217 protein-coding genes, 2 pseudogenes, 2 riboswitches and 1 other annotated feature (2 of these 222 only partly in view) are annotated in these 230686 nt (G+C 50.1%); of the genes and pseudogenes, 174 read left to right on the forward strand and 45 right to left on the reverse strand.

Features of this window, described 5'->3' with window-relative positions:
- Positions 1 to 1664: the 3' portion of an AAA family ATPase gene (locus I8J30_RS14180; protein WP_210658674.1), read on the forward strand. The gene continues 118 nt to the left of window position 1, outside the view; 1664 of the gene's 1782 nt are visible here — the last part of the coding sequence; its start codon lies off the left edge, out of view; the stop codon is at positions 1662 to 1664.
- Positions 1665 to 1905: 241 nt separating this feature from the next.
- Positions 1906 to 2721: a GNAT family N-acetyltransferase gene (locus I8J30_RS14185; protein ID WP_210658676.1), complete on the forward strand. Its 816-nt coding sequence runs from the start codon at positions 1906 to 1908 to the stop codon at positions 2719 to 2721.
- Here the strand turns inward: I8J30_RS14185 and I8J30_RS14190 are convergent.
- The 4 genes from I8J30_RS14190 to I8J30_RS14205 form a co-directional block, all read right to left on the reverse strand.
- A complete protein-coding gene (locus I8J30_RS14190) occupies positions 2708 to 4060 on the reverse strand; it encodes a glycosyltransferase family 2 protein (protein ID WP_210658678.1) in 1353 nt (450 codons plus the stop codon). The two genes, I8J30_RS14185 and I8J30_RS14190, sit on opposite strands and share 14 nt — an antisense overlap.
- Positions 4061 to 4074: 14 nt before the next feature.
- A complete protein-coding gene (locus I8J30_RS14195; RefSeq protein ID WP_338044862.1) occupies positions 4075 to 4782 on the reverse strand; it encodes a glycosyltransferase family 2 protein in 708 nt (235 codons plus the stop codon).
- A gap of 18 nt (positions 4783 to 4800) precedes the next feature.
- Positions 4801 to 5883 carry a tetratricopeptide repeat-containing glycosyltransferase family 2 protein gene (locus I8J30_RS14200; protein ID WP_210658681.1) on the reverse strand — a complete coding sequence of 361 codons (1083 nt, stop codon included), beginning with the start codon at positions 5881 to 5883 and terminating at the stop codon, positions 4801 to 4803.
- A gap of 116 nt (positions 5884 to 5999) precedes the next feature.
- Positions 6000 to 6671, reverse strand: coding sequence for a class I SAM-dependent methyltransferase (locus tag I8J30_RS14205; protein ID WP_240548074.1), 672 nt, complete (start codon positions 6669 to 6671; stop codon positions 6000 to 6002).
- Between the two features lie 180 nt (positions 6672 to 6851).
- Between I8J30_RS14205 and I8J30_RS14210 the strand changes: the two genes are divergently transcribed.
- The 6 genes and pseudogenes from I8J30_RS14210 to I8J30_RS14235 all read left to right on the forward strand — a co-directional run bounded on the left by I8J30_RS14210 (position 6852) and on the right by I8J30_RS14235 (position 11733).
- Positions 6852 to 7631, forward strand: a complete 780-nt coding sequence (locus I8J30_RS14210; RefSeq protein ID WP_210658683.1) for an ABC transporter ATP-binding protein — start codon at positions 6852 to 6854, stop codon at positions 7629 to 7631.
- Complete coding sequence (locus tag I8J30_RS14215; protein ID WP_210658686.1) at positions 7600 to 8379, forward strand: ABC transporter permease; 780 nt, start codon at positions 7600 to 7602, stop codon at positions 8377 to 8379. The genes I8J30_RS14210 and I8J30_RS14215 overlap by 32 nt, the downstream gene beginning before the upstream one ends.
- Before the next feature lie 75 nt (positions 8380 to 8454).
- A complete protein-coding gene (locus tag I8J30_RS14220; protein ID WP_210658688.1) occupies positions 8455 to 9168 on the forward strand; it encodes a response regulator transcription factor in 714 nt (237 codons plus the stop codon).
- Positions 9158 to 10108, forward strand: coding sequence for a sensor histidine kinase (locus I8J30_RS14225; RefSeq protein WP_240548075.1), 951 nt, complete (start codon positions 9158 to 9160; stop codon positions 10106 to 10108). The genes I8J30_RS14220 and I8J30_RS14225 overlap by 11 nt, the downstream gene beginning before the upstream one ends.
- Before the next feature lie 22 nt (positions 10109 to 10130).
- A pseudogene (locus I8J30_RS14230) lies at positions 10131 to 11081 on the forward strand (ATP-binding cassette domain-containing protein).
- Positions 11050 to 11733 carry an ABC transporter permease gene (locus I8J30_RS14235; RefSeq protein ID WP_210658690.1) on the forward strand — a complete coding sequence of 228 codons (684 nt, stop codon included), beginning with the start codon at positions 11050 to 11052 and terminating at the stop codon, positions 11731 to 11733. The pseudogene I8J30_RS14230 and the gene I8J30_RS14235 overlap by 32 nt, the downstream one beginning before the upstream one ends.
- Positions 11734 to 11838: 105 nt before the next feature.
- On the opposite strand, the gene I8J30_RS14240 is transcribed toward I8J30_RS14235, so the two are convergent.
- Positions 11839 to 12480 carry a ThuA domain-containing protein gene (locus I8J30_RS14240; RefSeq protein WP_210658692.1) on the reverse strand — a complete coding sequence of 214 codons (642 nt, stop codon included), beginning with the start codon at positions 12478 to 12480 and terminating at the stop codon, positions 11839 to 11841.
- A 36-nt stretch (positions 12481 to 12516) separates the two neighbouring features.
- The gene (locus I8J30_RS14245) at positions 12517 to 13239 is read right to left on the reverse strand and encodes an SDR family oxidoreductase (RefSeq protein ID WP_210658694.1); all 723 of its coding nucleotides are present in this window, start codon (positions 13237 to 13239) and stop codon (positions 12517 to 12519) included.
- A 138-nt stretch (positions 13240 to 13377) separates the two neighbouring features.
- Here I8J30_RS14245 and I8J30_RS14250 point away from each other — a divergent pair, with 138 nt between their 5' ends.
- Entirely contained in the window at positions 13378 to 14115 is a 738-nt protein-coding gene (locus I8J30_RS14250; RefSeq protein WP_240548076.1) for a WecB/TagA/CpsF family glycosyltransferase, read from the forward strand.
- 11 nt (positions 14116 to 14126) lie between these two features.
- On the opposite strand, the gene dapA is transcribed toward I8J30_RS14250, so the two are convergent.
- Complete coding sequence (gene dapA, locus I8J30_RS14255) at positions 14127 to 15008, reverse strand: 4-hydroxy-tetrahydrodipicolinate synthase (RefSeq protein WP_210658696.1); 882 nt, start codon at positions 15006 to 15008, stop codon at positions 14127 to 14129.
- Between the two features lie 109 nt (positions 15009 to 15117).
- Here dapA and I8J30_RS14260 point away from each other — a divergent pair, with 109 nt between their 5' ends.
- Together I8J30_RS14260 and I8J30_RS14265 are read left to right on the forward strand one after the other, a co-directional pair.
- Complete coding sequence (locus I8J30_RS14260; protein WP_210658698.1) at positions 15118 to 15984, forward strand: LysR family transcriptional regulator; 867 nt, start codon at positions 15118 to 15120, stop codon at positions 15982 to 15984.
- Entirely contained in the window at positions 15939 to 16481 is a 543-nt protein-coding gene (locus I8J30_RS14265; RefSeq protein ID WP_210658700.1) for a ChbG/HpnK family deacetylase, read from the forward strand. The genes I8J30_RS14260 and I8J30_RS14265 overlap by 46 nt, the downstream gene beginning before the upstream one ends.
- Before the next feature lie 4 nt (positions 16482 to 16485).
- Here the strand turns inward: I8J30_RS14265 and I8J30_RS14270 are convergent, their stop codons facing one another.
- The 3 genes from I8J30_RS14270 to I8J30_RS14280 form a co-directional block, all read right to left on the reverse strand.
- A complete protein-coding gene (locus I8J30_RS14270) occupies positions 16486 to 17283 on the reverse strand; it encodes an HAD family hydrolase (RefSeq protein ID WP_210658702.1) in 798 nt (265 codons plus the stop codon).
- A gap of 66 nt (positions 17284 to 17349) precedes the next feature.
- Complete coding sequence (gene murA, locus I8J30_RS14275; protein ID WP_210658704.1) at positions 17350 to 18645, reverse strand: UDP-N-acetylglucosamine 1-carboxyvinyltransferase; 1296 nt, start codon at positions 18643 to 18645, stop codon at positions 17350 to 17352.
- Positions 18632 to 19450: a DeoR/GlpR family DNA-binding transcription regulator gene (locus I8J30_RS14280; RefSeq protein WP_210658706.1), complete on the reverse strand. Its 819-nt coding sequence runs from the start codon at positions 19448 to 19450 to the stop codon at positions 18632 to 18634. Before I8J30_RS14280 ends, murA begins: the two co-directional genes overlap by 14 nt.
- Positions 19451 to 19582: 132 nt before the next feature.
- Here I8J30_RS14280 and I8J30_RS14285 point away from each other — a divergent pair, with 132 nt between their 5' ends.
- The 15 genes from I8J30_RS14285 (at position 19583) to I8J30_RS14355 (ending at position 31432) form a co-directional block, all read left to right on the forward strand.
- The gene (locus I8J30_RS14285; protein WP_210658708.1) at positions 19583 to 20599 is read left to right on the forward strand and encodes an aminoglycoside phosphotransferase family protein; all 1017 of its coding nucleotides are present in this window, start codon (positions 19583 to 19585) and stop codon (positions 20597 to 20599) included.
- Positions 20600 to 20605: 6 nt separating this feature from the next.
- Positions 20606 to 21217 (forward strand): nucleotidyltransferase family protein, encoded by a 612-nt coding sequence (locus I8J30_RS14290; protein ID WP_210658710.1) that lies wholly within the window; start codon positions 20606 to 20608, stop codon positions 21215 to 21217.
- A 123-nt stretch (positions 21218 to 21340) separates the two neighbouring features.
- Positions 21341 to 22621 (forward strand): erythromycin esterase family protein, encoded by a 1281-nt coding sequence (locus I8J30_RS14295; protein WP_210658712.1) that lies wholly within the window; start codon positions 21341 to 21343, stop codon positions 22619 to 22621.
- 92 nt (positions 22622 to 22713) lie between these two features.
- Complete coding sequence (locus I8J30_RS14300; RefSeq protein ID WP_210658714.1) at positions 22714 to 23064, forward strand: VOC family protein; 351 nt, start codon at positions 22714 to 22716, stop codon at positions 23062 to 23064.
- 188 nt (positions 23065 to 23252) lie between these two features.
- The gene (locus I8J30_RS14305) at positions 23253 to 24632 is read left to right on the forward strand and encodes a DUF6298 domain-containing protein (RefSeq protein ID WP_210658716.1); all 1380 of its coding nucleotides are present in this window, start codon (positions 23253 to 23255) and stop codon (positions 24630 to 24632) included.
- Between the two features lies 1 nt (position 24633).
- The gene (locus I8J30_RS14310) at positions 24634 to 25512 is read left to right on the forward strand and encodes a GNAT family N-acetyltransferase (protein ID WP_210658718.1); all 879 of its coding nucleotides are present in this window, start codon (positions 24634 to 24636) and stop codon (positions 25510 to 25512) included.
- Positions 25513 to 25601: 89 nt separating this feature from the next.
- Positions 25602 to 26162 (forward strand): FAD-dependent oxidoreductase, encoded by a 561-nt coding sequence (locus I8J30_RS14315; protein ID WP_210658720.1) that lies wholly within the window; start codon positions 25602 to 25604, stop codon positions 26160 to 26162.
- A gap of 105 nt (positions 26163 to 26267) precedes the next feature.
- Positions 26268 to 27155: a LysM peptidoglycan-binding domain-containing protein gene (locus I8J30_RS14320; RefSeq protein WP_210658722.1), complete on the forward strand. Its 888-nt coding sequence runs from the start codon at positions 26268 to 26270 to the stop codon at positions 27153 to 27155.
- A gap of 119 nt (positions 27156 to 27274) precedes the next feature.
- Positions 27275 to 28000, forward strand: coding sequence for a phytanoyl-CoA dioxygenase family protein (locus I8J30_RS14325; protein ID WP_210658724.1), 726 nt, complete (start codon positions 27275 to 27277; stop codon positions 27998 to 28000).
- Complete coding sequence (locus I8J30_RS14330) at positions 27997 to 28221, forward strand: DUF1450 domain-containing protein (protein WP_210658726.1); 225 nt, start codon at positions 27997 to 27999, stop codon at positions 28219 to 28221. The genes I8J30_RS14325 and I8J30_RS14330 overlap by 4 nt, the downstream gene beginning before the upstream one ends.
- 70 nt (positions 28222 to 28291) lie before the next feature.
- Positions 28292 to 29149, forward strand: a complete 858-nt coding sequence (locus tag I8J30_RS34000; RefSeq protein ID WP_210658728.1) for an AraC family transcriptional regulator — start codon at positions 28292 to 28294, stop codon at positions 29147 to 29149.
- A 105-nt stretch (positions 29150 to 29254) separates the two neighbouring features.
- Entirely contained in the window at positions 29255 to 29917 is a 663-nt protein-coding gene (locus tag I8J30_RS14340) for an MBL fold metallo-hydrolase (RefSeq protein ID WP_210658730.1), read from the forward strand.
- Positions 29914 to 30390, forward strand: coding sequence for a cytochrome c biogenesis protein CcdC (locus I8J30_RS14345; RefSeq protein WP_210658732.1), 477 nt, complete (start codon positions 29914 to 29916; stop codon positions 30388 to 30390). The genes I8J30_RS14340 and I8J30_RS14345 overlap by 4 nt, the downstream gene beginning before the upstream one ends.
- A gap of 20 nt (positions 30391 to 30410) precedes the next feature.
- Positions 30411 to 30752 carry a DUF1801 domain-containing protein gene (locus I8J30_RS14350; RefSeq protein WP_210658734.1) on the forward strand — a complete coding sequence of 114 codons (342 nt, stop codon included), beginning with the start codon at positions 30411 to 30413 and terminating at the stop codon, positions 30750 to 30752.
- 23 nt (positions 30753 to 30775) lie between these two features.
- Positions 30776 to 31432: an HAD family hydrolase gene (locus tag I8J30_RS14355; RefSeq protein ID WP_210658736.1), complete on the forward strand. Its 657-nt coding sequence runs from the start codon at positions 30776 to 30778 to the stop codon at positions 31430 to 31432.
- A gap of 23 nt (positions 31433 to 31455) precedes the next feature.
- Here I8J30_RS14355 and I8J30_RS14360 read toward each other — a convergent pair whose 3' ends face one another.
- Positions 31456 to 32166 carry a MerR family DNA-binding transcriptional regulator gene (locus I8J30_RS14360; RefSeq protein ID WP_210658738.1) on the reverse strand — a complete coding sequence of 237 codons (711 nt, stop codon included), beginning with the start codon at positions 32164 to 32166 and terminating at the stop codon, positions 31456 to 31458.
- 274 nt (positions 32167 to 32440) lie between these two features.
- Between I8J30_RS14360 and I8J30_RS14365 the strand changes: the two genes are divergently transcribed.
- The 7 genes from I8J30_RS14365 (at position 32441) to I8J30_RS14395 (ending at position 37631) form a co-directional block, all read left to right on the forward strand.
- Entirely contained in the window at positions 32441 to 32884 is a 444-nt protein-coding gene (locus I8J30_RS14365) for a MarR family winged helix-turn-helix transcriptional regulator (protein ID WP_210658740.1), read from the forward strand.
- A gap of 14 nt (positions 32885 to 32898) precedes the next feature.
- A complete protein-coding gene (locus tag I8J30_RS14370; RefSeq protein ID WP_240548077.1) occupies positions 32899 to 34476 on the forward strand; it encodes an MDR family MFS transporter in 1578 nt (525 codons plus the stop codon).
- Positions 34477 to 34610: 134 nt separating this feature from the next.
- A complete protein-coding gene (locus I8J30_RS14375) occupies positions 34611 to 35339 on the forward strand; it encodes a hypothetical protein (RefSeq protein WP_210658742.1) in 729 nt (242 codons plus the stop codon).
- A gap of 88 nt (positions 35340 to 35427) precedes the next feature.
- On the forward strand, positions 35428 to 35952 hold the full coding sequence (locus I8J30_RS14380) for a DinB family protein (RefSeq protein ID WP_210658744.1): 525 nt from the start codon (positions 35428 to 35430) through the stop codon (positions 35950 to 35952).
- 150 nt (positions 35953 to 36102) lie between these two features.
- On the forward strand, positions 36103 to 36579 hold the full coding sequence (locus I8J30_RS14385; protein WP_210658746.1) for a DinB family protein: 477 nt from the start codon (positions 36103 to 36105) through the stop codon (positions 36577 to 36579).
- A 20-nt stretch (positions 36580 to 36599) separates the two neighbouring features.
- A complete protein-coding gene (locus tag I8J30_RS14390; protein ID WP_210658748.1) occupies positions 36600 to 37010 on the forward strand; it encodes a VOC family protein in 411 nt (136 codons plus the stop codon).
- A gap of 27 nt (positions 37011 to 37037) precedes the next feature.
- Positions 37038 to 37631, forward strand: coding sequence for a YdeI/OmpD-associated family protein (locus I8J30_RS14395; RefSeq protein WP_210658750.1), 594 nt, complete (start codon positions 37038 to 37040; stop codon positions 37629 to 37631).
- Here the strand turns inward: I8J30_RS14395 and I8J30_RS14400 are convergent.
- Positions 37628 to 37996: an MmcQ/YjbR family DNA-binding protein gene (locus I8J30_RS14400; RefSeq protein WP_240548078.1), complete on the reverse strand. Its 369-nt coding sequence runs from the start codon at positions 37994 to 37996 to the stop codon at positions 37628 to 37630. The genes I8J30_RS14395 and I8J30_RS14400 overlap by 4 nt on opposite strands.
- A gap of 352 nt (positions 37997 to 38348) precedes the next feature.
- Between I8J30_RS14400 and I8J30_RS14405 the strand changes: the two genes are divergently transcribed.
- The 5 genes from I8J30_RS14405 (at position 38349) to rpoN (ending at position 43937) form a co-directional block, all read left to right on the forward strand.
- Positions 38349 to 39149, forward strand: a complete 801-nt coding sequence (locus I8J30_RS14405) for a phosphodiester glycosidase family protein (protein ID WP_210658752.1) — start codon at positions 38349 to 38351, stop codon at positions 39147 to 39149.
- A 140-nt stretch (positions 39150 to 39289) separates the two neighbouring features.
- A complete protein-coding gene (locus tag I8J30_RS14410; RefSeq protein WP_210658754.1) occupies positions 39290 to 39580 on the forward strand; it encodes a chorismate mutase in 291 nt (96 codons plus the stop codon).
- Between the two features lie 168 nt (positions 39581 to 39748).
- Entirely contained in the window at positions 39749 to 41110 is a 1362-nt protein-coding gene (gabT, locus tag I8J30_RS14415; RefSeq protein ID WP_210658756.1) for a 4-aminobutyrate--2-oxoglutarate transaminase, read from the forward strand.
- A gap of 14 nt (positions 41111 to 41124) precedes the next feature.
- The gene (locus I8J30_RS14420; protein WP_210658758.1) at positions 41125 to 42552 is read left to right on the forward strand and encodes an aldehyde dehydrogenase family protein; all 1428 of its coding nucleotides are present in this window, start codon (positions 41125 to 41127) and stop codon (positions 42550 to 42552) included.
- 50 nt (positions 42553 to 42602) lie between these two features.
- Positions 42603 to 43937: an RNA polymerase factor sigma-54 gene (gene rpoN / locus I8J30_RS14425; RefSeq protein ID WP_210658760.1), complete on the forward strand. Its 1335-nt coding sequence runs from the start codon at positions 42603 to 42605 to the stop codon at positions 43935 to 43937.
- On the opposite strand, the gene ablB is transcribed toward rpoN, so the two are convergent.
- Positions 43938 to 44816 (reverse strand): putative beta-lysine N-acetyltransferase, encoded by an 879-nt coding sequence (ablB, locus tag I8J30_RS14430; protein ID WP_210658762.1) that lies wholly within the window; start codon positions 44814 to 44816, stop codon positions 43938 to 43940.
- A 153-nt stretch (positions 44817 to 44969) separates the two neighbouring features.
- Here ablB and I8J30_RS14435 point away from each other — a divergent pair, with 153 nt between their 5' ends.
- From I8J30_RS14435 to I8J30_RS14450, 4 genes and pseudogenes are all read left to right on the forward strand, one after another.
- Positions 44970 to 46304, forward strand: a complete 1335-nt coding sequence (locus tag I8J30_RS14435; RefSeq protein WP_210658764.1) for an aspartate aminotransferase family protein — start codon at positions 44970 to 44972, stop codon at positions 46302 to 46304.
- Positions 46304 to 47029, forward strand: a complete 726-nt coding sequence (locus tag I8J30_RS14440) for a CoA transferase subunit A (RefSeq protein ID WP_210658766.1) — start codon at positions 46304 to 46306, stop codon at positions 47027 to 47029. The genes I8J30_RS14435 and I8J30_RS14440 overlap by 1 nt, the downstream gene beginning before the upstream one ends.
- Positions 46972 to 47634 carry a 3-oxoacid CoA-transferase subunit B gene (locus I8J30_RS14445; protein ID WP_210658768.1) on the forward strand — a complete coding sequence of 221 codons (663 nt, stop codon included), beginning with the start codon at positions 46972 to 46974 and terminating at the stop codon, positions 47632 to 47634. Before I8J30_RS14440 ends, I8J30_RS14445 begins: the two co-directional genes overlap by 58 nt.
- Positions 47635 to 47655: 21 nt before the next feature.
- Positions 47656 to 48912: pseudogene (locus I8J30_RS14450) on the forward strand (peptidase); the annotation flags it as partial.
- A 674-nt stretch (positions 48913 to 49586) separates the two neighbouring features.
- Here I8J30_RS14450 and kamA read toward each other — a convergent pair.
- On the reverse strand, positions 49587 to 51086 hold the full coding sequence (gene kamA / locus I8J30_RS14455) for a lysine 2,3-aminomutase (RefSeq protein ID WP_210659263.1): 1500 nt from the start codon (positions 51084 to 51086) through the stop codon (positions 49587 to 49589).
- Between the two features lie 158 nt (positions 51087 to 51244).
- A complete protein-coding gene (locus tag I8J30_RS14460; RefSeq protein WP_210658772.1) occupies positions 51245 to 52657 on the reverse strand; it encodes a sigma-54 interaction domain-containing protein in 1413 nt (470 codons plus the stop codon).
- A gap of 135 nt (positions 52658 to 52792) precedes the next feature.
- Here I8J30_RS14460 and I8J30_RS14465 point away from each other — a divergent pair, with 135 nt between their 5' ends.
- From I8J30_RS14465 to I8J30_RS14485, 5 genes are all read left to right on the forward strand, one after another.
- On the forward strand, positions 52793 to 53086 hold the full coding sequence (locus I8J30_RS14465) for a hypothetical protein (protein ID WP_210658774.1): 294 nt from the start codon (positions 52793 to 52795) through the stop codon (positions 53084 to 53086).
- A 153-nt stretch (positions 53087 to 53239) separates the two neighbouring features.
- On the forward strand, positions 53240 to 54934 hold the full coding sequence (locus I8J30_RS14470; protein ID WP_210658776.1) for a M3 family oligoendopeptidase: 1695 nt from the start codon (positions 53240 to 53242) through the stop codon (positions 54932 to 54934).
- A gap of 189 nt (positions 54935 to 55123) precedes the next feature.
- Positions 55124 to 55900 carry an RNA polymerase sigma factor gene (locus I8J30_RS14475; protein ID WP_210658778.1) on the forward strand — a complete coding sequence of 259 codons (777 nt, stop codon included), beginning with the start codon at positions 55124 to 55126 and terminating at the stop codon, positions 55898 to 55900.
- A 5-nt stretch (positions 55901 to 55905) separates the two neighbouring features.
- Positions 55906 to 56889, forward strand: coding sequence for a hypothetical protein (locus I8J30_RS14480; RefSeq protein WP_210658780.1), 984 nt, complete (start codon positions 55906 to 55908; stop codon positions 56887 to 56889).
- 840 nt (positions 56890 to 57729) lie between these two features.
- Positions 57730 to 57957, forward strand: coding sequence for a hypothetical protein (locus I8J30_RS14485; RefSeq protein WP_210658781.1), 228 nt, complete (start codon positions 57730 to 57732; stop codon positions 57955 to 57957).
- A gap of 5 nt (positions 57958 to 57962) precedes the next feature.
- Here the strand turns inward: I8J30_RS14485 and I8J30_RS14490 are convergent, their stop codons facing one another.
- Positions 57963 to 58715 carry an SDR family NAD(P)-dependent oxidoreductase gene (locus tag I8J30_RS14490; RefSeq protein WP_210658784.1) on the reverse strand — a complete coding sequence of 251 codons (753 nt, stop codon included), beginning with the start codon at positions 58713 to 58715 and terminating at the stop codon, positions 57963 to 57965.
- 187 nt (positions 58716 to 58902) lie between these two features.
- Positions 58903 to 59073, reverse strand: coding sequence for a hypothetical protein (locus I8J30_RS14495; protein WP_210658786.1), 171 nt, complete (start codon positions 59071 to 59073; stop codon positions 58903 to 58905).
- A 160-nt stretch (positions 59074 to 59233) separates the two neighbouring features.
- Between I8J30_RS14495 and I8J30_RS14500 the strand changes: the two genes are divergently transcribed.
- From I8J30_RS14500 to I8J30_RS14570, 15 genes are all read left to right on the forward strand, one after another.
- Complete coding sequence (locus tag I8J30_RS14500; protein WP_420831230.1) at positions 59234 to 60001, forward strand: gluconate 2-dehydrogenase subunit 3 family protein; 768 nt, start codon at positions 59234 to 59236, stop codon at positions 59999 to 60001.
- A gap of 12 nt (positions 60002 to 60013) precedes the next feature.
- On the forward strand, positions 60014 to 61735 hold the full coding sequence (locus tag I8J30_RS14505; protein WP_210658790.1) for a GMC family oxidoreductase: 1722 nt from the start codon (positions 60014 to 60016) through the stop codon (positions 61733 to 61735).
- Positions 61732 to 62496 (forward strand): twin-arginine translocase subunit TatC, encoded by a 765-nt coding sequence (gene tatC, locus I8J30_RS14510; protein WP_338044863.1) that lies wholly within the window; start codon positions 61732 to 61734, stop codon positions 62494 to 62496. Before I8J30_RS14505 ends, tatC (I8J30_RS14510) begins: the two co-directional genes overlap by 4 nt.
- Positions 62497 to 62523: 27 nt before the next feature.
- Entirely contained in the window at positions 62524 to 62721 is a 198-nt protein-coding gene (tatA, locus tag I8J30_RS14515; RefSeq protein ID WP_210658792.1) for a twin-arginine translocase TatA/TatE family subunit, read from the forward strand.
- 20 nt (positions 62722 to 62741) lie between these two features.
- Positions 62742 to 63167 (forward strand): cupredoxin domain-containing protein, encoded by a 426-nt coding sequence (locus I8J30_RS14520; RefSeq protein ID WP_210658793.1) that lies wholly within the window; start codon positions 62742 to 62744, stop codon positions 63165 to 63167.
- Positions 63168 to 63312: 145 nt separating this feature from the next.
- A complete protein-coding gene (locus I8J30_RS14525; RefSeq protein WP_210658795.1) occupies positions 63313 to 63762 on the forward strand; it encodes a MerR family transcriptional regulator in 450 nt (149 codons plus the stop codon).
- Between the two features lie 36 nt (positions 63763 to 63798).
- Positions 63799 to 64101 carry an MFS transporter gene (locus tag I8J30_RS14530; protein ID WP_210658797.1) on the forward strand — a complete coding sequence of 101 codons (303 nt, stop codon included), beginning with the start codon at positions 63799 to 63801 and terminating at the stop codon, positions 64099 to 64101.
- Complete coding sequence (locus tag I8J30_RS14535) at positions 64082 to 64678, forward strand: MFS transporter (protein WP_210658799.1); 597 nt, start codon at positions 64082 to 64084, stop codon at positions 64676 to 64678. Before I8J30_RS14530 ends, I8J30_RS14535 begins: the two co-directional genes overlap by 20 nt.
- Before the next feature lie 98 nt (positions 64679 to 64776).
- Positions 64777 to 65688, forward strand: a complete 912-nt coding sequence (locus tag I8J30_RS14540; protein ID WP_210658801.1) for a DMT family transporter — start codon at positions 64777 to 64779, stop codon at positions 65686 to 65688.
- Positions 65689 to 65856: 168 nt separating this feature from the next.
- Entirely contained in the window at positions 65857 to 66294 is a 438-nt protein-coding gene (locus I8J30_RS14545; protein ID WP_210658802.1) for a DUF1761 domain-containing protein, read from the forward strand.
- Positions 66295 to 66503: 209 nt separating this feature from the next.
- Positions 66504 to 69002: a WG repeat-containing protein gene (locus tag I8J30_RS14550; RefSeq protein WP_210658804.1), complete on the forward strand. Its 2499-nt coding sequence runs from the start codon at positions 66504 to 66506 to the stop codon at positions 69000 to 69002.
- Between the two features lie 167 nt (positions 69003 to 69169).
- Complete coding sequence (locus I8J30_RS14555; protein ID WP_210659266.1) at positions 69170 to 69361, forward strand: cysteine-rich CWC family protein; 192 nt, start codon at positions 69170 to 69172, stop codon at positions 69359 to 69361.
- Between the two features lie 25 nt (positions 69362 to 69386).
- Positions 69387 to 70175, forward strand: a complete 789-nt coding sequence (locus I8J30_RS14560) for a class I SAM-dependent methyltransferase (RefSeq protein WP_210658806.1) — start codon at positions 69387 to 69389, stop codon at positions 70173 to 70175.
- 709 nt (positions 70176 to 70884) lie between these two features.
- Positions 70885 to 71721 carry a phytanoyl-CoA dioxygenase family protein gene (locus tag I8J30_RS14565; RefSeq protein ID WP_210658808.1) on the forward strand — a complete coding sequence of 279 codons (837 nt, stop codon included), beginning with the start codon at positions 70885 to 70887 and terminating at the stop codon, positions 71719 to 71721.
- Between the two features lie 78 nt (positions 71722 to 71799).
- Positions 71800 to 72423 carry a polysaccharide deacetylase family protein gene (locus tag I8J30_RS14570; protein ID WP_210658809.1) on the forward strand — a complete coding sequence of 208 codons (624 nt, stop codon included), beginning with the start codon at positions 71800 to 71802 and terminating at the stop codon, positions 72421 to 72423.
- Here I8J30_RS14570 and I8J30_RS14575 read toward each other — a convergent pair.
- Positions 72420 to 73298, reverse strand: a complete 879-nt coding sequence (locus I8J30_RS14575) for a LysR family transcriptional regulator (RefSeq protein WP_210658812.1) — start codon at positions 73296 to 73298, stop codon at positions 72420 to 72422. The genes I8J30_RS14570 and I8J30_RS14575 overlap by 4 nt on opposite strands.
- 110 nt (positions 73299 to 73408) lie before the next feature.
- On the opposite strand from I8J30_RS14575, the gene aroA reads away from it, so the two are divergent.
- The 20 genes from aroA (at position 73409) to I8J30_RS14670 (ending at position 91847) form a co-directional block, all read left to right on the forward strand.
- Positions 73409 to 74755 carry a 3-phosphoshikimate 1-carboxyvinyltransferase gene (gene aroA / locus I8J30_RS14580; RefSeq protein WP_210658814.1) on the forward strand — a complete coding sequence of 449 codons (1347 nt, stop codon included), beginning with the start codon at positions 73409 to 73411 and terminating at the stop codon, positions 74753 to 74755.
- A gap of 18 nt (positions 74756 to 74773) precedes the next feature.
- The gene (gene aroC / locus I8J30_RS14585; RefSeq protein WP_210658816.1) at positions 74774 to 75829 is read left to right on the forward strand and encodes a chorismate synthase; all 1056 of its coding nucleotides are present in this window, start codon (positions 74774 to 74776) and stop codon (positions 75827 to 75829) included.
- A gap of 45 nt (positions 75830 to 75874) precedes the next feature.
- Entirely contained in the window at positions 75875 to 76444 is a 570-nt protein-coding gene (locus I8J30_RS14590; protein ID WP_210658818.1) for a GNAT family N-acetyltransferase, read from the forward strand.
- A gap of 125 nt (positions 76445 to 76569) precedes the next feature.
- Complete coding sequence (locus I8J30_RS34005) at positions 76570 to 77181, forward strand: ABC transporter ATP-binding protein (protein ID WP_338044864.1); 612 nt, start codon at positions 76570 to 76572, stop codon at positions 77179 to 77181.
- A 69-nt stretch (positions 77182 to 77250) separates the two neighbouring features.
- Positions 77251 to 77598: a hypothetical protein gene (locus I8J30_RS34010; protein ID WP_338044865.1), complete on the forward strand. Its 348-nt coding sequence runs from the start codon at positions 77251 to 77253 to the stop codon at positions 77596 to 77598.
- Entirely contained in the window at positions 77595 to 78404 is an 810-nt protein-coding gene (locus tag I8J30_RS14600; protein WP_210658820.1) for an ABC transporter permease, read from the forward strand. The genes I8J30_RS34010 and I8J30_RS14600 overlap by 4 nt, the downstream gene beginning before the upstream one ends.
- Positions 78405 to 78406: 2 nt before the next feature.
- Positions 78407 to 79210, forward strand: coding sequence for an ABC transporter permease (locus I8J30_RS14605; protein ID WP_210658822.1), 804 nt, complete (start codon positions 78407 to 78409; stop codon positions 79208 to 79210).
- 136 nt (positions 79211 to 79346) lie between these two features.
- Positions 79347 to 80372, forward strand: a complete 1026-nt coding sequence (locus I8J30_RS14610) for a DUF2332 domain-containing protein (RefSeq protein WP_210658824.1) — start codon at positions 79347 to 79349, stop codon at positions 80370 to 80372.
- A 36-nt stretch (positions 80373 to 80408) separates the two neighbouring features.
- Positions 80409 to 81002, forward strand: a complete 594-nt coding sequence (locus I8J30_RS14615; protein ID WP_210658826.1) for a pentapeptide repeat-containing protein — start codon at positions 80409 to 80411, stop codon at positions 81000 to 81002.
- Positions 81003 to 81170: 168 nt separating this feature from the next.
- Entirely contained in the window at positions 81171 to 82082 is a 912-nt protein-coding gene (locus I8J30_RS14620; protein ID WP_210658828.1) for a phytanoyl-CoA dioxygenase family protein, read from the forward strand.
- A gap of 336 nt (positions 82083 to 82418) precedes the next feature.
- Positions 82419 to 83411, forward strand: a complete 993-nt coding sequence (locus I8J30_RS14625; protein WP_210658829.1) for a phosphotransferase enzyme family protein — start codon at positions 82419 to 82421, stop codon at positions 83409 to 83411.
- A gap of 194 nt (positions 83412 to 83605) precedes the next feature.
- Positions 83606 to 84595: an aldose 1-epimerase gene (locus tag I8J30_RS14630; protein ID WP_210658832.1), complete on the forward strand. Its 990-nt coding sequence runs from the start codon at positions 83606 to 83608 to the stop codon at positions 84593 to 84595.
- 25 nt (positions 84596 to 84620) lie between these two features.
- The gene (locus tag I8J30_RS14635) at positions 84621 to 85715 is read left to right on the forward strand and encodes a Gfo/Idh/MocA family protein (RefSeq protein WP_210658834.1); all 1095 of its coding nucleotides are present in this window, start codon (positions 84621 to 84623) and stop codon (positions 85713 to 85715) included.
- A 30-nt stretch (positions 85716 to 85745) separates the two neighbouring features.
- Entirely contained in the window at positions 85746 to 86648 is a 903-nt protein-coding gene (locus tag I8J30_RS14640; protein ID WP_091217457.1) for a sugar phosphate isomerase/epimerase family protein, read from the forward strand.
- Between the two features lie 74 nt (positions 86649 to 86722).
- Complete coding sequence (locus I8J30_RS14645) at positions 86723 to 87748, forward strand: LacI family DNA-binding transcriptional regulator (protein ID WP_210658837.1); 1026 nt, start codon at positions 86723 to 86725, stop codon at positions 87746 to 87748.
- Between the two features lie 65 nt (positions 87749 to 87813).
- Positions 87814 to 88905: a fatty acid desaturase family protein gene (locus I8J30_RS14650; protein WP_210658839.1), complete on the forward strand. Its 1092-nt coding sequence runs from the start codon at positions 87814 to 87816 to the stop codon at positions 88903 to 88905.
- A complete protein-coding gene (locus tag I8J30_RS14655; RefSeq protein ID WP_210658841.1) occupies positions 88905 to 89222 on the forward strand; it encodes a Rieske 2Fe-2S domain-containing protein in 318 nt (105 codons plus the stop codon). Before I8J30_RS14650 ends, I8J30_RS14655 begins: the two co-directional genes overlap by 1 nt.
- A 113-nt stretch (positions 89223 to 89335) precedes the next feature.
- Positions 89336 to 89734, forward strand: coding sequence for a VOC family protein (locus tag I8J30_RS14660; RefSeq protein ID WP_210658844.1), 399 nt, complete (start codon positions 89336 to 89338; stop codon positions 89732 to 89734).
- Positions 89735 to 89963: 229 nt separating this feature from the next.
- A complete protein-coding gene (locus I8J30_RS34015; protein ID WP_338044866.1) occupies positions 89964 to 90620 on the forward strand; it encodes a GntR family transcriptional regulator in 657 nt (218 codons plus the stop codon).
- A gap of 54 nt (positions 90621 to 90674) precedes the next feature.
- Positions 90675 to 91847 (forward strand): helix-turn-helix domain-containing protein, encoded by a 1173-nt coding sequence (locus I8J30_RS14670; RefSeq protein WP_210658846.1) that lies wholly within the window; start codon positions 90675 to 90677, stop codon positions 91845 to 91847.
- A gap of 66 nt (positions 91848 to 91913) precedes the next feature.
- On the opposite strand, the gene I8J30_RS14675 is transcribed toward I8J30_RS14670, so the two are convergent.
- A complete protein-coding gene (locus tag I8J30_RS14675) occupies positions 91914 to 92819 on the reverse strand; it encodes an RraA family protein (protein ID WP_210658847.1) in 906 nt (301 codons plus the stop codon).
- A gap of 265 nt (positions 92820 to 93084) precedes the next feature.
- Between I8J30_RS14675 and I8J30_RS14680 the strand changes: the two genes are divergently transcribed.
- From I8J30_RS14680 to I8J30_RS14695, 4 genes are read left to right on the forward strand one after another with little or no spacing between them, the layout of a single operon-like run.
- Positions 93085 to 94044, forward strand: coding sequence for a carbohydrate ABC transporter permease (locus I8J30_RS14680; protein ID WP_210658849.1), 960 nt, complete (start codon positions 93085 to 93087; stop codon positions 94042 to 94044).
- Positions 94041 to 94871: a carbohydrate ABC transporter permease gene (locus I8J30_RS14685; protein WP_210658851.1), complete on the forward strand. Its 831-nt coding sequence runs from the start codon at positions 94041 to 94043 to the stop codon at positions 94869 to 94871. The genes I8J30_RS14680 and I8J30_RS14685 overlap by 4 nt, the downstream gene beginning before the upstream one ends.
- A gap of 36 nt (positions 94872 to 94907) precedes the next feature.
- Positions 94908 to 96254: an ABC transporter substrate-binding protein gene (locus I8J30_RS14690; protein ID WP_210658853.1), complete on the forward strand. Its 1347-nt coding sequence runs from the start codon at positions 94908 to 94910 to the stop codon at positions 96252 to 96254.
- 38 nt (positions 96255 to 96292) lie between these two features.
- Entirely contained in the window at positions 96293 to 97255 is a 963-nt protein-coding gene (locus tag I8J30_RS14695; RefSeq protein ID WP_210658855.1) for a mannonate dehydratase, read from the forward strand.
- A gap of 58 nt (positions 97256 to 97313) precedes the next feature.
- On the opposite strand, the gene I8J30_RS14700 is transcribed toward I8J30_RS14695, so the two are convergent.
- A complete protein-coding gene (locus I8J30_RS14700; protein ID WP_210658856.1) occupies positions 97314 to 98705 on the reverse strand; it encodes a mandelate racemase/muconate lactonizing enzyme family protein in 1392 nt (463 codons plus the stop codon).
- Between the two features lie 314 nt (positions 98706 to 99019).
- Here I8J30_RS14700 and I8J30_RS14705 point away from each other — a divergent pair, with 314 nt between their 5' ends.
- The 6 genes from I8J30_RS14705 to I8J30_RS14730 all read left to right on the forward strand — a co-directional run bounded on the left by I8J30_RS14705 (position 99020) and on the right by I8J30_RS14730 (position 103098).
- Positions 99020 to 99766, forward strand: coding sequence for a phytanoyl-CoA dioxygenase family protein (locus I8J30_RS14705; protein WP_210658858.1), 747 nt, complete (start codon positions 99020 to 99022; stop codon positions 99764 to 99766).
- A gap of 207 nt (positions 99767 to 99973) precedes the next feature.
- A complete protein-coding gene (locus I8J30_RS34225; protein ID WP_177245767.1) occupies positions 99974 to 100144 on the forward strand; it encodes an aspartyl-phosphate phosphatase Spo0E family protein in 171 nt (56 codons plus the stop codon).
- 206 nt (positions 100145 to 100350) lie between these two features.
- Entirely contained in the window at positions 100351 to 101022 is a 672-nt protein-coding gene (locus I8J30_RS14715) for a 3'-5' exonuclease (protein WP_210658860.1), read from the forward strand.
- Positions 101023 to 101062: 40 nt separating this feature from the next.
- On the forward strand, positions 101063 to 101941 hold the full coding sequence (locus I8J30_RS14720; RefSeq protein WP_210658862.1) for an HAD family hydrolase: 879 nt from the start codon (positions 101063 to 101065) through the stop codon (positions 101939 to 101941).
- Positions 101942 to 101952: 11 nt separating this feature from the next.
- Positions 101953 to 102141 carry a hypothetical protein gene (locus tag I8J30_RS14725; RefSeq protein WP_210658864.1) on the forward strand — a complete coding sequence of 63 codons (189 nt, stop codon included), beginning with the start codon at positions 101953 to 101955 and terminating at the stop codon, positions 102139 to 102141.
- 9 nt (positions 102142 to 102150) lie between these two features.
- Positions 102151 to 103098, forward strand: a complete 948-nt coding sequence (locus I8J30_RS14730; RefSeq protein WP_210658866.1) for a hypothetical protein — start codon at positions 102151 to 102153, stop codon at positions 103096 to 103098.
- 839 nt (positions 103099 to 103937) lie between these two features.
- Here the strand turns inward: I8J30_RS14730 and I8J30_RS14735 are convergent.
- Positions 103938 to 104981, reverse strand: coding sequence for an SIS domain-containing protein (locus I8J30_RS14735; protein WP_210658869.1), 1044 nt, complete (start codon positions 104979 to 104981; stop codon positions 103938 to 103940).
- A gap of 214 nt (positions 104982 to 105195) precedes the next feature.
- On the opposite strand from I8J30_RS14735, the gene I8J30_RS14740 reads away from it, so the two are divergent.
- From I8J30_RS14740 to I8J30_RS14755, 4 genes are all read left to right on the forward strand, one after another.
- Positions 105196 to 106062: a class II fructose-bisphosphate aldolase gene (locus tag I8J30_RS14740; protein ID WP_210658871.1), complete on the forward strand. Its 867-nt coding sequence runs from the start codon at positions 105196 to 105198 to the stop codon at positions 106060 to 106062.
- Positions 106063 to 106078: 16 nt separating this feature from the next.
- Positions 106079 to 106819, forward strand: coding sequence for a DeoR/GlpR family DNA-binding transcription regulator (locus tag I8J30_RS14745; RefSeq protein ID WP_210658873.1), 741 nt, complete (start codon positions 106079 to 106081; stop codon positions 106817 to 106819).
- A 166-nt stretch (positions 106820 to 106985) separates the two neighbouring features.
- Positions 106986 to 108443: a hypothetical protein gene (locus I8J30_RS14750; protein ID WP_210658875.1), complete on the forward strand. Its 1458-nt coding sequence runs from the start codon at positions 106986 to 106988 to the stop codon at positions 108441 to 108443.
- On the forward strand, positions 108431 to 109417 hold the full coding sequence (locus I8J30_RS14755) for a Gfo/Idh/MocA family protein (RefSeq protein WP_210658877.1): 987 nt from the start codon (positions 108431 to 108433) through the stop codon (positions 109415 to 109417). Before I8J30_RS14750 ends, I8J30_RS14755 begins: the two co-directional genes overlap by 13 nt.
- A 59-nt stretch (positions 109418 to 109476) precedes the next feature.
- On the opposite strand, the gene I8J30_RS14760 is transcribed toward I8J30_RS14755, so the two are convergent.
- Entirely contained in the window at positions 109477 to 111729 is a 2253-nt protein-coding gene (locus I8J30_RS14760) for a helix-turn-helix domain-containing protein (RefSeq protein ID WP_210658879.1), read from the reverse strand.
- A 224-nt stretch (positions 111730 to 111953) separates the two neighbouring features.
- Between I8J30_RS14760 and I8J30_RS14765 the strand changes: the two genes are divergently transcribed.
- From I8J30_RS14765 to I8J30_RS14850, 18 genes are all read left to right on the forward strand, one after another.
- Complete coding sequence (locus I8J30_RS14765; protein WP_210658881.1) at positions 111954 to 113579, forward strand: extracellular solute-binding protein; 1626 nt, start codon at positions 111954 to 111956, stop codon at positions 113577 to 113579.
- A gap of 321 nt (positions 113580 to 113900) precedes the next feature.
- Positions 113901 to 115553, forward strand: a complete 1653-nt coding sequence (locus tag I8J30_RS14770) for an extracellular solute-binding protein (RefSeq protein ID WP_210658883.1) — start codon at positions 113901 to 113903, stop codon at positions 115551 to 115553.
- Between the two features lie 84 nt (positions 115554 to 115637).
- A complete protein-coding gene (locus tag I8J30_RS14775; protein ID WP_210658885.1) occupies positions 115638 to 116537 on the forward strand; it encodes a sugar phosphate isomerase family in 900 nt (299 codons plus the stop codon).
- Positions 116534 to 117670, forward strand: coding sequence for a carbohydrate kinase family protein (locus tag I8J30_RS14780; protein WP_210658887.1), 1137 nt, complete (start codon positions 116534 to 116536; stop codon positions 117668 to 117670). Before I8J30_RS14775 ends, I8J30_RS14780 begins: the two co-directional genes overlap by 4 nt.
- An 18-nt stretch (positions 117671 to 117688) precedes the next feature.
- On the forward strand, positions 117689 to 118000 hold the full coding sequence (locus I8J30_RS14785; RefSeq protein ID WP_210658888.1) for a hypothetical protein: 312 nt from the start codon (positions 117689 to 117691) through the stop codon (positions 117998 to 118000).
- Positions 118001 to 118002: 2 nt separating this feature from the next.
- Positions 118003 to 118845 carry a hypothetical protein gene (locus I8J30_RS14790; RefSeq protein WP_210658890.1) on the forward strand — a complete coding sequence of 281 codons (843 nt, stop codon included), beginning with the start codon at positions 118003 to 118005 and terminating at the stop codon, positions 118843 to 118845.
- A gap of 85 nt (positions 118846 to 118930) precedes the next feature.
- Positions 118931 to 122692 carry a beta-galactosidase trimerization domain-containing protein gene (locus I8J30_RS34020; RefSeq protein WP_210658892.1) on the forward strand — a complete coding sequence of 1254 codons (3762 nt, stop codon included), beginning with the start codon at positions 118931 to 118933 and terminating at the stop codon, positions 122690 to 122692.
- A gap of 31 nt (positions 122693 to 122723) precedes the next feature.
- Positions 122724 to 124739 (forward strand): family 20 glycosylhydrolase, encoded by a 2016-nt coding sequence (locus tag I8J30_RS14800; RefSeq protein WP_210658894.1) that lies wholly within the window; start codon positions 122724 to 122726, stop codon positions 124737 to 124739.
- Between the two features lie 212 nt (positions 124740 to 124951).
- Positions 124952 to 126394 carry a hypothetical protein gene (locus tag I8J30_RS14805; RefSeq protein ID WP_210658896.1) on the forward strand — a complete coding sequence of 481 codons (1443 nt, stop codon included), beginning with the start codon at positions 124952 to 124954 and terminating at the stop codon, positions 126392 to 126394.
- Positions 126395 to 126583: 189 nt separating this feature from the next.
- Complete coding sequence (locus tag I8J30_RS14810; RefSeq protein WP_210658898.1) at positions 126584 to 128704, forward strand: right-handed parallel beta-helix repeat-containing protein; 2121 nt, start codon at positions 126584 to 126586, stop codon at positions 128702 to 128704.
- Positions 128701 to 129855, forward strand: a complete 1155-nt coding sequence (locus I8J30_RS14815) for a Gfo/Idh/MocA family protein (RefSeq protein WP_210658900.1) — start codon at positions 128701 to 128703, stop codon at positions 129853 to 129855. The genes I8J30_RS14810 and I8J30_RS14815 overlap by 4 nt, the downstream gene beginning before the upstream one ends.
- Positions 129856 to 129879: 24 nt before the next feature.
- On the forward strand, positions 129880 to 131043 hold the full coding sequence (locus I8J30_RS14820) for a dihydrodipicolinate synthase family protein (RefSeq protein ID WP_210659270.1): 1164 nt from the start codon (positions 129880 to 129882) through the stop codon (positions 131041 to 131043).
- Positions 131044 to 131880, forward strand: a complete 837-nt coding sequence (locus I8J30_RS14825) for a sugar phosphate isomerase/epimerase family protein (RefSeq protein ID WP_240548080.1) — start codon at positions 131044 to 131046, stop codon at positions 131878 to 131880.
- Positions 131881 to 131898: 18 nt separating this feature from the next.
- Positions 131899 to 132696, forward strand: a complete 798-nt coding sequence (locus I8J30_RS14830; RefSeq protein WP_210658901.1) for a creatininase family protein — start codon at positions 131899 to 131901, stop codon at positions 132694 to 132696.
- Between the two features lie 45 nt (positions 132697 to 132741).
- On the forward strand, positions 132742 to 133917 hold the full coding sequence (nagA, locus tag I8J30_RS14835; RefSeq protein WP_210658903.1) for an N-acetylglucosamine-6-phosphate deacetylase: 1176 nt from the start codon (positions 132742 to 132744) through the stop codon (positions 133915 to 133917).
- Positions 133910 to 134953 carry an ROK family protein gene (locus tag I8J30_RS14840; protein ID WP_210658904.1) on the forward strand — a complete coding sequence of 348 codons (1044 nt, stop codon included), beginning with the start codon at positions 133910 to 133912 and terminating at the stop codon, positions 134951 to 134953. Before nagA ends, I8J30_RS14840 begins: the two co-directional genes overlap by 8 nt.
- Complete coding sequence (locus tag I8J30_RS14845; protein ID WP_210658906.1) at positions 134950 to 135960, forward strand: zinc-dependent alcohol dehydrogenase; 1011 nt, start codon at positions 134950 to 134952, stop codon at positions 135958 to 135960. The genes I8J30_RS14840 and I8J30_RS14845 overlap by 4 nt, the downstream gene beginning before the upstream one ends.
- Before the next feature lie 117 nt (positions 135961 to 136077).
- Positions 136078 to 136374: a hypothetical protein gene (locus I8J30_RS14850; protein ID WP_210658908.1), complete on the forward strand. Its 297-nt coding sequence runs from the start codon at positions 136078 to 136080 to the stop codon at positions 136372 to 136374.
- Positions 136375 to 136821: 447 nt separating this feature from the next.
- Here I8J30_RS14850 and I8J30_RS14855 read toward each other — a convergent pair whose 3' ends face one another.
- The 3 genes from I8J30_RS14855 to I8J30_RS14865 are packed head-to-tail and all read right to left on the reverse strand — an operon-like array spanning position 136822 to position 140549.
- On the reverse strand, positions 136822 to 137802 hold the full coding sequence (locus I8J30_RS14855; protein ID WP_210658910.1) for a 1-phosphofructokinase family hexose kinase: 981 nt from the start codon (positions 137800 to 137802) through the stop codon (positions 136822 to 136824).
- Complete coding sequence (locus I8J30_RS14860; RefSeq protein ID WP_240548081.1) at positions 137775 to 138722, reverse strand: carbohydrate kinase family protein; 948 nt, start codon at positions 138720 to 138722, stop codon at positions 137775 to 137777. Before I8J30_RS14860 ends, I8J30_RS14855 begins: the two co-directional genes overlap by 28 nt.
- Positions 138723 to 138782: 60 nt before the next feature.
- Positions 138783 to 140549 carry a DUF4091 domain-containing protein gene (locus I8J30_RS14865; RefSeq protein ID WP_210658914.1) on the reverse strand — a complete coding sequence of 589 codons (1767 nt, stop codon included), beginning with the start codon at positions 140547 to 140549 and terminating at the stop codon, positions 138783 to 138785.
- 258 nt (positions 140550 to 140807) lie between these two features.
- On the opposite strand from I8J30_RS14865, the gene I8J30_RS14870 reads away from it, so the two are divergent.
- From I8J30_RS14870 to I8J30_RS14895, 6 genes are all read left to right on the forward strand, one after another.
- Entirely contained in the window at positions 140808 to 141611 is an 804-nt protein-coding gene (locus tag I8J30_RS14870; protein WP_210658916.1) for a sugar phosphate isomerase/epimerase family protein, read from the forward strand.
- A 35-nt stretch (positions 141612 to 141646) separates the two neighbouring features.
- Positions 141647 to 142609: an ABC transporter permease gene (locus I8J30_RS14875; RefSeq protein WP_210658918.1), complete on the forward strand. Its 963-nt coding sequence runs from the start codon at positions 141647 to 141649 to the stop codon at positions 142607 to 142609.
- A gap of 23 nt (positions 142610 to 142632) precedes the next feature.
- Positions 142633 to 143520, forward strand: coding sequence for a carbohydrate ABC transporter permease (locus tag I8J30_RS14880; protein WP_210658921.1), 888 nt, complete (start codon positions 142633 to 142635; stop codon positions 143518 to 143520).
- Between the two features lie 67 nt (positions 143521 to 143587).
- A complete protein-coding gene (locus I8J30_RS14885) occupies positions 143588 to 145231 on the forward strand; it encodes an extracellular solute-binding protein (protein ID WP_210658923.1) in 1644 nt (547 codons plus the stop codon).
- An 83-nt stretch (positions 145232 to 145314) separates the two neighbouring features.
- Positions 145315 to 147306: an alpha/beta hydrolase family protein gene (locus tag I8J30_RS14890; RefSeq protein ID WP_210658925.1), complete on the forward strand. Its 1992-nt coding sequence runs from the start codon at positions 145315 to 145317 to the stop codon at positions 147304 to 147306.
- On the forward strand, positions 147303 to 148259 hold the full coding sequence (locus I8J30_RS14895) for a PLP-dependent cysteine synthase family protein (RefSeq protein ID WP_210658927.1): 957 nt from the start codon (positions 147303 to 147305) through the stop codon (positions 148257 to 148259). The genes I8J30_RS14890 and I8J30_RS14895 overlap by 4 nt, the downstream gene beginning before the upstream one ends.
- Before the next feature lie 18 nt (positions 148260 to 148277).
- On the opposite strand, the gene I8J30_RS14900 is transcribed toward I8J30_RS14895, so the two are convergent.
- Positions 148278 to 150539 (reverse strand): helix-turn-helix domain-containing protein, encoded by a 2262-nt coding sequence (locus tag I8J30_RS14900; protein ID WP_210658928.1) that lies wholly within the window; start codon positions 150537 to 150539, stop codon positions 148278 to 148280.
- Positions 150540 to 150747: 208 nt separating this feature from the next.
- Here I8J30_RS14900 and I8J30_RS14905 point away from each other — a divergent pair, with 208 nt between their 5' ends.
- The 8 genes from I8J30_RS14905 to I8J30_RS14940 are packed head-to-tail and all read left to right on the forward strand — an operon-like array spanning position 150748 to position 159318.
- Positions 150748 to 151914: a GNAT family N-acetyltransferase gene (locus tag I8J30_RS14905; protein WP_210658930.1), complete on the forward strand. Its 1167-nt coding sequence runs from the start codon at positions 150748 to 150750 to the stop codon at positions 151912 to 151914.
- A 45-nt stretch (positions 151915 to 151959) separates the two neighbouring features.
- Positions 151960 to 153204: a Gfo/Idh/MocA family protein gene (locus I8J30_RS14910; RefSeq protein WP_210658933.1), complete on the forward strand. Its 1245-nt coding sequence runs from the start codon at positions 151960 to 151962 to the stop codon at positions 153202 to 153204.
- Entirely contained in the window at positions 153194 to 153946 is a 753-nt protein-coding gene (locus I8J30_RS14915; protein ID WP_210658934.1) for a glucosamine-6-phosphate deaminase, read from the forward strand. Before I8J30_RS14910 ends, I8J30_RS14915 begins: the two co-directional genes overlap by 11 nt.
- Before the next feature lie 37 nt (positions 153947 to 153983).
- A complete protein-coding gene (locus tag I8J30_RS14920) occupies positions 153984 to 155183 on the forward strand; it encodes an N-acetylglucosamine-6-phosphate deacetylase (protein WP_210658936.1) in 1200 nt (399 codons plus the stop codon).
- Between the two features lie 2 nt (positions 155184 to 155185).
- Positions 155186 to 156061, forward strand: a complete 876-nt coding sequence (locus I8J30_RS14925; RefSeq protein WP_210658938.1) for a sugar phosphate isomerase/epimerase family protein — start codon at positions 155186 to 155188, stop codon at positions 156059 to 156061.
- Between the two features lie 53 nt (positions 156062 to 156114).
- Positions 156115 to 157215 carry a Gfo/Idh/MocA family protein gene (locus tag I8J30_RS14930; protein WP_210658939.1) on the forward strand — a complete coding sequence of 367 codons (1101 nt, stop codon included), beginning with the start codon at positions 156115 to 156117 and terminating at the stop codon, positions 157213 to 157215.
- A gap of 4 nt (positions 157216 to 157219) precedes the next feature.
- Entirely contained in the window at positions 157220 to 158251 is a 1032-nt protein-coding gene (locus tag I8J30_RS14935) for an NAD-dependent epimerase/dehydratase family protein (RefSeq protein WP_240548082.1), read from the forward strand.
- Complete coding sequence (locus I8J30_RS14940) at positions 158251 to 159318, forward strand: dihydrodipicolinate synthase family protein (protein ID WP_210658941.1); 1068 nt, start codon at positions 158251 to 158253, stop codon at positions 159316 to 159318. Before I8J30_RS14935 ends, I8J30_RS14940 begins: the two co-directional genes overlap by 1 nt.
- Positions 159319 to 159387: 69 nt before the next feature.
- Here I8J30_RS14940 and I8J30_RS14945 read toward each other — a convergent pair whose 3' ends face one another.
- Positions 159388 to 160458 (reverse strand): LacI family DNA-binding transcriptional regulator, encoded by a 1071-nt coding sequence (locus tag I8J30_RS14945; protein ID WP_210658943.1) that lies wholly within the window; start codon positions 160456 to 160458, stop codon positions 159388 to 159390.
- A 334-nt stretch (positions 160459 to 160792) separates the two neighbouring features.
- On the opposite strand from I8J30_RS14945, the gene rpiB reads away from it, so the two are divergent.
- Together rpiB and I8J30_RS14955 are read left to right on the forward strand one after the other, a co-directional pair.
- A complete protein-coding gene (gene rpiB, locus I8J30_RS14950; RefSeq protein ID WP_091217316.1) occupies positions 160793 to 161257 on the forward strand; it encodes a ribose 5-phosphate isomerase B in 465 nt (154 codons plus the stop codon).
- Between the two features lie 18 nt (positions 161258 to 161275).
- Complete coding sequence (locus I8J30_RS14955) at positions 161276 to 161839, forward strand: helix-turn-helix domain-containing protein (RefSeq protein WP_210658944.1); 564 nt, start codon at positions 161276 to 161278, stop codon at positions 161837 to 161839.
- Here I8J30_RS14955 and I8J30_RS14960 read toward each other — a convergent pair.
- Entirely contained in the window at positions 161831 to 162775 is a 945-nt protein-coding gene (locus tag I8J30_RS14960; RefSeq protein ID WP_210658946.1) for a nucleoside hydrolase, read from the reverse strand. The genes I8J30_RS14955 and I8J30_RS14960 overlap by 9 nt on opposite strands.
- 163 nt (positions 162776 to 162938) lie before the next feature.
- On the opposite strand from I8J30_RS14960, the gene I8J30_RS14965 reads away from it, so the two are divergent.
- From I8J30_RS14965 to I8J30_RS14975, 3 genes are all read left to right on the forward strand, one after another.
- On the forward strand, positions 162939 to 164006 hold the full coding sequence (locus tag I8J30_RS14965; RefSeq protein ID WP_210658948.1) for an ADP-ribosylglycohydrolase family protein: 1068 nt from the start codon (positions 162939 to 162941) through the stop codon (positions 164004 to 164006).
- A 64-nt stretch (positions 164007 to 164070) separates the two neighbouring features.
- Entirely contained in the window at positions 164071 to 165174 is a 1104-nt protein-coding gene (locus tag I8J30_RS14970) for an ADP-ribosylglycohydrolase family protein (protein ID WP_210658950.1), read from the forward strand.
- A gap of 284 nt (positions 165175 to 165458) precedes the next feature.
- A riboswitch (Lysine riboswitch) is annotated at positions 165459 to 165648 on the forward strand.
- Between the two features lie 169 nt (positions 165649 to 165817).
- Positions 165818 to 167209: an amino acid permease gene (locus tag I8J30_RS14975; RefSeq protein ID WP_210659275.1), complete on the forward strand. Its 1392-nt coding sequence runs from the start codon at positions 165818 to 165820 to the stop codon at positions 167207 to 167209.
- A 77-nt stretch (positions 167210 to 167286) separates the two neighbouring features.
- Here the strand turns inward: I8J30_RS14975 and I8J30_RS14980 are convergent, their stop codons facing one another.
- Together I8J30_RS14980 and I8J30_RS14985 are read right to left on the reverse strand one after the other, a co-directional pair.
- Complete coding sequence (locus I8J30_RS14980) at positions 167287 to 169146, reverse strand: metallophosphoesterase (protein WP_210658952.1); 1860 nt, start codon at positions 169144 to 169146, stop codon at positions 167287 to 167289.
- A 480-nt stretch (positions 169147 to 169626) separates the two neighbouring features.
- A complete protein-coding gene (locus I8J30_RS14985; protein ID WP_210658954.1) occupies positions 169627 to 171258 on the reverse strand; it encodes an S-layer homology domain-containing protein in 1632 nt (543 codons plus the stop codon).
- A gap of 185 nt (positions 171259 to 171443) precedes the next feature.
- Here I8J30_RS14985 and I8J30_RS14990 point away from each other — a divergent pair, with 185 nt between their 5' ends.
- From I8J30_RS14990 to I8J30_RS15005, 4 genes are all read left to right on the forward strand, one after another.
- Positions 171444 to 172178, forward strand: coding sequence for a YheC/YheD family protein (locus I8J30_RS14990; protein ID WP_240548083.1), 735 nt, complete (start codon positions 171444 to 171446; stop codon positions 172176 to 172178).
- 310 nt (positions 172179 to 172488) lie between these two features.
- Positions 172489 to 173088 carry a hypothetical protein gene (locus I8J30_RS14995; RefSeq protein WP_338044867.1) on the forward strand — a complete coding sequence of 200 codons (600 nt, stop codon included), beginning with the start codon at positions 172489 to 172491 and terminating at the stop codon, positions 173086 to 173088.
- 30 nt (positions 173089 to 173118) lie between these two features.
- Complete coding sequence (locus I8J30_RS34025; RefSeq protein WP_210658958.1) at positions 173119 to 174819, forward strand: diguanylate cyclase; 1701 nt, start codon at positions 173119 to 173121, stop codon at positions 174817 to 174819.
- A 21-nt stretch (positions 174820 to 174840) separates the two neighbouring features.
- Positions 174841 to 175269: a GNAT family N-acetyltransferase gene (locus I8J30_RS15005; RefSeq protein ID WP_210658960.1), complete on the forward strand. Its 429-nt coding sequence runs from the start codon at positions 174841 to 174843 to the stop codon at positions 175267 to 175269.
- On the opposite strand, the gene I8J30_RS15010 is transcribed toward I8J30_RS15005, so the two are convergent.
- The 3 genes from I8J30_RS15010 to I8J30_RS15020 all read right to left on the reverse strand — a co-directional run bounded on the left by I8J30_RS15010 (position 175266) and on the right by I8J30_RS15020 (position 178396).
- Complete coding sequence (locus I8J30_RS15010; RefSeq protein WP_210658962.1) at positions 175266 to 176450, reverse strand: MFS transporter; 1185 nt, start codon at positions 176448 to 176450, stop codon at positions 175266 to 175268. The genes I8J30_RS15005 and I8J30_RS15010 overlap by 4 nt on opposite strands.
- 141 nt (positions 176451 to 176591) lie before the next feature.
- A complete protein-coding gene (locus tag I8J30_RS15015) occupies positions 176592 to 177512 on the reverse strand; it encodes an ABC transporter permease (RefSeq protein ID WP_210658963.1) in 921 nt (306 codons plus the stop codon).
- The gene (locus I8J30_RS15020) at positions 177509 to 178396 is read right to left on the reverse strand and encodes an ABC transporter permease subunit (protein ID WP_210658965.1); all 888 of its coding nucleotides are present in this window, start codon (positions 178394 to 178396) and stop codon (positions 177509 to 177511) included. The genes I8J30_RS15015 and I8J30_RS15020 overlap by 4 nt, the downstream gene beginning before the upstream one ends.
- A 183-nt stretch (positions 178397 to 178579) precedes the next feature.
- On the opposite strand from I8J30_RS15020, the gene I8J30_RS15025 reads away from it, so the two are divergent.
- The 10 genes from I8J30_RS15025 to I8J30_RS15070 all read left to right on the forward strand — a co-directional run bounded on the left by I8J30_RS15025 (position 178580) and on the right by I8J30_RS15070 (position 190429).
- Positions 178580 to 179767, forward strand: coding sequence for a MalY/PatB family protein (locus I8J30_RS15025; RefSeq protein WP_210658967.1), 1188 nt, complete (start codon positions 178580 to 178582; stop codon positions 179765 to 179767).
- Positions 179768 to 179821: 54 nt separating this feature from the next.
- A complete protein-coding gene (locus tag I8J30_RS15030; RefSeq protein ID WP_210658969.1) occupies positions 179822 to 181303 on the forward strand; it encodes a protein adenylyltransferase SelO in 1482 nt (493 codons plus the stop codon).
- A 190-nt stretch (positions 181304 to 181493) separates the two neighbouring features.
- A complete protein-coding gene (locus I8J30_RS15035) occupies positions 181494 to 182192 on the forward strand; it encodes a GntR family transcriptional regulator (RefSeq protein ID WP_210658970.1) in 699 nt (232 codons plus the stop codon).
- Between the two features lie 34 nt (positions 182193 to 182226).
- Positions 182227 to 183357 carry an enolase C-terminal domain-like protein gene (locus I8J30_RS15040; protein ID WP_210658972.1) on the forward strand — a complete coding sequence of 377 codons (1131 nt, stop codon included), beginning with the start codon at positions 182227 to 182229 and terminating at the stop codon, positions 183355 to 183357.
- 27 nt (positions 183358 to 183384) lie between these two features.
- Entirely contained in the window at positions 183385 to 184179 is a 795-nt protein-coding gene (locus I8J30_RS15045; protein ID WP_210658974.1) for an MBL fold metallo-hydrolase, read from the forward strand.
- 81 nt (positions 184180 to 184260) lie between these two features.
- The gene (locus I8J30_RS15050; RefSeq protein ID WP_210658976.1) at positions 184261 to 184971 is read left to right on the forward strand and encodes a phytanoyl-CoA dioxygenase family protein; all 711 of its coding nucleotides are present in this window, start codon (positions 184261 to 184263) and stop codon (positions 184969 to 184971) included.
- 307 nt (positions 184972 to 185278) lie between these two features.
- A complete protein-coding gene (locus I8J30_RS15055) occupies positions 185279 to 187117 on the forward strand; it encodes a glycoside hydrolase family 127 protein (protein ID WP_338044869.1) in 1839 nt (612 codons plus the stop codon).
- Positions 187118 to 187141: 24 nt separating this feature from the next.
- Positions 187142 to 188083 carry a glycoside hydrolase family 43 protein gene (locus I8J30_RS15060; RefSeq protein WP_210658980.1) on the forward strand — a complete coding sequence of 314 codons (942 nt, stop codon included), beginning with the start codon at positions 187142 to 187144 and terminating at the stop codon, positions 188081 to 188083.
- Positions 188084 to 188218: 135 nt separating this feature from the next.
- Positions 188219 to 189538: an MFS transporter gene (locus I8J30_RS15065; RefSeq protein WP_210658982.1), complete on the forward strand. Its 1320-nt coding sequence runs from the start codon at positions 188219 to 188221 to the stop codon at positions 189536 to 189538.
- Between the two features lie 273 nt (positions 189539 to 189811).
- Positions 189812 to 190429, forward strand: coding sequence for a histidine phosphatase family protein (locus I8J30_RS15070; protein WP_210658984.1), 618 nt, complete (start codon positions 189812 to 189814; stop codon positions 190427 to 190429).
- Here I8J30_RS15070 and I8J30_RS15075 read toward each other — a convergent pair.
- The 4 genes from I8J30_RS15075 to I8J30_RS15090 all read right to left on the reverse strand — a co-directional run bounded on the left by I8J30_RS15075 (position 190426) and on the right by I8J30_RS15090 (position 193968).
- Positions 190426 to 191226 (reverse strand): DUF2935 domain-containing protein, encoded by an 801-nt coding sequence (locus I8J30_RS15075; RefSeq protein ID WP_210658986.1) that lies wholly within the window; start codon positions 191224 to 191226, stop codon positions 190426 to 190428. The genes I8J30_RS15070 and I8J30_RS15075 overlap by 4 nt on opposite strands.
- Positions 191227 to 191564: 338 nt before the next feature.
- Positions 191565 to 191747 carry a twin-arginine translocase TatA/TatE family subunit gene (locus I8J30_RS15080; protein ID WP_091217248.1) on the reverse strand — a complete coding sequence of 61 codons (183 nt, stop codon included), beginning with the start codon at positions 191745 to 191747 and terminating at the stop codon, positions 191565 to 191567.
- A 33-nt stretch (positions 191748 to 191780) separates the two neighbouring features.
- Positions 191781 to 192338 carry a Rid family hydrolase gene (locus I8J30_RS15085; RefSeq protein ID WP_210658988.1) on the reverse strand — a complete coding sequence of 186 codons (558 nt, stop codon included), beginning with the start codon at positions 192336 to 192338 and terminating at the stop codon, positions 191781 to 191783.
- Between the two features lie 25 nt (positions 192339 to 192363).
- A complete protein-coding gene (locus I8J30_RS15090) occupies positions 192364 to 193968 on the reverse strand; it encodes a flavin monoamine oxidase family protein (protein WP_210658989.1) in 1605 nt (534 codons plus the stop codon).
- Positions 193969 to 194344: 376 nt separating this feature from the next.
- Here I8J30_RS15090 and I8J30_RS15095 point away from each other — a divergent pair, with 376 nt between their 5' ends.
- Complete coding sequence (locus I8J30_RS15095; RefSeq protein ID WP_091217240.1) at positions 194345 to 194575, forward strand: MerR family transcriptional regulator; 231 nt, start codon at positions 194345 to 194347, stop codon at positions 194573 to 194575.
- Positions 194572 to 195327, forward strand: coding sequence for a twin-arginine translocase subunit TatC (gene tatC / locus I8J30_RS15100; RefSeq protein WP_210658991.1), 756 nt, complete (start codon positions 194572 to 194574; stop codon positions 195325 to 195327). The genes I8J30_RS15095 and tatC (I8J30_RS15100) overlap by 4 nt, the downstream gene beginning before the upstream one ends.
- Positions 195328 to 195366: 39 nt before the next feature.
- Here the strand turns inward: tatC (I8J30_RS15100) and I8J30_RS15105 are convergent, their stop codons facing one another.
- The gene (locus tag I8J30_RS15105) at positions 195367 to 195978 is read right to left on the reverse strand and encodes a helix-turn-helix domain-containing protein (RefSeq protein WP_210658993.1); all 612 of its coding nucleotides are present in this window, start codon (positions 195976 to 195978) and stop codon (positions 195367 to 195369) included.
- Between I8J30_RS15105 and I8J30_RS33715 the strand changes: the two genes are divergently transcribed.
- Both I8J30_RS33715 and I8J30_RS15110 read left to right on the forward strand, forming a co-directional pair.
- Positions 195972 to 196094 carry a hypothetical protein gene (locus I8J30_RS33715; RefSeq protein ID WP_276316132.1) on the forward strand — a complete coding sequence of 41 codons (123 nt, stop codon included), beginning with the start codon at positions 195972 to 195974 and terminating at the stop codon, positions 196092 to 196094. The two genes, I8J30_RS15105 and I8J30_RS33715, sit on opposite strands and share 7 nt — an antisense overlap.
- A 97-nt stretch (positions 196095 to 196191) precedes the next feature.
- Positions 196192 to 196608: a DUF1801 domain-containing protein gene (locus I8J30_RS15110; protein WP_210658995.1), complete on the forward strand. Its 417-nt coding sequence runs from the start codon at positions 196192 to 196194 to the stop codon at positions 196606 to 196608.
- On the opposite strand, the gene I8J30_RS34230 is transcribed toward I8J30_RS15110, so the two are convergent.
- Positions 196565 to 197017, reverse strand: coding sequence for a TetR-like C-terminal domain-containing protein (locus tag I8J30_RS34230; RefSeq protein ID WP_420831228.1), 453 nt, complete (start codon positions 197015 to 197017; stop codon positions 196565 to 196567). The genes I8J30_RS15110 and I8J30_RS34230 overlap by 44 nt on opposite strands.
- Between I8J30_RS34230 and I8J30_RS15120 the strand changes: the two genes are divergently transcribed.
- From I8J30_RS15120 to asd, 4 genes are all read left to right on the forward strand, one after another.
- Positions 197011 to 197463 (forward strand): DsbA family oxidoreductase, encoded by a 453-nt coding sequence (locus I8J30_RS15120; protein ID WP_338044873.1) that lies wholly within the window; start codon positions 197011 to 197013, stop codon positions 197461 to 197463. The two genes, I8J30_RS34230 and I8J30_RS15120, sit on opposite strands and share 7 nt — an antisense overlap.
- A gap of 104 nt (positions 197464 to 197567) precedes the next feature.
- Positions 197568 to 198170 carry a histidine phosphatase family protein gene (locus I8J30_RS15125; protein WP_210659001.1) on the forward strand — a complete coding sequence of 201 codons (603 nt, stop codon included), beginning with the start codon at positions 197568 to 197570 and terminating at the stop codon, positions 198168 to 198170.
- Complete coding sequence (locus I8J30_RS15130) at positions 198167 to 199408, forward strand: winged helix-turn-helix domain-containing protein (RefSeq protein ID WP_210659003.1); 1242 nt, start codon at positions 198167 to 198169, stop codon at positions 199406 to 199408. Before I8J30_RS15125 ends, I8J30_RS15130 begins: the two co-directional genes overlap by 4 nt.
- Positions 199409 to 199481: 73 nt before the next feature.
- Positions 199482 to 199744, forward strand: a binding site (T-box leader).
- 133 nt (positions 199745 to 199877) lie between these two features.
- Positions 199878 to 200963, forward strand: coding sequence for an aspartate-semialdehyde dehydrogenase (gene asd, locus I8J30_RS15135; RefSeq protein WP_210659005.1), 1086 nt, complete (start codon positions 199878 to 199880; stop codon positions 200961 to 200963).
- 72 nt (positions 200964 to 201035) lie between these two features.
- Here the strand turns inward: asd and I8J30_RS15140 are convergent, their stop codons facing one another.
- Both I8J30_RS15140 and I8J30_RS15145 read right to left on the reverse strand, forming a co-directional pair.
- Positions 201036 to 203522, reverse strand: a complete 2487-nt coding sequence (locus I8J30_RS15140) for a hypothetical protein (protein WP_210659007.1) — start codon at positions 203520 to 203522, stop codon at positions 201036 to 201038.
- A 154-nt stretch (positions 203523 to 203676) separates the two neighbouring features.
- Positions 203677 to 204267 (reverse strand): YajG family lipoprotein, encoded by a 591-nt coding sequence (locus tag I8J30_RS15145; protein ID WP_210659009.1) that lies wholly within the window; start codon positions 204265 to 204267, stop codon positions 203677 to 203679.
- Positions 204268 to 204376: 109 nt separating this feature from the next.
- On the opposite strand from I8J30_RS15145, the gene I8J30_RS15150 reads away from it, so the two are divergent.
- From I8J30_RS15150 to I8J30_RS15170, 5 genes are all read left to right on the forward strand, one after another.
- Positions 204377 to 204673: a hypothetical protein gene (locus tag I8J30_RS15150; RefSeq protein WP_210659011.1), complete on the forward strand. Its 297-nt coding sequence runs from the start codon at positions 204377 to 204379 to the stop codon at positions 204671 to 204673.
- 145 nt (positions 204674 to 204818) lie between these two features.
- Positions 204819 to 205343, forward strand: coding sequence for a GNAT family N-acetyltransferase (locus I8J30_RS15155; protein WP_240548084.1), 525 nt, complete (start codon positions 204819 to 204821; stop codon positions 205341 to 205343).
- Between the two features lie 23 nt (positions 205344 to 205366).
- Entirely contained in the window at positions 205367 to 206347 is a 981-nt protein-coding gene (locus I8J30_RS15160) for an NAD(P)-dependent alcohol dehydrogenase (RefSeq protein ID WP_338044870.1), read from the forward strand.
- A 79-nt stretch (positions 206348 to 206426) separates the two neighbouring features.
- On the forward strand, positions 206427 to 206882 hold the full coding sequence (locus I8J30_RS15165; protein ID WP_210659012.1) for a GNAT family N-acetyltransferase: 456 nt from the start codon (positions 206427 to 206429) through the stop codon (positions 206880 to 206882).
- A gap of 33 nt (positions 206883 to 206915) precedes the next feature.
- Complete coding sequence (locus I8J30_RS15170; RefSeq protein ID WP_210659014.1) at positions 206916 to 207842, forward strand: LysR family transcriptional regulator; 927 nt, start codon at positions 206916 to 206918, stop codon at positions 207840 to 207842.
- Between the two features lie 32 nt (positions 207843 to 207874).
- On the opposite strand, the gene metE is transcribed toward I8J30_RS15170, so the two are convergent.
- A complete protein-coding gene (gene metE / locus I8J30_RS15175) occupies positions 207875 to 210145 on the reverse strand; it encodes a 5-methyltetrahydropteroyltriglutamate--homocysteine S-methyltransferase (RefSeq protein WP_210659016.1) in 2271 nt (756 codons plus the stop codon).
- Between the two features lie 167 nt (positions 210146 to 210312).
- A riboswitch (cobalamin riboswitch) is annotated at positions 210313 to 210505 on the forward strand.
- A 140-nt stretch (positions 210506 to 210645) separates the two neighbouring features.
- On the opposite strand from metE, the gene I8J30_RS34030 reads away from it, so the two are divergent.
- The 12 genes from I8J30_RS34030 (at position 210646) to I8J30_RS15230 (ending at position 225988) form a co-directional block, all read left to right on the forward strand.
- On the forward strand, positions 210646 to 212298 hold the full coding sequence (locus I8J30_RS34030; RefSeq protein ID WP_210659018.1) for an S-layer homology domain-containing protein: 1653 nt from the start codon (positions 210646 to 210648) through the stop codon (positions 212296 to 212298).
- Positions 212299 to 212419: 121 nt separating this feature from the next.
- A complete protein-coding gene (locus tag I8J30_RS34035) occupies positions 212420 to 216151 on the forward strand; it encodes an S-layer homology domain-containing protein (protein WP_210659020.1) in 3732 nt (1243 codons plus the stop codon).
- A gap of 141 nt (positions 216152 to 216292) precedes the next feature.
- A complete protein-coding gene (gene selD / locus I8J30_RS15190; RefSeq protein ID WP_210659022.1) occupies positions 216293 to 217342 on the forward strand; it encodes a selenide, water dikinase SelD in 1050 nt (349 codons plus the stop codon).
- A 14-nt stretch (positions 217343 to 217356) separates the two neighbouring features.
- Positions 217357 to 218385 (forward strand): tRNA 2-selenouridine(34) synthase MnmH, encoded by a 1029-nt coding sequence (mnmH, locus tag I8J30_RS15195; protein WP_210659024.1) that lies wholly within the window; start codon positions 217357 to 217359, stop codon positions 218383 to 218385.
- A 226-nt stretch (positions 218386 to 218611) separates the two neighbouring features.
- Complete coding sequence (locus tag I8J30_RS15200; protein ID WP_210659025.1) at positions 218612 to 219487, forward strand: cation diffusion facilitator family transporter; 876 nt, start codon at positions 218612 to 218614, stop codon at positions 219485 to 219487.
- A 157-nt stretch (positions 219488 to 219644) separates the two neighbouring features.
- A complete protein-coding gene (locus I8J30_RS15205) occupies positions 219645 to 220634 on the forward strand; it encodes a serine hydrolase domain-containing protein (protein ID WP_210659026.1) in 990 nt (329 codons plus the stop codon).
- Positions 220631 to 221092 (forward strand): ecdysteroid 22-kinase family protein, encoded by a 462-nt coding sequence (locus I8J30_RS33120; RefSeq protein WP_240548085.1) that lies wholly within the window; start codon positions 220631 to 220633, stop codon positions 221090 to 221092. Before I8J30_RS15205 ends, I8J30_RS33120 begins: the two co-directional genes overlap by 4 nt.
- Positions 221093 to 221149: 57 nt before the next feature.
- Positions 221150 to 221767 (forward strand): phosphotransferase, encoded by a 618-nt coding sequence (locus tag I8J30_RS33125; RefSeq protein WP_276316133.1) that lies wholly within the window; start codon positions 221150 to 221152, stop codon positions 221765 to 221767.
- Positions 221764 to 222255 carry a P-loop NTPase family protein gene (locus tag I8J30_RS15215; protein WP_210659029.1) on the forward strand — a complete coding sequence of 164 codons (492 nt, stop codon included), beginning with the start codon at positions 221764 to 221766 and terminating at the stop codon, positions 222253 to 222255. Before I8J30_RS33125 ends, I8J30_RS15215 begins: the two co-directional genes overlap by 4 nt.
- Positions 222256 to 222345: 90 nt before the next feature.
- Positions 222346 to 223740, forward strand: a complete 1395-nt coding sequence (locus tag I8J30_RS15220; protein ID WP_210659031.1) for a spore germination protein — start codon at positions 222346 to 222348, stop codon at positions 223738 to 223740.
- Between the two features lie 17 nt (positions 223741 to 223757).
- Positions 223758 to 224894, forward strand: coding sequence for a Ger(x)C family spore germination protein (locus tag I8J30_RS15225; RefSeq protein ID WP_210659034.1), 1137 nt, complete (start codon positions 223758 to 223760; stop codon positions 224892 to 224894).
- Positions 224891 to 225988, forward strand: a complete 1098-nt coding sequence (locus I8J30_RS15230; RefSeq protein WP_210659036.1) for a GerAB/ArcD/ProY family transporter — start codon at positions 224891 to 224893, stop codon at positions 225986 to 225988. Before I8J30_RS15225 ends, I8J30_RS15230 begins: the two co-directional genes overlap by 4 nt.
- 37 nt (positions 225989 to 226025) lie before the next feature.
- Here I8J30_RS15230 and I8J30_RS15235 read toward each other — a convergent pair whose 3' ends face one another.
- Entirely contained in the window at positions 226026 to 227987 is a 1962-nt protein-coding gene (locus tag I8J30_RS15235; protein ID WP_210659038.1) for a glycoside hydrolase family 127 protein, read from the reverse strand.
- A 141-nt stretch (positions 227988 to 228128) separates the two neighbouring features.
- Between I8J30_RS15235 and I8J30_RS15240 the strand changes: the two genes are divergently transcribed.
- Both I8J30_RS15240 and I8J30_RS15245 read left to right on the forward strand, forming a co-directional pair.
- A complete protein-coding gene (locus I8J30_RS15240; RefSeq protein WP_210659040.1) occupies positions 228129 to 228941 on the forward strand; it encodes a helix-turn-helix domain-containing protein in 813 nt (270 codons plus the stop codon).
- An 11-nt stretch (positions 228942 to 228952) separates the two neighbouring features.
- Entirely contained in the window at positions 228953 to 229447 is a 495-nt protein-coding gene (locus I8J30_RS15245; protein ID WP_210659042.1) for a GNAT family N-acetyltransferase, read from the forward strand.
- A gap of 5 nt (positions 229448 to 229452) precedes the next feature.
- Here the strand turns inward: I8J30_RS15245 and I8J30_RS15250 are convergent, their stop codons facing one another.
- Positions 229453 to 230538, reverse strand: coding sequence for a GerAB/ArcD/ProY family transporter (locus tag I8J30_RS15250; RefSeq protein ID WP_210659044.1), 1086 nt, complete (start codon positions 230536 to 230538; stop codon positions 229453 to 229455).
- A gap of 18 nt (positions 230539 to 230556) precedes the next feature.
- On the reverse strand, positions 230557 to 230686 hold the 3' portion of the coding sequence (locus tag I8J30_RS15255; RefSeq protein WP_210659046.1) for a Ger(x)C family spore germination protein. It continues 1022 nt past the right edge of the window; 130 of the gene's 1152 nt are visible here — the last part of the coding sequence; its start codon lies off the right edge, out of view; its stop codon occupies positions 230557 to 230559.

Below are 230686 nucleotides of genomic sequence, written 5' to 3' on the forward strand. Positions count from 1 at the left end.
TTGTCAGTCTCTTATTCCAGCTTGTATTTGCCATGATGTTCATGATTGTGCAATTCGCGGCCCTGTTCTGGTTTCTCGCAAGGGGGCGAACGTATTGGATTCTGCCCGGTGAGACCGGCGCCACCTGGGATGATTACAGGGGGAATCCTGAAATCGTCGAGAACGCGAAGCGGATTGTGATCCTGCTCAAAGGGGTCAAAGAGTTCAAGGAGATGGGAGGCGAAGCGATCCGGGGGTTTCTGCTGTGCGGTCCTCCGGGTACAGGTAAATCCTACTTGGCCCAGGTTATTGCGAATGAAGCCCAGGTTCCTTTCGCTTACGCGTCGGCGCCTAGCTTCCAGAACATGTTCTTTGGGGTCGGGAATCTGAAGGTCATGCGGATTTATAAGAAAGCCCGGAAGCTTGCCAAAATGTATGGCGCTTGTATCATCTTCATCGACGAAATCGATGCCATCGGCATGAAACGCCAATCCGGCGCAGGCGCCATGGGCGGGATGATGGGGATGGGCGGCGGTTCAGGGCTGCTGAACGAGCTGCTCCTGCAAATGGATCCACCGAACATCGATAACGGCAGAATCGCCAAAACACTCCGCATGCTCGGACTGCGCCGTAAGAAAGCAGAACGTCCGGCCGTGCTAACGGTAGCCGCTACGAACTTGCCGGATGTGCTCGACTCCGCATTGCTGAGGCCGGGTCGGTTCGACAGACAACTATGGATCGATACGCCGGATTATGACGGCCGTGTGGACGTCTTCCAATACTATCTCAAGAAAGTAAAGCATGATTCTTCCCTGACGCCGGAGAAGGCTGCACTGGATACGATCGGCTATAGCCCGGCTCAAATTAAACATATCGTCAATGAATCGGTCGTTATCGCCCACCAACGGGGCGTATTTGTCGCCGAATATCCGGACTTCCGCGTTGCCATGGAGACCTATGAGTGGGGGCTGAAGCAGCCGCTGCGTTCGATGCGTCCCGACGAGAAGCGAAACGTGGCTTACCATGAGGCAGGTCATGCGGTTGCCCAGTATTTGCTAAAGCCTCATGATCGGGTATGGAAAGTAACGATCGTTCGGCGCGGGAATGCGCTCGGGCTTGCCGCCACCAAGCCGACGCATGAGCGGTATAACCGCAGCGACAGCGAGATTTTGGCCAGTATTCAGGTTTGTTTGGCAGCTAGGGCGGTTGAAGAGCTGTTCTTAGGCAAGAAGTTAAACGGCGTAACCTCCGATTTGCAGCAGGCAACCAATATGGCCGGCGCGTATTTGGGTGCGGTTGGTATGGGCGATGAGCTGTTCAGCTTCCTGGCTGTCGGTTCGCAAGCGGATGCGCTCCGATCATTGCGGCCGAAGATTAACGAGCTGCTCAAGGATATGATGAATCAGGTGAAGAAGCTCGTATCGGATCATACCGAATTTGTGCATGCGATCGCGGAAGATCTGCTGAACCAAGATGACTTGACCGGCGAGGAGATTGAGCAAATTTACATCAGGCTGTATGGTCAGAACAGACCGGATCCTTCACTCATCCGGACGACCATATTCGATCAACCGTCGAAGAATAAGGAAGCGGAGGCACCCGAGGAGACCGAAGAAGAGGTTGTCGAGGAAGAGAAAGAAGTGACGGATGAGGACGACGATACGGAGAAACCGGAAGAGTCCTAAGAGCGCAGCAAATACGCGATGCGATCAAGCGTGTAAACCCAAACAAGCAACGGCTGCGCAGAAGCAGCCGTTGCTTGTTTGGTGTCGGATAGTAAGGAAAGAGAAGAGGAAACGACAAAGGAAAAGTAAGATCCAAGCACGAATGTAAGTAGTAGGTAACGCAGGAAAAAAAGTGAAGTGTCCCGACAAGTAGGAAGCAGCGAGCAGTGCCGCAACATTAATGTCGTCAAGGAGGTCAAACATGTTTGTGCGATGGGGTCAACATGACAACGATTTGGAGGCACTTCCGTTTATCCTCGATGAAGTCCGGTACAATTTGCTTCATCGTATTACAGAGATAGAAGATTCCTTATGCATGCGATCCGAGAACGGTCAGCTGTTGTTTGCGCAATCGCCCGGACACAACGGTTGGTTATGGATGTCAAGGTCGCTGGCCGGGGATGAGGAGAAACGGCTGCTTCAAGAGCTGGTCAATCATCTGGAAGGCCGCTCGCTGCCGGGCATTTCCGGTGCTCCGCAGACTGCATATCCGTTTGCCGTGGAATATTCAAGGGCGAACAACTTGCGTCACTCGACTCAGATGACGATGGAGGCTTATCATTGTCCCGAGGTGTACAAGCTGTCGAAAGTGAAAGGGGAAGCGAGTGTCGCGACGATGCAAGATGTCGATGTGGTTGCGCATTATCTGGCCGGATTCTCGGAGGATGCCTATGGAAGGACTGTTGAGCCGGAGAGTCAGCTGGAACCGGCTCGGGGCTTGATCGAGTCAGGCAAGCTGTATTTGTGGCGCGTGGATGGCAAAGCGGTTTCGATGGCGAATATTGCTCATCGTTCGCCGAGACATGGACGTATTAACGCTGTTTTCACGCCGCTGCGGCTGCGGAAGAAAGGGTACGCGAGTGCGGTAGTCGCGGCTGTTTCCGAGCAGCTGTTGGCAGAGAATATAACACCGATGCTGTATGCCGATCTGCGTAATCCCGGAGCTAACAAAGTATATCGCAACATCGGCTTTGTACCTAACGGTCAAATTGCGGATATTGGATTTAGTCCGAATTAAGGTCATTATCCTTCAACGCCTGGGCGAAATAAGCTTTGTTGTACAGTATAGAAGGATGATCGGGCTTATAAGAGTAGGCGATTTCGTTGTGACGGTTGCCATCCTCCAGCAGTCCCAAGCGGTCATAGCACAGACTAAGCTGCAAATGAGGAAGCCACGTACAATACTGGTTCCAATCCTCAACCGTTATTTCTTGATCGGTTATGTTCGCGGCAGCGGTGTAAGCAGCAATGGCCTGCTGCCATTCTTGGCGTTCCACATGTACGGCTCCGAGCCGGCAATAGCAATCGGGGAGCGGCAGTCCGAAATCGAGCGCACGGCGCAGCGACTTTAGCTGGCTGTCTGTATCCCCTAATTTCCCCCAGCATTCTGCCTGGCTCATAGCTGCGTCGACCTGCTGCTCAGGCAGACCGAGCCCTTCTTCCCAATAAGCTTCATATTGCGCGATAGCCAGATCATAGCATACTTGCTGCTGCAGCCATTTCGCATTCCCCAATCGATCCCGCACCGCTTGATAACCATTCGCCTTAAAGGATTCTAATCCGGCTAAGTTAGCTGCTCGATAGATGTGATATGCAGGATAATGAGTATCTACATATAATGCAAAACCGATCGCTGCCGCCCGAATACAGAAATGCCGATCCTCGCCCCAGAAATTGAGATTCGGAATTTTGGCGAATCGAAGTCCGGCTTCAAGAGCGCGTAGACTGATCAACGTGCAAGCGCCTAATCCACCCACCTCATATACCCCGGGTTTCCAAAGCTGCTCCAAAAACCGCTGCGTGCGGGCCGTTATTTCAGTTGGAGACAAATATTCCTCTCGCTTCTTATCGTATAGAATATATTCATCCGACAACCACACCTGAGGAAGCTCCATACCTTCGCGTTCCCACCTCGTCCAGAAAACATTCGAGATCACATCTCGCTCCGCTTGAACAAGCTGTTCCAATGTCCGGGGATGAAGAACCAGATCAGAATCGATGAGGAAAATATAGTCGTATTGTTTCTCGATAGCCTCTCGGATCATATAGTCCTTCATGTCAGCTACCTTCCAAATCAGATCCTCTTTCCAATAATGCGTATTCTCGTCTTTGTGATAAATATGAACGCGGGCATCCGGGAAAGTGACATTCGAGTAACGCAGAAGTTCGGTGTTCCCCTCAGTCTGTTGAAATTGCTGCAAGAGCTGGCTGGAAGCCGGTTCCTGATTATCGTCAATAAACAAATAGCGAACAAGGAAATCGCTCTTCTCCAGCATCGTCAGGGATTGCAGGAAAGGCTCCAATATGGCGTTGACCTGATTGATCGGACTTGCGATCAGCACCTGTTTTTTACTCAACAAAGTCACTCTCCTTAATCCGACCATGACTTCAGCAGAGGTGCCGGGTCGAGAATGGAATCATACTGCTCTTTCCACCCGTATCTTGCATCCGGATCAAGACGCATATATCTGTCGTATTTGTTCTGTCGGTCTTCGGGAGTCGCCCATCCGAAATGCATCAATCTGGCTTCGTGCGCGGCAAAAGGAAATTCGAGGACGGTAAGCGGGAAACGTCCGCAGTGCTGCGGCGTTTCCTTCCATCGATAGATCGCTTCCGGCCGGTATCTAACGAGGAAGGGGCGATAGAAGAGATGGGCCTGCCAATAGCTGTCCTCTCTGTAATGGGTCTCACTCCACATATCGTATAAGCGGAAGGCAAACGTATCGATGGCATGCTGATTAACCAGTGTCGGCACGAAATCGCGCATAGTGGCTTCGAAGATTTCATCGGCGTCCAGATTCAGTATCCATTCCGGATTCGTAGCCGCCGTTTCTTCCCATTGACGCTTGCGAAGCTCAATCTCGTTACTGAATTCCGATCGTTCGTTGATGACGATCTTGACCGGTATGCCCGCCAGCATTTCCTGACAAATCGCCACGGTGTCATCGTCGCTGCAATCATCAATGATCACGGCGGCATCAATAAATTCACGATGATGCAAGAGGGCTCTTCGAAGGTAACGTCCTGCTTCGTTTCGCACTACCATGGAGAGCGTAATCCGCCCATGCCTCTCTGTCACATGTCACTCCACCTTCGCTTAGGACGTATGTCCGAGTTTGTGAACCTCTGCAAAATAATTGCGGTTATACAATAAACTCGGATGTGCCGGGTTATAAGTCAATGCAATTTCATTATGGGTATGCGCGGCTTCGAATTGACCCGTTCTGTCATAACACAAACAAAGCTGCAGATGCGGGTACCACGTTGAGGTTGCGTTGTTCACCATGCCCATTGTAGCCGGCTGGGGCACCTCTGTTGCTTGGCGATACCAGAAAATCGCGGTTTCATAGTGTTTCTCTTCGAAGAAATAAGCCCCAATCGCACAGGACACGTCCGGTCGCGGGCGCTCGTACAGAAGCGCGCGAGTGAGCGAAGAGAACTGCATGTCTTTGTTTGCCAGCCGCCCATAACACTCAGACATCTTGAGACAAGCTTGAATATTGTCTTCGATCCATCCTTGGCCGGAATTGAGCATTTTGTCATAATAAACGACGGCTTGTTCATCCAAACGATGGTCGCGAAGCTCATTGGCGTAGTAATACAAGTCCCGAATGGAGAATTCTTCGCCTGCTTCTTGACGCTTCTGATAGATTTTCAGATTCCGGTCGGTGTATGTTTTCTCCTTCTTATGCGTGACACAAACATCGCTATCCAGTGCCGGCCCCCAAGCATTCAAATACTCGTGAACCGGCCCGATCCACTGAAAGCCGCATGCTCTTCGCACAAGCCGATTGCGTCGCAAGCTGGACGTCACTTTGCCGGCATTATCGAAGCCCAGGTTGTAGGGCATCGTCACGCGATCAATAGCAGCCGTCAGTACCTGCTTCAGCAGCTTGAAGCGCAGCCGATCTTCTTCCTCGATGGTATCATCGGCATCCAGCCATAGGATATAATCCTTCGTTGCATGCTGAAAAGCAAAGTTGCGCGCAGCAGCGAAGTCATCGATCCATTCGAAATCATAGATGTTTTCCGTGAACTTGCGGGCAATTTCCTTCGTGCGGTCAACGGATCCCGTATCGATGATATTGATCTCATCCACCAAATCATGGATAGATAAGAGGCATCGTTCCAGAGCATACTCTTCGTCACGCACAATCATGCATAGGCTTATCGTAACCATTTGTCCCTGCTGCAGCCTCCTTCATTCAGCCCAAAGACAGCTTACATCTCTCTCCGTTATAACTATGCTTTTCTCATGGCAGTTGTTAAGGCGCGAGGGATTATTTGGAAGCTTACTCAACGGGTAATTGCCTTCTTCAGCAACGCGCGGAAACAGCTCAGACCGCCCCATTGCTCGGTGTGCAGGACATTCTCCGGTATGGTCGTATCTACGGCGCCGACAAATTCAAATCCGGATAGCGACATGATCAACTGGAAGTAAGCAAGATTAACGGTAGGGTAATCCAGCGTGATTACGACAGCGCCATCATCTTTCAAGGTGCGATGAAATTCATGCATGGCAAGTAGAGCGTCGGAGGGACTTAAATGCTCCATAACGGAGATGCAAAATATTTTATCGAATAGGCGGTCTCTGTAGGGAAGTTCAGCGAGACTGGCTTGTTGGAGCTGAAGGTTGGAGCGGAATTGCGTGTCGACTTGCTCGGCGGCCGCATCTCCGAAATCGGCACGCACTGCTTCTACGATATTAGTGAAGGAGAGAATTTGCGGATCCCAATCACAGGCATGGGCTTGCTTGCAATGCTGTGCCAAGTAGAACTTAAACGGATGCGAAATGCCGCAGGCGGCATCCAGTACGATGTCTTCCGCTTCGGCAAAAGCAGAACACCACTGATATTCATAAGGTCGGCTCCACCAATAGCTTGGAAGCGGAAAAACGATTTCGCTGGCATACGGATCACTTTCCAGGATGAATCTGGATGTGAGATCAGACGGAGGCAGATGGTTCAAGCGTTCACACTCCTTCTAATACGTTCATTCCTATATTGATGATAGTGTATGAGTAATAGGATTGTTTGTGTTCGGCCGTTTGCGGAGCATTTCGAAAGACTTTCGTAACATTTGGGAAAGGGTCAGGCATGGTTTCTCCGTTACGATTAGAGCAATGAATGAGTGGTGGAGGGAAATCCAATGAACGAACTTATTGTTGAAATCAATAATCTAACGAAGCAAATTCGCGGAAAAACAATTGTGCATCAACTTAGCTTTCATCTCAACCGTGGCGAAGTTTTCGGTTTGCTCGGTCCTAACGGAGCAGGCAAAACGACAACGATTCGTATGATGGTGGGCTTAATTGCGATGAGTGACGGCGATGTCCGAATCGGCGGAAGCAGCATTCGAAGTCAGTTTAAGGATGCGATTCGGCATATCGGTGCGATCGTGGAGAACCCTGAGCTCTATAAGCATCTCACGGGCATGCAAAATTTGAAGCAATACGCCCGCATGGGCGATGGGATTACGCAAAGCCGGATAGAGGAGGTTGTTTCCCTGGTGGGACTCGCTTCCCGCATTCATGACAGAGTGAAAACCAATTCGCTGGGCATGCGCCAACGACTTGGAATTGCGCAAGCATTGCTGCACAAGCCGGCCGTACTCATTCTTGATGAACCGACGAACGGTCTTGATCCAGCCGGTATCCGCGAGATGAGGGGGCTTGTTCGTAAGCTTGCTCATGAAGAGGGCATCGCGGTTATGGTGTCCTCGCATCTGCTGGCGGAGATGGGGCTGTTATGCGATCGATTCGGCGTCATGATGGATGGCCGACTGCGCACGACCTTTGCGCTGGCGGACTTGGCGGGCAACGCGGCGGGAGATAAGGCGACTAAGCTGCCGCAAACATTAGAAGAGAAATACATGCAGCTAACGGAGGGCGACAATCATGCAGCAAGTAGTACGCAAACTGCTCGTTAACGAGCTTCATAAGCTTTACACGCGGATGGGCACAAGGATTATGGTGCTGCTTGTGCCTGTGATGGTAATCGCCGCAGGGCTGCTTTGTTTCTATTCGGGCGAGCAGGAAATTCAAGTGCAGGACGGCTGGGAATTTCTTGATCTGGTCCTAACAGCCGTACCGAACCTTATGAACATAGTGACCTTGTTTACGATTATCGTCGCTGCTGGGATCGTCGCATCTGAATTCTCCGGCGGCACAATCAAGCTGCTGCTGATTCGACCCTATAGTCGATCCCAATTTTTGCTGGCTAAATACACGGCGGTGCTCTTGTTCGGACTTTCGCTTGCGCTGATTATGGTGATCACGGCTTTCATTACCGGCGGCTTCTTGTTCGGTTTCGGTGCCGGTGATGCTGAGAATGTCGTGGCCAACGTGGTGAAAGCGACAGCCTTCGGTGTCATTGGGCTTGTCGTGATGGTGACCTTCGCGTTCATGATCTCATCCGTTCTTCGCTCAGGTGCAGTCGCAATCGGCGTATCGATCTTCTTCCTGCTGAGCGGGCCGCAGCTTGCTTATATGCTGAAATCATTCGCCTGGACCAAATATCTGCTGTTTGCCAATTTGGATTTGTATTCGTATACCGCCGGCAGACCGTTCCTCAGCGATATGACCCTAACCTTCTCGCTTCTTGTTCTGGCAGGCTATATGGCCGTGTTCGGTGTCCTCGCATGGGTTATATTTGCAAAGCGGGATGTAGCGAACTGACGATTCAGCCAAACTGTTCATGGCTTGGCAGAAAACGGTATACTGGTAGCAACTAATAACCAAGGTGGTAGCAGCATGCAAAGTCAACTTTTACTCATTGAGGACGATTACGCGATTGCAGATATGGTTCAGCGCCATTTGGCCAAAGAAGGCTTTGCCATCCGCCATGCGGCAGATGGGGAAGAGGCGCTTCGGCTGCTGGCGAATGAAACGTATCAGCTCATCCTGCTTGATCTGATGCTGCCCGGCGTCGATGGCATGGAGGTGCTGCGCCACGTTCGGGGAAGCAGTACGGTTCCGGTCTTGATCCTCTCTGCCAAAGACAGCGATGTCGATAAGGCGCTTGGCCTGGGGTTTGGAGCGGATGATTATTTGTCCAAGCCGTTCTCGCTCATTGAACTTACAGCCAGAGTTAAAGCCGCTCTGAGACGGGCATCGCAATATGCAGGTGCAGCAGCCGTTGCCGCACCGCAGCAGGTGCTTCGCGTTCATGAGCTAACGCTGCATACCGAGGAGCATTTGGTGACGAAACGCGGCCTGCCGGTTAACCTAACCGCCAAAGAGCTGTTGATTCTGAAACTGTTGATGACCTATCCGAAGCGCGCTTTTTCCAAGGAACAGATTTACCGGGCAGTGTGGAATGATGATTATTTTAACGATGTGAATGCGATTCAGGTTCATATTTCACGCCTTCGGGAGAAGATCGAGGATGAGCCTGCTAGCCCGAAATACATTAAGACCGTATGGGGGATCGGTTACAAAATGGGGGAGTTCCGGCATGATGCTTGATCTCGTTCTGCTTCTTACCGGACTGGTCGTGATTCTGCTTGTGCTTGTTCTCCTATTGATCAAACGCCGAACAGATCTCTCCCGTGATCTTCGTTATGTGCAGCACAAACTAAATGCCATTATGGATCAGGATTCGACGGAGAAGGTGCTTCGGCATACGGAGGGAAAGCGAGTTCAAGAGCTGCTTATTGCCGTGAACCGACTTCTTGATGCCAATCGGAAAACGAAGTCAGACTACATCCGGATGGAAAATGCGCTGAAGAAAATGATCGCCAACATGTCGCATGATCTGAAAACGCCGCTGACGGTAGTTCTCGGACTGACGGAAACGATGACGCAGGGGTCAACAGCGGATGATCCCGCCGAGCAGCGCAGACTCTCTCTTAAGGTACATGAGAAAACGCTCGATATTATCCATTTAACGAATCAATTCTTCGATCTGGCGAGGCTGGAATCCGGTGATCGACCTGTTCCTCTGTCCAAAATCAACCTCAGCGAGTCCTGCCGCAGCAGCATCCTGTTCTATTATGAGGAAATCGAGGCGCAGGGACTGCAAGTGGAGGCTGACATTCCGGAGGAGCCGATCTATGCTTATGGCAATGAAGATGCGATTGGCCGTGTCTTAAATAATTTGTTATCCAATGCCATCCGGTACGGACGTGATGGCGGTGTAGTCGGGATTTCGCTGATAGAGCAAGGGGATCAAGCGTTAATTGAGGTATGGGATCGAGGGAAAGGTATTCGGCGGCAGGATCAAGCCCGTGTATTCGAGCGGCTGTATACGCTGTCGGATTCCAGAAATCAAGCTCACCAGGGCAGCGGGCTTGGGTTAACGATTACGAAACGGCTTGTGGAGCTGATGGAAGCGGAAATTTCGCTCAAGAGCATTCCGGATGAGAAGACGGTATTTACAATTCGGTTCGCGAAAGTCCGTTTCTAACGAGAGAGGGGGGGCGTCTAACATGAGCATTATTTTACAAACGAAACGGCTATCGAAGACCTATAAGAAGAAAGAGGTCATCTCAGGCGTAAACATGAGCGTGCGACAAGGTGAAATCTACGGTTTTCTGGGACCGAACGGGGCAGGCAAAACGTCCGTCATGCGCATGTTGACCGGATTGGTGCAGCCGACAAGCGGCGAAATTGTGCTGTTTGGCGAGAAGCAGAAAGATGGGTCTTACGAGTGGATGAAACGGATGGGAAGCATTATTGAATACCCCATCTTCTATGATCATCTGTCCGCACATGCCAATCTGGAGCTGCATTGCGAGTATATGGGCTATTATGACAAAGCTGCAATCGCAAACGCCTTGTAGCTGACCGGTTTATCTGAGGTGGAGCAGAGAAAGCCGGTCAAACATTTCTCGCTTGGCATGAAGCAGCGGCTTGGCATCGCGCGGGCGATATGTACGAAACCGGAACTGCTCATTCTCGATGAGCCGGTAAACGGCATGGATCCGTCAGGAATCAGAGAACTGCGCGATCTGTTCAGGATGTTAAGCAAAGAGTACGGGATGACGCTGCTGATCTCCAGTCATATTTTGCAGGAAATCGAGCAGCTGGCAGATACGATTGGCGTGATCAATCATGGGCGGCTGATTGAAGAAGTATCCATGGAGCGGGTAAGAGAAAGACAGAGTGAGTACGTGGAAGTAACGGTCACGGACAGCAAACAGGCGGTACTTGTTCTGGAAGACAAGCTTTCCATCGCCAACTATAAAGTGATGGGTCAAGGGGCGATTCGCATCTATGACGCCGGCGTAACGCCTGTGGAGCTGAATCGGCTGCTGGTACAGCATGACATTGGCGTTGAGTCGCTGAACAAGAAGTCGCGTTCGCTGGAAGAGTACTTCCTCGGATTGATCGAAGGAGGCGGCGGGCATGTTATGGAAGCTGATCAAGCTCGAGCTTAAGAAGACGCGATGGCGGGGACTGCTGCTGTCCGCCGTGGTTACCATTCTCATGCTGGTGCTTTGGGTGGTAGGCAGCGATGTGCCTAATAATGATGTCGAGACGTATGATCGCGCATTTCAGAGCATCATGAATTACGTGGGCATTACGTATGTTATCTTCGCATCCGTGTTGATGTCAAGAATGGTCATCGATGAATATCGCAACAAAACGGTGACGATTCTGTTCGTGTATCCGGTGCCTCGCCACATGATCTTCGCGGCAAAATTGATTATTATCGGCGTCTGGACGTTTCTGACGGTCATCATGGGGCATCTCGTCGTTTCCGCTGCGCTGCTGGTTGCCAATTCGCATTATCACTATATTACGGAGCCTTTAACCGGAGATCGGCTCTGGGAAGAAGCGGTGCGGACCATAATCATTGCAGTAACCGCAGCAGGATTGTCTCTCGTTCCGCTGTTCTTCGGGATGCTTCGCAAGACGATGCCTGCGCTGATCATCAGCTCATTCATCATTTCCAATTCGGGGATGGTCGTCATGAACAACGATATCCTGTATCAAAGCCTGCAGAGCATGTCGATACTGGCTTTGGTTAGCGTCGGAGTCGGCTCATTGATGGCTTATCTCGGGGTAAGGCGGAGCGGTGAGCTATAAGGGAGTAAAGAAATGAGATGAGCCGGAGCGAATCGCTCGCATTGGGATCGTTCGTTAAGATGATCCATTAGCGAGCGAGTATCACTCCGGCCCCTGTTGAAGTTATTAGACCGATTTGGTCAGCCAATCCGCGCTGTTGCGGATCAATTGGCGGCTGGCCGGATGCAGGAAGGACGGCTTATGATGTCCGGGCATTAGATAAACCAGCCGGCCTTTGCCGCGGTTATCGGTCCAAGCGGCCGGATAACGTTGACCCTCCAGCACATATTCCATCAACATGTCGACGCTGCCTGACGGATGGAATTCGAACATATACGGTTCTTCTTCAAGGGAGAAAGGCTCTACACCATCTGTAATCGGATGCTCCGCATGGGTGAAGTGGAAATCAAGGGTTTGATAATCCGGATGTCCGGTGAAGCGGGCGCCGATGAGCTCGACACATTCCTCTCGGGATTGAAGCGAAATTCCATTATGAATGACAAGCAAGCTGCCGCCTTGATGTACGTATTGCATCAAAGCCGCGGCTTGTTCCGATTCGATCGGCGAGCTCCAGCAGTCTGTGTAAGAGATAAACAAATCGCACGCATGCAGAATATCCGCATCGAGCGAATTGTAATTATCGGTGTAGCTGATCTCATACTGCTCCTCTCCAAGAATGGCAGAGAGCTCATCTTGAATGTTGCTCAGCGGGTGGTAGGGCGCCCGCGCATTATCGCCAAGCACGAGTACATGCTTCTGTGTCGTCATCGCAATATCCCTCGCTTTCTAGTTCTCACCAAGTTCTCACCAAGGCATTTCATTTCCTAAGTAATCTCTGTACAGCGGCTTATCGGACGGTTCATTCGGCTTTAGCTCACGGATGCGTTCGATGATATGAGCTGCAGATTGATCGGCGGTTAAGGCAGCTTCGGTATTTAACGTCCCGCTCATATAGGATTGAACCCAGCCGGGATGGAGGAGCAGAACTTGCCCGCCGGCTTTCTTCACTTCGTTATGGATTAGTGCTCCTTGCATATTCAGCGCTGTCTTCGACATGCAGTAGCCAAACCAGCTTGTACGCTCGCAATCGGCAATGCTGCCGGCTTCCGACGATATGGTGACGAACAGCTTAGCGCTGCTGCGAAGCACAAGCGGAGCAAGCGCATTGGTGACGCGCAGCGGTCCAAGCGTGTTTACATTGAACACCTGCTGCATGTCGGCAAATGGAAGCGGATCCATAATTGTCGCCTGAATATCGCCTAATATCCCGGCATTATTGAGCACCACATCCAAGGTGTCCGTGATGGCGGCTATTTGCGCTGCTGCCTCGGCCACGCTTTGGTCGCTCGCAACGTCAAGCTTCACCAAGCTGAGCGAGTTCTGAACCTCGGAGGCCAGCTGTTCAAGCTGCGAACTTTGATCCAAATAATGACCTGCTATTACGTCATACCGTTCATGCAGCAGTCCCTTCACAAGCGCGAAGCCAAGTCCGCGATCGGCGCCTGTTACGAAAGCATATCGTTTCATCTAAGCAGTCCTCCTTGAGCGAGCGATTCGTGGAAAATATCGTACCTTTTTCCATTTTACTCTTTTTCAGGCTGCTGCTAAAGGGTAATATGGGTTATGTAAGCGAATTCCAACATTCGACAAAAGGTGGCTGCTGAATTGACATCCTATTCGCACATTATGGGTATTCCGGTGCCTAAGCTAACGATGAAAGAAACGATTGCCTTAATTGATCAAGTTATAGATGAACGTCGACCTGAATTATTTCATGTCGTAACGCTCAATCCCGAAATCACCATGTCCTGCCAGCACGACGCGCAGCTGCGCAATATTGTAGAGGAAGCAGGTCTGCTTACAGCAGATGGCATCGGCATTGTAATGGTTTCCCAGCTGAAGAGAAATCCGCTTCCCGAGCGGGTAACCGGCTGCGATCTGCTGCTGCAGCTGCTTCAATTAGAAGGGACAAATGCCAGAACGTATTATTTGCTTGGCGCAAGCAAAGAAACCAATCAATTGGCGGCGGAAGAGATCGAACGGAGTTATCCCGGTGTGAAGGTAATAGGCAGACATCATGGTTTCTATAGCGAAGCTGAAGAGGAACGCATTATTGGGGAGATTGAAGGGCTCAGCCCGGATATCTTGGTCGTTGCGCTAGGCGCGCCCAGATCGGAGCGGCTGATACACCGCTATAAGCATAAACTTAACGCGCGCGTGGCCATTGGTGTCGGAGGCAGCTTGGATATTATCGCCGGAACCGTCAAGCGGGCGCCGGCAATCTGGCAGAAGTGGAATGTGGAATGGCTGTATCGGCTGCTGAATCAGCCGTCCCGATGGCGCAGACAGCTGATTTTGCCGCGTTTTGCATTTCGGGCATTGATGTATAAGGACAAGAGCTAAGGCTGTACGCCTTAGCTCCGAAGCAGACTGTGTAATTGTTCAGTTAACTCGGCGCTGATGGGACTCATCGGGAGACGTAAGGAAGCCGAGTCTAATAGGCCTTGCTCTGCCAGGACCCATTTCAACGGTGCGGGATTAGACTCTTGAAACAAGGCATGAATCAGTGGAGAGAGCGAGTTGAACAGGTGCTGGGCTTCCGTCATCTCTCCTTGTGTTACATGCTGGAATAGTTGCACAAACAGCTCGGTGCGAACATTCGCGGATGCTAATATGCCGCCGGATGCTCCGTGGGCTAACATATCCAAGTACGATTGATCATTGCCGCAGAGGATCGGTTTCGTATCGGATTGTACAAGCCGGGTCAGGAGCTGCGTGTTGCTTGTGCTGTCCTTCAATCCGATCACGCCTTGTAAATCGAGAATGCTGCGCACCGTTTCCGGTGTTAACTGCAGCCCCGTGCGAGCCGGGACTTCATAGACAATAACGGGAATTCCGACATCAGCGGCTCTGCGAAAATGCTCAAGCACGCCATCTTGCGAAGGACGGCTGTAATAGGGCGTGACGACGAGGACAGCATCCGCCCCTAGTTCAGCGGCAAGTACGGTTCGCTGTATAGTGGAGCGGGTGCTGTTCGTTCCGGTACCGACTATGATCGGCAGCTCTCGGTTACACGATGTCATCGTCTGTTTGGTCGCGGCAACGAGCATAATCACTTCTTCCCATGTCACCGTCGGCGCTTCGCCGGTTGTACCGTTAATGACGAGGCCTTGTATGTTATACTGCAGCAAATTGGCCAGATAACGCTGGTAGGATTCCAAATCCAGGTCTTCTGTAGGTAAGAATGGTGTAATTATAGGCACGAAAGTTCCGGTTAAATCACGTTCATTCAGCATGACAGCATCCTCCTAAGATCGCGTTGCTATCACTTTAACATGTTCTTTCGCATCACAGTTATCTATAATAAGTGATATGGGTTATCAATAATTTTGAAGTGGTGACAATATGGATCTTACTTATTTTCAGACCTTTCGCGAGGTTGCGTTCCATCAGAGCTACACCAAAGCAGCGGGAGAGCTGGGTTATGCGCAGTCCAGCGTTACGATGCAAATCCAGAAGCTCGAGCAGTTGTACGGGGTAAAACTGTTCGAACGGTTTGGTCGAACACTAAGGCTTACGCTGGCAGGAGAGGAACTGCTCAAGATTTCCGTTCAAATGCTGCATCTGTTTGAACAGTCGAAGGGGATGCTGGCCGTTCAAGGCGGGGGAACGTTGACGATCGGGACGATTGATTCGCTTGCTTCGTATTATCTCCCGCCATTTATTCAGCATATGAGGCAGCGGTATCCGGCTCTTACGATCCGAATTCAGCCGGATCGCGAAGCTGCCATCGTGGAGAAGGTGCGGGAAGGGGAGTATGATCTCGGACTGTTATTGGAAAATAAGCCGGCTCATACCCCGCTGGCTTGGACAGCTATACGCGAAGAGCCATTGGTTCTGGTAACAGGAGCCGGACATCCTTATGCAGCGGTTGAAGTCATAAACCTGGCGCATCTTCAAGACGCGGAGTGGCTGATGTCCGAGCCGAGCTGCAATTATCGGATGATGCTGGAACGGGTTTTGCAGGAACAAGCCATCCCGTACCGCGTTGGTTTGGAGCTCGGCAACCCGGAAGCCATTAAACGCTGTTTAAAGTCCGGATCCGGTATTGCTCTGCTGCCTAGAATGGCTGTGCAAGAAGAGATTAATCGCGGGGAGTTGGCTGTACTGCCTTTCTCTCATGCGGATATCAGATTGGACTTGCAGCTTATCCTTCACCCGAAGAAATGGATCTCTCGTGCCTTACAAGACTTTATCGAATTGCTGCATTAAGGGGCTTACATGAGAAGGATCGGCCTATTGGCATTCATTTCTCGTTATCCAGCGGAGAGTCGCAGAGATATCGACCTGTCTATCAAGCGTTGAAATTGTCCGATTTAGTGGATGAGGATGGTTACTTTCATCGTGACGTTTCTCTCATCGAGCAGCATGCGGATCCGGAGGAAGTTCGCAGGGAACTGGAAGCGCAGATTCAGCTTGCCCTATCGTTTGGCATCGACCTGACCCATATGGACAGTCAAGGCGACACGCTGATGGGATTGGCTGGAGGACGAGAATTTCTTGAAACCGTGTTCGATTTATGCGAGAAGTACAGACTTCCATTCAATTTGCCGACTCGCATCGTAGAGCAGTCCTTTCTGACTACCGCGATGAAGAGGATGTTTCAGGCAAGAATAGTTGCCGAGGATGTCAGAGGTCATCTGATGAGAGAACGTATTCAGCTTGTTTCATGGAAAGAAATCAGAGATTTGCAGAGAAACCAACTCTAAATGACTAGCTGACTTCTGCTTCTAACAGAAGTTGTTCCAGTACGAGAGCCACGCCGTCATTATCATTCGTATCCGTAACCTTATACGCAATTTCTTGCAGCTCACGAATGGCATTCCCCATGGCAATCGGATACCCGCAGATTCGGAACAAGCCGAGATCATTGTAATCATCGCCGAAAACGATAATCTGTTCCGCAGTGATGTTTAAACGGGAGCAAACCATCATCAGCGCTTGTTCTTTGGTCGCTTGGATGGACATGATCTGAACGAGTTGACCGGCATCGGTGTGGAGAATATTCGCGCGCTTGCCATACTGGTTTACCAGCTCATCAACGGCACTGAAGTTCGTAACCAATAACTTTGAAGCTGCCAGCGAAGCAAGCTCCTCTAACGAGAGTAACGCAGGTCGTTCATGTACTTTAATCAAAGCGCTGTAATCTAATTCCTTATTGCTATACCATTTATCGCTGGCTTCCACAGAAATCTGAGGCATGCATTCACACGACTCCAAATAGGCGATGAGCTCACCGAGAAGCAATGGATCCAGCGGAAAATGTTCATGCATCTCCAAACGTTCACTTACGACCAGCGCTCCATTGTAATAAATCATAATGCCCAGATCTAATAATTCGGCAGGCAGGAGCTGCATAATCGCGCGAGGCGGTCGCGCGGTAGCGATAATGACGGGGATATTGCGTTCGCGGCATTGCCTCACAGCGCGTAAGTTGCGAGGGCTTACTTCTTTATTGGAATTTAAGAGCGTACCGTCGAGGTCGAGAACAATAGCAGCAGCTTGCATCATGGATCCCATCTCCTTGTAGCAAAGAGCAGTCTGCCGGCGCGGCAGACTGCTCTTATACCCGATTTATTATTTCGTACCCGTGATCAAACTGTGAGCGGGCATTTCATTGCTGTCAAACATACTGATGTTCGCGCCAAGGGAACGGAAGGAGCCGACTACATCCTCATAACCGCGATCGATATGCTGGACGCCTGCGATTGTGGTTGTACCTTCCGCGCGCAATCCGGCAAGGATTAAGCAAATGCCCGCTCTTACATCCGAAGCGTGCACCAAAGTACCGTGCAATACGTTGCCGCCGTTAATAGAGGCAACGCCGGAGCGGATCTTAATATCCGCACCCATGCGGATGAGCTGGTGAGCATGATTGAATCGAGCCGGATAGATCCGCTCGCCGATGATGCTTTTGCCGCGGGCTTGGGTAAGCAATGCGGTTAAAGGCTGCTGCAGATCGGTTGCAAAACCCGGATACATGGCCGTGCGCACTCTTGTCGCACGAAGGATTCCGGTTGAATGAGCGGTAATGGCGTTATCATGCACATCCAGCTCCATCCCAATTTCGCGCAGCTTCGCCAAGCAGGAAGAGAGATGCTCGGGAATCACATTGTCCACGGTAACCGAACCGCCGGTAACTCCGGCAGCCATCAAGAACGCACCGGCAATCAGCCGATCCGGTATAACGGTATAGGAACCGCCGTGCAGGGAAGCAACTCCTTCAATGCGAATGGTATCCGTTCCGGCTCCGGTTATTTTGGCGCCTAATACATTAAGCAAATTCGCGGTATCCGTGACTTCCGGATCACGAGCCGCATTAAGCAATACCGTCGTGCCTTTTGCCCTTGCAGCTGCCATCATGACGTTAATCGTTGCGCCGCAAGTAATCATATCAAAGTAAATCGTCGCACCATGAAGCTCCTTGGCTTCGACGGTGTATGAGGTTGGATTAAACGTGAATGAGGCGCCCATCATCTGCAGCGCTTTAATATGTTGATCCATTGGACGGCTGACGAAGTCATCGCCCCCCGGATATCCGACGGAAACCTTACCGAACTTAGCCAGAAGCGAACCGACGAAATAATACGCGGCGCGGAAAGAAGACGATTTGACAGGATCGAGCACAGTGCTCGTAATATTACGAGGGTCCATCGTAATGGCACCTGATTCATGATGCTCGACTTGAAGACCGATTTCACGGCTCATTTCATAGATTACCCGTAAATCCGCAATGTCCGGAATACCGTGAAGCGTGACCGGCTCATCGGCCAAACAAACTGCTGCAAGCAGTGCCAGTGAGCTATTCTTGGAACCGGGGATATGAACGCTGCCATGAAGAGAGTCGGACCATTCCACTTTAATTGCTTTCATCGTTTACGCCTCCGCTTGAATAGTGTTCATCGGCAATGATGACATTGACGTTACGGTTCTCACATTCCTGAATAAATGGATCGGGAGCCTTCTGGTCGGTAATAAGCAAGTTAATTTGCTGCAAGGGGACAGAGGTGGCAAAGCTTCGGACGCCGATTTTCTCATGAGGAGCGAGACAAATTCTTCGCTGAGAGGCATCGGCGACGGCGCGAATCAATGCGGCATTCTCGGGTGTTGCGACACTGATGCCGTTCTGTGCAATGCCGCCGCCGGTAATAAATCCGATATCGAAATTAAAGCGGCCGATCATTTCGACGGCAATGACATCGATTAAGCTTTCACCGGCAGCCCGAAGCTTGCCGCCAACAAGGTATGCTTCAATATGAGTCATGGATCGAATAGATTCTGCAATCATGAGTGAATTCGTGACAACGGTATAAGGGAGGTCAGTGGGCAGATATTTCAGCATGCCGTACTGAATGCCGGCTCCGCCAATAAAGATCGTGTCGTTCCGTTGAATGTAAGAGGCCGCCAATTTGGAAATGGCATTCTGATGTGGCGCGCCTTCCCCGTAGCGAATGTTCTTCGGCTGCGGTTTGGCACGAACTTTATGCGATTCGTTCGGAGCTAGCGGAATCGCACCTCCGTATGTTTTCTGAAGGAGGCCTTGCTCCTTCATGATGGTTAAATCACGGCGGATAGAATCGATAGAAAGCTGGAATTGTTGGGCCAGCTCTTGCGCGACGACTCTTCCGTCCTTGGCAAGCATCTCCAGGATGCGCTGCCTTCGTTCCTCAGCGAGCATTGTGACCTCCGCGGCGTTACGTTTAGTAGAACTCTTTTGCCTATATCCTATTCCGTATTGTTCATTATTGTCAACCGAATTATTCGGTTTTCTTCATGGTTGTTCATGATTAGTGACGAAAAGGAGAAGAACATGAATATTACACGCAATGAATTATGTATTCGGCAGTGGGCGGAATCGAATGCAAGCTCTTTGGGACTGCAGCAGGGAATTGAAATCAAGGTTACTTATATTTACAATCCAGGTGGATTTGTGAATCAGTCCTATCGGATATCGGATGGGAAGACGATGAGGCATCTCAAGCTCGCGCCTGACGCGAGAATGCATCGACTGCAGCAATGGGCGGCTGTCAGCGAGCAGCTGTCGAACCGGTATCATGCTCCCCGGCTAATCCGCGAAATAAGAGAAGAGATCATACCCGGTTATCGATATGGGCTGGTGTTCGAATATATTCATGGCGAATCTTTGACATCGACCTCGAATCCGGCGGAAGCGATTCCGAAAGTGCTGATCAAGCTGCATCAGCTGCATGGCGATCAAGAGCTTGCATCTGCGCTGGTTCGCAGTGACGAACCGTTTACATATGCAGATGCTTTCGCTGACGCTTATATCGCACGCTTCCTGGAAGATATGGTTACGATTAGAGATGGGAAGCATTTGCTTCATTTTGTAACCGAGGAGACGCTGGATTGGTTTGATGCCGAGATTGAGGCATTGCGAGCGACCGTATACGCTCATCCGGCTTTCAACAAAGCAGCAAACGATGTTGTGCATAATGATCCGGGCTGGAACAATGTCCTCGTGGATGAGCTTCATGAGATCTGGGTGATCGATTGGGATGACTTGTCTGCCGATGGCGATGCGGCGATGGACTATTCCGTTCTGTTATGGCCGCTCTATCACTCGGCTGATTGGCCTTATTTGCAGGCGCAGGTAATTGAGCAAGCTGGTGATGAGCTGTATGCGCGGCTGTCGATCTATTTTCGAGCGAGCCTGCTGGATGACGTGATCGACATTCTGGCTGATTACGTGGATTCGGAGTCGATACCGGAGCTGAGAGAGAAGACGCAAGCAAGGGCACAAGCGATACATCTGCGCGCTTATCCGGAGTATTTGAGGTTATATGCCAGAGCCAATCAAGGGGAGTAGGATGAAATGGCCTTGAAGTCATATTTTGCTCAAAATCAAGATCTTGCAACTCAGATGAATAACCTAATTCGGATTGTTCAATTGAACCCCGTTCTTCAGCAGGTACTAGTGAAGTCAAAGTCGCTTCAATTGGAGCACTATTACGTTGGGGCAGGCTGTGTGACGCAAACGGTCTGGAATTATTTGTGCGGGCGGCCGCTGAATGAGGGCATTAAAGATCTGGACTTTGTCTATTATGACGAGGATTTGTCCTACGACAAAGAGGGAGAGGTCATCGACAGAGTCGGAGTCTTGTTCGGAGATCTGCCTTATGAGCTGGACGTTAAGAATCAAGCCCGCGTTCATCTTTGGTATGAGCATGCATTTGGCTATCCGATTCCGCCGTATGGATCACTGGAAGCAGCCGTTAATCATTGGCCCTCAACGGCGACTGCGCTTGGGCTAAGAAAAGATGCGGATGGCACCTGGAAAGTGTATGCGCCATTTGGATTAAATGATCTGTTTGGGTTGATCGTACGAGCCAATAAGGCACAGATCACGGAGCCATTCTATGTGCAGAAAGCTGCGAAATGGAAGGCGAAATGGCCGGAATTAAAGATTATTCCATGGAATGAATAATAAAGTGGAGGAGAGTCGCTTGTCGTGTTTGTGAAGCAGGATCAGCTGCCACTTAATAACTCTTGCACAAATTGGAAAATATAAACTCCATATTTTCTAGCTTGTGGAAGGGGCCAATGTACGATGAGCGTTTCCGGAAAATCGAACAATCGAGAGGAAATCGTCGATGCGATCAAGCAACGGGCAAACCGATTGGAGCAGCCTGCGGATCTTCAGCATCTCGCGAACGCAGCAGGCGGATCGAAATTTGTGTTACTGGGCGAAGCAAGCCATGGAACGAGTGAGTTTTACACGAATCGGACGGCACTCTCTCAAATGCTGATCGAGCAGCATCAATTCAGTTTCATCGCAGTGGAAGGGGATTGGCCCTCCTGTTATGAAGTGAACAAATACGTCAAGCATCACCCCGAGGCCAAAGGATCCGTCGACGAAGTGCTGCAAGCCTTCGATCGATGGCCTTCCTGGATGTGGGCGAACCGGGAAACGGTGGAGCTCATTACCTGGCTGCGCGAATACAACCGGGAGCTGCCTGAGCAATATCGAATCGGATTCTATGGCCTTGATGTGTACAGTCTGTGGGAGTCCATGGATGAAATTATCAAGCATTTGAAGAAGACGAATTCGCCGGAGCTTGCTGCAGCGCTGAATGCCTTCTCCTGTTTCGAGCCGCATAGCCGGGATGGTCAGAACTACGGCATGTCTGCTGCCTTTTTCTCGGAGCTGTGCCAGGATGAGGTTCTTCAATTATTGAGAGAGTTGGAAGCGAAGCGGAATCGAGCCGCCGGCACGCATGAAGCGTTGTTGAATGATGAAATCAACGCGCTGGTTGCCGTTAACGCGGAGCGATATTATCAGGCAATGGTGAAAGGCGGCCCTGATTCGTGGAACATTCGGGATCGGCATATGGTGGAGGCGCTCAATCGCGTGATGCAGTTCTATGGTCCTTCCGCAAAAGCCATTGTATGGGAGCATAACACCCATATCGGAGATGCGCGTGCTACAGACATGGAAGCGGACCATATGGTGAATGTGGGTCAGCTTCTCCGAGAGCAAAGCGAAGAAATCGAAGTGTACGCCATTGGTTTCGGAACGTTCAGCGGCACTGTCATTGCAGCCGATGCTTGGGAATCTCCGGCCGAAGTGCTGCGTGTACCTGAAGCCCGGCGCGGCAGCTGGGAGGAGCTGATGCACGAAGCGGGTCCGTATGACCAGTGGCTCATTTTCCGAGGCACGGATACGGAAGTCTTTCACCATACGTACGGCCATCGCGCGATCGGCGTGGTCTATCATCCTCATTATGAGCGAGGGAATTACGTTCCAAGCGTGATGGCGGAGCGCTATGATGCTTTCGTGTATATCGACCGGTCCAACGCGCTTCAGCCGTTAGTGCCGGCTACGGTGTAAGGTTGAAGAATCGTAAATACAAATATTTACAACTAAGAACGTATGTTCTATACTGAAGGAGGATGAATTTAGAAGAGATAAGGAGCGATTATATGAACCGCGTCGTTTTGTTTGAATTGGGCTCACAAGATCCGGAAGGGGCAACAACCTTTTATTCGAATGTGTTTGATTGGACTATGGAAGAACCCAACTGGGACTATTGGCCGGTGAAGACGGGATCAAGTGAATCGGGCGGAATCGATGGTGGAATTGCACGAGCCCCTAAGGATATTTCACAGCGCGTTCAAGTTACGATTCAAGTAGAGTCCATTGAAGACACCATTGCTAAAGCCGTAGAGAACGGCGCAAAGCTGGATCTGGATAAAATGGATTTCGGCGGTTTCTATCTTGCATATTTGTTTGATCCACAGGGCATTCGGTTTGGACTGATTCAGCACAAATAGCTCCATATGAATAGCCGGCAACGCGATCTTATCGATCCTCCTTAAACCCATCGTCATGACAGTGACGCTGGGTTTATTTGCATTCAGCTTGGAACGAGCTTCACCTCACAGGAGAGCTTGTATGCTATGATGGAGATATTTGGGACGGTTCTTTCTGAATAATCAATCATCGGCAGGAGTGGGATCCAATGACGATTACGATTATGGCAAATGGGGTATTAAGAAAGAGCGAGCGGAATCCGAGGTATTTTGAAAATGGTTCGGGAAACATCATCCTGTTAACCGGTTCGCATACATGGGCGAACCTTCAGGAACTCCGATTAGAGGGTGAACCGGCGTTTGATTACGAGGAATACCTCACCATGATGACAGAGAATAACCATAATTTCATGCGGTTATGGCAGTGGGGTCACCCGCTCTATGCACCGTGGACGCTTGATAAGGTATATATCGATCCGATGCCGTACATGCGGACGGGAGACCAGGCAGCTCATGACGGGCTGCCCCAATTTGATTTGACGAAATGGAATGAGATGTATTTTGCGAGAATGCGGGAACGTGTTGTGCAAGCCGGGGAACGCGGCATCTACGTGTCGGTGATGTTCTTCGACGGCTGGTGCCCGAAGAATGCGAGGGCGGGCAGCGATCCTTGGCTCTCTCATCCCTACAATCGAGCTAATAATGTGAATGGCATTCATGGGGATTCCGGCGGCGATGGCCGGACGGATATGTATAGCATGGAAATTCCGTCAGTTGTGGAGCTGCAGCAAGCATTTATTCGCAAATGCATCGATACGCTGAATGATTTGGACCATGTGCTCTTCGAAATTATTAATGAGGTCGAAAACTCGGAGCGTGCACTGAAGTGGCATTCCCACATGATTCAGTACGTTCATGACTACGAGTCGAAGCTGCCCAAGCAGCATCCGGTCGGGATGACGGCAATAGGCGGCGAGCAAGATAACTCCATCTTATTTGCCTCCGGTGCCGATTGGATATCGCCGGGAAAAGGACCGAATCGGGAATATCAAATGAATCCTCCTGCCGGCGATGGCAGCAAGGTAATCATTACCGATACCGATCACTTATGGGGGCATGGAGGAAACTATCATTGGGTGTGGAAATCATTCCTTAGAGGCTTGAATCCCATATTCATGGACTCGTGGTGCCCGGTTCCGGGTTCTCCGCTGCCGGATTATCCGGGGAATGTGAAGCTGAACTCGCGCGATTATCCCGATTGGGAGCCTCTCCGCCGAAATATGGGCCATATCCGGCAATACGCCGATCGAATCGGCCTCGAACACACAGTACCGAATGAAGAGATCGCCAGTTCCCGTTATTGTCTTGTTTCTCCGATGAACGGTATGCTTGTTTACGCCGAGCACGCTCAAGAGACGTTGACCATCGATCTTAGTGAGGCTCCGGGCAGTTGGCAAGCCGAATGGTTCGATCCCGTGAGCGGTGCTGCCCATACGGCTGCATCGGTGCTGGGCGGATCAAAGGTTGATTTTGCGATTCCATTCGCGGGCGGAACTGTACTTTACCTATTTCAAGAGAGGGGTACTTAGCATGATTACGTTTAATCGATTCAGTCAACTTCCGGCTAATGAGATCGTCGCCCTTTGGAACAAGGGCTTCGAAGGGTATTTCACCAATGCTGCCATGAATCTCGATCGTTTTATGGCGCGCACGGTCAGCGAAGGGTTGTCGCTTGAGCATTCGCTCGCAATGATCGTGGACGGAGAACCGGCCGGGTTTGTGATGAACGGCTTTCGGACCACGAATGAGGGGAAGACAGCCTGGAACGGCGGTACGGGAATTGCCCCCGCTCATCGAGGCAAAGGCTACGGAAAACAGCTCATGGCGCAAAATGTACAGCTGTATCGCGAACAAAATGTCAATCTTGCACTCCTCGAAGCCATTATTCAAAATGAACCGGCGATTAAGCTCTATCAAGGCGCCGGCTATCAAATAACGGGACAGCTGGTTTGTTCGATACTAGAGGATGCCATAGATCCGAGCTTACTGCTGCCCAGTTTCCCGCATCGGTTTGTGATCAGGCATGCGAAACCGCGCGACGCCGGAATGCTCTCCTTCTATAACCATGATGCGGCTTGGCAGACCGGCTGGCAAAGTTTGAACGATGGAGAATGCTGCATCATCGCCGATGGCGAAGAGCTCGTGGGTTATGCGTTGTATAAGCGTAATTATAGCGAGGACGGCTCATTGGCTTCTATTGTGCTCTTGCAATGTGAAGCGGCGCCGAGAAGAACGGATTCAGGCAAGATTCTCAAAGCGCTGCTCAAAGAAGTGTTCAGTCCGCTGGAAATGCCCTATAAACGAATGACGCTAAACATCAGGGATACCCACGATGAACTGCTTGAGCTGCTGGATCGACTTGGTTTTATGCCCTATATCGAACAGGTGCATATGTCACTCCGCCTATGATGGACAACTTGCAAGCGCTCTATTGAATGGCTTATGATTGGAATGGAAATGCTGCAATGATCTGTAAACATATGAAGGAGTGATTATTCATGTTCGACATTATCATTATCGGAGCAGGCCCTGCAGGCGCAAGCGCAGGATTATTCGCAGCCAAGGCTGGCAAGAAGACACTTCTGATCGACAGCGACAAGAGTATGACGAAGAAGGCATGGATCGAGAATCATTACGGTCTGCCGGAAACGACAGGTCCTGAGCTCGTGGAGACAGGCAAGAAGCAAGCAGTAAAATTCGGTGCAGAGCTGATTCAAGATACAGTAGTGAATGTTACGAAGAGCGAGAACGGATTCAACGTCGCGACGGAATCGCAGCAATACGAAGGCAGCCATGTTATCGTGGCTACGGGTATCTCGACAGATCTGGCCGAGAAGATCGGATTGTCGGTCAAAGAAGGCACGGAGCCGCGTATTAAACAAGTATTCGATGTGGATGCCAGCGGAAAATCGAACGTTGACGGAGTCTGGGTAGCAGGGACGGCGGCCGGCGTTAGCGTGCATACGATCATCACTGCAGGCGATGGCGCTAAAGTTGCCATTAACGTTATCAGTGAATTGAACGGAACGCGTTACGTGGATCATGATTTGCTGAAATAAAGCGAAGCTAAATGGAATAGATCGTCAACAAAAGGAACTGCTCTTAGGAGGAGTTCCTTTTGTTTGTGCGCCTGAATACGTATAGGCATGAGAGGAGAGATATGCATGATCTATGTCGTACAGGGCGGAGATACCTTAGAGCGTATCGCTGACCGTTTCGGGTCAAGCGTCGCGCGGTTGCTGGAAGTGAATGTGATCTGTGATCCGCAGTTGATTCTGGTAGGTCAACCTCTGTTGATCCCGGATGCTGGAATTGACTACCAAAGGGCAGGCGGCTATCCCTATTATGTCGTTCAATATGGGGATAGTTTAACCTGCTTAGCGCCTCAATTTCATCAATCGCCGGCTGCCTTAGCTGCGAGTAATCGACTATCGATAGCCGCTCCGTTAACGGTCGGAAGTGAGCTTCTTGCAGGCTTTACCGCGCCGGATCCGATGCGCTTAGCTTCCGAATGGGCAACAACCGCCACATCACCGGATTGTGATCTCAATTCCATGCAGCAGCATGGCATCTACTATATCGGTTCGTTTCAATGGGAGACACTCGGAGAAGCGGCGGTTCCGTTCCTGGTGCCTCTTCTGAAACACCGTTGCGATACCGTTCGCTATTACACCGTCATGAGTCTGGGGCGAATCGCAACAGGCGATGCAACCCGGGCTGCTTTAGAATCGGCGATTCAAGATCAAACGCCATATGTGGCGGAGCTTGCGAAGCTGGGTCTGCGCCGTGCGAAACTCGTGCCGGAGGTGACCAAACGAGTGCATCTCTTGACTGCGGATCAACGTTTGTACGCAGAGCCGAACGGAAGCTCCGCTTCCATTCCGCTACCCGCCGGCACCGAGATCTTCTCGATGAGATGGAACATTCCAAGCGGTACGAATGAAGAAGGTCCAAGAGGCGGACTGGAATATTACGATCAGGTGCAGGTTCGGAGTACCGGTCAAGTCGGCTATTTGGGCCGGGTCGGCTTCAATGATGCAGAGCTTATTTAACGGGATTAACTAGTGGAAAAAGTACAATAACTACTGGAACCAGTTCATTGTCCGATTCGCGAAACTCCTTGATAATAAAGGTATACCACCGTCATCCACTATCGAGGAGTGAAATGTAAATGCTGAATGCGGAACAGTTGAAGCAGTATCATGAGCGGGGCTATGTCATCCTGGATCATCTATTCACAGCTGAAGAGATGGATAGAATTCGTGCCATTATCGACGTGTTTGATTGGGAAGGCGAAGAGGCTCTTAAGCAAGGTGCCAAAGGGTTTAACAACATTCCCAATCAAATCAATTTCACCTGTAATTTGGCCAGGCGGCATGAGGAGCTTGAGCAATTTATCGGCGATCAGCGGTTTGTCGATTTGACCACGAGCGTGCTGGGCGGAGACATTAGGCTGTATTGGGATCAATCCGTCTACAAACGTCCGGAGGCGAAGAAGGATTTCCCTTGGCATCAGGATAACGGCTATGTGCCGACGGATCCCGTTCATTATATGACCTGCTGGCTGGCGCTTGATGATGCGACGATTGAGAACGGTTGCATATGGATTCAACCGGGCTCCCATTTGCAAGGCTATGTGGAGCATGTGCTGACCGATACAGGCTGGCAGTGTTATTTTGGCGAAGATCCCGGTCAACCCGTTCCGCTCCCTAAGGGCAGCATGGTCATCTTTCATTCGCTCCTCTTTCACCGCAGCACACCGAATCAAAGCGACAATACGCGCAAAGCCTATGTCATTCAATATTCGGTTGAAGGCGCCAAGAACCCCGTGACCGGCAAAGTGTTCGACAACGGGCCGCTAATCGCTCAAGACGGCAGAGCGCTGATTACGAAATGAGTGCCGTAATCGTCGTTTGTTTGCGCAATTTGCAGGAAAATCGCCATGGTACGATGCTTGATCAGCTCGTCCAACAAGGCCATGATGTCTCGTTGACCCACTGCTTGAATCAATGCGTCGGCTGCAGAAGAGGGCCAGCTCTTTCGATCGATGGGGCATGGATCGGTGCCGCCGATGAAGCGGCGCTTCAGAACGAGGTTGACGCGAGGCTGCTGAAATAACGTTTCCAAACCATGCATGAGCTGGTGTAAACTAGAAGTATACTAGCTGTCAGGATTGGCGGGGAAACCGGTGGAAACCAGATCGCTTACTAGCACAAGCTTCGATCAGTGGCAGGTCAATGTCTACATGGTGGATGAAGGTAAATACGAGACGCTTAACCATCAGCGCATTATATATCCGAATTGGGTCATCAGCCATGTCCGGCAAGGCCGGGTGATCACAACGACGAATGGCGAACAGCACGAGGTACGTGAAGGAGGGGTCATGCTGCACCCTCCTTTTTTGCCGTTCTCGGAACGGGCGGAGCGGCCGGGTTTGCATGAATGGGTTTCGGTTCAGATTCAAACGAGCTATAACGTTGATTTGTTCCAGCTTTATCAAGTACAGCCCGTGGTGCAGCTGCTCGATGCAGACGCGTACAGTCAGGTGTTTCAATCGCTGCTTCGTTGTTGGAAGAGCAGTTCTTCCTTCCGCGATGTGTCCCTCGCAGCGGATATGCTTCGTTTGTCTGCGATGCTGCTCGAGAGCTGGGAAGCGCATGGCAGAATCGGACGCAGCGCAGCCTATTCCGCGAAGTATGACAGGTTCTTTCCAATCATTCGTTATATGGCGGATCATATGGCGATGAAGCTCTCGCGCGATATGCTGGCAGAGAAGGTTCATTTGAACACGAATTATTTGGACCGAGCCTTCCAAGAGGCCTACGGCATTAACCCGATGCAGATGCTCAGGCAGATGAGGCTGAACAAAGCGAAGCGTCTGCTGGAGACGACAGAGGAGCCGCTCAGCCAGCTGGCGCAATTATGCGGCTTAGGTGACGCTGCCTACTTGAACCGCCAATTCGTGAAAACTTTCGGCATGACACCGGGCAAATACAAGCAAATGATTCGTTCCGCGCAAACGAATTTTATGGCGGATAAGGAATAAGACGCGAAGAGCAAATGCTCCTGACTTTTGTTCATGCGGCACAAGTGGTACGATTACTAGGAAGAGTTTACAAGTTTGCAAAGTGGAAAGGGAGTGGCGAGTTCAATGGAGAAATCAGGAATCAAGGCGCTTCAGCTAAACATGCCGGTGAATGGAAATGACTTCGTAGTCCATGCTGCTATTGTGTGGGACGAGCAGGAGCTTATCCTCGTGGATACCGGAATTCCCGGACAAGTAGACGTGATTCGCGAAGCGATGGCTAAGGAAGGCTTCAATTTGGCTGATCTGACCAAAATCATCATCACGCACCAAGATCGTGATCATATCGGCTCGCTTCCGGAGCTGGTGGAATTGTTTGAAGGCCGCGTAGAAGTACTTGCACACGAAGTAGGGGTTCCATATATTGCCGGCGAAATTCCGCTGCTGAAGAGCAAAACATTGGTTCCTCCCGTTAAGGTCGATACCTTTCTGAACGATGGGGACCTGCTGCCCGTTGCCGGTGGTTTGCAAGTCATCTATACACCGGGACATTCGCCCGATCATATCGCGCTCTATCATAGTCCAAGCAAGACGCTGGTTACAGGCGATTCTTTGACTTCAAACGAAGGCGTATTGATGCCGCCTGCCGCAAATTTCACCCCGGATTGGGCGACGGCGATAGAGTCCGTTAAGAAATTCGGGAGACTTGATATAGCCTCAGTAATTACTTATCATGGCGGCGTTTGTACGGAGAATCTGCAAGAACGATTGGCAGATATCGTGAAATGAATCCACAAACGATCACGATCCTGATCGTCGTTGCCGGGTTAGTCATTTGGCGCAGAAGAAACAGCATGTATCGGCCTATTAAGGGAAACGGCAGAAGAATTTTGATTCCGCTCATCTTCTTATTACCTGCCTTCTCGTTATTGTTCAATCCGGAATTTCAGTTGCCGGCAAGTGAATGGGCTGCAGCGGTTGTTGCCGGTCTATTGCTCTCTATACCGCTGATTCTAACGACGAATTATGAAGTGCGCGGAGACGGCCAGATCTATGCGAAGAAAAGCATTGGGTTCATGATCTCATTTGTGGGCTTGCTGCTGCTTCGGCTTTTCATGCGTGACTACTTGTCCGATCTGGATCCGAATGAACTAAGTGCTATATTCATCCTGGTAGCAGTCGGTTATGTCATTCCTTGGCGCGTTGCAAGTTACATTAAATTTCGTACCGTGTATACGGGGAACATGCAAGTTGCCGAATAAGATGGAGGAGGCGTATCGGAATGAATCAAGAAGTTAGCAGCTTTATCGAGGAATTAAAACAACCATGGCAGGTGGAGGCTTGTAATCAACTGCGTGAGATGGTTCATCAGACAGTACCTTCGATCGATGAGCGTATCCAGTATAAAAAGCCGCATTTTCTAAAGGACGGCAAATACGCGGCAGTTATCAGCACGGCGAAAGATACCGTGACGTTCATGATTTTCAATACGACCAACCTTGATTTGTCGGAAGGGAAATTTGAAGGACCTGCGGAACGGAGATGGATGAAGTTTCGTGAAGGGGATCCGATTGATTTGCCCTTGCTTGCTAAGGTGCTTACCGAGGCTTCGAGCACATTATAATCGGGAGAGAGCGTGTACTCATCATGTATAAGGCCATATTGTTCGATCTGGACGGAACGCTTACCGATCCGAAGCAAGGGATAACCAGAGCGGTGCAGTATGCGCTGGCGAAATATGAGATCATCGTGGATGATTTAGATCAATTGGAGCCGTTTATCGGGCCGCCGCTTGCGAGCTCTTTCCAAGAACATTATGGATTCTCCGCTTCCGAAGCGCGAACGGCCGTGGATTACTATCGCGAATATTTCGCAGATAGAGGGATCTATGAGAATGAGGTGTATGGCGGAATTCGAGATTTGCTTGAACGGCTTGCAGAGCAGAAGCGAACTTTAATTCTCGCCACGTCCAAGCCGACCGTATTTGCCAAGAGAATACTATCCTATTTCCAAATGGACTCGTATTTCGATGTTATATGCGGAAGTAATCTCGATGGCACGATGTCGGATAAAGCGGACATTATCGCTCATATTCTACGTTCGCAGCAGCTTACGGCGGAATCCGCGGTTATGATTGGCGATCGCAAGCATGACTTGATCGGCGCTCAGCGTAACGGTGTTGACTCTATTGGAGTAGGGTACGGCTATGGAAGTGAAGAAGAATTGCGTGCGCAATCGCCTAAGTATTATGTGCGGAGCGTCCGGGAGCTGCAAGCGCTGTTCGAACCTGCAACAGCCGTCTAAGGCTCACGGCACGGCTGTCTCCATCATTCCATTAGCTTCACTGCTCTACATAACTCAACCAACTGGTGAACGCCTTGAAATTGATTCCGGATTCGAGCATGGATGCCTTGAATCGCCGTCTCTGTAAGCTTCACGGCTTGTTCAACGCTCTGGTGCTCTACGGCATGAACGATATCCTTCAAATTACGGAGTAGATAAACGGTGCTTCTCAGCGTCCTAATAATGAGGATTTGCCGGATATGAAGCGGGGTGTACAGCCGGTAGCCATTGTCGGAGCCGCGTAACGGTGTAAGGAGCTCTTCCTTCTCCCAGTGACGAAGAGCGGATGTTGTGACCCCGGCTATAGCAGCGGCTTCTCCTATCGATATCGGTTGTTTCTTCTTCGTATCCGCGACAGCCGGAAGCTCCAACCGGCGAAGCAGTTCCATGGTTTGATCTGCTGCTTGCTTATCCTGCTGCAAGAGTGCTTGCTCCTTGTTCACCAGCCAGAAGGCAGCATTCATCTCGCCCGCCTGAATGTGACGGAGCACCTCGCAGGTGACGGCAACGCCGAATCCGGCAAACATCGTACGCAAGCATCGAAAATAAGCTAAATGGATATCGGTATAGAGGCGGTAGCCATTAGCGCCGCGTTCCGGTGCCGGAACAACACCCCAAGACTCATAGTGCCGCAACGCGCTTGTACTTAGGTTGAGAGCTCTGGCAATTTCGATTGGCTTGTATGTTCGTTGCATCCCTACACCTCGATTCGAAACGGATCGTTAATGATTCATATTATCAGATGCTTAGCATGCTGGCAATTGCCTGCACGGTCGCCTGAACTCGCGATCGTGCAGGTTTTTTTTATTACCCGCCAATCACATATGTAAAAATTTTTATATGAAATCTATTGACGCCAGCCTGCATTGTGTAGTATTTTCTTAAAGTCCTAATATCTTATTGAGTAAGATAATGAATAGGTAAGCAACTGATTGAGGGAAGTAACGCATGGTTCAGAGCGAAAGGAGGATGATGACCATTTCAAGCGGAGATAAACTTGCTGAGCTTCAGCTTCTCATGGAACGTTTTGCGCAGCGAGCAAGGAATCAGATCAAGATGCTTGAAAATCCGTTTAACCTCGCGAACGGGCATGTTTTCGTTTTGATGTACCTAAGACGTACGGAAATGTGCCGGGTGAATGATGTCGTGAAGCTCCTAGGCATAACATCAGGCGCTGCTACGGGATTGACGGATAAGCTTGTTGCACTTGGCCTCATTGAACGGACAAAACCGGAGGATGACCGCAGAGTCGTGCAATTAAGCTTAACGGAGAAAGGCAAGGAAACCGTTGAACTCATCCGTAAACAGCGAATGGAATGGTTTACCAGCTTGGTCGGACAGTTGGATGAGGATCAGGTAGATCTGATCACGGAGGCATTTAAACTACTCTTGCAAACACTTGAGGAAAAATGACAGAAGGAAGTGGAATGATGACAAATTTAAGTCCAAGACAGCTTCGCTGGATCGTGACGGGACTGATGCTCGGCTTGCTGCTCGGGTCGCTCGATCAAACGATCGTCTCGACGGCGATGCCGCATGTAATTGCAGAGCTCGACGGTTTCAGTCTGTATAGCTGGGTATTTACGATTTATATGTTAACTTCGACAACGGCTGTTCCGATATTCGGGAAGCTTGCCGATTTGTTCGGCAGAAGACTTGTTTATTTGATCGGGATGGGGTTATTCCTAGTAGGATCGGCGCTTTGCGGTCTGTCCCACAATATGACGGAGCTCATCATCTTCCGCGCGATTCAAGGTATCGGTGCAGGTGCGCTTATGCCGATCGCGATGACGATTATCGGTGATATCTTCCCGCCGGATCGTCGCGGTAAGATGCAAGGTATTTTCGGCGCGGTATTCGGCTTGTCCAGCGTTCTCGGTCCCGCAGTCGGCGGATTTATCGTTGACCATATCGCTTGGCAGTGGATCTTCTATATCAATCTGCCATTTGGCATATTCGCAGCTATCATTCTATCTATGGCATTGAAGGAATCGAAGAGCTCGGAGAAAAAATCGATCGACTGGGGCGGCGCATCGACGCTTACAGGTGCGGTTGTAGCCTTCTTGCTCGCCATTGAGATGGGCGGAAGCGGTCAATCCGAAGGCGGCATTAAACATTACGCATGGGATTCGCCACAAATTCTTGGTTTGTTCGGAGCGAGCCTGCTGCTCATCCTGATCTTCATATGGATCGAGTCCAAAGTGAAGGAGCCGATCATTCCGCTTAAGTTGTTTAAGCTCCAAGCGATATCGGTTTCCAGTATTGTCGGCTTCATGATGGGGATGGGGATGTTCGGTGCGATTACGTACATTCCGCTCTATTCTCAAGCGGTTATCGGTACGTCCGCATCGAATTCCGGCTATATTCTTACGCCGCTCATGTTATCCCTTATTCTATCCAGCATTATCGGCGGGATACTGATTAAGAAGCTGAGCTACCGTACAATCGTTATGACTGCGATGGCGATTATGACGGTCGGTTACCTATTCATGTCCCAAATGGACGTGAATACGACCAGTCTCGAACTGATCCTGTACATGATTATTATCGGTTTCGGTATGGGAGCTCTTATGCCTGTACTCACCATCGCGGCTCAAAGCGCGGTTGGCCATGAATTACGTGGCGTTGCCACTTCTACTACGCAATTCACTCGCTCCATTGGCGGTACGGTTGGTGTTGCGATCATGGGCGTTATTATGACGAACAACATGACGAGCGGGATCAAAGATATTCAAGGTAATTTCACGGATATCCCGGCAGATAAGCTAGGCCAGTTTGCCAATCCGCAATCCTTGCTCCAGCCTGAAGTGAAAGCGCAAATTCCGGATAAGCTGCTTGCGGCTTTGCAAGGGATTCTGAGCGATGCGATTACATCGGTGTTCGTAATCGGTATCGTGGTGGTCTTGATCGGTTTGGTTGCGGCAATCTTCTTCGGCAAGCTTCGTATGCCCAGAAGCGAAGAAGGCAAAGAAGCATTTAAAGCTGCTGCGGCAGATATGCATTAAAGACTTGGAGTGGACAGCGATAGGGCTGTCCGCTTTTTTATTGAAATCGAATTCAGACGCAGTTCAAAGGTCAATCTAGAAGCAATGAGTAAATAAGCGTATTCAACTGAAAAGAATATAGGAGTGATGAAACTTTGGGGAGTAATAAATCCAGAGTAATCTTTTATGGGTGGTTAGCGCTTAGCATTGCGCTTGCTTGTACGGTCTTCTTCCAGTTTACAGCGTTGACCGATCAGCATAACAAGCAGCAAGAGATCCAGGCACTCTATGAAGAGAAAACGAATGATTATTTTCTGGAAATGCTTGCAAACTTGAATTCTTTTCGGCCGTTAGTGAAATCCTTGACCGAAATTTCAGCAATCCATGATATGAAAGATCGCATTCATAACCAGAAGGTACTCGATCTCGCCAAAGAACAGGCCAGCCAAGTGACCAATCAACTGATACTGTTGATTCAGGCTGCGGATCTCAAAGAGCAGGACCAGGAACTTCGACATCGAGTCAATAACCTGATTATGACTTCTCAGCAGCAGGAGGATGTAGCATTTCTGGCTTTTCAAGCCGATCTCTGGAGAACCGTTTATAACACGAGCTCGAGGTACTGGTTAGCCAAGCCTCAGGTAATTGATCGCGTTTCACTCGAAGCAAATCGTGATGCCGCTGTTGAGATGGCTAATCTTGATAAGACCATGCAGCAATTCAAAGAACGGGCGAACGAGATGAGGAAGAGCGATCGGTACTTGGGCATGCAATTGGATTTCATTACGTTATTAAAGAAAGACCTGTTGAAAGCTCTTGTCCCTCATTTGAAGAAGTTGACTGCTATTAATGAGTCCTTCAACAAACGCGAGACAGTGGGTTGAAATCTTACAGTGGAAAAAAAATCCATACAAACCCTGCCGAAGCTGATATAATACGGCTTATTACCATTTTCCCAATGAGGTGAGCAAATTGTACATACCGAAACCGAAAGCAGGAGAATATAATTCCGTATGGGACACTTATTTTGCAACGGTCGATGAAGGCGACATCCATCAGCTTCTCATAAGTCAAGGCAAACAAATATGCGATCTGTACAGTTCGCTGACAGAAGAACAAAGTCTGTATCGGTACGCGGAAGGCAAGTGGAGTCTCAAAGACGTGCTGGGTCATATTATCGATACCGAGCGGCTTATGACATATCGGATTCTGGTTGCAGGCAGAGGCGATTTGACGCCGTTGCCAAGGCACGCTGATGTGTATGTGAGCTTGACTAATTTTGATCGTCGTCCGCTGCAAGATTTAATCGAGGAGTACCGGATTGTGCGGGCCTCATCCGCATCGCTAATCCATGGTTTGACTGAAGCGGAAATCAACCAATTCTGTATCCTAAATGAAGTGAAGACGTCGGCTGCTGCCGGTGCGTACTTCGTCCTTGGACATGCACAGCATCATATGAACGTTGTCCACGAGCGATATTTGCCTCGGTTAACTTAATGTACGAAGCCGCGAGCGATATTCGCGGCTTTTTATTTTCAGGTATGCCGGCCCGATGATGTTCGCTTTTGAAGACAGGATTTACGAACACTTTGGCGAATTAGTAAGAGGTGTATATAGTAAATTACTGTCATAAAGGAGCGTCGTCAAATGCAGAAACTGTTTGAATACAATTGGCAGGTCCGTCAGGACTGGTTAGCTTGGTGCGAGAACGTATCTGAAGAGGAATTGCTTAAGAAACGTGTTGGAGGAATGGGCAGTATTCTTTATACCTTGTTTCATATTATCGATGTTGAATTTAGTTGGATTAACTGCTTGCAAGGAAATGGTGAACCGCCGATACCGCCTTTCGAAGAATTTGCGTCTATTCATAAAATAAGAGAATTTTCGGAGCAATGCCATTCTGCTATCGCCCCCTTCGTATATGACTGGAACGACAGCTTGGAAGAAAAATTTCTGACCGATATCAATAATGAAGGCGAAACAGAGCGCTTTAAATACGGTGAAATCATGCGGCATGTCATTGCTCATGAAATTCATCATATCGGACAATTGTCGATTTGGTCGCGTGAGCTGGGATTAAAGCCGATTACCGCCAATCTCATCCGAAGAGGATTGTTCGATTAATTATCGGGGAGCGAATCAAGATGCCGAAGGATATTTGGATCAACTTGCCGGTTAAGGATGTTCGCAAGTCGAGCGCGTTTTTCCGGGAAATTGGCTTTACATTAAATAAACAGTTCGAAGGTCAAGAGGATAAAGCAGGGCTGATCATCGGCGAGAAGAATGTTGCCGTGATGCTGTTCCCCGAAGACACGTTCCGCAATTTTACAAGCAGTCCAATCGCAAATGCAGGTGAAGCATCGGAAGTATTGCTCTCGATCGGCGCAGACAGCAAGGAAGAAGTAGACGAGCTGCTCGTCAAGGTCGCTGCCGCCGGCGGTACGATCTATAGCAAACCCCATGATGCCGGTTGGATGTATGGCGCCGGTTTCGCGGATTTGGACGGACATAAATGGAATGTGCTCTATATGGATTTCAGCAAATTGAACGGCTAGCCGCATGCCCGAGGAGAGTTGCTTAAGATGGCCAATAGCAGATTGAATCATAAAGCGGATGTGTTCATAAGCAGTTCCAAGCAGTGGCGTGAAGAATATGAGGAATTAAGAAATATCGTGCTGGATTGCGAGCTGACCGAAGACTTCAAATGGATGCATCCTTGTTATACCTTTCAGGGCAAAAACGTCGTATTAATCCATGGGTTCAAAGAATACTGCGCGCTGCTTTTTCACAAAGGCGCTCTGTTAAAGGATCCGCAAGGCATTCTCGTTCAGCAAACGGAGAATGTGCAGGCGGCACGCCAGATTCGGTTCACGAGCGTGCAGCAAATCGTGGCGATGGAAGCTACGTTGAAGGCCTATATTCGCGAAGCCATTGAGGTTGAAAAGTCCGGCTTGGAAGTGACCTTTAAGAAAAATACCGAATACACGGTTCCTGAAGAGTTTCGATCCAAGCTCGATGAAGTCCCGGCATTGAAAACAGCATTCGAAGCCTTGACTCCGGGACGACAACGCGCTTATCTACTCCATTTCTCTGAACCTAAACAATCCAAAACACGAGTGGCACGGGTTGAAAAATACACGCAGCACATTCTTAGCGGCAAAGGATTAAATGATTAGTTCACTTCTTCCAAGAGCTGCTTAATCAGTCGTTTCGGTGCAGCGTGCAAATACGCTTCCTTCAGCAGAATGCCCATTTGCTCCCAATCTGAAGGAGCATTCACGCCGACCCAGCCGCGGTGCCCGATATACTTCGGTTTGAAGAATTGCTCTTGCTGCAAAATTATTTCTTGATTCTCCAGATCAGACTTAAAGGTCATGCCATAATCGCTCATGATAATAAACGATTTGTCTTTGACTTTAAATGTCGTATGACCGTGTCCGTCGATGATCTCGGTTGTTTCGGGAAGGCTGCTGCAAATTTTTCTAACCTGCTCGAGCATGTGAATGCCTTCCGGTGTTTGCATCCCAATTGGATGGTTCATGCTGTTGTCCTCCTTATGTAATGACCGGCTGTCTGCACCTTCCAGACAAGCACTTCATTCTCCTTATATAAACATGACAGGAAAGAGTTCGCATTTCAAGCAGATCATGCTGGGTGCAACCTTTTGATAAGCAATCCAGTCCATATAAGTGAAGTGCAGCTTGACTAATAAGGAGGTTAGAGAATGAAAACATCCGTTCTCTTTATGTGTCTGCTTAGTGGAGTCGTCATGGCAGCCGGCGTATGGAGCTATATAGTCGTTCAAACGATCTAAGTGGATTTCAATTTCATTACTTTTATAGATATAGCAAGTGATAGATATAGCAAGTGAAGAGAAGGTGGCTAGTCTGCAATTGTCGACCAGATGGCGAGTGATTCGTGCTTCAACCATTCTGCTGGGAATCGTCGTGATTCTTGGCGGAATGGTACTCTTGCTGGTGCATGCATTGGATGCGCATCACACCCCGAGAGTGGTTCGATATCCTGCGCATGAGTATCTCTATATGGAGCGGGAAGCATCGAACGGTTTCAAGCTTCATGTGCTGCAAACGCAGCCATCGAATATTACCTTCGAAACGATACGCAATAATCTTTCGTTATCCGATTATTACGGCATTAACGGTGGATTTTTCTACGAATCCGCACTGCTCAGCATGGCGGTTGTGAACGGGAATCCCGTGGCGGGGGCACCCAATCATTACGGCTCCGGCTCGGAAAATGCCAAGTACCCGCGCGGCACGCTTGTGTGGGATGAAATCGCCAATAAATTAAGCGTACAGGTTGTTTCTACCGTTTCTGAGCTGCAAGTAAGGGATCGCGCACATTTCTGGGCGCAGGGCGGAATCAGCATGAGCCTTGGACTAGATGAGGAGTGGCTGATGAGAGCGCAGCTTGAGAACGCGCCTAATATGGACGAGGATAGGCTTCGAACCGCAGCCGTTTACGACAACTCCGGGAGGCTGTACTTAGTCGTAAGCAGTACGAAGGGGACACTTGAAGCGTTTCGAACGGCGATAATCGAGCAAGTCGGAGCAGGTCAGCTGGCTGACGGGATATTTCTCGACGGGGACGGTTCCTCCCAGATGCAGGTTGCCGAAACGGTGCTGCCGGGCGACAATAGGCCGGTCGTACAGATGATTCGGCTGATTCATTGAGTAATTTCCGAACATTTTACACTTACATAACGCTTCAAATTGTGTTAATCTAGTAGCTATTATTGCTTTATTGCAAAAAAGCGTCAAAGCGCGAAACCGCCGGATTGCGACGCTGCTAAGCGACTAAGGAGAGACAATAAATGACTACCGGATTAGATGAACTTAGACAAAACATTGATAGCATCGATAATGAGCTGGTTGCGCTGCTTGCTAAGCGATTCCAACTAACGGAAGAAGTAGGGCACTACAAAGCGATCCACAATCTACAAGCTCAAGATGCGAGCCGTGAAGCGAAGCAGTTTCTCAAAATCGTACAATTGTCGGAAGCGCACGGACTAAACGCTGCCTATGCAACAGCTATATTCAGATGTGTGATGGATCAAGTGATCGCGAGGCACGAAGAGTTGAGAAACGTGAGTGTGCCTCGGTAACGGAATCGCAGTAACGGAGATTCAAATGCAGCTTGAAGGAAAGACGCCGCAGAAATGGAGGCGTCTTTTTCTTGTTTTCGGAGAGGTTGGCATGGAAATTGCTCATTCAGCTGGCAGAGGGAAATGCAGGAGACCAGTTCGCGCGGAGGCGCGGAAGGAGCGCGTAGAATGAAGAAGCATAGAGCTTACGTATCCGTTACGGCACCATTTCCAGGACCTAAGGCGAGAGCGCTGCTGGAGAAGCGAAAGCAATATGTACCGCTGGGCATCGGCAATACGACGCCGATCTTTGTGCAGCAGGCCGGCGGCGCACAGGTGACAGACGTGGACGGCAACGTATTCCTTGATTTTGCCGGTGCGATCGGTACACTTAATGTCGGGCATTGTCCGCCCGAGGTTGTCGATGCTGTACAGAAACAAGCCTCACAGTATATCCATACCAGCTTTCATGTGGCCATGTATGAACCCTATGTCCGGCTGGCGGAGAAATTAGCGGAGATTACTCCGGGTGATTATCCGAAGAAAACCATTCTGCTGAACAGCGGTGCCGAGGCGGTAGAGAACGCCGTTAAGATTGCACGGAAGTTCACGGGAAAGCCCGGCATCGTGTCATTCACGCGCGGCTTTCATGGACGTACTTTGCTCGGCATGTCGCTTACCAGTAAAGTAAGACCGTACAAATATCGGATGGGGCCGTTTGCGCCTGCAACTTATAAAGCTATGTATCCCTATCCGCTGCATAGGCCCGAGGGAATGACGGAAGACCAGTATGCTGCTTTCTGCGTGGCACAATTCGAGGACTTTCTATTGACGGAAGCCGCTCCCGAAGAGCTGGCAGCCGTTATTATGGAACCGGTGCAGGGCGAGGGAGGCTTCATCGTTCCGCCTGTTTCGTTCGTGAAAGGCATCTATGAGGTATGCCGAAGAAATCAGATTCTGTTTATCTGTGATGAAATTCAAACCGGCTTCGGTCGAACGGGAACGATGTTTGCTTCGAGCTATTTTGGCATCGAGCCCGATCTGATTACGATGTCCAAATCTCTCGCTGCGGGCATACCGCTCAGCGCCGTTACCGGGCGTTCAGCGATTATGGATGCCCCGGCTCCGGGCGAAATCGGCGGCACGTACGGTGGCAGTCCGATCGGATGCGCAGCGGCGCTTGCCGTGATCGAGAAGATAGAGAGAGAGCAGCTCTGTGATCGCGCGCTGGCAATCGGAAGCCGAATCATCGATTGCTTCACAGCACTTCAAGAACGAGTTCCTGTTATAGCGGAAGTGCGCGGCCTGGGCGCGATGTGCGGTGTTGAATTTATCGATCCTTCGTCCAAGAAGCCGATGAAGGAATTTACGGCGAAGGTCATTCAGGCTTCCTATGAAGCAGGCGTCATCTTACTGAGTGCGGGCATTTACGGCAATGTGGTTCGTTTCTTGGCGCCGCTGGTTATAACGGATGAACAGCTGCAAGAGGGGCTGGACATCCTAAGCGAAATTGTGCTTCAACTCTATTCGAAGGAACATCTAAGCAAATAAAGGAGGATTAGCGGATGGTAAAGAAGCAGCTCTATATTGGTGGACAGTGGTTGGAGGCCAAGTCCTACACGAAGTTGTCAGAGCCGTACTCCGGTCAGGAATTAGCTGAAATTCCGTTCGCTGACCGAGAGGAGACGGAGCGCGCAATCGAAGCCGCGTACTTGGCAAGGGGCGTAATGGCGAAGCTGCCCGCTCATAAACGGGCTGCGATATTGGAGACATTAAGCCGCCTTCTTAGTGAGCGTGCAGAGGAGGCTGCCCGCATCATCGCATTGGAAGCGGCCAAACCGCTCAAGGCGGCAAAGGCTGAAGTGGATCGCACCATTCAGACGTATAAGTTTGCTGCGGAAGAAGCGAAACGCTTAAGCGGCGAAATGATTCCGCTGGATGCAGCTCCCGGCGGCGAAGGGCGAATCGCTTATACGATGAAAGAGCCGATTGGTGTGATCGGCGCGATTACGCCGTTTAATTTTCCGATGAATCTGGTCGCTCATAAAGTAGGACCGGCGATTGCGTCCGGGAACACAATCGTGCTTAAACCGGCATCCCAAACGCCGCTATCCGCATTTTTCTTGGCCGAATTGCTGGAGGAAGCGGGGCTGCCTGCCGGTGCGCTGAATGTGGTCACGGGCTCCGGTTCCGTTATAGGCGATGTCATCGTGAAGGATGATCGAGTGAAGGCGATCTCGTTCACGGGCAGCCCGAAGGTCGGGATCGGCATCCGCAATCGTGCCGGATTGAAGCGTGTGGCGCTTGAGCTGGGTTCGAACTCCGCGTTAATAATCGATAAAGGAGTTCAGTTATCCAAAGTGATATCTCGCTGCGTGGCCGGCGCGTTCTCTTACCAAGGCCAGGTGTGTATTTCGTTGCAGCGCATTTATGTGCACGCGGATAGCTATGATGAGTTCGTTGCTCGATTCTGTGAAGCTGCGTCTAAGCTCAAGGCAGGCGATCCGCTTGATCCGGATACGGATCTCTCCGCCATGATCACGCTAGGAGACGTTAGCCGCGCATTGTCATGGATAGACGAAGCGGTCGAGCAAGGAGCAATCGTTGCATGCGGCGGACGGACTTCTTCCGCTCAAATTTTACAGCCTACCGTGCTTCTGGAAGTGGATCGATCGGCAAAAATATGCTGCGAGGAAGCATTCGCTCCAATCGTACTCATTAATCGCATTCGGGACGTGGAGGAAGGGATCGCGCACATTAACGATTCCAGATACGGTCTTCATGCCGGGATCTATACCGACAATATTCATACGGCGCTCGATGCCGCGGAGAAGCTGCATGTAGGCGGCGTCCTGATTAACGATATCCCTACGTTCAGGGTGGATCATATGCCTTATGGCGGCGTGAAAGAAAGCGGGCTCGGACGTGAGGGCGTTAAATACGCAATCGGTGAAATGACGGAAATCAAAACCGTTATTATTAATCGGACCTAGCCCATCGCGAATATACTATAAGAAATCCACCCGCAAAGCAGGTGATTCTTATGACTTCCCGGTATGGGTTCGGGATGTATCAGCAGCAGAAGCCCCATATGCATATGTCACCTCAGCTGCAGCAGGCGATCAAAATTTTGCAGCTGCCGACTTCGGATTTGCTTGAATTTCTTCAAAGTGAGCTTGAAGATAATCCGTTTCTGGAAGCAATGGATGGGCACGGAGGAGCCGGACTGGGCGTGGATTGGTCACGAGGTCCGCGAAGTGCGGCTCCGCTTGATTACCTTGCGGCAGATCAGGGCCTTACGCTGGAGAAACACTTGAACGAACAGCTTCGTTTCGATTCGGAGATCTCCGGTGCATTGAGAAAAGTAGTTGACTTCGTCATCGGAAATTTAGATGCGAATGGTTATTTGGACTGCCCGCCGGAGCAGATTGCGGGCGAACTGAGGATAGCGCTTAGTGAGGTTGAGCAAGCGTTAAGTTATGTGCAAGGCCTGGAGCCTGCAGGAGTGGGTGCCAGAAATTTGGCAGAGTGTTTGCTGCTGCAAGTGAGGCGAACGGAGGGCTTCAGCCCGCTGGTCGTCACTTTGATCACTTCCCATCTGGAAGCGGTTGCGGATTATCACATTCCGAAATTAATGCGCTTGCTGCATGTCTCGCAGGAAGAGATCGTATCGGCAATCAGGTTCATTAAATCGCTGAATCCCAGGCCCGGAGCAGCCTATCAGTCGAGGCACGCGGATTACATCATCCCGGATGTGCTCATTCGCATGGTAGGTGATCAGTTTGTCGTTTCCGTCCAAGAGTCGGCAGCGCCAAGGCTGAGGGTGAACTCGAATTATGAAGGGATCGCGAAAGAGCTGGGGAGGTCGGATGAATCGGGCCGGTATTTACTGGCGAAACGAAGTGCCGCCGCATTCCTGCTCAAATGCTTGGAACAGCGCAGGCTTACGCTATTGAGGGTGACAAGAGCAATCGTGGAAGAACAGGAGGCTTTTTTTCGAGGTGGTGCGGATCATCTTAAACCGATGGTGCTTAAGCATATTGCGGAGAAAGTCGACTTGCATGAATCGACGGTCAGCCGAGCGGTTGCAGGCAAATATGCGCAGACGCCATGGGGTACCTACGAGCTTGGTTATTTCTTTCCGTCCGGCTTCAACAGCGGGCAGGAAGATGCGGCCACAGCGGAGCGCGTAAAGGCGAAGCTCCGGGAGATGGTGGAGCAGGAAGCGGGCGGTGCGCCCTATTCCGATCAGCAGCTGGCTCTACTGCTCGAAGGGGAAGGCATTCCAATATCCCGGCGAACCGTCGCCAAGTATCGGGAGGAGCTTGGCATTGCCTCCTCCTTCAAACGTAAACGAACTAAGGAGCAAGGGCGGTAACTAGTGCTCCGAGAGTATTTTGCACCACAAATTCATATCCTCGAACTTATCGTAAATATCGCAATTCTTCGTCAGACGGCCATGATAGTCGTAGCCCAGTTGAAATAATGCGGCATTCATGCCGAAGGACAATGCGCGAGAGAGCGAATAAGCGGAGCGGATATTCCGCCGGAGTAAATCCTCTTCCAGCACTAGGAGCAGCTGCCGCATCAAACCGTGTCCGCGATAGGCGGGCAAAGTCAGACAATCTGTGAGTTCCGCGTTGCGGTATTTGGTGTTGATTTCAGCTGAGGCCGCGCTGATGATTCGTCCGTCATGCACCACGACATAAAACACCGTACCTTCTTCCATAACATGAGCCACATATGCGGAGTCATTCATCGGAATGGGGTAGGTTTGAAAAATTTGTCCATATAGAGAGGCCAGCTCCTGCGAATCCTGAGCTGCGGCACAGCGAATGGTGAACGTATCCGCCAGCGGTTCTCTGTCAGGCTTCGGATGTAGCGCAAGTACTTGCTCCAGTATGTGATCCTCTTCGATCCAGTGGTCGCTCGAGCGCCTCGTGAGGTCGGTATATCTGGCCATGCAATAGGCATCTTGACCATCATAATACCCCTTGTAAATCCCTTCCAGCATATAGCCCCTAGCCATAAAGGATCGCATATCCTGTTCGCGCGCCTTTACGAACAGCTTCGTAAACGATGCATTGCCCATTAAATCCGCGAGACGGTCGCACAGAGCATCCAAATTTCCCACGTAGTCGTAATCATCGACCCGCAGCCGCATGTTGAATTCATCTCTGCATAATTGAAGGGTGAAGTTCGTACCCTGTTCGGTTTCCATCGCATAATATTGCTTATCGTTCGGCTTCGATTCCATGATGGCTGATCCCCCAATCCCGTTTCCGTTATTCTACATGGATTGGATGCAAAATCAATGCCAGATTCGTGAATTCGTTGGTTACCCGCACAAGTTGGCACCGAAATTGCAGCAATAATGGGCATGATGATAGGCCGATTGGAGGGAAAACGATTGACGCGGGAACATTTGATCAAACCGCTGTTAAGTGCCCACTATCCGAAGATTGATTATGGCAAAGGTGTATTTCTGTACGATGAGCATGGAAAAGCATACTTGGATGCTTCGTCGGGCGCCGTCACAGCCGGAATCGGGCATGGGGTGCAAGAGGTCATCGATGCCATGCTGGCGCAAGCACAGAAGGTCTCTTTCGTCTATCGGTCCCAATTTACGAGCGAACCGGCGGAACGGCTTGCGAAGCGGCTCAGCGATCTGGCGCCTGGCCATGATTACTGGTCCTTCTTCGTAAACAGCGGGTCGGAGGCAACGGAAACCGCGATGAAGATTGCCATTCAATATTGGCAGGAGCAAGGTCGACTCGGCAAAAATAAAGTCATTTCCAGACGGATGAGCTACCACGGCATCACGCTTGGAGCTTTGTCGATGTCCGGCCATGTCACCAGGAGACGGCGGTTTATTCCGCTGCTTGAGGAGCTGCCTATAGTAGCAGCGCCTTATTGTTATCGATGTCCGTACCAGTTGTCGGCTGCGAGCTGCGGGCAATCTTGCGCGGATGATCTGGAAACGAATATTAAGCGAATCGGCGCTGACCATATTGCGGCTTTCATCGCGGAGCCGATTATTGGAGCGGCCGGAGGAGCTGTCGTCCCGCCGGCGGGCTACTACGAGCGGATAAAAGCGATCTGCGAGCAATACGACATTCTGTTTATCGCCGATGAGGTCATGACCGGCATTGCCCGCACCGGAACGATGTTCGGGATGGAGCACTGGGGCGTTGAGCCGGATTTGATCGCCTTAGGTAAAGGACTTAGCGCGGGCTATACGCCGATCGCCGCCACGCTGGTGAAGGACCGGGTCATGGAGCCCATTCTGGCCGGCTCGCAGATTGTCATGTCCGGCCATACCTTTAGCGCGAATCCGCAATCTGCGGCTACAGCATTGGCCGTTCTCGATTACATCGCGGCTCGGCAGCTTGTGGATGCCGCCGAGGAGAAAGGCCGTTATCTGCGTCAAAAGCTGGAGAGAATCGCAGCTAACCGCGCAATCATTGGCGATGTTCGCGGCAAAGGGCTGCTGCTCGGGCTGGAGTTTGTCGCCGACCGGGCCAGCAAGCGGATTTTCCCGGTTTCGCTTGGTGTAACGACGCGGCTTGTGGAGCGCGCGCAGAGCAAAGGGCTGCTCGTCTACCCTGCGGCCGGAGGCGTGGACGGTGAAGGCGATGCCGTCATCGTCGCACCACCGTTGGTGATTACAACGGAAGAGATTGACCTGCTGGCTTCGCTGCTGGAAGAGTCGATCGCGGAAGTGATGGGGGAGGTCATGGGCTGATGACGAAACAGAAGACGATCGCCATCGATGCTGCGCTTGGGTGGATCGTAGATGGCTGCACGCTGATGTACGGCGGATTCGGCGGAATCGGGACGCCGCCGACACTTGTTGAAGCGATTTTGGATAAAGGGGTACGGGACATCACCTTAATCGGCAACGATACCGGGTTTCCGTGGATTGGCATCGGTCGCTTGGTCACCGAAGGCCGCGTTCGGAAAGTGATCACTTCACATATCGGGTCCAATCCAAACGCAGGTCGCATGATGGAGGATGGCCGAATGGAAGTGATTTTCTATCCGCAAGGTACATTGGCAGAGAAGATCCGGGCAGGCGGCGTGGGGCTGGGCGGCATTCTCGTGGATGTGGGGATTGGCACTACTTTGGAAATAGGCAAGGAGAAGGTCATCGTGGACGGCAAAACCTACCTGGTCGAGCCGGCGCTCACAGCAGACGTGGCTATCGTTCATGCCTTAAAGGCCGACGAATATGGGAATTTGACCTATGACAAAAGCGGCCGCAACTTCAACCCGCTGGTAGCCATGGCAGGAACGCGGACGATCGCGGAGGCGGATGAAATCGTTCCGATCGGCGCGCTTGATCCGGAGAGCATCGTGACACCCGGCATCTTCGTTGATGCCGTCGTTGCAGGGAAAGGAGTGAACTGGCAATGGGTGTGGGAGAAACAAGCCGCGACCGGATTGCAAGGCGAGCCGCCCGTGAAATAAAAGATGGCATGGTCGTCAATTTGGGAATCGGCATTCCGACGAGAGTGGCCGATTTCATTCCGGAAGGTATCCATGTGACCTTCCATGCGGAGAACGGAATCTTAGGAACGGGACCGACGCCGTCGGCCGGCGAGGAAGATGGATTTCTGTGCAATGCCGGAGGTTATCCGGTAACGCTCGCGATCGGCGCGTCTTATTGCGATAGTGCGATCGCTTTTGCCATGATTCGCCGAGGTTGTATTGATATGACGGTGTTAGGCGCGCTTGAGGTCAGCGAACAAGGGGATTTGGCGAATTGGATCGTACCGGGTAAACGGACGGCGGGAATCGGTGGCGCGATGGAGCTGGCGCAGAAAGCGAAACGCGTTGTAGCTGTCATGAATCATGTTAATCGCGACGGCCAGTCGAAGATTAAGAAGCAATGCGAGCTGCCGCTCACAGCGCAGCGCTGCGTTGATTTTATCATTACGGAAATGGCGGTCATGGAAGTGACGGATGAGGGTCTAGTGCTGAAGGAAGTGATGTCTCCTTTCACGATCGAGGACGTAATCAGCTGCACCGAGGCCACGCTCCTCATACCGGACAAAGTGGATTACATCACGTAGCCGATGAAGGAGGCGGACAGCATGAACCTGAAGGCGCAAATTCATGATTGGATGCGGCAGCACCGCGAGGAAGGCGTCGGATTGCTGCAAAGCTTGGTCCGAATCGCCAGCACGCAAGGGAATGAACAGGAAGCGCAGCTGCTCGTTGCGGGCAAATTATTCGAGATGAAGCTGGATGTGGATCTGTGGGAGCCCGATGGTGCCCTGCTGGAAAAGCATCCTTATTTCTATTCGCCCAGAACGAGCTTCGCCGGCAGTCCGAATGTGGTAGGCGTCCTGCGGGGGAGTGGGGGCGGCCGTTCGATCATCTTAAACGGTCATATGGACGTGGTGCCGGAAGGAGATCGATCGCAGTGGCGAAGTCAGCCTTACAGCGGTGAAGTGGTGGACGGGAAACTGTATGGGCGCGGCGCGTCGGATATGAAAGGCGGCAATGTCTCATTGTTGCTTGCGATACAAGCAATTCGGAGTCTGGGGATCACGCTGAAAGGTGATGTGATCTTTCAAAGCGTCATCGAGGAAGAAAGCGGTGGAGCCGGGACGCTTGCGATGATCGTGAAAGGGTATAAGGCCGATGCGGCGTTGATACCGGAGCCGACCAATATGCGGATTTTTCCGAAACAGCAGGGGTCCATGTGGTTCCGAATCGTGGTGAAGGGCCGTGCGGCGCATGGAGGAACTCGGTACGAGGGCGTAAGCGCGATTGAGAAAAGCATGCTCGTGGTCGCTCATGTGCTGGAGCTTGAGCAGGTGCGCAATGCGGGGATCCAGGATCCGCTCTTTGCGGATAATCCGATCCCAATCCCGATCAACATCGGCACGATCCAAGGGGGCAATTGGCCATCCTCCGTTCCTGACACCGTGACATTGGAAGGCCGTATGGGTGTTGCGCCGGAGGAATCGCTCGAGCAAGCCAAAGAGCAAATGGCCAATTGGCTCGAGCTGCTCGAGGAGAAGGATGAGTGGTTCCGCACTGCACCGCCCGAGCTTGAATGGTTCGGCGCAAGGTGGGTGCCGGGAAGCGTAGATCCGGCCCATGAATTGGTGCAGATCGTAGCGGAGCAGTACACGGCGGTGACGCATCGACCGGCTGTTCTGGAAGCTTCGCCGTGGGGCACAGATGGCGGTCTGCTGACGGTGCTGGCCGATACGCCGTGTATTGTTTTCGGCCCCGGCCTCACGCAGATGGCCCATTACCCGAACGAGCATATCGAGCTGGATGCCATGTTCGAAGCAGCCGAGATTATCGCGCTCACGATGGCACAGTGGTGCGGAGTTGAAGTTGATGATATTGGCATGGGTGAGGGAGTGGGTGTCGGTGATGGCGCGAGTGCTGGAGCGGAAGCAGGTGCAAGTGCAGAAGTAGGATCAGGAGCAACAGTAGAAGCAGAATCAGGAGAAGGAGGAGAAGGAGTAGAAGCAGATGCAGAAGCGACAGCGGGAGCAGTAGCAGAAGTAGAAGCAGACGCAGGGGCAACCGCGGGAGTAGTAGCAGGAGAAGGAGTAGAAGCACAATTAAACGAAGAAACAGTAACTAAAACTAACCGGCACTAAATGGCCAAGCGGGCATTTTCGGCTAATTTCGCTGAACTGATTCGATAAAAATGCGCTAACGAATCGTAGAGGTCTTATTCGTGCGAAAACAGCTGCTATTTAATTCTAACGAATCGTAGAGGTCTTATTTGAGGTAATTGGAGCGCAAAAGGGTATTTTTACGCCAAATAACGTCTGTAGGATTCGTTAGAATTTCAAAAGGTGTTATTTGGCCGAAATAAGACCTCTGTGATTCGTTAGAGTTTTACACAGGGTGAACGCCGCCATGTCAGCATAACAAAAGCCGCCTCAAAAGCGCATCGCGCAATATTGAGGCGGCTTTTTGGTGTTGTTCGACGATTATCGGCGGCCGCTCGCTCACCTTCGCCTGCTGCCGGCGGCTAACGCCGCCGCCGCAGTTACTCGCTCGCGCCCTCAGGCTCGCCCTTCGGCTGCGTTTGCTCCGGCGCGCCATCCCCGCCGGCAGGCGAAGCCTGCTGCTTCGCGCCATCGCTGCTCGATTGATCCTGCTGCCGCGCGCGCATGAGCTTTTGCTTCATCTCGTCGCGTTTCTCGCGTTTGTCCTTGAGCGAGTGGTGGTCGGCCGCCTGCTCATACAGCTTGCGTCTGCCGATGCGGCGCAAATTTTCTGGCACCAGGTTGAAATTTTCATCTTTGATGAGCGAGATAATGCCGGTGCTTGGGGGCTGCTTCTCAATGCCATAGATTTCGTTGAAATACTCATCCGCACGACCCGGCACGTAGTTGCTCGGCTCCGGATAACCGACGATGACGCCTTCATAGTTGCGCAAGATCACTTTATCCTGACTTTGCGAGATGAGATAGTTCGGTTGAAGGGCGATTTTACCGCCTCCGCCCGGGGCATCAACGACGAAAGTCGGAACAGCATAGCCGCTGGTATGTCCGCGAAGCGCTTCAATGATTTCCAGCCCTTTGGAGACGGGCGCACGGAAGTGGCCGATCCCTTCGGACAAATCGCATTGATAGATATAGTAAGGCCGCACGCGGATTTTGACCAGCTCATGCATGAGTTTTTTCATAATATGCGTACTATCGTTAATTCCTGCGAGGATGACCGATTGATTGCCGAGCGGCACGCCCGCATCAGCCAGCATCGCGCATGCCTTCTTCGCTTCATCCGTAATTTCCAGCGGATGATTGAAGTGCGTGTTCAGCCAGATCGGATGATACTTGCGAAGCATCGTGCACAGGTTCTCCGTTATCCGCTGCGGGAAGACGACCGGCGCCCGCGTGCCGATTCGAATAATCTCCACATGGGGAATCTCACGCAAATTTTTCAATATATATTCCAAAATCGTATCGTTAATCAACAAACCATCGCCACCGGATAACAGCACATCCCGAACCTCCGGCGTATTGCGGATGTAGGCTATGGCATCGTCCATTTGCTTCTTCGGCACGCCCATCCCTACTTGGCCCGAGAACCGGCGGCGGGTACAATATCGGCAGTACATGGAGCATTGGTTCGTCACGAGAAAGAGGACGCGATCCGGATACCGATGGGTTAAGCCCGGCATCGGTGAATCTTCATCTTCGTAGAGTGGATCCTCGAGATCATATTTCGTCTTCAACAGCTCCGCGGAAATCGGAACCGACTGCAGCCGAATCGGACAGCGAGGGTCATCCGGATGCATGAGGGAGGCATAGTAAGGCGTAATGTTGAGTGGAATCGTTTGCGTCGAAATGAGCACACCTGCCTCTTCATCAGGCGTCAAATTGACCACTTGCTTCAGCTCATCCAGCGTCTTAATCGTATGAGTGAGCTGCCACAGCCAGTCATTCCACTGTTCGTCCGTCACATCTTTCCACAACGCTACTTGCTTCCAGTGCCTCTTGCTGCTTAGGGGCACCTTGTCCGTCCCGCTATCGTTTGACATGCTCATGATTGGCGCACCTCCACGGAAATTTGCTACTCATCTTTATTGGTGCAAGAAGCATGCCAATATTGCCAATCGGCGCGATTTCCACGCGAAAAAGGCCTCTGCCTACAAGCAGAAGCCAGCACATCCTGTCAAAATCATGTCTTCCTATCGAGTCAAGGTTTCTTCGTAATCCCATACCTGTTCAGCTTATATTGCAAGGCTTGCCGCTTCATGCCCAGCTCCTGCGCAGTCTGACTGACATTAAAGCCATTCTTCCGAAAAGCGATCGCAATCGCCTCGCGTTCCATCTGCTTCATCCGCTCCGGCAGTCGATCATGACCGCCGCTATCCGCCTCAGCGATTACTCGATTAACAAGCAATCCACTGGGCAAATGCCGCTCCTCAATCGTTTCCTCATCGATTTCCACCATATTGAAAGCAGATTCAATCGCGTGACCCAGCTCGCGGACATTACCGGGCCAATTATATGCGGTCAATCGACGCAGCGCATCGGGCGAAATGCTTCGGATTTGAAGCCCGAACACCGGATTCAGCTTCTCGATAAAATGGTTCACCAGCAGCGGAATATCTTCTTCCCGGTGCTGCAACGGAGGGAGCTCGATCTTCACCACACTCAGCCGGTAAAATAAATCATACCGCAGCAGCCCTTCTTCAAGCGCTTGCGCCGGATCCATATTCATGGCGGTAATGATACGAACATCTGCCTGCTGCTCATTAGTCCCGCCAATACGCCTGACCATGCCATCTTGCAGCACCCTCAGCAGTTTGGCTTGCAGATAAACATCGAGGCTGCTCAGCTCATCCAAGAATAGCGTGCCGCCGCTCGCTTGTTCGAACAGGCCGGCCCGATCGACCGCCCCGGTAAACGCGCCTCTTGCCGTACCGAACATGATGCCTTCCAACAGATCGGCTGGGACAGCTGCGCAGTTCTGTGCAATAAAAGGTCGATTCCGCCGAGCTCCGGCGTTGTGAATGCTCTGGGCAAACAATTCCTTGCCGGTACCGGTTGGACCGCTAATCATGACGGGAGATACCGTGCGGGACGTCTTCTTCGCAAGGGTCAGGGCGTCTTGGAACGGTTTGCTCCGGCCGATGAGATCGCTGAACTCATATCTTGCCGTGCCTTTATTCTTGTTTTCCTTCTGCTTCGCCTGATAGAGCTGATGCCGTAGATCGAGAATTTGATCATGCAGCTGCACAATGCTCGTAATATCCTTCGCCACTTCCAATGCACCGATCAGTTTACCGTTGTCATAGAGCGGATACGTGCTGTTAACGGTCATAATGCGCTTGCCCGTCACGTTGAAATAGGTTTGGATATGGGCGGGCAGCTGTTGTCCGGTCTGCAGCACTTTTTCGAGCGTGCTCGTTTCCTGCGTCAGGGAAGGGTAGAGGTGCAAAATATTTTTCCCGAGCACTTGCTCCCGGTCCAACCCGTCAATTTCAGCCATTTTATCGTTGTAGAAGACGGTATTGCCTTCCTGGTCAATGAAATGAACACCTACGTCTATCGTGTTTAGAATCTTCTCGAAATAGTCGGACACGATGCTTTTTCGATCGGACATCGTTCGCTCGCCTCCATGCCGTGCCGCAATAATCTGCATAAATTCACACGCTATACACAAAAGTTATGCACCAAGCCGAATAATCATCACCGAGAAAGCTGCCTAGCATACTGTGTAGGAAGGTGGTGATGAAAAATGACATTTACACTTGCTGCATGGGTGACCTACACGATGTGGGCAGTTTTTGCCCTGATGATCATTGATTTTGTAATTGCCTTTTCCAAATCGTTCTGGAAAGGGTCTTTCGATACAACATTTCTCGGCTATTTGAAAGACATTCTCTACTATGTGCTTCCGCTTAATTTCTTGTTATCGATGGTTTCGATCGATCCGACCGGATACACGCTGATCGTGCTTTTCTTCATAGGCGGCGCTTCGGTCATCTATAAGTACGTGATGGATATTATCGGTCGATTCCGAGCGCAATAAAATCAATAATAGAATTGCTGTAGGGGCTGCGAGGGGGCGAGCCCCGAACGGCCTCTTTTGGTCTTGGTGCGTTTAGGATATAATTGGGAGGTCATGCTGGCAGCACCATAGCTGCAATCATTTATCCCGTAACGAAAGGTTAGGTGCGTATTCATGAAATTTAGCGAGTACCGGTACGAACGCCCGGATGTTAAAGAGTTTGAACAGAAGTTTAAGTCGCAATTGGAAACGTTCCTTTCCGCGCAAACCTATGACGAGCAAGACATTGCCATGACAGCGTTAAACCAACTTCGCAGTGAGTTCGATTCGCAAGCCCAAATCGCGAGCATCCGCCACTCCATTGATACGAATGACGAGTTTTATAAAGCCGAGCAAGATTTCTTCGACGAAAGCGGCCCGATTGTGCAAGAATACATAACCGATTACTATCGCGCACTTGTGGGTTCCAAGTTCAGAACCGAGCTGGAGCAAAAGTGGGGCCGCCAGCTGTTCCAATTGGCCGAGCTGTCGCTTAAGACATTCAGCCCTGAGGTCATTGAGGATCTGCAGCAAGAGAATAAGCTGACGACCGAATATTCGAAGCTGATTGCGTCGGCCAAAATCATGTTCGAGGGTGAAGAACGGACTCTGTCCCAGCTCGGGCCGTTCCAGCAATCGAAGGATCGCGATATGCGCAGACGCGCGATGGAAGCATCATCAGGCTTTATGGCGGAGAACGAAGCAACCTTTGATCGCATTTACGATGATCTCGTGAAGGTTCGTACGAAGATTGCGAAGAAGCTTGGTTTTAACAATTATGTGGAACTGGGTTATGCACGTATGAGCCGTACGGATTACAACGCAGAAATGGTCGCGAACTTCCGCAAACAGGTGCTTCAATATATCGTGCCGGTTGCCTCGAAGCTGAAGGAAGCGCAGAAGAATCGGATTGAAGTCGATGCGTTGCTGTACTACGACGAGAATTTCTCGTTCAAGACGGGAAATGCAACGCCAAAGGGCAATCCGGAGTGGATCGTGAAAAACGGCGAGAAGATGTATGCGGAGCTGTCTCCGGAAACCGACGTGTTCTTCCGCTTCATGCAGGATAACGATCTGATGGATCTGGTGGCCAAGAAAGGCAAGCAAGGCGGCGGCTATTGCACGTACATCAGCAAGTACAGTGCACCTTATATTTTCTCCAACTTTAATGGAACTTCAGGCGATATAGATGTGCTTACGCACGAAGCCGGGCATGCTTTCCAAGTCTATGAGAGCAGAAGCTTTGCGGTACCCGAGTACAGTTTCCCGACCTATGAGGCTTGCGAAATCCATTCCATGAGCATGGAGTTCTTCACTTGGCCGTGGATGGATTTGTTCTTCGAGGATGAGGCGGACAAATATCGGTTCGACCATCTGGCAAGCGGATTGATCTTTATCCCTTATGGCGTGACGGTGGATGAATTCCAACATTTCATCTATGAGAACCCGGATGCAACACCTGCGGAGCGTAAACAAGCCTGGCGCGAAATCGAGCGTAAATATTTGCCGCATCGCAACTACGCGGACAACGCGTATCTGGAGCAAGGTGGATTCTGGCATAAGCAGGGCCATATTTTCAACAGTCCGTTCTACTATATCGACTACACGCTTGCACAGATTTGTGCGTTCCAATTCTGGAAGAAGATGCACGAGGATCGTCCGGAAGCATGGGCAGACTACTTGAACCTATGCCGTCAAGGCGGAAGCTTGTCGTTCACGGAGCTGGTGAAGGTTGCCGGCTTGAACTCCCCATTTGAAGATGGCTGCGTAGCTTCTGTCATTGGCAGCATAGAGAGCTGGCTGGATGAAGCAGCACCTAATGTCGAATAAGCAAGCATTGAAGGAAAGAAAACCGCCATTGTTGGCGGTTTTTTTGTGCGTCAAACAGGGTTCTGCAGGGAAGTGAGGAATTAGAGTACAGAGTGTAGTGGCAGGTGTTGAAAAAGATTTTTATCGTTTAGATAGATTTCAGCTTCGGCTGGCATCTTTAGATATAGGTTGATGGGAGGAGGCAGTGAATTGTTGGTTTCTAATCCTGCTGAACAGGAGCATCACGATGAGAAAGCGCCTGCACAAGAAGCGGATCTGGTCGCGCTGGCGAGAACGGGCGATCCGGATGCATTCGGGGAACTCGTCCGCAGAAGCAGGGCCAAAGCGTTTAATCTGGCTTACTCCCTGACGCAGGATCACCATCTTGCTGAAGATGTGGTGCAGGAAGCGCTCGTGCGGGCCTTTCTTCATCTGGGATCGCTCGTGGACAGCAGCCGTTTCGCCCCTTGGCTCAAAACGATTGTGCGAAATGAAGCCAACATGAAGCTGCGCCGAGGGGGACCGCATCGCAGGGAGCGGCCGTTTACCAGCTGGAGCAGCAAGGAGTTCGCTTCGGTGGAAGGTGCTAGGGTTGGGTGCGACGAACCGTATAACATTGACCAGGTGCTGTTCCGCCTTGGCAAACTTGCGCTGGATGAAGCGAAGCAGGCGCATGATCCCTCTGCTGCTTTGATGCGTAAAGATTTAGTCGATGGGATTCGCGGCATGATGTCCTGCTTAACCAGTCGCGAGAAACGAATTTTCGAAGCGTATTTCTTCGATCAGCTGTCGCCGCAGCACATCGCTTCCTTGATGGACACGGCAGTCGCCAACGTGTACAACAGCATTTCAAGATCACGGCAGAAGCTGCAGCAGGAGCGTATTCGTTCCCAAATCAGCCTGTACATCGAGGGACGTAAGAAGTTAGGGAAACCGGCAGCGAAGCTGCTCGCTCCACCGCAGTACAAAATCACATGGAGGGATTGATGACAATGGAAATGATAGCGAAAACCGATTGCAGCTGGAGCCATAATACGGATACAGCAGCGCTGCACAGCATCGTACAGTATACGGAGCTGGCAGGGATGACGTTGGTTGAGGTAATGGGGTACACGGCGCATGCGTTTCGAATCATTATCGATCCGGAGGCTGTGGAGGTGGGAAGCTATTCTCACTTCGATTGGAAGCTGAATCATGAAGAAGCGTTGAACAATCTCGGATTCTCGGTGCAATATGCCGGAAAACAGACGAACATTCCTCCGACGCCTGAAGAGCTTGAGGAAGGGATTCAGCTCGTACAGCAGGCGATCGATCGCGGTATCCCTGCGCTAAGCTGGGATCTCTTCATTCCTGAATGGGGAGTTATCTATGGCTATGACGATAATCGTCGTGTGTTCCAGTGCAGAGACGTGCGTCAAGATGCCGAGCTGCCTTATGAGAAGCTCGGGCGAGGTGAAGTGACTGAGCTGTATGTGCTGGGAATTAGCGGATATCAGCCTGTTAGTCGGAGAGCGATGTTGAGGGGGGCACTTGAGCTTGCTTTGCGACATGCTGAAGAGATCCTGCCGGGACTGGAAAAATCGAAGCATCGCAACGGAATCGCTGCTTATGATGCGTGGATCAAAGCGTTTACGAATCGCACAGTTGAAGCCTTCGGGAACAGCGTGAATACCGTCAAAGTGTGGGATGCCCGCGAATTTGCAGTCAAGTTTCTGGAAGATGTCGTGGCAAACTGGCCGAACGAGAAGGATCGGGATTCGTCGCAGCTGCGCCAGCTCGCCTCTGAAGCTGCCGCCCATTATCGGATCGTGGCAGACCGTCTTGGCGCATTAGTGAGTCTATTTCCTTTCCCGCAAGGTGGCGAACCGAATCAAGAGGCTGTGGCCTCTCGTTCGATCGAATTGCTGCAAGATGCAAAAGCCGCGGAAGTTCAAGGGGTTCGTGTTCTGGAGCAAATGTTGGAGTCATTGGATTAAGTCGCACTCACTCTTTAAGATGCTGAGAGTCGGAATAAACCTTCTCTCAACGGCAAAACCACGAACCAACTAACCCAAATGCTCCAGTGCCGGATGCTGAGAGACGGAAAAACCTTCTGTCAACGGCAAAACCACAGAAAAAAGAGCCGAAAGTCGGCATAACCGACTTTCAGCAAACCAAGTAACCCCATATGCTCCCGTGCCGGATGATGAGAGACGGAAAAACCGTCTCTCAGCGGCAAAACCACGAAAAATAGATGCCGAGAGTCGGGAAATTCGACTCTCAGCAAAGTAACTAACCGAAAAGATCCTGTGTCGAATGGTGAGAGACGGAAAACCCGACTCTCAGAGGCAAAACCATGGAAAATAGATGCCGAGAGTCGGAATACCCGACTCTCAGCTAACCAACTAACACCATAGCCCCGAGCAGGCAGCCGAGAGTTCCAAAAGTGAACGCTCAATGCCGAAACTATAGAAAAAAGAAGCTGAGTGTCACGAAATGGAACGCTCAGCGAACCAACTAACCCGAAAGCCACGTACAAGCTGTTGAGAGTTCCAAAATTGAACGCTCAACGCCGAAACTACAGAAAAAAGAAGCCGAGAGTCACGAAATGGAACGCTCAGCGAACCAACTAACCTCGTTCCCGCACCAGGTTAGCTGATCGTAAGCAGCCTCGCGTAATACGGTATCCAGCAGCCTCGCACCAGGGTTTCGCCGTGAGTCCGGCAAATCCGCAGCACAGCGGGACAAAAATTGGATTATTTTCCCATACAATCAATAATCGAATCCTTCCAAAGCCTCATATAGTAGCTATATAAGCCACTTGGGGAGGGTGCGGGATGGAGGAAATATGGGATGGGATTCTGGAAGTGCTGGCGGGAATCGGCGTGTTGTTTTTCATCGTGAGTTCGTGGTTCTGGTTTGCGGTTGGGAGCGTAAGCTGGATTCTGTACGCGGTGTTTGTTCATACCGATACCATGCATTATATATGTCTGGGGGTCACCGCTTATTGGCTCATTACGCTATGTATCTCAAGTGAAACCAAAGATGGACTATGGGGCGGATAACGATACTATTCGAGATAGATCATTTTGCGCGTCATCCCGCCGTCGATCACGATATTCGCGCCGGTTACGAAATCGTTCCGAGGATCTGTGAGGTACAGACAGGCTCTTGCAATGTCATCGGGTTTGCCGACCCGTTGCGCTGGATGCTGGAGGTGGTCATCCGGCCGAAGCTTATCGTAATCGCCTGTCTCTATCCAACCGGGACTGATCGCATTCACACATATTCGGTCCGGTCCAAGCGAGACCGCAAGGGCATGCGTCAGCGACAGAATCCCGCCCTTGGACGCAGCGTAAGCTTCCGAATTCGGCTCGGACATGATCGCGCGCGTAGAAGAGATATTCACGATTGCGCCGCCGTTGCCGCTTTGTTTCATCATTCTCGCTGCTTCACGCGCGCATACGAAGGTGCCGCGCAAGTTCGTATGGATAACACGATCCCATTCCTCGATCGTAAGCTCATAGACCGATTTCCATATCCCGAAACCGGCATTGTTGATGAGCACATCGAGCCTACCGACACTCCTCGCCAACTCTTCGAAACACGCTTCGATGGACGCAGGCTCGCTTAAATCCAGCACGCGGCTGATCGGTTGAAGAAGTCCTTCTGCTACTATCATCTCCGCCGTTCCTTCGAGCTCCTCCGCATTCTTATCCACGAGTATGACAGTTGCCCCATCCCGTGCATAAGCGACAGCCACGCTTCGGCCAATTCCATTCCCTGCACCGGTGACAAGCACAATTTGGTTCTGAGCACTCACTTCGATCCACTCCAATTCTGATTTAGTACCTGCCTGCAAATTCTGTTCTTCTTACATACCTGTCAGTGTTACTGTATACGATTAGTAGGTAGTGTTGTCAAACGCGCAATGCTCGTAAACCTAACTGAAGGCTGTCCCAAAAGCGCGGTACGCGACTTTGGAGACAGCCTTCTTTATTTGATGAACCTCACTTCATATACTTCTGCAAAAAAGTCAACGGCGAGTACGAATTATCGACTTCAGACAAACCATACAGCTCGCTCCAATTGTAAATGACAAGGAAAGGCAACAGTCCAATCGCAAGTACGGCAATCAAGAAACCGAACATCAGCACCCGTAAAGCTTTTGCGGCATTCATTGCTTTTCATCTCCAATCGTGAAGTCGTGTTAACCTGTTCCTTATTACCATATGCCGCCCGATCGCGTAATCGGCACTTTTCTAAATAATTGGATGTTAATTCATGTTGTGGAAAATACTAAGCCTACTTAGCTCCAGTAAACAAGAAGGAGAGATCATGATGGCAACGGATTCGAAACAGCCACAAGATGAATCCAGACGAAGGTTTCTAAAATATTCCGGCACCGCACTGGGAGGAGTTGTCCTAGGCGGCGTAATCGGCGGTTTAATCGGCTCCAACGTGAAGCAAACAACCAAGGACGAAGAGCCCGCTGCACCGGCGCCTACGCCGACCGATACAAAGGACTACAATCGAGCGCTGATGTTCTTCTCGCAGGATCAGTTTCTGACTGCGGAAGCTGCGGCTGAACGGATTTTCCCGAAGGACGATCTTGGACCCGGAGCCAAAGAATTAGGCGCCGCTTTCTTCATTGACCACCAAATGGCCAGTGCTTTCGGCACCAATGCACGCGATTACATGTCGCCGCCGTTCTATAAAGCGGAAGCGTCGCAAGGCTACCAGCTTACCTTTAAGCGCAAGGAGCTCATGGCCCTGGGCCTTGACTCGCTCAATCTGTATAGTAACTCCAAGTATCAGAAACAGTTCGTGGAGATTACGCCTGAGGAGCAAGATGCGGTGCTGACGGCTTTTGAGAAAGATGATGTACATCTGAAGGGAGTTCCGGCTTCTACCTTCTTCTCGATGTTTCAGAATCTGACGATTGAAGGCGTCTATTCCGATCCGCTATACGGAGGCAACAAGAACATGCAAGGGTGGAAAATGAGAAATTATCCGGGCAATCAAATGAGCTATTCCAATGAGATCGAGAAGGAAGAGTTCATTAAAATGAAACCGCTTAGTCTGGCTGATCATCTCGATATAGGGTAGGAGTGATGGAATATGGCGACTAAACTTCCGAAAGTGCCTGTCGTTATCGTGGGAATGGGCTGGGTAGGCGGCATTATTGCTGCTGAACTGTCCAAAGCCGGCATACAAGTGGTTGGACTGGAGAGAGGGAAGGGGCGAGGGACACAGGATTATTTTCATGTCCACGATGAGCTTCGCTACGCTGCTCGCTACGAGCTGATGCAGGACTTGTCCAAAGAAACGGTGACCTTCCGAAACACCTACAAAATGCGAGCACTGCCAATGCGCACCTACGGATCTTTCCTCCTTGGAGACGGTTTGGGTGGGGCAGGCGTGCACTGGAATGGCCAGTATTATCGTTTTCTGCCGTATGATTTCGAAATCTACAGCAAGACGGTGGAGCGATATGGGAAGAAGAAGATTCCCGAAGGCATGACGATCCGCGACTGGGGCATTACATACGACCAGCTTGAGCCGTATTACGTGATGTATGAGCAAATGTCCGGGATATCGGGGGAGAAAACTACGCCACCGAATGTGGGTGCGATGTCCAAGCCGTTTGCGACAGTACCTATGAAGAAAACACCGGGCATGAAGCTGTTTGAGGAAGCGGCCACCAAACTTGGCTACCATCCTTACGTTATTCCTTCGGCAAACTTGACCGAAGTTTACAAAAATCCGGACGGTATCGAACGCGCAGCCTGCCAGTATTGCGGCTACTGCGAACGGTTTGGCTGTGAATACGGAGCGAAAGCGGATCCTGTCGTGACCGTGCTTCCAGTCGCGCAGGCTTCCGGAAAGTTCGAGCTTCGCACGCATTCGAATGTGACTTCGATCTTGCACAACGGTTCGAAGGCAACGGGTGTCACCTACATCAACACGCCAACCGGGGAAGAGTACATTCAGCCTGCAGATGTTGTGATTTTGGCCGGTTATGTATTCACGAACGTGCGTTTGCTGCTTATGTCCAAGCTTGGAAAGCCCTACAATCCGGACACGGAAACCGGAGCAGTCGGCCGCAACTACGCTTATCAAGTAAATGGCGCCAGTACAAGCGCGTTCTATGAAGACCGCGAATTCAATCTGGCGATGGGCGCAGGAGCTCTGGGCAGCAGCTTAGATGATTTTAACGGCGACAACTTCGATCACAGCGATTTGAAGTTTCTGCACGGGGCTAACATTCGCTTCACGCAGACGGGGCTGCGGCCGATTCAATACCAGCCGGTGCCGGCCGGCGCTCCGAAGTGGGGGGCGGAGTTTAAGAAAGCCACCATTCACAACGCAAACCGAATCCTATCCGTCACAGGTCAAGGGGCGAGTATGCCGAACCGCTATCACTTTCTTGATCTGGATCCGGAGTATAAGGATGCGCTCGGACAGCCGCTGCTGCGCATGACATTTGATTTCGAAGAACAGGACCGAGAGCTTGTTAAATTCATCGCGCAGAAGACAAAGGAAATCGCCGACGGCATGAGCGCTACCAAAGTTGAGATGCATGACGCGCTCAAGCAATATAACATCGTACCGTACCAATCCACGCATAACACGGGCGGAACGATTATGGGCAGTGATCCGAAGACATCGGTCGTGAACAATTATTTGCAAATGTGGGATGCCGAAAATGTGTTTATTTGCGGGGCGTCCAACTTCGCGCATAACAGCGGCTATAATCCGACGGCAACGGTCGGGGCATTTGCTTATCGGGCTGCCGAAGGGGTCAAAACCTATCTTAAGAAAGGAGGACCTCTTGTGTGAGCAGCGGTAAAGGCCAGGCGAATGAGCTGCTGGATCGCGATTTGATCGTTCACTTGTCGGAGCTTCGCAAACGTCTGATCTATGTTGCAGGCTGGTTTCTGGTCGCGTTTGCTGCCGGTTTGTTCGAATCGCCGCGAATCATCCGGTTTATCAAATCGCATCTGGGCGGCATCCAGGTGGAATGGAGTGTGTTCGCTTTATCGGATGGGCTCGTGGTGTACATGAAATGTGCGCTGCTGATTGGGATTACGATCACGCTGCCGTTCCTGATGTATCATTTCTGGGCATTTGCGAAACCCGGCATGACGGAATCCGAAGCCAGGGGCACGCTGATCTATGTACCGATGTCCGTGCTGCTCTTCCTATCGGGCGGAACGTTCGGGTATTTGGTCGCGCTCCCGATGATGATTCGGTTCATGATCAAGCTGAATCAATCGATGGGCGCCGCCGAGGTGTATGGCATCCAGCATTACATGTCGTTCCTGATCAGCTTCCTGCTTCCGATGGGAATCGCCTTCGAAATGCCGCTCGTCATGACCTTTCTGACCCGAATCGGGCTGCTTACACCGGAGAAAATGAAGACGATCCGCAAATATGCGTATGTCAGCTTAGCCGTACTCGGTTCACTGATTTCGCCGCCGGATTTCGTGTCCCACCTGTCCGTCACAGTGCCGCTCATTCTCTTGTTTGAGATCAGCGCGCTCGGTTGCTCCATCTATTACAGAAGAAGGCTGAAATACGCCATGCAGCCTGCACAGTAAAAGAACTAAACAAATGGAGGTGCTCCTATGTTTAACAATATCGGGATTTCGGGGCTGATTATTATTTTCGCCATCGCGTTAATCGTGTTTGGACCTGCTAAGCTTCCGCAGCTTGGACGCGCATTCGGGGATACGCTGCGCGAATTCCGCAATTCCACCAAAGGGATTGTCGACGATACCCCGGATGAGAAAACGAACATTATCGAGATCGAGCCCAAACGGTAACCTACAAGGAGGAACATACAATGAAACTTCGTTTACTAATCATCACAGCAGCGGTGGCAATGGCGGCCGTAGGTCTGGCAGGCTGCGGCGGCAACGATAACAACAACACCGGAAATAACACAAATACCGGTGCTAATACAGGAAACAACACGGGCACAAATACGGGAGCGGGCAACAGTGGGGGCAATACAATCACGGTGAAAGCTTCCAATTTCAAATTCGACCAAGAGGAAATCCATGTGAAGCAAGGCGATAAAGTGAAAGTCACTTTGCAAAACGAAGAAGGACTTCATGGTTTTGCGATCGATGATTTCGACGTCGATATTAAGGATAATGGCGGAACCGCGGAATTTACGGCTGATAAAGCCGGCGAGCATGTGTTTCATTGCTCCATTATGTGTGGTTCCGGTCATGCAAAGATGGTCGGGAAACTTATTGTAGATTAAGATGAAATTTGGGTTAGAAGCTGCCGGCAACGGCAGCTTTTTTCTTTTCCGATGCCGATAGCAGATTGACGATTTCAAGATCATTGGGATAACATTACGTTAACGTAAGTTATTTGGAAAGAGAAGGGAGAAGACTGGCGTCCACATGGAAGTAAACCTTAAATATACGATGGAAGACATCACGGAGCGGCTCGGCATTACGGCAAGAACGCTTCATTACTATGAGGAAATCGGTTTGCTTCCTGCGGTAAGTCGAACGGAAGGCAGGCACCGGGTTTACGACGAGGAGATGGTTCTTCGCATTCAGCACATTCTGAGATTGAAGGAAGTGCTTGGCGCATCGCTGCAAGAGATACGTGATATTTTGCAAGCGGAAGCGGATCTTGATCGTCTTAGAGCTACGTTCTATGGGGATTCGCTTACAGAGGATGAACGGGAGAACGTGCTTGATGAAGCGACGGACCGGCTCCAAGATATCATCAGTCACATTGATGAAAGGATGGGGAAGCTGCAGCTGTTAAAGCAAGGGTTTACGGAGCGTCTCGATCGTGCGAATCGGTTAAAGCTTCGCTCTTCGGCTGAATCACCGGATTGAGTAAGAGGGGAGAATGAACGTGAATACTTCGCGAAAATGGTGGATATTATCGGTAACGAGCCTGGGTTCCTTGCTGTCTGCACTTACTTTAGCACACTCATCATTGCGCTGCCGGATCTGTTGACGGGTTTACAAGCTTCGCTGCCGCAGGCGATGTGGGTAATGCTCTCGTATATGGTGGCGCAGACCGTCATGGTGCTTATGGCCGGCTCGCTTGCGGATCGCTTCGGACGTAAACGGATCTATATCGCGGGGACGTTTATTTCAGGCTTCGCTCAGCAAGCGCCTCGAGCGGATACATCCCAATGCGCTGCTGCATATGCCATTATTCGCGAATAAAATATTCTCATTCGGGATTATTTCCGCTACGCTCAACGCCATTGCACGGATGGCCGTCATGTTCATGCTCATCTTCTACTTTCAAGGGGCACTGGAGAAAGATGCGCTTGTCGCCGGGATTATGACGATCCCGCTAGCGGCAGGCATGCTCGTCGTATCGCCGCTTGCCGGCAGCCTTGGCGACAAATATGGCGAAACAACGCCGGCAACCGTAGGCTTGTTCCTTAGTATATTCGGCTTGGCCGGGCTTGCGCTGGATACGAATCTTGCTACACCTTTCTGGAACTTAGCGCTATATATGACAGTCATTAGCATCGGCTCGGGGTTGTTTAATTCTCCGAATTCCAGCAGTATTATGAATGCAGCCGGTGCCAAATATCGCGGTGAAGCTTCCGGAATTCGCTCGCTCACGACGAATATGGGGATGATGCTCAGTATTGCGTTCTCGATGCCAATTGTGACACATAGCATTCCGCCTGAAGCGATGCTGGCGATTTTTTCAGGTACACAGGTGGGCATGAATGGCGCTGAATCGTCGTTGAACGGGTTTATCAGCGGTTTGCATGCCGTGTTCTGACTTATGGCGGCGCTAATGGCGCTCGCTGCCGTCATGTCTCATCTGCGCGCGAACAAACGAATTACTAATCATGGATAAGTAGGGAGACTTTCATTGAAATGCCGGATCGAACGATATTACTAAAGCTATGGGGTGTTTCGCTGTTATGGGGCGGCAATTATGTTGCCAGTGCCTATATGCTGCGAGAGTTTTCGCCGATATTTCTGTCCTTTGCCAGACTCGTCGTGATGTCGCTGTTCTTAATCAGCGTGGCTATGATTCGCCATTCCATGCGGAAGCCAAGCCGAAGTGAGATCGGCTTGCTGCTGCTGGCCGGCATATCCGGCACGCTGATTAATCAGCTGTTTTATTTTACGGGGCTGCAGCATTCCACGGCAGGCAACGCTGCCCTTATTATTGCATTGTCGCCAATTGCCACGACATTGCTTTCGCGTATTTTTATGAAAGAAGAGATTACGCTGGTGAAGATAACAGGAGCAATCGTCGCTCTCGTGGGTGTAGTTTGCATCGTCCTCTATGGAGGTAAAGAGCTTGGTATCTCCAAAGGTGATGTATACTTGCTGATGGCCATGCTCGGCATGTCGGTCAGCTTACTGTTTATTCGCAAGCTAACCGTCTCGATGTCGTCCTATGAAGTGACGATTTATTCCACTGTCATAGGTACGATTCTGATGTCTCCGGCCGTAGGCGTTGAGGCATGGAATGGCCAATTACATGGGAGCCATAACTGGCTGGTGTGGCTGCTTCTGATTACAGTCGCTGTAATCGGCCAAGGACTGGCCGGGTTCTGGTGGAACCAAGGCATTGCGGTTGTTGGACCTTCGACCAGCGCCATGTTCATGAATATTCCGCCGTTCGTCGCGATTATCGTTAGCTTCTTTGTCCTTGGCGATCCCATTAAAGCCGCCCAGATCGGCGGCGGCATTCTGATCTTGGCCGGAGTTGCCATCACCAATATGAAACGCCGTCAACCGCAGGTGAGAACGGCAGGCGTCGATGTGAACGGGTAGCGGGAATAAACTAGGCGGGAAGGACTGTTTCAAAAGTGTGCAGTTGACTTTTGAGGCAGTTCTTTTGCTATTGACAGGAAACCAAATGGTTGTATATAATCGAATTCGAAAAGCGAAACCAAATGGTTTCGTATTAATCCGACAATCAAACAAAGCGAGGGAACCGGGATGTTATTTAGTGACATTAATTATTGGGCGGTATTGGTTACGGGAATACTATCTTTAGCATTAGGATTTCTGTGGATGGCGGTCATTTGGAAGAAGCCGTATCAGCGGGATATGTACGGAAGTCCTACATCGCAGCCAAGCAACGCCGTTAAGATGCAGTCTTTTATCATCTATATTCTCGTTTCGTTCCTGACTTCGATCGCGTTTGCCGTTTGCTTACAGCTGTGGAAAGCCGGCGGACAAGCTTTTGATTACGACGGTGATTCCTTGGCCGGCGCGTTCTGGTTCACGATGCTGCTGGCAGCGGGTTATACACTGCCGTTCACGGTTGGCAAGAAAGTGTGGCAATTCAAGAGCTGGCTCGTTGTAGCCGTCGATACGTCCTATGAAGCGGTGCGTTTCACGATGCTGCTGCTCATCTTCTGGTTTTGGAATTAATCATAATCATACCTAATACCCGGTGAAGGAGCGGACATGCTCACGCCGGGTATTTCTTTTCTCGATACATAAGTTCGTCCCATACATCGCAGCTGGAACGGCTGATAGCGAATGTTGTGCGAAATGGAATAGTTGCACCGTGAAAGGCATATCTGCCAATGCTCAGCATACGATTATGCGAAGAATGCGAGGAGAGGGATGATGCTGACATGGCCGCGAACGAACAGCAGCTAACGCAAATCGCAATGGCAAATTTGCCGAGTGGCGCGGAGCTGATGTTACTCAACCAGTCTGCCGCGAATGCGGCGGTGTGTGCAGCTGATCTGAATGGAGACCGATTGTCTGAGATTGCTGCAGTATACCGATTGGGCAACCAGCTTCATTTGGTGGTGCTGCGAGAGAAGAAGGGGAAATGGGAGAAGGCAGCCGATGTCAAAGGGCATGGCCATGGTGTAGCGCAGTTGATGGCTATGCCAGTGATGCGAGCCGGTCAGAACAATTTAATCGTAGGCTGGCAAATCAACGCCCAGTGGTCGAAGCTGTCTGTTTATGAATGGAACAAGGAAGGGTTAAGAGATGTCGCGCCGTCCGGCATGAGCTACAGCTACATGGATGCGATGGATATGCCGAGCAACCAAGGTCAAGACGGCAAAACAGAGCTGGCGATTTGGATGCAAAATAGCGGCGAATCCTACCACATCGAAGTCCTTCGCTGGCAAGAAGGCAGCTTTGTTCCTGCGCAAGACGTGTATAGCTATTATTTTCCGCATGTCGTCAAGTACTATGAGCGGCTAGTCTGGCGGTACCCGCAATATCCGCTGTATTGGTACCATCTTGCTGATGCACAATACCGCTCCGGTCGTGTTGAACCGGCTCTGGTGTCCGTTCATCAGGCACTCGCTTTCGCTCAACCAACGCGGGATACGCTGCTTGAGCTGGAGCAGTCGATCCGGGATGCACTGGAACCCGTGGTTCCAACGCGAGCGGTGGGTCTGTTTCCCGCGTCGCTGAAAACCGTAAAGGGCATGAGATGGGGCTACATCGACAACCGGGGCAGGATGGCGATAGACCCGAGGTATGACGACGCCGGTGACTTTCAGGAAAACGGATTGGCGGTGGTCTCCGAGAAAGGGAAATATGGCATCATTAACGCATCCGCTCAGTACATCGTTCCACCTATTTACGATTCAATTGGCAAATTCTCAGAGCAGCGCGCCTCTGTAATCGACAGTCAAGGCTTTAAGATGATTAACGAGAGCGGCACGGTGCTGACGAAGAAGGCGTATCCGTTTATCTCCGACATGCATAACGGCAGAGCGGTATTTTATGACACCCTTCCCGGTTCCGCAGGGGAGAGTACGATTCAATATGGCTATCTGGATGCGCAAGGCCATGCAGTGATTCCGGCGCAATTTCAGGAAGCGAATGATTTTCAAGGCAATAAGGCACTCGTCAAGGTGAAAGACAATGAATATGCGTTAATTGGTTTGGATGGCCGCCGGCTCCATACTTACCATTATGCGAGCGTCGGGCCGCTAGGGGATGGATTGCTATCCTTCCAGCGTGAGCTTGCGGGTAAAACCGGTTATATGGATGAAAGCGGGTCTATCGTGATTCAGCCTGCTTTTTACTCCGCTTTCCCCTTCGAAGACGGCCGCGCGATCGTCAACACTTCGGATGATTTCAGGTCGAATTACGGCGTCATCAATAAGCAAGGTGCTTTTATTATAAAAGCAGAGTACAACGACATCAGGAGTTTAGGCAGCGGCAGGTTTGCGGTAGGCAAAGCCATCGATCCTCAGCAGCCTTATATCGGTTCCATTTATGCCATCGCAGATTGGGATGGAAAGCTGCTGACGGACTTTGTGTACCGGGATGTCGCTGATTATAGCAAGGGGCTGGCTTCCGCATCGGATGCGAAGCAGACATTCTTCATTGATCGCAACGGTCAACCGGCTCCAGGTTATCCGCGCGTAAACGGCAGCGGCACGCTTACATTGGAAGAAGGCGGGTTGATCAAGGCTTACGTGGATCAGCGGCTCTCCTATCTGGATCGCTCCGGCCGGGTCATTTGGCAGCAAAATACGACGATTCCCCTGAAGCAGCCTTACTTCGTCAAGGAAGAGAAATTCAAACCGAATCGGGATTATCTGGTCTATTATCCGCAGGTGGAAGGGATGGCTGAACAAGCCGCACAGGGGAAGGTTAATGCAAAGCTGCGCGAGCTGTCACAGGTGAAGCCAATTCCGGAGGATCAAAAGCTGGATTATTCGTACTCCGGTGATTTCGATGTCTCGTTCTACAAGCAGCAGCTGCTTCAGCTTGAGCTAACCGGCTATAATTTCCCGTTCGGTGCCGCGCATGGGATGCCAACGAAGAAATACGCCATCATTGATCTAGCAACTGGCCAAATGTTCGCGCTCAAGGACTTGTTTAAGCCCGGCAGCAACTACGTCAAGGAGCTAAGCGATATCATTGGCAAACAAATCAAAGAGGATCCGCAATATTCCTACGTGTTTCCGAATACCTACAACGGCATTCGTCCGGATCAGCCGTTCTTCGTTTCCGAGAACGCACTCCATATCTATTTTGAACCGTACGAAATTGCGCCGTATGCGGCCGGATTCCCGACATTCAAGATTCCTTTTGCCCAAATCAAATCGATTCTGGATACGAACGGAGCGTTCTGGAAGTCGTTTCATTCCTAAGCTTAGTGCTGAAAAGTCGCGATTTCGCGGCTTTTTTGCTTTGTGCGGGAGGAGGTTAGCTTTGTAAAATGGAATGTATTTAGTTCGTGTAGAAGGCGATACGGCGTGAGATCGGAGTGCAGTGCCAGAGCGAATAGGATGGGTGATCAAAGATGAAAGATGATGAAATGCAAGCGAAAGCTTGCCCCCTTTGTCATAAGCGGAATAATTGCGAAGGAAACCATAGCTGCTGGTGCAGCAACGAGGTGTTTCCGGAGGGGATATTCGAGCTGGTTCCGGCGGAACAGCTGAATCAATCATGCATTTGTATGGATTGCTTGAACAAGTTTAAGAGGGGCAATGCGAATTCGGTTCAATAGTCGTTGGAAGATGGGGGCAGAACTTATGTTTCACGAGATTACGAAACATCCGGATTACTTAAGTCCGCAATCGTTCGCTTGGTGTAAAGAACTGGCAGCACGGACAGGTAAATATGAGTTTACTTGGAATGGCGTTGTTGAAGGCGACTCAGGTGAAGATGTGCTGACGAAGAAGCTTGCCTCTGTTATCGGCGGTAAAGTGCTCGATGTTGGATGCGGGCACGGCGAGTATACCAATCGTTGGGCAGCTTATGCGGAAGAGATTGTTGGTTTGGATGTAACGGAAGGATTTCTGGAGACGGCGAATCTCCATCGAAAACCGAATGTCCGTTATGTTCGGGGTGATACGCACCATTCGCTGCCTTTTGCAGATGATGCGTTTGATATGGCTTACACGAAAAAAGGACCGGGCAGCTGGTATACCGAGGGGAATAGAGTCGTTCGTCCGGGCGGTAAAGTAATCCTTTATCATCCCGGTGACGGGAATGGGGAGGGCGGGGAGCTTGGATTGTGTTTTCCGGGTTTATTTCAACCCCCGGCGGTTGGAACGCCGATCTTGGATAAAGTGCAGGAGCGGTTGGAATCGAGCGGGCTGGTTGACATTCATATGGCGCGGATCAGAGAAACAGTCTGGATTCCATCGGCTGAAGATGTGCTGAACATGCTGTGTTTCGGCCAGCGGGACAGCTATTCCGACTATGTGCGGGAAAACTGCTATGCGGGTATCGTATCGCAATTTGACAAACATGCCACTGCGCAAGGAATCCGCACGACCGGATTTTATTATTTGATCGAAGCTGCAGCATCGGGATAGTTGGCGATATGGGCGACTCTCAGTTGCAGGAGCGCGGCGTTCCGGCGGCTGGCCGTCAGCTGAGAGTTCCGAAATCGAACGCTTAGGAGCGAAAGCGGCGGAAAAAAGCGCCGAGAGTTCGAAAATGAGACTCTCAGCATGCTTGAAGTCTCGAGCTTGTGGTGTGTAATTTCCGCCTCGCAGCAAGCTCAACTCGGCGGCTATACTGCAGTTACTCGGGCAATCCGACACTCAACACGCGAGCATCAACAGGGCTGTCCAAGATGGTGATTTCTCGGCGCAGCGGTACTTTTAACATTTAGATGAGATCAAGCGCTTACATCGATTTCCCTTGCAAAATCCTGTACTCAAATCCGAAGATAGGTTGATGAGAGGCAATGATGATTACTCTACACTTCGATGTTCACGTCGAGCAGCCTCCCAATTTCTTAACCAATTCATGCGGTTCAGAATGAGATGCGGCTTTACAGCCATACTAAATCAGGTCTCTCCGAGTGCTCTTTACATGAAGCATCGGGAGCAACATATCCCATTTTGCACGCAGATTTTTTCTGCTTCCGTAGGGAATGGTTAGCATTCCATCCGACAATTTCTTGCAATAGGATGCATCAATCGGAGAATAAGTTTAGTATTTGCTCCTCAAAAGTGATATTTTTAGAAAAGACACTAGCAGTCTACTATCGACATCCATTACGTGAGGTGAATCATTGTGAAAGTTAGTCAACATGAAATTGATACACTAACCCTAAATGAAGAAAACATTCAGCTTGCCGTTAACCTGATCCGTGTAAACGGATATGTTATCCTTGAAGGCGTTCTGCCGACGGAGAAAGTCGCCGAACTAAAGAAAGCGTTCACAGAAGCGATGGACTGGTTCATCGATAAGCATGGTAAAGAAATTTATTTGAATAAAACAGGCTTCAACGAAGGCACGAACCACTTGGGTATCTTCCTTCCGTTTGCAGCGCCTTTCAACGATTCGCTTGTTATCGAGCACCCGTTTGCTCTGGCCATCATGGATCGTATCCTTGGCAAGGACTACTCGGTTACATTGTTCTCCTCGAACACATCGCTGCCCGGCGGTCAGAAAGCACAGCCGGTTCACCCGGATTACGGCGCTCGTTTCGGCGATCTGTGCACAACGCATCTGCCGATCACGGATCTTGTGTTCAACATTCCGCTCGTCGATGTGCACGAAGGCAATGGCCCGATGGAAATTTGGCCGGGCGGCACGCACTTGCTGCCGGATAATTACTACGGTCCTAACGGTCCTAACCCTGAAGATCTGGCACCGCATATGCATTCCATGAAGGTTCATATGCCTGCAGGTTCGATTTTGCTTCGCGATGTTCGCATGTGGCACCGTGGAACACCGAACCGCAGCAATGAGATCCGTCCAAACCTTGCCCTGATCTACAGCGCAATGGACCGCGATAATCGCGTTCAGATCCCAATCGAAACCTACGAGCAGCTGTCCGACCGCGCGAAGCACCTATTCCGCTGGCAGAAAATCGGCTATCCGGCTATCGAACCAACGCACGAATAAATCAATTGAAGAAGGACTACAAAATCGTTATGATTTTTGTAGTCCTTTTTTTACTTCCAAAACTAGGGGGAAACGACCATGAAAGCTGCTTCTATTTTCAATGAAGTGAAAACAGCAGACAAGCTGCTCGCCATCACCTTCGACGATGGGCCGAATCCGGAATGGACGCCTCAATTTCTACGAGTGTTCCAGCAATATGGGGCAAAAGCGACCTTCTACGTGCACGGGACGAATATGGAGAAATACCCCGATGTCGCGCAACGAATGGACGAGGAGGGGCATGAGTTCGGCAATCACAGTTACTCTCATCCGCATATGGCGAGCCTAAGCAAAGAGGAGCAAACAGAGGAGCTTCGCCGCGCGGAGCAAATCATTGTCGCTGTCATCGGAAAACGTCCGTCCACGTTTCGTCCGCCGTATCTGGAGTACAACGATGACCTGCTCGCCGTTTGCGAGCAATTCGGGTATCCCGTCATTCACGCGACGAATCTGGATACTCGCGACTGGGACATGCCGGGAACCGAGCACATTGTGAATGTTACGCGCGCAGAGGTCCGGGCGGGAAGTATCCTGTTGTTCCATGATGGATTCGGAGATCGTTCGCAGTCACTTGCGGCGATTCAAATCCTAGTCCCCGAGCTCATCGAACAAGGGTTCAAGCTGGTCACGATCAGCGAGCTGCTAGCCACAGAGACTACCTAATCACGAATGCGCCGTACGAAGCTTTCCGCCGCAACGGATAGCTTCTTATCGCGCCTCACTGCAAACCCGATTCCCCGGGATGGAAAGGGGATGTCCGCCTTTAGCTCCAATAGCTTCCCGCAGCGAAGCTCCTCCTCTACAAAAGACCGGCTGATGAAAGCCGCCCCATAGTTCAATCGCGCGAATTCCGCCAACAAATCAACGCTGCCCAGCTCAATATCCGGTTTCACGGTAACTCCTTTTGCTGCAAACCATTGATCCACGAAGGTACGAGTACTGCTTCCCGGTGAAAGCAAGATCAACGGCAGCTCAGCAAGCTCATGAATGGAAAGTGTCCGCTCCGCCAGCTCCTTGTACGCCTCCCCTACGACAAAACAATCCTCGATCATGGCCATGGTATGAATAATCAGCTGAGGATGCTGTATGGGCAAATGAAGCATCGCGCAATCGATCTCGCCATCCAGCAAGCGCCTGGTGATGTCCGGTGTTTTCCCATGCGAGAGGCGAATTCGGATACCCGGATAATCCCTGTGAAAAGCATTAAGCTGCGGAAGCAGCAGATGCTTAATAAGTGAATCGCTTGCGCCGATTCGGATTTCGCCGGCATGAAGCTGTTTCAGATTGTGCAGATGCTTTTGCGCGGAATCCAGCATCGAGAAGGATTGCTCGACATAGTCGAGCAGCGCCAGGCCTTCATCCGTGAGCTCCACGCCTTTGGATAATCGATGAAACAGCTGCACGCCCATCGCTTCCTCCATCTGTTTGATGGCATAGCTGACAGAAGGTTGCGTAACATGCAGCTCTTGCGCGGCTTTCGTTAAATTACGGTGTCGAGCGGTATAGAGAAAGATTCGATACCATTCTAAATTCATCATTTTGACATAAACCACCTTTATGGCAACGATTCAATATTCCGATTTCATTTATCTCAAGTATCTCATTATAATCGGGATAGATCAATTACTCCCTAATGAGGTGGACGGAAATGATAACGGTACATCCGGATTTTGAAGCGCGTTCTCCATGGTCGGCAAACAACGATAGGCTTGAGGTAAGAGTCAGTCCTCCCAAGTCGGCCGTTCAAGGCACGATTCGCGTGCCCGGCAGCAAGAGTCTCACGAACAGGGCGTTAATTATTGCAGCACTCGCCATAGGTAAATCGGAGCTGCACGGCATTCTCAAAAGCGATGACTCCTATTGGTGCATCGATTCACTAACGAAGCTTGGCGTAGCTGCGGCTGTGCAGCAAGAGACGGCTTCCATTGAAGGCTGTGGCGGTGTATGGCCGAATGCTTCAGCGAACTTGTATGTTGGCGCTGCAGGCACGGTAGCCAGATTTTTGCCAGGCGCACTTGCGATCGGGCACGGGAAGTGGTCAGTCAGCGGAAGCAAGCGAATGAGTGAGAGACCGCAAGCTCCGTTGCTTGCATCCTTAACGAAGCTTGGCGCTACATTCGAATATTCGATCTCCGAATACAGTCTACCCTACAAGCTGCACGCATCCGGGTTGAATGGCGGCGAAGTGACGATCCCCGGCAACACATCGAGTCAATTTCTTAGCGGGCTGTTAATCGCAGCACCCTATGCGAAGGAACAGCTGACAATACGCATTGATGGAGAAGTTGTTCAAAGGGATTACGTTCAAATGACACTTGATATGATGGCAGATTTCGGAATCAAAGCAGAGGTGTCGCAGGATGGTCAATCCATCACGGTCCCGCAAGGAAACTATGAAGCAAGGACGTATCAGCTGGAGCCGGATGTCTCCACTTGTTGTTATTTCTGGGCGATTGCAGCTTTGACCGGAGGCCATATCCGGACTGAAGGAATTCAAGCAAGTCGCACAAGCCAGCCCGATATCGAGATGCTGCACGTACTGGAACAGATGGGATGCACGGTTACGAAAGGCGAGAATGTTGTTGAGGTGCAAGGAACGGATCAGCTTAAAGGCGGGTTCACGCTAAGCATGAAGAAATGGTCCGATCAGACGCTTACGATTGCTGCAATGGCTGTTTTCGCAGACGGACCTATTACATTAAAGGACGCTGCACATATCAGGCATCATGAATGCGATCGTATTGCAGCGATTTGCGCAGAGTTAACCAAGCTGGGCATTCAAGTGGAAGAACATCAGGACGGGCTAACTGTGCATCCCGGCGCGCCGGTGGCGACTTTGGTGGATTCCCATGACGATCATCGCATGGCGATGGCACTTTCGCTTATTGGCCTGCGCGTTCACGACATTCGAATTTCGGATCCCGGCTGCGTATCCAAAACTTGTCCGGGGTATTTCGAGCAATTGGCCGGACTTGGTATACGAGTGAATTATTAATGGGAGGAGGACAAAGTAATGGCAGGTAATACATTCGGAGAACGTTTCAAAATTACAACCTACGGAGAGTCGCACGGCGCATCAGTCGGCGTCATCGTAGATGGCGTTACGCCAGGCGTGGAAATCGACGAGGCTTATATCCAAAAACAGATGGATCGGCGTAAACCGGGTCAATCTTCCGTGACTTCGCCTCGCAAGGAATACGATATCGTTCATATCGAGTCCGGCGTGTTTGAAGGCAAAACAACGGGAACACCGCTCTTTATCATTTTGCATAATCACGATATGAGGCCGGAGGCGTACGGTTCGATTCAGCATGCTTTTCGCCCCGGCCATGCGGACTTTACCTATCTGCAGAAATATGGCATTCGCGATCATCGGGGCAGCGGGCGTGCTTCGGGAAGAGAAACCGCAGCCCGTGTTGCCGGCGGTGCAATTGCGCGCAAGCTGCTGGAGAGACGCGGTGTTGACGTCATTGCATACTCGCAGGAGATCGGCGGGATTCGCTGCGATACCTTCGATGAAACCGCGATCGAGCAAAATGCGGTTCGTGCCTGCGACCCTGTGGCAGCCAAGGACATGATTCGCAAAATCGAGCATTTGGCTTCCATCGGGGATAGCTGCGGCGGAATTGTGGAATGCCGGGTTCGCGGAGTGATGCCGGGTCTTGGCGAACCTGTCTTCGATAAATTAGATGCCGAGCTGGCAAAGGCGATGCTATCCATTGGCGCGATTAAAGGGATTGAGTTTGGCGCAGGCTTCGAAGCGGCTGCGATGCTGGGCAGTGAGCATAATGACGGCATGAACAGCAGCGGGTTTCTGAGCAATCATGCGGGCGGAATCGTTGGCGGGATCAGCAATGGCCAAGACATCGTGTTCCGAGTCAGCGTCAAACCGACATCATCCATATCGGTACCGCAGCAGACGATCAACGTGGACGGCGAAGAACAAGAGATCCAAACGATCGGCCGTCATGATCCTTGTATTTGTCCGAGAATTGTACCGGTTGTGGAAGCGATGGCCTGTCTTGTCGTGGAGGATATGTATAAGCGACAAGCAGCTATGCTTGGCTGAGGAAAAATGGTACGATACGCCTGAGAACGAAGGAGGCGAGCAACCATGAAATCCTATATGTGGGAAGGCAGTAAGGTCAGACTGCGGCCATTGGAATTCGGCGATTGGGAGGACTATCATCAGAATGATCACGATTCTGAAGGTGCTCGGCTATGCGATATGATTCATTTTCCAAGAACCGAGGAAGGTACAAAGTCTTGGGCGGAGGAGAAGGTCGACCATCCGGCGGAAGGTGATAACATATGGCTGTCCATTGAGACACTTGAAGGCGTATTGGTAGGCAGTATTTGTACAAGCCATTGTGATTCGCGAAACGGCACCTTCAAGTATGGCATCGCGATCTTCCGCGAGCATTGGCGCCAAGGTTATGCTTCGGAGGCGATAAAGCTGATTCTTGGTTATTATTTCGAGGAATTGCGCTATGCCAAAGCCAATGCCCATGTATATGCCTTCAACAGCGGCTCGATTGCGCTGCAGGAGCATCTCGGCTTCAAGCAGGAAGGTCGCCTGCGTGATATGATCTTCACGAAAGGCAAACATCATGATGAATTTATCTACGGGCTGACGAAGAGCGAGTATGAGGAATCGCTGCAAGAGAAATCAACGATGGATTAAGACGTCGTTGATTTTTTTATTTTGTTGACTTGGAAGCAATACCCATATGATAATCGAATCATTGCTGGCAATTATTAGAATTCATAGAAGTCATTAGTCTTTTCAGGAGAGAAATGAGGGATTGTATGGCTGTCATCCAAGTGGAGAAATTGCGCAAAGAGTTCAAGCGTAACAAGAGCAGAGAAGGATTATGGAACAATGTCAAAGGACTTGTTTACCGAGAGTATGAGACCAAGACGGCCGTAGATGACATTTCGTTCACGATCGACAAAGGGGAAATTGTAGGGTATATCGGTCCGAACGGAGCGGGCAAATCGACCTCGATCAAAATGCTCGTCGGAATTCTGGTCCCAACGAGCGGCAGAGTTATCGTAAACGGCATAGAGCCTTACAAGAATCGGGAGCTGAACGCGATGCGCATTGGCGCCGTCTTCGGTCAGAAAACCCAGCTATGGTGGGATACACCCGTCATCGATTCCCTTAGGTTAATGCGGTACTTGTACGACATTCCGACGGCTAGATTCAATGAGAATATGGAGCGGTTCACGGACATTCTCGGTTTGGATGAGTTCAAGCATGTTGCCGTCCGTCAGCTTAGCCTGGGCCAGCGAATGCGGGCTGACCTATGCGCCGCGCTGCTGCATGATCCGGATATTATCTACCTGGATGAGCCGACAATTGGGCTGGATGTGGTGGTAAAAGAGAAGATTCGCAACTTTATCCTCGAAATCAATTGAGATCGCGGGACGACCGTCATACTCACGACCCATGATATGTCCGATATAGAGAAGCTTTGCAGTCGCGTCATGGTTATTGACCAAGGCAAGCTGATGTATGATGGGAATCTCGAGCAATTGAAGAGCGACTTCGGCTCCGGTGAGCGGATGGTTGTGGAAACCGATCGTATCTTCGAATCCTCCCAGGAGCTGAACGAACTCGGCGTGGCAAGCTGCAGCGTCGACGGCAAGAAGACGCAGCTGGTTTACGACAAGAAGCGGATCAACTCGTCAATGCTGATCAAATGGATCATGGACAGGTACGATGTGAAGGACTTTGTCGTCAAGGAAACCGACATTGAGGAGATCATTCGCACCATGTATGGAGAGCGGCTGCCGCTTGAGGCCGCTGCGGATCGGGAGCGTGTTTTCGTATGAGACTCGCCCTCTATCGGGAAATGACACTCAATTCACTTCGGCAAAATATGGCGTACCGGATGGAAGTATTCATGTTTCTGTTCGGTCAGCTGATCAAGGTGTTCGTGCAGGTTTACATCTGGTATGCCGTATTTGCGGGACAAGCGAAGGTCGATTCGGGCGCCGGCAGCATTTCGGTGAAGGAGATGGTCACGTATGTCGTCATCAGCTCGTTCATCTCCGTATTCGCAACGAATAATGTCATCTTCTGGGTCGGAAGAAAAGTAAGGAACGGCGAGATTGCGATGGAGCTGCTCAAACCGGTAAATTTTCGCTTCGCCGCTTTCTTTCATTCGCTGGGGCAGAACGTATACCGCGTATTCTTCGAACTTCTTCCGCTTCTCGTCATCAGCCTGTGCTTCTTTCGTATTGAACTGCCGACCGGTTGGCAAGCAGTGGCATTCGTGATTATGCTCTTCAACGCGTTCCTGCTCAATTTCCTCATTAATTACATCATCGGATTAATAGCCTTCTGGTACGTGCTCGTCTGGCAAATTAATGTGCTGCTAAGCGGGTTGATTCGATTGTTCTCCGGCGCTTTTATCCCAATCTGGTTCTTCTCCGGAATGCTGACGACAATTTCCTATTGTCTGCCGTTTCGATTGATTTATTACGATCCGATCTCCGTCTATTTAGGCAAAACGAGTGGGTTAAACGACGTTGGCTTCGTTATATTGCAGCAGGTGGGCTGGATCGTCGCACTACTGCTTCTGGAACGGCGGATGTGGGCAAGCGCGGTGAAAAAACTGGTCGTGCAGGGGGGCTGAACATGCGGTTTCTCAAATTATATGCCCGATTTATTCCGATCTATTTCAAAAGCAAATCGGAGCACGGCATCATGTTTTACTTGGATTTCCTCGGATTCGCGATGGGGCACATCGTCAATTTCTTGATTATTTGGGTCATGCTCGACCGTTTCAACACGATAAATGGCTGGGGTATGTACGAGGTCATGCTGATTTACACGATGAACATGTTTACGTTCGGTTTAGCTTCGATCTTCTTCTCGTTTCAGATGTGGGAGGTGGAGGATATGGTTGCCCAGGGCACGTTCGATGTCATGCTCGTCAAACCGGTCAACCCGTTCATTCATATGATCATTCGGACTTTCGGCCACTTCTACTTAGGTGATGTCATCATCGGAATTATCATGTTTATCGTGTGCTTCAACCATCTGAATGTTCATATGGGCTTCACCGAATTGCTTATCCTGACGGTCGTGCTGATCGGCGCAACGCTTGTGCAAGCTGCTTTCATCGTCATTACCGGCTCGATGTGCTTCTGGTTCACTCGATCCGGCGCATTAATGGATATGGTCGTTCATGGGATTCGTTCGTTTATGGATTATCCCATTTCGATTTACAGCAAGTTTATTCGCATCCTCGTTACCTTCGTCGTGCCGTATGCGTTCGTCAACTTCTATCCGTCACAGCTGATCTTGAACAAGAAAGGGGAGACGCTGTTTTCACCGGTTCTGCCTTATATTGCGCCGGTCGTCGGACTGGCGATGTTCATATTAGCCTATATGGTTTGGAATAGGGGACTCAATAAATATCAGGGGACGGGAAGTTAATTCTCGATCTTTGCTGCCATTGGGCAGTCTTTTTATTGATAAACAGTAGTTATCGGGTGAATAAAATAATGAAAATTCTGTTTATCGGAATGAAGTGTTACACTCTAACTAAGCAATCCATGTTGGAGGTGGACGTATGGAAATTTCAAGTATTTCCGAGAGCTTCAGAAAATTTGCTGAGAACGAATGCAGAGGATCAAGCAGCTTATACGAACAGCTCTCCGGTCGAATTGCCGGGGACGATGATTTACTGCGTATTGCTGCTGCAAGCAGGGAAGGGCAGCCCATTCCGAACCTCTTACTGGGTGCGGTACATTTGTTGCTGCTTAGCGGCTTTGAACATGAGCTGATAGATTATTATGGGAGCATTGTGCCGAATCCGAAGGACGCCGCAGCTGCGTTTGTACCTTTCAAGCATTTCTGCCTGCTTTATCGCGACGAGCTTGCGCAGTTGCTGGCAACAAAGCTTGTTCAGACGAACGAGGTTCGGCGATGCGCGTATCTGTATCCGGCATTTTGCCTCATTCATCGTCTATCGAACAAACCGCTTGCCTTGATTGAGGTCGGGACGAGCGCCGGACTGCAATTATTCTGGGATCAATATCGATACTCGTATGATTCAGTCGATGGATACTTCGGTAATCAGCAATCCTCGTTCACACTGGCCACTTCACTACGTGGATCGAACATGCCATTTCTCTATTCCGACAGTCCTCCTGTAGCGTCCAGAATGGGCATTGATCTCCATGTGAATCAGCTCCAAGATCCGGAAGACCGACTTTGGATGAAAGCGTTGATATGGCCGGAGCATCGGGAGCGGATGGAACATTTTGAAGTAGCTGCAAGCGCATTCGATCATCAAGCTGTGCAACTGATAGAAGGCAATGCCTTGGCATGCTTGGATTCGGCAGCGGCAACGATTACCGAGGATCATGCCTTATGTGTTTTCCATACGCATGTGGCAAACCAACTAAGTCTCGCCGATAAACAGCAATTGTGCGAACAAATTCGAATAATAGGGGAGACAAGAGAGGTCTATCACCTCTACAATAATATGTGGGATCCTGAATTGCATCTGGATTCCTATAGGAACGGCCGGTTTGGTAGCGTGACTCTTGCCGAAACAGATGGGCATGCCAGATGGTTGAATTGGAAACTCTAGTTCAGAGCCACGGTTATGATACAAGGAGGTGACCCGGTGTTCACGGAAAGCGAATATTTCGACGAGCAATTTAAAGATATTCAATTTAGCAAAGAAGAAGTCGTCGCGGTTCATTTCTACGATTGCACGTTCACGAATTGTGAGTTTAGCGAGACAGTGTTCGATGAATGCAAATTTACCGGCTGTACGTTTATCCACTGTGATTTAAACCTTATGAAAGTCGCTAACAGCAAGTTCTCGCAGGTTTATTTCATGCAGTCGAAGCTGGTTGGCGTCAATTGGACGGAGGCGGAGTGGCCTCGAATCACGGTGCCGAGCTTGCTGAAATTCGAGGAGTGCACCTTAAATCACTCAACCTTTATCGGAGTTGCGCTGCCGCAATCTACAATCATGAATTGCTCCGTCAAGGATGTCGACTTCAGAGAAGCGGATCTCACGAAAGCCAACTTGCGAGGCTCGGATTTCACGGAAAGCGTGTTTGGTGAAACGAACTTATCAGGTGCCGACCTCTCCCACGCGTCCAACTATCAGATTGACCCTAGCCAGAATCGGATACGCCAGGCGAAATTCATGCTGCCCGAGGCGCTAAACCTGTTGTATTGCATGGATATTGTGATCGATGAAGATTGATTGAAAGATGGGCTGCCTCGAGAGCTACTTACGGCTTTTGGGGCAGTTTTTTTGCTTCTTAGTGTTCCAATCGGTTCAAATACTGATATGAAAATAGGCGCTCGCCTGTTATATTGGAGAAAGCGCTTCAATATTGGAAAAATCAGTAATGGGAGGCTTTGAACAGAGATGAACAAGGTGCTGACTGATTCGCAGATTGAGCAGTTTATGGAGCTGGGCTGGGTAAAGGTTGAGGAGGCGTTCCCGAGGACGCTTGCGCTGGAATGCCAAGACTTCCTATGGGAGCAGCTAAGACGCTATGAAGTCGATCGGAATGATAAAGTAACATGGAAACCACCTTTAATGTTTATGAAAGAGAACTTTCGTAGCTTGTCATTTGATCAATGCCATACGGAACGGCTTGGCGATGCCATCGAGGACTTGATTGGACCGGACCGCTGGCGTCAGAAGGTTGCCTGGAACGGAGAAACGGATCGGAATTATCCGGGATGGGGCTGGTGGCCGGTCAATTTCAATCTAGGCGCAGACGAATCATGGAGTGTCCCGGCAACCGGTTGGCACTGGGATGGATCGCATTTTCGCCATTACGTTGATGCGCCGGATCAGGGCCTGCTTTGTTTGTGCATCTTCTCGGAAATCGGGCCTCATGGCGGGGGAACATTGATCGCGGAGGGCTCACATCAAGTAGTTGCCCGGTACTTAGCCGCAAAACCGGAGGGGATGGATCCGCATGAAGCGATTGCAGAGTGTAATGTGCGGCATCCTTGGCTGGCTGCGTTGACCGGACGCGCAGATGATTCTTTCTTGGCCGGAGCGAATCGTGTTGAGAAATTTATGACGAATACGTTCACCGATGTGCATGGAACAAAACTTCGCGTCTTGGAGGCAACTTCATCACCAGGGGACGTCTTTTTATGCCATCCTTTTCTCTATCATACCTCTTCGCAAAATCACAGCGGGGTAACGCGTTTCTTGTGCAATCGAACGACTCCATTGAAAGAGCGGATGAACTTCGATCGAATAGACGGAAGTACGTATTCGCCGCTTGAGCTCAGCATCAAACGTGCTCTCAAGTTATAGGTCGGGAGGTAGATCGGCTGAGAATTTAGCAATTGCTTCCAAACGGAATCTCATATACGATGAAGATATTGGTTACCGAAGGGAGTGAGCGGCATGAAACGCCGGGCTGCGATGACTACAACAACTACAATTAAGGTGAACATGAACTGAATAGATGGGCAGACGCAATAAGCCTGCCATGTTGAAGGATGTTTCTGTACTTTATTTCTGTATCGGGATAGCGTTGTTTGCGTATGCAAGCTATTCTTAGCGATCAGAATGATGAGGCCGCAGGCAATATGCCTTGCGGTCTTTTTGCGCGCAAAAATCGATATAAGACGCGGAGGTCAACCGAATATGTTGAAGCTTAACTATTTATTCCATAATGAAAATTTAGCTGAAATGATAGTAAAGAACTGGAGCTATGATCCGGAGTCGACGGAGATGTTTCGGTATTATCGCATTTCTTCGAATGCGATATATCCGTTTCGAAAGGATGGCAGGACGCAGCTATTAAGATTTGCTCCTGTTCAGGAGAAGAACAAATCGAATATTGAAGCCGAGTTGGCATTCATCAAATATTTGCGCGAGAATGAGTATGGCGTGCTGGTAGCCGTGAAATCGAACAGAGGCGAGGAACTCGCAGAAATTCGAACGCCTTGGGGCGTCTATTATGCCTCCGCATTTGTACGTGTGCCGGGATCAGCGATTAACCAGACTGACCTTGCGGACGAGATTATCTTCAGCCACGGCCATGCATTGGGTGAATTGCATCGATTATCGAGTAAGTATGAACCCGAGCCCGGAGCACCAAGAAGATGGTCATACATCGACGTGCTGGATTGGATTGACGATCAGATCAAGGAGTACGCGAATGCGGCAATAGCAAGGTCGGAGGTCCAATTGCTGCGTGAGCATTTCGCTGATTTACCTGTCCATACGCGAAACTACGGCCTGATCCATTATGATTTCGAATACGACAACGTGTTCTACGATCACGAAGCGAAACGCTGCTATGCGATTGATTTTGACGATGCCATGTATCATTGGTATGCCATGGACATCGAGCAAGCGCTGGACAGTTTGCAGGACTGCATTTCGGAAGAGCTGTATAACCATAAGAAACATTGTTTTCTTGAGGGATATCGCACTGCATTCGATTTACCTGAGGATCCGGATGCGGTATTTCCGGCGCTAAGACGATTTGCGAACTTGTATAGTTATGCGCGTCTATTACGGTCCGTTGCGGAGAAATGGGATCATGAGCCGGAGTGGATGCAGCACCTGCGAACGAAATTTGAACAAAGCATGCGCAGCAAATCGACGTTATTCGGCACGAAGCTTTCATAAACGACACAATAGGGGGAGGCTCATTCGTTGAGCCTCTCTTTCGCTTAAATACAGAAGGAGAAGGGTAATAAATTGTTGTTGTACATATCGAAAACTCGTTATATAATCAAATGTGCCCGAGCACATTGAGGATGAAACCGTTCCCAACGTGCCGGACACAAACACGCGATCCCGCGGACCATCGGAGGGAGAACATGAGCAGATACGCAGTTGAAACGCTCAAGCAAGATGGCTTAACCGTTATTAAGTTGTCTGATTCATTTAGCGGAAGTATCGCAGAGCTGCTGCCGGAAGTGGGCAACAATCTGTATAGCTTTACGACTGATGGACGCGAAGTCATCAAGACTTCCATAAGTTTAGCGACATTGAAGAACGAGAAGTTCGCGAGCTCGAAGTATGGAACACCTGTCTTGTCTCCGCCGAACCGGATTAACAAGGGTACCTTTTCCTTTCTGGAGCGTACGTACCATTTTCCAATTAATGAACCGCCTGATTATCATTTGCATGGGGAACTAAGCGTCAGAGCATGGGAAGTGCTTGATTGCGGTGCCTCCGACGAACAGGGAGCTTGGGTTATAAGCCAACTGCGGTACGGGGACCTCCCGGATATCCTGGATTATTTTCCTCATTCCTTAACGTTCACCATTACATACCGGCTGCTTGACGGCAAGCTGAGTATGGATAGCTGCATTAAGAATGAAGGCTCTGGTGAAGCCCCATTCGCTTATGGATTGCATCCTTACTTCTCGCTGCCTTATGAAAGCGACCCCAACCTTACTCTGCAGGTTCCTGCCAAAGCAGAATGGCCGATAACGAATTTATCTTTCGTTACGGGACGTCCGGCGATAACCGAACTGAGCGAAGCCATTCAACAAGGCATCGCGCTGGCTGACTATCCGGAGCTTGGATGCACGCTGCTTACGATTGATCCGGAGTCGGACTTCATTAATCGCCTTGTTCTCCCGAACGCGGGTTATACGATTGCCTACCAACTGGATGCGCAATTCCCATTCGTGCTGTTGTTCCGTCCGAGCTGGGATCAAGCGTTCTCGATTGAGCCTTACACCTATGTAACAGATGCATTCAATCTTCCGTACGAGCATGAATTAACCGGAGCACAAGGTATAAAAGCAGGAGAAGAGCGCAGGATAACTACTTCACTTTGGATCGAATCGAATACCTAAACAAGTTCAAACAGGAGGCACTGGGATGAAACAGCTTGATTTTCAAACCATCATTCGGCCTGAAATGCCGAAACGGATGGATTATCGGATAGGATGTATCGGATCCGGCTTTATTATGCGGGATTGCCACCTGGTCGCTTACCGTGATGCCGGATTTAATCCGGTTGCGATTGCGTCCCGTACGTACGAGAATGCGAAAGCTGTGGCAGAGCTGCGCAACATCCCTAAGGTTCACCGTACGTGGGAAGAGCTCGTGCGCGATCCGGAAATCGAAATTCTCGATATCGCATTGCCGCCGGATCGCCAGCTTGATGTCGTTCGCGAAGCGGTCAAGCAGCCGCATATCAAGGGCATTCTGTGCCAGAAGCCGCTTGCGATGAATTCGCAGGAGGCGCATCAAATCGTTGAGCTGTGCGAGGCAGCAGGGATTAAAATCGCCGTAAACTCCAACATGCGCTATGACCAATCTATCCGTGCGCTTAAAGCGATCCTTGAAGGCGGATACTTGGGACAGCCTGTGCTTGCAACGATTGAGATGCGTGCGATTCCGCATTGGCAGGGCTTCTTGGAGCAATATGAGCAAATCGAAATTCTCAACATGGGAATCCATCATATTGATGCGTTCCGTTATCTGTTCGGCGACCCTGAGAAGATTACAGCCGTAACGCGCAGAGATCCGCGTACGAAGTTCTCTCATATCGATGGTATTTCGCAATATACCTTCCAATATGCAGATGAGCTGATGGCGACTAGCTTGGATGATGTATGGGCTTGGCCGGGCGAAGGCACGGAGAAAGATATTTACATCAAATGGCGCGTCGAAGGCTTGGATGGCATGGCTGCAGGAACGATCGGTTGGCCGCGTTATCCGGAACATTCGCCAAGTACGCTGGCATTCACGACTCGTCAGCAACCAAACGAATGGATTCGCCCGGAATGGGACTCCGTATGGTTCCCGGATGCTTTTCAAGGAACGATGGCGCAGCTGCTGCGTGCCGTTGAAACCAACAGCGAGCCGGAAATCGGCGGACGCGATAATTTGAAGACAATGGCCGCAGTTGACGCTTGCTACAAGTCCATTGCCGAAGGCAGAACAGTGAAGCTGTCAGAGCTTATATAACCCAAACTCTAAAACGCGGAGGTCATCACTATGTTACAAGTCGGTATTTTCAACGCTTATTACCCCTATTCGCTTCAGGAATCGATCGCAAGAATGAAGAAAGACGGTTTCTCTTGCGTGCAGCTGGACTTGGCTTTCAAAGATATGGATCTGTCCTTTGATTCCTTGACGAAGGAGAAATGCCGCACGATTCGCGACGCATTCCGCGATGCGAATCTGCCCATCGTCTGTATCTCCGGGTATACGAACCTGATTCATCCGGATCCGGTTAAACGCAAACAGAACATCCACGGCGTGAAGAAAATTCTTGAATTTGCTCGTGACCTTGGCAGCCCGTATGTAGTTAGTGAAACTGGTACTTTCAATACGGAAAGCGACTGGGTTTGGGATCCGAAGAACGCTACTGAAGAAGCATACGAGGAAGTAGCGACAACGATCGAGGATCTTGCTAAGTTTGCCTACGATAACGGTTCTGTTTTCTTGATTGAGAACTATGTCAATAACGTTATCGGCTCTGTTGATCAAGTATCGCGTTTGCTTTCGGATGTTAATCACCCGGGTCTTGGCCTACTGATGGATCCGACTAACTACTTCACGGACAACAATATCGATCATATCGATGAAACGTTGAACAAGATCTTCAATGCACTTGGCGACAAAGTCAAAATCGCGCACGCCAAAGATTGCATGCGTGCCGTGGATACGTTGGAGAAGCATGCAAATATTGACGCATCCGAGTCCCACTCGTTCCGTGGTGCAGGCGCAGTTGAGCTTCCGGCTCCGGGTCTTGGCAATTTGAACTATGATTTGTATCTGGAGCGTTTGGCGAAGCTTCACCCGAACATTCCGATCATCATCGAGCATTTGGAAGAAGAGGACATTCCGCGTGCGAAAACGTTCCTTGATAATAAACTCAAAGCAGTTGGCGTATAAAGGCTCTTGTGAGAATAAATCATTCGCTCTATAATAATAGGTGCCCGAGCACACCTGGGCAATAGGAGCGAATTATGACCGTAACCATTAGAGAAATTGCCAAGCAGGCAGGGGTATCGCGAGGAACCGTTGACCGGGTGCTTAACGACAGGCCCGGCGTGAAACCGGAAGTGCGCGATCGGATTCTTAGTATTGTTGCCGAATTAAATTATGTGCCTAATATTGCAGCTAAAGCGTTAGCGTATCAGAAGAAACCACTTGTATTCGGCATTGTGATGCCGCCGCAAGAAATTCAGTTCTTTGAAGCGATTCGTAACGGTATCGGCGTTGCGGCGGAGGAGCTCAAGGATCTTGGCGTCCGTTTGGAATATCGCTTCGTGGACAACAAGAGTCCGGAGGAAGGCGCAGCTGCCATCCGTGAGCTTGTCGAAGCAGGCGTAAGCGGTATTATGTTCTCCGTCATGGACGATGAATTGATTCGTGCAAGCATTGATTATGCTGCGGAACGGGCAGTACCGATCGTCACCTTCAACTCGGATGTGGAGCTCAGCAAACGGATTTGTTTTGTGGGGCAGGATTTGCACAAGAGCGGGATGGTTGCAGCCGGTTTGATGAACCGTGTACTGCAGGCGAATGCCAAAGTCTTAGTCGTCACGGGCAACCTGAAATTCCATGCGCATCGGTCGAGGGTCGAAGGCTTCAAGCAAGGACTTGCCGAGCATGGAAATAAGCTGGAAGTGCTTCAAGTCATTGAAGGCTTCGACCGCTATGCGGATACGTATTTGCAGCTGGATTGCGCTCTGAATGCGAATCCCGATCTTGGCGGAATCTATATGGCTACGGGCGATATCGGCGCGTGCGTGGACGTTATCAAGCATCATAAGCAAGAAGGCAAACTTCGAGTTGTCTGTAACGATCTGATCTCGCCGGCTATTCTGGGCCTTCGTGAGCGGATTATTGATTTCACGATTGTACAGAATCCGGAAAGGCAAGGGTACTTGTCGCTGCGTATCCTGTTCGACCATGTGTTTGCCGGTAAGCAGCCGGAGTCCGAGCATCATTATACAGAGACACATATTTATATTCCCGAAAGCCTTTAAAGGCTTTCTTTTTTGGAGAATTTCGTGCCCGCGCACGAATATATTAATTAAAGGAGGCGGTCATAATGGCAATTGTCGTGCAACGCAGAGACTACAGTCTGAAAGGCGTCGAAAGTAAACGTGCGGATGAGAAAGGTCTTGCTTCCGCAGAATGGCATCAAACCCCGATACCGCGTGCCAAGATGAAAGAACTGATGAAGAGGAAGGATGGTCCGGCGATTCGCGATACGCTGATCTGGTTTGGCGGACTTATTATCCTTGGTTTCCTTGCCTATCAATCTTGGGGCACATGGTGGGCAGTCCCGGCATTCTTCCTGTACGGACTGCTGTACGCAACGCCGGGGGATTCGCGGTGGCATGAATGCGGACACGGTACAGCATTTAAGACACCATGGATGAACGATGTCGTCTATCACATCGCTTCGTTCTTTGTACTGCGCTCGGCAACACCTTGGCGCTGGAGTCATGCCCGTCACCACACGGATACGATCATCGTTGGCCGCGATCCGGAGATCATTACGGCAAGACCGCCGGTATGGAAAATTCTCTACATGCAAATTTTCCACTTGTACGGCGGCCCGCTGGCAATCAAAAGCTTCATTCTGCATACATTCGGCAAGCTGGATGAGCAAGAGAAGGAATATATTCCGGCTTCCGAGCACCATAAAGTGTACCGTGAAGCACGCGTATACATGCTCATTATCCTAGCCGTTATTGCCGCATGTATCTACATGGGCAGTATTTTACCGGCAATGTTCATCATTCTTCCTTCATTCTACGGTGGTTTGCTCGTTCTAACGTTCGGGATTACACAGCATTTGGGTCTGTATGAAGATGTGTTGGATCATCGCCTGAATACGCGGACAATCTATATGAATCGGGTCTTCCGTTTCCTTTATTGGAACATGAACTACCACACGGAGCATCATATGTTCCCAATGGTTCCGTTCCACGCCTTGCCGAAGCTTCATGAAGTTATGAAGTCCGATTGTCCGGAAGCCCGTCCAAGCCTATGGGCAGCTCTGAAGGAAGTTATCGGCGCGCTTCGCAAGCAGAAAGACGATCCTTCTTATGTCGTCGTTAAGCCGTTGCCGGATACGGCCCTTCCTTATCGCTACGGTCCGAATATGGACTTTCAAACAAGGAGTGAAGCATAGTGTCAAACCAGGTATGGGTAGAAGTTTGCGATGCAGAGGAAATTGAAGTAGAGGATGTTATCCGCTTCGATCAGGATGATCGTTCCTTCGCTGTGTACCGTTCAGACAAAGGGGATTACCATGCGACTGACGGTTTCTGCACGCATGGGAAATACCATCTGTCTGAGGGACTTGTCATGGGGAAACAAGTGGAATGCCCGAAGCATAACGGTCGCTTCGATATTACGACCGGCGCAGCTGTACGTGTTCCTGCTTGTGTGGATCTGCAGTCGTACCAGGTTAAAGTAGAAGACGACAAAGTGTTTATCCTCATTTAATAATGTTTCCATGAGGGCACCGAATGGATAGGGAGAAATTCCTGTTCGTTTGGTGCCTTTTATTGTATCCTTAAACCTGTATTTACTTAATATTCCAATAATGAGGTGTGTCTATGAGTGAGCAAGCGGTAGTCGCGAATATCTCCGGTTCATCCATTGTTCTATTAGTTAGAGATATTCAAGTTTCATCAGATTTCTATAAGAAACTGGGATTCTCGTATGAAGAAATAGGCGGACATGTGCACGTCGCCAGAGGAAATATTACGTTCATTTTGCATGCTGCCATTAATCCGGAGGATGTTAGGCCGTTCTCATCGGTGGCAGGCGGATTATATTTTGATGCTTTTGCTTACACAGATGCAGTCGATTTATGGGTTGAGGAGTGTCGGTCGCAAGGGGTTGAAATCGTGAACGGCCCGAATTACTCGGAGCATTGGAGCGAGTTTACGATAAAAGATGCCGATGGATATCGAATCTCCTTTGGCGGCGCTGTTAGTAAGAAAGCGGACTAGGTTAAGAGCATGTAGTTCATTGTACCGCCTTACATCCAATTGGATGCAGGCGGTTTTTCTTGTTATGGGACAGCAATTGAAGAAAGTTATGGGCCATTGGAGATAAGACTCTAAGCACTATTACGTATTACAAAATATGACAAAAATAGCGATTGTCGTCTGCCGATAGGCGCCTCTATAATAGAGCTATATCCAACATTATCGATAATCGATAATGTGAAAAGGAGCAGTGAATATCATACGCAGCCCTCATGCGGATTACCCCATCAACTCGATAAGCGAACATATCTATGCCGATTTGAAGAAGACGATTCTCGAAGGCGTTCTCCAGCCCGGTGCTCGTTTAATCGTGACGGAGATCGCGGGTAAATTCCAAGTCAGCCAAGCGCCTGTAAGGGAAGCATTGGAAAGATTGAAGCAAGAAGGCCTCATCTCCGGCATTCCGAACAAAGGCTCTGTCGTATCGTCGATCACGGCGAAGGAAATAAGAGATATATTCGTGCTGCGCGAAATCATCGAAGGTTTTGCCGTCCGCCAGTCCATGCCTATGCTAACGGAAGAAGACTATGACTATCTGCATCGCATTATCGGCGAGATGGAAGTTGCGAATCGGCAGCAGGAAATGATTCGCATTCTGGAGCTCGATATGGATTTCCATGCCTTCTTCTATAAACGCTGCGATAATCAAGCTGTTCTGGAGCTGTGGAATCATATGCGCACCAAGGTGATGCGGTTCATGGCGATATCCAATCGTCACCATACAACCGAGGTACTCGCCGAATGGCATCTTGTGCTAATCGATGCGTTACGCTCAGGCGATCCGGATGCGGCAGCGGCGGCCTTTGTAGAACATATGCAAGCTTATAAGATGATTAATCTTGAGTAGCAGCATGAATGGAGCAAATACCTGGTTAACATCCGTTCGTAAAGGGGAGAGATCATGCTAAGCGAAGGGCTGCTGTATAAGGATGATGTCATTTTGACTTGGATGAGAGACCGATTTATTCAAGATCTTGTCTTAGGTTTCAAGCCGAAGAGTACGAATTTGAAAGAAAGCTTATCTCGGTTGAATTTGAATCCCTATTTCACGTATCCTGCTTTAGCACTGCTTGAGCCATGCTCGACTAAATTGGAGGAGCAGGAGAAAGTGCTGCTCGAGGAAATGCGGGATTATTTGCAGCAACAAATACCCAGTCAAACCGGTACTATCGTGTTTATGGATGATCAGAATCGAATTGGCTTATTATTCTCGTGGGTATCCAAGGCGGAGCTGGAAACCATCCAAACCAAGCTAAGCAGGAAGTTCAACCTGCAGATTAATATCGCCGTAGGAAACCCTTGCTGCCAGTTAAATGATATTAAGCAATCCTATAAACAAGCATCGTTCGCCCTGCAAGAAAAGTTTTATCGTGGGGTGGGCCATATCTTCTATTACAGTGAGCTTCCTGAGTATTTGGAGTGCCGTGATTATCCCGCGGACAAGGAGATAGAACTACATGAAGCATTGAAAACTGCTGATTCCGATGCCGATATCGAGGAGGCGGTTGAAGCGTTCTATCACTCCATGCTTGAGCATGGACCGGTAGATATAAAGGCTATGTATGAATGGACGGCTCGCTTACTAATTGGAACGGAGAAGAAGCTGCTTGCAGCAGCCAATTATGACAGCGCTTACAATAAATTGGAAATTATGCCCATCGCTAAGATGCAAACCTTGCAGGAAATTAAACAATATGTCTCGCATTTTTTATCCGGTGTAAGAGAAGTGCTATCCTATGATCAGAAGGAGAGCCACCGCAGCATTATCAAGAAAACCATTCATCACATGGAGCAGGAATACCAGGCGTTATCGCTGCAAAGCGTCGCGCAGAAGGTATATATGACACCGACCTATTTAAGTTTGCTATTTAAGCTAAACACCGGCAAAACCTTTATCGAGCATTTGACGGACATCCGGATCGAGAAGGCTAAGAAGCTGCTGGTCAGCACGCATTATAAGAATTATGAAGTAGCTGAGCAGGTTGGTTACCAAGATCCCCGTTATTTTAGTCAAATTTTCAAGAAGAAGGTAGGCTTATCGCCGACAGAGTATCGAGAGACTGTCGCCAATTAGACAATAAAGAAGGACTCCGGAGAGCGTTTCTAACGCTTACCCGGAGTCCTTTTTTATCGTAGAAGGCTACAATCGCACCTCATGATTATTATCGCCGTTGTCTGATTTTGCAGCGTTCTCCAGCTCTGCTTCCCAAGTCAGATGGCGGTATTCGGCTGCTGCCGGATCATTATCAAACCAGCCGACAAAGTCACTCCAGAGCGATGTATTCCAAGCCGCGTCGATTTGAGCGGTGGAGTAGACGCCTTCCTTGAGACGGACGAAGCCGAAGATATCGCGAACCTGAGATTTCTCCGCCTGTACAACCGTAAGCTCGGCAAGGTGCGGAGGAATGAAGATTACACCTGCAGGCGTGCCCAGGACGATATCGCCGGGGAGACATATCGCCTTTCCGATGCGGGTAGGCACATTCATCCCAACCATCGTGACATCGGCGATGGCGGTCGGGTCACTCCCCCGATAATAAACATTGATATTGTCGATTTCGACTATTTGCTGATTATCGCGAATGCCGCCCCAGATTACCGCACCTCCACGTTTCGTGCGGGTAGATATGGCTGTACTCAGATTACCGCCAACGTACGTACCGAGATGAACTTTGTCGAACATGTCGACAACGACTACATCGTCCTCCACAAGGGAATCGATGACCCACTGGTTGAAGAAGCCCTTGCGGCCTTCCTGTTCATGACCGTATTTTAAGAGCGTTTCATGCAGATCGGGGCGCTTAGGAACCATGACGGCGGTCACTGCACGGCCAACCATGATTTTGTCAGGATGAACGATTTTGAAGTCACCTTCAAATTGAAAGGTATATCCATGATTCCACAGAGGACCCCAAGCTTCCTCCAACGTAATTTTACGCATGCGCCGCAATACATCCTCAGAAACTTTAGGACGACCGTTCGGGAATCGTTCCCCCTCCCATTGCGGGGTGAGCTGTACAATATCTTCCGGATTATCGAATCTCACTGTGAGCACCTCTTTCATTAGGTTAAGTGCATGAATAACGATCTTAAGTCTATTGTTAGGGACAACTCGGCGATTGTCGATGCGAGTTTTTTAAGGCTTTTCCTCCGGAACCCATAATAATTTCACCTATCCCGCAATCGTTTTAAATAAATCCAACCATTTCGTAAAATTGTCACCTTCTCTCATGTAACCGTTTTCTATTAGAGTAAAGACGAGCTCTAGCTTACAAAAAGATTACAGCCTTTCATGAGGAGGAGATCCAGGGGTGACAACTGAAACGTTAGCCCAAGCACCACGCACGGAGTCGACAGCAGCTTCCTTACGCAAGCGCAAAGCCAAGGAAGAAACCAATGTTGCCGGGTATTTGTTTATTGCCCCGTGGTTGATTGGATTTTTGTTGCTTACGTTATGGCCGATCGCGCAATCCTTCTACTTATCGTTCACGGAGTATTCCTTATTGGAAGCCCCGGTTTGGACCGGAACAGACAATTACGCCAACATTTTCAACCATGACGATACCTTCACCAAATCGTTAAGCGTAACGTTTATGTTCGTTCTGATCTCGGTCCCGCTAAAGCTGTTTTTCTCGCTGCTGGTTGCGATGGCGCTGAGTAAGAACGTTCGAGGAATGAATCTCTACCGAACGGCGATTTATTTTCCTTCCTTGATTGGCGGAAGCATTGCGGTAGCTGCGCTTTGGCGCAATATGTTCGGCTTGGAGGGCTACGTCAATCAAGTGCTGTCCTGGTTCGGTATTCAAGGCTTAGGCTGGATTACGAATCCCGACACCTCGCTTGGAACATTGATTCTGCTTAACACGTGGCAATTCGGTTCAACGATGGTCATTTTTTTGGCAGGACTCAAGCAAATTCCCCAGGAGCTCTACGAGTCCGCATCGGTAGACGGCGCAGGTCGATTCCGCAAATTTGTCAGCATTACCTTGCCGATGCTCTCACCGGTCATGTTCTTTAACCTCGTGCTTGGAGTCATCGGATCCTTTCAAACCTTTACCTCGGCGTTCATCATCACCAAAGGCGGTCCGATCAATTCGACTTATATGTACGCGCTATTCCTGTACGAGAAGGCTTTTAAACATTACCAAATGGGCTATGCTTCCGCACTGGCATGGATTCTGCTGGTCATCGTCGCGGTATTGACCGCACTCAATTTCTTTGCTTCACGTTATTGGGTATTTTACGAGTCGGACGGAGGGAAGGCCAAATGACTACGATTCGGTTCAAGCTCTCCAATCATCTGTTTCTCTCCGTATTCTCGCTGTTGATGCTTTATCCGGTTATCTGGTGGATCGGCGCTTCCTTGAAGAAAGCGGAAGAGCTGCGATTGCCCACGATTTGGCCTCCCATTCCCATGTGGGAAAATTACAGCAAGGGCTGGCATTTCTCTGCCGACTACAGCTTCGCCCACTTCTTCGGCAACACGCTGCTCATGGAGCTTGGCAACGTAACGGGTGGCGTGCTTACCGCAGCACTGGTAGCCTATGGCTTCGGAAGACTCCAATTCAAGCTTCGCGGCTTCTGGTTCTCGATTCTGCTGCTTACCATGATGCTGCCCGGCCAGGTTACCGTGGTGCCGCAATATATTCTCTTCAATAAACTGGGCTGGGTGGACAGCTATATTCCGCTTGTACTGCCGCACTTCTTCGGAGGCGGAGCCTTCTTCATCTTCCTGCTTGTTCAATTTATTCGCGGCATCCCGCGCGATTTGGACGAAGCGGCCAAGATAGACGGCAGCTCGGTGTACGGCATCTTCTTCCGCATTATTCTGCCGCTAATCAAGCCCGCACTCGTGACAGTCGCGATCTTCACCTTCATCTGGAGCTGGGATGATTTCTTTGCGCAGGTACTGTATATCAGCTCCATCGACAAGTTTACAGTCGGTCTGGCGCTTCGGATGTTTATCGACCAATTTGACATCCAGTGGGGACAATTGCTGGCCATGTCCTTCCTGTCTATCATGCCATCTGTGATCATCTTTCTGTTTGCCCAGAAGTACTTTGTGGAAGGCATTTCCACGACCGGTTTGAAGGGGTAGTCCATCACTAGGAAACCATGAGAGGAGATTGGAATTATGGGAAAAAGATCAGCTAGTTTACTGTTATTGAGTTTGGCTCTGACACTTACGGTAGCAGCATGCAGCAGCGGGGGCGGCAACGGCAACTCGAACGGCGACAACGCGGCTGGGACCGAGACAGGAACAAATAATGAATCTACGAAGGATAACAACGAGGCGACCCAGTTGAGCATTATGTGGTGGGGGCCGGATGCGCGTCATGAAGCAACGAAGAACGCGCTGGCGATTTATACCAAGCAGCATGCCGGCGTGACGTTTAAGCCGGAATTCATGGCGTGGGATGCCTACTGGCAGAAGCTTCCTACGCTTGCAGCTTCCAAATCGATTACGGATGTTCTGCAAATGGATGCCGCGTTCCTGCAAGAGTATGTAGCAAGAGGACAGCTGGAGGATTTGTCCGATATCGATTTAAGCGGCATCGTGGATCCGAAGGTCGTTGATAATTTGAAAATCGATGGGAAATTGTACGGAATCCCTCTTAGTCAGAATGCAGCGGGAATTGCATTCAACAAAGAGGAGCTCACGAAATACGGGATCGCTCTGCCGAAGCAGAACTGGACGTACGATGAGTTTTTCCAATGGGCCAGGGATGCCCGGGCGAAGCTGCCGGAGGGCAAATATCCGATCGGGGATTCGGGAACGTGGGATTCATTTAATTTCTATCAAACCTCCATGGGCAAAGATCCGGTCATGGCCGATGAGGGGAAGAAGTTTACGCTCGATAAAGACTTGTTTATGACTTACTACAAGACGTACGAAGAATTCCGTAAAACCAAAATCGTACCGCCGGCGGAACAAGCAGCCGCTTTCCTGGAAAATGATCCGCAGGCTGATCCGATGGCATCCGGCGTGCTCATGACGCGCGGCGCGACGACCGGTTCTGTAAGCGCGCTGGAGCAGCTGATGCCGGGTAAAGTAGGCGTCGTCAACATGCCGATCGGTCCTTCGGGAGGCGGCTGGGCACAATCTACGATCTTCCTGAGCGTCAGTGCGAATTCCAAGCATAAGGATGAAGCCAAGAAATTCGTACAATGGTTCATTTCGGACAAAGAGGCCGGCAATGCACTGGGACTGACACGCGGGATTCCAATTAACCCGGAGATTTACAAGGTCCTTGAGCCGACACTGGAGCAGAAGGACAAGCTGGGCAAAGAAATCTATGACCTTTCGGTTGAGAAAGCATTGCCGTTCTATTCGGCTGCCGCAGGCTTCTCGGAGTGGGTAGATACGTATAAGAAGGAAATGGAGGCCGTCTCGTACGGTCAGCAATCCATTGAAGATGCTTATGACAAGATCAACAAAATGGGTATGGATCTAGCGGCCAAAGCCGCTTCGAAATCATAATCTCGGACCTGGATTCCGAAATAGAGGAGAATACGCCTATGAAACTAGCTGAATTTTTCTCATCGCAGCCCTCGCAGCTGTGGGAGCTCGCGAAGCAAATGAACGTGAACTATGCGGTTGGAGGCCTTCCTTGGGAAGAGAAAACCGATAAGGCTTGGGACCTCATGCCGCTTATTCGGATGAAGCAGCGGTATGCCGATCACGGTCTATCTCTGCAAGTCATTGAATCCATGCCTCCGAGCAATCATATCAAGCTCGGTACGCAGGGACGCGACGAAGAAATCGAGACTTTCCAGAAATTCATTCTCAACATGGGTGCAGCCGGCATTCCGGTACTTTGCTACAATTTCATGGCGCAGTTTAACTGGTTCCGCACCTCTACTACGACCAAGGCACGAGGAGGGGCGCTCGTTTCGAGCTATGACCATAGCCTGATGAAGGACGCTCCGCTTACGGATGCGGGAATAGTGACGGAAGAGCAGCTTTGGGAGAATCTCCACTACTTCATGGAACGCATTGTTCCTGTTGCGGAGGAGGCCAAAGTAAAACTGGCGCTTCATCCGGATGATCCGCCGATAACTCCGATTCGCGGCGTCTCTCGCATTCTTCGCAGTGCGGCAGCGCTGCAGCGTGCGATCGATCTGGTTCCGAGCGCATACAATGGCATCACGCTGTGCCAAGGGACGTTGGCCACGGCAGGGGAGGATATTCCGAGCGTGATCCGCCAATTTGCCGAGCAAAATAAGCTATTCTTCGTCCATTTCCGCGATGTGAACGGTACACCGGAGAAATTTGAAGAAACGTTTCATGATAATGGCAAGACCAACATGCTCGAAGCCATGAAGACCTATTACGAGGTTGGTTTTACCGGACCTGCAAGACCTGACCATGTACCGACCATGGCCGGTGAAACGAATGAGAATCCGGGCTATGAGCTGCTCGGCAGACTTTATGGGATCGGTTATATTAATGGGTTAATGGAAGCGGCTTCGGCAGGGTAACACAAAAATACAGTCCGCCGGTCATGTACATGATCGGCGGACTGTATTTTCATTCGGATTAGCTCCACAGCCGGTCATTGGAATAGTATTTATTCCACTGATCCGTCGATTCCCACAGTCCTGGAATCTCAGGATGCAGATGCTGTTTAAGCACCTCATCATTCAAATCATCTATTCCTAGCCCCGGTGCATCGGTGAGCGTTATAAACCCATTTTGCACCAGCTTCTTCGGAAGCTTGCTGCCGATTACGATATCATCCCACCAATCCACTTCGCAGGAGTGATATTCAAGTGCGAGGAAGTTCTCGGTTGCTGCGGCAACATGAGCGGCTGCCAAGCAGGCAATTGGACTTTCCGCCATATGAATCGCCATAGCAACGCCGTAATCCTGCGCCATATCGCCAATCTTCTTGGTTTCCAGAATGCCGCCTGTTGTGAGGACGTCAGGATGGATGACCGAGACGCCGCCTGCTTCGAGAAGAGGCTTGAAATTTTCCTTCAAATAAATATCTTCGCCGGTACAGATTGGCGTTGTCACCGCGCGTGCCAATCTCGCATACTGCTCCGTATACTGCCAAGGAATCATATCTTCCATCCAGGCCAGATTGAATTTCTCCACACGGTTGCCTAGTTTAATGCAATCCTCGAGACCGATATGACCGAAATGATCAATCGCGAGCGGGACTTCGCAGCCGATTACCGCTCGTACGTCAGCCACGTACTGCTCCAGCACATCCAGGCCTTTGTCCGTTACATGAATGCCGGTGAAAGGATGCGCGATATTATGTATATCATAGTGACGATTTCGAATGTCGCAAACTTCTTCCGCTGTCAGACCGGCAGCTTGGAGCTTGTAACGTCTTCTGGACTTGTCTATCATTTCATCAATAAAACCGAGAGGAGCACTCAGCGTACCGGGTTGATCCATGAGCTGCCCGATGCCCAGGTCCATCTTAAGGAAGGTAAAGCCCTCATCCATCCGTTTCTTTAGTGCATGTCCCATCGCGGTTCCCGTATTTTTGCCACTGACGTCCGTATCGCAATACATCCGAATCTTATCTCGAAACTTACCGCCAAGCATTTGATAGATCGGCACGCCATACGCTTTGCCTGCCAGATCCCAAAGCGCGATTTCAAGTCCGCTAACGCCGCCGCCTTGACGGGAATGACCACCGAACTGCTTGATCCGGCGGAACAGCTTGTCGATATTGCATGGATTTTCGCCCAGCAGTCTGCCCTTGGCCATCTGAGCGTAGACCTTGTCAGCTCCGTCGCGCACTTCTCCGAAACCAACCAGACCTTGATTGGTATACACTTTTATCAAGCTGCTATGGAACGGCCCGCCAACAATGTCGGTAAAACGGATATCCGTGATGCGAAGCTCAGTCGGATTTGAATATGCAGATACATGAGCAAGCGTTTCATCATAGGTGTTTGGCTTATTCGTCAACTCATTCACCCCAATTAAATAGGAATAGTAATGCAACTTAATCTTAGTGAATGACAGGGGTCGGTCGCGATACTGTAAAATTATGATTTCGTTTGATTTCTTTGGAGAAAACCAAGCTATTTCTACGTTGCAGGTTACACATTACATATGGCGTTTCCCATATCCTCATTCAGCGGGGAGCATAGTTTAGTATGAAGGCATTAATTGTTAGCCTATATGAATATAAATAAATGATAATAGGAAAAGAGTTTAATGGTGCACACTTTAATAGCTTCGAAAATCGAGAAAGCAACCAGCAATTAGGAGGCTTAGGCATGATTATGACGCAAGAAGAGTTGGCTCAATATCATAGAGACGGCTATGTACTGGTGAACAATTTGTTTGATCGCGAGGAAATTGATCTCATGATTCGAGAAATTGAAGGCGGAGAACGAGTAGCGGGGTCTACGTATAGCAACGATGACCGTTCGGGGTTGAAAGCCAAACTTGCGATATGGTTTGAGCTAGGTCCGGACATGTGGTCAGCCGTTTCTACCTGTCCGAGGTTGGTGAATAATGTAAGTTCTTTGCTGGGCGAGGACGCGGCTTTCTTTCATGGCAAAGTTATGCTGAAGGAGGCTCGTTCAGGCGGGGCTTGGGAGTGGCATCAAGATTACGGCTATTGGTACGATCAAGGATTTATTTATCCGAATATGATCAGCGTATTTATTGCGCTTGATGCGGCGACCAAAGAGAATGGCTGCTTGCAGGTACTCCGCGGCTCACATTTGCTCGGCCGACTGGAACACGGAAAAGTAGGCGGGCAAACCGGTGCCGATGTGAACCGAATCCGGCATTTACAGTCCATGTTTGAGCTGGTTCATTGTGAGATGGCCCCGGGTTCAGCGCTGTTCTTTCACAGTAATCTTCTTCATTCTTCCGCTCCGAACCTGTCGGATTACCATCGCCGTACGTTCGTCTCTTGTTATAATGCAACCGGCAATCCGCAGCTTCAAAGTCAAGGACTTAAACATTATGATAGATGTCCGGTAGGTTCGGACGATTGGTTGACGAAATTTTAATTCTTGCGGATAGAATAATTTAGTTTATAAATAAAGCCGCCCTTCTTAAGGGCGGCTTTATTTTGGTTGTAAATCGATGAAATAGCTAAAATAAATGTTCAAATCTAATATACTTCTAATATATTCCTAAAAATTCCTTGTTAGGATAGAGATATAACCGATGCCATTGCAATGCCCATACTAAATCATAGAACGGAGAATGGTACAATGGAATCTTTTTTGCAAGAGAAAATTGAATCATTACGTTTTGAAATGAATGACCGGGCATGTAAGCACGGGAGTCTCACGGATGAGAGAGTCGTCTATGTTAGTCAGCAGCTGGACAGGTACATCTTTGTTTATCAGAAGCTGCAGCGAAAACGAGATAAACGCAAATAATAATCATCCGTTCGGATGAATACAACCCGATCTATACCGAGCAATTGACGGTTGTGGATTGGGTTTTTTGTTCGTTGGCAGGCGAGTTCTAGCCAGGGTTGAATTAATAATGGTAAACTAATGCTGTTATTATTTTACAGGATAGGATGGAAGTATTCGTTGACGATTTTGAATACTAACGCTGGATCGTCGCAGGGGAGCGGCCTATGAACATTACCTTTCTTTCGAATGATGTGTATTTGGCTGATGGCATTCGAGTGGACAACCTAGTTGATCGGCTCTATTGTATTTTTGATTTAGAAGGCACAGGTATTCTCGCAGAGCATGAATCGATTACGCAGTTCGGCGCTATTTTATATCAAAATGGTCGGGTACTGGATACATTCACATCCTTGGTGAATTCTACTACGCCCATTCCGGAAGCCGTTCAACAGCTAACCGGCATTTCGAATGAGAGCTTGGTGGACGCGCCATCTTATTCGGAGGTTTACCGACGCTTTATTGAATTCTGCGGGGATGCTGTGCTCGTTACCCAGGCCGGATATGAGTATGATCTCCCCATGCTGAAGAAGCATTGCCACTTGCATGATGTTCCTTATGTGGAGAGACCCGTTATCGATACGAAAGCATTGTTTGCTGCCATTCATCCGGAACTGGATGAGGTGTTCTCAACGGATTATTTGATCGACTATTATGGGATTGAGGATACCGATATTAAACGTCATGATGCTGCAGGTGATTGTGTGTTGATTAGCCGCATTCTGATGCGTATTTTAGCTGAGTATCGTACGAAACAACTAGCTGATTTTGACCTGACGGAAGGTTTGAAAGTGCGGCGGTTCATCATTCCACAGATGTATTTGAGCAAGCAGGGTTGAAACTTCCGGCGATGATTGAACGTATGGGAAATCAATGGCGATGCTGCCGATTGGAAGATTGGAGTTGAAGGTACTGAACTTATTCATGTCCGACTTAGATGGAACGTTGCTCAACTCGAATCAGACCTTAAGCGACTACACGATCTCCGTCGTGAATCGTCTGATTGCGGCAGGACATCATTTCTCAATTGCAACTGCCAGGTCGATCGACTCTGCTGAGAAAATCATTGCTCCATTGCAACTAACGCTTCCGATTGTTCTCTTTAATGGCGTGTTTATCTACGATCCTGTAAGGCGAGTAAATATCGTATCGAATTACCTTGCCAATGACATTGCTGCGCACATTGTTGCCAAGTATGAGAAGAATCATCTATCTCCAATTGTCTACGCGGTTAATACGCAGGGCGAGAACAAAGTTTATTACAAAGGCATCACGAACAGAGGCGAGGAAGATTATATCGGCGGTCGAGTAGCGAGTGGTGATCAACGTTTCACGCGAGTGAGTGATTTCGCGATGGTGGCGCATGAAGATATCATCTCGATTAATGTTATTGCCGCCAAAGAAGAGTTGGATGCCATGCATGACTATTTTGGAAGAGAAATGCAGGGGCTTGAATGCCATTATTCAGAGGATATTTATTCGAACTATTATTGGCTGGAATTGACGAATGCGAAGGCGACGAAGAGAACAGGGATCGAAATCGTTAAGCAAGCAGTCGGTGCAGATAGACTCGTTTGTTTCGGTGATCAATTGAACGATGTTTCGATGTTTGAATTGGCGGAAGAGAAATACGCCGTGGCCAATGGGCACCCAATATTAAGAGAAATGGCTACTAGGGTAATTGAAAGTAACGATAACAACGGAGTGGCTACGTTCCTGGAGAAGTTTCTTGAGGAGAAGGACAATGACCAGGGCTAGGAGGAGAAAATATGGCTTGGATGACGTTAATGGATCATGATTTAGTATGTGCAAGATTAGATACAGAGGATGATAGTTTGCTGCTGGAGGTCAATGATGGAGGCCTGTCGGCAGAATATGTAACGATTCGATTAGGGAAAGAAGACGTCGAGCTCCTTGAGGAAGCCATTCGTCAATTCAAAGAAAAAACGATGAAGTGAGGAGATCCCATGTCAGAAGACTTGAATCGCCAATTGCTTGAGGCGAAGGAACGGATGTACCATCTTCATAAGTCGCAGCGCAAGAGAGAAGAGCTGACGAAGAGACTCCATTCGCAGGAACGTCTCATTATCCAATATGAAGTGCAGCTTGAATCGGAGCAAGCGGACGTTGATCGTTTGACGGGTTTGACATTGACTAATATTTTTCATACGATCCTTCGCAGCAAGGATGAGCAGCTTGAAATGGAACGGCAGCAAGCGCTGCAAGCCGCACTTAAGCTGCAAGAAGAGAAGCAGCGTTTAGCCGATACGCAGGAAGAACTGAAGCGAATCGGTGATGCACTTGCGGCATTCGGTAATGCAGAATATGAGTATCAGGAACTGATGAAAGCGAAAGAAGCGGCGCTGCGAAGCGGAAGCTTCGGCTCTGATGAGCTGAGAAAGATGGAAGAGCAAATTGCAGAACAGACCCTCTTCGTGAAAGAAATTAAAGAAGCCGTTACGGCTGGTAAACGGGTAATGGCTTCGCTGGAGGATGCCTCTGAAAGTTTGGATAAAGCGGAAAATTGGGGCAGCTGGGATTTATGGGGCGGCGGCGGAGTAATCAGCACCCATATCAAGCACGGCCATGTTGATGACGCCAAAGGATTTATCCATCAAGCCAATCATCAATTACTCAATTTCCGTGATGAGTTGGATGATCTGAACCGCACGATCAACATCGTCATAGATATTAGCGGAACGCTGAAGATGGCCGACTATTGGTTTGACGGCCTGATTGCGGATTGGATTGTCCAAGGTCGTATCAAAGATTCGCAGGAACAAACCTTGAGTGCCCTTCATAACGTTCGCCAAGTAGTCAAACAGCTCGAGTCGGAGTATTCCAAAGCCGAAGCCGTACGCGCCGGGCTGGTTACGAAGCGTGAAAGCTGGATTGAAGAAACGGCGAGCGAATGATGGCTTGTTAGAGAAGATGGCTCCTTTTAAGATGAGGGGGCCATCTTTTCTTTATGTTGAAATGAGCGAACGAGCCGGCTGCAGGATTGGCAAATGTGGCATCTGAAAATTCTAACGAATCGTACAAGCCTTATTTCGAAGAAAAGGGCCACTCGGAAATTCTAACGAATCGTAGAGACGCTATTTAGCCAAAAAAGGCAGTTGGGCATGGAAAATTGGCTGAATAAGACCTGTAGGATTCGTTAGAATTTGAAATGCCCCCATTTGGGCCAAATAAGGCTTCCTGGATTCGTTAGAATTTCGAGAGGCGCATGGGAAGGCGGCGGGAACGTGAATAGGTGAGAAATCAGCTGTACAAACGAGTAACGTCGCATTATGAACGGTCAGACGGAAAGGTGATCAACTAGAAAGAGCAAGCAATTAAAGAGTGAGCAACTAGATTGAGCAATTAGAGGGAATGAGAGAGCAGCAAAATTGAGCGGACATCAAGAAAGAGTGTGCAGCGAGAAATAGCAACTATCGAAAAAGAGAGCTCAGTTAGAAAAGAGATGGCAGCGTGATAAAGCAGACAGCTAGAAATGAGAGAGCAACATGATGGAGTGAACAGCATGATAGAGCAAACAGCAAGAAGAGAGCAGCATGATAGTGTGTGCAGGGAGATGGAGCAACCAGCAAGAAGAGAGCAGCATGATAGTGTGTGCAGGGAGATGGAGCAACCAGCGAGAAGAGAGCAGCATGATAGTGTGTGCAGGGAGATGGAGCAACCAGCAAGTTAGTGGGAGCGCGTAGCTACGCGAGTAGCTTCCCGGAGAGTCCAATGGGAATCTGCGCTTCCATCCCTATAGCTTTACCCAAGCCGTTAAGCCATCCGGTTTATCGGGGTCGATGCCTTGCCGCTCTGCGCTGCATAGAGCTACGATCTGAGGGATGAATAAAAACGGGATACCTTGAACCGGCCTATTGAGCTGCGATTCCGTCATAATGGCGAGGTCGACATGATGCTCTGATATCTTAGCCGCAGCATCGCCGAATGCGATGATCTTAGCGCCGCGTGCACGAATGTCTTGCATCAGCTTCCGTTGATGCTCGCTGCCGGCACCAGTGAGATGTGCAATCACGAGCGTTTCCGGTCCAACGGTCACCATGGGGCCATGACGGACATCCAGCACATGAAACGCATGGGCCTGCACCTTCGCGATTTCCGTCAGCGCGATAGCGCCTTCGGCTGCAAGGCCGTTCAGCTCTCCATCGGCGAGAAGGACAGCGTTCGTCCAGCCATAATCGCTTGCTTCACGAATCGCCGATTCGAAGCGCTCCATATAAGCTTCTCCTTGGGCAATCGCAACAGCGATGTCGGCGAGAACGGATTCGTCATGGCCAAGAAATGCGGCGATCATGAGGTTAGCCGTATACAAATTGGTTACGGTTCTCGTCTGGCACACGCTGTGATCAAACGCCCAAGGCAGCGATAGTGCGAAATCTGCGAATTCGGATAGGGCGGAGTCGACCACGCATGAGATGGCCATTACCGGTGCTTCCCCACTTAACTTCAGCAGCCGAACCGACTCGACGATTTCGCTCGTTGAGCCTGAGCGAGAAGGAGCAATTAGAAGTGTGTCGCTAAGCAGTGATGAATAGGCTTCAGCATTCAGCAATAAATCCCCGCCTGCAAGCGCAGAAGCGGGAATCCCGGTACGTAAGCGAACGGAAAATGCTGCGGATTCACTAAGGGTATAGCTCGAACCACAACCGATAAAGGTGACTGAGCGTTTGCCTTGCGAATGAAAGAAATCGGTAATAGCGGTGCGATTCTTAAGCATATAGTCATAGGTTTGCTGCAAGGCCGAATATTGCGATTTGATCTCCCCATAGGTCAAGCTCATCGGAATCCTCCTCATATTAGGTGTTGTCGATGTGTATGCCTCTATAATAGATCGTTTCGTTGATGCCATCAATCAATTTTTGATTTTATCGATCAAAAAATGATTGTAATGATCAAATTAACCCGATATGATTACCTTATAGAGTCATAAACTTCCAATGCCGGTTTTTGCAATGTACGGCAGTCATTCAGAAACGACAGGAGGCTCCTTCCTTATGCCACTTCTTTCATCCACTCGCATGCTTCAGCAGGCCAGATCAGGTAAATACGCCGTCGCCGCATTCAATGTACACACACTCGAGATGCTCCAAGGGGTTACGGAAGCAGCGATTGAGACGCAATCGCCGCTCATCCTTCAATCCACGGTAGGCACCGTAAACCATTTAGGACCGGAATACATCGTTGCCGCGGCTACGGTTGCCGCCAATCAAACAGGGTTGCCGATCGCGCTGCATCTCGACCATTGCACGGATTTTAATCTCATAGTCAGATGTATACGGGCAGGTTATACCTCAGTTATGATTGATGCTTCCATGCATCCCTTTGAGGAAAATGTGCGGCAAACCGCGAAAGTGATGGAAGTCGCTGAAGCGGCCGGCGTCAATGTGGAAGCGGAGCTGGGCAAGGTTGGAGGCGTAGAGGACGATATCATCGTGGATGAGCTTGATGCTTTGCTCGCCGATCCGGATGAATGCGTGAAATTCATGGATCTAACAGGTGTCCATACGCTTGCTCCCGCGATCGGTACAGCTCATGGCATATATAAGGGTACGCCTAATATTGATTTTGCACGCATTGCATCCATCGCTGAACGTGTTGCTGCACCGCTTGTGCTGCACGGCGGTTCAGGCATTCCGGCAGAACAAGTGAAGCTGGCAGTTTCCCTTGGGATGGCGAAGATGAATATCGCGACCGAGCTTCGCATCGCATTCTCGGATGAGATAAAAGCCGTATTTGCAAACAAACCAAGCGAAAATGATCCACGCACCTACATGGTGCCGGCCAAACAAGCCGTAAAGCAGCTTGCCATGGACAAAATGCAATTATGCGGCTGTGTAGGTAAGGCTATAGATATGCGCTAATGATGGAGGAAAGAGCATGATGCAATCGAAAGGCGAGCTTCGCAGAACGAAACTGCTTGAGCGAATAAAGGAAACAGGCAAAGCTTCGATTGGGGATTTGATGGAAGCAACGGACAGCTCGATCGCAACCGTTCGTCGGGATCTGGAAATGCTCGAGAAATCGAATAAAATCATTCGTACCATCGGCGGAGCGATCTATGATGAAGGCAGAGGCAGAAATGCCGAGCTGGCTTTTGCCGAGAAACGCGATGTCAGCAGAGAAGGGAAAGAACGAATTGCCGCCGCGGCTGCTTCGTTAGTGGAAGAAGGCGACATCATTTGCCTGACGGGGGGGACAACGACGTTCTTGATTGCCAGAGCGCTCAAAAACCACCAAAACATAACCGTGGTCACCAATGCGGTCAACATCGCGAATGAATTGTTTGATGCCGAAGGCGTGCAGGTCGTAGTCTCCGGCGGAGTCATGCGGCATAAGAGCTATGAGCTGATCGGTCCGCTGGCAGAGAGTGTCATCGAGAAGCTGAACATTACGAAGATGTTCCTCGGCGTTGACGGCGTTTCGCAGGAACATGGATTTACAACGCACAATGAACTGGAAGCCCGAATCGCACAGCTCTTTATCGGGCGTTCAAGCAAAGTGTACGCCGTATATGATCAAGCTAAGCTGCAGAAGACAGCGTTATTTACGATTATTCCGTACGATAAAGTGACCGGCGTTATCACGGATCTGGATGATGAATCAGGGGATTCCTATTGAAAAGGCGCAAGCGATGCTTGTCGCTTTTTTTGTTTTGCTGCAGGAATTGCGAAAATCTATAAAATGATGAAGGTGCGAAAATATCGTACATATCTTTTCCGCGCGTCTTCTTATATTTTGGGAATAAGAAGTAAGTTTTACATCCAATCGCGGGAGTTGAGCTGTCGTGGAAAAAGGGGCAAAAAAAGCGGTGAACTTGGGCCGTTTGTACCAAGGGCCATTTCAAATTGAACAAGATGACGGGTGGTACACGATCTATACAACGACCCCATCAAGCAAGCCTGTCCGTAATCCGGGCCAAGGATTGATCGCTTACGCCTGGGAGGAGAATGGGCCATCCCTCAAGGCGAGGCTAGGACAGGAGACAATCGAAGAACATGTGGAGAAGCTGGCAAAGCTTCCATATGTCGATGTGCTTTATATACGCTGCGATTGGAGAGATGTGCAATCTCGTCCGGGTCAACTTGACCTTCATCCGATCTGGGAAGCGACGTTTGATGCGGCTGAACGCCATGGCCTGCGTGTTGCCTTCCGCATTCAGCTGTCGAGCCCCAATATACAGCCAGCAAGGCTTGCCATGCCGGATTTCTTGCGCGATCAGGTTCCACTGGTTAATATCGGTCGATTCAATGACCAAGATTTCGATTATTTCGAGCCTCGTTATGATCATCCTGCGTTCCAAGCGGCATTCTCGGAGTTAAACGAGCTGCTTGCAGAACGTTTTGACGGCAATCCAATCATTGAATTTGTGGACTTGATGATGTATGGCTTCTGGGGAGAAGGACATACGAATGATCTGAAGAACCCATTCCCTGACTATACAATGGCAGAGCATACGTTCATGTCGATGTCGAGGCAGCAAATTGAACGATGGAAGCATACGCCGCTGGCTGTAAATACGCAGCCGGATATAAGCCATACCGGCAATCGCACGGTGAGAGAGTATGCGATGAATGAAGACTGTTGGGTACGGACCGACAGCATCATCATCGAAGAGCCGGAGCAAATCGAAGTGATCGCGGGTCGGGCAGCTTGGACCGCAGCTGTTATTGAGGATGGTTATTACCGTCATTTCAAGCAAGAGAAGCTCAAATTCGATAGCGGCAATGTCGATGTGATCGCAAGCTCCATGCTGCATGCGCTCGATATTGGCGGGAATTACTGGGGGTTGTGGACAGAAGCAGAAGCAATAGCGAGCTATCATGAACGATATCCGGACGGAATCGAAACGCTTCAGCGCCGATTGGGCTATCGCATTCGCCCATCATGGGTGTGGCAGCGCAAACGACAAGGGACGGATGAGCTGGTCATTGCACTGGCCAACGACGGAGTATCCGGCGTCCCGGGCACGTTATGGCTGGAAGCCGCGAGTTCAGAAGGCAAAGAGAAGGTACGCGGCAAACTGGATAAGGGATGCCCGCTGCCTGGCAAAGTAAGTCTGGCCTCGATCATTCTGCCTCCTTCCTGGCGCGATCAAGAGATCAGGCTCTCAATCGAACTGGAAGTAAAGCCGGGTCAATCGAAACAAGTGAGCTGGGCTTGTGCCCAGAAGGTGAACGAAGACGGTTCGTTATCCATACAACTGAAAGCCCATGAGGATGCCGATTGGCGGTGCGGCGTCTGATGGTAACGATCGGAGTCATCGGCTGCGGCTGGCATTCAAGGGCAACACATGGACCTTGCTTGAAGCAATACAAGGAAACGATTGGAGGCGTTTGTCTTGCCGCATGTTGCGATGTGGACGAAGAGGCAGCAGAAGCGTATCGCGCGGATTTCGGATTTGAACGAGCCTACGGCAGCTTCACTCAGATGCTGGAGTCCGAACAACTGGATGCCGTATGGGTCATCGTACCGGAGCAGCTAACCGTACCGATCTCGCTGCAGGTCATGGATACCGGTGTTGCCGTATTCTTGGAGAAACCGCCGGGTATTCATACCGCTGACGTCATAGCGCTCCAAGAACAAGCGGAGAACAGAAGCATCCGGCACCGCGTTGCATTTAATCGCAGATTTGTCCCTATGACAAACCTCCTTATCGATAAACTCCGGGGACAAGCGCAAGATAACCAAATCTACAGCATCACCTATGACATGATCCGAATTAATCGCAAGGATGCTGATTTCTCCACCACTGCGATCCATGCGATTGATGCTGCTAAGTATATTGCCGGCTCCGAATATGCAGAGCTGAGGTTCCGGTATGATGATTTGTCAGGAATTGCACCCGGACTTATCAATATCATGGCTGATGGATTCTTCCGCAATGGCGTGCGAGTGAAGCTGAACTGTTACCCGCATTCCGGATCAGCCCGTGAGACGGTCACCGTAAGGGGCGAGGGTTTCTCCTATGAGCTTCATTTGCCGTTGCTGGAGAGTCCGAACAGTTTTGCGGGTCTCATCTGTTCGGAGAAGGGGAAGGTCGCAATCATTCCCGAGGAGCAGGAGTGGACGACGGCATTTGGCTTCTATGACGAAAATGCCAGTTTCTTGGATGCATTGAAATCAGGCGGGCATTTAATGCATGACCTGAGCTCCTCGATCCAATCGGTTGCGGTCATGGCAGCCATACGTAATCGCGCAGAAACCTATCTCGGATAAACCGCAAAGAAAGCCGCTTCCATCACGAACACCGTGAGCAGAAGCGGCTTTGCTTTCGTTTAGCCTTCAATGAGATATTGCTGTTTGCGGAATTCGCTTGGCGTCACGCCGCTAATTTTCTTAAACATCCGGTTGAAGGAATTTATGTTCTGATAGCCGACTTGGGAGGCTACATCTTGAATGCGCAGATCGGCGCCTTTAAGAAGCGATTTGGCCAGATCAATCCGGTAATTGTTAATGTAATCGATAAAGTTCATGCCCGTCTTGGATTTAAAATATGTCGATAGATAACTGGCGGAGATATTGAGCTTGTCGGACAAAATATCAAGCGTAATATCGTCCCGGTAATGCTGCTCCATATATTTCATCACGAACTCTATGATATTGTCGCGTGAAGCTTTCTTCTCATTTACACGAGCCATCGCAAAGGTGAGCAGCTTGATCAAATAGTGCTGCAGCTCTTCTTGATTAGAGCAGCTGCGTGGTTTACCGGACAACGCCAGATAGCTCTGAAGTGCCTGCGAATCGAGATGGAGAGAAGCGAATGTTTTGGTCACCAGCTGGGCGATATTCTCTGCAAAATCAAAATACTGGATTGCCGTTGCGGCTTTCTTCTCCAACTGCCCGAGCACCTTGGAGACGATGCGCAGCACGAATTCTTCATTGCCTGCTGACAAATTCGTATACAGCTCTTGCTCTTGTCCGCCGGTCATCGCAGCATGCCAATCCGGCTGCGGCTCGGCCGCCGAAATAATCTGGGTTACATTGTCAAGCTTACGGTAGTCGAGTAGAGCTTGTACTTGCTCGTACGCACGCGTTAAATCAGCAGAATGCCGATATAAGCTGCCGACGCCGATCGTAATGGACCAATATCGCTGGTCAAGGTCGAAGACCGTCTTCAAGCTGCCGAGAAACGACGGGATGTCTTCCTGAATGGAGTCTCCGATAACGAGCGACAGAATGAGATCATGTTCGAGCTGTATCGTTTGCGTCTGCACATAAGTCTTCAAATGGGAATCGATATATTCGCGTACGAAGAAGGAGGCTTTTCCTTCATCTGCGTCAATGTCACGGAAGAACGAAGGCGTAAACTGCAGTCGAAACAGGAGAAGACGGTACGGCTCCTGGATGGAGAAGTCATATAACTCTTGATCCTTCAGCTTAATGTTCTTGATTTTATTCATAAAAGCAAAGTAGCTTAGCAAGGAGTTCTTGCGGCTGTTGGCTTGATCGATCGTGTTGTTGGTCTGAACGAGGTGTCGGACTTGATCGTTTATGTATTTAAATTCGTGTATGCTGCTCTGAACGGCGGAAGGAGCGTTTAACGTCTGGATGGACTCCATGATACGCTTGACCGGATTGTGGAATCGTTTCGTGAAGAACCAAGCGGCACAAATGCTGACAATCGTGAACACGATCAATAGCGTGAGCAGAATCGAGTTGATTTTGCTGATTTGAGCCGAAATCTGATTGTCAGGAACGATCTTGACGTAACGAATGCCGGTGACTGCGCCTGTTTTGGTGAAATAATAAATTTCGTTCCGGTTTACATAATTGGAATCGCTATCCCAGGCAGGCAGAGTGGCTTCGACCTGCTCACCGACATTGTCGGCGGCTAAACGGTTTCCGGACGAATCCAGCAGGATGAATTGATCTTGCGAAGAATCGTGGAAATCTCTGAGCATTTGGTTTAAATCAAGCATAACGATGACTTGATAATCCGGGAAGAATTTGTTCCGAACTATAACAGGCATGTAGCGGCCCTTGGCCGTCAGTTGATTGATCGTCTTCTCTTGGAACGTGGAGGAAGGCAGAATGCTGTAGCTGCCCGGCTTGCTGAATTGCTCCGACCAGAACGCCGGCGAATAGTCCGCACTTTGATAATAGTGAGTAAACATTTCATTGGCGCTTGCACCGCGGTCACCTGAAATGACAAAGTTGCTTTTCTTGAAATAGATGAAAATATTTTGCACGGCGATATCCTTATGGCTCAAGTAGCTGTTAATGGATCGCATTAGCGATCGTCCATTCAAATAGTCGAGGGTCGGTCGATTAAGCGTAGTCAATTTCTCGTCCAGCAGCAGATCCAGGCCGATATTCCGGATTTGATTGAAATGGTTCTCGTAGTTCTCAATGGTTTTATTCATGCTTAAGGTGTTGTATTTGATCACTTCGTCTGTGGCGTGATTCTTGAGTAGGGTGAAGGAGAAGAAAAAGAATGAGATAAGCGGGATGAGGATGGCTAGAAAGCTAAGTAAAAGCTGAATGAACAGGGAGCCTGCAGCGTGCTTGAGGAGCCCGATTTTTCCCATTGTGTTCCTCCTCTTCCATCATTGGAATACATGAGATGTCCCCATAGTAGCATCGGGAAACTGTTAAATCAAGGTAGAAAATTGTAATTATATAGGATTGGCAATCCACGCGACAATAGCTGAAATAGGCAAAATTCCTTGATTATAGGAGGAGATCGAAGGTCATTCTGTCGAATAACATAGCAAAATGATCGCGCTGAACGAGGTTGAAGGAGGGCAATCGTATGAAGAAGAACGGGATTACAGGCGTGCTCATCATCTCCATGTTCGCGCTCCTAGCTGCATGCAATGGCGAGGATGAATTTACGAATCTCGCCGATTCTGCAAGCAATCGGACCGCTGCGGAGGTTAATGCGCCGGGTTCGAACAATACCGAAGCCAAAGCGCGCGAGGCAGTTCGGGTTTCCTATATGGATGGCTTATGGGATGCTGTCATTCCATCACCGGATAGTCCCGCGGTTCAAGCGATTAACGAGAAATTCGGCATTGAATTCAACCCGCAATTTTACTACATGCAGGAATACCCGGATAAACTTGCGGTCACGATGGCAGGCGGTGATTTACCCGATATGATTGGCCTAGAGAATCCCGATGCAGGTTACGTCAGGTGGGCGAAGCAAGGTGCGTTCCTTCCGTTAAACGACCTTATTAAGAACTACCCCGCGTTATCCAAAATACCGCAAAGCGCCTGGCAATCGGTTTCCGTCGACGGGAATATCTATGCGATTCCAAGATGGTTTACGAAGAAATATGGCAAACAACCGGTGATCCGGAAGGACTGGCTGGACAATTTAGGTCTGCCGATGCCCACGAACTACAAGGAACTGCGCGATGTATTGATCGCCTTTACCATGAATGACCCCGATAAGAACGGGAAGGATGACACCCTGGGATTAGGGTTGTCCTCCGTCGGCACCGGACTCTTGTATGGAGCCGCAATGGGGGCCGGGTACGACTCCGCCGCTTGGTATGAGCGGAATGATGCAGGGCAGCTCATTCCCGGCACCATTACGAATCGTAATAAGGAACAGATCCAATTTCTATCGGAGCTCTATTCGGAAGGTGCCATAGCAAAAGATTGGGCGGTCTCCAAAATGAGCGATGTGCGCAATGATTTCTTCTCCGGAAAGTTCGGGATGTATTTCGAACAGCCCTATGATTTCAATGAGCAACGCTTTACGGCGCTGCGAGAGCTTCAGCCTTCGGCTAAACTGGCCGTCATTCCGCCTTTTCTGCAAGATGACGGTCAAAGCGGCTATGTCTCCTCCAGCAATGGCGTCTATCAGATGATTATGCTGAATGCCGAACTGAAGAAGCAGCCTGAGAAGGTGAACCTCATTCTGGGCATGCTCGATTATATGAGCAGTTGGATTCCGTGGGAGGACCGCAACCCGGGGAATGGGGATTTCGACTGGCAATATGGCGGTGTGGATCGGGGCTATGTGATGAAAGACGGCATACCGGTCGAGATAGCAGATGCCCAAGAGCTGCGTCCCAAAAATTACTTGATCGGTCGGTATTGGCCGCCAAGCGACGAAGCGGTGCAGCCGCAAAATTCCTTCGGGGATCCCCTTGCGAAGCAATTCGTACAAGACGCGGTCGACACCTTGAAAGGGTATAAGTTTTATCGCAACCCGGTCGATTACATCACTTCTCCGCTGCGCAACGAGCTGGAATCGGAGCTTGAACTAGCGTTTACGGATCATGTCACGCGCATGATTGTCGGTGACGAACCCCTCTCCGGTTGGGATTCGGCAGTCGAGGAGTATTTAAGCAATGGGGGGCAAGCGATAATAGATGAAGTGAACAGACTCATTAAGGAGCGGCAGATCACGCCGGGATGGGAGTAACGATGGTTCTATAGAGCTGTCTCAAAAGCGCGCAGAGCGACTTTTGAGACAGCTCTTTTTGCGTAGTCGCTGAGAGGGCATGAAAGTGGCGAGCAACAGAATTTTCAGCCATTACGAATAATTGGATCGAGCTTGGACAGCCCATCATTATTTTATCGACCTGGTCGATTTTATTGTTACTTCACTTTTTTTCACCTGAACGAATAAATCGTTGAAGCAGTCAAAGAACAGTCGATTTTCATCTCATCGTTCATCTTATACGCTTGGTGCGAGGGGTACATCTCGTTTAACCAATCAAGCTAACGGGAGGGAGGGGTATGTATGACAACTAGAAGGTTATTGATTGCGGTTGTTGTGATGACCTTAACTACTACCCTTGCCGTCTGTCGCGGAGGAAACCATGGGGGCATTAAAGACGGAGAGAAGAGCACGGCGAATGCTGCGAGCGATAGCACGGCAACTACGGACAATGCTGCCGCAATCACCGTCGCCGAAGAGTCTGCGCAATCGAAGGAGAAGTTCGCTGTTTCGTACATGGATGGACTTTGGGATACCGCGATTCCGGCTCCTGTAGGTCCGGCGGTTACGGCAATCAATGAGAAGTTCGACATTGACTTCAAGCCTCGGTTTATATACATGCAGGAATATCCGGATAAACTGGCGGTTACCATGGCGGGCGGCGACTTGCCGGATATGATCGGTCAAGAAGGACCTGACGCCAACTTTGTAAAGTGGGCAAAGCAAGGAGCTTTCCTTCCACTCAATGACATCATCAAGAATTACCCGACCTTATCGCAAATTCCACAAGATATTTGGGACTCCGTTTCAGTCGATGGCAATGTGTATGCCATTCCGAGGTGGTTCCCTAAGAAATATGGGAAACGTCCGGTCATTCGAAAAGACTGGCTCGACAACCTCGGTCTCAAGATGCCTACAAACTATGAAGAGCTGAAGCATGCGCTGGTCGCCTTTACGAAACAGGATCCGGATAAGAACGGCAGGAACGATACGCTTGGCATGGGTATTTCTTCTGTCGGAACAGGTCTCCTATACGGCGCAGCAATGAGCGTAGGCTGGGATTCCGGCGCATGGTATTACAAGAATGACAAAGGACAGCTCATTCCGGGCACGATTACGAGCCGGCACAAGGATGAAATTCAATTCCTGGCAGATCTGTACAAGGAAGGCGCATTGTCGAAAGACTGGGCGGTCGCGAAGCAAAGCGATGTACGGAATGATTTCTTCACCGGCAAGTATGGGATGTATTTCGAACAGCCGTATGATTTTAACCAGAAGCGTTTCACGGCTCTCAGAGAGCTGCAGCCTACAGCAAATCTGGCCATTATTCCTCCGTTCGCACAAGAAGACGGCCTAAGCGGTTACGTCGCTTCCGGTAAAGGCTTCTACCAAATGATTATGCTCAACGGCAATTTGAAGGATCAACCGGAGAAAGCAGACCGGATTCTCGGCATGCTCGACTATATGAGCACGTTCGTTCCTTGGGAGCAGCGAAATGCGGATCATGCTGATTTTGATTGGCAAAACGGAGGTTTAGGCAAAGGGTACGAAATCAAAGACGGAATCCCGGTCGATATTCCGGATGCGCAAGACGCACGTCCGAAGAGCTACCTCATTGGCCGTTATTGGGCGCCAAACGAAGAAGCGGTACAGCCGCAAAATTCGTTCACAGATCCGCTGGCGAAGCAGTTCGTTCAAGATGCGGTGGAGACGCTCAAGGCAGTGAAGTTCTACAAGAATCCGGTAGACTACATCACTTCGGCAGTGGCAGACGAGAAAGGATCAGAGCTTGATCAAGCCTTCACTGACCATGTGACACGGATGATTGTCGGCAATGAGAAGATGGACAACTGGGATACGGCGGTCAAAGAGTATCTGGACAACGGGGGCCAAGAAATCATCGATGACGTGAACAAAATCATTAGGGAGAAAAATGTAACTCCGGGCTGGGAGTAAGCGTGTAAGCGGCAGCTAAATGCGGGAACCCGCGATGGAGGTCCGGGGTTCCTGTCTGTTAGCAGATAAGGAAGGAGAATGCTGATGTATCCGATTTCGAATCAAGAGCTTTATGAATGGTGCAAAGTGCCGGTTAACGAGCTTCTGGACCACCCGAAACGCCGAATTCCATTACGACTGGTGGAGGATTCGGCTGAGATGGGGATGCTCATGGCACGGGAATTTGCCGATGACATCCGACTGGCAAACGCAGAAGGCCGTCCCTTCCGAGCGATTGTGCCATGCGGACCAAAGGCATGGTATGAGCCATTCGTCAAGATCATTAACGAGGAGAGCATCGAGCTAACGAATTTGACCGTGTTTCATATGGATGAGTGCTTGGATTGGGAAGGGAAACTGCTCTCCCGCAAAGACCCGTATAACTTTAGAAGTTTCATGGAGACGCATTTCTATGGCGGGGTCCGGCCTGAGCTTGCCGTCCCCCATAAGCAGCGGTATTTCCCGGTTCCCTCTGCCATTGAAACCATCAAGTCTCGTATCGCCGAAGCGCCTATTGATCTGACGCTTGGCGGATGGGGGCAAGATGGACATCTCGCCTACAATCAAGCACGCAGACATCCATACAGCTCCATTACGGTGGAACAGCTGCGGAATTCGGAGATCCGCGTCCAGGATAATAATCTCGATACGATCATTGCGCTCGCCCAGCGCACCTATGGCGGTGCCTATCAATTCGTGCCGCCGATGTCGATTACCCTTGGCATGAGAGAATGCCTGTCCGCTAAGAAGATAAGGATTTACAGCGATACCGGTGCTTGGAAGCAGACCGCGCTCCGCGTTGCCTTATTCTCAGGCGAAACCGCCGAGTATCCGATGACCCTGCTTCAATCACATCCGGATGCGCTCCTTACAGCAACACTCGAAACGGCAGCACATCCCATTGCCGAGCATCCGGAATGGGAAATAAACGGGGTGCAGGTATGAGCGCGCTGCGACCCATATCGGATACGCGTTATCGCTATCGCCGCCTAATCGGTACCGGCGGAATCGGATCCGGTATCTTGTTCCGGCTTGCAGGCAATCAGACGCTTGGCCGAAACGAAAGCCGGCTCGGCGAACTGACGACCCATCAAGATTTCTGCAAGCTGCATATTATTTGCCATTACCCGGCTGTTCTGCTGTGCGAGCAGAGGATGGAAGAAGAGGAGAGCTTCAAGCTTTATCCGATCGGTAAGGTGGGTAACGACCTGGAAGGAAAGGCACTGCTAGAGCAGATGGCTGCTTCCGGGATGTTTGTCGACTATGTGAGCTGCTTGTCGGAGGCCAAGACATTATTCAGCGTTTGTTTTCAATATCCCGATCTGGCAGGAGGAAACATCACGACTTCCAACAGCGCCAGTGAACAGGTGCTCCCGCAAGATATCAGCCTTGCATTCGACCGGTTCCCAGCGGATGGGAGCTCGGAAATTGTGCTTGCCGCTCCGGAGGTTCCGCTTGCCGCTCGCATCACACTCCTCGAAAGAGGCAGAGCCCGGAAGAGCTTCAACGCCGCAGCCTTATTATCTTCCGAAGCAGCCGAGTTCAAGGAACTTGGCGGATTTGCGCTTACGGATCTGATTGCGGTTAATCGTGATGAAGCTTGCCGCATCGCAGGACTAGCATCAGAGTCGGCGGATGCGGAGTCGGAGTTGGGAGGCAGACCATTAGCCGCTGCCTGTGCGAGCTATCTTAGCGGCCATAATGCCGGGATGAAGATGATTATGACGGATGGCGCAGCCGGTTGTTACAGCTATGAGAACGGCCATCTCGCGTATACCCCTTCGCTGAAGGTGGAGGCCGTAAGCTCGGCAGGGGCCGGCGATGCATTGCTGGGCGGCGTCATTAGCGGTTTGAGCTGCGGCCTGCCGTTCGCCAAGGCAAGCAGCGATGCTTACTTCGGCGAAACGCCGCTCGAAAGCGCGGTGGAGCTCGGCGCATTGATCGCCGCGCTGGCAGTCACTTCGCCGCATTCCATTCATCTTGAGCTGAATGCGAAACTGCTCGCGGCATTTGCCCTAGAGAACGAGCTTCCAATGACGGCGGCCTTCAGGTACATGCTGGGTGCAGGTCAATTATAGGAGGGAGAGTGAAGCACGATGAAGGTAAAAGTAAGACTTGTTCAGCGGTTCCAAGCTGCCAGCAAAGAACAATTCTTAACGTTGGAACGTCAATTCGCCTTACTCGAACGCGAGAACCCGGCGTTCCCGAAGGGAAAGCGTTATTTGCCTTACAGCGGCAGAGAAGCCGGAAACACGCTGATCTGGGAATGTGAATTTGAATCTCTCGAAGCAGCTAATCAGGCGCTGATTTTCCTCGAGCAGGATACGAGTCATGAAGAGCTGGCCCAGCGTCAGCTGCCCTATTTTCAAGACGCCTATACCGAAATCTACCGATTGCTGGAGGACTGACGATGTCGACGAAGATGAAGATTCTCCCGATCGAGGACGTCATTCCCGAGACGAACATCATCGTCATCTCCCCGCATTACGATGACTTTCTATTTTTTCTGGGAGGGTACGTGCTGGAGCTGAAAGAACGAGGCCTCCTACATACGAAACAGTTCCGCATCATCAACGTGTTCTCACGCAGTAATTATTTGGCGCATACCGGAAGCGGAAATTTCGACGCCGGTCTGGAGCGCATCAAGCTGGCAACCGGTAAGCGGCTGCTGGAAGATTTGAATTGTATCGATGAGCTGTTGAATCCCTACAATTACGGCTACGAGCTGTTAGCAGAATATGAATGCTTCACCAGAGGCAAAGCGCTGGCAAGCAGCGAAATGGAGTTTCCGCATGGCATGTTCCCGGATTTCGATGAGCGAGATCAACAGATTTACGATCGGATGCTCGAACGAATAGCGCAATGGGCGATGCTGCCCGATACAGCGCTGGTATTCCCGATCGCTTTCAAGGAGCATATCGACCACTTTATCGTGCGTGAAGCTGCGGTTCGAATAGCTAGCGGGCTTGGCAGCGAGGCGCGGGCAGCTTTTTATTTTCAAGAAGATAAGCCTTACGGAGGGATTGCAACGGAGGAGGAGGAAGCGCGAATCGATGCGTTTATCCTTGCGCACCGACTGGAGCGGCGCGGTTATCGCCATCATCCGGAGAGCGTCGCGGACCTTGCCTTCAAGCATTACATCAGCCAAGTCGATGAGGTCTATCGGATTGGTGTTCGCAATCGGGCAGATGCGCTCAGCAGGATGTACGAAACAGCCTTTCCTTGCGATCAACTATTTCGCTATCCAAGCTAGGTAACCAAAGGGGTTATGCTCGGGTCCATGAAAGGCTGATGAGGCAGGAGATTACGCGATTGTAGGCTAAGGAGGCGGATAAAAGGTGGAGAAAACGTACGACATCACCTACGAAACGAGCTTTGGTGGCGAGTGCCCAGACCGATTAACAGCGTATGCAGGCGAGAAGTTAAAGCTGTTCTTCGTGCCAAGCGTGAAGCATGGCCGAGAAATCGTCGAATTCATTCGTCGAACCGGAGTTTCGTATGAGACGGTAACAATCGACAGAGCTTGGGATCTGAACAAATGGGGAATCGGCGATTACTACGATATTCGAGCATCGGTCGATGATCAGCATATCATGTTCGACAACTTAGAGAAGGTGCTGACCTCGGAGCAGCACTATGATGTGCTTGTAATTCCGGCCGTGAACGGCTGGTCGAATTTCACCGCTGCTTCGAGAGAAGCGATCCTTCGCCGAGTGGAGGCAGGCGCGGGGCTTGTGCTCATGCGCCCTTTCCACGGAGAAGACAAGCCGAAATCCGCGGAACTCGAAACGTTATCGCCGCTGGCAAACCTGTTCGAAGAGGGCTTCGCTGTTGACAACAATGCCGGAGAAGGCTATCCCAAGGTACGCTTCGACCTGCTGAAATCAGGTCGATGGACGGCTGCGAAGTCCCACTTTATTACAAGCGGCATCCCGCTTGAGCTGCTGCCTTGCGAAGAATTGGCCTATTACCCGTATCAAGCAGCAGGGGATGTACTGATCGAAGCCGAGGATGGCTCGCCGATTGCTGCGGTAAGGAGCTATGGCAAAGGCAGAGTGGTCGCGTTCGGGTACTACCCTCGCGATATCCTGCCTCAACATAAAGAATTTACCGGCAAGGAATCGACCTACGATGCGGTAATTGACAGGTGGGCGGGAGCAAAGAGCAGCTGCACGTTTGCCTATCTGGAATCATTCTATGAGCTTGTCTATCGAAGCGTGATTTGGGCCGCTAAACGGGAGTCCGGCTGTTTGATAGAGCCGCCTGCTCGCAACGCACAGGAATGGATTATACGTACTTCGGGATCCCTGACTCCGGATCATATCCGGTATTCGATCAAGAATGCGTATGATGAGCTTATTGCTGAGGGGAATTGCGAGGCCGGTGTGCTTTCGTTACCGGAGCAATTGGCGAGCGGCGGGGAATTCCGCGTGGAGTTGAATGCGTACGCCGCAGAGTCGTTGGTGGACTTTGCGACATTCGGCCTCTCTCAGCCACTTCGGGCATTTATAGTGGAAGCCGCACTCAGCCATCAGTCGCTTAAAGTGGGAGAAACGCTGCGGCTGACGCTGCAATTGCAAGGAGAACCAAGCGAGCTGCGCGTGCAGATCGTCGATGATTACGGCAATGTCTTGCAGCAAAAGGTGACGGCAATTAATGGCGGAAGTGATTCATTCACCAGCGAATACCGGCCAACCTCCATGAAATCCATGCATGTTACGGTACAAGCAGAGGTGAGGATTGGCGACCATCTCGTACAGCGCTGGACATCGGAGAAAATCGTAGTGACGCCGGTCCATAGACAGCTCGAGGATTTCGAAGTGTTCACAGCGCCGCAAAATCGGGGCCATGGCGATTTTCTCGGACTCATCGGAGAGCGTTACCATGAGATCGGCATTACCGGTTTGTTCCCCGGCAGCGCGAAGACGCTCACGATGTCAGGGGCAGAAGGACTCGGCGTGTATTGGTACCATCGAGGGCCTTATGTGGAACGGAAGGAGCAGTATTATCGGACGAAAGATAAGCAGTATCTCGTTCGTACGCCTTGTCTGAATGATCCGGCGTTCTGGGAAGGGCTGCAGCATAAGATTACAAGTAAAGTTTCGCAATTCAAACATTTTGGACCGATTGCCTATTTCGCCAATGATGAAGGCTCGTTGACCTGTTACACCGATGAGCTTGACCTTTGTTTCTGTTCCTACTGCCTGGGAGAGATGAGGGAGTGGCTCAAACTAGAATATGAGGGCGACATCGATTTGCTCAATTCATCATGGGGCACCGCATATAGCAGTTGGCATGAGGCGTATCCCCTTACTCGCGAGGAAGCGAAAAGAAAGGCCAGTTATGCACCTTGGGCCGATCATCGACGTTTCATGGAAAACACGTTCATTGAAGCTTACCGGCGCATTGCCGCCATCGTGAAGGGGAAAGACGAAGACGGCGTCATTCGGATGTCCGGCTGTCAGGCGTCCACAGCCTACTCCGGTTATGATTATTACCGTCTTCATCAGCATGTCGGCTATTTCGAAGCCTATGGCGTCGGCAACCAATACGAGTTCCACCGGTCCTTCGCAAAACCCGGCACTATTATTGGCGGCTGGTTTGGTTATGGGGTCGATGGCGTGACGGCGAAACACGGCGTATGGCATGGCGTCTATCATGGCTTAACGTTATGCAATCTTTTCTGGGAGTTCAGCCTGTTGAATCCGGACTATTCGCTCAGCACCAGTGCAAAGGATCTCAGCGTCCCGTTCAAAGAAATTCGTGAAGAGGGAATTGGCAAACTGCTGCTGCATGTGGCTGAGCGGGATCATTGCGGCATCGCCATTCATTATTCAATGGCATCTGTACGAGGTACTGCGATAGCGGCGGATAAAGCTCGTTTCCAAAGCAACCGTCAAGGCTGGATCGATATGCTGGAGGATAGCGGCTATCAATATTCGTTTGTCGCCTCGCAGCAGATCGAAGCAGGAGAACTGCTAAGCAGTCCATTCAAACTGCTTGTATTGCCTTATTCCATCGCGCTAAGCGCAGCTGAAGCGGAGGCGATTACCTGCTTCGTCCAGCAAGGCGGCGTCATCATCGGCGATATTCAAACGGGATTGATGGATAAGCATTGCACGCCGTTGGCGCAAGGACAGCTTGACGATTTGTTTGGCATCGAGCGACTGTCGACGGAAGCGGAGCCGTTCTATAATAACGATGGGTTTGTACCGAATGCCGACTTCCCTTATTTTGCGCCTGATGAGTCGTTCCAGGATGCTCGGATTGCGGAATTCGGCATCCGTTCAAGCGAGGGACATTCAGCTTTCCGCGATGATTTTATGCGGAAGATCGCAGCTGTGAATGTACGCCAGTATGGCAAAGGGAAAGCCGTCTATTTGAATCTCGCATTGGCTGAATATTCACAGCTTCGCCGTCAAGCACAAGGAGGCACTGCACTGCGAGAGCTAATCGGCAACGTGATCGCGTTATCCGAAGCAAGCAAGCCTGCGGAGCTTACGCAGATCGATGGAAAAGCGGTGCATGCAGGCTGCGAAAGCTTCTATTACTCGAATGGAAATGCGGCTTATGCAGCAGTTCTTCGCAAACTAAGCGACGTGCAAACGCTGGGTCATGACGGTTTGGCGGTAGGCGGCGGGAAGAAGCAAGAGGACGAGGCTTCACTGCTTCGGTTCCATTTTGCCAACCATGCGCATGTCTATGACATTCGAGAACGCCGTTACTTAGGCTATACCGATTATGCGGAATTCGCGCTTGCCGAAGGGGATACGAAGCTATTTTCCTTGCTGCCTTGTCAAGTTACCGATTTAGGTTTAACGGCTAATCGCGAATGGAGACGAGGAGCGACAGAACAAATCAGCTTCGCACTCGAAACGGATCAGGATGCGGAGCCTGAATTCGCGAGTGTAATTAGCTTTCATATTAGCGGACCTGGCGGTACAAGAGATTGGCTCTATTCCGATAACATTCGTCTGGAGCGCACCAATTACGTGCATGAGATCACGGTTCCCTGCAATGCGCGCACAGGAATTTGGACCGTGACGGCGAAAGATACAGCGACCGGAATGTCTGCCCAAATTGAAGTGACAATCGTATAGGGAATTCTACTCTGAACTCGGAGGTTTAGCGATGAATGATTATTTGACGGCGCATGCAGCTTGGGAGCAGGCGGGAAATTGGATAACGAAAGATACGGTCATCGATTGCGAAACGCCATTCATCAAGGAAATGCTGAGCAGCGTTGCATGCAACCAGACGAAGGATACGTACTTGAAGCGGATTACCTTCCGATACGGAGCGACGTCAGCTGTTCGGGCGATCATCCGCGAACGACTTCATTGCGAATATGCGGAGGTTGAAGAAGGGTACGTGATTCATATCGCAGCTGATGAAATCACGGTATACGCAGAGCAACAACGCGGATTGATGTATGGAGCGGTCACCTTATCCAAGTATGCGGACCGGAGCCATGGTTATGTGAATGAAGGCATCGTTTACAACGTCCCTGCTTGTCCGGTAAGAGGGCTGAAAGTGTATCTTCCGACGGAGGACGGTATCGCTTATTTCAAAACTTTCGTCGATATGCTGGTTCACTTCAAATACAATACCATTGTCATCGAAGTCGGCGGGGCTATGGAATATAAGAAACATCCTGAAATCAACGAAGGCTGGGTTCGCTATTGCGAGGAAATGTACGAATACAGCGGCAAGACTATCGTTATCCAGGAGAAGACCTTCTCCTGGTACAAGAATTCGATCCATGCCGAGAACGGGGGAGGCCGCTTCCTCTCACAGAAGCAAGTGCGAGAGCTCGTGGATTATTGCAAAGAGCGTAACTTGGCTGTCATTCCCGAAGTGCCTTGCCTCAGCCATTGCGATTATTTGCTTATCAATCATCCCGAAATTCGCGAGCGTCATCACGATCCCTATCCGGATACGTATTGTCCATCTGACGAACGTTCGTATGAGCTGTTGTTTGATGTATTGGACGAGGTGCTGGACGTGTTTGAGCCGAGGACGGTTCATATCGGCCATGATGAGCTGTACTCGATCGGATTGTGCGACAAATGCAAAACAAAACCGGCAGAGCAGCTCTATGCGGACGATATCAAGCGCATCTACAACTACCTGCAGGAGCGCGGAGCTCAAACGATGATTTGGAGCGAGAAGCTGCTGAACGCCGTTACCGCTGAGGGCAAAACCTACGGCGGCTCCGAGAGACGAATGGTCGATTATGAAACAGGCGTCTATATGGGAGAAACGATTCCTGCCACATACAAAGCGATTGACCTCGTTCCGCGCGATATCATCATGATGCATTGGTATTGGGGCATCGAGCGGCATTTCGACCAGCCGTTTATCGAGCGGGGGATGCCGGTTGTATTCGGCAACTTCGACGGGCCATCCTTCGCAGATTGGAGCACGCGGCTAAGCGATGGACCGCTTGGCGGCATTATTTCCAACTGGAGCGCCTTGAAGGAAGAGAATCTGCAGCGAAACGGCGTGCTGTTCTCCATGGCTTACGCGGCCTATATGTTCTGGAGTGATACGTACGACGATATGCAGCATGAGGAAACAGCGAGTCTGGCTTTCGATGCGCTGTATCGATACAGGTATCGCGAGGCGCTGCGCGAAGCGGGAACAAGTGCCGGAACTTCGTACGTGGAGGTTCTGCATACGACCGATCATCTTCGGGAATACCATCAATTCATCGACGGCATCTACCTAGACAACAAGGAATTTCGGATAGGCGAGTACGTGCTTGAGTACGAGGATGGAGCGAGGGTTGGCGTACCGATTACGTACGGCTTCAACATCTCGAATAAGGATCGCTTCTGGGATCGCAAGCTAACCAAAGGCAGTGTCCATACGGCAGCGCAATATGACGTTGATCCGATACTGTATGAAGCAGCTTTCACCTCTTTACCTGTGCAGATTGGTCAAGAAACCTTCTATAAATGGCTAATCACCAATCCATATCCGGACAAAACGATTACTGCCGTCAGGCTGACTGTAGACAATCCGGTATCGGGAAACATATGGGTGCGAGCCATAACTCATGTTCCGGATCGTTCTGATGCGATGAAAGCTGAAATCCCGGAACCAATCCGTATCCTGGGAGAGGCCAATTTGGCTTCAAATTAGTCACATTGTTGGAAAGCATGAAAACGATGAGAGACATAGAAAACCGACGATAGGCAATCCGTCGGTTTTTTTCTATAGTATGGACATTCTGAAACACGCGGAGGTGAAGAAGAGCAACCGATTGGCATCCTGTTATGCGCTACCACAGGGCAGGCGGGTACATCCAAGGCGCAGTCATGACCTGGTGAACAAACGAAACGAGGAGGAAGAGGATGAGAAGAAAATCGTTGGTTGTGCTTTTTGCGTTGTCGCTCGTAATGGGGGTATTCAGCTTTACGCCCCAGATCAAGAAAGCTTATGCGGCTACGATCTACGAGGTTGGCCCAGGCAAAACTTACACCAATATCGGGGATGTTCCGTGGGAATCCCTGGTGGCAGGCGATACGGTCAAGATCTACTGGCGGTCGACGCCTTACAAAGAGAAGATCGTTATCTCCAGAATGGGTACTTCAACGGCTCCTATCACGGTAACCGGCGTTCCAAATGCCAGCGGCGTACGTCCGGTAATCGACGGAAACGGGGCAACGACACGATCGGCGCTTGATTTCTGGAACGATAACCGTTCCGTCATCAAGATCGGCGGTGCCAGATTCGCTGGCAGTGCATCCGATCCGTCCACGGGCAATCTGCCGAAATACATCACGATCGAGAATTTGGAAATTCGCGGCGCCAAATTAGGCTACAACTATACCAACAATGCCGGCACATCTGTAGCTTATGTAAAAGCAGCCTCGCCGATCTTTGTCGAGTACGGCGAGAACCTCACGTTCCGCAACAACATCATCACGGATGGCGGTAACGGACTGTTCGTCGCGAGCTCAGATGCCGGCGTTTCGCGCAATATCCTTGTCGAGAAGAACTATATCTACGGCAATGGCAACAGCGGCAGCGTATACGAGCATAACATCTATACCGCTGCAATCGGCATCACGTTCCAGTACAACCGATTGGGCGATCTGTGCAGCGGCTGCACCGGGAACAATCTGAAGGATCGCTCGTCCGGTACTGTTGTACGCTATAACTGGATCGAAGGCGGCAATCGTCAGATCGATCTGGTGGAAGGCGATGACGCGACCGCCATAACGAGCGATGTCAATTACAATAAGACATTCGTCTACGGCAACGTGCTTATTAAGCCAAATGATACGCGCAATCCGCAATTTATCCATTATGGCGGAGATAACGGCACAACGTCGCTTTACCGCAAAGGCACGCTGTATTTGTACAACAATACGATCATTTCGAACCGGACCACCAACGCTACCATGCTGAGGTTATCTACGAGCAGCGAAACTGCGGATGTACGGAATAATGTGTACTATAAGAGCGTTTCGACTTCCTCGCTGCGAATCATCGACCAGACGGGAACCGCTAACCTATACAACAACTGGATTAATACCGGGTACACGAACATCGCCAGCGGCTCAGGCGGAACGGTTACGCATACCGGCACGATTACGGGAACATCGCCGGGCTTCACGAATTTCTCGACGCTGAATTTGCGTCCCACAACGGGATCAGCACTCATAAATGCCGGCACATCGTTGCATGCAAACGCAAGCGCTTATCCGGTCAGCAACGAGTATGTGCAGCATCAATTATCCGTGGCTCGTGCAGCGAATGGGACACTTGACATCGGGGCTTTTGAGTATTAGAAACACGCTTTATGATCCGGAGAGGAGAGCCTGATGGTTCTTCTCTTTTTTTAAGATTCAGGTCAGATTTTAAACTAGTCGAAGAAGGATGAAGGTTCGCAAAAGGCTACTGTAGGTTATGGGGGCATTCTGCGGTACGTTCAAGTAGACAATGTAATTCAAATTGCGATTTCGGGGAGGTTCGTAGTGATGGTCAATCAATCACCCAGACGAGCTTTGATAATTACGATTATGGCTTCGATGCTGATCTCACTGTTCATGATCGGCAGCGTTGGTTCAGCGGACGGAGCGGCAGCACCGTTCAAGCTGAAGGCGTTATTTAACGTTGATCCGGAAAGCGGAGCGTATGATGCAGCGGCAAGCTTCGCGTTCGAGGTGGATCAGAAGGACGGATTTCAAACCGTTAAAATTCCTGTCTCCGCATTGAAAACGCTCGTTACCGACGGGCGACTGGGCAGTATTGCATTTGTACCTGCCGAGGCAGCTCTTAATGACGATGGCGAACCGGTGGGCGGATGGCCGGCAGACAAGGACGCTGTATACGTGGACAAGATTAACCTCGGCAGCACGCCCATCTACACGAATCAAGCGGATAAGCCGTTCTACTTCCAGAACTTTACGAGTGAAGAGGATCTCTACTACACCTACTCCATCAACGGGATCGAATCGAAGAACTGCGGGGTCAGCGAATCAAAATGTGTGGCGTTCTCTGTCGCCGGAAACGCAGGCACCTCTTGGATGATCTATAAGGAGCCGATCGGTCTGACGGGAGTGGCCGACTCGGAAAGGCTGACGTTCCGGTTCGACCTGAGCCGCGTGAAATACGATAACTGGGAGCCGGGATCTTCGAAGAAACAGCCCGGAGTGAACGAAGCACCGCCGGCTACGGTCGAGATCGGTCCTGGTAAAACCTACGAGAACATCAATGATTTTGCATGGGAAACGCTCAAAGCGGGCGATGTTGTCTATGTGTATTACCGCGAAACGCCGTACAAAGAGAAACTAGGCATCTTCGCGGAAGGGACGAAGGAGCAGCCGATTATCATTCACGGTGTTCCCGGTCCAAACGGCGAGCTTCCGAAGATTGACGGTAACGGGGCTGTGTTCAGAGCACAGAATCCGGTTCCTAATGCGAACCGCTCGCTCGTACGTATCGGTAAAGACAGCAAACCCGCCAAGTATGTGACGTTCGAGAATTTTGAAGTCTATAACGCCCATGCAACGAAGAAATATGTGAACGCAAGCGGAGCACTTGCCAGCTATGGATTCAATGCTTCCGGGATCTGGATCGATAACGGCGATCACGTTACGCTCCGCAACAATAAGATTCATGACAACGGAAACGGCATATTCGGGACATCCTCGATGTATGTATGGGAAGGAGCGGTCATTGATTACGCGTCGAAAAATCTGCTTATCCAAGGCAATTCCATCTATGGCAACGGCAATGTAGGCAGAATGTTCGAACATAACAGCTATATCGCCGCAATCGCCACGGTATACGAAAATAACCATTATGGCGATTTGCTGCCGGGCTCGCAAGGATACGGTTTGAAGGACCGCGGTGCCGGAACGGTCGTGCGGTACAACTGGATCGAGGGCGGCAGAAGGCAAATTGCGCTTGATGATGCCGAGGATTCGCCTCGCATCGTATTCGATCCCACGTATAATAGCTCGTTCGTTTATGCAAATGTGCTGATTGAACGCGATCATCTGTTCGATACATGGGGCGACGATGAGATTATTAACTTCGGCGGCGATAACGTAACCGTTCCGGATCGTCATGGAACGCTGAACTTCTTCAATAATACGGTGATGACGTACAGACAGCAGCGTGTTTATGGACAAGACGGCGTGCCTGGTTTGAAAGATCCGGGCCGGATCGAACGGACGGTGCTGTTCTATGCACCGGGCAAACATGTGGATGCACGCAACAATGTATTCCATAAAGCCGGCGCAAATCCGGCTCCGCTAGTCATTACGGATGACGACGGTTCAATCGAGCTTCGTAACAACTGGTTCACAGCAGGCTATTACTATGACTTCAATGAGCCGCTTCGTCTTCCGGCTAAGAACATTGGCACGTTAACGGGAACGGATCCGGGTTTGATCGATGTTTCGCTGAGCGGGCAGAATTACAAGCTCAGCGCAAGTTCTGCCCTTATCGATGCCGGAGCGGGCTTGCCGGGGCAATATGGCGATGTGATCGAGAAACAGTACGTGCTGCATCAGAATAGCGAGAAACGACCTGAGAAAGGCAAAATCGATATTGGCGCTTACGAATATGCGAACGGAGGTAAGCTCAAATGACTACTCATACCATCGGCATTATTATGAACGGCGTTACAGGACGAATGGGCACGAACCAGCATTTGATCCGATCCATTCTGGCGATTCGGAATCAAGGCGGTGTCCAGCTTGCGAATGGAGATACGATTATGCCGGATCCGATTCTGGTCGGTCGACAAGCGCATAAGCTGCAGGCATTGGCACAGAAACATGGGGTTGAAAAATGGAGCACGGACTTGAGCGCTTGCTTGGCGGATTCGAATTATTCGATTTATTTTGATGCGCAAACGACAAATCGACGGGCAGCGAGCATTAAACAAGCCATTGCCGCGGGCAAACATATCTATTGCGAGAAACCGACGGCGGACAGCCTGGAACAATCGCTGGAGCTAGCGCGTCTGGCGAGGGAAGCGGGTGTCAAGAACGGCGTTGTGCAGGATAAATTGTTCTTGCCGGGTTTATTGAAGCTGAAGCGGCTGGTCGATTCGGGTTACTTTGGCCGGATTCTGTCCGTACGAATGGAATTCGGCTACTGGGTATTCGAGGGAGATTGGCAGGCAGGACAACGTCCATCCTGGAATTATCGCAAAGAGGACGGCGGCGGTATTATTGTCGATATGTTCGCGCATTGGCGATATGTGCTGGACAATCTGTTCGGGGAAGTGAAGTCGGTTTCGTGCCTTGGTACAACCCACATCCCGCAGCGCGTGGATGAGCGAGGCGAGCGCTATGCGTGCACTGCCGACGATGCGGCTTATGCAACATTCCTTCTTGAGAATGGCATCATCGTGCAAGCGAATTCTTCGTGGGCGGTGCGCGTAGATCGGGATGATTTGCTTACCATTCAAGTGGATGGCACCGAAGGCAGCGCCGTTGCCGGACTTCGGGATTGTAAAGTGCAGCATCGCGTGAATACGCCGAAGCCGGTGTGGAATCCGGATATTCCGAATCCATTCCGGTTCACGCAGCAGTGGCAGGAGGTACCGGACAATCAAGTATTCGAGAATGGCTTCAAGGAGCAATGGGAGCTCTTCTTGAAGCATGTCGTGGATGACGAGATACCATTCCAATGGGATCTGCTTGAAGGTGCGAAAGGAACGCAGATGGCGGAGCTCGGGTTGCAATCGTGGGCGGAGCGCCGCTGGATCGACGTGCCGGCTCTGCAGCTGTAGGGGGTGCAGGTTAAGATGACGATGATGGGAAATAGCTTAATGTTACCGCGTACAGGCGGCGGATTATATGAATACAAGCTTGCGGGAACAGCGCCGATTGCCTCACCTTCCGTCCCTTTGCAAGGAAGAATTGCCTTCTCCGCCGTGCATGTCGTCTGTGACCCTTTCGCTGAAGCAGAGCCGCTGCTTGGCGCGGCGATCGATTGGCAGACCACGATGGCGTATCGGCATCATCTATGGACGCTGGGCCTTGGAGTAGCGGAAGCGATGGACACGGCCCAGCGGGGGATGGGGCTGGATTGGGTCCGCGCCAAAGAGTTGATTGGTCTCTCCTTGAAGGAAGCGAACTCGGTTCAGGGCAAAATCGCTTGCGGAGCCGGAACGGACCAGCTCCTGCCGGGACCGCAAGTTACGATCGATGAGGTCATCCGCGCCTACGAAGAGCAATGCGAATATATCGAAAGCCGAGGCGGGCAAGTCATTCTGATGGCAAGCCGCGCACTGGCTGCAGCGGCGAAGTCGCCCGAGGACTATGAACGGGTATACGGCACGATTCTGCGGCAAGCATCCCGTCCGGTTATTCTGCACTGGCTAGGCGACATGTTTGATCCGGCGCTGGCCGGGTATTGGGGCGAGCGCAATGTCGATGCCGCGATGGACGTGTGTCTTCGTATCATTCATGCTCATCAGGATAAGGTAGATGGCATCAAGATATCGCTGCTCGATGCGGATAAGGAAGTGCAGATGAGGCGGAAGCTGCCAAACGGTGTTCGCATGTACACGGGGGATGATTTCAATTATCCCGATCTGATTCTCGGCGATGAGCAGGGTTACAGCCATGCTTTGCTCGGCATATTCGATGCGATCGCGCCGGTCGCCGCGGCTGCGATTCATGCGCTCGATCAAGGGGATGCGGCGCAGTATCGCGCTTTGTTCGATCCGACGGTTCCGTTGTCCAGGCATATTTTCCGGCGTCCGACCTATGCGTATAAGACAGGCATTGTGTATATGGCCTATCTGAACGGACATCAGTCCCACTTCCGAATGCTGGGCGGCGCGGAAGGTGCAAGGTCAATCCTTCATCTGGCAGAGTTGTTTACGCTTGCCGATCAAGCGGGACTGCTGGCACAGCCGGAGCTGGCTGTACATCGCATGAAGCGAGTTCTTGCACTGGCAGGTATAGAGTAGATGGGAGTGATCGGTTTGGAACAATTGAATACCTTCAACCGGCTTAGCTTGAATCAAATCACGACGGATCGATTGTCTTTGCCGGAAGCTGTGGAGGCATGCGTACGTGCTGACATTCCGTGGATTGCGCTGTGGAGGCATAAACTGGCTCAAACCGGATTAATAGAAGCCAAGCGCTTGATTCGTGATTCCGGACTTCAAGTATCCAGCATATGCCGAGGCGGCATGTTTCCGGCAGCTACCGCTGAAGAACGCCGGCAGCGGATGGATGATAACCGTCGTGCGGTCGAAGAAGCGGCTGAGCTCGGAGCGGATATTCTTGTTCTTGTTTGCGGTCCGGCACCGGATAAAGACATCGCTGCTGCGAGACTTATGGTGGAAGAAGGGATCGCCGAGCTGGTGCCTTATGCGGAGTCGCATGGGATCACGCTTGGCATTGAACCGCTTCATCCGATGTATGCGGCTGAACGTTCCGTAATTAATTTGCTATCGCAAGCGAACGAAATCGCCGAGCGGTACAGACCGAATCAAGTCGGCGTCGTAGTCGATGTGTTTCATGTGTGGTGGGATCCGGCATTATATGAACAGATTGCCAGAGCAGCCGGTAGAATCGTCGGCTATCATGTGTCCGATTGGATCGTGCCGACGCCTGACCTGCTTATGGGGCGGGGCATGATGGGAGATGGGGTTATCGATCTGCGGCGCATTCGCAAGGCCGTTGAAGCAGCGGGTTATAACGGGCCGATCGAGGTGGAGATTTTCAACAAGGCGATCTGGGAGCTAGATGGCGATGAGTCGCTTGCTTTAATGAAGCATCGTTACTTGGAACATGCGTAAGGGGCGGAGGTATTGAACATGAGAACCTATTATGAGGCAGATAAAGTGCATAACGAAATTCCTTATGAACCGATCCCTGATGAAGTCAGGGCGATCTACTTGCGCCCGGGGGAGCTGCTGTCTATACAAGAGCAGTTCCCTGTTGCATTTCAGCCCCTCGGTACATTGGAGTGGCATGGGAGACATAATCCGCTTGGCGTGGATTCGCTCAAAGCCGAGCATTTATGTTTGGAGGCGGCGAAGCAGGCGGGCGGCGTCGTGATGCCTGCGATTCATTTTGCAGCGGATGCTTATTGGGATGCAGGATTTGGAATCGGCTATGGGATGGATGCGACTGCAGGCTACCAGCTTCCGGGTTCCTTTTATGCCATTGATACGGCTCTGTTCGCTGCGCTGCTCCTTAACGCTTGCAGGAACTACTTGAATCGCGGCTTTAAGCTCGTCGTGCTCGTATCCGGTCATAATCCCTCCATTCAGCAAAATGTGCTCGATGAGGTGTGCTACCATTGCAAATCACCGGATGGTTTCGAGCCGGTCTGTTTTACAATGGATTATTTGCTCATGGAAGCGGATGATCCGCGACGTGCCAGTGATCATGCGGCAGGCATTGAAACGAGCATGATGCTGCATTTGAACAAGGACAGAGTCAACATGGAAGCGAATGCGGGGCATGCGCGGGAGCATCTTGGCATTGGCGGTTCGATGCCGTATTCGGATGCTACAGCGGAAGAAGGGGAGCTTCGATTTAACCTGCAGGTCGCTGGTTTGGTCAAGTTTGCAACGGAGCGACATCAACGACTGCTTGGCACAATCTGAGGAATGAATACATGTCCCAGTTGATTAAGTAAAGGGGATGAAGCGATGGCAGCGCAATTCGTATGTTATGTCGGCGCCTCCGTTTATACACCTAGTGGCATCGTGGAGCAAGGAAAGGTACTTGTAGATGAACATGGCAAAATAGCCGAAATAGTCGGCGAGGCGGAGCTCAGCGTGGATTCCGAGGTGCTGCTGAAGGATGTCAGCGGCTTGCTTCTCATACCCGGCTTTATAGATGTACATATACATGGCGGCAATGGCTTCAGCGCGATGTCGGGGGAATACGGGCATTTGGACGGAATCAGCAGATTCCATGCGGCGAACGGGACGACCTCCTTCCTGGCAACGACGACCACAGCTCCGCTTGAGCGAATTGAATACGCATTGTGTCATATCGCGGCAGCTGTTCGCGAAGGCGTCTCGGGGGCAGAGCTGATTGGGATTCATCTGGAAGGGCCTTATATCGATGAGCTGAGGCGAGGAGCACAGAGTAAAACAGATATCCGTAAGCCTGACGGGTTGGAAATTGAGAAGCTTATAGAAGTGGCTGATCGGCAAATTAGATTGGTGACTCTTGCACCGGAAGTGCGCGGAGGACTAGAAGCGGTGAGACAGCTGGTGAGACTTGGGATTACCGTGTCGGCTGGACATTCGAATGCCACCTACGATCAGGTATGCGAAGCTGTCGGTTGTGGGTTGAATCATACCACCCATCACTTTAATGGGATGAGCCCGCTTCATCATCGCGAGCCTGGCTTGGCCGGGGCGGGACTCATGCTGGAGGAGCTGACGACAGAACTGATTTGCGATGGCATTCATGTTCATCCTGCGGTAGTGAAGCTATTGTTCGATACGAAAGGGCCGGATCAGGTCTGCATGATTACGGACGCGGTAACCTGTGCCGGTCTTGCGGATGGCGATTATGGTGAAGTGACGATGCAAGACGGACAGATCTATTTGAAGGATGGTTCCAGTTTGGCCGGAAGCTCGCTGACGATGATTCAAGCATTGCGCAATGCGATCCGGTTTACGGGGTATCCGCTAGAGAAACTATTGCCGTCCATGACTATGGTACCCGCGCGTCAAGCAGGTGTAGCTGCAAGTAAGGGGTCTCTTGTGCCGGGAAAAGATGCGGATTTCCTCCTGCTGGATCAGAACCTCGAGGTCGTGGCAACATTTGTTCGCGGGAAGTCGGTCTATCGGAGGGAGACGGATGGCTGATTCAGCCGCAGCATCAGCAACGGCGCCGGAAGCGGGAGCTATCGCTTTGAAGCAAGCTTATGTGGGCGTAGATATTGGCGGTACTAACACTGTAATTGGCATTTTCGATCATTCGCTGCACTTGCTGAAGAAGAAGTCGATCCCTACGCTGCTGCCTCATTTGCCGAAAACGACTGATTATCCTGAGACATTCTTCGAGTCGCTTACCGCCGAAATCATCGCACTGGCTCGGGAAGCGGATTGTTCAGATGGTTTGGCTCTTTGCGGCATGGGCGTTCCCGGCATTGTTGATCCTGTTCGCGGAAGGGCAGAAGCGGCATCGAACTTAGGCTGGCTCAATGTTCCGTTCGCAGAGCAGATGAGCAGCAGATTGGGCATTCCGGTGCGAATCGACAACGACGTGAGAATTTATGCGCTTGGCGAAGTCATCGCAGGTTCCGGTCAAGGCTATCGGAATGTGCTTTGCGTGACCGTAGGTACAGGCATTGCGGCGGCAATCTTTGCCGAAGGACGTATCATTGTCGGTGGAGATTATTTTGCCGGGGAAATTGCACATGATCCTGTGGAAGGGGCGGTTGGCCGCTGCATCTGCGGTCAGCAGGGATGTGTGGAAAGCATTGTCTCTGCGACCGGAATTACTCGATTGGCTCGCGAAGCTGTTGAACGTGGGGGCGGAATGAGCACCTTTTTGCAGTCACTGGACCGAGCTCCTACCGCATTCGATGTCTATTCTGCGGCTGTGGCCGGTGACGCTGTTGCGCAGGGGATTTTTCGCTACGTGGGTGAGGTGCTTGGCTCCAAATTGTTGACCGCCGTCTGTTTGCTGAATCCGGATGCCATCATTATTGGGGGCGGCGTTGCGGAAGCCGGTGAACTGCTGCTCGGTCCGATCCGAGACAAAATCCATGCACGATATGTCAATGCGAAGAAACCTGCGATTCTGAAAGCGAAATTAGGCGATTCCGCCGGTTTAATCGGTGCCGTGACATTTGCGGGGCAGTATCGTCAAGGGGAAAGGAATGACTGTGAAACATGACTCAGGTGAAAGTTGCGAAGCTGGTATTTCCGGGGCCATTTGCGCTTGCATATGAAGCGGGGAATCTTGATCTTAATGCTGTGTCCGATGATCAAGTAGTGGTCAAGACTACGTTTAGCTTAATCAGCCCGGGTACAGAGCTTGCGCTGTATACGGGCACTCACATTGACATCGATAACCCGCGGAATCGCTTCGCGAAATTCCCGTTTTATCCGGGATATGCTGCTGTTGGGGAAGTGGTCGCAGCTGGCGCCGGGACTGATTTTGCGGTGGGGGATCGTGTTTTTACAGCAGGGCATCATGCGAGTTATGGTGTGTTTGGGGCATCCGACGAGGAGATCGTGAAGATCTCAGACGGAGCAGATCCACAGCTGTCGCTGTTCGCCAGAATTGCCGAAATTTCAATGACATCCGTTCTGCAGTCGCGGGTTAGAGAAGGGGATTATGTAGTCGTGCTTGGCATGGGGCTGGTCGGGAATTTAGCGGCGCAGCTGTATGCGAGACAAGGAGCTATCCCCATCGGGGTCGATGTGGTAGCTGAACGGCTGGAGTTAGCCCGACTGACGAATTTGGAGCATGTCGTGCAATCGGGGACGGGGATGTTGGAAGCCATTCATCAGATTACAGGCGGCAAAGACCCGGATATCGTTGTCGAGGCAACAGGGGTTCCGGCACTCGTGAATACCGCGCTTGAGCTGTGCAGAGTGCACGGACAGGTGATAGTGCTGGGATCGACACGCGGGTTAGTGACCGTGAACGTGTACGATCATATTCACCGCAAAGGCGTCAGCTTGATCGGCGCTCATGCCTCTGTGAAAGATATCGACGGGCTTCCGTCGTCAGGCGCGCTCTATCGAGAGTTACTGCAGCTTATCGAATGCGGTGAGCTGGCAGTTGAACCGTTCATCACGCATATGCTGCCGAGTACGCAAGCTAAACAGGGGTATGAACTGTTGTTGAATAACAAGGAAGTCGCGCTCGGGGTCCTATTGGACTGGCGTGACTGAGTATATATCGGTGCGAAAAGGCCCGCTTCCTTTATTGGAAGCGGCCTTTTTGTTACTCGAAATGCGGTGACAGATACATCGGAAGCTCACCTAGGCATCTACATTGGCGGGAAACCGGTGGAAATCGCAAAAGTAGCTCACCCAGGAGTCTACATTGGCGGGAAATCGGTGGAAATCGCGAAAGAAGCATACCTAGGGATCTACATTGGGGGGAAACCGGTGAAAATCGCAAAAGTAGCTCACCCAGGAGTCTACATTGGCGGGAAATCGGTGGAAATCGCGAAAGAAGCATACCTAGGGATCTACATTGGGGGGAAACCGGTGAAAATCGCAAAAGTAGCTCACCTAGGAGTCTACATTGGCGGGAAATCGGTGGAAATCGCGAAAGAAGCATACCTAGGGAGTTACATTTGAGCAAGAGTAGATTTCTAGTAGATGTGTGGCTCTAGGAGAACACATCTACCAAAAGTGGTAGGATTCATAGGAAGTGTAGCCCTAGGAGCCACACATGAATAGTGGTGGATGCGTAGGAAGTGTAGCCCTAGGAGCAACTCATGCGTCGAATAGTGGTGGATGCGTAGGAAGTGTAGCTCTAGGAGCAACTCATGCGTCGAATAGTGGTGGATGCGTAGGAAGTGTAGCCCTAGGAGCATCTCATGCGTCGAAAAGTGGTGGATTCGTAGGAAGTGTAGCTCTAGGAGCCACACATGCGTCGAAAAGTGGTGGATTCATAGGAAGTGTAGCTCCAGGAGCCACACTTTAGCTTCAAAAGTGATAGAAAAGTAGAAAGAGTTGCTCTGGGAGCAACTCTTTCTACAAAACTAGCTTCAGTGTGTTGGTGCAGTGGTCTGCGCACTCAAATTATAGCCTCGTAACCGTCACTCGCGGAACCAGAATCGCTACATCCGCTATATTCACTTGCCCGGTGCCGGGAGTCATTGCGTTAGCGGTGCCGACGGCGACGGCGAACTGCAGTGCGGCCGATATGGCCATGCCGCGTGAGCATGCGACGGTCCAGCCGGCGACAAAGGAATCGCCGCACCCGACCGTGTTCACGGGTTGGATGGTCGGAGGGATCGCCAGCCACAGCTGGCCGTCCGGTGTAGCGGCTAGGCAACCATCAGCGCCAAGAGAAACAATCAAGGTTTGAACGCCGTACTCGCCGAGCCGAACTGCCGCTAGGCGAACGGCCTCATAATCGCGCGGATCGGAGCCGCACCACTGGCGAAATTCATCCTCGTTTGGCTTTACCGTATGAGGACCGCTTTGTACGCCAAGCCCCAACGCTTTGCCGCTCGTGTCCAGCACAACATTCGCGCCAGCCAGCTTGGCTTCTGTAATTAGCTGCGCGTAGAAGGGATCTCCCAGCCCGCGCGGCAAACTGCCGGATAGCGTCAGCCATCGGCCGGGCACACATAAGCTTCGCCATAGCGCAATAAATTGCTCTTTCTCCTCAAGCGATATAACAGGCCCGGGTTCTAACAACTCGGTCGTACGGCGACCGCCTTCATCGATGATATTCAAGCAGATGCGCGACTCTTGCTCGATTATAATCATCTGATGCTCAAGGCCGATCTCCTGCAATTTGTTCCTGATCCACGAGCCGTTGCTTCCTCCGGCAAATCCGGTCGCCATTACCGGCGCACCGAGCGATTTCGCCGCTCGCGCGACATTCAACCCTTTTCCTCCGGCCGTTGCATCCACACTCGAGATCCGATTTACCACTCCAAGATGCACAGCAGGGAGGACCAATTGTTTATCGATTGCTGTATTCAAGGAGGCACACACAATCGGAAGTCCATTTAACCCTTCCGTCATATCGGCTGCAATCCTTTCGGCCACAGCTTCAACAATCCCTCTCGAGAAACCGTACCGGCTCCGCCAATCGCAAGTGTGGATAGTGCCCCGCAAGCATTAGCAAACGTGAGTGCTCCGGAATCGGTTTTGCCTTCGAGTTTGGCCGTAATAAACCCGGCATTGAACGAGTCGCCGGCACCTGTTGTATCCACCGGATTCACGGAGAAGGAAGGAGCAAACTCGACCAGCCCGTCCGGGTATACGGCCAGAGCGCCTTTGCTTCCGCATTTCACCACGACTGCACCACGAACTTCCGGTAAGCAGGCCGGCAATCCTTCGACCGTATCCACTTCAAATATCCGCATCGCTTCCTCATCGCTGGGGATGAACCAATCCGTCAAAGCAAGCAGTGATCGTACCCGTTCACGATCCCAGTTCTCAGTCGGATCCCATCCGGAATCGAAGGAAGTCGTGAGGCCATACGACTTAGCCTGCTTAAACATTTCTGTCCAATGAAGCCTCATCTGATTTTGCAGGAAATACGAGCCAAAATGGACATGCGCAGCTCCGCAAAAAAGCTCATTCGGTATCATCTCAGGCGATACAGCACCTATTGCCCCCATATAAGTGAGAAGGGAGCGATCTCTGCCATCGGATAGAGAAAGCGTAACTCCGGTGCGCACGTTGCCGTCCATTACGACATGCGTAACATCAACGCCAAGCCGCGCTAATTCCTTCACGCAGAATCGGCCGAACTCGTCCTCGCCGACAATGGAAACAAAAGAAACGTCCACGCCTAATCCAGCCAAGCCGGCCGCTGTTATAGCGGAAGACGAGCCTAACGCAAGGCGAAAATCCCGAATCAGCTTCTCGCGATTCGGCTCAGGCCGAATATCTGAATCGGCGAAGATCAAATCCACATTCAACTCACCAATGACAACGACTTTCCCCGCGTTAGATGACATGCACATCCCCCGTTTCAATTAGGTACAAAGCAGTTTCCTCTCTTTTTACACATTCCCAGTTCATTTCACCTCAACGGCCGAGGACACGATCAGCTCTGCCACGCTCCTCCGGTAGCTGTCCCAGTCGCTCCCGATTGACGACCATGAAGCCTGCCCATCTGCAATCGTTTCATGCATCCCGGTCGGAACGGCATCTTTGGCGATAGCATCCGCCTCTGCACGGCTGCCGCCCATCGAAGCAAGCCATAAATATTCATAATCCTGGATGCCGCGGCGGAGATTCTTCATCCGAATCGAGCTGATCGGGCCGTTGATTCCTCGGTCCTGCTCGCGGAAGAAGGGATCGCGACCGGGATAGAATAATAGGCCGTCTCCATTGCCGAAATGGACACCATCCTCGCCGTAATAGGCGGCTTCATCTTTGGCTACATACATGAACGTAACCGGATATTGAAACACATTCTGATTCCAGCGACCGCGAGGACCTTGATGGTTGTGACGCCAGTGCGTGCCATGCCAGATGAAATACCCTTCAATGCCGTATCGCCAGCGCAGCCAAGCATTCACGCGCATATCGACTGCCTCAGATTCCAGAATGATCGACCCGTGATAGGGACGATAGCCATTGTAGAACCATAATCTATCACCGGTTTCTGCACACTTTTGAACGGAAATCGGATCCACTGTATGTGCGCACCAAATGTCGATGGCGCCCTTGATTTCTGGCGTGAACTTGCGTGTCGTTAAGAGTGGAAGTTTGCTTCCGGAACCTTCCGAGGCATGGATGATAGCTGCTTGCGCATTAATCCATTCGTACTTTGCCGGGAGCGGCTCATCAATCAAATAGCAGAAGTAAACACCGGGCCAATGCATACTTTCAAAATAATCCACCCACTTGTCCGCTTCGCGCTGAATCTCCGCCGGTTCGCTTCCGAGCACTTTACCTCCGTACATCCCGATTGGAAATACGCCTTCGCCTACATGCTCGCCCGGGCCTTCGTAACCGTTCTCTCTGGTAAAGAACGATCCATCGAGGTAAGGCGCATATTGCTCCAGCGCCTCAGCGTCAAAAGGATTGTTGTGCACATCCGAGCCAACCAAATCGAACCGGTGGCGATGCGCCATTCTGCGAAGCCGATCCCGAATATCGGGCGTATCCGGAAAATATTCATCCATTTCATTCGCATACACAAAGGTGACCGAATGATTCTCGTCCGGCAGCGCAAAATCATAGAGCTGCAGCTCGACCGGCAGCTTCGCGACCAGCTCTTCGCCGCGCCGTACGGTCACCGCGCCTCGATAGATCCCCGGCTTCAACGAAGCCTCGCGCGGAACATACACATCGATCCAGAAGCCTTGGTTGCAGCGGGGCGATATGTGCACGGGTTGACCGCCAAGCCGCGGCTTGGCATCTGCGGGAATAAGCGCATCCGGAATCCAGCCGGAGCGATGAAGCGGTGGAGCGGACTCCGCATAGAACCATTGAGGCGCCGTTCCGAGATCGGGGGAGACGTATAAATAATGCTGCGTGAACACTTCGATACGCCGGCCAACGTAATTGGAGGGATCTTCATCGAGCGTAGCGGCATTTTCTATCCGGCATTCCCCGAACTCCGCATGAACAAGCTCGGACATCTCCACGTAGAGGCCGGTAACCTCTTCTCTGCCTGCTTCGACGATAACCTGGAACGCGACCGTCTCGTTCCTTGCCCCGAACAACCGAATCGTGCTGCCATCCCATACGCTGTTTCCGGTTTTATTCGGATTCTCCAAATCTTCCTTCAACACCTTCTCGCCATCATTCACGGCCCACACCGATAGCAACATATCAGATCAACTCCTTCTATATTAGCGCTATCCTAATTGTGCGCCTTCGAATGGCAAAGGGAAACTGTAGGAATTTCGCATGGTTCACGAATTTACCGTATCTTTACTAGTCGCTTTTTTCAGTTCTTCACGAAATTAATGGGCAGCACAAAATAAATGAACTAGTGAAAAAAGCAGCAATTTTCATAGGTATCCGACATCCGTTACATTGGAATCAGCGAAAGCGAAACGATGGCGAAACAAATGGGAGGCTAGTCGATGAAATTGGCATTTTCCACGCTGGGCTGTCCGACTTGGAGCTGGGAGAAAATTTTGAAAGAAGCATCCGAGCTTGGGTTCGACGGCATTGAAGTCCGCGGCATCGAAACGGAAATGACGCTTCATAAATGTACGCCGTTTCTGCCGGCAAATATCGAGCGGTCCATGAACCAACTAAAAGAACACGGCCTGGAAATCATTTGCCTGGATACGTCCTGCGTCTTTCACGATCCGGCGAAGCTCGAAGCTTCCATTGAAGAAGGGAAAGCAGCAGTGGATTTGGCGGTCAAGCTAGGCGTGCCCTACATTCGGGTATTCGGGGATGCGATCCCGGACAAAGATGCCCGCGAAGAAACGATTGCGCAGGTTGCCAAAGGCTGGCAGGCGGTTTGCCGCCATGCGGAAGGCAAGGGAGTCTACGTATTAATGGAGACGCACGGGGATTTCTCTAATTCTCTCACCTTGCTGGCAGTGATCGATCAAGTAGACAGCAGCGCGCTCGGCGTGCTCTGGGACATTAACAATCCCTATAAGTACGAAAACGGGGAACCGCTTGACGTCACCTATGAACGGTTGGGACGCTACATCAAGCATACGCATATCAAAGATACGAAAGGCTCGGACATGCACAGTCAAATTACGCTCGCCGGCGAAGGCGACGTACCGATCCGCGAATGCGTCCGGCTGCTTGCTGAGAAAGGGTACGAGGGCTGGCTGTCCTTCGAGTGGGAGAAACGATGGGTGCCGGAGATCGAAGAGCCGGAAATCGCGTTCCCGCAATTCATCCGTTATATCAAACAATAGATACGATCGAAATCGAAGCAGGGAGGAGAAGCAGCATGGCAACAACATCCGTGGAAGCCAGCAAAACCGTAATCAAGAGCAAAAAGGCGCCGGCCAAGTCGCTTGCCTCCCGTCTATTCCGAGAGCGCTACGGATTTCTTCTCTTGCTGCCGGGGCTGTTGTACTTCATCTGGTTCCGGTATGTCCCAATGCTGGGCAACATTATCGCCTTCGAGGATTACAGCCCGTTTAAAGGCTTTATCGAAAGCGAATGGGTAGGGCTGAAGCATTTTAAACGCATCTTCGAGGATGCGGAAGTGATCCGGGTGCTGTGGAACACGCTCTGGCTTTCTTTTCTGCAAATCGCCTTTGCATTCCCGGTGCCGATCGTGCTCGCTTTGATGCTGAACGAGGTTAAGAACCAAAGGGTGAAGCGGATCATTCAATCCGTCGTCTATTTGCCTCACTTCCTGTCTTGGGTCGTCGTCGTGGGCATCGTGACGATTTTCCTGAAGACGGAAGGCATCGTCAACAAGGGGTTGAACATGGCCTTCGGCATGGAGGCGATTCCGTTTCTGCAGCAGCCGGGATGGTTTATGCCGCTCATCGTGCTCGAGGTCATCTGGAAGGAAGCGGGCTGGGGCACGATTATTTTCCTGGCTGCGTTAGCCGGCGTAAATCCGACCCTATACGAAGCGGCGATCGTGGATGGCGCGAGCAGGTGGCGTCAGCTGTGGCATATCACGCTCCCGGCCATTCGAGGCACGATCATCATACTGTTGATTCTGCGGCTAGGCAGCGTGCTGGATTCAGGATTTACGCAAATCTTCCTCATGCTGAATCCGTTTACGATGGACGTCGGAAACGTGCTGGATACGTTCGTATACTTCAAAGGCATCCAGCAGTCGGATTTCAGCTTCGGTACGGCGGTCGGATTGTTTAAAGGGCTTATCGGCCTGGTGCTTATTCTGGCGGCCAATAAAATTGCCAAGAAGTTCGGCGAAGACGGCGTATTTTAATCTAAGGGAGGAGCTGGCGAGCCATGCCGATCAAGCGAACGTTGTCGGATCGCATAACCGATGGCATCAATTTATTGCTGCTGGTGGCGCTGTCGTTAGTGATGGTATTTCCGTTCTATTACATTACCGCGGTTTCGTTCTCTTCCTATGAGGAGTTCATGAATACGGAGCTTCTGCTGTTCCCGAAACATTGGGTGCTCGATGCGTACCGCTTCATCTTCGACTCCAAAGAATTTATCCGGTCGATCGGCGTAACGGTGTACATTACGATCGTCGGTTCGATCGTGAGCCTGGTCCTCACGTCCACGATGGCTTTCGCGTTGACCAGAAGGCTGTGGGGACAACGGTTCTATCTGTTCCTTGTCCTGTTCACCTTCATCTTCGGCGCAGGCATGATCCCCACGTATTTGATCGTCAAAGCGACGGGGCTCATCGATTCCTACTGGTCGCTTATCATCCCGGACGCGATCAGCTCCTTTAACTTGATCGTCATGCGCCAATTCTTCTTGAGCATTCCGGAGGAGCTGAACGAAGCCGCCGTCATCGACGGCGCGAACGATTGGCAAATCTATACGCGCATCATTCTGCCGCTGTCCAAACCGGCGCTCGCCGCCTTCGGTTTATTCTACGCGGTCGGTCAATGGAACACCTACTTCACGGCCATCTTGTATTTGAACGATCCGTCCAAATGGACCGTGCAGGTCATCTTGAGGCAAATCGTCATACTCGACGACGCGGCCAACACCCTTGCGAGCGCCGCTCGCGAAGCCGCGAGATCCGCGCACTTGCCGCCGCCGGAGACGATCGGCATGGCCGCGATCATTTTGGCGACGGTACCGATTCTGATCGTGTATCCGTTTCTGCAAAAGCATTTTGCCAAGGGGGTGATGCTGGGCTCGGTAAAAGGTTAAAAAGCAGGATTGTAATTGCGTCCAGATTCGGCATACCATTAAGAGGGATACTAGGGAGGGGCTAGACATGAAAACGAAAAAGCTCGTGACGCTGTTGGCAGCCGTAAGTATCATGACCGGGCTAACCGGATGCGGCGGCTCGAACGACAATACGAACAAACCTGCTAACACCGCTGAACAGACCGATTCCAGCAATACGCCGGCTACGACGGCAACCGAGAACGAGCCGGCATCGACGAACCAGCAGCCTGCTGCCGAAGAAAAGAAAAATTTCGAGATCAGCACCATTCAAGGCACATGGGCCAGCCCGCTTCCTGACCCGAACGGCAACGGCGCCAAGATGATCAACGAGAAGTTCAGCATCGATCTGAAATCGCAATTCGTGCCGTATGACGAATATGCGAACAAGCTGCCGGTCGTCATGGCGGCCGGCGACCTGCCCGATATTATCGGCATGGAAGGCGTGGATGCCAACTTCGTGAAATGGTCGAAGCAAGGCGCGTTCCTTCCGCTGAACGATTATATCGACAAATACGATGCGATCAAGAACATTCCCAAGAACGTTTGGGATGCCGTGACGGTCGACGGCAAGATTTACGCGATTCCGAATTACTTCCCTTCCAAATACGGCAAGAAGCCGATCATCCGCCAAGATTGGCTGAACAATCTCGGACTGTCGATGCCGACCACCTATGATGAACTGAAGAAAGTGGCCATCGCTTTCGCGAAGGACGATCCGGACAAGAACGGCAAGAACGATACGCTCGGCCTGGGCCTCGCCAAGTCCATCGTTTACGGCGCATGGATGGGCGCGGCGTGGGACAGCGGCTGGTATAACAAGAACGAGAATGGCCAGCTGATTCCGGGCAATATCTCCGAAGGCTTCAAGAAGCAAGTTACGCTCCTGAACGATCTGTATAAAGAAGGCGCGATCAGCAAGGACTGGGCCGTTACGAAGTCGGCTGACGTCCGTAAAGATTTCTTCGCCGGCAAAGTCGGCATCTTCTACGAGCAGCCTTACGATATTTCCGAAACGCGCTTCAAAACGTTGAAAGAAACGAACCCGACAGCGGAGCTTGCGATCATTCCTCCGTTTGTGCAGGAAGACGGCCAACAAGGGTTCATGGGCTTGCCGGGCTATTACGAGCTGCACAGCTTGAACGCGAAGCTGGCGGACGATCCGGAGAAAATCGACCGTATTCTTGAAATGATCAATTACTTCATGACGTTCATTCCGGTTGATCAGCGCAACGATCAAAATCCGGAGTATGACTGGCAGTACGGCGGCGTAGGCAAAGGCTATAATATGGAGAACGGCGTAGCCCTCGGTATCGACGGCGCGTTCAGCGAAATGCCTTCGACGTATTTGGGTATCCGTTACTGGGCACCGACGGATGAAGATACGCAGCCGGCGATGGTGCTGCAGGATCCGTTCACGAAAGGGTTCGTGCAGTCGGCGGTCGATATGCTGAAGACGAAGAAAACGTATTTGGACCCGGTCAACCGCATTCACTCCGACTTGCTGTACGCGAAAGTATCCGAACTGGATCAAGTCGTGGCCGAACATACGACCAAGATGATCGTCGGCCAGGAATCGATCAACGACTGGGATAAAATGGTGCAAGAATATTTGAACTCGGGCGGCAAGGAAATCATCGACGATGTCAATCGTCTGCTTGACGAGAACGGTATCGCGGGCGAGTGGAAATAAGATTTCCCAATGCGAGGGAGAGAGGAGACTCTCTCCCTCTTTATCGTAGGGTGGCGACAATCGAAAGGCGAAAGGAGCTGGCTATGCGTACATACTCATTGCAGGAAGAACAGGCGAATCGCAGGCGAGAGCTGTCCTATATCGACGATTATCCGAATATCGAGCGGTTTCACGGCCATCCGTTCCGGCGATATCTGGACCGATTAAACGCGGATTATTTGGTCAAACGAAAGAACGCGCTTAAACAAGTGAATGACAGAGAAGCGGCATCGACTTATCGGCATCAGGTCCGGGAAGCTATTCGCGCGTCCGTCGGTCCGCTGCCTCAAGCTGCCGCAAGCGCAACGGTAACGGGATCGCTGGATCAAGGCAGTTACAGCATTGACAAGGTCTGTTTTGAAACGGTTCCGGGGCTCTTCGCAACCGGAAGCTTCTATTATCCGAAGCAGAGAAGCGGTCCGCTGCCTGCGCTGCTGCTGTTTAACGGCCATGCCAACGAAGGGAAAGCGTACGGCTCTTATGTTTCGTTCTGCGTCGAAGCGGTCATGAACGGCTTCTGCGTATTGACGTTCGACCCGATCGGGCAGGGGGAGAGGCGCGTGCCGCAAGCGGAAGGGAGCGACGGCGGGAAGTGGATGGACGCGGTCGCCGCCCATTGCTTCCTGGATGAGAAGCTTAGCTTGCTCGGCGAGCATCTCGGAGCGCATATGATGCGCGACAATATCGCCGCGTTGACGTACTTGCTATCAAGGCCGGAAGTGGATGCGGAACGCATCGGCGTAACCGGCAATTCCGGCGGCGGCACGATGTCCGCATATATGGGCGCTTACGACGACCGAATCAAGGCGGTTGCGCCTTGCTGCTACATTACGGAGCTGCGCTCGCTGCTGTACCGGATCATGGCGCAGGATGCGGAGCAATGCTTGCCCGGCTTTATGGCGCGCGGACTCGACCATAGCGATCTCGTGACGGCTGCGGCGCCGAAGCCGTACTTGATCGGCGCCGCCATGTTCGATTTCTTCCCGATCGACGGCGTGCGCGATGCGTTCATTGAATCGAAGAAGCTGTATCGGCTGCTCGAAGCGGAGGAGCAGTTGGAGCTGCACGTCACGATGAAGGGCCACGGATTCTGGCATGATATGCGGGAGCAGGTGCTCCGATTCTTCTGCCGCGTCTTTGAAGTCGACTTCGTGACCGAGAAAGGGATCGATTACGAGCGGCTCCCTGCGGAAGCGGATTTGTTGTGCTTGGCAGCCGGCGAAGCTTCAGGCGGAGCCTCATTCGGCGGAACAATGCTGAGCATTATCAAGGAGCGCCTGCATCAGCTTCCTATTGAGCGGCAGCTGCAGCTGCCGGAGGTTCGCGAGCAGCTGAGAGAGCTGCTGCAGCTGCCGGTTGACAGCGCGGTGAAATGCGAGCCGTTAGTCATCGACGAGACTGGGGCGGTTGCATTCGAGTCCGAAGAAGGCATGCCGGTTACAGGAAGCGTGCATCTCTTCACGGATCGACTGAAGCCGGCTCGCGTTTGCCTCGCTGTAGGCGGCATCAGCGGGCAGGGACTCGAGCAAGCCCGCGAGGCCGGATACGATGCGGCGTTTGCGATCCATCCGCGGGGCACGGGACCTGCAGCGATGGAGCCCGCATGCACCTTCGGCATGTTCGAGCCGGAGAAAGCGAGCGGCTATAATGCCAGAATGCTGGGCCGATCGCTCCAAGGGATGAGGGTCGCGGATGTACTTGCCGCGATTAGCGGCCTGAAGCGAACGCCTGGCTATGAACGGGCGGAGATTACGCTGTATGGGCAAGAAGAGCATGCGCTCACGGCCCTTTATGCTGCCGTGCTGAGCGGCGATTGCCATGGACTGCATGCGGCAGGCTTGCTGGAAAGCTTCCGGGCGTTTGCGGAAGCGGAGTCGCACCGGTACGAATCCGGCATCATCGTTCCGGGGCTGCTGCTCGCATTCGATATCCCCGATCTGCTGCAAGTGCTGGAGCAGGAGGAGGACTTCATAGTCGCCCGGAGCTGGCAGGACCCGATGAAAAATCCACTCCATGGAGGGATAACGAAGCAATGAGAGGTCAACTGTTGAGCGGCGTTCATCAAGCGATCGGCAATACGCCGATGGTTCATCTATCGCGGCTGACGGCCGGCTTCGAAGGGACGATCTATGCGAAGCTGGAGTATTTGAACCCCGGCTTCAGCAAGAAGGACCGGATCGCGCTGCAAATCATCGAGGAAGCCGAGCGGGACGGCAGCCTGCAGCCTGGGCAGACCGTCGTCGAGCTGACGAGCGGCAACACCGGCACCGGGCTTGCGATCGTCTGCGCGGTGAAGGGGTATCCGTTTATCGCGGTCATGTCACGAGGGAATTCCTACGAACGTGCCCGCATGATGATGGCGCTCGGCGCGGAGGTTGTATTAGTGGATCAGGCTCCGGGCTCTGCCCCGGGGCAAGTGTCGGGAGAAAGCTTAGCTCTCGTAGAGGCGGAAGCGCGAAGAATCGTGCTCGAGAGAGATGCTTTTCGAGCCGATCAATTTGAACGGCTGGGAAATACGCATGCCCACGAATTCCATACCGCTGTTGAAATGTGGGAACAAACAAACGGCGAAATCGATGTGTTCGTCGATTTCGCCGGGAGCGGCGGTACATTCGCGGGCTGTGCGAAAGCACTCAAGCAATATAAGCCTTCGATCCGATGTTATCTTGTTGAACCCGATCAAGCACCGTACCTAGCAGGAGGAGCGATGATGAACTCTAATCACCGCATCCAAGGCGGCGGATATAGCATGCACCTGCCTTTGCTGGATCGCGAACGAATAACCGATTACTTGACCGTTACAGACGCCGATGCGATTGCCGCTGCCAGAGAACTGGCCAAGAAGGAAGGGATCTTCGCCGGTTTCTCCTCCGGCGCGAACATCGCCGCAGCCTTGCAGCTATTGCAAGAGAGAGAACGCGGAGCTCGCATCGTACTTACAATTAACGATTCCGGCCTTAAATACTTGAGCACGGATTTGTTTGCATGAGGCGCTGTCACGGCCCAATCAAACACGTTCCACTTTACGAAACTCGCTTGGCGTGACGCCGGTAAACTTCTTGAACATCCGGTTAAACGAATTTATATTCTGATAGCCGACCCGGGCGGCGGCGTCCTGGATCTTGACATCCGAACGGGACAACAGCTCTTTCGCCCGGCTCACCCGAATCAAATTGACGTAATCCACGAAATAAGTGCCTGTTTTCTCCTTGAAATAGGTGGAGAGGTAGCTTCTCGTGATATTGAGTTTATCCGCCATCATATCCAGTGTTATATCATGCGCATAATGATTCTCCAAATAGTCGAATACAAAACTGGTAATATGGTCTTTCTTCTCCTTCTTGCTTTTGATCAGATTGGTGATTGACGGCAGCCACTCCTCAAACAAGTGCTCCAATTCTTCGAATGTATGGCTGTGCTGCAAACGCGATTGCAGGGTTTGGAGCAGCTCCGCATCCAGATGATTGACGATGTAAGCCCGTTTCGTTCTGTCCACCACTATGTTTATGAATGCTTTCACTTCATGCTCCGTCGCTTCTTTCTTCCGCAGACCGGCAATTTCGCGTTTCATAAATTGAACAAGCTGAGATTCGTTGCCATTGTTCAAGCTTGCATTGATCTCTTCCTCTTGAGCGGGCATTAGAAAATAGTTCACCAGCTTTGACTCCGTCTCCGCCCACAGCACTTGGTTATAATCATTGAATTTACGATGCTGGATCAAGGATTTGGTCTGTTCAAAAGAGAGATTAAACTCGTCAGGGTGCTCATACCGTTTACTTACGGCCATCGTGGAGAAGCAGTAAGCGCGGTCCAGATCGAGCACGATCCGAAATCCATCGAGCGTTTCGGCGAGTTTATGCTCGGCATGGTCGGAGTAGATGACCGCTAGCAGCTGATCGCTTTCCAGTTGGAGCGTGAGGGAATCGGGGTAACGTTCCGTTAAGATCTTATCGATATAGGCACGGATAAATAAGGTTGCTCGTTCCTCGTCATCATCAATTTCCTCCAGCAGCTGCGGACGGAAAGTCAGCTTAAACAGCACGACGCGGTAAGGATGATTGCTCTTGATGAGATCTTTCAGAAAGCCGGCGTTGTTCCGGATATTCTTCAGTTGATTGATGTACGCATAGTGGCGCAGCAGGGAGTTCTTCTCCTCCAAGTTTTGGCTGATGTCAAAGTTCGAATCGAGCAGATGTCGGACTCGCTCCTGAATAAAGGCGAATTCCTTGATCCCGCTGTGCTTCTGCCAAGGGAATCCGGTCGTTAGCTGCTGTATGGATTGCACAAGCTGCTTGACCGGACGGTTAAATCGCACGCTGAACAGGAACGAAACCAGCATGCTGAATAAGACGGAGAGCACGAGCAGAATAACGAACGTAATATTCCATTTCATTTGCGATACGATGCTGTCATCCGGAATAACGTTGACGTAGGTGAGTCCGGTTAGCTCGCCTTTTTTGTAAAAGTAATAATTCGTGTCCAGCTTGACATAGCCGTGGCTGCCTTCCAATACGGGAAAATGGCTTTGTTGACTATTGACGGTAGCGAAGAAGGAGCGCTGTTCGTCATCCAAGATGTAGAAATCGTCTGTAATGGATTGATGAAATGCTTTGTACATTTTCTGTGCGTCGATTAAAGCGATGATATAAACCGAGGGGGTGGTCTGGTTCTTCATGATGATCGGAATGAGCTTGCGTTCACTGACTCGTTTGGAAGTGAACGCAAGCTCCGAGAAGACGGCGTTTGGCAATATACGTTTCACGTAGAGGTTATCAAATTGCTGCTGCCAGAATTCGTAGCCGTAGGTCTTGCTCACATAATAGCGTTTGAACATGACATCCGCATCTGCGCCGCGCGTTTTCTCAATGGCTACATTGCTTTTCTTGAAATAGACAATCATGTTTTCCAGGAAAAGCGATTGGTTTGTTGCGAGGTATTTTTGGATCTCGTCGATCAGCTTGCTGCCTGCCGCATAATCGAAGTTTGGCTTGTCGAGCGCAGCGATATGTTCATTGAGTGAGAAGGAGAGCACGGCGTTCTCGATCAGTTGGATTTTCGCCTCGTAGTTCTCCATGGTGTTATTCAGGTTCACATTATTGTAGGCGATGACTTCTTCCTTAATCGTACCTCTGTAGAACACGACGGAGTATAAGATGAACGATACGAGCAGGACGACAATCGTCATATAGCTGACTAGCAGCCAGAAGAACAGAGATGGGGACTTTATGCGTGTGTAGGGGAACCTCAGCAGACTGGCAATCATTTTCATGAAAACACCCCTCTCCCGTCATGGTCTGTTTTCAAGCTTGTTTACTTAATACTAAAGAAAGAAAGCGTTTTGAACAATGGTCTTATTTTCATAACTTCACTGAATTTTTAGGTATTGGTAATAAAATGAATGATAACAAATACTGCTCGTTTCGATCAGCGAATCGTTTCGCTATAGTTTGGTCAGGAGAGGGCAAAGGGGGAGCAGCATGATTAGGACCATCAGGCAAGATGAAGCAGGCCAGTCACTTTCGCTTACGCAGGCAGCTTTTGCCGTCCGATTCTCGGAATCCGATGTACAAGTGCGACTGGCTAAATTGAACATGGAGCACTTTCTCGGATATTTTGCAGAGGAGCAATTAGCTGCGCAGCTTGCGGTGCTTCCGCTCACGATTTACGTGCAGGGAGAAGCGCTGGCGATGGGCGGAATTGCCCATGTTGCCTCTTATCCGGAAATGCGCAGGCAGGGGATGGTCAGCAAATTGCTCGTCCGCAGTTTAGAGATGATGCGGGCTAACGGACAGACGGTTTCGATGCTGAATCCATTCTCCTATTCGTTCTATCGGAAATACGGCTGGGAATACTTCTCCACTCAGATCGTGAACACGCTCGATATGGCAGTCGTTCCTAAGTTTGCTTCCTCAGCCGGCGTGGTTAAACGATTGACAGCGGAAGACTGGAACACCGCCGATCAAGTCTACGATCAATATGCCCGCTCAGCCTATAACGGCATGCTGCGCCGTGATGAGAATTGGTGGCGGCAGCATGTGTTCAATCGTAAGCTGGGTAGTTTGGCCGTCTATTACGATACCGGCGGCGTACCGGCCGGTTATATGCTTTATGACATTAAAGATCGTTTCATGAACATCCATGAACTCGTGCATCTTGATCATTCCGCTAGGAACGGACTATGGCAGTTTATTGGCAATCATGATTCGATCGTAACCCGGCTCAAGTTCACCGCGCCTAAAGATGATCCTTTCCTGTTCGCAATGGCAGAACCCAAGCTCCAGCAGGAGACGGTCGCTAACTTTATGATTCGCATCGTCGACGTTGAAGCGTTCGTCAGGCAATATCGTTTCGCTGGCGAGTCCGAAAAGTTAATCGTGCGCATCACAGACGAACACGCCGAGTGGAATCGCGGCGTGTGGGAGCTAACGGTGAGCGACAGCGGCCGCGCAGAGGCTGTTCATCTTGAATATAGCAGCTCGGATGGCGTCACCTGCGACATCCAAACGCTCTCAACCATGCTGATCGGCTGCCAGAGACCGGCCCAGCTAAGCATGAACGGTCGCCTAAGCGGCAGTCCATCCGACATTGCAAAATGGGAGCGTGTCATTCCCGGCCGAGTCGCGTATATGACGGACTTTTTCTAGTTGCGCAGCAGCACTAATAGCCAAGCAAAGGAGGCGCATCATCTCGTGAGAAGCTATGCTCTCGTAGGGGCAGGCAACAGAGGCACCTATATGTTCGCGGTTCCGATTGCGCGGGATTATGGCGATGTGGCGACAATCGTCGGCGTATATGACGCGAACGTGAAACGATCCGAGCTGCTGCGAACGCGGACCGGAGGACAGTTTCCCGTGTACACGAGCTTCGACGCCCTATTGGCCGAAGCCAAGCCGGATGTGGTCATCGTCACTTCCATCGACAGCACGCATCACGTCTATATCCTGCAGGCACTACGCGCCGGCTGCGACGTCATCACAGAGAAGCCGCTCACCATTGATGAAGACAAATGCAATCAAATCCTCCATACCGAGCGGCAAACGGGCAAGAAAGTCACGGTTACCTTCAACTTGCGTTACATGCCGTTCATGAATCGGCTCAAAGACATTTCCCGGGAAAATTCGCTTGGCACAGTGACGCAGGTGCATTTCGAATGGTTTCTGGATACGAAACACGGCGCTGATTATTTTCGCAGATGGCATAGGAAGAAAGCGAATTCCGGCGGGCTGCTCGTCCATAAATCGACGCATCACTTCGATATCGCGAACTGGCTGCTCGAGGATGAACCTGCATCCGTTCATGCGTTCGGCGCTACCCGATTCTACGGTCCAACGCGCGAAGAACGGGGCACCAGATGCTCGGACTGTTCGTTTGCCGGCACCTGTGAATTTTACATCGATTTGAATCAAGGCAACTATAGAGCGCTTTACTTGGCATGCGAACAAGAAGACCGCTATTACCGTGATCAATGTGTTTTCGCGGATGAGATCGACATCGAGGATACGCTCAGTGTCAATGTCGGGTATGCCGGAGGAGCGATGATGAGTTACTCCCTCACGGCATATGCGCCTTATGAAGGTTTCCGGATGGTGTTGACGGGGACGAATGGGCGGCTGGAAGCGGAATATTACGACGGAGCGATTGGTCCTTATGCCGGTACACCCGTTCAGCGCATCCGGTTGTTCAACCGTGAACAGAAGATCATCGACATGCCGCTTCAAGTGGAATCCGGTGATCATGGCGGTGGAGATGGGCGCTTGTTGCGAGCGCTTATGAGAGGCTCAGATCCAAATGATCCCAGACAGGCGAATAGCTGGGACGGCGCAATGTCTTGCGCGATCGGATTCGCCGCCAATCGCTCAATCAGAGAAGGCAAGGCGGTACGAATCGCGGAATTATTCGAAGAAATGCCAGAGGAGGAGCAGCATGAACATTAAAGTAATGGAGCATGCACAGCAACTGGGAGAGGAAGCAGCCGAACATGCCGCACGGATTTTGCAAGAAGTGATCGAACGCCAGGGCAGAGCGAGACTGCTGCTTTCTACGGGCTCGTCGCAATTCGAGTTTCTCCAAGCATTCGTCAAGCAACCGGTAGAATGGAGCAAGGTTGAAATGTTCCATCTGGACGAATATGCAGGTATCGATGCGGCGCATGCCGCCAGTTTTCAAGCGTACCTGAAGGAACGGTTCATCAGTCACGTGAATTTAGCCGCCTATCATCTCGTTGACGGCAGAGGTGACGTCCATCAGACCATTGCGCGGTTGAACGAAGCCATCCTGAGAGCTCCGATCGACCTTGCCATGATTGGAATCGGCGAAAATGCGCATATCGCGTTCAATGATCCACCGGCTGATTTTGAGACGGAAGAGCCTTACCTAGTGGTCGAACTGGATGATGCCTGTAAACGCCAGCAAGTCGGGGAAGGCTGGTTCGCCAGCTTAGCGGACGTGCCGGCGCAAGCAATCACAATGAGCGTTCGCCAAATTATGAAGAGCAAAGTCATTCTCTCCTGCGTTCCGCATGCGGTTAAGGCGGATGCCATCAAACGAACGCTCGAGTCCGATATTACACCGCTCGTCCCGGCAACGATGCTGCGTTCGCATCCGAATTGGACGCTTTACTTGGATCAGCAATCGGCCGCACAAGCTGTTCGGTCCGACTCGGCCGTAAACGAGTGATCCGATACGACTCGGATCAGCGAGGAGGTGTTGCGTCATGTCATGGATAGGAAGACGTTATGATACGGGAGAATGGGTACGGGTCACGGCGGAAGATGGCTTCATCCAAGCCATTTCACCTGCACAGCCTGCCGACGAAGCCCGAGCCGGCGAAACTTGGTTATCACCCGGTTGGATCGACCTGCAGGTGAATGGTTTCGCCGGTTTCGATCTTAATGGCGACGTTACCTCGGAGCATGATGTCGCCGAAGTGACGCTTGCCTTATTCCGGCATGGCGTCACCACCTATTGCCCAACGGTCATAACCGGCAGCTTCGCCAGAATGGATCAAGCCTTTCGTGCCATTCATAAGGCTTGCGAGAATAATAAGCTGATCGCTGACGCGATTGCCGGCATTCATATCGAAGGTCCTTATTTATCCGCTGAAGACGGACCGCGCGGTGCCCATGACAAGGTCTATATTCGGGATCCCGATACGGCTGAATTCGCGGCTTGGCAGCGTTCGGCCGGAGGGCGAATTGTCCTGTGCACCGTTGCTCCCGAGCGAGAAGGCAGCGAGTTATTCATCAAACAGATAAGCGCAAGCGGAGACGTAAAAGTTAGCATTGGACACACGATGGCGAATACGGAGCAGCTGCGTACGGCTGTTGAAGCAGGTGCCACGCTGTCCACGCATCTTGGGAACGGCGCGCATCCGGTCATGGCCAGGCACCCGAATTACATTTGGGATCAATTGGCCGAAGACGGCTTGTATGCGATGTTTATTGCGGACGGCCATCATTTGTCCGCTTCTGTGTTGAAATCCATGATCCGCGCCAAATGCGATCGCTTCATCCTCGTCAGCGACAGCGTCCGGTTTGGCGGCATGCCGCCGGGACGTTACCGGAGCATGATCGGGCAAGAGGTAGAGCTGCTAAGCAACGGCCGGCTCCAGACGGCAGCCGATCCGCGGATATTGGCAGGCTCCGCCCAAGCGCTCGATCACGGTGTTGAAACAGCTATCCGACTAGCCGGAATAAGCTTGCGGGAAGCGATCGATGCCGTAACGCGCCGACCTGCAGAAGCCATGGGCTGGCCGTCATTAGGGAAGCTGGCGGTTGGCGCAAGAGCGAATTTGACGCTGTTCGCAATGGATAGCAGCGGCAGCATTCAAGTGCAGCAAACCGTTGTAGGCGGGGAACCCGTTTGGAGTAAAGGGGATCACCGGCTGCAAGCAGAGAATGGGAGGCAGCCATAGCCATGATCGAGGATCGTTTAGGCGTCATAACCGATGAGGTTTCTCCATCGGATCTATTAGAAGCGTTGAACTTTGCAGTATTGAATGGCTTGAAGCATGTTGAAATCCGTACGATCAATGGCCAAAATGTACTTTCGCTCAGCGATCAGCAGCTTGCCATCATCCGTTCCGAAACGGAAAGACGAGGACTATTCGTATCCTGCATCGCTTCTCCGATATTCAAATGCGCGCTGGGAACGGGCAATCAGGTAGCAGAGGGAGACCGGTTTAATCAGGAGGAGCGTTCGGTTTCCGAGCATTTCTCGATGCTGGAACGGGCGATGGACATTGCCGATCAGCTGGGTACGAATCGGATTCGTATATTCTCCTTCTGGCGTGAAACGGAGCCGGAGCAGCATGAAGACGAAATTATAAGGCATTTAACTCGCGCTGCCTTAATGGCTGCAAGCCGCAGCAAGCTGCTTTTGCTCGAAAACGAACCTTCCTGTAATGGCGGGTTTGCCGCGGAAGTCGCTAGACTCGTTAAAGCTGTCAAATCGCCTAATCTGCGCGTCTTATGGGATCCGGGAAATGAGCAATACGGCAACCGTGCCAGCTATCCCGATGGCTATTCCATCATTCGCAATCTATTGGCCCATGTACATCTGAAAGACGTACGGATGAACGAGAGCGGTAATCCCCAAGCGACTCCGATTGGGGCAGGCATCGTTCCGTATGAGGCCCATTTTCGAGCTTTACATCGAGATGGCTATGCCGGGCTGTTCACATTGGAGACGCATTATATTCCGGAAGGCGGCACTGCAATGGAAGGGACGGCCCGGTCGCTCCAAGGATTGAAGGCTCTGCTTGCGAATCTGCGAGCGCAAACGGAGAAGTGAACGAAGCGGAAGCTGGAATCAACCATCCTAATAGGGAAAAGGGGAATGTTAGCATGGAACAATCGATCTTAAAAATCGGGATTATCGGGCAAGGCCGAAGTGGACGCGACATACACGGGCAATTACTCGCCAAGCTGCCTCACTGTTTCCAAATTGCAGCGGTCGCGGATTCCTTGCCGGAACGGCAGCAGCTGGCACGACAAGAGTTCCAATGCAACGCTTATGCAACTTGGCAGGAGATGGTGGAGAATGAGCAGCTTGACCTTGTCGTCAATGCTTCGCCCAGCCATCAGCATGTGCCGATCTCCTTGGAGCTGTTGAACCGCGGATTTCATGTCCTGTGCGAGAAGCCGCTCGCCCGAACATCGGAAGAAGTAGATCAATTGATTGCAGCCTCGGAGCGTTCCGGCAAAATATTAGCTGTTTTCCAGCAATCACGCTACATGCCTGCCTATGTTCGCATTCGCGAGGTGATCGAAAGCGGTGTCTTGGGCCGCATCGTGCAAATCGATTTCACCAGCAACCGTTTTGCCCGCAGATGGGATTGGCAGACCTTGCAAAGCAACAATGGCGGCAGCTTGTTGAATTTAGGCTCCCATACCGTGGATCAGGTGCTGCAGCTGTTCGGCACGGATGTGATCCCGGATATTACTTGCGTCATGGATCAAGCGAATACGTACGGGGACGCCGAGGATTATGTGAAGATTCTGCTTCGCGGACAAGGACGTCCGACCATCGATTTGGAAGTTTCCTCCTGCAGTGTTTTCCCAGGAGAGCCATTCGTCATACAGGGAACCAACGGCGGACTGCGCGGCAATAACGACCGATTGGAATGGAGCTATTTCAAACCGGAGGAAGCGCCTGTACAGCAATTAACGACGGAGCCGTTAGTGGACAAGAACGGCAAACCAAGCTACTGTCGCGAAACGCTCAACTGGTATAAGGAGGACTGGGAGCTCCGATTAGCGGAAGGTCAAAGCGAATTCGACTACATGACGGAGCAATTGTATCTCATGCTGTATAGAACACTTGTGCAAGGCGAGGAGTTAGCGATTACGCCGCAGCAAGTCAGACAGCAGCTTGTTGTCATGGAAGAGTGCCGCCGCCAAAATCCTCACATCTACCGACCGGCGCAAGAAAGCATCAGAGGGTAATCCGATGGCGATGGCGCACATTCAATCGATTGCGGAACTCGAAGCCAAATTAGCTGAACCGTCCGAGCAGCTGATCGCCGAAATGGCGTCACTGGAAGGGGACGTCCTCGTGTTAGGCGTTGGCGGGAAAATGGGTCCGAGCCTCGCAAAACTAGCAGTAAACGCGCTGCGCCGAGCAGGCGCCCGCAATCGTGTAATCGGCGTTTCGAGATTCTCCAATGAGGAGACGCGCAAAGACCTGGAGGCTGCAGGCGTTGAAACGATTTCGTGCAACCTTCTCGATGATCAGCAGCTGCACCAGCTTCCCGATGCACGCAACATCATCTATATGGCGGGTAATAAATTCGGAACGACAGGCAACGAGGATTTCACTTGGGCGATGAACGCTTATTTGCCGGGCAGGGTAGCAGAGAAATATCGGAATTCACGAATCGTGGTATTCTCGTCCGGGAATGTCTATCCATTCTCGCCGCCGGGACTTGGAGGCGTAAGCGAATCATGCGGACCGGAGCCTAAAGGGGAGTACGCGCAGTCTTGTTTGGGACGTGAACGTATATTTGAATACTTCTCCAAGCAATACAGTATGCCGATGGTTATTTTCCGATTGAATTATGCGATTGATCTGCGCTACGGGGTTCTTCTTGAGATTGCGAAGTCGGTTATGAATGAACGGCCGATTCGGCTTGAGATGGGGCATGCCAACGTCATCTGGCAAGGGGATGCCAATGAGATGGCGCTGCGATGCTTATCCCATTGCGAGTCGCCGCCGCGTACGATTAACATTACCGGCCCTGAGACGATGTCCGTACGTTGGGCAGCGGCAGAGATGGGCAAACGCTTTGGGAAAGAGCCGGTAGTCGAAGGTACGGAGTCGGACACGGCTCTGCTAAGTAATGCCGCTCAATCCTTTCAATTGTTCGGGTATCCGCGTGTCTCTCTGCTGCAGATGGTCGATTGGGTTGCGGAATGGGTTCGAGCCGGCGGCCACACGCTGAACAAACCGACCCATTTTCAAGAGCGAAAGGGGAAGTTCTGATGCGAGGCAAACAGCTGACACCGGAACAGCTTGGCGCCCTTCATGATGGTTTGGTTATTCCCGCTCACCCCCTGGCATTGGATCATCAGCGCAAGCTTGATCCGCGATATCAACGAGCGCTGACGCGATACTACATCGACTCTGGGGCAGGAGGGATTGCCGTTGGCGTCCATTCCACGCAATTCGAGATTCGTGATGCAGCCATCGGCTTGTACGAGCCGGTGCTGCGGCTTGCGTCCGAGGAAGTTGAGCGAGCGAAGCTGAATCGACCCTTTATTAAGGTGGCAGGCCTATGCGGTCCTACCGATCAAGCATTGAACGAAGCGAGAATTGCCATTGACCTCGGTTATGATGCCGGTTTGCTCAGCATGGGCGGCCTTGGAAGCTATTCGGAAAGTAAGCTCTTGAAACGGACGGAGCAAGTGGCAGAGCTGCTGCCGGTGATCGGGTTTTATTTGCAGCCCTCGGTAGGCGGGCGAGTGCTCAGTTATGCGTTCTGGCAGGCATTCGCGGAAATTCCGAACGTCGTTGCGATCAAGATCGCCCCGTTCAATCGCTATCAAACCATCGATGTTGTCCGGGCGGTATGCAGTTCAAGCAGACGTGATCAAATTGCTCTTTATACCGGAAATGACGATAATATCATTGGCGATCTGCTTACTGCGTATCGGTATATTATCGACGGAGCTCCGGTGGAGAAAAGGATTGTTGGCGGTTTGCTGGGGCATTGGGCGGTTTGGACGAGAAGAGCGGTGGAGCTTCTCGGAGAAGTGAAGCGAGTGCGGGGCGAAGCGGCATTGACGTCCGAGTGGCTGACGCGGAACGCCGAAGTGACGGATATGAACGCGGCGCTGTTCGATGCCGCCAATCAGTACGCTGGATGTATCGCCGGCATACATGAGGTGCTGCGCCGACAAGGTTTGATGCAGGGAATCTGGTGCTTGAATCCCCATGAGACCTTATCCGACGGGCAAGCGGATGAGCTTACGCGAGTTAGCCGTGATTACCCGCAGCGAGTAGACGATGAATTTGTTGCCGAGCATCTCGCGAAGTGGCTGGAAGATTGAAGATTCGTTCAATAGCATTAGGCAAATGGCAGCGCAGAATTCTGCGCTGCCATTTCATCATTAACTACATTAAATATTGCGAGCTGTGCTGTCCCTGATAATAAGCTCAGGCTTCTTAGGCGGCTCAAGCTTAATGGGGATGCCTTCGATCCGCTGGAGCAGCATATCGACGATCTTGCCGCTGGCATGTGTAATGTCAAAGCTGACGCTCGTTAAGTTCGGCCTCAGACTCCGGTAGAGATCGGATGGACCAAAGCCAATTACAGAGATGTCCTGCGGCACACGATAGCCATAGTCGTAGAAATAATTGAGCGCCGCAACCGTCGTAACCTCATTTGAAATCATCAGCGCTGTAGGCTTCTGGGTTTGGAGGAGCTGATGAATCCTATTGTAGCTCTCTTCCATTTGCCCGGGAACACGCACAATATAGTCATCCTTGAATGGAATTCCATACTCGCCATAAGCTTTCTTAACGCCATTAATTCTCTCGTGGTTAAAGGAAATGACATTGCCTTTAATGCTGCCCACAATAAAGCGAATGTCGGTATGATTCAGATCCAACAAATATTTAGCCGCCATATAGCCGGCTTCGAGATCATCGGATGTTATGTAGTAAATATCCTCCGGATTGTTGGAGTATTTCATGTTAAATACATAAGGAATACCTGCTTCTTCAAGCATGGATGCCAGGGATTCATTATTAGAAGGGCTTAATATGATAAAGCCGTCCGCAACCTGATTTTTAATGACGTTAAAGAATGATTCTGAATCCGGATCGCTGGATGTAAGAATGAGGATATTGTAGCCTTCGCTGTGCGCCTTCTCGGTCAACGCTTTGAATATGGCTTGGAAGCCGGCGTTGAAGATCAACTCGCTAATATGCTGCGCACTGACGACAAGACCGAGTATACCGCTCTTTCCGGATTTGAACATGCGCGCGGTTTTGCTGGGGATATAACCCAAACTCTTGACAGCATCAAGAACCCGCTGCCTGGTGATCGGCTTAACGAGGCTCGAACCGTTCATAACTCTGGATACGGTGGAGGGCGTCACTTTTGCTTTCTCGGCGACGTCGTGTATGGTTGGCTTCTTGATTTTACGTTCCTCCCAGCTGGTTCCATCAAATGTTATCGATGCCATTCTATATGGATTGTAAGGGGTAATGAATAAAAATGCCAGTTGAAAGTGAAGAGTCAAACTTCCGGTATTGACAGTGCTCTGCATTCTAGGATAATATTGGCTCGAAAAGGCTTACAATCCCTTCGGTATCGCATGGACGGCATGCGAAGGCAGCGTGAGTTTTTTATTTCAAGCAAATTGGCAACGTTGCCAATAATGAGGTCGAAAGTCACGGAATCGCTATGCTGAATCCTTTTTCATAGGCTTTCAGTACTGCTATCTCCATGCTTCAGAATTATGGCAACGTTAACATTGAACCGAATCACTCCACAAATGAAAACAGGAGGCGAGCAAAATGAAAATTTCATTAGGTTGCGATCATGCCGGTTTCCATCTGAAGTCCGCTGTCGCCGCGCATCTGGCAGCCATCGGCTGTGAAGTCATCGACCATGGCTGCTACAGCGCTGATGCCGTTGATTTCCCCGATATTGCCCGATTGGTCTGTCACTCCGTACTTAAAGGTGAAGCTGAACGTGGAATCATGGTGTGTGGTACAGGCGTAGGTGCCAGTATCGCTGCGAATAAGATTCCGGGCATTCGTGCTGCCGTATGTCATGACTATCATTCCGCACACCAAAGCGTCGAACATGATGATGTTAATGTAATGTGTGTTGGCGCCAAGATTGTAGGGGAATGGCTGGTCAAAGACTTGATCTCCTCCTACGTCTCGGCAACATTCAGCACGGAAGAGCAGTTCCGCAGAAGAGTCGAGAAATTAGCCATTCTGGAACGCGAAGCCGCGATTAAACTACGTGAATAAAGAACGGGAGGTCTGTTCATGCAAAGCGTACTGAAAATATCCCCGCCGTCAGCACCGGCTTTGAAGTCACCCTACATTCAGATCACGAATCCCAAACTGCAGCAAGATGCAGGGAAACTCTCATCCCAGGAACAAGCCTACCGGATTGAGCTGGAAGAGCTCTACCATTTCATCTATCAATCCATAACGAGTGCACTCCAAGAAGCGAAGCAGCAAACTGATTTTAACTACTGGTACAGCAAGGATCGGAATCAACGGAAAGTAGAAGAGGCTCTGTCTTACATCGATGAGCATTTTCACGAAGATTTCGGGTTAGAGCAGGTTACGGATATTATGCATTGTTCTTCGACTTACTTGAACCGGCTGCTGAAGCAGCACACGGGGAGTACCTTCTACAATCTGCTGACTCAGAAGAGAATCGAGCATTCCAAGCAGCTTCTGGCACTGGATCTTCAGACGGTATGTGAAATCAGCAGCATGGTCGGCTACACCAATGTACACAGCTTCATTCGCGCCTTCAAACGCAGCGTTGGCATAACGCCCGGGCAATTCCGTGAAAGCAGACTTGCACAATCAGGTTGAATGGTTTCCCAATTTGTTGAACATATCGATATAGACGAGGCTTCGGTCAATGTCGATCGCTTCTTTGTAGAAGTGCCTGGAATCATCGGTGGAATACGTGAAATTCGGATTAAGGATCGGCGTTCTTCGCACGACGGATGGCACCCATTCTTCATTCAGCAGCCACGCTATGGCAGAAACATCCCATAGCACTTTCGACCATCCGGGGCGATTGAGGCCGAAACGTTCAAACCGTCCGTGGAACAAATCGCTGAAATAAGTACCCAGTTTGTTTCGGTCTCGCAAGCAAGCATCAATCTCGTAGGTGGAGGTCAACAGATGGGATGCGACGCTGTGACATGGCAGTACGACGAGCGGTACGCCGCTGTCGTAGATAATGCCGGAAGCGTGATAGTCTTGCGACACGTTGAAAATATCTTGCGTAGGCCACCAATAAGAGTTTGGCCCAAGCCAGACTACGACGATTTTCCGGATGATTTCGGGGCATTTGACGATAGCCGATGCTACGTTCGTAATGGCACCGATAGCGACAACATAGAGCGGGTCATCGGGGTCAGCCGCAAGTGCCGTCTCAATGATCGTATCAACCGCCTCGCTTGGAACCGGCTCTTCACGGCTAGTCATGAAATGCGCAGAGCCTCTGTAAACAGGAGGAGGGGACTGCAGGTCCATCAGCTTGTAGATGTTGAAGATTTCCTTGTAGCTTTTCTCCATTCCTTCAGCCGGACTCGTTGAATTCCAATTGAAGAACGGAGCCGCAGTAACCGCCAGCAAATCGATCTTATCCGGTGACAGCAGCGTATAGGCGAGTGCAAATTGATCGTCCACTTCATTGAACGCATCGGTATCCAGAATCATTTTCACTTTGCCTGTCGGATGGTTCAGCCGCTGCAGCATCGCAGCGTGATCGAGCTGATAGTTAGCCCAACTGTTCATATGACGCACCTCTTTCATTCCAAGTTCGATAGTTTGTAAGCTACGAATTCAGTATAGGGGAGTGATGCGGATTTCGAAATGTTCAACTATCAAAGGCGCGAACGTTAGATTTCTGTACATCTGTTAGCTGCATGACACATTAAATTCGAGGAGAGAACAAGCCATGAGTGAGCCAGTTTCATTATTCGATAAATTTTACGGATGCATCGCCGGCGTTCATATCGGTTCTGCAATGGGAGCACCGGTAGAAGGCTGGGATTACGATAGAATCGATGCCCAGTACGGGATTCTTGAAGAGCTGCTGCCTTATGAGCATTTTCATAACGGCTGGGTCCGCGAAGCAGGGACGACTGAGGATGGCGTGGAGCGCCAGAAGCTGATGATCTCCGCGATTATGGAGAAGCAGGACCGTGTCACGGCCGAGGATGTCCGCAATATGTGGATTTCCGGAATCAAACCGGAATCGGCGGGCATGATTTCCGAGCCTTTCGAAGCTGTATTGCTCGCGATGGCCAAGAGCGGTATTCCAGCCCGGGACATCGGCAAATATTGCGATTACGCAGGGTTAAACAGCTTCTCCCGATCTTGCCACCCAATCGGACTGATCAATGCCGGCGATATTCCCAATGCCATCCATGATGTGAATGAAGTCGGCCAACTCTATCAAACCACGAACGGTCGCGGCTTGAAATGGGCAACGGTTACTGCGGTAGCGATCGCATCCGGGACCAAAGCGGGGGCTACCGTTGACAGCGTGCTCGGCGCAATCTTCGATCATTGCGATCCCGATGTCGTTGTAAGAGAGCTTGAACGGGAGCTGAAACGGACCGCGAAAATCAAGGACTACCGTGAATTTAGGCATACACTCTATGAATCTTATAACATTCGAGGCATTCCATATGAAGTCAGCTACGCGAATGAAGTGGTGACGAAAGCGGTTTGTATTTTCAAATGGGCCAAAGGAAATGTCAAAGAAGCAATGGTTGCGGCCGTCAATATGGGACGCGATACGGACTGTGTTACGGCGGTTGCAGCCGGTATATCCGGGGCGCTTACCGGAACGACTACGATTCCTGAGTCTTGGATCAAACAAACGGACTATGCGACAACCTTGCATGTCGTTACCAATTCCCAGCGCACGATCAAAGAACATGCCGAAGGCTTGTACCAAGCGTATCGTTCCCGATTGCATAGGCTGAAGGCATATTCGGAGCTGATGGGTGCGTTGTAAGTAGTCGTAATCATATAGAGGCTGGTTCAGATGAGTTCAGATAAACGTAGAGGAGTGTCGGGCGATGAGTGGAATCATCAGCTTACAAGATAAATTTTATGGTTGTATCGCAGGGTCGCAGGTTGGAGCTGCTCTGGGCGCGCCTGCTCAGGGACTCACCTGGCAGAATAGCGAATCGGAGTTCGGCGTCCTGGATCAGCTTAAGCCTTATGAGAATGGTTGGTTCCGAGAAGCCGGTACGACCGGAAGCGGAATCGAGCGGCAGAAGCTGCTTATTACTGCAATCTCAGAACGGCAGGATCGGATATCGGCCGAGGACGTTCGCGCAATCTGGGTGTCCGATATGACAATGAAAGCTGCCGAGAAGATCATGGAACCCTATGATGTGGGTTTGTTGGCGGTTGCTAACAGCGGGATCCCCGCACGCGATCTCGGCAAGTATTGCGATTATGCAGGACTTAACAGCTTCGCCGGCTATTGTCATCCGGTTGGATTGATCAATGCAGGCGATGTGAAGAATGCGATTCGCGATGCCTTCGAGCTCGGCCAGCTGTATTATGCATCCAGAAGCTATGGCGTGAAGTGGTCAGGCGTAACCGCTGCAGCGATTGCTTCAGCTGTAAAGCCCGGCGCAACGATTGACAGTGTAATAAAAGATTTGTTCACCAACTGCGATTATTCCGATGTAGGAGCAAAGATCGATGGCTACAAGTATGGGTACTTGAGAGACAATGTTATCGATGAACTGGAATCCGGGTTAAAGCTGACAGCGGGCTGCCGGGATTTCCGCGAACTCCGCGAAGCCTTCGATAAGAGCTACCGCGGCTGCGGCGTGCCATATGGCAACAGCTTCGCAAACGAAGTTGTGACCAAAGCGATATGCGTTGTCAGAATGGTAAACGCAAATGTACACGATGCGATCATTGCGGGAGCTAATATGGGGCGGGACAGCGTTAACGTCGCAGCGCTTGCCGGCGGAATTGCCGGTGCAATCAGCGGTGCGGCAGCATTGCCGGAATCCCTCATTCGGCAAGTGGATTATGCGGCCGGCGTTAACAAATATACGTGCTCCAAGCGGACAATTCGCGAACAAGCCGAAGGTGTTTATCAAGCTTTTCAGAGCCGGTTGCATACCATCAACAAATTCGTTGAAGAAATGCTTGTATAGAGGTATAGGTTTTACTTGAAGAGGACATACTGGCTATTATTGCGTTCATATGGTTAGATGAAAGACAGGTTTACCGGATAATTAAATCATAGAGTGAAGTATTGCCTGCAATTTGGCTTTAATCGCCTATAAATACGCAGTTATGAGGAGCTGAGATCATCGATCCGGCTTCTTTTTTATGCTTCCGATTAGAAGCGTGGAATGATTATCCATTGCTTTTTCCGCTGAGGCTACTTATTATAGGATCTTGTGTCACAATAAAATAGGTATCACCTCATCAGCCTTGATGAGGTAGAGGTCGCGATGTTAATGAGTACGCCGGAGGAAGTCCAGTAATGACTGAGGATGCCGGAAGAAAGGTACCATCGCCGAAGCCGCACGGTTTACTGACCGTTCGAGCTGGGGCCGTTTCCGAAAGGGACGGAACTGTCACACGATTCGCACCCGCGTTACGTGTGTTGAGCTATCTTCGAACAGGAGAGATGAGGGAGTCATGGAAGCTGCCTTGTTAGGCAGCTTTTTTGTGTTGGTATGCCTTATTTTCCCAGGAAATAAGGATAATAGATGAGGGAGCGTACGGAAAGTGAACGAGAACGAGAATCCAAACAACAACAAATTACGCAGAGGCTTGAAATCGCGTCATATGACGATGATCTCACTCGGCGGCTCGATAGGAACAGGATTGTTTCTCGCCAGTGGCGGCGCGATTCATACTGCAGGTCCGGGCGGCGCACTGCTTGCCTACTTGATTATTGGCATCATGGTTTATTTCTTAGTGACCAGTCTGGGGGAAATGGCAACGTATATGCCGGTTTCCGGTACATTCAGCACTTATGCAACAAGGTTCGTTGATCCATCGTTTGGCTTTGCGCTCGGGTGGAATTATTGGTACAACTGGGCGATCACAATAGCGGCCGAGCTGTCTGCGGCAACGATCATCATTAAATTCTGGCTGCCTGACAGCCCTTCGTTCTTATGGAGCGCTTTGTTCCTTGCCTTAATGGTTGGCCTGAACTTGTTATCGGTTAAAAGCTATGGCGAGTCTGAATATTGGTTCGCGATGATTAAGATCGTTACCGTCATCGTGTTTATTGGCATAGGTCTTCTCATGATTGTCGGCATTTGGAGTGGACAAGCAACCGGATTCGGTAATTTTACAACCGGTGATGCACCTGTCTCCGGCGGTTTACTTGCCGTGCTCGGTGTCTGTATGGCGGCGGGTTTCTCGTTTCAAGGGACGGAGCTCGTCGGTATCGCGGCAGGGGAGTCTGAGAATCCGCGTGTAAACGTACCTCGGGCGATCCGCAGTGTATTCTGGCGAATCTTATTATTTTATATATTTGCCATATTCGTTGTGGGTTTGCTGATTCCATATACGACGGAGTCCTTGGCAAGCGATAGTGTGAGTGCAAGTCCATTCACGATCATATTCGAGAAGGCAGGCCTAAGCGTGGCGGCTTCCGTCATGAATGCCGTCATATTAAGCTCCGTGCTATCCGCAGGCAACTCGGGGATGTATGCTTCCACAAGGATGCTCTGGGTACTCGCCAAGGAAGGAAAAGCGCCACGATTATTCGCTGCATTAAATAAAAACGGTATCCCCGTTTATGCTCTGCTGGCAACAGCCGCTATCGGCATGCTCGCTTTTCTTGCTTCTTTCTTCGGTGATGGTCAGGTGTATATCTGGCTGCTGAATGCATCCGGAATGTCCGGATTTATCGCTTGGCTTGGTATTGCCATCAGCCATTATCGCTTCCGTAAAGCTTATACAGCACAAGGTCGGAAGCTTGCGGACTTGCCTTACCGCTCGTTATGGTTCCCATTCGGACCGATTCTGGCAGGCGTCATGTGTATGATTGTCATCTTAGGACAAAGCATCAGCGCCTTCTCCGATGGTCAAGTCGATTGGAAATTCCTAATCGCATCTTACATCGGCATTCCGTTCTTCTTAGTATTATGGCTCGGTTACAAATGGAAATACAAAACGAAGGTAATAAAGTTGGAAAACTGCGAGCTGGATGCCGCGGTTGAATAGCAGGTTGGATGGAAGCCCCAAAAAGGCGGTAGCGTGAGCAGAATTTCTGTATCGCTGCCGCCTTTATTCAGTTAACCTTACGCTTTAGCCGGAATTCGAATCGGGGTTTCAATCATGATGGGTTCTGCTTTGGATGGCTTAGTCGGAGTCAAATCAGGCTCTAACAAGGGTCCATGTTCCACGTTCGGAGCTCGTTTCCACTTCTTCACGACATGCTCCATCCCTATAGGGAAGATGGTTAAGCTCCCATCTTTATCAATATGGATGCGGATGAAGTTTTTCCAATTGTCGATTTGCATCGCCGAGAACGCTTCGCCGCTGTGACGGCCGAAACCATTCAATGATAAGAGCAAATACAGGCCCATTATAACCGATCCGATGATCCATCCACCATATGCAATGAGCAGTCCGGTTACTGCCAATGCACCGAGCCCCCAATGAAAATGGAATTCCGTGCGGACCAGATAAACAGCTGCACAGCCGATGAAGAAGGCAGCGGCAACATGGGTTAAGCCGTGCAAACAACCGGCGATCCATTTGTACAAGCGAAAATGGGTATCCGTAAACAGCCAGAATCCTCCGATGATGACGATCATCCAAATAAACGCACTTGGTGTTTGCGCAATCTTGTTGAGAGAGGATGACACAAGATCCGAATAGGTCGCCGAAGCGGGCGGGGCGGCGGTCACGGAAAGTACGGAGTTGCATGCCAACAAGTAGAGGATAGCCGTGACGATACCGAACATCTGGTTCTTCCAAACGAAGAGCAGGTTTCCCCAGGTGAGCCGCCTTGACGAAGCGACATCCGGGAAGTCCTTCTTTCGTTTAAATTCGATCGGTTTCTCATCTTCATTCTTGTGCGCATAGATCGCTTGATCCTTGAGATCATGGGTAGGATGAAGGAAAGCACCGCCGCCGCCAGCCGTAATTTTCTCGACTTTGCGGCTATGATCCGCGGAGCCGTCGGCTAGGGTGGGGATAAATTCGAATCTGCGGTAATGATGAAGATCGCCGGCGATGAAGATTTGGATGTCGACATTGTTTTTCTTCAACATATTTTCAAGGAAAGTCAGATTGTTCTCGTTGTATATCGGATCGAACTTCCCATATTTGTGCGCGGAAACCCAGTATGGTTCAGCGTTACATAGAATGACTCGATCACCGCCTTGCATCTGCGCAGCGATATGCTCGAAATACCGTACCTGCTGCCCGTCGATATCCGAATTCAGCTGAACATCAGTCCCAAGAAGCCACCAGCCATGAGGAAGCTTCAAAGCAAAATAACTCTTCTGCTGCGGCGCCTGCCAGCCATTAAACCATTTGCGCGAAGTGAAAATCCGCGAGAATGAAATCAGGCCGTCATACCAGTCATGGTTTCCCGGAACAGCGAATACCTGCGGATGCGGATCCGCCGTGTAGCCTTGAGCGAGATAATAAGGTGCAATCAGCCTGTTCATGTATTCATCGCGGTTTGCGGTCGGATAGACTTGATCACCGCCGAAGATAAGCACATTGCCGCGTTTGGTCGTAACCGTTGTCCCCGTTTCCGGATCAACCAGCGAGAGCTCCGGTCGAGTGGCGTAATAAGCGATGGAATAAGTGGAATCAAACCCATCACCCAGATCACTGATATAATCAATCCAAATCTCATCACGAGGCTGATTAGGATCCGTCAAGTAGAAACCATCTTGATCCACTTTATAGTTCCCGGATTCATGACGTAAAAATTGCTTGGAGTAGTCATTTAATTGCTCTTCCTTCTGGTTGAATGCTTCAATTAACCGAAAGTCTGAATAAAGCCCGAAGATGGTCGACAGGATAGTTTTCATGCCTGTGACGACTAATTGTTTCGGATTAAACCATTCGACCATTCGAGGCCGCGCATGAGGATCCGCAATCATGTTCTCGGCCAGCTGCTGAACCTTGCTCTTTGCCATATGCTTCTCCTTTCAGCATACCTATGTAGTTCTATTATTCCATAATCCTGCTGCAAATCACGTCGAATTGCGTCCGTCTCGCATGATCTCACCTTACGATAACCAAACAAACAAGCCTGCCGGTTGTCCTCCGGCAGGCTTGTTCGATCATTAGCTGAAGCGTTGCAAAACCAAATAACCGCTGATACTCGATGTGCTTTTGCGAAACACGATTTTGAAGCCGATGTCGTTGTCCAATAAGCAGTTTAAGGCATTTATCAGCAACGCACCTTCTTGCAGGTTCGCACGGCAAGGATAAGCAGAGCCGATTACACGAGAAGCCAGAATTCTACGTGGGGAGCCGCTTACCAAAGGGTTTCTCGACCAACTGATAAGAATTAAGTCAGGCTGTTGAGTAGCTTTAATACGAGCCATAAATATCACCTACTTCTTTTCCGGCGTTACTCTATTAAATGAATAACAGCGAGAAATGGTGATAGATTAGGAGAAGGAATACGAATGATACCGCAGTGAATTCTGCACGCTGGTCCAACTATCGCGGCTCTCACCGCCCATATACCAGTATCCGTATCCGGCAATGGAATGCGATTCGCCTAAGCCGATTTTATTGGAGAGTGAACGTCCGTCTTCCATCCATATTCGGTTCAGGATGATTCCGTTTTTGGGTTCCGAATAGGCGGCAAAATATTGGCCGAGCCGCGCATCCCACGCAATGGAAGCGTGACCGGATAATACTTGGCTATTTTGAGAAGTGAGTGTGATGTCCTCGGATTGGACGCCTCCGCCATTCATGTCCGATTTCCATATCCGCGTATATAGCGGAAGTGCAAGTATGACTTTATGCGCCGGCACCTTCTCTAATAAAGCTTCTATGCCGGCTTTTAGCCAAGGCAAGGAAGAGACGGATCCGGCTTCCGGCGCTCCGCCCCAATGCTCATCATAGCCCATGAGAAGGACATAATCAGCAAGCTCGCCAAGTGCGTTATAATCGAACACTTCCGTCCAGTCGTACCCGAAATCAGGGGAGACGTTCACTGAGAGTGTCGCCTTCGTTGCCAGTCGCAGTGCTTGAACGAAAGAAGTGAATGCGTCACGGTCCTGCGGCATCATGTTCTCGAAGTCGATATTTAATCCATCGATATTGAACCGTTGTACGCGATCCGCCAATTGCTTAATAAAAGCCTGTCGCTGAGTCAGGTCCGTCAGCATCGCATGTGTGGCTGCTTGATCGGAATGATTGCCAACCATCGCCCAAAGCTTTTTACCATGCGCATGTGTCCAAGTGAGCAGGCTCGCATCCATATGATCTTCAAACGCGCCGTTCTTCCCGAGAAAGAACCAACGCGGCGATAACGTATTTACGGATGACTGTGCGACTTGACGTTCGAATTGCAGGGTAGTTTGACCGTATTGCCAACCCAGTTGAATCTTCGAAGGAGGTGAGGCTTTAATTTGCTTAGCCCAATCCCCATACGTCCATACGCGGTTCATCAGCACGGCGGCTTCTTGCCTTGTAATGGATTCCTTCGGACGAAACTTTCCTTCATTGCCGGTTATCAATGCTAATTGAGTCAAATGAATGACGGCAGGAAGCGCCCAATCGCTTAGTTGATCCTGATCGTCGTAAATTGCGGGAATCACGGAGCTTTCCGCCTGATTCAAGGCGCGATTCATGATGACGGCCGCTTCTTCACGCGATACCGGGCGACCCGGTTCGAAGTATTGAGTTGCGTTTCCTTGCGCGATACCAAGCTGCACGGCAGGCTGCACCCATTGGTAATACCAGGCTGATTTAGACACATCCTTGAAAGATGGGATTTCGCTTTCTACAGGCTTGATGCCAAACAAACGGTCGACCAAAGTCATAAATTCAGCTCGCGTAATCGCTTTATTGGGCTCGAATCGCCGCTCGCCGGTCCCGTACATAATGCCAAGCTGCGTCATGTTCAGAATCGATTCTCTGGCAAAGTTGAATGTAATATCGTCGTAAGGTGACCGAGGCGAGGGCTCAGCAGATGAAAATGGAACATAATTGGTGCAGCACATCAGACAGAGTAAACCTATACTTGCAGCCATCACTCTCGAGAGTAAGGCCCTGTTTCTATGATTCATTGCTATTAACTCACTTTCCAATTGTAATAGAGTGACGAACGTAACATCCCTCTATCGTAATCAATCGGAACAAGAATACCTATTCTAAATTATTGGAAGGAGCCTGACTGTAGAAACACCCAAGCCTTCCTCATCGAGATTGAATAGGGTGTACTACATCAATTAAACCATCTAAGGGGATGAATATGTCTCGATACGTAGGAAGCAAATGGACCAAAACCGTTGCCATTCGCAAACAGCCTTTTCTCGCTCCGTATGTGCCCGAAACCTCACGAATGACGAAGCTATCGCTTAGAACACAATTGCTTAAGTATCGCATGGTTTACGTAAAACCTGAGTTTGGTATGCATGGAAATGGCGTTATGCGCGTGGAAAAGGTGGAGCAGGGTTATCGCTATCAACTCGGCAACTCCGTCAAAACCTACAAGGAGTTTGACTCCTTATATAAAGGCATAACCGCGGCTAAGAAGAGAGGGCGTTATCTCGTCCAGAAGGGGATCCATCTATTAAAACATAACGGAAGAAGATTCGATCTTCGCGTCATGGCGCAGCTTACACCCAGCAAGAGATGGATCACTACCGGGATAATCGGCAGAGTCGCAGCTAAACACAAAATTGTAACGAACTATCACAGCGGCGGTCAAATTTTAACGGCCGAGAAGCTGCTCCAACCTCACACCGGGAAGGTGCAGCCTAAGCTGGAACTTCTGTCGAAACTGGGTGTTGTTGCAGGGCAAGCCATGGGGCGATCGTTTCCCGGCGTTCGCATGATCGGGCTCGATGTCGCCTTAGATCAAACGTTGAATCCATGGGTGCTTGAAGTGAATACTTCGCCTGATCCTCATATATTCCGAAAACATCCGAATCCGCAAATCTATCGCAGCATCATGAAGTTGATCAGAACGAATCGCAGATCATAGCAGCGTTCCAGAGCCGCGGCAACGCGGCTTTTGCTGCCTCACAATTCCCAAAAACAAACAGAAATCAAACATGTAAGCCAAAACATTTTTAATACTTTTTTCTTATTATAAGATGTATTGGTAAAAATATCGCCATACCCTTTATACTTATATGAACTTCATTCTTAAAGGAACAAGAACCCGAATAATCTTCGGCAGTTAAATCGACAACTTACGATGGCAGGAGGAGAGAACACTGAAAAAAATCGGATGTTTTCATGCACACTATTCCAATATCGCTCAAATCGAGCATGCACTTGAGCCTTATGCCGTGGAGCTGGTGCATTTCGTTGATCCGGGGCTGGATCGCATCAAGAACGATGCCCATTTCACCAGGCAGCTGGCTGAGAAGAAAGTGCGCGATACGATCGAGTGGATTTCCGGCTGTCATGTGGATGCGATATTAATTACATGCACCTATTTTACTTCCATCATGCGGGAAGAGTTCGAGCGTTTAACGATCCCGATGATCAAGATAGACGAACCGTTATTTCAGGAGCTCTCGAAGCAGGACAAGCCAATCGTATTCGTATTCACCAATCCGAACACGATCGAGGGGACAATGAGTCAGTTCCGCCATTATACGGAGAGCAAGGGAATACTCGCTCTGGCGGAATCGAGATTAATTCCGAACACTTTCGAGCTGATCATGCAGGGCAAAACAAAAGAATACATTGGCGAGGTTGCTTCGGGCCTCCTCCGCCTTGCGAAGGAGCATCCGGGAGCCAAGCTTGTAGCCGCACAACTCTCCATGGTACCTGCGGCGAGATATGCCGAAAGCATTCTGAATGCCGAGATTGGAAATGCACTTGCTTCATTGTCCAGCTATTTGGAGCAAACCCTTGAATTAACTATGAAGCCAACATTCTAATACTTTTCGCAATGAAGGAGTGTCAAGCGAGTGCTAAATTACAACTCAGAGCTTCTATACACCGGTTCGGATGAAGTATTAGTTGAGAATCAGGAGCAATATATAAGTGAGCTGCGCGAACGGTTATCTGAATTAAGGGATTTGTCCAAGACCGGGGAGGACAAGATTTCCCGTGAGATAGCCAGACAAGTCTATCGGATTGTGCATTCGATCAAAGGCAGCGCGCCTATTTTGGGTTTCGACAGAATCGGAAGCATGGCCGCTCAGATGATCAGCGAGTGGGAATGGACGCAAGAGGAGGCAGAGGAGCCTAATCCGCATGTGACCCTGCAGCTACAATTCAAGCAAAGCTCCCGAGAGTTGGTTAAGCTTCTTCCGGCACTGGAACAAGAGTTGGAGAGCGGTACAAGCGGTAGCAAGTCAAGTCATGTCCAACAGCATAACCGAAACCCGGACATCGAAATGCAGCTGGACAAACGCATTTTAATCATTGAAGATGATCATATTTTGCGTACTTACTTGGCGCGAAGACTCTTCTTGGATGGGTATCAGGTCGATGAAGCTTCTAACGTAGAGGATGCGATTACATTGCTTCGCGTCCATCGCTATCAGCTTATAACGCTCGACTTAATGATGTATCCTAAGAGCGGCTACGAAATTTTCGAAATCCTTAAAGAAGATATGATGATCCGTTGGATACCCATGATTGTCTTATCCGGTCGTGATGATATTCGGGATAAGGTACGTTGTTTTCAAATGGGAGCGGATGATTATGTAGTCAAACCGTTTCATTATGATGAGCTGTGCGCACGTGTTCGAAGATTGATTGAGCGCAACCAAGAATTCAACTTCATGGCTTTTCACGATCCGCTTACAGGGCTCTTCAATCGGCGCTACATGGATAAACAAATGCAGCTTGAGCTCTCTCGGGTCAACCGTTATCCTTCGCCGATTTCAATGGTCATTCTGGATATCGATTATTTCAAAGCGATAAATGATAATTTCGGGCATCAAATTGGCGATATGGTGCTGCAGAGCTTTAGCAATCTTCTGATAAGCAAGCTTCGCAAATCAGATATGGTCGCCAGATGGGGCGGAGAAGAATTTATGCTCATTATGCCCGGCACGCGCGATACCGAAGCAGTAAGCTTAGTAGAATCGATCCTGACCCATGTCCGTCAACATCCGATCTTTGCCGATAATAATCGAAATACGTTTATTACGTTCTCAGCAGGCGTTGTGCAATGGAGACCGCAGTGCAGCATCGCTGTCTGGACCCGCCATGCTGACTTTGCACTCTATAAAGCGAAGCGCACCGGGAGAAACCGCGTCGTTAAATCGTCTCTTCGAAATTCGGTTGCGAAGAAGATTCTGGTCGTGGAAGATGATCGCGTGCTAAGACGAATGATCGTGGAAGTAGTGAAGGGCTGCTCCGAGCAAGTGCTGGAAGCAACGAATGGACTCGATGCCTATGAGCTGCTGACCAAAGAAGAGATAGATTTATGTATCTTGGATTTCAATATGCCGAATCTGGATGGGTTGTCTATGCTTCGGAGAGTGGGGCAAGAGGGGAACGTTTCGAAGCGAACGAAATTTCTGATGGTATCCGGCAATGAAAGCCATCATAATATGAAGGCAGCCATAACATTAGGAGCCGATGGTTACATTACGAAGCCATTCACATTTCCGGATTTGAAGAAGAAGGTTATGTCATTGTTACAGCTGAGATAAAAGTTTCCGGAGGATACACGAATGAACACCGCGATTACCGTAGTAAGAAGAATACCGACACTGGCTGAATATAAGCAGCTTTGCCAAGGCGTGGGGTGGAACGACTACATGAATTTCGATGTAGCGGAAGAATCATTAAGCCGTTCCTTATTTGGCGTAGTCATCGAGGATCAAGGTCAACCCATCGGCATGGGACGAGTGGTCGGAGATGGCCGCATTTATTTCTATATTCAAGACATTGTGGTGCTGCCGAGTCATCAGAACCGAGGAATCGGCAGGATGATCATGGAAACGATCAAACAATACGTGGAAGTCCACGCACCTGAGAAAGCGTTTGTCGGCTTGTTTGCGGCACAAGGCAAAGAATCGTTTTACACCAAATACGGATTCCAGAACCATGAAGGACTGACCGGAATGTTTGGCGTCATTCATAATGGCCAATTGAGCTAATCTTTGAATATCGTACGGCTGCCCGTGACTTTCGCTGTTTCATTGTTTCGCTGAATCCAGAACACAATCGCAAAAACAACGATACATACGAAGGTAAGCATAAAGTTGTATAGAAACATCTTGCGCATGCCTACTGCTTCGCTCGCGATCCCGCCTGCTAAGCTGCCGATAATACGGGCAACGCCAAGCGTTAATAGTCCGTTAAGCGTTTGACCGCTCGCTTTAAGCTCATTCGGCACTTCCTTATTGATGACATTCGCCATCGTGACGGACAATACGATAAAGATCAATCCATGCAGCGCTTGAGTCGGCAACAGCCAGACAGGGTCGTGAATCGCCGAGAACAGATACCACCGAAGAGCAGCTGCTACTCCGGCCCCGAGCAAGATGTGCGAGGTTCGAACACGCCGGAAGATCTGTTTAGACATGAGCAGGAAGGGCACTTCGCTTAAGGAAGAGATGACCATCGACCAGCCAAGCCAAGCGCTGTCGCCGCCCATTTCCTTGAAGTATAGCGGGAAGAACGCATAATAGTAGCCAAGTGTAATTTGAAAAACAAAGTTGGCACTTAGGTATAGCATTAATTTCCGATTCCGGAAGAGGACCCAAAGCGGCATTTTGCGATTTCGGGCTTGATGGCCTTCGATCTTCGGGAACCGCAGCGCCAGTAAGAAACAACAGGCAAGAATAATCGCATAGACGCCAAACAGCCAATCGATTCGTTTCTCTGCGATGAGTCCGAATATGATCGACATTGCTGCAAAACCGAACGTTCCGCCCATTCGGATCAGGCTAAAGTTTCCTTTGCCGCGTTTATCCAGCGTCTCTAACGTAACCGCATCGGTTAACGCAAATATCGGAGATTGAAAGAACGTAAAGATACAGATAAATACCAGTAAAAATACGAAATGATTGGATAGCGGATAGAGCAGTACGGTAAGGCCGGTACCCACGATTAGGAAGAGCAGGATACTGTTCTTCGTCCGGGCTCGGTCACTGAATAGCCCCCATATCGGCTGAGCAAGGATCGCAACCAGCGGACCGAGTCCGAGCAAGGTGCCAATCTGCGATTGCGTGAAACCGATGTGCTGAAAGTAAAGCGGAATAAATGTACCATACACGGCATTGGCCATGTAGAAGAATACGTAGAAAAAGACGAAGTAAGTGAGATTGATCGGCATGACGTACCTTCCTTCATGAACGGCTTAAGAGTGATAACACTTGTAGTAGTTCCTCGCAAGACTGTCGATTCCTGCAAGCGGGATAGGTTTGGTAATAACGAAAACCAAGGCTGCCGGTATGGCAGCCTTGGTTTATTTCGTTTAGATATGCGAGAACTTCGCGAATTTCTTGCGATACAGCTTCTCCAAACCGACGGAGATGAGATGGAAGCCGAGAATATAAATGATGTAGAGGGCAAGCGGTATGAACAGAATCCATTGGTAAATAAACAGATTGTTTCTGGCCTGACCGATAAGACCGCTCCATTCATTCGTGCGGCTTACGTATTGGATAGGATCGAAATATTGAGTCGTACCGCCAACGAAAATGTTGAATATCGCCAATTGCCCGAACAATCCCAGAATGAGTACGACTTCTTGTACAAACAAGATGACGAAGCTTTCTTTCATATGCGGAAAGATGTGAGAACGGACTATCGTCATGTGACCGGCGCCGATCGACTTTGCCGACAGCACGAATTGGCGTTCTCTCACGATCATCGTTTTCTCCTTCATTGTCGAAGCTACTGACGGGATGCCGACAACGGTTAAGACGATGGCAACGATTAACGCCATATAGAAGGGAGAAGTGGATGGATTCATGGTAATGCCGATCATGATCATCCAGACGATAATGAAGATCGGAATCCCATTGAGAACATTCCAGAGCGGGAACGGCTTCGAGCCGGGTTTCCTCTCTTTCCCGATGTAGCCAAGGAACAGACCGATCAACCCGCCAATGATTACGCGCGTTATGGCCACTGCAAGCGATAGGAAGATCGTATATTTCGAACCTGCAAGCAATTTCGCCATCATATCGTAGCCGTCTTTATCGGTTCCGAAAAGGAAATTATCGTTTGGCGGAGCAGGAGGCACATAGAGGGTGCTGTGTCCATCCGCATCGACGACATAATCGGTTTCGAAATGATCGTTAAGATCATGAGGCGCAAAATAGTGCCCGAAAAGCGATGCGGCAATCATCATCAAGGTGATGATCAGACCGGCCAGCAATGTTTTATTCATCGTACAAACACCTTCTCCCAGCCGAATACGACTATTTTCAACAGCGCATAGATGATGGCATATAGCAGCAGCAGCGTGAGAATCCCGTTCACGACAAGACTGTATTGGTAGCCCTCATAAGCAAACGCGTTAGAAAAAACAAGCAGCGTCACGCCATTTAAATTGTATAGATATTCAAAGATGAATAGGTTGCCGAATAAGATTCCCATGAACTTGTGCAGATCAGCTTTGACGAACGGAAGCACATTCGGCAGGGCATGATAGAACACAATGTAGGTTTTCCCAAGTCCGCGTGCCTTTGCGAAGTTGATGTAATCTTCGGTTAACGTATGGCTCATATGCAAAGCGACATTTCGGATCATATAAATGGCTGGTATAATGATCGTAGATATTAATGGAAGTGCGACCGCCGGATCATCGGTGGAGAAGCTTGCCACTTGGAAGATAACGATTCCGGTTTCGGAAGCGATAAATACGATCAGAAATTGAAGCAGGAGCACGATGACGAAATCCGGGAATACACTCGTTAACTCCAAGATGCGTTTCAGCCAAACTGCGCGTGAGACTGCAAAATAAACGCCAAGAATAATGCCAAGCGTCATGCCCACCACAGCTCCGATAATCATGTACGTGAAGGTGACGAAGAAGCTGCTGCCGATCTGCTCCCAGAACGATAATTCCGTTTTGCCGGAAAAGTATTGAAAGGAGTATCCGCTCCAAAGTCCGTTAATATAGCTGTGAATGCTGGAGAAACCTTTCGCCCAGTGGAATTGAAGCGAACTGTCCAAGCTGTCTGGCACAAGCACGGCAGGGAACATGGCGAAGAGAAGAACGAACAGTAAAATACCGGGAATAACTAACGATAGTTGGATTGTTTTTGACATTCAGGATTCGCTTCCTTTCTAATAGATTTCCAGATGGGATCATTTTATAAAGTATAGCGGCTTGCGCAATAATTACAAGACTTGACGAATTGCGACAATTCTCAACATCTTGATGCGTAAATGTTTACATATGATTGTTAATTTTTTGTGAAGGCATCCGTGATTTGATTGGAGGGGGAAGTGATGAATTACGATTTCGATCAGGCGATAGCACGCAGGGACAAATCCAGCTTGAAGTGGGATGCGGTCAAAAGGACTGCCGAACACCAAGAAATCATTCCGATGTGGGTGGCGGATATGGATTTCACTTCGCCGCCGGAAGTGATTGCAGCGCTCAAAGAGCGGGTGGAACACGGGGTATTCGGCTATTCGTTCCGTTCGGATTCTTATCTGGAGTCGATTGTTTCGTGGCTGAACAACAGGCATCGGTGGACAGTGGCCGAAGAGTGGATTGCGCATAGTCCGGATGTGATTGCAGCTCTATCGTTGATTATGAGCACCTTTACTGAAGCGGGAGATAAGATTGTCGTGCAATCTCCGGTTTACAATTTTGCCCGAATGGTTGAGGCGCAAGGTCGTGAAGTGGTCTATAATCCGCTGAAGTTTCATAATGGCCGGTATGAAATGGATTATGAGGACTTGGAAGCGAAAATAGACAGCCATGTGAAGATGCTCATTCTCTGCAGCCCGCACAATCCGGTAGGTCGGGTATGGGAGCGAGAGGAATTGGTTCGTTTAGGGAATATTTGTAGGAAGCATCATATTCTTGTCGTTGCGGATGAGATTCATTGCGATTTGGTTTACGACGGACATCTGCATATTCCATACGCTTCGTTATCGGAGGCGTTCGCGAATCATTCGTTCACCTGTATATCGCCGAGCAAAACATTCAATTTACTGAGCTTCCATGCCTCAAGCGTTATTATTCCGAATCCGGCGCTGCGGGAGAAATTCAATCAAGAGCTGAATGCCCGGGGCATCTCGTCACCTAATACGTTAGGTCTGGTTGCATTAGAGAGTGCTTATCGGTATGGTGAAGAATGGCTGAATCAATTGCTTCACTACTTGCAAGGCAATGCGCGGTTTCTGGTTCGATATGCAGAAGAACATCTTCCGGAGATCCGCGTGATTGAATCAGAGGGCACTTATCTGGTCTGGCTCGATTGTCGTGCACTTCACTTATCGGTTAAGGAACTGGATGAACTGTTTGCGGATAAAGCGGAAGTTGTTCTAAGTTCGGGGGCCCAGTTCGGACTCGAAGGTGAAGGGTTTATGCGGATGAATATAGCTTGTCCGCGAGCCGTGCTGGAGCAAGCACTGGAACGGATTGCAGATGCTGTCCGATCTTTGCGTACAATAGAGGGTAAGTAATATAGAAGACAAGTATCGTTGGTTCGATGGCGAACTTAAGATGGAGGAAATAAGATGACTGAACCTACAGCAACACCGCAAGTGGGATGGAACTTTGACAACAGCTATGCTCGTTTGCCGGAGTCTTTCTTTAAGCGGCATAATCCAAGCCAAGTACATGATCCGGAGTTGGTTATTCTGAATAAGCGGCTGGCGGCATCGCTTGGACTGCATGTTGAAGCGCTGCAAACAGCTGACAGCATTGCCGTATTTGGCGGCAACGAGATTCCGGAAGGCGCAGTGCCGCTGGCGCAAGCCTACGCCGGTCATCAGTTCGGACATTTCACGATGCTCGGTGACGGGCGGGCTATTCTGCTTGGCGAACAAATCACCCCTTTGGGCGATCGTGTCGATATTCAATTGAAAGGACCGGGCAGAACGCCGTATTCCCGCCGAGGGGATGGACGGGCGGCGCTTGGTCCGATGCTGCGCGAATACATTATTAGTGAAGCCATGCATGCATTGGGGATTCCATCTACGCGCAGCCTTGCAGTCGTGACAACGGGCGAACCGGTGTACCGCGAAACGGAGCTGCCCGGAGCCGTTCTAACCCGCGTGGCTGCGAGTCATATTCGCGTCGGCACGTTCCAATACGCAGCGAATTGGTGCACGCTTGACGATTTATGTGCGCTGGCGGATTATACGCTTGAGCGTCATTACCCGGAAGCGGTCGCAGCTGAAGTCGATAACCGCTATCTTGCTCTGTTGAAAGCCGTTATTTCGAAGCAAGCGGAGCTTATAGCCAAGTGGCAGCTCGTTGGCTTCATTCACGGCGTCATGAACACGGACAACATGGCATTAAGCGGAGAGACCATCGATTATGGCCCTTGTGCATTCATGGATGCGTACGACCCGTCGACGGTATTCAGTTCGATCGATTCACAGGGGCGTTATGCCTATGGGAATCAGCCGAAGATTGCGGCATGGAATCTGGCTCGTTTCGCCGAAACATTGCTTCCGATCCTGCATGAAACCGAAGCCGAAGCCGTCATTCTGGCAGAGGATGCAATCGGAGAATTCGCGACGTTATTCCACTCGCATTGGTTATCCGGGATGAGAGCCAAGCTGGGAATCGTCAACGAAGAGCCGGAGGACGAGGCGCTTATCGAAGAGTTATTGACCATGATGCATATGCATCGTGCGGATCATACGAACACGTTCCGTGCCTTGACCGAGGAGAAGCCGGAAGAGGTCGCTATGTATGATACGGAGGGATTTACGGAATGGCTTGAGAAATGGCAAGCCAGACTTGGGCGGCAGCCGCTAACCAAGGAAGAATCGAAGCAGATTATGCGGAGCAGGAATCCGGTGATTATACCGCGCAACCACCGCGTCGAGGAAGCGTTGGACGCAGCCGTTAATCAAGGCGATTACAGTGTCATGGAGCGATTGCTGGCAGCGATTACGAATCCGTTCGAGCAAACAGCCGAGTATGCTGATTATTGCGCAGTGCCTGCGATATCTTCACGGCCCTATCGGACCTATTGCGGAACCTAATCGATAATCTCTGAAGCAACTCCTATCCATGGTCGGAAGAGCCAATATGTTGGCTCTTTTTTTTTGTCTTTAATGAGGCGATTGAGGTATACAAAAATGTTTGTTTTGTATACAAAATCGTTGACGCTCGATCGCAATACAGCTAGAATGAAGGTGAATTCAAGATGAAGAAGGAGAGACTGTCGCGACGATGAATCCTCCCGGTGCGGTCAAACAAAATCTGCAGCAGAAGGTTACACAGCAAATTCGCAAAGCCATTTTGTCCGGAAAACTGCGAGCTGACGCTCATTTTGGCGAAGCGCAAATAGCAGATATGCTAGGCGTCAGTAGAAGTCCCGTACGTGAAGCGATCAAAACTTTGGAAGGGGAGGGTTTGCTCGAGACGCTGGCAACGGGAAGAACCATTGTCACCGGATTTACTCCGGCCGATTTGGCCAATCTGTATGAGCTTCGCTTCGACCTGGAGTGGAAAGCGATACAATCGCTGCATAAGAAAGGATCATTTTCCTTTCAGCACGCCGCTGAATGCGAGAAGCTGCTTCAATATATGGAAAGCTGCACGGACTATCACGGAAGTTACATTCAGCTCGATACCCTGTTCCACCGCAAGCTTGTCGAAGCCTCAGGAAACCGTCCGCTCATCCGCATTTGGTCTACGATGATCCAAACCATCCTCACCTTGCAGGAAATTACGAACGAACAGATCGATCAAGCACAAATGAATGAGTTAACCCGCGTACACCGCGCCATTTATCAATCGATCAAAGACGGCACTCCCCGCTTGACGAAGACGCTGCTCCATAAGCATATCCAGCAAGGCGTCGACATCGTAACGCGTATCTTGGAAGCCAACATGTTGAAGCATATCGAATTCGATGGAATCCATTAAAAGGATTTCCCACTACATTCCGGAGGCTGATCGCATGAAAGTGACCGATGTGAAAACTATCATTGTCCCGATGGCGAATTCGTTCTTGACCGATTCCGTAATCGCGAATCCGATGTCAGGGTATGCGGAGTACAAAGCGCGCAGATCCAGCTGGTTTGGAGAAATGGCATCCGTGCTTGTAGAAATCTCAACAGATGAAGGGATTAAAGGCTATGGCTTCGTTGGCGGAGGGAAAGCAGCTTCTGCCAGTGTAATCGAGAATCACTTAAAGACCTTCGTCCTTAATCGCAATCCATTTGATGTGGAGCTGATCTGGGAGCAAATGTACCGTGCATCGCAGATGTATGGCAGGCGCGGCCTCGCAATTGAAGCGATGAGCGGGATCGATCTGGCATTGTGGGACATTATGGGCAAAGCGACCAACCTACCGGTGTATCGACTCATCGGAGGGCAAACCAAAGATCGGATCAAAGCCTACGTAACGGGGATCGATCCCGTCCGCCACAAACAATCGCAGGGCTTCTCGGACATCAAGATCGCCATGCCATATGGGCCGGCCGATGGCGAAGAGGGAATGCGCAAGAACGATGACATCGTTCGTCAAGCCAGAGACATGGTGGGACCTAATGGCAATGTGATGCTGGACTGCTATATGGCATGGAATGTGCCCTATACGCTTGAGATGGAACGCAGATTGCGAGATTACAAGATTAAATGGATTGAAGAGCCGGTACTTCCGGATATGGTGGACAGCTACCTTCGCATTCGCGACAAGGTGCAGTGCATGATTACCGGCGGCGAACATGAATATACACGTTTTGGCTTCAAGGAACTGATTGAGAAGCAAGCCGTTGATATCATTCAACCGGATATCTACCGTGCCGGTGGCATATCCGAGCTGAAGAAGATCGCAGCACTGGCATCGGTGCACGATATCGCGATTATTCCGCACGGCATCGGCGCGCCAAGCTACCATTTTGTCATGTCGACCGTTACGAGTCCGATGGCCGAATTCGTTGACGTGTTCGCTCAAGGCGGGGAATTGATCCTGAAAGGGGAGCCGATTCCGGTTGATGGATATATTACGTTGACGGATGAGCCGGGTTTTGGTTATGCGTTAAATGAAAACGTATTCAACGGTATGAGACCTGTACCGATTTGGTAAATCCGATCCCGAATGGAGGCAATCGCAGTGACGATCCAGTATGAGGTTCAAGTGAAGCAAGTGGCGTCCTTCGGGCAAGTGCCAGGGCCGGAAGTGTTCTGGATGAGCGCGTTCGATCGATGGCTGCCGCTCATTACGCTGATGGGCGTTATCCGCGGAGGCGGCAAAACGATATTAATCAACTCCGGACCGCCGCTCGATTTTGTCCCGGCGATGAATGCATCATGGCTTGAATTTTTCAAGGATGAACGGGCGAGGATGACGGTGACCGAGGAGCAGCAAACGCTGAACGTGCTTCGTGCGATGGGCATTTCGCCGGAGGAAGTCGATTATGTCGTGGTTACGCCTCTACAGGCTTACGCTATCGGGAATGTCGATTTATTTCCCAATGCGACTATTTGCTTGTCCAAGCGAGGCTGGATCGATTTCCACGCACCTAAGCATCCGGATCCCAGACGCGACATGGCGATACCGAGTCGCATTCTGACTCATCTCGTTGTGGATGCTTGGAGAGAAGGGAGAGTCCGTCTGCTGGAGGATGAGGAGACGCTGCTGCCCGGACTGCATATCTGGTATGCCGGGACTCATCATCGTTCTTCGATGGCTGTTAACGTACAGACGCATGCAGGCACGGTCATCTTCTCCGATTGCATGTTCTACTATGATAATGTGGAGAAGAATCATCCGCTTGGTATATTGGAAAATTTAGAAGAGTGTCACGATGCGTATGCCCGAATCCGTAAAGAAGCCGCTGTTATTGTGCCCCTTTATGACCCGGCCGTACTCGAACGTCATCCGGACGGTTGCGTAAGCAGAGCATGACCTTTACCTTTACAAAACCGCATTGCAGGTTTATGATCGGTTTTCAGAGGGTCTAATCTAGCATGTTGGAGGCGATACATAGTGAACAATAAGGAACGCTATTTATTTGATCTACAGGGATATTTGGTCCTGGAGAATGTATTATCTGCCGAGCAGCTTGAGCGGATGAACCGAATAGTAGACGACCGCATCTCGCAGCCGGAAGATTCAATCCTGCAATGGGGCGAGGATTTCCGTGCATTAATTGATGATTCCAAGCTCAATCCGCATTTGAATGAAATCCTGGGCGAAAATTACAGACTCGATCACGAATATGCCATTATTCATCGTAAAGGCGCACCTCAGCTCGGACTTCATGGTGGAGCTACGCCATATGATCCCGGTCAATATTACACGTTCCGCAACAATCAAATGTTTAGCGGTCTTACCGTTGTTTCCTATGCGTTGACGGATATTGGCGAGGATGATGGCGGATTCAGCTGCATCCCGGGCAGTCATAAATCCAATTACCGTACACCTAAGGAATATCTGGATTATTCGGAAATAGGGCCTACGGTGCATGTTCCTCAGAAAGCGGGCGATGTTCTGATTTTCACGGAAGCGCTTACGCATGGGACATTTGCTTGGAAAGCGGAGCATGAACGCAGGTCGCTGCTGTATAAGTTTGCGCCGGAGATGATTTCATGGAGCGAGCATAATCGCGACCGGAGCTTCATGGATTCGCTGCCTGAAGCTCAGCGGAGACGATTGCTGCCGCCGGCATCGCCGGGTCATCGGTATCACGGCTATTAATCTGCTGTGACCCGACGAGGAAACATGAACTGAACCGAACCGGCATAAACGCGCTAACGAATCGTAGGAGCCTTATTCGTGCGAAAACAATTTACGGTGAACGCAGTCGTGACAGCATAAACAATAGTTCGTTCGTGAAGGCCGCTGACTACTGCAGTCAGCGGCCTTCAGTGCGTGTATGGGCATGATCTAACATTGACAACGCTTACGTGCGGTATTGCGGTATGCGGAAATTCTCGGCTACAATAGGGAGGCATTGATACAGTATTTTACAAACCAAGGTTGAATGATAGAGAGGATGAATCGAGTGACAGCTGTCGTAACGCCATTGCCTAGATGGAAGAGTATTCCTTTTACAAGTGTGGAGATTAAGGATGCCTTCTGGCGTCCTCGTTTGGAAGTCTTGAAGAACGTGACTGTTCGGACCTGCTTGGATCAATGTGAAGCTACAGGACGCATCACTAATTTCGCCAAAGCAGGAGGCCTGATGGAAGGCGAACACGAGGGCATGTATTACAACGATTCTGACTTATATAAAGTGATTGAAGGGGCAGCTTATGCCTTAATGCTGGAGCGAGACCCTTCCTTGGAAGCCGAGCTTGATCGCATTATTGCTCTCATTCATGCTGCTCAAGAACCGGATGGTTATTTAACGACCTATTATACATTGCGAACTGAAGAGCTCAAATGGTCCGATATGGAGAAGCATGAAATGTATAACGGCGGGCATCTGATCGAAGCCGCTGTCGCGTATTACGAATCGACAGGTAAACGCGTGCTGCTCGATGTGGCTTGCCGCATGGTGGATCATTACGATAGCTTATTTGGTCCGGGTAAACGGCATTGGGTAGAGGGGCATGAAGAAATTGAGCTTGCCCTCGTGAAGTTATATCGCGTTACGCAAGAAGAGCGTTATTGGAAGCTTGCGTTATGGTTATTGGAAGAGCGGGGACATGGACATGGGGTCGGGGTAATCTGGGACAAGCCGGATTGGGGACCTGCATACTGCCAAGACGATGTTCCTGTGCGCGATATCGAGAAGGTGACCGGACATGCCGTTCGCGCCATGTATTTGTATACGGCGATGGCAGATGTCGTCCATGCTTCGGGCGATCCTGCTTATGTAGACGCACTGCACCGGGTTTGGTCGCATACCGTGGAGCGCAACTTGTACCTAACCGGAGGCATCGGACCTTCGGTGCATAATGAAGGATTCACGCATGATTATGATCTCCCGAATGAATCAGCCTATTGCGAAACCTGTGCGGCTATCGCGATGGCATTTTGGAATAATCGCATGAATCTACTGTTCGGCGACGCCAAATATGCGGATCTGGTAGAGAGAGAACTGTATAACGGTGCATTGTCCGGGATATCGCTCTCCGGCGATACATTTTTCTATGTGAATCCGTTAGCTTCCAAAGGAGGGCATCATCGGGTAGAGTGGTTCCATACGTCCTGCTGTCCGACGAACCTTGTTCGTTTCCTGCCTTCCATTGGGCAGTACACGTATGCGAGCACAAACGACGGAATTGCAGTGAATCAATATATGAGCGGCGATGCGGTTATCTCATATGGCGAGGGGCAGCAAGTGAGGCTCCAGCAAACGACGAATTATCCGTGGCAGGGGTCCATTGCGATTACGGTGGAACCGGAGCGAGAAGAGGAGTTCGTCATTCGTCTTCGCTTACCTGACTGGTGTAGAGGCTATAGCTTGCGTATCGGTGGGGAGAAGGTGCTAGCGCTGCCTGTTCGGGGTTATTTGGAGGTTAACCGGAAATGGACTGCAGGAGAGGTCATCGAGCTAGTGCTGGATATGCCGGTTGAACTGGTGCGTGCGAGATACGAGGTCGAAGCCAATCGCGGCCGTGTTGCCTTGCAGCGAGGGCCGATTGTATACTGTATGGAAGAAGTAGACAATTCGAATCTGGCATTTGACGAGAGTGCGATTACCGATAGGGATTCGATCTACATTGATCACGAGCCTGAACTGCTAGGCGGTATTACGGTGCTGACTGTAAGCGGCAGAGAGGCCGGAGCAACACCGCTTCGGTTCATCCCTTATTATGCATGGGATAACAGAGACCCGGGCTATATGCAGGTCTGGATTCGCGAGCAGGAGACTACGCATCTCTATCGTTATTAAAGGATTATGGAGGGACTTATTCACATGACTACAGGAAGCACATCTGCAAATGAAGGCAAGAAGTTATCCGGTAATCCGATCGTGCCAGGTTGGTATGCGGATCCGGAAGCCAGAATATTTGAAGGCCGCTATTGGATTTATCCGACCTATTCAGCGCCGTACGATGAACAGCTGCATTTGGATGCCTTTCATTCGTCTGATTTGGTAGAGTGGACAAAGGTGACGAATATCCTGGAGATGAGCAGCATTTCTTGGGGAAAACGCGCGCTATGGGCTCCATCACCGATTGAGCGGGACGGCAAGTACTATCTGTATTTTGCAGCAAATGATATTCAGAGCAACGACGAGCTGGGCGGCATCGGTGTAGCCGTTTCTGATCGGCCGGAAGGCCCTTTCCGTGACGCAATCGGCAAGCCGCTGATCGATAAGTTCTATTATGGAGCTCAACCTATTGATCCGCATGTATTCATCGATGATGATGGGACTGCTTATCTCTATTACGGCGGCTGGGGACATTGCAATGTCGTGAAGCTGAATGAAGATATGGTGAGCTTGGATTCATTCGAGGATGGCATCACTTTCGTGGAAATAACACCCGATCACTTCGTGGAAGGGCCTTGTATGATTAAGCGGAACGGCTTGTATTATTTCATGTGGGCCGAAGGCGGCTGGGGAGAGCCGGATTATTCCGTCGCTTATGCCGTCTCGCCATCGCCTATGGGGCCGTTCGAACGCGTCGGCAAAATCTTGCAGCAAAACGCGGAGATCGCCACCAGCGCCGGTCATCACGGCATCATCGAGGTTCCGGGTGCCGACGAATGGTATATCGTGTATCACCGCAGGCCATTGACCGAAACCGATCGCAATCATCGTGTTCTCTGTATCGATCGGATGCATTTCGCCGAGGATGGCAGCATTGAGCCCGTGCAGATTACGTTCGAAGGCGTAAGCGAGAGATTGATCTAAGTTCAGGTCGAAGTATGCATGGAATCCGCGATTAACCGCGGATTCTTTTTATTTTCCGATCGCTCGAAAATAGCTATACAAAAGCTGGTGAATCGTTTAACCTTAATAGAAATGACTTCAGCAGAGGAACGACATATGACTTGGAAATTGCCTTTTTTTCGTAACCGCAAAGATTCAGATCAACGCAAGTATTTAAAGATCATTACCAACGAAGGCATTTCGGGTGTTCTGCTGGCCGGGTTGATTGGTGGTCCGTTCCTGACCGGATACATGCTGCACTTAGGCGCATCGGCCGCGCAGATCGGAGTTGCGCTCGCCATTCCGGCCTTTGCCAACTTGGCTCAAATCTTCACCGCGATCGTTACGCATAACATCGATAATCGCAGAGCGTATGTGTTTGGCTATGGTGTTATGTATCGATTGCTGTGGGTGCTGACCGGACTTATTCCGTTTGTGCTTCCTCAGGGTTACTGGGTGTATGCGTTTATTATCCTGTATTTTCTCTCTTATCTATGCTCTAATATTTCGGGTGTCATATGGGCGTCGCTGATCGGGGATATGGTTCCCGCAAAGGTCCGCGGACGTTATATGGGCATTCGAAATACAATCGTGGGCGGACTTGCCGCAGCAGCCGTATTGTTCGGCGGGCAGCTGTTAGAACATTATTCGCAGGAAAAAGGATTTATCATCCTCTATTCCTTGGCAGCGGTTTGCATGGTGTGGAATGGGTACCACTTGTTCCGTTATCCGAACATCCCATTCGAGAAATCTAAGGAATCGCAGAAGCTGAGGCTGCTGCTTAAACCGCTTCGGGATCGTTCCTTCATGCGCGCAACTCTATTTCTGGCAGCGTGGATTTTTATCCAAAATGTAGCCGTTCCGTTATTCTCCTACGCCATGCTCGACGTCATTAAAGTGAGTATTCAGTGGGTTTCGATCATTACAACGGTTCAGATGATTGTCATGATGATCAGCTATTATGTGTGGGGAAATTTGAATGCGAAGCATGGCACGAAGAAAACGCTGATGTGGACGCTTCCGATTATTGCGGCTTCCTGCATCTTATGGGGAGGCATTGCGTGGTTGCCTGCGATACCGGTGCTGGTTATCGTACACGTGCTGTTAGGGATTGGGACAGGCGGCTTTACCCAGCTGACGTTTAATTTCACCATTGAGGATTCGCCGAGCGCCGAGCGTACCATCTATGTGGCGGTTTACGCGATGCTGACCGGTTTTACAGGATTTATCGGCCCCATTCTGGGCGGTGAAATCTATCATCACCTGAAAACCATGCCGGTATGGATGGAGCAATACGGATTCAGCGCAATGATGGGGCTTGTGCTGCTGGGCATTGCCGTGACGGTGGGGCGTGCGATGTTATTGAGCAGCAACCCTGCTGGTAAGCCGGAGCGAACAACAATGGTGCGCAATAAGAAGAAAGAGCTGCTCGGTTAGCGGCCATCGAAGTATAATATGAGCTGTCGACGATGAAACCCAACGTTATATAACGTTGGGTTTCTTTTTGGCATTCGCTTTGTTCGAGCTGCACAGCCGCGCTGTTCTTGAGCCAATGTTTGGTTGAATTCCGTTCTTCGTTTATCTGATTAAACTTTAACGGTTGCCAGCGTGGCTATTTCATATTAGGAGAAAAAAGGAATAATTACCCGGTCTCTCGAAACCCACTATTAATGATTCTGGGGAATAGTTGGGCGAAAGTGGGGGACTTCATTGAAAACAACGATTTATCTGACAAGACATGGCGAAACCAAATGGAATGTCGAAGGTAGACTGCAAGGTCACATGGATTCTGATCTCACGGAGTTAGGCGTGCGACAAGCCGGTTGGTTAGGAAATTCATTGCAGGACGTTCCTTTCGATGCGATCTATACGAGTATAAGTCCTAGAGCACAACGTACTGCTGAGATTATTAGAGGCACTCGCGGCATGGATGTGATCCCGTGCGAGGAATTGAAGGAAATTTATTTAGGCACTTGGGAAGGACGGAAATTTACGGAGCTTGAGCAAACGTTTCCGGACGAACATGTGGCCTTTTGGAATGCCCCGCATCGGTATCAGCCAAGCAATGGCGGTGAATCATTCGTGCAATTGCGGGAAAGAGTCATTCCGAAAGTAAAAGCAATAGAAGCTGCGCATCAGGGCGGAACGATTCTGATCGTTACGCATGCCGTTGCATTGAAAACGATCATGGCGTTTTTCAAAGGGGATCCGCTGGAGCAACTGTGGTCGCCGCCGCATATTCATCCTACTTCGTTGAATAAAGTGGTTACAACAAAGAATAGGTATCATATCGAGCTTCATGGCGATATCTCACATTATGAAGTCTAGTTTGCCGGCGCTCCGGCTAACCTCTGCTCGAAGAGGTCGATGAGATGCAAGAACCGCTCAGCCTCGCGATACACGTGATCAGCAAGGAGAGGGTGGATAATGCTCTTGATCCGGCAAGCCTCAATGAGATCGCGAGCCGCTTTCTTGAAATCCCGCAGACTGGCAACCGAAACCCGGTTCTGATCCAGAAACTGCGTTAAGAGCGGCGTCGTTTGAGACTGCGGTCGCATCGAGCTGAGATCCTGCGCTTGAAACAGCAGCTGATCAAAATCATGGCTGAAATCTCTCGCTTGCTCCACCAGCTTCCGCTCGGACGGATCCAGCAGATGTCCAATAAACTTGGCGTGATCTGCCATAATTTTGAGAAAAAATACGTTTTCATCAATAATGGCATCCGGGAGCGGCTCCAGCTGACCTTCGTTCAATTCATGAAGACGGTTTCGAAAATAATTCGCTTCCCGGCTGACATGATCCACTAAGAGAGGGAAATTGTTGCCGCCTGGGAGTTTGCATGTAAGGATCAGCCCTAATATTTTGCGCTTGTATACCCAAATATGTGATGCAGCCGTACATACCTCGGTGTTAAACGCTCGGATTTGCTGAGGGTCAGTTGTGAGAGGGAGCGCATTCGCTTTTGCCTCAATCTGTTCGAAAACCGAGTAGAATCCGTTCGCTTCCTGGATGAGCTGCGTATCTTCGCAGCGAAATCCAAGTTTAAGGAATAAAGAATGCTCCTTCATGATGCGTGACCAGAAACGGATTTCTTCCAAGGATTGCGTGACAAAGCTATCTGCCATGGTATAACCTCCTTTGTTCGGCTGCCTTTATTACCATATGGGCGAATGTCGGAGGTTAGATGTTGTCCGCAGCCAACTTACTGAAAAAGGAATTATTGAGGAGGTTTTGGATTTTGCAGCCGACCCAATCATACATGTCCTGTGGCAAGGAAGTAGAGTAGAATTGCTAGAAGCAAGTTGCAATTCCCCAATCTAATAATCGCAACAACAGCTCAGATGTTGGCATTAGTTAGAGTATAGTGGGTAGCAGGGTGGGGGAGCAAATATCAAAGGCCGCTTTCGATTGCTGCTTGGCAGCAGAATCGAAGGCGGCCTTTTTAGTCGATGCTTATCGGTGACTACGATTTATTGTCAGTAACGTCTTCTCGGGTATCAGAGACAAGCTCCTTGGCCGAGGTCTTAAACTCATGCAAGGTGCGGCCGACTGCACGGCCAAGCTCAGGCAGCTTGGATGGCCCAAAGATAATAAGAACGACTACTAAGATCATCATTAGCCCCGGAAATCCAACATTTTGCAACATGCGAATCATCTCCTGTCGAATCGTTGTATTTTATTAATCCTGATTATGATTGCTCGGATAGGCCGCAACCGCTTCGATCTCAATCAGCCAGTCGGCATTCACGAGTCCTGCGACGCCGACAGTGGAGCGCGCGGTTTTGGTTGGATTTGTTTTGGTGTTGAAATATTTGGCGTACGCCTTGAACCAGCCGTCAAAGTCGAATTTGCCTTCCTTGGCTGCATCAGGCGCGATATACACGCGCAGATATGTAACATCCTTCATCGACAAGCCTTGTTCCTTTAATTGCTTCTCGATATTTTGGAGAATACTGGTTCCTTGGGCTTCCGTGTCCCCATAACGCTCGTAGATGGTTTTACCATCTTTATTGATGACTGCCGGCGTTGTGCCGCTCGTCTCAAAGGTAGCTGTTCCGGCGGGCATGGCAACCGCGCTGGAGATTGAGGATTGAGGACTTCCGTAGAACTCCGGCTCATTAATAGGCGTGAGCGGATATTTGTGCGGCGTAATGGCGGCATATACACTTGCGGTAGCTGCCAAGGAAGAGATGACGACGGTGAAGACGGCGATTTTGACCTTGCGTTTCAATTTCATGGTTCTTCCCTCCCGAATGTGTGGTCTATTCTTTCATGACACGCTCATGTATATCGGTGACAACTTCCCGTGCGGACTCAATGCCGCCTGCCATCCAAGCCGTAATGTAGCTGATATGCTCACCTGCGAGATAGACGCGGCGATCAGGCTTACAGAGCACGGGATAGTTGGTTTTTCTTTCTTCCGCGGAATAGGAAACCCAGCTGCCCATGTTATATTTGATCGTTTTCCAGTTCACGGAGAACGAAGACTCGAATTCGCCGTAATATTGCGGATGAATCTTGGCCCCTTGTTCCAGTGCAAGCGCTTCGCGCTGCTGGAAGTTGAGCGCTCCGAACTTGTCGGCACTTGCGCCAAACGCGTAGTAGCCGAGCAGCACCCCTTTCTTGGCAAAGTAATTCGTAGGCGGGTAATAGATGGAGGAAATATCCAAGTTCGTCAGCGTGTTGCCTCCATAGATTTGATCGTCTTCCTCCCAGAATCTGCGCTTGAACTGCAGTCCAATCTTGCCGGCGTTCGCGTAGCTGGTGTTGTTGATCGCTTTTGTCATCTCTGAAGAGAGGTCATGTTTGATCGTCTTCAACACGGACAAGGGGATTGTGCAGATACAGAAGTCGCCTTCGATCTGCTTAGCCTCTCCGCTAAGCAGGTCGGTGTAGGACACTTGGACTTTCTCCCCGACATGCTTGATCTCGGTTACCTCCATATTGTGTTTGATCCGGTTGCCAAGCCGCTTCTCGAAAGCCTTCGGAATCGCGTCTATGCCGCCAACGGGGTGGAACATCATCATCTGCTGATCATAGCTGTACTCGCTGCTAAAATAATTGGCGAACCCGGAATTAATGATGGCTTTCATATCGAATGGATCGCGGATGACGCCGGCATCGAGCCTTGAACCAGGCTCGTCTTTGTAGCCGCCTCGAGACGACCCCTTATAGAACAAATCCGCATCCAGATTACCTTCGGAGCGAAGGTATGAGACGATTTTTTCTTTCTCTTCCGGTGAAATCGGCAGATCAAGGCCCGGCTGATTGACGGCTTTGGCGAGCAGCTCGCTGATATAGCCTTTCGCATCGGCTTTTGCGGCGCGTTTACGGACGCGAGTTCCGGATAATGCACCGACTTTCTCGTTGTAATAATAGGCGCTGTCGTTCACGTTGTTGAAAGGCTCCATAGGAATGCCGAACTCTCGGCAGTAGTCCATCGTGACATGAAATTGCGGGATACGCATTGGACCTGCGTTCAAATAATGACCATCATCGAATCGAGCGACTTGCTTCTGCCCGCCTACCTCTGTCACCGTCGTGCCCCGGCGAACCGACCAATTTCGACCGCCTGAACGTGCGCGGGCTTCGAGAATCGTACAATCATAGCCGGCTTTGCCCAGTTCGTAAGCGGCAGTTAAGCCGGCGACGCCGGCGCCAAGGATGACGATCCTCTTGCCGGAGCGGTTCGTTCCTTTCAGATCCCAGCCGGAGGGAGGTGTATATTCCGCCGCTTTCATCGTTTGGGGTGTAAAGAGCCCCATCGTGCCCATGACGCTGAATACGGCAGCAGCACCGCCGATCTTGCCGACCGTCGTCAGAAATTGTCTGCGCGACACTTCGTTTGGTGATTCTTTTGTTTCCATGCGCTTCAGCTCCTTTGGTAGATCGTCTGTTCGACTCTGCGAGAAATGTATCATGGATTTTTTCGGAAGCGCCAATATTTTGTCAGGAATTCTAACATTAATAAAATTTATATAGTCGATAGAAAAAATGAATCGGATTACAATTTCCTTACAGTGAATGTAGATTTAGTGCGGGTTTCAATTGAAGTTTGCATGGAAGGACAAGGTAGTATTTACCAGTTAGTTCGTTATGTTGGGTAATCCGTCCCATTGAACATTCCAAAAGATGGTGATAACATTTCGACCCAAGAAGGTTTATGTAAAGTTTTCTAACATTCGAAGTTGTCAGAAGCACTTTCGACGATCAAATACTTGAAGTCTAGGGAGGCTGCCAGCAATGAATGACAAGGTAATGAGCATTGGTACGGTGTGCGACTTGACAGGATTGACGGAAAGACAGATCCGCTATTACGAAGAGAAGCAGTTGATTTTCCCGGTCCGAACCAAAGGCGGGGCGCGCAAATACTCATTCGACGATGTGGAAAGAGTGAAGGAGATCAACATTAAGCTCAGAGATGGCTTTCATACGTTTGAGCTTAGAAAAGCCGGAAGGGCGTGCGGGGAATGAGGCGCAGCGAAGAGACGATGACCATTATGTCGCATATCCTGGAGCTGCGAAGCCGAATATGGCGGATACTCGCTGTCGTGCTGATATCGCTAGGAGCCGGATTGTACGTATCACCTAAGGTGCTTCGTTATTTGAAAAGCGTGCCGCCGGGCTCTGATATCACCTGGAACGTGTTCTCGCCATGGGATGGTATTCGCATGTATATGACGATCGCGTTTGTCTTCGCATTGGCGGTATCTCTCCCGTATGTTCTGTATCAGCTGTGGAGCTTCGTGAGGAGAGGGCTCCATCCCGAAGAGCGTTCGGCAGCGCTTCGTTATGTCCCTTACAGCGTGGCCTGTTTCTTGATTGGGCTGGCATTCGGGTATTTGGTCGTCTTCCCGATGAGTTTCGACTTTACTTCCAAAATCACGACAAGCATGGAATTGGTGGAAACTTACGGCGTCGCGCAATATTTCGGATTTATGTTCAATATCGTCATTCCGCTAGGTGTCGCTTTCGAGCTCCCGGTTGTTGTGATGTTCTTGACGAAGATCGGCGTACTGACGCCTCATGGGCTTCAACGGATGCGGAGATACGCGTATTTGGTGCTCGTCATCGTTGCGAGTCTGATCTCGCCTCCGGAGCTCATTTCGCACCTGATGGTATTCATTCCGCTTGTCATTCTTTATGAGATTAGTGTCCTGCTCTCTCGTGTTGTGTACGGGAGGAGAAGAAGCAGTGCCGCGGCCGAGATTTCCGGCTCGTTATAAGAAGAGCGCCCCGCAATGTTGACGGGGCGCTCTTTGGTTTTATTCACGAATAATGTCCTGTTTCGCTCGCTGTTTCCGATAAGCGGATGGGGTGATTTGGAATAACCGCGTGAATGCGGACGAGAAATAATTGATGTTATTAAAACCGGTTGAGTACGCGATGTGTGCAATGGACAAATTCGTTTTACTCAAGAGATCCGTTGCTTTATTCATGCGAACCTGAATCAGAAACGCATGAGGTGAAATGCCGGCATGTCCTTTGAACATTTTCGTAAAATAACTGCGTTCTAAACCGACCTGCTCGGCGACGATAGGGACAGTTAACGCTTCGGCATAATTATCCGTAATGAGTTGGATTGCTTTTCCAATATACACGTCAGCTGTAGAGGAGCTGCGGGAAATCGGCTCGCGATGCGCTGTGTCCCTCAAGACATTCGCAAACAATTGATAGATAAGCCCTGTTACCAGAAATTCGGTATAAGCAGGACTTCCTTGGATATCGAATAGCTGCTGGAAGAGGGCTGTTATAGCCGCTGATGATCCGTGCGTAATGACCGGGCATTCCGGCGTAATGCCGGCAAACTGCGCTTTCGAATCATTCGACCATACGAGTGGCCGGGTCGTATGGACACCGTTCGGGGATATTGCCAAAGCCGAAGGATATGGGGTGGATCGGGAAAGATCCCGTCGGCCACAATGGAGCCGATTCCTCGAATGAGCATAAGCAAACGATGGCGGAAGCGCGTAAAGGCTGGGGATTGGATTAACATTAACATTCGTCGATTATAAGTAATCCACTTCGTTTATAATGGGAGGGAGGCCTTGTTTATCGGCCAAGCTTATGGCGGAGGGGAGATACGGTTCATGTACGAAACGAAAACCAAGGAGACGGATAAAAGCGTTCTGGAGTTTATCGAGAATGTGGAAAGTGCTGCGAAACGCGAGGATGCTTATAAGCTGCTGGATATTTTTACGGAAGAATCCGGATTTGAAGCGAGGATGTGGGGACCAAGCATTATTGGATTTGGTTCGTATCACTATAAATACGAATCCGGTCATGAGGGCGATGCGCCGTATGTGGGTTATTCTCCTCGTAAAGCTAAGATCAGCTTGTATTTTGCTCCGGATGACCCAGAGCGGGAAGAATTGCTGCAGCGATTAGGCAAACATTCGTCGGGAAAATCATGTGTCTACATCAATAAAATAGCCGACATTGATGTTCAGGTCATAAGAGAGCTTATCCAAAATACGCTCGCGTATGTGCGTGAAAGATATGAATGACTAATCCAACAGTATCGCAAGCAACCGCCGCATGCCGGTTAAGAGCCGCATACGGAGGTTGCATGTCATATTTATCTAACATGTCCCGTAACTCCCCGGCAACATGGAGCGGTGACAGGGGCATCTTGTTTAGGATCCACCATTCCACGACGCCGACATATGCGGATAACAGAAATTGAACAGATACCTCTTTGTTACCCTCCTCGATATTTCCGCTCGCTTTCAGTCGTTCCACTATTCCGGCTTTGACCAGTTGAATCAATTGTTCCCGAAAACAAGAAATACCTTTGTGAGTAAGGACGGTGTAATAAAACGAAAAATGAGCTTCAAAGTTAAGAAACATCTGCAAAAGGGAATGATCAAGATCAACTCTCTCTTCCGGAAGTTTGGATAGCAAGCAAAATATCATATTACCCAAAGTCCAATACGACAGATGCTCTGCGCGTGGCGATTTATGCGCAGGAACAGGGCAAGGCAGCGGAGTGGATGTCTACCGTTTATAAGGCTTATTTTACGGATGCCATGGATATCGGCGATCATGAGACGCTAGCCATGTTAGCGGGGGAGAGCGGTCTTGACACCGGCCTTGTTCTTACTATGTTATCCAGTGATCGATACAAGGATACGGTCAAAAAGGAACGTCAAAACGGGTCCAGAAGAGGAATTAGCGGAACGCCGTTTTATATTTTCAATGATAAATATGCGATTTCCGGAGTAAGAAGCAGCGATGCATTTCTCGAAGTGATGGAACAAGTCTGGAGAGAGGAGCATCCATTGCAAATGATTGACAAGGGGGCAAACGGAAGTTCCGAGGGCGGCATTTGCGGGGTAGACGGCATGTGCAACGTGACTTAATAATTACAAATTTAACCACATGACGATGTCATGTGGTATTCTTTTGTCTATATGAAAGTTGTTGTTGCTTGAATACAAAGTTCGAGGAAGGGGAGGCATCGCTTGTGACGCGAATTGGACTAATCAGACATGGGATAACGGACTGGAATGTGGAGGGACGGGCACAAGGTCAAAGCGATATCCCGCTCAATGAAACCGGTAGATTACAAGCGCTTGCACTAGCCGAGCGATTACGGAATGAGCCATGGGATATTATTTACTCAAGTGACCTGTCACGCGCCAAGGAAACAGCTGATATAGTGGCAGGGTTTATGGGATTGACGGTTCTAACGGATCGCCGCCTCAGGGAGATGTATAAAGGCGAGATGGAAGGCACGACGTTAACGGAACGAATACAGAAATGGGGAGAACGCTGGCTGGATTTAGCCCCTGGACAAGAAGATGACGACTCCATCATTAGTAGGGGAACTTCATTTATCTCAGAAGCTGCCGAAACTTATAGAGGAAAAAATATTCTGGTGATTAGTCATGGTGTTTTAATCGGCTCCACTATACAGCATTTAATCCCTTCCGTTGACACGAAGGTGCATATCGATAACACCTCTGTCACGACTATTACGCAGCGTGGTTCGATTTGGGAATGTGAATTGTTTAACTGCTCCAAGCACGCAGGTAGAATCGACAAGGAAGTGGAGGAATCGACATGACGCCAATCCAAACCACGAAACGAGCGCTTAGGCGGTTTTTACTGGAAAAACAGCTTTTGCTTGATTCGCAGCCGTCATCCATGAATGTTAATGCAACGATGCCGCAACGTGTGCTTGATGTAATCCGGCAGCTGGAATGTATTCAGATCGACCCGGTAGCTGCGGTACGTCCGAATCAGCACTTGGCTTTGTCCGCAAGAATTCCCGGATATGAGCCTGATGCGCTGAATGTACTGCTGAGCAGCAATGAGGTTTTCGAATACATGGCGAATGCGGCTTGTATCATCCCCATGAGCGATTACCCGTTTTTTGAACCTACAAGGCAGCGGTTGCGGGAAAACATTCAGCCTCATCTCGATCAAATTGCGCCTGTCGTTGAACAGGTACTGCAAAGATTGGAGATGGAAGGACCGCTGTCTGCAAAATCCTTCGATTCGAGCGAGCGCGTACACGGGTATTGGGATAACGTTAACGTCAACGCGAAGACGAAAGCCACCTCACATGCACTGAATTTGTTAACTGACGCGGCTCAAATACGCATAGTAGGAAGAGAAGGTAACCAGCGCAGGTTTCATCTCACCAGTCAAACTGTTCCTGCCCGGTTGATTCAGCAGGCGGAGAATATAGATGAACAGGTCGCTCTCGAAGCGATGCTGCTAAAGTATTTCCGGGCTTATCGCGTATTTGATGCAAGCGATCCTCGTTTAGGCTGGCAGCGACTGCGTGCCAGCGAGAGAAGAGAAACGATCGATTCCCACATTAGAGAGGGGATCGTGTCCCCGGTCGATGTAACGGGTTTGGACAAGCCCTATTACATCTTAGCTGAAGATATGGAGCGTCTTCTTGCCCATATTGATGAAGAACGTGAGCTTCCTCATTACGAAGAGGACGCGGATGCAACCGTACATTTCTTGCCGCCGCTCGACAACCTGTTATGGAGCCGAAAAAGGCTGACCGATTTATTCGAGTTCGATTATCGCTGGGAAATCTACACCCCTGCAGTCAAACGAACCTATGGCTACTATGCGATGCCGATCTTAGCGGGAGATCGATTCATTGGACGGATGGACCCGCGTCTGGATAAGAAACAAGGCCAATTGACGGTGGAGTACCTGCAAATTGACCCTGACATCGACTTCACCAAGAAGCTGAAAGATCAAGTTTACAGTTCACTAGAAGCGTTCGCTAAGGCTCATGGCGCGACTACCGTTTCCGTTGCCCGCCGTTCTTTTGAATAGTTTGCGATTTTTGAATTTTTTTTGAAAATATAGTTTACCTCGCCACGGTTATTTGATACTATAAACGAAATGTTAAAATGCGATGAAGAGACGAGTAAATAAAAGAAACCTTTCACAGAGAGCTCCGGCAGCTGCAAAGGAGTAAAGGGTTCATTATTGAAAAAAGACTCTGAGCAGCACATCGGCAACCTACTGCAGGGGATGGTGTGACAGGAGCTCCTGTTACAGAGCTAGAGTATAAACATGACGGGTTCATGTCGTACTCGAAGAGGCTGAAATGGCGACATGTCAGCGAATTTGGAGTGGTACCACGAGCGGATCAATCTCGTCTCCAAGACTTATTAAAGTCTTGGAGGTGGGATTTTTTTTATTGGTTCAGAGGAAACACCGCTCGTTTGCACGCATAAGGTACTCCAAATCAAACTTTACCGGAGTATGAGAAACCATTCTGAAGGGGATTGAATTGCTAATGACTAACAAACTAAGAGTCGGTATTGTCGGAGGAACAGGCATGGTCGGCCAGCGTTTTGTACAGCTGCTGGATCAGCACCCATGGTTTGAAGTAACGGCGATTGCTGCCAGCAGCAGCTCCGCTGGTAAAACATATGAAGAAGCGGTAAAAGGAAGATGGAAGCTGTCCGGTTCTATACCGGACGGAGTGAAACAAATCGTCGTTCAGGATGCTTCCCAAGTAGAAGAAGTCTCCGCTCACGTCGATTTTGTATTCTGCGCCGTGGATATGAAGAAAGATGAGATCAAAGCGCTGGAAGAAGCTTATGCCCGTACAGGCACGCCCGTTGTTTCCAATAACTCCGCTCATCGCTGGACGCCGGATGTTCCTATGGTCATTCCGGAAATTAACCCAAGCCATCTTGAAGTCATTGCGGCGCAAAGAAAACGTCTGGGCACTTCCAAGGGATTCATCGCGGTTAAGCCTAACTGCTCGATCCAAAGCTATGTACCGGCACTTCACGCATTGCTCGATTTCAAGCCTACTCAAGTAGTGGCTTCGACTTACCAAGCGATCTCCGGTGCCGGTAAAAACTTCACCGACTGGCCGGATATGTTAGATAATGTCATTCCGTACATTGGCGGCGAAGAAGAGAAAAGTGAGCAAGAACCGCTTCGCATCTGGGGAAGCGTTGAGAATGGCGAAATCGTGAAAGCGAGTGCTCCGCACATCACAACGCAATGTATCCGCGTTCCGGTAACGGATGGCCATCTGGCTACCGTATTCGCTTCGTTCGAGAATAAACCGGCGAAAGAAGAAATTCTTGCGCGCTGGAAGGCATATCAAGGACGTCCGCAAGAGCTTGGCCTGCCAAGTGCGCCGAAACAGTTCATCACGTATTTCGAAGAAGAGAACCGGCCGCAAACGAAGCTGGATCGTGATATCGAGAACGGTATGGGCGTTTCCGTCGGCAGATTGCGCGAGGATTCCCTCTACGATTATAAATTCGTAGGGTTGTCGCACAATACTCTGCGCGGTGCGGCGGGCGGTGCCGTTCTGATCGCTGAATTGCTGAAAGCAGAAGGTTACATTCAAGCCAAATAAATCGCAAAGTCACCATACAGAAACAGCAAGCACGCTGATGTGCTTGCTGTTTCTGCATATAGGATGCAAAGATCAGTTGTAGCTACGCAGTACGAAAGCAGGTTTGTTATCGACATCGACATCGATGGTCATAGCCTCATAATAACCATCTGTTATCGACCGTTGTATCGCCTCGGTTTGAAGATCGATCTTAATCACTTCGGTAACATATAAATTACGCCCGTCCTGATTGTCCTGTTCATGGGTATAGCGGTCATTTTGGTTATAATGCAGCAAGAAATACAGATTCCCATCATGCAGGTTGAGCTCTCCGAGATCGGCGTAATTTTGCCTGAACAGAGTACTTACGGATTCACGTTTCAGATTAATCTTCAATATGCGGTACCCTTGCAGAAGGTAGAGGGTATCGGATTGACTATCCAGGATGTATGAATTCTCGCCTTGTGTCGTACGATCGTAAATCCCATCAGGCGTAGAACGCGGGAATACGATGGTGCCCAGCCGTTTCCCTTTACGATCGAATCGTTCCAGACGTCGGTCAAGCAACACGATAATCTCATCCTGATGGGGAAATATCCGCACATGGGCCATCATGTTCTCGTTATCGCTTAAGTAGAAGGAGCGATATTGTTTCTTCTTGTCTTGCACCTGATACAAAGTACCGAGGAGGTAATACCAGGTGATTCCGCTATCCTTGTCGATATACCACTCTTGCTCATGAAAGTTGGGATAGTCCGCTTTGCTCAGCTTAGCAGTCGACTGATAGCTCTGCGATTTGACGTTGATCCGGTTCAAACCCCGATCAACGATCCAGGTAAGCGCAGTGGAAGCGATCTGCAGCTGTTTTCCTTTGAGCGTCAGCTTATAGGGAGTGGGAATGTAGATTACAGCCGTTATCTCCAGCCTGTCATTCAGCTTAATTACCCGTGATGCTTCCGTATCCGTAACAATCCAACTGCCTTGCCATCGCAAGAAATCCCGGACGCCGATTCCTCCGGCGGCTTCTCCAATCTTAACGGTCACCGTTACAGGCAGCTCGCCGATTTCCGTTAACGCTCCGGATTCGTATGCATAGAAATGACGATCAACCAATACGAACCAGCTGGAACCAATCTTACGGAATGTTTTGGCATAGCTATAATCTTCTTCGCGGTAGAGCTTATCTACTGCTTCGTGCAGATCCTCTGGTATAGCAGCATTCGTATTGTCTTCTTCGAAGGTCCATGCCAGTATCGGGTGACTGAATGTTGCGTAGGGCTTGCGATTCTCATTCTTGACGGTGAAATTCTGAAGTGGGGAAGCCCAGATGGAATCCGGCTTTGCGTTATCGGTATTAATGAGATCAGGCCAGGATAGGGAGATGATCTTGCCGTTATCTTCATAATCAACCTGCGACCCGCGAGAAGCGATCCAGGTGAGCCCCGTTGTTGGGAACTGCGTGAATGCAGGCGGGTATTTCGCAATCATATCGGATACAGATTCAGCTCCGGATTCGGCTTCGGAATCGCTTCGAACCTCTTCCGGGTACTGAAGGATTTCCAGTTTGTCAGGCCCGACATGAGTGAACGTACGGAAATTGAATGCTTGCCAATCTTGCTCCCATAGCCTTGGTTCAACCGGAAGCGGGCTGAGTTCATAGCTCAGGAATGACATGAATTCTTCACCGGCTTGGTTGCGGAAGAGTCCGATCAGCTGCGGGGTATCCTCCAAGAAAGGTATCCGTTTCACTTGCAGCAATTCATACCCGACATACCGTCTCACGAGATAGTAGGGGTCTTTGAAGTAGACAATGCTGCTTCCCTCATCCAGGAATGTGTAAACCGTCGGGCCTTCCGGTAACGGAAATACGCGATTGTTAGCTAATACTTGCGATTTAGGAATGATATCCGAGGTCTCGGGCACTGGAGCAGCGGTTGTTCCTCTATCGATGGTTTCCCAGCCGTCGTGCGAAGGGTCAAATACTTCCTCAGAGAAGCCTGATCCGTTGCGTACCTTCAGGAGGAACAGCCTTGGTTCCTCAGTAAGCCGGATCGACAATACTTCATGCGGCCCGAAGAAAAGGGTCGTATCCTCAATGACAACCGGCGCCGGCTCTATACGAATGGCGATCCACGCCCCGGTTGCGTTAGAAACCCCATCTTGAGCGCTATTCTCGGTAATCTGTGCTCCTATGAGCAGGTAATCTCCATTCAACCATGCTTCCAGCGGGAGGGCAGTTTTCCATTCATATAGGAGTTGCTTATCGGTTCCGTCTGTTGAGTAAAATAGTTGAAGCTCTTGCACGTAAATCATGGCTTGATCTTGCTTCCAGAGCACGCGAGCATCCTTCGAGTCGGCATTAAATTCGCCTTCAGAAGGCTTCCAATCCGAATTTACAGGGGGTGATGGGGATTGATTCTCGGCAACGTTTGCAGCGGTTGGAGTTGGGTCTACGATTGCCGTCTTCTCCGAAGGAGAACTCCTATCTTCCGATAGCCCATGAAAATAGAAAAATGCGATTGTTAGCAAAGAAAGTGCGATGAAGGTGATAATGATGAGCATACGACTTTGTGATTTCATATGGCCACACTCCTCAATACTACCCAAGTAATCTCAATGATTAGACGTCATTTGGTGGGAAAAGTTGCTAGTTTACCCGATCATTTTGAAGGGTTGATCTCACATTCAACAGCCAAAGAAAGAGAGTCGGTGCGACTCTCTTTCTTGACAAACATTATGATGGTCTCGTGAAAAGCTGATTGATCGTTTCCATCGCAAGATTGACATTGATTAAGGCCTGCTTAATCATCGCCTCGTCCATCACGGCTGACTGGCTACCTTGCTGTATCGGCTGTTTATAAGCGATTTGCTCCATGAGTTTATTGTTTTCCTCGATTCGAAATTCGGTTATCGCTTCAAGTGATTTCAGATGCTGTTCATACTTTTCACGATCAACGGACTTATATGGCGTACCATGTTCTAATGAAATCAAGGCATCCTCAAAGAAATACTTCATATAAATGACTATAGGGCCTGCCAACAGGTCTTTCATCGTTGCCAATTCTTCCTCCGTTGCGCCAACCTCATCTACCAGTTCCCAGAACTGCCGATGCGTTTCAGGGGTTAGATTGTTACGATTGCGCAATACCCGCGCAAGAATTTCTTGAAAAATGTCCTTCTGATGCTCAGTCATGTTCGCAGTAAGGGTCTTCTGCGGTTCTTCTGCGTCCGTAGTAGGTTGGTTTGTGTTCACAGTACAACCAACGAGCATAACGACGGCCAGTAAGGAAATGATCAGCTTTTTCAGATTGATCGACACTCCCATCGGGCAACAATGCTGTGGAATTGCATACGCAGATGTATATGCATAAAAATCCACTACAGCACAGGAATATTCATCGATTTATCACTTGATTTAGGAGGGCGGCGGGCACTTGAAAGTAAAATATGGACTAGTTTCATTGTTGATTGTGGTAATTGTTTTCTTGTTAACGGGATGTGTGCCCGGAGATGGGACGAATACGGTGAATCATCCTGCAGGCTTTTTCTGGGGGATCTGGCATGGCTGGGTTGCACCGATTTCCCTAATCATTGGCATCTTTAAGCCTCATATCCGAGTTTATGAAGCTCTGAATACAGGCTGGTGGTACGATGCAGGGTTCTACATCGCCGTTATCTGCGGGTTTGGCGGGATATCCTTCCGTCGACGGAAGAAAGTAAAACAGGATTAGTGTATGGTATAAGATGGGATGGTCGATATATTCGACTGTCCCATTATTTGGTATGATCTCATTAGGAATGAATGGATGAATGTTATAAGTTACATAATTTTAATTATGTAAACTAAATTACGGATTTCAGAGGAGGCTAACAGACATGATGGAAACGAAGCGTTTAATCATTAGAGATTTTATAGCTTCCGATTTGGAAGCTGTCCATGCGTATGCCTCAGATCCATTGGTCTGTACCCATACCATATGGGGGCCAAACACAATCGAAGATACACAGCATTATCTCAACAGTGTTATTGAAATGCAGGGACAGCAGCCGCGCATGGATTACGAGTTTGCAGTTGTTCTGAAGGAAAGCGGGGAATTGATCGGCGGTTGCGGCATGCATATCGGGAACCCTCTGCAAGCGGAGCTGGGCTATTGCTTCAATCGTGCATTCTGGGGCAACGGTTATGCCACGGAAGCGGCGGCTGCCTTATTGCAGCTGGGTTTCCGCGAGCATGGACTTCACCGCATGTATGCAACCTGCCGGCCGGATAACGTAGGCTCAGCTGCGGTGCTGCAACGAATCGGCATGAAATTCGAAGGTCATCTGAGAGAACATATGCGGCACAAAGGAAAGTGGCATGACTCCTATCAATATTCCATTTTAGAGTATGAATGGGCGTAAATCCGTATCGGACGGAGATGATCATGATGATGAAAGCAATCGTGTACACATCGTATGGGCAACCGGAAGTTTTATCCCTTCAGGAGGTACCCAAACCTACTCCTAAAGACAATGAAGTCCTTATTCAGGTTCATGCGGCATCCGTGAATTCTTGGGATTGGGATCTGCTTAGAGGCGTTCCGTATTTGGTTCGACTCGGAGGACTGCGGGGACCTAGATACCCTATTCTCGGAGCTGACGTGGCAGGACGAATAGTATCAGTTGGAAAGGAAATAAAGCAGCTGCGTGCAGGTGATGAGGTGTTCGGTGACATCTCGGGATGCAACTGGGGAGGTTTTGCAGAATATGTATGTGCGAGAGAAACAGCCTTATCGATTAAGCCGGACGGCATGTCATTCGAGGAAGCAGCAGCCTTACCGCAAGCAGCTGTTCTTGCTCTGCAGGGGCTTCGAAAAGGCGAGCTCCGAGAGGGTCACAAAGTACTCATTAATGGCGCCGGTGGAGGAGTGGGGACATTTGCACTTCAAATTGCAAAGTCATACGGTGCTGAAGTAACCGCTGTAGACCACGGGAGCAAATTAGAACTTTTACGTTCGCTTGGCGCGGACAAAGTCATTGATTATACGAAAGAAGATTTTACACATAATCGTCACCGGCGTTATGATCTGATTCTTGATGTTGCTGGTTTTCGCTCCATGTTCGATTACAAACGTGCATTAGCGCCTACAGGTATTTATGTCATGATTGGCGGTTCGACGCCTCGGATCCTTCAGTTAATCATTGTCGGGGCATGGGCGAAACGAACCGGAAACAAGAAAATGAATCTCTTACTGCACAAACCAAGCAGAGACGATCAAGATACCATCGGGAAGCTCTATGAAACCGGTCAAATCAAACCCGTTATTGATCGGAAATACCTTTTAAGCCAAACAGCCGATGCGCTGAAACGGCTCGGAGAAGGCAATGCGAAGGGGAAATTGATCATTCAGGTGATGGGGAAATGAGTTTTATACATATCGACTTCACTTAGCTGGGCTAGTATAATGAGTGGATAAAATCCTACAGACAGTGGAGTGTAGACCTATGGAAATTAGAATCGATGATCTTACGGGAGCCCAAATCATTGCGCTAATTGAGGAGCATGTTCAGAATATGGCTGAGCAATCTCCTGAAGAAAGCATGCATGCGCTGGACCTTGATGGACTTAAACAACCGGACATTACGTTCTGGAGCGCTTGGGATGGAGAGGAATTACTCGGCTGCGGCGCCATTAAGGAGCTGGATGCGGGGCATGGCGAGATTAAATCCATGCGGACTTCGGAGCGTCATTTGCGCAAAGGAGTTGCGAAGCGACTGCTTGAACATATGATCGCGGAAGCGAAGAAACGCGGGTATACACGGTTAAGTTTGGAGACGGGATCGCTGGAATCGTACAACCCTGCCAAGAGGCTTTATACCAATCTAGGGTTCGAAGAATGTGAGCCGTTCGCAGATTATGTAGTAGACCCTTACAGTGTTTTTATGACGAAAGCGTTATAAATATACAGTCGTACATCTGAAGGACTGATAATCATGACCTTGCAGCAATTAAAATATATTCTGGCTATCGTCAGCTGCGGCTCCATCAGTGAAGCGGCCAAACAGCTTTTTATTTCGCAGCCCAGCTTATCCAGCGCGGTTAAAGAATTGGAACAGGAGATCGGCTTAGACATTTTTTTGCGTACATCCAAGGGGATCGCGCTTTCCAACGAAGGGGCTGAATTTTTATCCTACGCCAGGCAGGTCGTGGAGCAAGCAGAGCTGCTTGAGCAGCGATATATGGATAAGAAACCTACCAAGAAACTATGCTCCATATCGACACAGCATTATGCTTTTGCCGTGCAAGCGTTCGTCAGTTTATTGAAGGATTTGAATACGAACGAATATGAATGTACGTTACGAGAAACCAGAACCTACGAAATTATTGAAGACGTACGGCATATGCGCAGCGAGATCGGCATTCTGTACCTCAGTGATTTCAACCGGAAGGTTATCGAGAAGATATTGAAAGAAAGCGGACTCCGATTCCATCCGCTGTTCGCAGCGGAACCGCATGTCTTTATCAGCACCGAGCATCCGCTTGCGGATAAGACGATGCTGGCGATTGAAGATTTGGACGAATTCCCGTGTCTTGCCTTCGAGCAAGGGGAGTATAATTCATTTCATTTCTCGGAGGAAATTCTAAGTACGCGGTCATACAAAAAGAAGATTATGGTGAGCGACCGGGCAACCTTGTTCAATCTTCTGATCGGTTTGAATGGGTATACGATCAGTTCCGGTGTACTTAATGAGGATTTGAACGGGGAAAACATTAAATCGGTGCGATTGCGCACGGATGAGAATATGCAGATCGGCTATATCACGAATAAGAAAGCCAATTTGAGCCGGCTCGCCACCGATTATGTCGGCAAGCTTGAAAGCATCATCACGGATTTTGGATACGCCATTCTAAAAGGATGAACTCATTTGAGTTCATCCTTTTCTTGTATCCATTACAGCGTCGCTCTGACTTCTTTCGCAGCTTGCACCAAATGACGCAGACTTTCCCATGTTTCGGTTACGCCGCGCGTCTTCAAACCGCAATCGGGATTAACCCATAGCTTCGTAACGTCGATCTTATCCAGCATGCGATGGAGCCCTTGCTTGAGTTCATCCACGCTTGGAATACGAGGGGAGTGAATATCGTAAACCCCTGGTCCGACTTCGGTTTGGAAACCGCAATCGTTGATGGCATCGATAATCGCAAGGTCCGACCGGGATGCTTCGAACGTAATGACGTCGGCGTCCATGGCATCGATATCGCGAATAATATCGCTGAATTGGCTGTAGCACATATGGGTGTGAATTTGCGTGTCTGCTTGTACGCCACTGTGCACCAAGCGGAAAGCAGGGATGGCCCAGCTTAAGTACTCCGATTTCCAATCCGACTTGCGCAGCGGCAACTTCTCTCTGAGTGCAGCTTCGTCGATCTGAATGATCTCGATATGATTCGCTTCCAAATCCAGCACTTCGTCTCGGATGGCCAGCGCGATCTGGAGGGCACTGTCTTTCAAGCTGATATCTTCGCGAGGGAAAGACCAATTAAGAATGGTTACCGGGCCGGTTAACATGCCTTTTACCGGTTTGCTGGTTAAGCTCTTCGCATAGGAAGAGTACTCGACTGTCATCGGTTTAGAGCGGCTAATATCTCCCCATACGATCGGCGGTTTTACGCATCTGGTCCCGTAGGATTGAACCCAAGCGTTTTCCGTGAAAATAAAGCCGTCCAAGCTCTCGCCGAAGTATTCAACCATATCGTTGCGCTCATATTCGCCATGGACCAGTACATCCAAACCAATGTCTTCTTGAAGCTTGATACATTCCGCAATCTTGTCGAAATTGAACTGTTTGTATTGCTCTTCGGTAATTGCGCCTTTCTTGAAGGAGAAGCGGTTCGCTCTTACTTCAGCTGTCTGCGGGAACGATCCGATGGTAGTCGTCGGAAGCGGAGGCAGCTTGAACTTATCGTTCTGTATGGCTTCGCGTTCGGCAAAAGCAGGCAGTCTTGTGAAGTCGGCGTCCGTTAACGCGGACGTTCTCGAAAGTACAGCCTCGTTACCTGCGAAACGAATGCCATCGAAGAGCTCTTCGTTCTGTAGATAGAGGTCGGATGCATAAGGATTCGCATGTCCCAAGATCGCTTTGAGCTCCGCAAATTCACGAAGCTTCTCTTCCGCGAATGCGAAGTGGCGTTTGTTGTTATCGGACAGCTTCGTTTCGTTCTGCAAGGAGTATGGCACGTGCAGTAAGGAGCAAGAAGAGCTAAGCACCAGCTGCTTCGCCAGCCCGTTCAACTCTTGCACGATTGCAAGCGTGCTTTTGTAGTTGTTTTTCCAAATATTCTTACCGTTTACGACACCGGCGAACAAGACTTTATCTGCCGAGAATCCGTTTTGGCGCACGAGCTCCAAGGATTGCTTTCCTTCAACGAAGTCGATTCCGATGCCATCGAATGGAAGGGCTTGAAGCGCTTGATAACAGTCGCGCACATCGCCGAAGTAGGTTTGAACAAGCACTTTGACATTGCCTTTGGCGGATAAAATTCGGGCATACAGCTTCGTGAACAGGGCAAGATCCTCTTGCGATAGATCTGTTACCAGCGCAGGCTCGTCCACTTGAACCCACTCAGCACCGAGCTCGTTAAGTTTGTTTAATACATCAGCATAGGCTGCAGCCGTTTCTTGAACGAAATCCCCAGCTTGTTTGACGCCGGTATATTTAGCGAGCTTGAGCAGCGTGAAGGCACCGATCAACACCGGTTTCGTTGTGATATGAAGCTGTTTCGCTTCCAAGAACTCATCAAACAGCTTCGTGCCCGCCAATTGAATGCTGGTGGAATCGTCAACTACAGGAACCATGTAGTGATAGTTCGTATTGAACCATTTTTTCATGGCCAGCGCTTTCACATCACCTTCCGAACCTTGGTAACCTCTCGCCATAGCGAAATACGTTTCCAGCGGGCTAAGACCTAGCGATTGATAGCGCTCCGGAATGATATTGAACAAACAAGCCGTATCAAGCAGGCCGTCGTAGAATGAAAAGTCGTTGGAGGGGATGAAGTCAATCCCATTCTCTTGCTGTCTTTTCCAGTGGTCGGCTCTTAGCTCAACGCCGGTTTGATGGAGTTCATAGATCGTAATGTCGCCTTTAAAATACTTCTCGGATGCGAATTTCAGCTCCCGCAATGATCCGACTCTTGGATAGCCAATAAGTGATGTTCTCAATGTCAATCTCTCCCTGCGCTGTGTGATGAGCTTATTATAGAGCGGGAAGTTTGCTATCGAAAAACACATAAATACTATGCCAGGGTATAGCTTTTTGCTATGGGTTTGGACCGCGAGTTGCTAATTTCATAGACAAAAGCGTCATTATTCTATAATATGAATAGCAATTGAATAGAACTAGTCAAGGTGCACGCTTACTGGATAAGCGCTGCTTAATAGGGAAGACCGGTGAAAATCCGGCGCGGTCCCGCCACTGTAAATGAAGAGCTGATCTGGGAATTGCCACTGGCCGACAGGCTGGGAAGGTATAGAGAAGCGTTGACGCATAGCCAGGAGACCTGCCTTGATTCGATTTCACACACTCTACGGATGATGGAGGCGGTGCTTTTTTTGTTGTCTTTTCTTTTAGTTGACGACGCCGGCAGCCCCTGATTCTTATATGAATCGGGGGCTTTTTGTTATGCATGCCACAGATTGCTGTGGAAGGAAGGAATGGTCGCGTGAGTGGCAGGTTATGCAATCGAATACGCTCTACATCTTTAATGTTGTTAATTATCTTAACCGGTTTGTCTTTGGCTTTGAACGCAGCTACTGCTGCCGCATCGGTATCCAGTAAGGATGTCGATAGTGCTGTTACGGATACGATTGCTTTCATGCTGTCTACGGTAAAGGAGCCACAGGTTGGATCAGTCGGCGGCGAGTGGGCCATTATCGGGCTTGCACGGTCCGGCTACACTGTGCCGCAGCACTATTATGACGACTATTACAGCCATGTTGAGCAAGTCGTCACGGCAAACAGAGGTGTTCTAAGCGAGAAGAAGTATACGGAGTATTCACGCTTAATCCTGGCACTTAGGGCAATCGGTGCAGATCCTGCAAATGTTGCCGGCTATAACTTGCTGATGCCTTTAGGCGATTACGACAAAACCGTCTGGCAAGGGATTAACGGTCCGATCTTTGCGCTGCTTGCGCTGGACAGCGGCAATTACGAGATTCCTTTCAACAAATCAGCCGTTACACACGCGACCAGAGAAATGTATATCGAAGACATTTTATCGCAGCAATTGAAGGATGGAGGTTTTGCGCTTTCCGGGTTAGCGGCAGATCCCGACATAACGGGCATGGCGATACAAGCTCTTGCCAAATATCAGAACCGAACAAGCGTAAAGGCTGCAATAGAGAAGGCGATTCAAACCCTATCTCGTCTCCAGGATGACGATGGCGGTTATGCAAGCCTAGGCGTAAAAAACGCTGAAAGCACCATACAAGTTCTCATGGCGTTATGTGAACTTAGCATTCCATTAGACGACAGCCGCTTCGCCAAGAACGGGAAAACGATTCTCGATCATTTGCTGACTTACTATTCCAAAGGACAGGGTTTCCGACACACCGCAGATGGAAGCGGAGTAACAGGCATGTCGACGGAGCAAGCGCTGTATGGACTTGTCAATTACCAGAGAACAGCAGCCGGGCGATCCAGCTTATACCGCATGAATGATGTTGTATCGCTGCTGTCCTCCAACCATCAAGCTGATGTTGGATTGCCGAATAAGCATAAAGATGTTCAAGTTATGCCGGTCGTTGAGCCCGGAAAGACCTTCTCCGATATTCGTGAGCATGCAAACAAGACTGCAATTGAAGCACTTGCAGCACGGGGGATTATCTCGGGGATTAACGCGACTACATTCGCGCCGAATCAATCCATGACAAGAGCTGAGTTTGCTGCCATTATGACGAAAGGTCTGGGGCTTAAACCGAAAGCGACAAATGCCTTCAAGGATATTACTCCTGCAAGCTGGTATTCAGGTGCTGTAGGTACAGCTTATACATACGGTATTGTGAAAGGAACATCGACTGCTGCATTTTCACCGGATCGCACAATATCGAAGCAGGAAGCAGCTGTAATGATTGCCAATGCGGCCAAGCTATGCGGAATGAATACGGCACTCAGCACCTTGGAGACGAGAGATATGTTAGCCCAATTCGGCGATTATACGAAGACGGCCGAGTGGGCTAGAGCTGCACTGGCATTCAACTACCGCGAGAACATTCTATCGCAGGATGCATGGAATATAGAACCATCGGCCGCAGCGAAACGCGCCGAAATGGCAGACATGCTGTACCGCATGCTTACCGCTGCGAAACTGTTATAGAACAGCGCTATTAAACTAAGAGAGAGAAGGCAATTTCATGCGTTCAAAGTTACTAAAATCATTTGCCCTTATCGTTTCATCCATGATGTTGCTATTATCAATCACTGCGGGAATCGGCCCTGTGAAGCCTGCTCGGGCTGCAGCTGCGTTTGACCTCGAAGCGACTATTGAAGCGGCATCGAGCTACTTCGAAAAAAGTGCTAATGGTGTTGGCTCGGACTGGAGTGCGATCGGACTGATAAAAGCGGGTAAACAGATACCCGATACCTATGCGCAATCATTAATTAATCGCGTTAAATATAGCCAAGGCAGTTTTGATCGCGTAACGGAATTAGAACGTACGATCATAGCCTTAACGGCTGCCGGCCAAGATGCAACCGATATTGCCGGAATTGATTTAATCGAGAAACTTTATATTAGCGAAAACATGACAAGCCAAGGCATTAATGGACCGATATTCGCGTTAATCGCGTTGGATGCCGGCCGCTATGAGGTTCAATCCGATGCAAGCTGGACAAGAGAAGCTATAATCGATGTCATTGCCGCTCGCCAAAATGCAGATGGGGGATTTTCACTAAGCGTCGGCAACAATAGTGACCCGGATATTACGGCAATGGCGTTAATCGCTCTTGCGCCTTACGGAGACAATGCAACCGTTAAGAGTATGGACTTGCTTGCAGATCTCACACATTGGCTGTCTGTGAATCAATCGCCGGAAGGCGGATATGTCGTTACATATGGAAAAGGGATGCCTTGGGAAAGCAGCGTCGATTCCAGCGAAAGCGTCTCGCAGGCGATCATCGGTTTGACTGCGTCCGGGATCGATCCAACCGGTCCGGATTATACGAAGAATGGGATTACACTGATCGACAAGCTCATGCAATTCCGCTTGCCAGACGGCACGTTCTCCCATACAGCTGACATGCTGGTCTCAAACGGAATGGCAACGGAGCAAGCCTTGCAAGCATTAGATGCTTACAAGCTATTGGGAGAGGGAAAAGGCGAACGGTTATATGATTTCACCGGCACATTGCCCGGACTGGAGCCAATCCCGGCTGCGCCTGTTAAGATCCGAATCGAAGGACCGGAACCGAATCAAACGTTTTCCGAAGGAACGGTAAACGCAGCTACCCCTTTAGAGGCATTAAAATCATTGTCGTCAGTAAGCGGACTCGAGCTCGAAATTTCTTCAAAATGGGGCATGCTGGCGCTTGAGATTGAACAGATTGCATACGATCATTATAATGGCGACTACGGCAACTGGGATTTTGCGATTCATCGAGGCAATGCTTGGTTGACGTCATCGGACGGTGCAATCGATCAGATTCCATTAAAGCCCTCGGACCAGCTTGTGATCTATTATAATAATTACGATACCGTTCCCATTGACTCGATCCAGGCGCTTCCAGAATCAGGTACATCGCTGAATGAAGATCATGCTTTCGACATCCGTGTCTACAAATTGAAAATGGACTACAGTACTTTTAAGCTAATTCCGGTTTTGGCAGAGGGTGTAAATGTCGATATCATCCGTGAGGGTGAAACGATCTCCACGCAGACGACTTCGGCTGAATGCACGGCGCGATTTGACGGGTTGCCTGCAGGAAGCTACACAGTATCCGTATCCCAATATATCCCTAACAGCGGGCCGGCGGTCGTACATACGACCATGCCGCTGGAAGTAAGAAGCGGAATACAGCCGATTGAACTGCCTTTACCAAGTGGAGATCAGCCAACGGTGACGATTCCGACCGATGATCGCCCGTATATTATCGGCATAGCCGATTCGGATTCGCAGAAGCAAATTGCCATCACGATTCCGGAAACAAATCAATCACTGGTGATGTTGAACTTGCCCCCAACTACTGACCTGCCGGCCATCGAGGCTAAGAAGGGAAGTGTAACATTCAGCATCCCGCAAGGGACGCAGCTCATTAGCGGAGACGGATCTTCCGTAGAACTGTTAACCTCTAAGAATAAGTCGGATTCCGTGCTGGTTAGTCGCATGCAAACCTTGATTTCCAGCGGTTCAGTTCTTGATCGACTGAATGAAGCGATTACGGTCGGTGGTGGAGCAGGCAGAATCGAATTCGACTCGTTCATTACACTGACCTTCGCAGGATTGAAAGGCAATCAGGCTGCGTATATCGAGCATGGATCTCCTCATGTGATCCAGCAATTCGCGAGCGACGGCGAGGGACTGGCTAGCGGGAAAGACGAGTATGCCTACGACAGCGGCAATGATCTGATTGTGAAGACGAAGCATTTTACGGACTACGTTGCTTTTACGACCAAAGCAGTGACAATTCCGGCGATACCAACGCCTCGCGTTACTGTATCCGTAGATAAGCTCACCATCAACAAAGGTTATGTACTGCAGAACACGAGCATTGAATTGCAACCGGGCGATACCGCATGGAGCGTGCTCAAGCGATCGCTCGATGCTAAGGGAATCAGCTATAAAACGGAATATTATGCTTCGTTCGGAAGTGTTTATGTGCAGGCTATCGATGGTGACGGAGAATTCGACCATGGAAGATATAGCGGTTGGATGTATAACGTGAACGGCCAATATCCTAGTTACGGCTCCAGCAGCTACACCCTGAAGAACGGCGATAAAGTCGAGTGGAGATATACGACCGATCTTGGTAAGGACTTAGGGGCCACAAGCAGCCAATGGCCGGATTTGTCGGAGGACACAACGACTATCGAAGTTTCTGCGCATAATCAGCAAGATCAGAGTATATCCATCACGCAAGCCATGAAGGACAAGGGGAAAGTTGTCATTCATATACCGGACATCACGTCTAAACTATTTTTGGATTTGAACGAGGTGCGCGGCAGCAGTCCTTCGATCCTCGCGGAGAGAGGGGACATTTCATTCGCCATGGATAAAGGAACCGCCATCCAATCCGGCAAATGGAAGTTTGAGTTGTTATCGAAATACGCTGCGGATGATTCCTACATGGTTAAGCTTGTAAATGACAGTCTTGCAAGTGGCAATAAGAAGCTGGCGACTCTAAGTCATGTAATCGGAATGGGCGGAGAGAAGGAGTCCTATATATTCGATCGTCCGGTCACGATTATTGTTAAAGGCGGCAAAGATCAAGCTGCCGGCTACATCGAAAATAATACGTTTACGCCGATTCCTGTTTACGATACCGAAGAACAAGGTGCTAAGGCGACGAAAGATGATAAGAAGCTCACCTATGCTTTTATTGTCGGAAACGACTTGGTTATCAAAACGAACCATTTTACCTCTTTCGTAACGTATTCGGTTGCAGGCCCTGCTTCAAACGTGGATCTGATCAAGCAATATTCGGACGCGAAGCAAATTGCACCATGGGCAACCGGCGCGGTCGAGGCGGCAACGAGCAAAGGTTTCGTTCAAGGCATCTCAGGCAAGCTAAATCCAAAAACAAAGATAACAAGAGCTGAGTTTGCTAAACTCATGGTCGAAGTTCTGGGATTGAATCTGACTTCCGTTGCAACCGACAACTTCACCGATGTTCCGCAGAACAAATGGTTTGCTGCCTATATAAATACCGCCTACAATGCAGGAATGATTGCGGGCTTTGAGAATCGGTTTCATCCGAATGAAACGATTACTCGCGAGCAGATGGCAGCAATAATAGTGAGGGCTTTGAAACTTAAACCATCTTTATCAACTGTGCCGCTCCTGGATCTAGAGCTGGTATCCCAATGGGCGCAAGCTGACGTTCAGACCGTTAGCGCACTCCAAATCATGCAAGGATCCGAAAACCGCTTTAACCCGGTCGATTCCGTTACAAGAGAGATGGCTATAGTCGTCGCGATGCGAGCTTATACGTACAAGCAGGAGAACAATTTATAGTCAAAACTATGGCAAGAGCGATTCGATCGCTCTTGCTTTTTATATAACACCGAACAGTTCCTGCCGAAGCTAATCATATTGCAATTTGGGCTTATGACGAGTACGATTTAAGTTATGCGAAGAAAGGATCGTGACGACACTATGAATAACTTCGAGAATATCAAATTAACTTCACTCTCCAGCAAGGGAGGCTGCGGCTGCAAAATTGGTCCGGCGGATCTGTCGGAGGTGCTGCATAATCTTCCAGCTGCCGAACCAAATCCCAATCTGCTGGTGGGATTAGATACGAGTGACGATGCCGGCGTCTATCGCTTGAGCAACGAGCTGGCGCTGGTGCAAACGGTCGATTTCTTCACTCCGATTGTGGACGATCCGTATGATTTTGGACAAATTGCTGCAGCGAACGCAATCAGTGATATTTATGCAATGGGAGGGAAGCCCTTAACGGTATTAAATATTGTCGCGTTTCCGATTTCCACATTAGACAAACGTATTCTATCCGAAATCTTGCGTGGGGCAGCGGATAAAGTGCTCGAAGCAGGAGCAACGCTGGTAGGCGGGCATTCCATTGATGACAAAGAGCCGAAATTCGGCCTTGCCGTCACAGGTCTCGTGCATCCGGACAAGGTACGTACCAATGCCGGCGCGAAACTAGGTGATAGCTTGATACTAACGAAGCCCATTGGAGTAGGCATCTTAACTACATCGATTAAGAAAGATCAGCTATCGATCGGGGAGACGAAGCGATTAACCAAAGTGATGGCTACTTTGAACAAAACAGCTGCAGAGATTATGGAGCTATACCCGGTACATGCGTGTACGGATGTGACAGGCTTCGGATTAATCGGACATGCGCTTGAGTTGGCTAAAGGCAGCAAAGTGACAGTTAAGCTTCATCATAGAAATGTTCCACTGCTGCCGAGAGTTCGAGAGCTGGCGGATAATGGATTTGTACCTGGCGGTACGAAGAATAACTACGCTCATGTGCAGCATGATGTCTCGTTCCCGGAAGAACTCGATCAGATCGGCCGTTGGATACTTTGTGACGCGGTTACTTCAGGTGGCCTGCTAATTTCTGTTGCCGGCGAACAAGCGGAAGCACTCTTGCAGGCACTACTGCTAGCTGGTGTAGAAGCGAGCATGATCGGTGAGATTACGGATGAGAGACCAGGACATATTATTGTAGATTAGAAGGGGAAGCCTATATGTTTCAAGACCTAAAGCTCCATGAGTTACTCGACTTGCGACAGCAGAAGAAAGTGGTAACGATTGATGTGAGATCGCCTTCCGAATTTGAGGATGCTACCATTCCAGGCAGCTTGAATATCCCTTTCTTCGATGATAACGAGCGAGCAGAGATCGGCACCATCTACAAGCAAGTTAGCATCCAAGCGGCAAAAGAACGAGGACTGGAGATTTTCTCCGCAAAGCTTCCTTCTTTTATTAAAGAATTCTCCCAGATTCCCGGCAAAAAGGCTGTCTTCTGCTGGAGAGGGGGGATGCGCAGCAAAACAACCGCCACGGTCTTGTCATTAATGGACATACATGTTAGCCGGTTGGAAGGCGGATACCGCGCGTTTCGACAAGGTGTAGTACAAGCGCTTGATGAGCTAGCCGTGTTACCGACTGCATATGTGCTGCATGGGAACACAGGTAGCGGGAAAACAGCTATTCTGCGTCGACTCCAACAATCGGGGTATCCCGTGCTGAATTTCGAGGAGCTGGCAGGGCATCGGGGTTCCGTATTCGGCAATATTGGGGTGAAGGCACATAATCAGAAGAAATTCGATGCTTCACTGGTCGATGAACTACTGAGTATTCGGCAAGCGCCATATCTGCTCTTCGAGGCGGAGAGTAAACGAATCGGTAAAGTCGTCATCCCCGAACAGCTGCTGCAGTTGAAAGAAGTGGGGCATCAAATATGGCTCGAAGTCCCGCTCGAAACGCGTGTTCAGCATATTTTGGAGGAGTACCGTCCTTGGGAGCATCAAGAAGCTTGTCTGAAATCGTTCCTCCAAATCAAATCACGCATCCATACTCCGGTTGCGGCTGAGATTGATCAGTGCTTGAAGGAAGAGAAGTATGACCGTGCCGTGGAATTGCTGCTTGTCTACTACTATGACCAACGCTATGCTCATACTGCATCCGGATATAATTCGGAGAACAAGACAATTATTGCAGCGCCATCTACCGAAGAGGCCGTTGAGGCAATCAAGCAATTGTTGCCTACATAGCAGCCAACCCATTCGGCAGAAAAATAAGTAATTCATGCTGTAAATAAATCCGTTTAAGTTGGCGGATTTATTTTTTTTTGCCTGTGGACGAACATTTTTCGCGAGGGCAACTCTATTTACTCGTCCCACTTTTTTGAGCCGCATGACAAAACGTTTCTCTAGACCCACATCGTGGTTGGCTGTTACGATAGGTCAACAAGCGCTAGAGGAAGGGATTTTTGCCGCAATGGAACAGCAAAAGTACGATCAATTGAAAATTGGAGAACGCGGTGCACTTATAAGTATAGTCGCGTACATCATTTTATCTTCATTAAAGCTTGCGATCGGTTATTGGACCGGATCTGAAGCGCTGCAGGCGGACGGTTTGAACAATGCAACGGACATCGCGGCTTCAATCGCCGTACTTATTGGACTGCGGCTTGCGCGCAAACCGGCAGATGATGATCATCCTTATGGTCACTGGAAATCGGAAACGATCTCTTCCATGCTCGCATCCTTTATTATGATGGTTGTCGGTTTGCAGGTTCTGTATCAATCGATAACGTCGATTTTTCAAGGCGGAGAGAAGTCCCCGGACTTGCTCGCGGCATGGGTAGGCATTTTCGCAGCGGTCGTCATGTATGGCGTGTATCGATATAACAAGAAACTGGCAACGCAAATTAACAGTCAAGCTGTTATGGCCGCAGCCAAAGATAATCTTTCGGATGCTTTCGTAAGTATGGGCACAGTCGTTGGCATCATCGGATCTCAATTTCATTTGGCGTGGCTTGACCCGCTTACCGCGATCATCGTAGGCATTATCATCTGTAAAACAGCATGGGAGATTTTCCGGGAAGCTTCACATCATCTCTCTGATGGGTTCAACGAAGAGACGATCCTCTCGTTTAAAGAAATTGTCATGAAGGTACAAGGCGTTGAGGACGTTCGGGATATTCGAGCCAGAAATTACGGCAGCAACGCAGTAGTCGACGTGACCTTGTTGATTAAGGCGGATATGGAGTTTCAAGAAGCTCATAATGTTGCGACACGCGTAGAGACGGAGTTGAAAAATTCATCGAACGACGTTTACGAAGTTCATGTGCATTATGAGCCGATTGAATAAGCAGCCAATAACATTTAGCCCGCAGCCGGTTGCTGCGGGTTTCTTTATTGCGCCATTTGGAAGATTTATGTAGCTTCCGAAAAGGTGATTATCACTTGGATGTAGAATTTTGTACATTCATGTAGAGGACTCTGAATGTAAAGGTGTGTGAGTGTCCATGGACGTCATGAAAACATGCAGCGCTTTCGATGAGCTTCATCGATACATGCTGGATATTCGAAATCAAATTTCAGCCTCGGCCGCATCGGTAGTCGTGATCCGCAATGAACAGATCATAAGCGAATATTATTCAGGTCATCATGATAAATTGACGAACGGTCGAATGATCGATGAACAATCACAATTCAATGTAGCATCCATTCGCAAAACTTATCTCGGATTCGCCATTAGTCTGGCCATGTACGAAGGGAAGATTAATGGCATTAATGATCATGTGTCCGACTATCTGGATGATCTGGACGAGAGCGTAATCAGTCAAACAACGATACGGCATCTCTTAACCCATACGCACGGCCTACAAGGCCCTATGAAAAGGCTGTTCCCACCGGGAACGGACTGGAAATACAACAACGCCGGCGTTAATTTGCTAATTCGGATTGTTGAGAAGGTCTTTAAACAGCCTCTTGCCGATGTCTTACACGAACGCGTATTTGAGCCATATGGATTCAAAGAGACTGGTTGGAGAAAAGAAAAGCATGATAAATTGGTGTGGCTTGATGAGAAGTATTTAAGCGATCGTGGCGGCGAGGCGAATTTATTCGTAAGCACAAGAGAGCTAGCCTACTGGGGACAGCTACATCTGTCCAAGGGCATGTATAAAGGGAAGCAAATCCTGCCTGCGGCACTGTTTGAACAAGTTGTTACCATCGCAACGCCGAGCCGTCTTGATGATTCATTACCTCGAAATGGTTTCTTCTGGTGGATACAGGACAAATCCCGTCCATTATCGGAACTTGGGAAGGAGCTCCCGAACGGTTCCTTCCAGTCGCTTGGTTTCTATGGTAATGCGGTATTGGCCATTCCCGCATATAACGCTGTGGCGGTTCGAATGCTTAACCAATTGGAGCCGAATCCACCCGGATATGATTATCTGCAGGACATTCAAGGCTTTGGCAATCTGGTCGCGAAATGTTTAGGTGAGCTATGAATACGAAACCTATTCTAGGAAGTATCGACGCTAATCGAGTTCGAGTTATTTCGAACCTCAGCTTACAAATTGATAATGGTTTATTACAAGAATGGCACTGTGAAACAATCAAAGCTGCCAGGCCTAATTTCGTGACCGGCGGCGTTTACCGGATTTCGGGATGTACGCGTATTGAAGGTGGAATCGACCGATCGTGGTCGCTCATGCTTAAAGTCATTCTCGCTGACCTTAATCGAAATGATCCGGCGCATTACAATTATTGGCGCCGTGAAATCGATGCTTACGAGTCAGGTTATTTACGCCATTTACCTGCAGGGATGAAGGCGCCGGAATGTTATGCCATAGAAGCAAATGACGATGGTTCCGTATGGCTCTGGCTGGAGGATATGACTCATGAGTCACGAGCATGGCAGTGGAGCGATTATGCATACGCTGCCACGAAGCTGGGAGAGTTTTAAGCCGCCTACTTAGTCGGCGGTCGGATACCGGATTTACGATGGGCGAATCGACAATGGATGCGATCATGGATCCATGAATGTCAGAATTATCGGATCATGACGTCAACCCAAGTGCGTTCCGATTCAAATCCAAGATTGACCGCTATCATCGATCGCTTCAATCCATGTGAACTGCTAATCCAAGATTGGCTCCTAGAGCTGGAGCGATTACCGCGAACGTTTTCCCATCAAGATTTCTACGAGTTAAACATCATGTTGAACAACGCATATATCCAAGATCAGAAGCTCGCCGTGATAGATTGGCAGTTTGCCAGCATATCCGGAATTGGAGAGGATCTGGGGCGTTTCTTAGGATTGTCACTGAGCCGAGGGAATGTACCTGCAGACGAATTTCACGACTTTAAAGAACTACTTATTACCTCATATATTGAAGGATTGGGACGAGCCGGTTGGCATGGCGACGAGTCCTTTCCTCGATTCGGTTACCTGGCAGCCTTTGCTTTGCGTTCCGTTTGGGAAGTCCCGAAGCTACTGCGTAAAATGGAACAAGATGCAGAATCAGAAGCGTGTCAACGATTGCTGCTCATTACAGAACTACAGATGGAAGCGGCGAACGAGGCGGAACGCCTGAGACCGCTGGGTATCATTCCCGTGAAGAATCAGGTGAGAGCATGAAGAAGATTTTCATCGTGGGCATCGTAGCTAGCGGTAAAACAACGTTAGCCAAACGATTATCCCGTACAATGAATCTCCCTTGGTATGAACTGGATTCGATCGTTCATCCTGCAACACCTGAAGGCCGAGCGAAACGTACACCGGCTGAACAGCTTGAAGTCATTATGGATATTGATCGAGACGGAACGTGGATATTCGAAGGTACGGACCGTGAATCGTATCAATGTTTATATGAGATGGCAGACATCATTCTATTTGTGGATACACCGCTATGGAAGCGTAGAATTCGTATTGTTGTCCGGTTTCTCAAGCAAAATCTCGGTATCGAAAGCTGCAACTACAAACCGGATTTGAAGATGTTGAAAATGATGTATAAATGGACACAGGACTTTGAACGGAACAGAAGCCGATTCGAAGCCAAGCTCCAAAAATATCAAGATAAACTGATCCGACTACATGATAGTACTCATAAAGAAGTCCTGTTCTGATTGATGAGCAGGGCTTCTTTTCTTTTCTTGAATAAGGAAATCCAAATGCTCACATGATAAAACCGAGGTTTGGAAGGAGGTGGAAAAAGCATGGAGCCAAACTTTTCAGTCGATGTGAATGAAAGTGTGGACCTTAATTATGATGCATTACGCCATATTTTTGATAATTGTGCGGATATCGTATTTAGACCTTTAAAGCTCACGGATCAATCCAATATTCTACTCGTTTATATCGAAGAACTGACTGATTCAAATAGATTGGAACAAATTATTTCGGCATGCATGATAAGCCGTGATTTTGATCGGCTGACACAATATAAAATCGTTGTTCACTTTTCAGAAATTGCAGCAAAAATTTTAAAAGGGAGCACGGCCATATTTATAGACGGCAAGCCTTTTGCCTATATGGCAGAACTGACGAATTACAAACAACGTGCGATAGATGAACCGTCAAATGAAGCCTCCATTCGCGGTCCGCGTGAAGGATTTACCGAAGACCTCAAAACAAATTTAAGCATGATTCGAAGAAAAATCAGTCACCCGACATTAAAGTTTGAAATGCATCAAGCAGGCGAATTAACCAATACGGATTTTGTCGTTGCGTATATCGAAGAGAAGGTCAAGCCAGAACTGCTGCAAGAGGTCAGAAACAGACTTCAAGCTTTCCACACGAATCAGTTGCTCGACTCCGGATATATTGAAGAATTTATCGAGGACAGGTCCTTTTCCCTATTCCCGCAAATCCAAAATACGGAACGTCCGGACACTGTAGCCTCGAGTCTATTGGCTGGCAGAGTTGCCATTATCGTGGACGGATCTCCGAACGCATTGCTGCTGCCGATGACATTCTGGTCAGGCTTTCAAGCAGCGGAGGACCATTATGAACGTTTCATCTACGTCTCGGCGGTCAGAATTTTACGACTCTTGCTGGCCATGTTGTCTTGTTTACTTCCTTCCGTATACGTTGCGCTTACGACGTTCCATCCCCAGATGATTCCGCTTGCCGTGATGCTGAGCATTTCCGCTTCCAGAGAAGGAATTCCGTTTCCGACCGTAATCGAAACCTTGTTGATGGAATTGATGTTCGAAGGACTGCGGGAAGCCGGTCTGCGGTTACCTAAAGCCATCGGTTCAGCAGTGAGTATTGTAGGCGCGTTGGTGATCGGAGAAGCAGCTGTCCAAGCGGGCTTTATATCGGCTCCTATTGTAATGATCGTGGCAGGGACCGGCATTGCTTCCTTTGCTTTCCCAAGCTATAGTTTGGCTTTGCCGTTTCGCATGCTGCGGTTTCCGCTTCTAATCGTAGGCGGTTTCCTGGGGCTGTATGGTGTCGCCATCGGCGTCATCTTCATCATGATCCATCTTGTAACCCTAAAGTCATTCGGGGTTCCTTACTTAAAACCTGTATCTCCAATCGGAAAAAATATGTGGAAGGACACGCTAATACGATTAAATAAACGATTCGTACCGGCGCAACGAAAATAATGAGGAAAATAGGTTTATTGTCTTTGTTGCTAGTGACAATCCTCATCTCCGGATGTTGGGATCGGAATGAAATTAACGAATATGCCTTCTGGATTGGAACCGCTCTGGATTTATCGGAGGAGGGGATCCTGCAAAAAAGTGCTCAGATCGCAGTTCCCGCTGAATTCAAGGGGAGAGGGGGCGGCAGCCAGCATCGGGCAAATATTGTTCTGACTACGACGGGTTCTTCGATCGTAGATTTGGAACAACAAATTCAAGATAAGCTGCCCCGTAAGGTTTTTCTTGGACATCGCAGGTCGATTTTCATCGGAGAGAAGCTTGCGCGTAAAGGGATAATTGATATCATGGATCAATTTACGCGAAATACCGATACGCGCATGCGCACGGATATATTTGTCGCAAATAACGGAAAAGGGAGCGATATATTAAAAATCAACAGCCCTTTTAATCAGTTTTCTGCCATTGTAGCCGTAGATCAAGACCGGTATTGCCGTTTAGGAGACTCTGCTTTACGGGATGTCTTACTTGATGTGGGACGTGACGGGATCCGCCCCGCCATGCCGATGGTAGAGACATCACCGAATAATGAGCTGGAGAAAGGTAAAATCATCGAAGTGAAATCGGTTGCCATTTTTAATCGTCATTTGCAGATGGTAGGAGAAGTGTCGGGTAGAGAATCGCTGGAGTTGTTCTGGGTTAAAGGCGTATTGAAAAATCAATTTATTTCGCTCCAAACGGGGGAAGGAAGCGTATCTTTATTCGAAACCAACTTAAGGAAAACCATTCGTACCGAATTCGAAGGAAATAAACTTAAAGTGTACGTAAAGCTGGCAGGGACCGGAAGAATGCTTGAAAACAACACGAATATCGACATTTCGGTAACCTCGGAACGCGTTCCCTTAGAGCGTAAATTAAATGAAATGAAAGCCAAACAAGTTGAGGCAACCATTAAGAAACTGCAGCAACAGTTCGGACAAGACGTGTTTGGTTTCGGAGAAGAGGTTCACAGAGAACACCCTTACCGGTGGAAAGAAATCAAGAACAGATGGGATCAACTGTTCCCTGCAGCGGAGGTATCGGTTACCGTGAAATTGAAAATCCAGAATACGGGGGCAATAGGAAGACGAGTCCCGGGAATAGGAGACAGAAAGTGAAGATTTCTCCTTGGCAGTTGTTTTGGATGTTCACCACTTTAGAAATTTCAATGAGTATTTGGCTTACGGTGTCTCCTTCGATCGAGATTGCCAGACAGGACGCCTGGATATCGCTGGTAGTGGCTGGGGTCATCGGCTTATTCGTGACCCTGATTTGTCTTCGAGTGTCGCAAAGGCATTCTTCGCATACCTTGGTGGAGTTTGCCCAAAAGCTGTTTGGGAAGTGGATCGGAAAGCTGATCGCTGTATTGTATATTTTGATGTGGTTTTCCGTTTCGTCCGATATCTTGCGTATTTTTTCGTTGTTTATCAAGCAGTTTCTATTTCATAATACGCCGATTTGGGTTATCGCATCGCTAATGGTCGCTGCCATGGTATATATCAATTACGCCGGAAGCATCGAAGCGATCGCTCGTTTTAGCGAAATGGCCGGACCGTTGCTTCTGGTAGGCATCATCATTACATTCGGCTTAAACTTAACGAATCTGCATCCGTCTCTTATATTACCTATCTACGCAGATACCGGGATACAGTCTATATTGATGGGTTCTTTTGTGAACGCGTCGTTTCTAGGGGAGTCTATGATGATCATGATGTTAACCCCCTTTATCGCAAACTCGCAAAAGATGGTTAAGCCAACGCTGCTTGCGATTTTCGTTCCATCCGTGATCGCCGTTATGACGGCAATTATGGTCATTATGACGTTCGGAGCCAATATCGGTTCAACCTTAATATTCCCGTACTTCAGCATGGTCCGATTCATTAATTATCTGGAGTTTGTGCAAAACATGGATGTTTGGATCATGTTCATCTGGATCTTCAGCGTCTTCGTAAAGTTGGCGATTTACTTATTCATTAACAGTTATGGAACCGCGCAGCTGCTTGGCATCAAGAACTGGCGGAACGTAATCCTATTTGCGGCTATTCTCATATTCACGATCTCACTCGTGCCTGCAAACATTGTAGGGATGCTGGATTATGCGAAATACGTTTGGATCTTATATGTTTTCCCCATATTTATCGTAGGTTTGCCGCTCCTTTTTTTGCTCGTTAGCCTAGTCAGAGGACATTCACTCGCACAGCAACCGAAATAAATAAAACTTGAGCAAAAAAAAGCCGCGTAATCGCGGCTTATTCACGAATCCAAACCAGCATTTCCCCCGGCTTGCGATTACCCCACTGCGTATAAGGAACCGCATAGATACTCTGTTTCTCAAGCTTCAGCGATGAGGTCCTGTAGAGCGACGCGTTTGCCGGGTCCGAATCTTCTTGGCGAAACCCCTCGGCATGGAGCGCAACGGAATTACCAATATGGACGAGACGAATGTCAGCGTCTGCAGGAAGAATGAGATTGGGCAGGGATGAACCATTGTCCATTTCCTCAAAACAATACACGAGAGGTCCTCTCTGCAAAGCTACTCGGCCGGCATTAGCGCGAACGTTCGGATGGGCATAGATGCGCTTAGGTTCCATGTCGAGATCTAGGGAGATGACATCGCCTTCTTGCCAGTCATGAGTCAAGTAGGCGTAGCCTTGACGGATTTCAGGTTCTACAGGACTGCCGTTCAAGGTGAAAGCGGTTTGGTCCGACCATGACGGAATGCGCATGGCAATGCTGAAGACGCCATTTCCAGCCGCCGATGCCACGCGAAGACGAACATGGCCATTCCAAGGTAAGCCGCTCTCGAGTCTAAGGCTGACATTGCGACCGGCTAGCGTTAGATTCGTCGTATCTGTACCGATATACAGATGGGTGTAGAGCACATCCGGACCGGAAGTGAAGATGTACTGCCCGAGTGAGGAGAGAAGGCGCGATATATTCGGCGGGCAGCAGGCGCAAGCAAACCATTTTTGCCGGACGGACTTAATGTGATGTTTGCCTGGATTTCCTCTTCCTGCAGCAGGAAACACTTCAAGTGGATTGACGTAGAAAAAGCTCTTTCCGTCGATAGCCAGCGCTGCCGTAACCGTATTATAGAGTGCACGTTCCATCACATCACCGTATTCGCCGCTTGGTTCCAACTGCAGCATTCTTCTTGCGAAGAAGATTAGTCCGATCGATGCGCAGGTCTCGGAATAGTTCGTGTCATTGGGCAAGTCGTAGTCGAACGTGAACGCTTCGCCGTGATGCGTTGAACCGATACTTCCGGTTATATACATTTGCTTGTGCACTACATTGCTCCATAACCGCTTGCATGCAGCCAATAAACTTTCATCTCCCAGATGAAGAGCAAGATCGGCCATTGCGGCGTACATGTAGACCGCTCTAACCGCATGACCTGTTGCTGCTTCTTGTTCGCGTACCGGCTTATGGGCTTGCAAATACCGCAGATCCTGATGGTTATTCTGCACAACTCCAGGTGACCAATGGCTGATTCGACCGCGTTTCTCCCATTCCTCTACCAAGTAATTCGGCTGTTGCCCGCGCTCTTCAATGAGGAAGCTGGCCAGCTTCAAATAGTTCTCTTCTCCGGTGACTTCATAGAGCTTGACGAGTGCCAGTTCGATCTCCTGATGTCCATCATATCCGCGCAGCTGACCCGGATCATCCCCGAATTGGCCATCGATATGATCGGCCAATCGCTTGGCTACGCTCAGCAGAGCCGACTTACCGGTTCCTTGATAATAGGCTACGGCTGCTTCGATAAGATGGCCGGCCGTGTACATTTCATGGCAGTCCATCAAATTGGTCCAACGATTGCCAGGCTCGGCAATCGCGAAGTAGGTGTTCAAATAACCGTCTTCCTGTTGGGCGGAGGCAATTAGCGCGATCGCCTCGTCGGCAATAAGCTCCAGATCCGCATCCGGTGTAACTGCAAGGGAGTAACCGACAGCTTCCAGCCATTTGTAGATATCCGTATCTTGAAAAACAAAACCTCCGAAGTTTCCTGCTTCCAGCCCTGCAGCTATACGAAAGTTGCGTATCACGTGGCTGGGCTCCGCAGATTCAATTCGATCGTTCATCGCTTCCCATTGATAGGGAAGGACCGTATCTCGAATGAGATTTACGAAAGAAGACCAATATTGATCTTGGATATGAACGGCACGAAGATCTAGTGGTGAAGAAGAGGCAAGACTATGCTCGGTATTCATAGGTGGTTTCGCTCCTTTAGTTGAACTTGCAAATCTATCATAATGGAAGAGGGAATTGGCTGTCGGTAGACGAACTAGTAGATTAGGTGTCAAAAACTGACTTCATTTCAATGAACTCGCCAAGATAGGAGTTGCTGACGATTGCTTCCGCTTTATTTACATGAACCTTACCGTCTGGTAATGGGCGGTCAGTTTATGTCCGATGAAACATGGTCTCATATGGATCGGACGATATATGATTATGAACTGATTATTGGCGTTTCCGGAGTGGTGTTCATGGAAGCCGATGGTCTGATGTATGAGGTGAAAGCAGGGGATATCCTATTCCTGATGCCCGGAGAGCGACATCGCGGGTACCGGCTGTCTTCGCCGGGGGTGTCTTTCTATTGGTTTCATTTTCATCTGCCCGAAACGCTGGGGACTGAACCGTTACGCTCCGTACCTCGTTATGCGGAATGCTCGAATCAAAGCCGGGTCCATATATTAGCCCGGCAATTACTTCATGCTGCCAATGGCGGCTACCGGATTCCGCGAGCGGGGGACTATTTTCTGACCTGCCTGCTGATTGAATTGGCGGAGCAGCTAGAGCATTCGAATGAACTGGAAGCGATGGACCCGAGGCTTCCGCAACTGCTGGAGTGGACGCGCCTTCACGCGTTGGATCGCGATATTTCCGTTGAGCGGATTGCAGCTCATCTGGGCTATAACAAAGATTATCTCTCTCGGATGTTCAAGCAGAGATTCGGTTCCGGTCTTCTTACCTATATCCACCACATCAAGCTGGAGACCGCGAAGGAGATCCTCGCAGACTCGAAGCTGCATATCAAAGAAGTGGCTGTACAGGTAGGCATCCATGATGACAAACAGTTTGCCAAATGGTTCAAACGATTATCCGGCGTGACGCCGACGGCTTATCGGGAAGCTTTTGCACGGACGAGGTTAAATAAGCCATAAAGGGTGATTAGATGATTACAGTGAGACCTATGGAGCAGGATGATTTTGAGTTTCTGATGGATATGCATTATGAGTCGATTCATATTCCGGAAGGCAAGCCGCCTAAACACGAGCTTCTGAATGTACCTGCAATCAAGAAATACAGCGAGGGGTGGGGCAGAAGAGGGGATCGAGCTTTAATCGCATGGGACGATACGAAAGCAGTCGGCGCAGTTTGGTTTCGTTTATTCGATGAAACGGAGAAAGGCTACGGATTCGTTGATTGTGATACACCTGAATTAGGAATCGCAGTACTGCCTGATGTCAGAGGACAGGGCATTGGTAGCCGGCTAATAAACGAGATCATGCTGCTAGCTAAGTTTGACGGCTATAAGTCTCTTTCCTTGAGCGTCGACCCAGACAATCAAGCAGCGGTTTATATGTATGAAAAGCTTGGATTTGAGTATTGGGGGATGTGTGGGACTTCTTGGACGATGCAGGTAACTCTTAAAGACTCCTCCGATTGATTTATTTAAATCTTGGACATACGTTTTCTAATGCTGCCGATCATCCATAACAGCAGCGGGATACCGATAAGGAAGATGGGAAAAACGACATTTTTCCAGAAGCCGGAGAAGTCGATTTGGGATTCGTCCACATTACGAGGAAACAGCGCAATTGCAAATACGAGAACACCGACGATCCAAAGCAAATACCGCCATTTGCGAAAATGAAACAATTGAGCAGTCCCGTAGCTTGCCATGAACATATAGATGCTGACTTTGATGAAAACGGTGAAGCTCATCCCGACAACCAAGAAAATATCGAGGTTTTGAACAAACTCCATGACGGAAATGTATTGACTGATGGAATAGACAGGGTAAACCAGCTTGCCCGGAACGGTATTGCCTAATATCATCAATAAGTCGACGACACTGTTCAGTAGGATGAATCCGGCGATCCCTACACCCCATAAACCGGAGGATACCGCCTTCCCTTTATCCGTAAGAAAGGCAACCAGCATCACGATCATGACCGATTCGCTCATGAACGAAGCCGCCGGTGCGCTCCCTGTTATCACCGGGATCCAGCCCTCTGTGGGTTTGAGCGGGAGGAGACGATCCAGGTGCAAATCTTTAAGAGATAGGATTCTGAACAATAGGATGTTAAAGAGGATGAGAGGTCCGATGACCTCGCTGCAGCGTCCGACGATATGGATGCCACCGTGTACCGCATACAGGATGACTAACAAGATAAATAAGATGATGACCCATAATGGAGTCAGCACGAACAAGGCCATATGAACGAAGTCCGCGTATTGTCGCAGGATGAAGCCGGCTACGGCAATCCACAGAAGCAGGTACACGAATATAAGTGTCTTGCCTAACCATTTCCCTATAATTTTCGGTACAAATTCGACGAACGTATCCTCTGGATAGAGAAGGCTTAGCTTTACCCCGATATAGGTAACAAGCAAGGAAGCCAGAATAGCCAATAGGATGGCCAGCGGTGCGCCTTGCTTGGCCGCTTTGAAAGTCGGACTGAGTGTCAGCATGAGCGTCATGCCGACCTCCATCGAGAACAACAGCCAGAACAATTGATATTTCGTCAGCTTCATCTTAGAGCTCCTTACGGATTATTCAATATTGGGAGGCGGCCCTTGGAGCCCAATTCGCCGAAGTTTCACATGCGAATGAACGGTAACTTTCGCATCGGAGAACGCTTGCTCCCAGTTGGATTTCAATGCAGCCCAATCTTCGGGATGC

This window comes from Paenibacillus lignilyticus (assembly GCF_017942085.1).
In the GTDB taxonomy this organism is placed as follows: Bacteria; Bacillota; Bacilli; order Paenibacillales; family Paenibacillaceae; genus Paenibacillus_Z; species Paenibacillus_Z lignilyticus.

Bases quoted from the DNA above. Each gene is read 5' to 3' on its own strand.
- I8J30_RS14775 (WP_210658885.1), top strand. From the start codon at position 115,638: ATGTATCCGATTTCGAATCAAGAGCTTTATGAATGGTGCAAAGTGCCG.
- I8J30_RS14630 (WP_210658832.1), top strand. From the start codon at position 83,606: ATGAGCAGATACGCAGTTGAAACGCTCAAGCAAGATGGCTTAACCGTT.
- I8J30_RS14555 (WP_210659266.1), top strand. From the start codon at position 69,170: ATGCAAGCGAAAGCTTGCCCCCTTTGTCATAAGCGGAATAATTGCGAA.
- I8J30_RS15245 (WP_210659042.1), top strand. From the start codon at position 228,953: ATGATTACAGTGAGACCTATGGAGCAGGATGATTTTGAGTTTCTGATG.
- I8J30_RS14745 (WP_210658873.1), top strand. From the start codon at position 106,079: ATGATGCAATCGAAAGGCGAGCTTCGCAGAACGAAACTGCTTGAGCGA.
- I8J30_RS14310 (WP_210658718.1), top strand. From the start codon at position 24,634: ATGATTACGTTTAATCGATTCAGTCAACTTCCGGCTAATGAGATCGTC.
- I8J30_RS34225 (WP_177245767.1), top strand. From the start codon at position 99,974: ATGGAATCTTTTTTGCAAGAGAAAATTGAATCATTACGTTTTGAAATG.
- I8J30_RS14200 (WP_210658681.1), bottom strand. From the start codon at position 5,883: ATGGTTACGATAAGCCTATGCATGATTGTGCGTGACGAAGAGTATGCT.
- I8J30_RS15030 (WP_210658969.1), top strand. From the start codon at position 179,822: ATGACTGAACCTACAGCAACACCGCAAGTGGGATGGAACTTTGACAAC.
- I8J30_RS14940 (WP_210658941.1), top strand. From the start codon at position 158,251: ATGCGAGGCAAACAGCTGACACCGGAACAGCTTGGCGCCCTTCATGAT.
- I8J30_RS14920 (WP_210658936.1), top strand. From the start codon at position 153,984: ATGTCATGGATAGGAAGACGTTATGATACGGGAGAATGGGTACGGGTC.
- I8J30_RS14590 (WP_210658818.1), top strand. From the start codon at position 75,875: ATGAAATCCTATATGTGGGAAGGCAGTAAGGTCAGACTGCGGCCATTG.
- I8J30_RS14470 (WP_210658776.1), top strand. From the start codon at position 53,240: ATGAAATTTAGCGAGTACCGGTACGAACGCCCGGATGTTAAAGAGTTT.
- kamA (WP_210659263.1), bottom strand. From the start codon at position 51,086: ATGTCAAACGATAGCGGGACGGACAAGGTGCCCCTAAGCAGCAAGAGG.
- I8J30_RS14445 (WP_210658768.1), top strand. From the start codon at position 46,972: ATGGGTGTGGGAGAAACAAGCCGCGACCGGATTGCAAGGCGAGCCGCC.
- I8J30_RS14830 (WP_210658901.1), top strand. From the start codon at position 131,899: ATGAGAACCTATTATGAGGCAGATAAAGTGCATAACGAAATTCCTTAT.
- I8J30_RS14925 (WP_210658938.1), top strand. From the start codon at position 155,186: ATGATCGAGGATCGTTTAGGCGTCATAACCGATGAGGTTTCTCCATCG.
- I8J30_RS15145 (WP_210659009.1), bottom strand. From the start codon at position 204,267: ATGGGAGTGTCGATCAATCTGAAAAAGCTGATCATTTCCTTACTGGCC.
- I8J30_RS14640 (WP_091217457.1), top strand. From the start codon at position 85,746: ATGTTACAAGTCGGTATTTTCAACGCTTATTACCCCTATTCGCTTCAG.
- I8J30_RS14550 (WP_210658804.1), top strand. From the start codon at position 66,504: ATGGCCGCGAACGAACAGCAGCTAACGCAAATCGCAATGGCAAATTTG.
- I8J30_RS14370 (WP_240548077.1), top strand. From the start codon at position 32,899: ATGATGACAAATTTAAGTCCAAGACAGCTTCGCTGGATCGTGACGGGA.
- I8J30_RS14965 (WP_210658948.1), top strand. From the start codon at position 162,939: ATGAGTGAGCCAGTTTCATTATTCGATAAATTTTACGGATGCATCGCC.
- I8J30_RS14695 (WP_210658855.1), top strand. From the start codon at position 96,293: ATGAAACTAGCTGAATTTTTCTCATCGCAGCCCTCGCAGCTGTGGGAG.
- I8J30_RS14815 (WP_210658900.1), top strand. From the start codon at position 128,701: ATGACTACTCATACCATCGGCATTATTATGAACGGCGTTACAGGACGA.
- I8J30_RS14805 (WP_210658896.1), top strand. From the start codon at position 124,952: ATGAGAAGAAAATCGTTGGTTGTGCTTTTTGCGTTGTCGCTCGTAATG.
- I8J30_RS14315 (WP_210658720.1), top strand. From the start codon at position 25,602: ATGTTCGACATTATCATTATCGGAGCAGGCCCTGCAGGCGCAAGCGCA.
- I8J30_RS14545 (WP_210658802.1), top strand. From the start codon at position 65,857: ATGTTATTTAGTGACATTAATTATTGGGCGGTATTGGTTACGGGAATA.
- I8J30_RS14325 (WP_210658724.1), top strand. From the start codon at position 27,275: ATGCTGAATGCGGAACAGTTGAAGCAGTATCATGAGCGGGGCTATGTC.
- I8J30_RS14500 (WP_420831230.1), top strand. From the start codon at position 59,234: ATGGCAACGGATTCGAAACAGCCACAAGATGAATCCAGACGAAGGTTT.
- I8J30_RS14890 (WP_210658925.1), top strand. From the start codon at position 145,315: ATGCGTACATACTCATTGCAGGAAGAACAGGCGAATCGCAGGCGAGAG.
- I8J30_RS15065 (WP_210658982.1), top strand. From the start codon at position 188,219: ATGACTTGGAAATTGCCTTTTTTTCGTAACCGCAAAGATTCAGATCAA.
- I8J30_RS14990 (WP_240548083.1), top strand. From the start codon at position 171,444: ATGTCTCGATACGTAGGAAGCAAATGGACCAAAACCGTTGCCATTCGC.
- I8J30_RS14185 (WP_210658676.1), top strand. From the start codon at position 1,906: ATGTTTGTGCGATGGGGTCAACATGACAACGATTTGGAGGCACTTCCG.
- I8J30_RS14865 (WP_210658914.1), bottom strand. From the start codon at position 140,549: ATGTTGCTATCGGTGTGGGCCGTGAATGATGGCGAGAAGGTGTTGAAG.
- I8J30_RS14730 (WP_210658866.1), top strand. From the start codon at position 102,151: ATGTCAGAAGACTTGAATCGCCAATTGCTTGAGGCGAAGGAACGGATG.
- I8J30_RS14285 (WP_210658708.1), top strand. From the start codon at position 19,583: ATGAATATTACACGCAATGAATTATGTATTCGGCAGTGGGCGGAATCG.
- I8J30_RS14295 (WP_210658712.1), top strand. From the start codon at position 21,341: ATGAGCGTTTCCGGAAAATCGAACAATCGAGAGGAAATCGTCGATGCG.
- I8J30_RS15075 (WP_210658986.1), bottom strand. From the start codon at position 191,226: ATGGCAGATAGCTTTGTCACGCAATCCTTGGAAGAAATCCGTTTCTGG.
- I8J30_RS14355 (WP_210658736.1), top strand. From the start codon at position 30,776: ATGTATAAGGCCATATTGTTCGATCTGGACGGAACGCTTACCGATCCG.
- I8J30_RS14860 (WP_240548081.1), bottom strand. From the start codon at position 138,722: ATGTCATCTAACGCGGGGAAAGTCGTTGTCATTGGTGAGTTGAATGTG.
- I8J30_RS14305 (WP_210658716.1), top strand. From the start codon at position 23,253: ATGACGATTACGATTATGGCAAATGGGGTATTAAGAAAGAGCGAGCGG.
- I8J30_RS15220 (WP_210659031.1), top strand. From the start codon at position 222,346: ATGGAGCCAAACTTTTCAGTCGATGTGAATGAAAGTGTGGACCTTAAT.
- I8J30_RS14895 (WP_210658927.1), top strand. From the start codon at position 147,303: ATGAGAGGTCAACTGTTGAGCGGCGTTCATCAAGCGATCGGCAATACG.
- I8J30_RS14915 (WP_210658934.1), top strand. From the start codon at position 153,194: ATGAACATTAAAGTAATGGAGCATGCACAGCAACTGGGAGAGGAAGCA.
- I8J30_RS15170 (WP_210659014.1), top strand. From the start codon at position 206,916: ATGACCTTGCAGCAATTAAAATATATTCTGGCTATCGTCAGCTGCGGC.
- I8J30_RS15005 (WP_210658960.1), top strand. From the start codon at position 174,841: ATGAACACCGCGATTACCGTAGTAAGAAGAATACCGACACTGGCTGAA.
- I8J30_RS15155 (WP_240548084.1), top strand. From the start codon at position 204,819: ATGATGGAAACGAAGCGTTTAATCATTAGAGATTTTATAGCTTCCGAT.
- I8J30_RS14705 (WP_210658858.1), top strand. From the start codon at position 99,020: ATGATTATGACGCAAGAAGAGTTGGCTCAATATCATAGAGACGGCTAT.
- I8J30_RS14660 (WP_210658844.1), top strand. From the start codon at position 89,336: ATGAGTGAGCAAGCGGTAGTCGCGAATATCTCCGGTTCATCCATTGTT.
- I8J30_RS14540 (WP_210658801.1), top strand. From the start codon at position 64,777: ATGCCGGATCGAACGATATTACTAAAGCTATGGGGTGTTTCGCTGTTA.
- I8J30_RS15160 (WP_338044870.1), top strand. From the start codon at position 205,367: ATGATGATGAAAGCAATCGTGTACACATCGTATGGGCAACCGGAAGTT.
- I8J30_RS14625 (WP_210658829.1), top strand. From the start codon at position 82,419: ATGTTGAAGCTTAACTATTTATTCCATAATGAAAATTTAGCTGAAATG.
- I8J30_RS14345 (WP_210658732.1), top strand. From the start codon at position 29,914: ATGAATCCACAAACGATCACGATCCTGATCGTCGTTGCCGGGTTAGTC.
- I8J30_RS14875 (WP_210658918.1), top strand. From the start codon at position 141,647: ATGGCAACAACATCCGTGGAAGCCAGCAAAACCGTAATCAAGAGCAAA.
- I8J30_RS14780 (WP_210658887.1), top strand. From the start codon at position 116,534: ATGAGCGCGCTGCGACCCATATCGGATACGCGTTATCGCTATCGCCGC.
- I8J30_RS14905 (WP_210658930.1), top strand. From the start codon at position 150,748: ATGATTAGGACCATCAGGCAAGATGAAGCAGGCCAGTCACTTTCGCTT.
- I8J30_RS14225 (WP_240548075.1), top strand. From the start codon at position 9,158: ATGATGCTTGATCTCGTTCTGCTTCTTACCGGACTGGTCGTGATTCTG.
- I8J30_RS14390 (WP_210658748.1), top strand. From the start codon at position 36,600: ATGCCGAAGGATATTTGGATCAACTTGCCGGTTAAGGATGTTCGCAAG.
- I8J30_RS15250 (WP_210659044.1), bottom strand. From the start codon at position 230,538: ATGAAGCTGACGAAATATCAATTGTTCTGGCTGTTGTTCTCGATGGAG.
- I8J30_RS14485 (WP_210658781.1), top strand. From the start codon at position 57,730: ATGGAGGAAATATGGGATGGGATTCTGGAAGTGCTGGCGGGAATCGGC.
- I8J30_RS15040 (WP_210658972.1), top strand. From the start codon at position 182,227: ATGAAAGTGACCGATGTGAAAACTATCATTGTCCCGATGGCGAATTCG.
- I8J30_RS14620 (WP_210658828.1), top strand. From the start codon at position 81,171: ATGAACAAGGTGCTGACTGATTCGCAGATTGAGCAGTTTATGGAGCTG.
- I8J30_RS14900 (WP_210658928.1), bottom strand. From the start codon at position 150,539: ATGAAAATGATTGCCAGTCTGCTGAGGTTCCCCTACACACGCATAAAG.
- I8J30_RS14395 (WP_210658750.1), top strand. From the start codon at position 37,038: ATGGCCAATAGCAGATTGAATCATAAAGCGGATGTGTTCATAAGCAGT.
- I8J30_RS14635 (WP_210658834.1), top strand. From the start codon at position 84,621: ATGAAACAGCTTGATTTTCAAACCATCATTCGGCCTGAAATGCCGAAA.
- aroA (WP_210658814.1), top strand. From the start codon at position 73,409: ATGATAACGGTACATCCGGATTTTGAAGCGCGTTCTCCATGGTCGGCA.
- I8J30_RS14495 (WP_210658786.1), bottom strand. From the start codon at position 59,073: ATGAATGCCGCAAAAGCTTTACGGGTGCTGATGTTCGGTTTCTTGATT.
- I8J30_RS14885 (WP_210658923.1), top strand. From the start codon at position 143,588: ATGAAAACGAAAAAGCTCGTGACGCTGTTGGCAGCCGTAAGTATCATG.
- I8J30_RS14985 (WP_210658954.1), bottom strand. From the start codon at position 171,258: ATGAATCATAGAAACAGGGCCTTACTCTCGAGAGTGATGGCTGCAAGT.
- I8J30_RS14290 (WP_210658710.1), top strand. From the start codon at position 20,606: ATGGCCTTGAAGTCATATTTTGCTCAAAATCAAGATCTTGCAACTCAG.
- I8J30_RS14535 (WP_210658799.1), top strand. From the start codon at position 64,082: ATGCCATTATTCGCGAATAAAATATTCTCATTCGGGATTATTTCCGCT.
- mnmH (WP_210659024.1), top strand. From the start codon at position 217,357: ATGTTTCAAGACCTAAAGCTCCATGAGTTACTCGACTTGCGACAGCAG.
- I8J30_RS14350 (WP_210658734.1), top strand. From the start codon at position 30,411: ATGAATCAAGAAGTTAGCAGCTTTATCGAGGAATTAAAACAACCATGG.
- I8J30_RS14600 (WP_210658820.1), top strand. From the start codon at position 77,595: ATGAGACTCGCCCTCTATCGGGAAATGACACTCAATTCACTTCGGCAA.
- I8J30_RS14735 (WP_210658869.1), bottom strand. From the start codon at position 104,981: ATGAGCTTGACCTATGGGGAGATCAAATCGCAATATTCGGCCTTGCAG.
- dapA (WP_210658696.1), bottom strand. From the start codon at position 15,008: ATGCTGAATGAACGTGATTTAACCGGAACTTTCGTGCCTATAATTACA.
- gabT (WP_210658756.1), top strand. From the start codon at position 39,749: ATGAAGAAGCATAGAGCTTACGTATCCGTTACGGCACCATTTCCAGGA.
- I8J30_RS14840 (WP_210658904.1), top strand. From the start codon at position 133,910: ATGGCTGATTCAGCCGCAGCATCAGCAACGGCGCCGGAAGCGGGAGCT.
- I8J30_RS14605 (WP_210658822.1), top strand. From the start codon at position 78,407: ATGCGGTTTCTCAAATTATATGCCCGATTTATTCCGATCTATTTCAAA.
- I8J30_RS14770 (WP_210658883.1), top strand. From the start codon at position 113,901: ATGACAACTAGAAGGTTATTGATTGCGGTTGTTGTGATGACCTTAACT.
- I8J30_RS14215 (WP_210658686.1), top strand. From the start codon at position 7,600: ATGCAGCAAGTAGTACGCAAACTGCTCGTTAACGAGCTTCATAAGCTT.
- I8J30_RS34005 (WP_338044864.1), top strand. From the start codon at position 76,570: ATGGCTGTCATCCAAGTGGAGAAATTGCGCAAAGAGTTCAAGCGTAAC.
- I8J30_RS14575 (WP_210658812.1), bottom strand. From the start codon at position 73,298: ATGATGAATTTAGAATGGTATCGAATCTTTCTCTATACCGCTCGACAC.
- I8J30_RS14980 (WP_210658952.1), bottom strand. From the start codon at position 169,146: ATGGCAAAGAGCAAGGTTCAGCAGCTGGCCGAGAACATGATTGCGGAT.
- I8J30_RS15015 (WP_210658963.1), bottom strand. From the start codon at position 177,512: ATGAATAAAACATTGCTGGCCGGTCTGATCATCACCTTGATGATGATT.
- I8J30_RS14720 (WP_210658862.1), top strand. From the start codon at position 101,063: ATGCTGCCGATTGGAAGATTGGAGTTGAAGGTACTGAACTTATTCATG.
- I8J30_RS33120 (WP_240548085.1), top strand. From the start codon at position 220,631: ATGAATACGAAACCTATTCTAGGAAGTATCGACGCTAATCGAGTTCGA.
- I8J30_RS14825 (WP_240548080.1), top strand. From the start codon at position 131,044: ATGGGAGTGATCGGTTTGGAACAATTGAATACCTTCAACCGGCTTAGC.
- I8J30_RS14360 (WP_210658738.1), bottom strand. From the start codon at position 32,166: ATGCAACGAACATACAAGCCAATCGAAATTGCCAGAGCTCTCAACCTA.
- asd (WP_210659005.1), top strand. From the start codon at position 199,878: ATGACTAACAAACTAAGAGTCGGTATTGTCGGAGGAACAGGCATGGTC.
- I8J30_RS14460 (WP_210658772.1), bottom strand. From the start codon at position 52,657: ATGTCCGATCGAAAAAGCATCGTGTCCGACTATTTCGAGAAGATTCTA.
- I8J30_RS15205 (WP_210659026.1), top strand. From the start codon at position 219,645: ATGGACGTCATGAAAACATGCAGCGCTTTCGATGAGCTTCATCGATAC.
- I8J30_RS14685 (WP_210658851.1), top strand. From the start codon at position 94,041: ATGACTACGATTCGGTTCAAGCTCTCCAATCATCTGTTTCTCTCCGTA.
- I8J30_RS14935 (WP_240548082.1), top strand. From the start codon at position 157,220: ATGGCGATGGCGCACATTCAATCGATTGCGGAACTCGAAGCCAAATTA.
- I8J30_RS14340 (WP_210658730.1), top strand. From the start codon at position 29,255: ATGGAGAAATCAGGAATCAAGGCGCTTCAGCTAAACATGCCGGTGAAT.
- I8J30_RS14220 (WP_210658688.1), top strand. From the start codon at position 8,455: ATGCAAAGTCAACTTTTACTCATTGAGGACGATTACGCGATTGCAGAT.
- I8J30_RS15085 (WP_210658988.1), bottom strand. From the start codon at position 192,338: ATGAAATTGAAACGCAAGGTCAAAATCGCCGTCTTCACCGTCGTCATC.
- I8J30_RS14385 (WP_210658746.1), top strand. From the start codon at position 36,103: ATGCAGAAACTGTTTGAATACAATTGGCAGGTCCGTCAGGACTGGTTA.
- I8J30_RS14650 (WP_210658839.1), top strand. From the start codon at position 87,814: ATGGCAATTGTCGTGCAACGCAGAGACTACAGTCTGAAAGGCGTCGAA.
- I8J30_RS15080 (WP_091217248.1), bottom strand. From the start codon at position 191,747: ATGTTGCAAAATGTTGGATTTCCGGGGCTAATGATGATCTTAGTAGTC.
- I8J30_RS14240 (WP_210658692.1), bottom strand. From the start codon at position 12,480: ATGACGACACAGAAGCATGTACTCGTGCTTGGCGATAATGCGCGGGCG.
- tatA (WP_210658792.1), top strand. From the start codon at position 62,524: ATGTTTAACAATATCGGGATTTCGGGGCTGATTATTATTTTCGCCATC.
- I8J30_RS14270 (WP_210658702.1), bottom strand. From the start codon at position 17,283: ATGATGCAAGCTGCTGCTATTGTTCTCGACCTCGACGGTACGCTCTTA.
- I8J30_RS15165 (WP_210659012.1), top strand. From the start codon at position 206,427: ATGGAAATTAGAATCGATGATCTTACGGGAGCCCAAATCATTGCGCTA.
- I8J30_RS14480 (WP_210658780.1), top strand. From the start codon at position 55,906: ATGGAAATGATAGCGAAAACCGATTGCAGCTGGAGCCATAATACGGAT.
- I8J30_RS14845 (WP_210658906.1), top strand. From the start codon at position 134,950: ATGACTCAGGTGAAAGTTGCGAAGCTGGTATTTCCGGGGCCATTTGCG.
- I8J30_RS14410 (WP_210658754.1), top strand. From the start codon at position 39,290: ATGACTACCGGATTAGATGAACTTAGACAAAACATTGATAGCATCGAT.
- I8J30_RS14955 (WP_210658944.1), top strand. From the start codon at position 161,276: ATGCAAAGCGTACTGAAAATATCCCCGCCGTCAGCACCGGCTTTGAAG.
- I8J30_RS15110 (WP_210658995.1), top strand. From the start codon at position 196,192: ATGTACGAAACGAAAACCAAGGAGACGGATAAAAGCGTTCTGGAGTTT.
- I8J30_RS14440 (WP_210658766.1), top strand. From the start codon at position 46,304: ATGACGAAACAGAAGACGATCGCCATCGATGCTGCGCTTGGGTGGATC.
- rpoN (WP_210658760.1), top strand. From the start codon at position 42,603: ATGACTTCCCGGTATGGGTTCGGGATGTATCAGCAGCAGAAGCCCCAT.
- I8J30_RS34010 (WP_338044865.1), top strand. From the start codon at position 77,251: ATGGTTATTGACCAAGGCAAGCTGATGTATGATGGGAATCTCGAGCAA.
- I8J30_RS15235 (WP_210659038.1), bottom strand. From the start codon at position 227,987: ATGAATACCGAGCATAGTCTTGCCTCTTCTTCACCACTAGATCTTCGT.
- murA (WP_210658704.1), bottom strand. From the start codon at position 18,645: ATGAAAGCAATTAAAGTGGAATGGTCCGACTCTCTTCATGGCAGCGTT.
- I8J30_RS15010 (WP_210658962.1), bottom strand. From the start codon at position 176,450: ATGCCGATCAATCTCACTTACTTCGTCTTTTTCTACGTATTCTTCTAC.
- I8J30_RS14525 (WP_210658795.1), top strand. From the start codon at position 63,313: ATGGAAGTAAACCTTAAATATACGATGGAAGACATCACGGAGCGGCTC.
- I8J30_RS14570 (WP_210658809.1), top strand. From the start codon at position 71,800: ATGAAAGCTGCTTCTATTTTCAATGAAGTGAAAACAGCAGACAAGCTG.
- I8J30_RS15215 (WP_210659029.1), top strand. From the start codon at position 221,764: ATGAAGAAGATTTTCATCGTGGGCATCGTAGCTAGCGGTAAAACAACG.
- I8J30_RS14280 (WP_210658706.1), bottom strand. From the start codon at position 19,450: ATGCTCGCTGAGGAACGAAGGCAGCGCATCCTGGAGATGCTTGCCAAG.
- I8J30_RS15095 (WP_091217240.1), top strand. From the start codon at position 194,345: ATGAATGACAAGGTAATGAGCATTGGTACGGTGTGCGACTTGACAGGA.
- I8J30_RS14245 (WP_210658694.1), bottom strand. From the start codon at position 13,239: ATGAAACGATATGCTTTCGTAACAGGCGCCGATCGCGGACTTGGCTTC.
- I8J30_RS15140 (WP_210659007.1), bottom strand. From the start codon at position 203,522: ATGAAATCACAAAGTCGTATGCTCATCATTATCACCTTCATCGCACTT.
- I8J30_RS14330 (WP_210658726.1), top strand. From the start codon at position 27,997: ATGAGTGCCGTAATCGTCGTTTGTTTGCGCAATTTGCAGGAAAATCGC.
- I8J30_RS14970 (WP_210658950.1), top strand. From the start codon at position 164,071: ATGAGTGGAATCATCAGCTTACAAGATAAATTTTATGGTTGTATCGCA.
- I8J30_RS14960 (WP_210658946.1), bottom strand. From the start codon at position 162,775: ATGAACAGTTGGGCTAACTATCAGCTCGATCACGCTGCGATGCTGCAG.
- I8J30_RS14765 (WP_210658881.1), top strand. From the start codon at position 111,954: ATGAAGAAGAACGGGATTACAGGCGTGCTCATCATCTCCATGTTCGCG.
- I8J30_RS14945 (WP_210658943.1), bottom strand. From the start codon at position 160,458: ATGGCATCGATAACATTTGATGGAACCAGCTGGGAGGAACGTAAAATC.
- I8J30_RS14820 (WP_210659270.1), top strand. From the start codon at position 129,880: ATGGGAAATAGCTTAATGTTACCGCGTACAGGCGGCGGATTATATGAA.
- I8J30_RS14690 (WP_210658853.1), top strand. From the start codon at position 94,908: ATGGGAAAAAGATCAGCTAGTTTACTGTTATTGAGTTTGGCTCTGACA.
- I8J30_RS14505 (WP_210658790.1), top strand. From the start codon at position 60,014: ATGGCGACTAAACTTCCGAAAGTGCCTGTCGTTATCGTGGGAATGGGC.
- I8J30_RS14800 (WP_210658894.1), top strand. From the start codon at position 122,724: ATGAATGATTATTTGACGGCGCATGCAGCTTGGGAGCAGGCGGGAAAT.
- I8J30_RS15060 (WP_210658980.1), top strand. From the start codon at position 187,142: ATGACTACAGGAAGCACATCTGCAAATGAAGGCAAGAAGTTATCCGGT.
- I8J30_RS14670 (WP_210658846.1), top strand. From the start codon at position 90,675: ATGCTAAGCGAAGGGCTGCTGTATAAGGATGATGTCATTTTGACTTGG.
- I8J30_RS14320 (WP_210658722.1), top strand. From the start codon at position 26,268: ATGATCTATGTCGTACAGGGCGGAGATACCTTAGAGCGTATCGCTGAC.
- I8J30_RS14260 (WP_210658698.1), top strand. From the start codon at position 15,118: ATGGATCTTACTTATTTTCAGACCTTTCGCGAGGTTGCGTTCCATCAG.
- I8J30_RS15130 (WP_210659003.1), top strand. From the start codon at position 198,167: ATGACGCCAATCCAAACCACGAAACGAGCGCTTAGGCGGTTTTTACTG.
- I8J30_RS15200 (WP_210659025.1), top strand. From the start codon at position 218,612: ATGGAACAGCAAAAGTACGATCAATTGAAAATTGGAGAACGCGGTGCA.
- selD (WP_210659022.1), top strand. From the start codon at position 216,293: ATGAATAACTTCGAGAATATCAAATTAACTTCACTCTCCAGCAAGGGA.
- ablB (WP_210658762.1), bottom strand. From the start codon at position 44,816: ATGGAATCGAAGCCGAACGATAAGCAATATTATGCGATGGAAACCGAA.
- I8J30_RS14760 (WP_210658879.1), bottom strand. From the start codon at position 111,729: ATGGGAAAAATCGGGCTCCTCAAGCACGCTGCAGGCTCCCTGTTCATT.
- I8J30_RS34230 (WP_420831228.1), bottom strand. From the start codon at position 197,017: ATGATATTTTGCTTGCTATCCAAACTTCCGGAAGAGAGAGTTGATCTT.
- I8J30_RS14610 (WP_210658824.1), top strand. From the start codon at position 79,347: ATGGAAATTTCAAGTATTTCCGAGAGCTTCAGAAAATTTGCTGAGAAC.
- I8J30_RS14300 (WP_210658714.1), top strand. From the start codon at position 22,714: ATGAACCGCGTCGTTTTGTTTGAATTGGGCTCACAAGATCCGGAAGGG.
- I8J30_RS33125 (WP_276316133.1), top strand. From the start codon at position 221,150: ATGCGATCATGGATCCATGAATGTCAGAATTATCGGATCATGACGTCA.
- I8J30_RS14725 (WP_210658864.1), top strand. From the start codon at position 101,953: ATGGCTTGGATGACGTTAATGGATCATGATTTAGTATGTGCAAGATTA.
- I8J30_RS14530 (WP_210658797.1), top strand. From the start codon at position 63,799: ATGGTGGATATTATCGGTAACGAGCCTGGGTTCCTTGCTGTCTGCACT.
- I8J30_RS14785 (WP_210658888.1), top strand. From the start codon at position 117,689: ATGAAGGTAAAAGTAAGACTTGTTCAGCGGTTCCAAGCTGCCAGCAAA.
- I8J30_RS15020 (WP_210658965.1), bottom strand. From the start codon at position 178,396: ATGTCAAAAACAATCCAACTATCGTTAGTTATTCCCGGTATTTTACTG.
- I8J30_RS14465 (WP_210658774.1), top strand. From the start codon at position 52,793: ATGACATTTACACTTGCTGCATGGGTGACCTACACGATGTGGGCAGTT.
- I8J30_RS15035 (WP_210658970.1), top strand. From the start codon at position 181,494: ATGAATCCTCCCGGTGCGGTCAAACAAAATCTGCAGCAGAAGGTTACA.
- I8J30_RS14880 (WP_210658921.1), top strand. From the start codon at position 142,633: ATGCCGATCAAGCGAACGTTGTCGGATCGCATAACCGATGGCATCAAT.
- I8J30_RS14210 (WP_210658683.1), top strand. From the start codon at position 6,852: ATGAACGAACTTATTGTTGAAATCAATAATCTAACGAAGCAAATTCGC.
- I8J30_RS15025 (WP_210658967.1), top strand. From the start codon at position 178,580: ATGAATTACGATTTCGATCAGGCGATAGCACGCAGGGACAAATCCAGC.
- I8J30_RS14870 (WP_210658916.1), top strand. From the start codon at position 140,808: ATGAAATTGGCATTTTCCACGCTGGGCTGTCCGACTTGGAGCTGGGAG.
- I8J30_RS14520 (WP_210658793.1), top strand. From the start codon at position 62,742: ATGAAACTTCGTTTACTAATCATCACAGCAGCGGTGGCAATGGCGGCC.
- I8J30_RS14975 (WP_210659275.1), top strand. From the start codon at position 165,818: ATGACGATGATCTCACTCGGCGGCTCGATAGGAACAGGATTGTTTCTC.
- I8J30_RS14715 (WP_210658860.1), top strand. From the start codon at position 100,351: ATGAACATTACCTTTCTTTCGAATGATGTGTATTTGGCTGATGGCATT.
- tatC (WP_210658991.1), top strand. From the start codon at position 194,572: ATGAGGCGCAGCGAAGAGACGATGACCATTATGTCGCATATCCTGGAG.
- I8J30_RS14740 (WP_210658871.1), top strand. From the start codon at position 105,196: ATGCCACTTCTTTCATCCACTCGCATGCTTCAGCAGGCCAGATCAGGT.
- I8J30_RS14560 (WP_210658806.1), top strand. From the start codon at position 69,387: ATGTTTCACGAGATTACGAAACATCCGGATTACTTAAGTCCGCAATCG.
- rpiB (WP_091217316.1), top strand. From the start codon at position 160,793: ATGAAAATTTCATTAGGTTGCGATCATGCCGGTTTCCATCTGAAGTCC.
- I8J30_RS15090 (WP_210658989.1), bottom strand. From the start codon at position 193,968: ATGGAAACAAAAGAATCACCAAACGAAGTGTCGCGCAGACAATTTCTG.
- I8J30_RS14265 (WP_210658700.1), top strand. From the start codon at position 15,939: ATGGATCTCTCGTGCCTTACAAGACTTTATCGAATTGCTGCATTAAGG.
- aroC (WP_210658816.1), top strand. From the start codon at position 74,774: ATGGCAGGTAATACATTCGGAGAACGTTTCAAAATTACAACCTACGGA.
- I8J30_RS14365 (WP_210658740.1), top strand. From the start codon at position 32,441: ATGATGACCATTTCAAGCGGAGATAAACTTGCTGAGCTTCAGCTTCTC.
- nagA (WP_210658903.1), top strand. From the start codon at position 132,742: ATGGCAGCGCAATTCGTATGTTATGTCGGCGCCTCCGTTTATACACCT.
- I8J30_RS14400 (WP_240548078.1), bottom strand. From the start codon at position 37,996: ATGAACCATCCAATTGGGATGCAAACACCGGAAGGCATTCACATGCTC.
- I8J30_RS14810 (WP_210658898.1), top strand. From the start codon at position 126,584: ATGGTCAATCAATCACCCAGACGAGCTTTGATAATTACGATTATGGCT.
- I8J30_RS14790 (WP_210658890.1), top strand. From the start codon at position 118,003: ATGTCGACGAAGATGAAGATTCTCCCGATCGAGGACGTCATTCCCGAG.
- I8J30_RS14235 (WP_210658690.1), top strand. From the start codon at position 11,050: ATGTTATGGAAGCTGATCAAGCTCGAGCTTAAGAAGACGCGATGGCGG.
- I8J30_RS14420 (WP_210658758.1), top strand. From the start codon at position 41,125: ATGGTAAAGAAGCAGCTCTATATTGGTGGACAGTGGTTGGAGGCCAAG.
- I8J30_RS14645 (WP_210658837.1), top strand. From the start codon at position 86,723: ATGACCGTAACCATTAGAGAAATTGCCAAGCAGGCAGGGGTATCGCGA.
- I8J30_RS14930 (WP_210658939.1), top strand. From the start codon at position 156,115: ATGGAACAATCGATCTTAAAAATCGGGATTATCGGGCAAGGCCGAAGT.